Consider the following 229,756-nt stretch of genomic DNA (forward strand, 5'->3'; position numbering starts at 1 on the left):
TTGCCGTCGTTGGCGGTGACGGTGACGTTGACATCGGAGGCCTGGCCATCGAGCGTGATGACGTGGGTGTTGGTCAGCACGTACCCGTCCGAGGACAGGACGATACCGGAGCCGGTGCCGCCCTCGTTCGACGAGCTGACCGAGATGGTCACGACGCTCGGGGTCGCTTTGGCGGCCGCCGCGGTGATCGTCGTGGCGTTGTTCGTGTCGTTCACCGTGATGTTCTGCGGGCCGGACACCGTCTTGATGGTGGCGTTGTTCGAGGTCGCCGCGTACAGGCCGATGCCGGCGCCCGCGCCGGCGACACCCCCGATCAGCGCTCCGATGGCGAGCGTCGCGATGATGAAGCCGGTGCTGCCGCGCTTGCTCTCGGGCTTCGGAGCCGTGTGCGCTCCGGGGACGCCGGACGCGGCGGCGTAGCCGTGCTGGTGGCTGTGCGGGGCTTGCGCGTACGGCTGCGCTGGCTGCCCGAAAGCGCCATTGCCGTAGTCGGTCTGGGGGGAGGCCGGCTGCTGCGCTGTTCGCTGCGCGGCGGGCTGCTGTCCGGGGACCTGCTGCGCGGTCGGCTGCGGAGCCGCAGCCGGGTCCGTGGCAGGGGTCTGCTGGGCCTCCGGGGCAGTCCAGCCCGCGGTGGGCGCGGTCGGCTGGGCCGGAGCCTCCTCCGCTGCCGGGGTGGTCGCCGTCCGCGCAACCGTTTCGGCTGCTGGTACCGGTGTCGCGACCGCTGGCGTCGCTGCGGGGCTGTGAGCGCCCGTTTCCACGACCGCCTCGGCGTCGGCGTCGTGCTGTCCCTTCGCGGGCTCCGGAGTGATCGGGGTGTCGGTCATGGTGAGCTGCTCCTTCCAAGCAAGGACAGCTTGGAATGTGAACCTGGGTGTTCTATTTGCGAGTCCTGTGGGCGACCTTCCGCCTCTCGATGACTCTCCATAACGTCTTGAACGAATCCGGTGCGAACGGTCCCTGTTATGCGCTCGACTGCGTGCGAGAGAGGCGAGCCGGCCACAGGTGGAGGAGTGCGGCCGACGCTCGTCGCGTGCGCGGACGGGCGCGGTCACTCTCGGGCAGGGCGGCTCGGATGTCGCTCCAGACTCGGCGGCGGTTCGAGGGCGGGCGCTTTCTTGCGGGACGGCACGGCCGCGCGCAGCACCCGGCCGGCGCGCAGAACGCTGCCACCGGCCGCCGCTCCCAGGCGGCGGACCGCTCCCGGCGCATCGCCGGGCGACAGCGCCGCCGGGATCTGCGCCGGAGGAGGACCGAAGGCCAGCCGGGAGTTCGTCACGACACGGCGGCCGAGGATGTGGTTGCCGGTCCCGCCGATCACCGCACCGATCCCGAACGGAATGGCCCGCCCCACGAGAGACGCTCCGCCGCGGAGGGCGAACTGCCGGATGAAAGCGCTGCGCAGCCGATCCACCAGGGGGCCGACGACCATCTGCGGCAGGGTCGAGGTCACGAGCTCTCCCCAGTATGCGCTGCGTGCCATTGCCTCTCCTGTCAGCTGACCGCCGAACTGCCGCACGAGGTCGGAACCCTCGCGCCCGAGCATCATCGTCAGCACGAGGGCCCGCGCCCGGGATGGATCGTCGACTGCGATGCCGTGCAGCTCGCTCAGCGACTGGGCGTAGAGGGCGGTCGACTCGAGGAAGCCCGCGGTCTCGAGCCCCGAGAGCGCCAGCGTGACACCTGTGCCGATCGCCGGGATGACGGCGGTCGCTCCGACAGCCGCTCCGCTGGATGTGACGGCGGCCAGGTAGCGCCGTTCCAGCATCCTGGCCAGCTCCACGGCTGTGGCGTCCGGGTGCCGTCGGCGCAGCGCTCGCAGATGGGCAACGACCGCAGGGCGCTGGATGGCGAGGAACCGGTCGAGCGTTGTGTCGAGCGCGTGCGGAGTGTCGCCCCCGCGAGGCGGTCCGCCTGTGACCGAGACGAGGGGCTGCTGCGTGCGGGCCATCTCCCGAGTGTATGCTCGCCGCGCGCTCCGCCGAACCCCGAGCCGAGCGTCGGGCCCGCCGCGCTCCTTCGCAGAGGCGGGCCCTCCTCGCTCGATCGTGCTCAGAAACTGATCTGCCAGAGGTACTCGCGGCCGTCCGGGGGAAACCAGCGCACGACGAGGACGGTGTCCCGCTCGGGATGACCGCCGCTGACGCTCGCCCGGACGGCCTCGCCCGGCCGGATGGAGGTGGGGGCGCTGACCCGCAGAGAAGCGCTGCCCGCGATGCTGACGGTCACACCGCGCAGCTCCTCGCGGTTTGTGTTGACGATCCGGTAGTGCGGTGCGCCGCTCCGGTCGACGGACCAGGGCACGCGGTACGCGATCGTGCGTGGCCGAGGCGGTGGAAGAGGGTCCCGAAGATTCCGAAGGTGTCTCATACCGAGCAAACTAAGAGATGGTTTCAGTAGTCGTTTTTGGTGAGTTTGCGGGCGCTGGTGATCGCGATTGCTAGAGCGACGAGCGCCGTGATCGTTGAGGCGGTGCGGTCGTAGCGAGTGGCGAGTTTCCGGAAGGCGAGGATCCAGGCCATGGTGCGTTCGACTACCCAACAGTGTTTACCCAGTCACTGTTTGGAGTCGACTCCGATTCGTGCGATGCGTGCCTTGATCCCACGACAACGCAGGTAACAGCGGACGCGGCGGTTGTCGTAAGCCTTATCGGCGTGGAAGATAACCGGGCGGCGTCTGGGCCGACCGCGGCCGACGCCCTTGATCGCGGTGATGTTGTCTAACACAGGTTCCACGAGCATGGAGTCGTGTCGGTTGGCGCCGGAGATCTCCACATGCAGCGGGAGTCCGTTGCGGTCGGTCAGGACATGGTACTTGGTGCCCCGTTTCCCACGATCCGTGGGGTTAGGTCCAGTGAGATCGCCCCCCCTTTTCGCCCGGACACTTACGGAGTCCAGGCAGGTTCTTGACCAGTCGATCATGCCAGCCTGGCCGAGTTCGTCGAGCATGATCTTCCGCAGTGCATCCCACGCGCCCGCTTCGGACCATTCACGCAGACGCCGCCAACAAGTGACCCCGGACCCATACCCCAACTCGGGCGGGAGCTTCTCCACGGGATCCCCGTCAGCAGCACGAACACGATCCCAGCGAACACCTTCCGGTCAGGAACCCGAGGCTGCCCAGCCCGCCCATTGACCACAGGCGGCCGAGGCGGAATCAACGGCTCCAGCCGCTCCCACAACATATCCGTAATGAACCGATCCTCAGCAAGCGTCGACACTCGACCAGCATCCCCGCTAACCAGCCACAACAACCACCGCCACGCCGACTACTGAAACCACCTCTAAGAGACCCCTCCGACACCCCCGCCCCGTTTTCGGGCATATAAGCCCGAGCTGTGGACAACTCGCCGGATTTCTTTTCTGTGGAGGACTTTCCCTGCTGCCGGAAAAACTCTTTGATCAGGGATTCTCTAGACTTCGTAGTCCCGGTTGTAGAGCTCCAGGACCTCGTCGATCGGTCCGTCCAGGATCAGCTTTCCTTTGTCCAGATACAGGCCGCGTGTGCAGAAGCGCCGCAGGTCCTTCTCATTGTGCGAGACGAAGAACAGGGTCCGTCCGCCGGCGAGGAGCTCTTCGATCCGGCGGTAGCACTTCTCCCGGAAGCCGCGGTCGCCGACGGCCAGCACCTCGTCCACGAGCAAGACCGGCTCCTCGAGCTGCGAGATGACCGAGAACGCGATGCGCACTTTCATCCCGCTCGACAGGTGTTTGTAAGGCGTGTCGACGAAGTCGCCGATCTCGGCGAAGCCGATGATCTCATCGAAGCGCGCGTCGATCTCGCCGCGCGACATTCCGTGCAGGCCCGCGGTCAGGTAGACGTTGTCGCGCACGGTGAGGTCGTCGACGAACCCGCCGGTGATCTCGATCAGCGGGGCGACCCCCTCGCCGACGGTCACCCGCCCTTCGTCGGGGAGCAGGACGCCCGCCACGAGCTTCAGGAGCGTCGACTTTCCCTGGCCGTTGCGGCCGACCACGCCGATCGACTCGCCGGCCTCGACCCGGAAGCCGACGCCGCGCAGCGCCCAGAAGTCGTCCGGCCGCACACGGCGCTGGTGGGAGCCGAACAAGTCCTTGAACGACCGGCGTCCACCGCGGTTGCGGCGGAATCGGACCCCGAGCCCGGTGACGTCGATGACGCTGTCCATCAGATCTCCTTCAGCACATCGCGCTCGTAGCGTTTGAACACCAGCCAGCCCACGATGAGGAACACCACCGACATCCCGGCGCTCATGCTCACCAGATACCAATCCAGCTCGCCGGCGAAGAAGGCGGCCCGGTAGAGACTGAAGATGCCGGTGAGAGGGTTGAACCCCGACCAGAAGTGCAGTGAGAACACGGTGTCGCTCCCTGCGCCCGGATGCTCGGCGAGGTACGAGGCACACTTCTTGGCGGCTATGCCGATTCCGCATCCGCCCGGCAGATCGCGCGCGCTGTAGATGATCGGCGACGCATAGAAGAGGAACCGCAGCCCGAGCTTCACGACGCGCTCCAGATCGCGGAAGAGCACCACCAGCGGGGCGACCAGCAGCCCGACGCCGACGGTGAGCACCGCCTGGATGACGACGGCGAGCGGAAAAAGCAGGGCGTCGATGTTCACTCTCGCGCCCGTCGCGATCGCGAAGACCCCGAGCACCGGGAGGGAGAGCAGGAACTCGATCCCTTTGGAAGCGACGATCCGGTTGACCCAGATCGTTCGCGGGATCATCGTCGAGCGGATGAGCTTGGCTTCGCGCAGAAAGGCCCGTGTGCTGTCGGAGACGGCCCCGTTGAACCACATCCACGGAAGCAGCGCAGCCAGCAGGAAGACGATGTACGGGTCCTCGCCCACGCCGCGATGGAAGATCACCGTGAAGACGAACCAATAGATCGCGCTCATCACGAGCGGGTCCAGGATGGACCACACATAGCCGAGCGCGCTGGTGGAGTAGCGGACTCTCAGATCGCGCTTGGTCAGCAGCCACAGCGAGTGCCGATACCGCGTGAAGCGGGAACGCTGCGCGGGGCGCATGTCAGCGGTTGTCCTGGTCACGGGAACCCATCGTCTTGATCGAGGCCGTGCGCGAGATCACACGGCGCTTCGACTATACGAAAAGATTCGCGCGCTCCAAGTCCTCCTGGAAGTCGACCTCGACCGCGTACAGGTCGGAGATGTCCACCGGTTCGACCAGCAGGCGGTCCTGCTCGATGGACAGCTCGATGCCACGCTCGAAGTAGTCCTGGTCTCCGACGCGCTGCAACTGGCGCAGCAGGCCGGCCTTGTCCTTGGCGGAGATGTAGTTGATGCCGACAGCCTCGCCGAGGCCGCCCTTGACGGTCTTGGACAGCTCGTGGATGTAGCCCTCCGGGCCGGTGGTGTATTTGACCTCCTCGTCGGCGACCGACGAGGTGTTGACGGTGACGAAGGTCTGGTCGCGGTTCACCATCGCGGCGCCGCGGACGAGCACGGCCGGGTCGAAGACGACGTCGCCGTTCATCCACAGCACGCCGCCGGGGCCGGACGCCTGGAGAGCGCGCATGAGGCTCTTGGAGGTATTCGTCTGGTCGTACTGCTCGTTGTAGACGAATCCGGCGTCCGGGAACGCCTCGATGATGTGCTCGAGCTTGTAGCCGACGACGATCGTGACCGTGACATCCCTGCCGAAAGCCGCGTGGATATTGTCGAACTGCTGCTGCATGATCGTGCGGCCGTCGCTCAGCTCGGTCAACGGCTTCGGAAGGCTCCGGCCGAGGCGGCTGCCCATACCGGCCGCGAGGATCACTACCTGGGTCGTCACAATCATCTCCTTGAATCCGCGCGACGAACCGGCGCGGCCGGTGGCCGGCACACCTGTTCCTCCGGGAGTTCACCCGGGGCTCGGGCGCTGTGCGCATGTCGACAATGCCGTTATGTAGAGTACCGGCGGCCCTCAAGCGGTGGCAGAGATCACGGCAGGTCGTTGTGGGGTCGTTATGTTCCTCACAGGATTTTCCTAGGCAGGTATTCGCGTTTCACGGCTGCGCGAGAGGACACGCACCGTGTGCTGAGTTGGTACGGTTGCGAGGTGAGTTTCGAGCGCGCGAACGACACGAGGGGGGAGCGCATGGCCGAGGTCAGGACCGAACAGCCCACGGCCGAGCCGCTGGATGCGAAGTCTGCCGGTACGAGCGCCGGTCATGCGTCGCAGAAGAGGACTCCCTCCAAGACGGCGTCTGCCGTCGCCGGGTCGAGCGCCCGGGCGTCGGCCTCGCGGAAGCGGAGCGCTCCGGCGAACTCGGCCGCGCCCCGCACCACATCGAAGACCGATGCCGCTCCCGCGGCACCGGAACCGCTCCCGACCGTGCTCACCCTCGACGGGCTCCGGAAACGCTACGGTTCGACTGTCGCCGTGGACGATGTCAGCCTGGAAGTGCGCGAGGGCTCCTTCTTCGGCATTGTCGGACCCAACGGCGCGGGCAAGACGACGACGCTCTCCATGATCACCGGTCTGCTCCGTCCCGATGCCGGGAGCGTGGTGGTACACGGAGTGGATGTCTGGGCCGAGCAGGTGCGCGCCAAACACGTCATCGGCGTCCTGCCCGACAAGCTCCGGCTCTTCGACCGGCTGACGGGTGCCCAGTTCCTGCACTACGCGGGCACCCTGCGCGGGCTGAACGCGAAGACCGTCCGCTCCCGCAGCGCCGACCTCGCCGCCGCTTTCGGCATCGAGGACGCCCTCGGCCGCCTTGTGGCCGACTACTCCGCCGGTATGATGAAGAAGATCGCCCTGGCGGCCTCGATGATCCACTCACCGAGACTGCTCGTCCTGGACGAGCCGTTCGAGTCCGTCGACCCGGTCTCGGCCGCGAACGTCATCGACATTCTGCAGCGCTACACGGCCGCGGGCGGCGCGGTGGTGCTCTCCAGCCACGGGATGGATATGATCCAGCGCGTCTGCGACAGCGTCGCGATCATCGTGGGCGGACGGGTGCTCGCCGCGGGCACGATCGACCAGGTGCGCGGGGAGCGGACGCTCGAAGAGCGTTTCGTGGAACTCGCGGGCGGGCGCAAGGCGGCGGAGGGCATGGAGTGGTTGCACAGTTTCTCCGACTGAAGCTCGCCCTGATGGGGAACGCCTTCCGGCGCAGCCCCTGGCAGGTGTTCGGCCTCGTCCTCGGCCTTCTGTACGGTCTCGTCTTCGCGTTCGCCGTCGTGGCGGCTCTGGTCGGCGCCCGGGCGCTGCCGGACGCGGCCGGTGTCCACAGCCTCCTCGTCGTCGCCGGGTCGATCCTCGTGCTCGGGTTCGTGCTCCTGCCCCTGTTTTTCGGTGTGGACGACACTCTCGTTCCGCAGAAGTTCGCTCTGTTCGGCCTCCCGGGACGGACGGTGGCTCTCGGTCTGCTGCTCTCCGGGCTCATCGGTGTGCCGGGGCTCGTGCTCATCGCGTGCGGGTTCGCGACCGTCGTGACCTGGTCGCGGGAGGCCGGTTCGACGATCCTCGCGCTGGCGTGCGCCGCAGTCATGGTGCTGACGTGCGTGCTGGCGTCCCGCGTCGCCGCAGCGGTGGCGGCAGTGTTCCCGTCCGCCGTCCGCCCGCGCGCGGCGAAGAGGGCGATCGGGACGCTGCTGCTCGTTCTGCTCCCGCCTGCCGCCCTACTGCTGGCCGTCGCCGGGGGGCGCGGCGCCCTCGGCGCTGTGAACGTCCTCAGCGGCTGGTTGCGGTGGACGCCGCTGGGCGCGGTGTGGAGCGCTCCCGGTTCAGCGGCCTCCGGCGACACCGGCGCCGCGCTGTTCCAACTGCTCATCGCGCTCGCGACGCTGGCCGCGCTCTGGTTCGGCTGGCTGGCGCTCGTGGGCCATGCGCTGACCGCGCCGGCGCGGCAGCCGGAGGCGCGCGACGAAGGGGGTCTCGGCTGGTTCGCGCGCGTCCCCGGCGGTCCCACCGCTGCCATCGCGGCCCGCTCGATGACCTACTGGGGCCGGGATGCGCGCTATTGGGTCGCCCTGCTCGTCGTCCCCGTTTTCCCTGTGATCGCCGTCGTCGCTCTCCTCCTCGCTGGTCTGCCGCCGCACTACGTCTCGCTCGTGCCGCTGCCGCTGCTCTGTCTGTTCCTCGGCTGGAGCGTCCACAACGATGTCGCTTTCGACGGCACGGCGGTCTGGCTGCACATCGTCTCCGGCGCCCGGGGCTTTGCCGACCGGCTCGGCCGGATGCTCCCCGTGGCCGCCGTCGGCATCCCGGTCGTCGCCGTCGGCTCCCTCATCACCGCTGCCGCGTACGGAGACGAGGCTATCCTCCCCGCCGTCGCGGCGCTGAGCGGCGCCCTCCTCAGTGTCGGGCTGGGCCTCTCGAGCGTCACGTCGGTGCTGTTCCCTTACCCGGCCACCCGGCCGGGAGACAGCGCGTTCACGCAGCCGCAGTACTCCGGTGCGTCGGCCGCGCTCATCCAAGCGCTCAGCCTGTGCGCGGTGCTCGTGCTCTCCTCGCCGGTGCTCCTGTTCCTGGTGCTCGGCATCCGCGTCGGCCCGTTCTGGTTCGGGGTCGCGCCGGTGGCGGCCGCGCTCATCGGCTTCGTGACTCTGTTCGGCGGCGTGTGGCTGGGCGGGCGCGCGTTCGACCGGCGTGGCCCGGAGCTCATGGCGTTCGCTCAGCGCAGCGACTGAGCCTGCTCGCGACCGGCCTACACTAGGGGGATGAACCACGCCAGCATCTCCGAACCCGGCGGCATGCCCTCCGGCGGTGGCGCCACGACCCTTGATCGCGAGCGCGAGGAACTCGCCCAGAACGTCGAGCCCGGCGACCATGAGCGCTTCTCGCACTACGTGAAGAAGGAGCAGATCCTCGAGTCCGCGATCACCGGGAAGCCGGTCAAAGCGCTGTGCGGCAAGATGTGGACACCGGGTCGGGACCCAGAGAAGTTCCCGGTCTGCCCGGCCTGCAAGGAGATCTACGAGAAGCTGCGAGACGAGTGACGGGCCCTCACTCGAAGACGGTCGGCAGCACCGGGTCGCCACGGCTCATCCGGAACGCCTGATCCGGCAGTTCCCGCATCGCCATCGCCCGGTGCTCCCGGGCGCGGCGCACGCCCTCCGCGCCCAGATGCTCGGGATGGACCTCCCCGTTCGTGACGAGCGGCACCAGCAGAGCCCGTCCGCTTTCGTCCGGGACCTCGCCTTCCTTCACGAGGTGGATCGCCTCGGCGAGGGCCCGGCCTGACGCGTCCACCCGCCGCACCGGGTGCTTCCGCCCGCCGACGCTCGCCTTGCCGTCCGACTTCTTGGCCACCGGGGTCCACTCGCCGTCGCCGTCCTGGCTGCGGTGGGCGACGAGCTTGTAGACCATCCCGGACGCGGGGGAGCCGGAGCCGGTGACGACCGAGGTCCCGACACCGTACGAGTCGACCGGGGAGGCCGAGAGCGCCGCGATCGTGAACTCGTCGAGGTCGTTGGTGACCGTGATGCGTGTGCTCGTCGCGCCGAGCGAGTCCAGCTGTTCCCGCACCCGGCGGACGAGGGTCGGCAGGTCGCCCGAGTCGAGCCGCACAGCCCCGAGCCGGGTGCCCGCGACGCGCACGGCCGTCTCGATGGCCCGCTCGACGTCGAAGGTGTCGACCAGCAGCGTCGTCCCGGAGCCGAGCGCGGCGACCTGGGCGCGGAAAGCGTCCTCTTCGCTGTCGTGCAGGAGTGTGAAGGCGTGCGCGGCCGTCCCCATCGTCGGCACGCCCCACGATCGGCCGGCCTCCAGGTTCGAGGTCGCTCCGAAACCGGCGATGTAGGCGGCCCGGGCGGCGGCGACGGCGTTGCACTCGCCGGTGCGCCGCGATCCCATCTCGGCGATCGGGCGGCCGCCGGCCGCCGTGACCATGCGAGAGGCCGCGGAAGCCACGGCCGAGTCGTAGTTGACGATGCTGAGGATCAGCGTCTCGAGGATGACCCCTTCGGCGAACGGCGCCTCCACGATCAGGAACGGCGACCCGGGGAAGAACACCTCGCCCTCGCGGTATCCGCGGATCGTGCCAGAGAAGCGGTACCCGGCGAGCCAGTCGAGCGTCTCCGGGCGCACAATCGCGTTCTCGCGCAGATAGTCGAGGTCCTCGTCGTGGAAGCGGAACTCCCGCAGCAGCCCGAGGAGGCGTCCCGTCCCGGCGAGGATGCCGTAGCGCCGTCCCGGCGGCAGGCGCCGTGTGAACGCCTCGAAGACGCACTCGCGGTCGTGGGTACACGCCAGCAGCGCGGCATCCACCATGGTGAGTTCGTAGCGGTCGGTCAGGAGCGCGGAGGACTCGGTCACTGCTCAACCCTAGCGGCGGGTAGGCTGGGTTGCTGTGACGGATGCGCCGATTGGGATCTTCGACTCGGGTGTCGGCGGCCTGACCGTCGCCCGGGCGATCCGCGACCAGCTGCCGAACGAGTCGATCCTCTATGTGGGAGACACCGCTCACTCGCCCTATGGGCCCAAGCCGATCGCCGATGTGCGCCGCTATTCGCTCGAGGTGCTCGACCTTCTCGTCGAGCAGGGCGTCAAGCTGCTCGTCATCGCCTGCAACACCGCCTCCTCCGCCGTGTTGAGGGACGCGCGCGAGCGCTACGCGGTCCCGGTGGTGGAGGTCATCCAGCCGGCCGTGCGGCGCGCTGTGGCCGCGACCCGCACCGGGCGCGTCGGGGTGATCGGGACCGTGGGAACCATCGCCTCCCGTGCCTACGAGGACGCCTTCGCCGCCGCGCCCGAGCTGCGTCTCTTCTCGCGGGCGTGCCCGCGGTTCGTGGAGTTCGTGGAGACCGGCGTCACGAGCGGCGACGAGGTCCTGCGCGTCACCGCCGAGTACCTTCAGCCGCTCCGGGACGCCGATGTGGACACCCTCGTCCTCGGCTGCACCCACTATCCGTTCCTCGAAGGCGCCATCTCCTATGTCATGGGGGAGGGCGTCTCGCTCGTCTCCAGCGACATCGAGACCGCGAAGGATGTGTACCGCATCCTCGTCAGCCGGGGGCTCGAGCGTCACGAGTCCGCGCCGCCCACGGTCCGCTATGAGGCGACCGGCCTCGATGCCGACCACTTCCTGCGCCTCGCTCACCGTTTCATCGGCCCGGAGGTCTCCCGGGTCGATCTGGTGCAGACGGGCGTGATCGACCTGCCGCTCTGAGCGCGCCTCCGCGCCTCCCGCCCACACCCAAGGAGAGTCACCGTGACCGACACCACCCGCGCTGACGGGCGCACCGCCGACCAGCTGCGACCGGTCACCATCGAGCGCGCCTGGAACCGGCAGGCGGAGGGCTCCGCCCTCGTCTCCTTTGGCGGCACGCGCGTGCTGTGTACGGCCTCGTTCACCAACGGCGTCCCGCGCTGGATGTCGGGCAAAGGCCGCGGGTGGGTCACCGCCGAATACGCCATGCTCCCGCGCTCGACCAACGACCGCATGGATCGTGAGTCGGTCAAGGGCCGCATCGGCGGGCGCACGCACGAGATCAGCCGGCTGATCGGCCGCAGCCTCCGCGCGGTGGTGGACATGAAGGCGCTCGGCGAGAACACGATCGTGCTCGACTGCGATGTCCTCCAGGCCGACGGCGGCACGCGCACCGCCGCGATCACCGGCGCTTATGTCGCGCTCGCCGACGCGCTCGCGTGGGGCCGCGAGCACCGTTTCATCGGGCAGAAGGCCGTCCCTCTAATCGACTCGGTCTCGGCGGTCTCCGTCGGAATCGTCGAAGGCTCCCCGATGCTCGACCTCGCCTACACCGAGGATGTCCGCGCCGAGACCGACATGAATGTCGTCGTCACCGGCCGTGGCCTGTTCGTGGAGGTGCAGGGCACCGCCGAGGGCGCGCCGTTCGACCGCAGCGAGCTGAACGGCCTGCTCGATCTGGCGCTCGCCGGCACGACGGAGCTGGCCGCTGTCCAGTCGGCCGCCCTCGCCGCCCCGGCGCCGGGGCGCGAGGGCTGATGGTCCGCGTCGTCCTCGCCACCCACAACCGGAACAAGGCGCTCGAGTTCCAGCAGATTCTGGGGGATGCCGTCCCCGGCCTCGAGATCGTCGGCTACGACGGTCCTGAGCCCGTCGAGGACGGCGTCACCTTTGAGCAGAACGCGCTCATCAAGGCGTGCGCCGCCGCCGAGCGCACCGGGATGATCGCGCTCGCCGACGATTCCGGCATCTGCGTCGATGCGATGGGCGGCGCTCCGGGCATCTTCTCCGCGCGCTGGGCGGGGCGGCACGGCGACGCACAGGCCAATCTGCGGCTCCTCCTCGATCAGCTCGCCGATCTGCCGGACTCCTCCCGTGCCGCGCACTTCACCGCCACACTCGCACTGGTCACGCCGGAGGGCGGGACGACCGTCGTGGAGGGTGTCTGGCCCGGTCGCATCGCCCGCGAGGCCCGCGGCGGCCACGGTCACGGCTACGACCCGATCTTCCTCCCCGACGGCCACACCGTGACCGCGGCGGAGCTGGGGCCGGAGGCGAAGAACGCGCAGAGCCATCGGGCCCGCGCGTTCGCGGCGATCGTGCCGGCGCTGCGCGCGCTGAGCCGGCCAGGGAACTGACCGTTCAGACGTCCAGCGTCGGCTGTGTGGGCGCCGCCTTTTCGGCCTGTGCCTCCTCGGCCAGACGCTTCTTCTTGGCTTTGCGCATCGTCTGGATGTAGTGGAAGAGCGTGGGGATGAGTGTGATGACGACCGCGCCGATCAGGATGACGTCGATGTACTCCGAGACGAACCTGGCGACGGGCGGGATGTATCCGATGAGGTAGCCGAACAGTGTGAGGCCCGCGCCCCAGATCAGCGCGCCGATCGCGTTGTAGAGCGAGTACTTCTTGTAGCTCATGTGGCCGACGCCCGCGGCGACCGGCGCGAAGGTGCGCACGATCGGGACGAACCGGGCGACGATGATCGCCAGGGCGCCGAAGCGGTCGAAGAAGCGGTTCGTGCGGCGCACGTTCTCCATGCTGAACAGGCCGCTCTCCTTGCGCTCGAACACGCGCGGTCCAGCCTTGTGGCCGATCAGATAGCCGACCTCGCCGCCGAGGAAGGCGGCCATGGCGATGAAGAGGCAGACCCACCAGATATCGATGTCGAAGACCCGGGAGCTGTTGGTGAGCAGCCCCGAGATCACCAGCAGCGTATCGCCCGGGAGCAGGAAGCCGACCAGGAGCCCGGTCTCGGCGAACACGATCCCGCAGACGACCAGGAGGGCCCACGGCCCCGCGGCGGAGATGATCGTCTCGGGGTTGAGCCAGGGGATGAGGCCAGCGTGATGGATCAAAGCTCTCCAGGGTGGGATTCGGGTGGCTGTGCCCGAGTTTAGTCGGCCGAAGCTGCGCGAAGCGTGCGAATGCTTCCCCGTGGGGAAAGATCGTCCTCTGGTCTGACGGCGGCCGGCCGGGAGCGCGGGAGGCCGGGAGTGCGGGAGAAGGGACTCGAACCCTCACGCCGAAGCACAGGAACCTAAATCCTGCGTGTCTGCCAGTTTCACCACTCCCGCGGCGCGCGCTGGGCGCGGCTACGACACTAGTGCATCCACCCGCGGGGCCGCCCGGGTCCGGGTTCGCCACCGGGTTTCGGTCCCCGGGTAGGCTGTGTACGCCATGATTGAACTCGACCTCACCGTGCAGATCGCCGAGCTGCGCTCCACCCTCGCCGACATCACCGCCGTCGTGGACATCGACAAGCTCCGCGCTGCCATCGCCGACCTCAGCGAGCGGGCGGGGGCGCCGGACCTCTGGGACGACACCGCGAACGCGCAGAAGGTCACCAGCGCGCTCAGCCATCGCCAGTCGGAGCTCGCCCGCATCACCGCGATCCAGCAGCGTCTCGACGACCTGGAGGTGCTCGTCGAGCTCGCCAACGAGGGCGACGATGAGGAATCCGCCGCTGAGGCCCGCGCCGAACTCGAAGCCTTGCAGAAGGCGCTCGGCGATCTCGAAGTGCAGACGCTGCTGAGCGGCGAATACGACGAGCGCGCTGCCATCGTCACCATCCGCTCCGGCGCCGGAGGGGACGACGCCACCGATTTCGCCGAGATGCTGCTGCGGATGTACCTGCGCTGGGCCGAGCAGCACAAGTACCCGGTCACGGTCATGGACACGTCCTATGCCGAGGGCGCGGGCATCAAGTCCGCGACCTTCGAGGTCGATGTGCCCTACGCTTTCGGCACCCTCTCGGTCGAGGCGGGCACCCATCGCCTGGCTCGCATCAGCCCGTTCGGATCGGCCGACAAACGTCAGACGTCCTTCGCGGCGGTCGAGGTCATCCCGCTGATGGAAGAGGCCAATCAGGTGGACGTCCCCGAGGGCGACATCCGTGTGGATGTCTTCCGCTCCTCCGGTCCCGGCGGTCAATCGGTCAACACGACCGATTCGGCTGTGCGCCTCACCCACCTCCCGACCGGCATCGTAGTGTCGATGCAGAACGAGAAGTCGCAGATCCAGAACCGGGCCGCGGCGATGCGCGTGCTCCAGACCCGTCTGCTCCTGCTCCAGAAGGAGGAGGAGGCGGCCAAGAAGAAGGAGCTCGCCGGGAACATCACCGCGAGCTGGGGCGACCAGATGCGCTCCTACTTCCTCTACGGTCAACAGCTGGTCAAGGATCTCCGCACCGGGTATGAGTCGGGCAACCCGGCGACCGTTTTCGATGGTGACCTCGACGGCTTCATCGCCGCGGGCATCCGCTGGCGCGCGGGGAGCAAAGCGGAGACTCAGGGGTAGCGACGCTGGCGCGCAGCGCACTGTCAGGCTTCCGGTCTGCGGGCATGTCGCACTGTCGGATTCGGCGCTGGATGTCTACTCTCTAAAGGTCATGATCCGCTTCGAACACGTATCCAAGCAGTATCCGGGAACCTCGCGCCCGGCGCTGGGCGGCATCACCCTTGAGGTGCTGCGCGGCGATTTCGTCTTCCTCGTCGGAGCGTCCGGGTCGGGCAAGTCGAGCTGCCTCCGCCTCATCCTCAAAGAGGAGCGTCCCACGAAAGGCCGCATTCATGTGCTGGGGCAGGACCTCGGGGCGATCTCCTCGCGTAAGGTGCCGTACTTCCGCCGCAACATCGGTGTGGTCTTCCAGGACTTCCGGCTGCTGCCGAACAAGACGGTCTTCCAGAACGTCGCTTTCACTCTCCAGGTGATCGGCAAATCCCGGGGCTTCATCCAGGAGGCGGTGCCCGATGTGCTCACGATGGTGGGTCTCGAGGGCAAGGCCCAGCGTCTGCCGCACGAGCTCTCCGGCGGCGAGCAGCAACGCGTGGCGATCGCGCGGGCCGTTGTCAACAAACCGCAGATCCTCCTCGCGGACGAGCCGACCGGGAATCTCGATCCGGCGACCAGCGCCGGGATCATGGCCGTTCTCGAACGCATCAACGCCGGCGGGACGACCGTGCTGATGGCCACCCACGAGGCCGCCATCGTCGACCAGATGAAGCGGCGTGTGATCGAGCTCGTCGGCGGTCAGATCGTCCGCGACGAGCGTCACGGCGGCTACGGTGTGACCGCGAGCATTCCGCTGCCCCGGATGGACGAGGCCCCCGGACGGCACGCGGTCCAGCGGGATGCCCCGGTGACGGCTGCGGCCCCCTCCCCGTCCCCGTCGATGACACGGCCGCACACCCCACTGTCGAACCCGCAGGCGCCGGTCACCGTTTCGCAGACCGGACCTCAGCCGGCGGCGCCGCTCGCCGCGCCACGGTCTGCTGCCGGGGAACGTCAGCCGGCTCCGGCCCCGTTCGCGACGGTTCCGGCGCCCGCAGCGGCCGAAGACCTGCCCGAGCACCTCAATTTCACCGCCAACCTCGATCTCCGGGGTCTGCGCGAGGACCCGGACGGTGACAGCGCGCAGAAGGTGGGACCCACGAAATGAGATTCGGGCTCATCTGGTCCGAGGTCGGCAACGGCCTCCGGCGGAACCTCTCCATGGTGTTCTCCGTCATCCTGGTCACCTTCATCTCGCTGACTTTCGTCGGCACCGGCGCGCTCCTGCAATTGCAGATCGGCCAGATGAAGACGTACTGGTACGACCGTGCCCAGGTCGCCGTCTACATGTGTACGGGGACGGACAACTGCCAGGGCGGTGCGGCGACAGGCCAGACCATCGCCGCCGTCAAGAAGCAGCTGGAGTCCCCGGAGCTCGCCCCATACATCCAGAAGTTCTACTACCAGGATCAGCGACAGGGCTACGAGCAGTTCAAAGAGCAGTTCAAGGGGAACCAGATCGCCGACTACGTCACGCCGGAGATGATCCCGCAGACGTTCTGGGTGAACCTCAAGAACCCGAACCAATCGGACGTGCTCACCGAGACGCTCTCCGGGGCGGCGGGCGTGCAGAGCGTCGTCGACCAGCGCAGCTACCTCGACCAGATCTTCAATATCCTGGGCGCGGCGAGCACGACAGCGCTGGTGATCGCCGCCCTCATGCTCGTGGCTGCCGTGCTGCTCATCGCGACCACGATCCGGCTGTCCGCGTTCTCGCGGCGGCGGGAGATCGGGATCATGCGGCTTGTCGGCGCGTCGAACCGTTTCATCCAGACACCGTTCATCATCGAGGGCGTCGTGGCGGCGCTCATCGGGGCGCTGCTGGCCGCCGGCGTTCTGGTCCTCATCGTTCAGGTGTTCGTGCGCGGACCGCTGCAGTCCCAGATCCAGTCGATCAACTTCGTTTCGATGGCGCAGGCTTGGCCGGTCGTCCCGCTCATCGTCTTCATCGGGGTGGCGCTGGCCGCCGCGTCCGCGAACTTCGCCATCAAACGCTACCTGCGCGTCTGAGTCTGTTTGCGCGTCTGAGGCGGATAGACTGGTCTGCTGCGCTTGCGCTCTACGCGGGCGCATCCCGCCCTCGAAACGTCAGGAGCAGCCGTGGCCAAGGAACGTGGTCAGAAAGTCGTGGCCACCAATCGCCGGGCGCGTCACGACTACACCATCGAAGACACCTATGAGGCCGGTCTCGTGCTGACCGGAACCGAGGTGAAGTCTCTGCGACTCGGGAGAGCGTCGCTGGTCGACGGCTATGCGTTCGTCGACGGTGGCGAGGCGTGGCTGGACGCGGTCCACATCCCGGAGTACGCCGACGGCACCTGGAACAACCACGCGCCGCGCCGCAAGCGGAAACTGCTCCTCCACAAGGCGCAGATCCTCAAGATCGAGAGCAAGGTGAAGCAGGGCGGCTACACGATCGTCCCGCTCCAGATCTATTTCAACGATGGCCGGGCGAAGGTCGAGATCGGTGTCGCGAAAGGCAAGCGCGAGTACGACAAACGGCAGGCGCTGCGCGAGCGGCAGGACAACAGGGAAGCGCAGCGGGCGATGGTCAGCAGGAAGCACCTGGGGGAGTAGAGCATGAGCACGACGGCGGAGCGCATCCCGGTCAACGGCACTTACAACTTCCGCGACGTGGGCGGCTACCCCGCCGAGGGCGGCGTTGTGCGCAGCGGCAGACTCTTCCGCTCCGATGGGCTCGCCCGCCTCGGCGAGGCGGGTAAGGCGTCGCTGCGCGAACTCGGTGTCCGGGTCGTGATCGACCTGCGCGACGATTTCGAGGTCTCCCTGTTGCCCGACGACCTGGACGGTCTCGATGTCGAGGTGCTCCGCCTTCCAGTGTTCGAGGGCTCGGGTGCGTCGCAGTCGACCATCGGTGCGACGCTGACCGGCCTCTACGAGAAGATCCTGCTGCAGCACGGAGACGTCGTCGCCGCCGCGCTGCGCGATGTCGTCGGCGCCGGCGAGGAGGCCGTCGTCGTCCACTGCACTGCGGGCAAGGACAGGACCGGCATCGTCGTCGCTCTCGCCCTGCTGTCCGTCGGTGTGGACCGCGCGACGGTCGTCGCCGACTACGCACGAACGGAGGCGAACCTCGACGGTCCCTGGCTCCAGGGGATGCTGGCTCTCGCCAGCAGCCACGGCATCGAGGTCACACCCGAATTGCGCGTCATCATGGCCGGGAGCCCGCCGGAGGCTCTCGAGAGCGCGCTCGACCTGATCGAGCAGCGCGACGGCAGTGTCCGCGCCTACCTGCTGCACGCGGGGCTGGACGAGATCGAGCTGGCGGCGTTGCGTTCCGTTCTGGTGGAGCCGGCCTGATTCTCACATCGAAGTCATAACAGGCTTTCAGCCCGGTCGCGGCCGGATGGGATGTCCTTGTGGCCATGGATGACACCCAGCCCACCGCACCGCTCCCCGGACAGCAGTACGCTCCGCCGTCCGAGGGCGCGTTTCCGCCCGGCACTGTCCCACCGAACGCCGCTCCGTCCAGTGCCACCCCCGCGGAGCCCTTCTACAAGCGGCATGGACTCGCTTTCGCGATCTCGACGCTTGTTCTGGGCATCGTGGTGGTTTTCGGGGTGGCCGGAGCCGGGGCGTTCGCCGTCGGCACCATGATCTTCCACAACGCCCGTGCCGTCCACGAGAACGACGGGCGGCTGGCCAGTCCGCATCTGCCCGGACGCAAGGGCGACGGCAACGAAGATCAGGCTCCGTTCGCCGGGGGCGTCGTGTGGGCCACGGTGAGCAGCATCTCCGGCGACACCTGGAAGGTGGAGACGCTCAGCGGGGAGAGCCTGACGGTCATGACCACGTCGTTCACCAAGTACGGCCTCCCGGGAAAGGGCACGGACGCATCCGGCTTCGCGAAGGATGATGAGGTGATCGTCGTGGGCAAGCGCAGCGGTGGAACCGTGACGGCCACGCGTATCATGAAGCTCGACCTCTTTCCCCAGCATCCGCCGGCCACGCTGGGGCCGGTCGCGCCGGGTTGCTGACCCCGCAGTCTTTCCTGCTCCACCGGCAGGCATCGGACAAGCCCGCTCAGCGACGCTGAGAGTCTTCGTCGTCCACCGATTGTTCATAGCAGTGGATCTGGCGGTGTTGTAGAATGAGGTACCCGCCACGACAGTGGCAAGCACCTCGAGAACTCAACAGCGCGACGACGGCCCGGCCTTCTGGCCGAAGCATGGGGATGATCGGTTTCGACATTGTCTGCGTGAGTATGAGAAGCGGGTCGAGGATGCATGGTTATCTCGTTAACGATCCATGCGAAAAAATAAGTGCCAATTCCAAGAGCACTGTCTCGGCCAAGGCCGACTTCGCCCTCGCGGCGTAAGTTCACCTCAGCCATCTGAAGAGACCGTCAGACCGGGAACCGTTCTCTACCCGGAGCCTGGCGTCAGCGAGAGAACTTGCTTCTGCGTTGAGCATCAGGGCGCAGAGGGACTCCAAACTGATACTGGGCCCGTCGGAACAGGTGCCAGCGACATGTTCCGGGGCCGAGAAAGCGACACACTGGCTACGCCCGTAGAAGGCATATGACCACAGCAGTGGACGGGGGTTCGATTCCCCCCATCTCCACCATCGGCCGTCGTCGCGCTGTTGCTCGTGCAAAGGCCGCGCCCGTGGGGGTGGCCTTCCTCTCCGGGTGCGCGCTGTCGAGTCTGCGGTCGATGCGCAGCCGACGATATGCGGGGTGTGGCGTCGCTCTGGTGTGCTGCTCAGGGACGTTGGTTGAGGTGTGACGCGATAGATGGGTGAGGACCTCCCGGTCGAGAGTGGGGCTGTCTAGTTTCCCTGCACTCGATGACTTAGGAGGTCCTCGTGACCCACGCTAATGCTGCTTTGACTCCTCGCGAATGCCTCCGCCTGGCCCGCCAAGTCGTCGACGACGGCTGGTCCGTTGCTGCGGCGGCGACCTACTTCCGAGTGTCCTGACGCACCGCGGACCGATGGGCTCGTCGTTACGTGGAGATGGGCGAGGCGGGAATGCTGGACCGTTCGTCACGGCCGCATCACAGCCCGAACAAGACCCCGCGAAGACTGGTCCGCAAGGTCGTGCATCTGCGGTGGAAGAAGCGGCTGGGACCAGTCGGTATCGGCGCCCAGCTCGGCATGCCCGCCTCGACCGTTCACACGGTCCTCTCCCGGTGCCGGATCAATCGGCCCAGCCACGTCGACGTCCGCACCGGCGAACCCGCCCGCCGCTACGAGCACGAGCATCCCGGATCGATGATCCACGTCGACATCAAGAAACTCGGCAACATCCCCGACGGTGGCGGCTGGCGCTACGTCGGACGTCTCCAGGGAGAGCGGAACAAGGCCATCACCGCGAAGCGGACCGGGAAACACGGGATCACCGGCGACATGATCACCGGCACAGCGTTCGTTCATACCGTCATCGACGATCACTCCCGTGTCGCTTACGCCGAGATCCACGACGACGAAACCGCCGCCACTGCAATCGCTGTTCTGCGTCGAGCGGTCGGCTGGTTCGCCAGCCGTGGCGTCACCGTCGAACAGGTGCTCTCCGACAACGGCTCCGCATACCGCTCATACGCCTGGCGCGACGCTTGCGCCGAGCTCAGCATCCAACCGAAACGCACCCGGCCCTACCATCCGCAGACGAACGGCAAGATCGAACGCTTCCACCGCACCCTCGCCGACGGCTGGGCATACGCCCGGCACTACAACTCCGAATCAGCCCGCCGCAACGCACTCCCGGCCTGGCTGCACTCCTACAATCACCACAGGCCCCACACCGCCATCGGCAGCCAGCCACCCATCAGCAGATTGACCAACGTCCCTGGGCAACACACCTAGGTCTCTGGGGTGGCGCGATGCGCTCCGGCGCACCGAGTTCCTGAGCGCTCCGGCACCGATCGTGTGCGAGATGGTCAGGTTTTACTTCTGTCAGACTGGTCCCATGGTACGGAAGACACGGCTGATCGCGATCATCCTCGCGTGCGTCACCGGTGCTGCGATCGCGGCTCCCTTTCTCGTGTCGTCGCTGGACGGGGCGTACTTTGGCTTCGGCGCTCTGGTCATCTGCTGGTTCTTCGTCGCGCCGGTGAGCCTGCTGGGGACCGTCGTCAGCGCCGCACTGGCGTCGGTCGGCGCGCTCCGGGCGGCAGAGTGCGCCGCGAGGACCAGAGTGGCGATCTTGGCTGGATGGGCTGTCGCCTTCATGACGGTGCTGGTGGGGTTCGCCATGACCGGGGGAGGGCCGTCGCCGCCGATTTGCGCCCTGGCCGTCGCGACAGTGCTCGCTCCTGTCTTCATCGCCATGTGTGCCGTCGGTGTGGCCGGTGCCATGCACCGTGGTCCGGAGGTCTCCGCGAAGACCAGGTCTCGCCGTCTGGTGGTCTCGCTGCTCGGCTCCAGCCTCGCAGGTGCGCTGCTCGTCCTCCTTGGTGTCCAATTCGCGCGTGTGGCGGAGTACAGAGCGGACCTCGACGCGGTGAAGTACTATGGGGTGCCCGAAACGGAACGTGCCCGGGAAGCGAAACAAAACCGCGCTTCCGCGTGTCTGGCTGTTCCCGATGCTTTCGCGGCTCTGGATCGGCTCGACCAGTTGGCTGGAGGAGGGCTCTTCCCCGAGCCGCAGGTTGAGGGGATCGCGAGAGCGACTGCTCAGGGTCGAGCCGCGCTCAGCGGTTTCGATCATACGGACTGCCAGCTGGAAGCCGACCGGTTAAGCGCCGCTCTGGAGAAGCAGGGCATCCCCGCCGCTGAGTTCCACTGGCTCGATCTCCTCAGCGGTGAGCGAGCGTTCCGGGCAGCCGGGTTGGCGGATGATGAGCCCGAGCCGCGGGAGCTCTCGTTCTTCGAGGTCACTTCCGAGAGCGCAGCGACGATGAGGGCTCGTGCCGCCGAGGCTCCGAGCCGTCTGCGCGCCGTGACGGACGACAGCAATGATGCACGTGATCTGTTTTTCTCTGTGTATGACGTTGTCTTCGACGTGCTGGAGGGACCGGGGAAGGACCTGGCAGCGGCCGCACCGGAATCCGCTGAGCAGGTGATCCGGACGTTTTCCGTCGAGGGAACGTTCGCGGCCGAGCGTCTGCGGGAGCTGTCGATCGAGCTTGAGGCATACACGAACTACGCACAGAGCATCGGTGCCTGACGCATCGTGCTCGCGTTCATGCTGCTCTCGCCCGATGACGCTGTCGCAGGCACCTCTGCCGGGCTTCTCCGCCCCTCAGCCCAGCGCCACCCGTCTCACCCCATCCCGTCCAGGGACTACCGTTGAAAGATGATGATGCCTGGAACCGGGAGCGGCGAGGCGGAGACTGCCGCCGACGCACTGACCTTCGCCGATCTCGGTCTGGACCGGGCCGTGCTCGCCGCCCTGAAGGACGTCGGCTACGAGACGCCGTCCGCCATCCAGGCCGCGACGATCCCGCTGCTGCTCGAGGGGAGGGACGTGGTCGGGCTCGCCCAGACCGGGACGGGGAAGACGGCCGCCTTCGCCCTTCCCATTCTGTCCCGTCTCGATCTGTCGCAGAAGAGCCCGCAGGCTCTCGTGCTCGCCCCCACCCGCGAGCTGGCGCTGCAAGTGGCGGAGGCGTTCGAGAGCTATGCGACGCATCTGAAAGGCGTTCATCTGCTGCCGGTGTACGGCGGCCAGGGCTACGGGGTGCAGCTCTCCGCGCTGCGTCGAGGCGTGCATATCGTGGTGGGCACGCCCGGCCGCATCATGGATCACCTCGACAAGGGAACGCTCGACCTCTCCGCGCTCAAGCACCTCGTGCTCGATGAGGCCGACGAGATGCTGAAGATGGGTTTCGCCGAGGATGTGGAGACGATTCTCGCCGACACGCCCGATGACAAGCAGGTCGCGCTCTTCTCCGCGACGATGCCGGCGCAGATCCGCCGCATCTCGAAGAAGTACCTGCACGATCCCGAAGAGGTCACCGTCAAGGCCAGGACGACGACGTCGGCCAACACGACGCAGCGCTATCTCGTCGTTTCGTACTCGCAGAAGGTCGACGCGCTCACTCGCATCCTCGAGGTCGAGAACTTCGAGGGGATGATCGTCTTCGTCCGCACGAAGAACGAGACGGAGACGCTCGCGGAGCGGCTCCGGGCCCGTGGCTACTCGGCGGCGGCGATCAACGGCGACGTCGCACAGGCCCAGCGGGAGCGCACAGTCGACCAGCTGAAATCGGGCAAGCTCGACATTCTGGTCGCCACGGATGTGGCGGCGCGGGGGCTCGATGTCGACCGCATCAGCCATGTCGTCAACTTCGACATCCCCGTCGACACCGAATCGTATGTCCATCGCATCGGCCGGACCGGCCGCGCCGGACGCAGCGGGGCGGCGATCAGCTTCGTCACCCCGCGCGAGCGCCGGCTTCTCACTGCGATCGAGAAGGCCACCCGTCAGCCGCTGACCCCGATGCAGCTCCCGAGCGTCGATGATGTCAACGTCACCCGCCTCGCCCGTTTCGACGACGCGATCACGGTCGCCCTCGCCCAGCAGGACCGCATCTCGCGGTTCCGCGACATCATCGCCCACTACGTATCCCATCACGATGTGCCCGAGGCGGATGTGGCGGCGGCGCTCGCTGTCGTCGCCCATGGGGAGGAGCCGCTGCTGCTCTCCGCCGACGATGCGCTCGCCCAGCGCATCGAGCGGGACGCTCGCGACGACCGGCCCGGTCGTGACGATCGCGGCCGGGGTGAGCGTCCGGTGCGCCGCGACCGCGGTGACAGACCGATGGCGCCCTATCGCATCGAGGTCGGCAAACGGCAGCGGGTGGAACCGCGCCAGATCGTCGGCGCGCTCGCGAACGAGGGCGGCCTGAGCCGCGACGACTTCGGCCACATCCGGATCATGCCCGACTTCTCGATCGTGGAGTTGCCGGCGGATCTCCCCGGGGGCACTCTCGCGCGGCTGACCGGAACGCGCATCAGCGGCAAGCTGATCGAACTGCGGCCGGACCGTGGCGCGGGAGCGCGGCGCAAACTGGACGAACGCGGGGAGCGTCCGCCCCGCAAGCCGCGGCGTCGCTGATCGGCCCGGTTCAGTCCTTCCCGATGGCCTTGGTGACCGGTCACCGGCTGGTTCTCGTCGAAGGCGGTGACGGGGCGGTGGAAGCCGCGGGTGAGCACCACCAGGTAGACGAAGCCGATCGCGGTCCAGACCAGGCCGCCGACGAGCGCGTCCACATGCAGATTCGCCCACAGGATGCCGGTCAGCACCATGCCGAGGCCCGGCAGCGCGATGAAGGTGACGATGTCCTTCGGTGTGCGCCGGCGACCCTTCCGGATCGCGAACCAGGCGATGACCGAGACATTGACGAAAGTGAACGCGATCAGCGCTCCGAAGTTGATGAACGCGGCAATGAGCTTCAGCGTGAAAGCGGCAGCGAGCAGGCTGATGAGGCCGACCAGGACGATGTTGAACGTGGGGGTGCGCGTCTTCGGGTCGATGTGGCCGAAGAGGCGCCGCGGGAGGACGTTGTTGCGCCCCATCACGAGGAGCATGCGGGACACGGAGGCGTGCGAGGCGAGTCCGGAGGCCAGCGTCGCGCAGAAGCCGGCCGCGGTCAGCGCGGCCTGAAGCACAGGGCCGCCGACCTGGAGGCCGATCTGCGGCAGTGTGCTGTCCTCGATCGCCTCGACCGGGAACGCCGATGAGGAAGGGAACCGTAGCTGGGTGAAGTAGGCGGCGATCAGGAAGATCGCTCCGCCGATGAGGACCGTGAACAGGATCGCGCGCGGCATGATCGCCGGCGACGTCGCCTCTTCTGCGTACATGGTCACCGCGTCGAAGCCGATGAAGGAGAAGCACACGATCGTCGCGCCCGTCAGGACAGCGCCCATCGTGACGCTGTCGTGGAAGAACGGGTGCAGAGAGGCGACGGTTCCCGCCGCCTCTCCCCGCGCCAGCTGGGCGATGACGAGAACGACGAACACCGCGATGACGACGATCGAGAACACGAGCAGGAGCATGTTGAGATTCGAGGTGCCACGCATGGTTAAGAAGATGATCGAGGTGACGACGGCGCAGTAGACGACCACCCAGATCCAGCCGGGGACACCGGGGAACAGGGCCTCCAGATAGCTGCGGACGATCAGGCAGTTGACCATCGGCAGGAGCATATAGTCGATGAGCGAGGTCCAGCCGACCATGAAGCCGACGTTCGGGTGGACGGACTCGCGAACATAGGTGTAGGCCGAGCCGGCGCTCGGGATGGCACCGGCCATCTTCCCGTAGCTGACGGCGGTGAACATCATCACGCTCAGGGCGACCAGGTACGCGGACGGAACCACATCGTTCGTCTCCCGCGACACCATGCCGAAGGTGTCGAACACCACGGTTGGAGTCATATAGCCGAGTCCGAGGCCGACGATGGCCCAGAGCCCGAGAGTGCGCTTCAGAGTCCCGCTTCGGGGCGTCGGTGGCGCTGAGGTGCTCGACAATATTCTCCTTCGGGAACGGTTCGGGGCCGCTGGAGGCCCATTATGCCAGGAGGCCGGGCGTCAGCGGTGGTAGGCCAGCGGGGCGGGGACGGCGCCGGTGCGGGCCGGCGATCCGGTCATCCGCGCCATGCCCCCACAGCCTCCAGCAGCTCGGTCTGGCGCTCCTCCGTCGCGAAAGACGCCTCGATGGAGGTGCGGGCGAAGCGTTTCGCCTGGTCGGCCGTGACGCCGAGCGCGTCCCGCACCGCGAGATAGTTGTCACCGATGTAGCCGCCGAAGTACGCGGGATCGTCCGAGTTGACGGTGACGCGCACACCGGCCTCGTCCAGGTGCAGCAGGGGGTGTTCGGCGAGTCCGGCGACGGTGCGCAGCCGCACGTTCGAGAGCGGGCAGACTGTGAGCGGTGTGCCGTCCGCCGCGAGCCGGCGCAGCAACTCCGTGTCCTCCACCGCGCGGATGCCGTGGTCGATCCGCTCGACGCCCAGCAGATCCAGCGCCTGGTGGATGTAGGCGGGCGGGCCTTCCTCGCCCGCGTGCGCGACGGTCCGCAGGCCGGCGTCGCGGGCGCGGGCGAACGCCCCGGCGAACAGTTCCGGCGGGTAGCCGACCTCGGCCGAGTCGAGACCGACGCCGAGCAGCCGCTCCGGGCGAGTCAGCGCGGCGCTGAGTACGGCGTCCGCGGACTCGACCGGCTGGTCGCGCAGGAAGCAGAGGATCAGGCCGCCGGTGATGTCGAGGTCGCGCTCGGCCTCCGCCAGCGCCCCGCCGATGCCGTCCACGACCGCCTCGATCGGGATGCCGCGGGCCGTGTGGGCTTGCGGGTCGAAGAACAGCTCGGCGTGCCGCACGCCCTGGGAGGCTGCCCTGCGCAGGTAGCGGCGGGTCAGCTCGGCGAAGTCGTCCTCGGTGCGCAGCACCTCCATCGTCGCGTAGTAGAGGTCGAGGAAGGACTGCAGATCGCGGAAGTCGTACTGGGCCGCGAGCTCGTCGACGGAACCGTAGGGGAGGGAGACGCCGCTACGGCCGGCGAGCTCGAAGGCCAGCTCCGGTTCGAGGGCGCCCTCGATGTGGAGGTGGAGTTCGGCCTTGGGGAGCGAGAGGAGGGCGGCGTCGGAGGGCGGCGCTGGCTGTGCGGTCATGCTTCCGATCCTCCCACCGGGTGAGGCTTCTCCGTCATCGGGACGACGCGAGCGCTCGCACGGATCGGTAGCGTCGGAGGATGATCGCCCCTGCTCGCCGCCGCGCCGCTCGAAGCCGTGCCGGGCTCCTCGCCGTCGCGGCCGGTCTCGTGCTCCACTTCGCCGCCGACAGCGCGGCGGGCTCGTTCGCTGCCGATGCTCTCTACGCGGTCCTGCTCTTCGCTCTCGTCGCCCTGGTCGTTCCCCGCTGGCCTGCGCTCCGCATCGCCGCTGTGGTTTTCGCCGCCTGCGCGGCGATCGAACTCGCGCAGCTCACCGGTGTCCCCGCCTGGCTCTCGACGGCGATCCCCGGTGCGGCACTCGTCTTCGGCACGACGTTCCAGTTTACTGACCTGATCGCTTACGCTTTCGGTGCGGCGCTCGCCGCAGCGGTGGACGGTGGAATCGGGAAGCGCGCGGCAGGATCTCCCTGAGCTCTGCGGAGGACTTCCACCCCGTCGATCCGCCGCCGCGCCCGCCAGCGGCAACACCGAGTCGATGACGGGTCGCATCGCGTGCGGAGACGAGCCGGGTCAGACGCTCTCGCGCACGGCGGCCGGAGACGTCGCCGCCCTGGCCGGAACGGCGACGAGGTTCATGGTCCGGCCGGGGCCCGATCGGTGCGCCGGCCGAGAACCTCCCGGATCTTCACCTTGTTCGAGTACTCGATCGATCCGTACCGGAAGAGCCGCACCGCGAGACGCATCACGATCGTGGCGAGCACGAACAGCTCGACGATGATGATGATCGCCTGCCAGAGCGGAAGCGAGCCGAAAGCGTTCAGGAGGAGCGCGGTGATCGGCGCTGTGAAGGGGAAGTAGGCGAGGAGCTGCACGATCGGAGACTGCGGCGAGCTGACCGCGAAGCCGAACGCGTACAGCGGGATGACCACGGCGAAGATCATCACGGAGAACACCGGCGCTGTATCCTTCGCGGTCGGCATCACCGCGCCGACGGCCACCAGTGTGCCCGTGAAGAGCGCGAACCCGCCGATCAGGATCAGCGCGCCCACGATCATCTTCTGCGGATCGAAGACGAGGCCGCTCAGGTCGAGATTCGGGATGTTGAGCTGATCGCGGAAGAACATGTACCCCACCAGCATGGGCAGAGCGAACACCGCGATCTGGATGAGGCCGATCGCGAACAGCGAGATCACTTTGCCGATCAGCAGGTTCGTCGGGTTGATCGTCGTGAGGATCATCTCCGTGACGCGGTTCTCCTTCTCCTCCAGAGTGGAGTTCAGCATCTGGTTGCCGAGGAAGACGATCACGATGAAGAACGCCGCGAGGAAGAGGAGGGCGGGCAGAATGGCCTCGAATCCGGGTGCGATCTCGCCGTCCTTGAACGTCGTGGTCGTGGTGCTCACCCCGCCGCGCAGGATGGCGGCGCTTATCGGGTCGGCCAGCCGCTTCTCCACGCTGGCCGACAGGAGCGACTGCGCGACAGCGGCGTACTTGCCGTTCTCCAACAGACCGACATCGGCTCCCCACACCCTGACCGTCTGCGTGGCCGGATCGGCGGGGTAGTCGATGTAGGCCTCGGCGCTTCCCGACTGCGCCTTCTCGACGCCTTCGGCGCTGCTCGGAATCTCCTGGCCGCCGTACTCGCGGGCGAGCGCAGGGTCCACGAGCCCGGAGGCATCGCTGTAGAGGAAGTCGAAGCGGGCGTTCTTCTGCTGGTCCGCGGTGTCCGCGGTCGCGGCGTTGGAGGCGATGACGAGGGCCCCGAGCCCGAACACGAGGATCGGCACGATGAGCGTGACCGCCCAGAACTGGCGTTTGGAGATCGTTCACAGGAACTCGAACGCGATGACGGTGGACAGATTGTGGCGGGCCATGTCAGTTCTCCTCGCGGCTGTCGGCGCCGTAGACCTCGACGAAGATGTCATCGAGCGATTTGCGGGTGGGGGCGAAGCGGGTGACGCGGATTCCCGCGTCCAGCAGTCCGTTCAGGATGCCGGCCGTGTCCGCGTCGTTCGCGACCTCCGGCTCTGCGCGGCCGGCGGTGTCCGTGGCGATCCGGTAGGCGGGGGAGTCCGGCACGGCCCCATCGTGGTCGACGTGGATGATCGTCCCGCCGAACTGCTCCTGCACCTCCTCGACGGTGCCGTACGCCCGTGAGACGCCGTCCTTCAGCAGGATGACGCGGTCGCAGAGCCGTTCCACCTCCTCCATCTGGTGCGTGACCATCATCACCGTGGAGCCGGCGCGCTTCTGGTCGTCGATGATGTCCATGAGCAGGCGGCGGTTCACCGGGTCGAAGCCCTTGGTCGGCTCGTCCAGGATGAGGAGCTCCGGCATGGTTCATGATCGTCACGCCGAGCTGCACCTTCTGCTGCTGGCCGCCGGAGAGCTTGTCGAGCCGGACTTTCTCCTTCTCGCCGATGCCGACGCGCTCCAAGTACTCGCGCGACCAGCGGCGGGCGGACTCCCTGCCGAGTCCCTTGAGCCTGCCGAAGTAGACCATGACGTCGATCACGGACTCCTTCTTGTAGAGGCCGCGTTCTTCGGGGAGGTAGCCCAGCCGCTCGCCCGCCTCGGGGCTGAACGGCTTGCCGTCGATGTGGAGGACGCCCGCGGTCGGCTGGTAGATGCCGAGCAGTGCGCGGATGGTGGTCGTCTTGCCTGAGCCGTTGCTGCCCAGGAAGCCGAAAGTCTCACCGCGGGCAATGTCGAAGGAGAGGTCGCGGATCACCGTCGTGCGGCCGAAGTCCATCCGGAAGCCGGCGATGTGGACGAGGGGGCTGGTGCTGGAGGCGGGGGCGGCTGTACACACTGAACCGAGCCTAGGGGGTGGAGTGGGTTGTGTCAGGCACTCGCGCGCTCTACTGTGTTTAATAGATATTTTGATAAAGGAACTGATTGACTATGAAAGCCGACACGGGTCTGGACGCTCGGCTCGGCCGGGCTTTCCAGGCTCTCGCCGACCCGGTCCGCCGGGCGATGATCGGCCGGCTCAGTCGGGGGCCGGCCACCGTGAACGAACTCGCCGAGCCGTTCGCGATCAGCACGCAAGCGGTCTCCCGTCACATCCAGGTGCTCCACCAGGCCGGACTCGTCACGCGCAGCCGGGAGGCGCAGCGCCGGCCTGTACACCTCGCCCCGGCCGCCCTCGAGGAGCTGACTCGGTGGATCGAGCGCCACCGCCTCATCCACGAGCAGCGTTCCCGTTCGCTCGACACTGTCGCTGGGGCGAAGGGCGGCGGGAGACCGCAGGAGACGCCCGGGAGCGAGTGAGGCTCCGCTACGCCAGGGCCTTGAGCAGGGCTGGGTGCAGCAGTCCGTTGGTGGCCAGCGAAGAGCCGTTCCCCGGGCCCGAGGCGCCCGTCACCGAGGTGAAGGCGCCGCCGGCCTCCTCCACGATCGGGATCAGCGCCGCCAGGTCGTACGTCTTCACGTCGAATTCGGCCACCGCGTCGAGGACGCCCTCGGCGAGCAGCATATAGGACCACATATCGCCGTACGCCCGATCGCGCCAGACCCGGCGGGAGAGGGCGATGAGCTTGTCCAGGTAGCCGGCCCGGTCCCACTGCTGGATGCTCTGGAAGCTCAGCGACGCGTGTTCCAGCTCGGAGACGCCGGAGACCCGCAGACGCCGAGGCTCGGAGCCGTCGGCATTCGCCGTCCACGCGCCCGCACCGGCCGCCGCCCACCAGCGCTTCCCGAGGGCCGGTGAGCTGACGACGCCGACGACCGGCTCGCCGTCGATCGCGAGTGCGATGAGAGTGCCCCACACCGGCACGCCGCGCAGGTAGTTGGATGTCCCGTCGATCGGGTCGATGATCCACTGCCGGGCCGTGTCGCCCGCGCTGCCGAACTCCTCGCCCAGGATGCCATCGCCCGGCCGCTCCGTCGCCAGCGCATCCCGCAGCGCTCGTTCGACCGCGAGATCGGCCTCGGTGACGAAGGTGTGGTCCGGCTTCGTGTCGACGTGCAGGTCGCGCACGCGGTAGTGCCCGGAGGAGAAAGCGTCGGCGGTATCCGCGAGGCGGAGGGCGAGAGCCAGGTCGTCATCGAGGGTCACGCACTGAGCCTAGCGGTGGCGGGCTGAGACACGCCCGGGCGCCGAGTCCCGATTGGCGGACGGCGCTGGGCGGATGCTAATGTGGGACCCCGGTTCTGATCGCTGGATCGAATGCGCCTCTAGCTCAATCGGCAGAGCAATTGACTCTTAATCAATGGGTTCAGGGTTCAAGTCCCTGGGGGCGCACCATGTCGGGTCGTCTACCTCTCCCATGAGGTAGGCGACCGATGTCTTTAACGCGGCAGCGATAGTGGTGAGTTGAGTCGCTGACCAACTGAGATTCCCCCTCAGTCGCTTGCCTAGGTGACTCTGGTTCATGCCAATCGTTTCACCGAGCGCGGTCTGTGTGATCTGGCGATCCCACATCAGCATATGCACACGCCGACCCACCAAAGCATCTACGTCGTGTGTCGGTGGCTGAATTTTCAGTCCTGTAGTGCTCATGTTGTGAGGATACTGACAAATTGGGTAAGAATCAACTTGCGAATTAGTCGGTAGGTGCTTACTCTGGCATCGTATTGCTGGCGGAAAAAGCACTGCAACAACCGCCCCCGGAAAATCCTCATTTCACACGACGTAGCGACCGTCGGGGCGCTCTCGGCGAGAGATGCCGCGTCGGCATCAAGAGGAATACACCTCGGAGCTCCGCGTTGTCTTCTGCGATATCAGAAACAGAACGACAAGGAACGCACAATGGATGGGCTGGACGCGCTTTCGTCCCCCGATCTGGCGGCTCGGTTCCGCCATCGCATCGGCTTTCCCGCCGAACGGGCCTTGTTCGCCGGGGAGACCGGCTCCCGAGTGGATCGGGACGCGCTCGACGCCTTCCTGGTGGCGGCGGGACGGAGCATCCCGTTCGAGAACCTCGCCCTGATGGACGGCGGCGCTGAGAAGATCAACCCCACGACCATCGCCGCGAAGATCCTCGACCGGTGGGAAGGCGGGCTCTGCTACGAGATCAACCCCCTGCTCGCACTCGCGCTGCGCGCCGAGGGGTTCGACGCTCGCGTGATCCGCGCCACGATCGCCGATCCCGACACCGACGACGGCTGGTTCCCTCTGTCTCGGACGCATGTGACGGCGCTGCTCCCCATCGGCGGCGGCCTGTTCCTCGCCGACGCGGGCTTCGGACTCAAGCAACCGCTCGGTCTCGTCCCGTGGGCGACGACGAAGGAGTCCGCACACCGCACGGCCGGTATCGTGCCGTCGCCGGAGTGCAGGGCGCCCAATGGATGCTCCAGTACGACCACGGCGATGGCTGGGCGAACGGGTACGGGTTCTCGGCCGACGACCGGATCGAGGATGCGGCGACGCTGGACGAGATCCGCGATCTCATCGCCCATCGGAGCGAGTCGGTCTTCAACAGGGGACCACTGGTGGCCCTGCCGACCGAACGCGGCAGGCTGGTGCTGAGCGCTTCCGGTCTGACCGAGGTCCGCGACGGCCGGAAGAGCGTCCACCCGCTTGGACCCGACGAGATCGCGACGGTCGCCCGGTTGTTCTTCCGTCCCTTCGGCGTCGCCTGACGGACAGGACATGTCGCCGGCAACATTCGCTGACGCGGTGCTGACGGTGACAAACGGCTTCTGCGGCTCACGCTCCCGCCCGGGATCGACCACGATGCATTGATCACCAGCCTGGCCCGTGGCTACCGGATGCGGAAGACGTTCCATACCAAGCACGCGGAACAGGAGCATGCTCAGCAACGGGCGGCGCAGAAGGCGCAGCATCGTAGCGACCGTTCAAGCATGACACCCACGACTCCGCTCCACGACACCACGGGCCAACGCGCGGCCTCGAGTGGACGCAATCATTGCCAGGGGCACTGACATCTCGTGAATTATCACAAAACGCTAACGCTTATGAAAAATATAGGCAGTGAAGTTCGGAATATCCTATGCTTATGCCAAGCGACGGCCCCTAGATTCAAAGAATTTTGGTGGTGGAATTGACAATGGTGTCATACCGGTGCCACGCGTTCCCGAGTTGCTCAACTATCATGATTGGACGCAAGCATGAAGAAAAAACTCGCACTCTTCGGTGTCGGAATCGTGGGCAGTGGACTGCTCTCGCTGGGAAGCGTGGGCGCTGCTCAAGCAGCAAGCCTGTATGACAACGTCAACTTCAGCGGTTTCATGGAGACAAGAACCTCCGGCAACGTGACCTCGAACTTCAGTGATAGGACTACCTCATTCACGAACTCGGGCTCGGAGAAGTATTGCGAGAACAAAGGTTGTGTGGGGCGGACAGTTACCCTATCCGGCAGCTACAACGATCTCCGCCCAGTAACAACTGGCCTGGGTGCCTTTGAAAACTGGAATGATCGGATTAGTGCGCTTGGCTAACGTGCTTTCAGAGGGGCCCAGATCTCGGCCACAACCGATAACGGTGGTGCGTCGAGCCTGGGTCCCTCTTGCTGTATTTGTGTCGTTGTCCTTGACAGTTGCTGGCTGTTCGAGTGGACTAGGTGTGTTTCTCAGGGACGTTGGTCAATCTGCTGATGGGTGGCTGGCTGCCGATGGCGGTGTGGGGCCTGTGGTGATTGTAGGAGTGCAGCCAGGCCGGGAGTGCGTTGCGGCGGGCTGATTCGGAGTTGTAGTGCCGGGCGTATGCCCAGCCGTCGGCGAGGGTGCGGTGGAAGCGTTCGATCTTGCCGTTCGTCTGCGGATGGTAGGGCCGGGTGCGTTTCGGTTGGATGCTGAGCTCGGCGCAAGCGTCGCGCCAGGCGTATGAGCGGTATGCGGAGCCGTTGTCGGAGAGCACCTGTTCGACGGTGACGCCACGGCTGGCGAACCAGCCGACCGCTCGACGCAGAACAGCGATTGCAGTGGCGGCGGTTTCGTCGTCGTGGATCTCGGCGTAAGCGACACGGGAGTGATCGTCGATGACGGTATGAACGAACGCTGTGCCGGTGATCATGTCGCCGGTGATCCCGTGTTTCCCGGTCCGCTTCGCGGTGATGGCCTTGTTCCGCTCTCCCTGGAGACGTCCGACGTAGCGCCAGCCGCCACCGTCGGGGATGTTGCCGAGTTTCTTGATGTCGACGTGGATCATCGATCCGGGATGCTCGTGCTCGTAGCGGCGGGCGGGTTCGCCGGTGCGGACGTCGACGTGGCTGGGCCGATTGATCCGGCACCGGGAGAGGACCGTGTGAACGGTCGAGGCGGGCATGCCGAGCTGGGCGCCGATACCGACTGGTCCCAGCCGCTTCTTCCACCGCAGATGCACGACCTTGCGGACCAGTCTTCGCGGGGTCTTGTTCGGGCTGTGATGCGGCCGTGACGAACGGTCCAGCATTCCCGCCTCGCCCATCTCCACGTAACGACGAGCCCATCGGTCCGCGGTGCGTCAGGACACTCGGAAGTAGGTCGCCGCCGCAGCAACGGACCAGCCGTCGTCGACGACTTGGCGGGCCAGGCGGAGGCATTCGCGAGGAGTCAAAGCAGCATTAGCGTGGGTCACGAGGACCTCCTAAGTCATCGAGTGCAGGGAAACTAGACAGCCCCACTCTCGACCGGGAGGTCCTCACCCATCTATCGCGTCACACCTCAACCAACGTCCCTGAGCAGCACACCTAGGGCGTGGTTTCCGATGAAATAGCGCAGCACATGGGAACTGTCCGTGAGCTGTCTAAGCCAGGGCATGCCCTCGCCCCGAACGCGGCTACGGCGACAACGAAGAACCCAGATTGGTGGTTCGATGGCTTGCCCACGCCGGTCCGTGATCGTCTCCACCGCCGACTGATTGATGCGGCCCGCGCTGCCGTTCCCAACGTCGAGCAGAAGCGGCGCACGATTATTCTTGCCGGCCCCCCCAGGAGCCGGCAAGAGTACGGTTCTCCGCGACGTTCTCTGGTCACATGGCGATATAGGTATCTCGTCGTCGACGCTGACGAATTCAAGCGCTCGTTGTTGCGAGAAGCCCAGGAAGACGGAAGCTACGAGTCATGGCTGATCCCGGACGTCATTCGCGAGCGTGAGGCGGCGGGGGAGCGGTTCTATCCGTTGGAGATGGCCGCGCTCGTGCATGAGGAATCCTCCTACCTCGCGAAGGCGCTGCGCGAAGACGCGATCGCAGATGGTGACAACATCGTGATAGATACAGTGCTCAGCTCGGTGAGCACTGCCGTTGAGTTGGGCATATACTCTTTATGCCGCCGGCTACGACGTTCGAGTGATCGATGTCGAGGTCCCCTACGAGATCTCCGAACAGCGCATCCGACAGCGATGGGCGCACGCTTACTCGATCGCATTGCAGGGCGGAGACTCCCTTGGTGGCCGATGGGTTCCTAGCGAGTATGCCCGCGAAGTGTTCGACGGTCCTGATGGCCGGTCGAAGTCGGAGGTGGCATCACGCGCGCTTGCTGAACAGTGCCCCGCTGTCAGCCGATACCGAGTTTTCCGCACGACGGAGGCGCACGCGCAGAAGCCGAATGCGAACCACACGGTTGACGTCGACCTGTCCCGCACCTCACCCGGCGGCGTCCTCATGGAAACCACCCTCGCCAAGGCTCAGAAACCCACCCCATCAGCACGCCCGAGGGCAACGGGTCACGGTACTTCAACGAACGGACCAGAACTCTCTATGTGATGGGCGCTTGCCTCGGCGTGAGCCTCAAGCCTTTCCAACGCGCGGCCGGCGTTCAAGCTCGCTCCGCCTCCAGAATTCGAACCTGGACCTAACAGCTCCAAAGGCTGCCGTGCTGCCATTACACTAAGGCGGAATGCGACCGGGCGCTCTACCTAGCTTGGGTCTGCTGCATGGGTAGGTGTCATTTGATCTGGCTTGCCCTGCGGGTGGGCCTGGAAGGATGCCATCGTGCCCAAGCCCTATCCGAAGGAGTTCCGGGATGATGTGGTGCGCGTCGCGGAGAGCCGTGAGCTCGGTGTGACGATCGAGCGGATCGCCGTCGGGGTCCATCCGATGACCCTCACGAAGTGGCTCGCCCGCTCCCGCGCCGAGAAGACCGCCGCCGAGACCGGTGCCCCGTCGCTGGGTGATCGAGACGCCGAGGTCCGCGAGTTGCGTAACCGGAACCGGCTGCTGGAGCAGGAGGTGGAGGTGCTGCGGCGGGCGGCGGCGTATCTGTCGCAAGCGCATCTGCCGGGAAAAAGGCTCTACCCGCTCGTGAAAGAGCTCTCCGGTGACGGGATCCCCGTCATGGTGACGTGCCGGGTCCTCAAGCTCGCCCGCCAGCCCTACTACCGCTGGCTCCGCGATCCCATCACCGAGGCCGAACTGGTCGAGGCGTATCGCACGAACGCCTTGTTCGACGCCCACCGCAACGACCCCGAGTTCGGGCACCGGCTCCTCGCCGACGAGGCTCGCGACGCCGGGGAGGGCATGTCGGATCGAACCGCGTGGAAGATCGCCTCGGAGAACGGCTGGTGGTCGGCATTCGGGAAGCGCAAGGCCCGCGGGAAGGGGAAGAAGCAGGGCCCGCCCGTTCACGACGACCTCGTGCAGCGCGAGTTCACCGCTGACGGGCCGAACAAGGTCTGGCTGACCGACATCACCGAGCACAAGACCGGCGAGGGCAAGCTCTACCTCTGCGCGATCAAGGACGTCTTCTCGAACAAGATCGTCGGCTACTCCATCGACTCGCGGATGAAGTCGAGTCTCGCCGTCCGGGCGTTGAGCAACGCTGTCGCGTTGCGTGGGAACGTCGCCGGTTGCGTGATCCACAGTGATAGAGGCAGTCAGGGCGGTCTCAAGTGGTCGTCGCAGCACCTTGATCGAGAGGTGGAGCGATGGGGTCATCGAACAGGCAGAAGAGTGTGCGGGCGTATCGGGGCCAGATCGCCTCGCCCGGTCGGCCGACGATCGCGTGGCGCGAAGACAGAGTCCGGTTCTGGGTGGCAATCATGACCGGCATCAAGACGGAGGAGGCTTGTGTCGCGGCCCGCGTGTCCGGGCCGGTCGGGTTCCGCTGGTTTCGCCATGCTGGCGGTGTGAACTCTCGACTTCCCGAGTGGGTGTCAGGTCGCTACCTGTCCTTCAGCGAGCGTGAGGACATCGCGATCTGGCACGCCCAGAAGGTCAGCGCCCGCGAGATCGCGCGACGACTGAAGCGCGACCCGTCGACGATCTTGCGAGAACTGCGCCGTGGCGCGTCCACGCGGACCTACGAGCTGGACTACAAGGCCACGACGGCTCAGTGGCATGCGGAGCGACGAGCGCGCCGTCCGAAGGTTGCCAAGCTCGTCACGAACCCGCGACTGCGGGGCTACGTCCAGGCCCGGCTATCGGGCGACGTGGTCGACGCCGACGGCCGCCGGCTTGGCCCAGACGGGCCCGTGTGGAAGGGCCGCAACAAGCCTCATCGAGGCGACCGTCGCTGGGTGCAGGCATGGAGCCCCGAGCAGATCTCGAACCGGCTCAAGGTCGAGTTCCCCGATGATGAGTCCATGCAGATCAGCCACGAGGCGATCTACCAGGCGCTCTATATCGAAGGCCGCGGCGCCCTGAAACGCGAGCTGGTGACCTGCCTGCGCACCGGTCGCGCGTTGCGGGTTCCGCGCGCCCGCAATAGCCAGAAGGCGTGGGGCCATGTCACCAACGAGGTCTTGATCAGCGAGCGTCCGGCGGAGGCCGAGGACCGGGCCGTTCCCGGACATTGGGAGGGCGATCTGATCATCGGCCTGCAGCGCTCAGCGATCGGCACCGTCGTCGATCGCAGCACCCGGTTCACGATGCTGGTCCACCTTCCTCGTGAGGAGGGCTACCAGCATAAGCACTCCACGAAGAACGGTCCCGCGTTGGCCGGCTACGGCGCCATCACGATGAAGAACGCGCTGGCGAACACGATGTCGACCCTCCCGACGCAGCTGGCCCGGTCGCTGACCTGGGATCGCGGGAAGGAACTCTCGGCCCACGTCGCGTTCAAGATCGAGACCGGGATTCCCGTGTTCTTCGCCGACCCGCACGCACCGTGGCAGCGGGGCACAAACGAGAACACCAACGGCCTGCTGCGTCAGTACTTCCCCAAGGGCACCGACCTGACTCGATGGAGCAGCGACGACCTTCAAGCCGTTGCCACCGCCATCAACAATCACCCGCGGAAAGTGCTCGGCTGGAAGACGCCCGCAGAGGCCTTCGCGAGATCAGCCGTCACCGCATGACCGGATCGATGGGCAGAGTCGGCGCCGCGGGTGACAACGCCGCGATGGAGAGCTTCTTCAGCCTGCTGCAGAAGAACGTCCTCAACCGCCGAGCCTGGACCACCCGCGACGAGCGACGGTCTTGGTCATGATGGTCTCGAACTCGATCGGGGTCAATCGGTCGGGGTGGGGCTGGTGTCGGCGTCGGTGTTAGGTCCGCTCGATCCAGGTCACGATCTCGATGCGTAGCCCTCACGGCCTGACTACCCACTGTCACCTATCCGTGCAGCAGACCCCTTAGCGTTGTGGTCACGGGTAGCACCCGGACAGTCGCTCAGATGGAGTCGTCGACCAGCTGCGTCGACCTACTGCCGAGGCTGTTGCAGTCAGGGGAGGCGCCCCTCAGCAGGGGACGCCTCCCCGCCCATGCGGGCGAACCCAGATGACAGTGAGGAGACGGTCATGTCGGCAACGGTTGCAAGGATCACGACGATCAGCGCCCGGTCGGAGACGAGCTTCGAGGACGCCGTGCGTGCCGGCGTGGAGCGGTCTGCGCAGACGCTTCGAAACGTGTCCGGCGCGTGGGTGAAAGAGCACTCCGTGGCGATCGAGGACGGCCGGATCACGTCGTTCCAGGTCGTGCTCGAGGTGTCGTTCGTCCTCGACGACTGACCGGCCACCGTCCCTTGTGGTTGGTGACCGTCAGGCGGGCAGCGGTACCGCCCAGCGAACGCGCGTGCCGCCGTCAGGTCCGTCGCTGAGACTGAATGTGCCGCCGTGCTCAGCGGCACGGTGGGCGAGGTTCGCGGTGCCGCTGGATCGGGTCGCGGTCGGGCTGATCCCGTCGCCGTCGTCGTCGACCGTGATGATCACCTGCTCGGCGGTGACGGTGACGCTGATCTCAGCATGGTCGGCGTTCGCGTGACGGGCCATGTTGGCGAGGGCTTCGCGGACCACGGCGACGACATCGTCGGCGAGCGTGCCGGTCAGGGTCAGGTCGATGGGTCCGCTGAAGGTGATCCTGGGGGCGTGGGACAGTGTCGGGGTGAGTTCGTTGACCACATCGAGCAGACGGTGCCTCGCCAGTTCCCGGGTATCGTTTGGAGGGCGGCTGCGGAGGTTGAAGATCGCGGTGCGGATGTCGGCGATAGCGGCGTCGAGCTCCGTGACATCCACCTCGAGCTCATCGGCGTGCGCGGGTTCCATAGTGGCGAGAGCTTGCAGACGCAGCCCGGTCGCGAACAGGCGTTGGATCACATGATCGTGCAGATCGCGGGCGATCCTGCTGCGGTCTTCGATGACTTCCAGGCGCTGACGGTCGCGGTGGGCCCAGGCCAACGAGATCGCCAGGCCGGCTTGGGTGGCGAACTCGGAGATCGTCGTCAGCTCGCCGGGCGTGAACCCGTCACCGTCCGGGCGGGACACGCACAGGGCGCCGATGGCGTGCCCGGCCGCGACCAGCGGCGCCGCCGCGGTGGAACCTGTCCAACGGTGCCCCGCAGCGGTCGCAGGGTCCTCGTCGAGGAAGGACCCGGCGACGGTCGTTCCGGTGTCGATAGCTTTCGTGGCAAGGACCGCCGCGGCGGGGAGGAGCATTCCTTCCAGGGCGGCGCTGTCGGCGCCGCGGGCGATGTCGATCCGCACGTGCTCGGCGTCGGAGGGCACCACGATGGTCACGAGATCGGCGGGCACCAGGTGCGCGAGCCGTTCCGCGACGACGCCGAGGACGTCTCCCGCGCCGGGAGACAGCAGCGCGGAGCTGATCTCGGACAGGGCGAGGCTGAGCCGCTGCTGACGGCGCGCCTCGTCGTAGAGGCGCGCGTTCTCGATGGCGATGCCGGCGGTCACGGCGAGCGACTCGATGAGGTCCTCGTCGTCGGCGGTGAACGCTCCCGTCCGCTGGTCGGTGACGTACAGGTTCCCATAGACCTCGTTGCGCACCCGGATGGGCACCCCGAGGAACGACGCCATCGGCGGATGATGCTCCGGGAACCCGACCGAGCGGGGGTCGTCGCCCAGCCGGGGCAGGCGAATGGTCTGTGCGGTGTCGATCACCGCGCCCAGCAGCCCGTGCCCTTCAGGCAGGTGCCCGATCGCGGCCGCCGTGTCCTCGTCGATCCCGACGTGGATAAAGCGTTCCAGCATCCCTTCCGCGTCGATGACTCCGAGCGCACCATAGCGGCCGCCGACAAGGGCGACCGCCGCTTGCGCGATCCGTGCCAGCACGCGGTCGAGGTCGAGCTCCTCGGTGATGGCGCGAGAAGCGTCGAGAAGCCCCGGATCCGCGTCTGTACGGTTAGGACCCGATCGGCACGGGCGATGGTTCACCGATTGTCTTCTCGAGCTCCTGGCGAGAGGGTTCGGGGAACCGGGGGGAGTCTTCATCCATCCCTCCACCTTCCGGAGTGTAACCTGAGTGTACAACGCTGCTCCGGTGTGCCGGGACCTGCCTCTCCTGCTTTTCCTGTTTCTCTTGTGTCCTTGCGATCGCAATAATGGGGTGCCGAGCGGAGGATGCAGGTTGAACGGTCGGTATGTCGTCGGGGTCAACGGATCCCGCACCTCTCAGGCAGCAGTCGAATGGGCCCGGACACGGGCCGCGCAGGATGGACGCCCCTGCGTCCCGATGCACGTGCAGGAGGATCTGGCAGAGGTCCCTCGCCTCGAGATGGATGCGTGGGCGGGTGAGTCGCTGGTTGTGCTGTACGGCCCGGTCGCGGCGTCGCTGGCCGGGTACGCGCGCACCGGTGACGTGCTGGTGGTCGGAACCGACAAGTCGGGGTTCATCCACGGTCGGGTGCTCGGATCTCTGCCGGTGCAGGTCGCCGCGTTGGCGGTGTGCATGGTCGCCGTCATTCCTGCGGTGGATCTCCGTTTCCGGGCAGGGGTGGTCGCCGGGATCGACCGGCACGATTCCGCTGGTGGCGGTCGCTCAGATCGCGGCAGCGGAGGCGATGCGTGGCGAGCGACCGTTGCAGCTGGTGCAGGCGCGCCCGGACGGGCTCGGTGAGGAAGGCTTCGATCCTGCTGTCGCTGCTGCGGAGACGACGGTGCGGGACGGCTGGCCCACGGTGACGCTTCGCACCCGGGTGGTGGCACGTCCCGCGGCGCCAGCGTTGCTGGACGCGGCCCGTAACGCTGAACTGCTGGTCCTTGGCCCCGGACGTCCCCCGCACCGAATGCCGCGCGGGTCGCGCTGGGCCGGATGCAGCATGACGTGCTCGTCAACGCGAACGCTCCCGTGCTGATCGTCCGCCCTGCCGCCTAAACGGTGATCACCAACGATCCCGATGCCCGTCCGGCCCGCAGATCGGCGATCGGGGCCCCGGTGTCGGCGAACACGTACCGAGTGACGGCGGGCTTCACATGGAGGTTGCGGGCGAGGCGGAGGAAAGCGGCGCCGTCGGCGCGGGTGTTCGCGGTGACGGTGCGCAGGTCCCGTTCCTGGAACAGATTGCGGGTGTAGTCCATCGCGGGGATGTCGGTCATATGGATGCCCGCCAGCACGACCGTGCCGCCCGGACGGGTGGCCTGCAGGGCGGCCGGCACGAGTTCGCCGGCGGGCGCGAACACGATCGCCGCATCGACCGGGGCAGGCGGGGCGGTGGTCGCGTCGCCGACGAACACCGCCCCGAGCCTGCGCGCGAGCTCCCGGTTCCTCTCACCACGGGTCATCGCAAGGATCTGCATCCCCTGCGTGGAAGCCAACTGTGCGGTCAGGTGCGCGCTGGACCCGAACCCGTAGATCCCCAGTCGTCCGCCCGGCGGAATGTTGGCGCGGACGAGGGCCCGGTACCCGATGATTCCCGCGCACAGCAGCGGGGCCACCTCGACCGGGTCGGACTCACGGGGAAGGGGATACACGAACGCCTCGGGCGCCGTCACGTATTCCGCGAACCCGCCGTCGGCGTCCCAGCCAGTGTACTGCGACGCGGGGCACAGGTTCTCCTTTCCCTCCCGGCACCATGTACAGGTGCCGCAGGTGCGCCGCAGCCATGCCACCCCGACCCGGTCCCCGCGATGCAGTCTGCGCACGCCGCGCCCGGCATCGGTTACGATTCCCACCACCTGGTGCCCCGGGGTCACTCCCGCACGATGGACGGGGATCTCCTGGTCGATGACGTGCAGGTCGGTGCGGCACACCCCGCACGCCTCGACTTTGACGAGGACCTCGTCCGGGCCTGGCACTGGCACTGGCCGGGTCGTCAAGGTCAGATCACCGGCGGTGTCCCCGGTGACCCAGGCGCGCATCGTGGCGGGACGGATGGAGCTGTTCATTCGTGATCGGAGAACGGGGGAAAGTGCGGGATCGGCAGCGGCTTGTCGAGGGAACCGTCGTGCATGATGGTGGGATGCGCGATGACGGGCGGGCGGTGCGCGGCGGAGTGCCCGGCGGGCATCTTCGGGAACCGGCGGCCGGTGACGGTGCGGGGGGTGAGCTGGATGAAGTTCTGCTTGGGGGTGGGGCTCCATGACTGGAGTCGCAGGACCCCGGCGGCCTCGATCTCATCGTCAGAGTCCAGCCGGCGCGCCGTGACCCGGATGACCACGCTCCACCGATGCCCGAGATCTTCCCCGTCGATCTCGAACGCGACCGAAGCATGGTCGAGGATGCTGCGCAGTTTGCTGCCTGGCCCGGATCGGACGTACACGCTCCCCTCGTGGACGAGGTAGTTCATCGGGAACACGTCCGGGGCCCCATCGGCGCCGTCGACCGCGAACCGCCCCAGGGACCCGTGCTGGACCAGCTCCCAGCAGGAGGCCGTGTCCAAGTCCACGACCCCGAACGAGGCCGCCGATCGCGGTGGCGGCCCCGGGGCTTTCTGATACGGGTTGGGGAGGTCCTCGGGCATGTCAGATCGCCGTCCAGCCGCCGTCGACGGGAAGGATCGCGCCGGACACGTCGGAGGCGTCGTCGCTGAGCAGCCAGGTGATCGCGGCGGCCAGCGCTGCCGGTTGCGCGACGGCGGGAATGGTGGCTTGCATGATGGGGCCGAGTCGTTCCTGTGCGAGGGGTGAACGGAAGGGTGCTTCGATGTTCGTCGCGACCGGTCCGGGGGCGACGGCGTTGCAGCGGATTCCCTTCGGGGTGTAGAAGAATGCGGTGCTGATCGTGAACCCGTTCACCGCGTGCTTGGACACCGTGTATGTGGTTCCGGCGGCGGAGCCGCGCTGTCCGGCTTCGGAGCTGACGTTGACGATCGAGCCCGCACCGGCCTCGATCATCGCCGGCAGCACGGCACGGGTCAGTCGCATCATCGCGGTGACATTGACGGCGAGGACGCGGTCCCAGGTCTGGTCGTTGATCTCGGCGGAGGGCTCGAAGCCGTCCATGATCCCGGCGATGTTCGCGAGCCCGGCGATCCGGGGGCCTGCGGCGGCGAGCACGCGGTCCACGGTGAGTTGCTCGGCGAGATCCCCGTCGACGGTGGCGACCCTGGTGCCCAGCTCGCCCTCGAGGGCGCGGAGCCGCTGACGGGAGATGTCCACCCCGATTACGCGTGCGCCTTCCTCCGCCAGACGCACCGCGGTCGCATGGCCGATCCCGGACCCGGCCCCGGTGACCACGATCGTGCGGTCGGTGAAGCGGTTCTCGGTCATCGTCGCTGCCCCTTTCGTTTCGCGCGTGACCCGCGACAGGTCCAGCGAACCCGCGGGGGACGCGCCTGGTCGGGCCGAAAGTCCCATGCACGGTGCCTGCGTTGTGGGTACAGTGCTGGGCAGGTCCCCGCCGCGCCCCCGACGCGGGGCGATGGGTGGTGAGTGATGACCGGGATCTTCCTCGTCGACGACCACGAGGTGGTCCGTCACGGCATCTCAGACGTGCTGGATGCGCAACCAGGGCTAGAGGTGGTCGGCGAGGCGTCGACCTGCGGGGAGGCGAAGGGCCGGATCGCGGCGACCCTGCCGGATGTGGCCGTGCTGGATATGCACCTGCCCGACGGCAGCGGCATCGACTTGTGCCGGCACATCCGGCAGGAGCATCCGAGCGTGCGATGCCTGATCCTGACCGCGTTCGACGATGACGACGCCGTGCTCGCCGCGGCGATGGCGGATGCGTCCGGATACCTGTTGAAGACGCTGCGGATCATGGACCTCGCCGCTGCGGTCCGCGCCGTCGCCGACGGCCGCACCCTGCTGGACCCCTCCATGGCGAAACGTGCCACTCAGCAGATGCGGACCGTGCAGGACGAGGATCCCCGGTTCGGGTCGCTGAGCCTTCGGGAAAGACAGATCCTCGCGTTGATCGCCGACGCACTCACGAACCGTCAGATCGGGGACCGGCTCGGCCTCGCAGAGAAGACGGTCAAGAACTACGTGTCGACGATGCTGTCTAAGCTCGGATTCGAACACCGAACCCAGGCCGCGGTCTTCGAACTCGAACGAACTGGCACGGCACGGTGAACCCGGACCCTTGCTGGGCCGGCGTGACGCCCGGTCAGCGCCACTGCCACCACGGCATCATCGGTCCGAGCTGCTCAGGCACGTAGGCGAAGAATCGGGAGATCGCCGCGGTGAGGAGCCAGAGCCCGAATCCTGCGGCGGTGATGATCCAGGCGATCATCTTGTGCTGCTCGTAGTCAGGCAGCAGCCGCCCTTCCTTGTCGCGCTGCACACCGGCAAGGGTGAGGATGAGGTCGATGAGCCACCAGATCCCGAATCCTCCGATGGTGAGGAGCTTCGGGATCCCGGTGCCGATCTTCCCGAGGTAGAACCGGTCCACACCGAGGAACCCCAGCAGCCACGCAAACATCCAGGTGGCGATGAACGACCGATCCGACACGTCGTTGTGCGGGATCCCGGCGCCTCGGCGCGGCGGTGGACGGGGTGTTCGCGGCCATCTTCGCCTCCTTCGGCGTCCATACTGCCCGCCCGCGGCTGCGACTGGCGGGCCGAAGGTCCCGGGTCTTCGAGGCGCATCCCGGTGGCGGGCGCGACGTGCGCGTCCGATCGACGATGTCCGGTGGGATCGCCGGATCGAGACGGTCAGACCCCGAGCGTTTCGAGCACGTGGTAGACGAGGTAGACCGGCCACACGATCGCCTGCGGCAAGCCGAGTACGACGGACCAGAAGCGTCCGTCGGAGTGCGAGATGAAGTAGATCGCCGCACCGATGTAGGCGAGCAGGAAGAAGAATCCCCACACGCCGTTCCTCTCCACCACCCGACCGCTACGCCCGTTCTCCATCATTCCTGCTCCCTCCCGCTCGTCCCTGCAAACGCGTACCGTGTCATCGCCTCATCGGGCCGGGTTTCCCATCGGCGCACCGTCCGGTTGTCCCGCCGGATTGACGCGGGTGCCGAGGACGCCGGCGACGACGTCTTCGGCATGCTCGAGCGGGCCGATCACGGCGGGCCGCCCGGTGACGGTGACGAAGTCGCAGGCCGCTTCCACTTTGGGGCGCATCGATCCGGCGGGCAGGTCCAGTGCCCGTGCGAGCGGTGGGGTGGTGTCGGTGAGGACAGTCGCGTCGGGGGTGCGGTATCCGATGATCACCCCGGGCACGTCGGTGAGGATGACGAGCTTGTCCGCGTGCAGCAGGCGTCCGAGGAGCGCCGCGGTGTGGTCCTTGTCGATCACGGCGTCGACGAGCTGGTCGCTGTCGTCGGCGTGCGTGAGGGGGATGCCTCCGCCGCCGCCCATGATCACAGTCGTTCCGGCGTTGAGGAGTGTGCGGCATGTGTCGATCTCGAGAATCTGCCGGGGCCGGGGGGACGAGACGACTCGGCGCCATCCGTCCCCGTCGGGTGCGATGCTCCAACCGTGTTTGCGAGCGAGGGCGCGGGCGTGGTGTTCGTCGTAGACGTTCCCGATGAACTTCTCCGGCGTGAGCAGTGCGGGGTCGTCGCTGTCGATGCTCACGTGGGTCACGACGGTGGCGGTCGCCACGTCCGGGTCGGCGCCGTGGAGCGCCTGCTGCAGCAGGGATCCGATGAGGCCCTGGGTGGCGGCGGAGAGCAGCCCCAGCGGGTAGGGTGCGGCGAGGGATGGGTCTGCGGCGGATTCTCGGGCGAGCAGCCCGATCTGGGGGCCGTTGCCGTGCACGAACACGACTTGGTGGGTGGCGGCCAGCCGAGCGAGTGCGGGGGCGGCGACGGCGAGCCGGGCCGCCTGGGTGGCTGCCTCCGGGGGTTCCCCGCGGTGCAGGAGCGCGTTGCCGCCTAGCGCGATCACGAGACGCACGGCGACTCACCCGGTCTCGGTGAGGCTGTGCAGCAGGACGGCCTTGATGGTGTGCAGCCGGTTCTCGGCCTGATCGAACACGACCGAACGGGCAGAGCGGAACACGTCGTCGCTGATCTCCGCACCGTCCAGCCCGTACCGGGTGAACATCTCCTCCCCGAGGGTCGTGTGCCGGTCGTGCAGCGCGGGCAGGCAGTGCAGGATCTTCACGTCCGGGTTGCCGGTGCGGTCGACGAGGGCCCGGTCGATCCGGTAGGGGTGCAGCAGCGGGACGCGCTCGGCCCACCGCTCGGGCGGCTCGCCCATGCTGACCCACACGTCCGCGTACAGGAAGTCGGCGTCCCGGACGGCTTCGTCGATGTCGTCGGTGACGAGGATCTTCCCACCGGTGCGCGTGGCCCGCTCGTGCGCCTCCTGGACGATGCCCGGGTCGGGGCGCAGCGCCGCGGGGCAGGCGACCCGCACGTCCAGGCCGCGCAGGGCGCCGCTGACCAGGAGGCTATGCACCACGTTGTCGTTGCCGTCGCCGACGAAGCACACCTTCGCGGGTGTGGCGGCGTGGTGGTGTTCGTGGATGGTGAGCAGGTCGGCGAGGGCCTGGGTGGGGTGCCAGGTGTCGGTGAGCGCGTTCCAGACCGGCACGCCGGCGTGGACGGCGAGGGTGTCGACGGATGCCTGCGCGAAGCCGCGGAATGCGATTCCATCGTAGTAGCGGCCGAGCACCCGGGCGGTGTCCTCGACCGACTCGGTCGCGCCCAGATGGCTGTTGGCCGGATCGATATAGGTGCAGTGAGCGCCTTCGTCGTAGGCGGCCACCTCGAACGCGCTGCGGGTACGGGTGGAGGGCTTCTCGAACAGCACCGCGATGGTCCGACCCGCCAGCCGCGGTGGTGTCGCCGCGTGTCTGGTGGCTTTCAGCTGGCCGGCGAGCTCAAGCAGGGTGGTGAGCTCGTCGAAAGTGAGGTCGGTGTCTTTCCGCAGATGCCGGAGCCCGGCCGTCGTCGCGGTGCTCATGACCGCGGGGCGGGGTCGCGTTGGATGGGGCAGGACATGCACCGAGACCCGCCTCGGCCGCGTCCCAGTTCGCTGCCGCTGATGGTGATGACCTCGATGCCCTGCTTGCGGAGCATCGTGTTGGTGGCGACGTTGCGGTCGTAGCCGATCACGACACCGGGGGCGATGGTGAGGAAGTTGTTCGCGTCGTCCCACTGCTCCCGCGCCGCGGCCCACGGGTCTTCGGTGGTGGTCAGCATCCGGATCCCATCGGTGTCCAGTGTCTCTTCCAGCAGCGGCACCAGGTCGCGGGGCTCGCTGATGGTGAGACCGTCGGGGTCGTCGTTGGGGACGATCAGGTGGGCGCGCAGCGCGGTGTGCCGCAGGGAGGGGGAGAGGACGAAGTTGTGCGGGTCGAGCATCGTCATGAGGGTGTCCAGGTGCATCATCGCGTGCGAGCGGGGAAGCCCGATCGCGATGACCTTCTCGGCCTCTCTGGTGCGGAACAGTGCCTGCGCGAGGGCCTCGACGGCCATCGGGGTGGTGCGCTCGCCCATTCCGATGAGCACCGCGCCGCGGCCGAGGATGTGGATGTCGCCGCCCTCGATCGCGGAGACCGACCGGTGCTCGTCGGGGTTGTACCGTTCGATCCCGGCGGAGGCGAAGAGGGGGTGGTGGTCGTAGATGGCGCGGACGGTCGTCGTCTCCCGCACACGGGCGGGTTTGGCCATCACGTTGACGTTGACGCCGCCGTAGATCCAGGCGGAGCTGTCTCGGGGGAACAGGGTGTTCGGCAGCGGCGGGAGCACGAACCCGAGCGGGTCGGTGGTGTGCCAGAGCAGGCTGTCGGTGGCGGGTGTGCCCAGTTCCGCCGCGGTGATCCCCCCGATCAGGAGCTCGGTGAGGTCTTCGGGGGTCTTGTCATCGAGGATGCTGCGCAGCAGCGGGGCGAACACGGGACCGTACTGGTCGGGGGTGCAGAGCCGGTCGAGGATGAAGGCGCGGGCCGCGGGGAGGGTGAGAGTCTCGGTGAGCAGGTCGGTGAAGGCATGCACGACGATATCGTGGGAGCGCAGCACCTCGACGAACGCGTCGTGCTCGCCGCGGGCCTTCGCGCCCCAGAGGACGTCGTCGAACAGCAGCTGCTCGCAGTTGTCGGGGGTGAGTCGGTCCAGTTCGCGGCCGGGTCGATGCACGATCACCTGCCGCAGCGTGCCGACCTCGGAGTGCATGCCGAGCGGTGCCGCCCCCGCCGCGGCTTCCGCGGGGGCAGCTGCGGTCTGGGCTGGGGTCGTCATGACCGGGCCCCCTTGCCCGCGGGAGTCGGCTCGCCGACCGGTTCGGAGGCGGTGATCAGCGCTGCCGGGGTGTCGGGGACGGTGCTCGCATCCCAGGGCGTGGGGCTGGGGATGCCGCGGCGCCGGTTGGAGGCCTTCATCCAGACGTACAGGGGCACGCCGAGCAGGAACGCGATCGCGCCGTAGAAGGTGGCCTCGGCGCCGGTTCCGATCAGCGCCCAGAACGAGAACACGAGCGCGAGTACTCCGACGGTGACATCCCGGGCCAGGTGCGACCAGGAGACGGCGCGGGTGCGGGTGACGACCCAGTAGATCTGGGATGCCGCGGAGAACAGGTACGGGATGACGGCGGTGAACACGGTCAGCAGCACCACCATGGTGAACACCTGCTCGAAGCTGGTGTACGCGAGGATCGTCAGCAGGGTCGCCAGCACGGTGGATGCGATGATGCCCACGAGCGGCATGCCGCGGTGCTCTTTCGCGAACACGCGGGGGAACATGCCGTCCTGGGCGGCGGCGTGCGGCATCTCGCCGACGATGAACGTCCACCCGACCAGGCAGCCCAGCCCGGAGATCACCGCGACCACGGCGATGGTCTGCCCGGCCCAGGCGCCGGAGAAGATCGCGTTCGCAGCGTCGCTGAACGGGGCGGTTGACGTGCGCAGATCGGCGTTGCTCACGGTGCCGAACAGGGCAACGGTGCCCAGGATATAGACGAGGCCGCAGGCGAGGGTGCCGTAGATGGTGGCGCGGGGGACGTTCTTCTCGGGGTCGCGGACCCGGCCCGCGGCGACGGACGCGGTCTCGATGCCGAGGTAGGCGAACAGGGCCACGGCTCCCGCGCCGGCGAGCGCGGTCCATGCGTCGGTGCCGGAGGAGTTGAACGGGCCGAAGTTGGCGGGGTTGAGGAAGAAAAGCCCGAGGATGGCGATTAGGGCGAGCGGCACGATCTTCAGGACCGTGAACACGACCTGCGCGCCGCCCATGCTGCGTAGTCCGAGCACGTTGATGAGGACGGGGATCCACAGGCAGACCACGGCGATGACGATCGACCAGACCACGTTGTGGTCGGTGTTGATGAACACCTCGACGTAGCCGGTGAGGGCGACCACGATGGCGGCGTTGCCGGCCCACGCGGTCAGCCAGTACGACCACGCGTTGAGGAATCCGGCGAACTCGCCGAACGCGTCCCGCGCGTACAGGTAGGGGCCGCCGGAGCCGGGGACGCGTTTGGTGAGCTGTCCGAACACGACAGCCAGGGCCAGGGCGCCGATGGTGGCCAGGATGAAGGCGATGATGCTGATCGGCCCGAACGCGGCCAGCGCGGACGGCAGCCCGAACACGCCGGTGCCGATCACCGACCCGACGACGAGGGCGGACGCGGCGGGCAGTCCGAGCTTCTTGCCCCGCAGGGCCGGTGTTGTACTCATACCGGCATCGTGGCGGGCGCCCGCGGCCCAGTCCGGGCCGAAAGTCCCACCGCCATGCCGCCGTGTTGGCGCGGGGGATGGCGATCGGTCTTGCGGCCCCCACGGGGAGCTGTGCATCGCATAGGGCCACGAGTCAGGGCGGATTCTAGTGGTCGTTGCAACACGACGATTAGCTGGTAGGTAGTTTAGCGAGGCGCTGGGCTGGGGTTTCCCAGCCGAGCGTTTTGCGTGGGCGGGTGTTGAGTTCGTGTGCGACTCGGGCAAGGTCCGCGGGCGAGTGCTGTGAGAGGTCGGTGCCCTTCGGGAAGTACTGCCTCAGCAACCCGTTCGTGTTCTCGTTAGAACCGCGCTGCCAGGGCGAGGCTGGGTCGCAGAAGTAGACGTCCATGTCGGTGGCGATCGTGAACGTCTTGTGGGCGGCCATCTCCGCACCCTGGTCCCAGGTCAGCGACTTCTTCAGTTCGGCCGGCAGGCCGCTCATCGTCCGAATGAGGCCATCGCGGACGGTCTCGGCAGCGTGGTCGGTCGGGAGGTGGACGAGCATCACGAACCTGGTGGTTCGCTCGACGAGGGTGCCGATCGCGCTGGCGTGGTCAGCGCCGATGATGAGATCGCCTTCCCAATGCCCTGGAACAGCACGATCAGCGACCTCAGCGGGGCGCTCGGAGATCATGAGCATCGGGTCGACGAACCGCGAACGACGTGCGTTGGTTCCCCGGTTCGGTCGGCGACGTGCGCGCCCGGTACGCAGCGCTGTCGCGAGATCACGGCGCAGCTGGCCGCGTCCTTGGAGATAGAGCGTCTGGTAGATCGTCTCGGTCGCCACTCGCATCCCAACGTCGTCCGGGAACTGACGGATCAGGGCTCGAGTGATCTGCTCGGGAGACCACCGCAACGCCAGCTTCGACTCAACGAAAGCACGCAACCGCAGCTCTGTCACCAGTCTTCGCGGCTTTGGCCGTGGGCGACGCTTCGCCGAGTAGCGATGTGCTGCGAAGGGGTGATAGATCCCGGTCGAGGACCGGTTCCGGGAGATTTCCCGACTGATCGTGGATGGCGACCGCCGCAGCTGGGCGGCGATGCTCCGCAGTGACAACCCATCGCGGAGGAGATCCCGGATCTGCTCACGTTCCTCCAGCGAAAGGAACCGCGGATCGAGCTTCCTCTCCAGCTGAAAGATCGCCGCCGGCGAGATTGTCTCGGTGCCGTCAAGAAACGTCGTCATACCTGTTTTGTAATCGACGACCCGACCATCTGGGTAATAGCGGCGATGAGCGGTCTTCCGGACACCGTTATCCCAATCCCGTGCCGTGCGGATGTTCACCCCGACGGCAGCCGCTGCTTCGCGACGCGAGATGCCATCGCGTCGCAACTGGAAGTAGCGTTCCTTTCCTGGATGCGGACCAGTCCCGGTTTTCCCCTGGCTGCGCAGGCCGGCCTTCCATACCCACGTCCCGCAGGTCGCCGGGTTGAACCCCAACTCACGCGCCGCGATCGTGATGCTCCCACACGCCTCGAACAACGCGAAGAACGCGTCCTTATCAGCCTGCGTGAAACAGCGTCGATCCCTCGAATAGCTCCTTAAACGGGCCACGGTCGTTACAACTCCCAGAAAGTCCAGGTGTTGCAACGACCGTTAGAACCCAAGCAGTCTCGGGGCCCTATGGTCCGGTCGTGGTAGCGCAGCCGTGATGCGCGGCGGCGGGTGTCAGGCGAAGAAGCCGAGCGGTTTCGGGTCGTGGTTGTCGAGGACGTTCTTGACTTCTTGGTAGTTGTGCAGGGTCTGCTGGTCGGTCTCTCGGCCGTACCCGGATTGCTTGTATCCTCCGAACCCTGCGCCGGCGGGGTACTGGTGGTAGGTGTTGACCCAGACGCGTCCGGCTTTGATGTCCTGGCTGGCCGCGAAGGTGGTGTCGCCGTCTCGGCTCCACACGGCGGAGCCGAGCCCGTAGATGGTGTCGTTGGCGATCCGGATCGCGTCGGCGTAGTCGGTGAAGGTGGCGACGGTGACCACGGGCCCGAAGATCTCCTCCTGGAACACCCGCATGTCGTTTCGTCCTTTGAAGACGGTGGGCTGGATGTAGTACCCGCCGGACAGGTCGCCAGGCAGTTCGAGCGGGGCGCCGCCGGCGAGGACTTCGCACCCCTCGCGCGGTCCCAGGTCGAGGTAGGCGGAGATCTTGTCGAGCTGGTCTCTGCTGTTCTGGGGTCCCATCTCGGTGCGGGTGTCGAGCGGGTCACCGACGGTGATCCGGTTGACGCGTGCGATCGCGTCGTCGAGGAACCCGGCCGCCGCGAGTCCGTCCTGGATGAGTGCGCGGGACGGGCAGGAGCAGATCTCTCCCTTGTTGAGGGCGAACAGGGTGAACCCTTCGATCGCTTTGCGGTAGAAGTCGTCCTTCTGGTCGGCGACGTCGTCGAAGAACAGATTCGGGGACTTCCCGCCGAGTTCCATGGTGGAGGGGATGATGTTCTTGATCGCGTACTGCATAATCTGCCGCCCGGTGGCGGTGGATCCGGTGAAGGCGACCTTGCCGATCCCGTCATGTTCGACGAGGGGCTGTCCGAGCGCGGATCCGCTCCCGTTGATGACGTTGACCGTTCCGGCCGGGAGTATGTCTTGGATGAGTTCCATGACCCGGATGATGGAGATCGGGGTGGCGCTGGCGGGCTTGAGGACGACGGTGTTGCCGGCGGCGAGGGCGGGGGCGAGCTTCCACGCGGCCATCAGGATGGGGAAGTTCCAGGGGATGATCTGCGCCACCACGCCGATCGGCTCGTAGTAGTGGTACGAGACGAGGTCTTTCGAGATGGCGCTGATGCTGCCTTCTTGGGCGCGGATCGCGGCGGCGAAGTAGCGGAAGTGGTCGATCGCCAAGGGGATGTCGGCGGCGAGGGTCTCCCGAACCGGTTTGCCGTTCTCCCACGACTCCAGCACCGCGAGCGCCTCGAGGTGTTCCTGGAGCCGGTCGGCGACGCGGATCAGTACAGCGGCGCGGCCGCTCATCGGCGTGGCGGCCCACGCGGGGAAGGCGAGCTGGGCGGCGGCGACGGCGAGGTCGATGTCTTCGACGGTCGAGGAGGGGTACTCGGCGAACGGGTCTGCGGTGGCGGGGGCGATGTCGTGCCCGTAGCCGCCTTTGACGGGGGCGACCCAGTCGCCGCCGATGAAGTTCTCGTACCGGGTCTTCACCGGCACCAGGCTCCCTGTGACGCCGGGGCGGGTGTAGATGGTGCCGCCGGGGACGAGGGTGCGGGTGCGGTCGATCGCGGTCAGTTGTCCAGTGCTGGTGTCAGCGGCGATGGTCATAAGGGTGTCCTTCCTTTGGTGTCGCTGCTGTTCAGGCGGCGACGTATTGTTTGACGGCGGCGGTGATGTCGGCGAGTGCCTGTTTCGCGTCGGCGAACAGCATCCCAGTCTTGGGGTCGGTGAACAGGTCGTTGGGGATACCGGCGTAGCCGGGGCTCATAGAGCGTTTGATCACGACGACGGCTTTGGCGTGGTCGACGTCGAGGATCGGCATCCCGGAGACGGGGTTGCCGGGGCGGCGGGGTTGGTGACGTCGTTCGCGCCGACGACGAGGGCGACATCGCAGGTGGGGAACGCGGTGTTGGCCTGCTCGAGCTGCAACAGCTGGTCGTAGGGCACGTTCGCTTCGGCGAGCAGCACGTTCATATGCTCGGGCATGCGTCCCGCGACGGGGTGGATGGCGTACTTCACGTCGATGCCGTGTCCGGTAAGGAGGGTGGCGCGAGGTCGGCGAGCTCGCGCTGGGCGTGGGCGGCGGCGAGCCCGTAGCCGGGGACGATCATGACGTGCTGCGCGTAGGCGAGCTGGATGGCGACGTCGTCCGCGTCGACGGTGCGCACGTTCGCCGCCGCCGCTCCGGGTGCCCCTGGGGCGGCGGTGTATCCGGTGCCGAACCCGCCGGCGAGGATGCTGAGCACGGAACGGTTCATCGCCTTCGCCATCTGCAGGGTCAGGATGGTGCCGGCAGCCCCCACGAGGCCTCCGGCGATGATCATGGCCTGGTTGCCGATCACGAACCCGGCCATCGCCACCGCGAGGCCGGTGAACGCGTTGAGCAGCGACACACCACCGGGGCGTCGGCGCCGCCGATGGGCAGCACCATCAGCACCCCGAACGCGAGCGCGGCGACCAGCAGCGCCAGCAGCAGCCACGGGTTTCGGGGCAGGACGACCGTCAGCACGCCGGCGGCGAGTGCGACGATCACGACGAGGGCGCTGACAGCTCTTGCGCCGGGGAACTGGACGGGTCGTCCGGGGATGATGCCCTGCAGCTTCCCCGCGGCGATCAGCGACCCGGAGAGGGTGACCGCGCCGATCAGCACGTCCAGCACGATCGGGATCGACGCGACCAACGGGACGACGGCGCCGGAGGTGCGGTGCAGGAAGTCGGCGAACGCGACCGCGGCGGCCGCGCCGCCGACGGCGTTGAACACGCTGATCAGCTGCGGGATGTCGGTCATCTTCACGGTGCGGGCGCGGACGGCCCCGAACACTCCGCCGGCGGCCAGGCCGATCCCGAGCGCGATCCAGCCGATCCCGTCCGCGCTGCCCTCGATGAGCACGGCGATGAGGGTGACGGCGACCGCTGCGGCCATGCCGCAGGCGGAGATCAGGTTCCCGCGGCGGGCTGTCGCCGGGGTGCGCATCAGATGCAGCCTGATCACGAAGCAGGTGGCCGCGGCGAGATAGACGAGACCCGTGACCCAGGCCAGGACGGTCATGGCGACGCCGTCCCTGCAGGCAGGGTGGTGCGGTCAGGTGGCTGGTGGAACATCCGCAGCATCCGGTCGGTGACCACGTATCCGCCGACGACGTTCGCGGCGGCCAGGGCCGCGGCGATCCCCGTGAGCAGGTACCCGGCCGGGCTGTCGGCGAACGCGGTGATCACGATCGCACCGGCCACGACCACCCCGTGGATCGCGTTCGCCCCGGACATCATCGGGGTGTGCAGGGTGGAGGGGATCTTGCCGATCACCTCGTACCCGACCAGCAGGGCGAGCACGAAGATCGCCAGATCCGTGAACAGCGTCTCGGTCACGCCACACCTGCCTTCTTGGATGCATCGATTGGGATTGCGGGAGGAAGCCCCTGGGCTGCGCGCACCGCTGCGCTGGTGAGCTCACCGCCCCGGCACACCACGACCGCGGCGTGTACCTCGTCGGCGGGGTCGATGCGGATCGTGTCGTCGATGATGAGCGTGCCCAGCAGGGCCAGGACGTTGCGTGCATACATCTGCGACGCGGAGGTCGGCAGGTCGGCGGCGAGGTCGCCGCCGATGATCGTCACCCCGCCGGGCGTGATGATGCGTTTCCCGTCGAGGGCGCCGGCGACGTTGCCCCCGTGGTCGCCGGCGGCCAGGTCCACACACACCGACCCGGGCGTGAGCCGGGAGAGCGTGTCGACCGACACGAGCTCCGGTGGGGTGCGGCCGGGAACCTTCGCGGTGGTGATGATCACGTCGAACCGGGTCAGATGCCCGGCGAGCTCGGCCTGCTGCTGCCGGAGTTCGTCGGCTGTCATCACCCGCGCATACCCGCCCTCCCCGGCGCCCTGCGCGACTGTGGAGGTGAGGAACGTGGCTCCGACCGACTCGACCTCGCCGCGGGAGGCGGGGCGGACGTCATACCCGGTGACGACGGCGCCGAGCCGACGGGCGGTGCTCAGCGCCTCGAGCCCGGCGACGCCGGCGCCGATGACGATCACGCTGGCGGGGCGGGCGGTGCCGGCGGCGGTGATCATCATCGGGAAGAACCGGCCGGATGCCTCCGCGGCGACGACCGCGGCCCCGTATCCGGCGGCGGTGGACTGCGAGGTCAGCGCGTCCATGGACTGGGCGCGGCTGAGAGTGCGCGGCAGCAGGTCGAACGCGACCGCGACGACACCTTTCGTGGCGAGCGCGGCCATCCGCTGGGGATGATCCAGCGGGCCGAGCAACCCCAGCAGCAGCTGCCCGCCTCGCATCGCGCCGATCGTCGCGTCATCGGGGCACCTGACCACCGCGAGCACGCCGGATCGGGCGATGACATCCGCACGGGAGATCACCGTGGCTCCCGCCGCAGAGTATCCCGTGTCGGGGAACCCTGCTCTAGGTGTGCTGCTCAGGGACGTTGGTTGAGGTGTGACGCGATAGATGGGTGAGGACCTCCCGGTCGAGAGTGGGGCTGTCTAGTTTCCCTGCACTCGATGACTTAGGAGGTCCTCGTGACCCACGCTAATGCTGCTTTGACTCCTCGCGAATGCCTCCGCCTGGCCCGCCAAGTCGTCGACGACGGCTGGTCCGTTGCTGCGGCGGCGACCTACTTCCGAGTGTCCTGACGCACCGCGGACCGATGGGCTCGTCGTTACGTGGAGATGGGCGAGGCGGGAATGCTGGACCGTTCGTCACGGCCGCATCACAGCCCGAACAAGACCCCGCGAAGACTGGTCCGCAAGGTCGTGCATCTGCGGTGGAAGAAGCGGCTGGGACCAGTCGGTATCGGCGCCCAGCTCGGCATGCCCGCCTCGACCGTTCACACGGTCCTCTCCCGGTGCCGGATCAATCGGCCCAGCCACGTCGACGTCCGCACCGGCGAACCCGCCCGCCGCTACGAGCACGAGCATCCCGGATCGATGATCCACGTCGACATCAAGAAACTCGGCAACATCCCCGACGGTGGCGGCTGGCGCTACGTCGGACGTCTCCAGGGAGAGCGGAACAAGGCCATCACCGCGAAGCGGACCGGGAAACACGGGATCACCGGCGACATGATCACCGGCACAGCGTTCGTTCATACCGTCATCGACGATCACTCCCGTGTCGCTTACGCCGAGATCCACGACGACGAAACCGCCGCCACTGCAATCGCTGTTCTGCGTCGAGCGGTCGGCTGGTTCGCCAGCCGTGGCGTCACCGTCGAACAGGTGCTCTCCGACAACGGCTCCGCATACCGCTCATACGCCTGGCGCGACGCTTGCGCCGAGCTCAGCATCCAACCGAAACGCACCCGGCCCTACCATCCGCAGACGAACGGCAAGATCGAACGCTTCCACCGCACCCTCGCCGACGGCTGGGCATACGCCCGGCACTACAACTCCGAATCAGCCCGCCGCAACGCACTCCCGGCCTGGCTGCACTCCTACAATCACCACAGGCCCCACACCGCCATCGGCAGCCAGCCACCCATCAGCAGATTGACCAACGTCCCTGGGCAACACACCTAACCCCCGCGCCGGCCTCCACGAGCACCGGGCGGGCCCGGGTCAGACGGGCCACCGCGTCCGGATCCAAGGACACCCGCCGTTCTTCAGGCCCGGTCTCTGCGAGCACGCCCACCGTCACGGTCATCCGCTGGCTCCGGGATGACGACTGGGAGCAGTCGTTGCAGGTTCGGCATGCGCTCAGTGTTCGCTGCCGGGACCGGGCTCGTAGGGTCTTAGGTCACACCAGCCCGGTGGGACCTAAGACCCTGACCTGCCCACGGCGACGGGTGAGAGTCGGATCGTGATGGGTGGTCCGCGTGCCCCATCCCTGCCGTTCTCACGCGGCTGTCGAAGGAGTCACCATGAAGGCCGCTGTCGTCACCTCGTTCACCGCCCCACTGGAGATCCAGCAACGAGACATCCCGGAACCGGGGACAGGGGAGGTCCTGATCCGGTTGGAGACATGTGGACTGTGCCACACCGACATCCATGCTGCCCGCGGGGACTGGCCGGTCAAGCCGCTCCCGCCGTTCGTGCCCGGCCATGAGGGCGTGGGGGTCATCGAGAAGATCGGTGAGGGCGTCACGGATCGCACTGTCGGGGAGCGGGTCGCGATCCCATGGCTGGGATATGCGTGCGGAGAATGCCGCTACTGCATCGACGGGCGTGAGACGCTGTGCGAGAAGCAGCAGAACAGCGGATACTCCGTCGATGGCGCGTTCGCCGAGTACGCCACAGCATCCGCCCGGTTCGTGGTCCCCGTCCCGGACGGGATCTCCTCTGTGGACGCCGCTCCGCTGACCTGCGCCGGGGTGACCACCTACAAGGCGTTGAAGGTTGCTCGCATCGTTCCCACCGAACGGGTGGCGGTATTCGGCATCGGAGGCCTCGGGCATCTCGCTGTCCAGTACGGAAGGATCATGGGTGGCTCGGTGATCGCCATCGACGTCGAGGACGCGAAACTCGATCTGGCCCGTGAATTGGGTGCCGAGTACGGCGTGAACGCGGCGAAGGGCGACCTGGTCGCCGCGATCCGGGACCTCGGGGGTGCCGACATCGCTGTCGTGCTCGCGGCATCCCGGCGCGTGTTCGAGCAAGCGTTCTCATCGCTCAGTCGCGGCGGCCGGCTGATCTGCGTGGCCCTGCCCGCCGACGAGCAGATGTGTGTGTCCATCTTCGACACCGTCCTCAAGGGCATCTCGATCATCGGCTCGATCGTGGGCACCCGCCAGGACCTCGCCGAAGTGTTCGCGCTGCACGCCGCGGGGCGCACGAGGATCATTGCGGAGCCCCGCCAGCTCGAACAGGTCAACGACGCCATCACCGAGGTCCTCTCCGGCAAGGTCCTCGCCCGCCTCGTCTTCGAGTACTGAGATCGTCTCCGGCCGGTCGCCGGATGCGGCCCGCAGGGGACGTGGGAGGCGCTGTGACCCGGGACAGACCAGCTGCCAGCGCAGGGGCACCGTCTACGCAGCGTGGAGAACTGCTGTGGATCCTCGTGCTGGTCCTCACCTGCGCGTTCCAGTTCTTCCGGGGCGCGCCGTTCGACGGCCGCGCTGCTCCTGCTGGCCCTGCTGCCGGCCGTCGACGTCGACACACCGGTGACTCTTTCTCGCCGTGGCATCATCGCGGCGATCGCTGCGGCCGCTGCTGCCGTGCTGATCATGCTGCCCAGCCACACCCCGGAGATGGCCACCGCGATCGCTGCGGTCGGTGTCGTGGTGCTCCCTGCGGCGTGGGGTGCGCGCCGCAACCGGCGACCGGAGGAGCCCGGACACGTACTGCACCGCACGGGGTGGGTGTGGGCGGTGCTGGCGGTGCTCGCATGTGTGTGGGAGTTGACCTCGTACATGCTCGGTCAGTGGACGGCTGCGGGTGAGGCGGGCCACCCCACGATCTCCGCTCTGGTCGAACCGTTGCTGTCCACCGAGCCGTCGCGGGTCCTGCTTGTGACCGGGTGGGTCGCTGCCGGGGCGATGCTCGTCGCCCATGGCGGGAGCCGGTGATGATCCGTACCGTGACGATCAGTGTCTACATTCTCCTGCTGGGCGCCGCGGTGCTGCTCACGATCGTCCCGCACCGCCGCCCCGAGTCCTTCTCCCCGGTGGGCTCGCTGCTGGGCGAGGTGCTGTCCGACCGGTTCGCGCGGGTCACGCTGATGGTGTTCTGGTGGTGGCTGGGGTGGCATTTCCTGGTCGCCTGATCTCCACCGCCCCGGGGGCTCGGGACGCAGGATGTCCGATCAGACGGTTAGGCTACGTGGATGATGGGGCGTCGTGGGGGGATCGGTTCGGCTTGCCGGAGCACCTCGCGGGTGACGGTGGCGACTTCGCCGGAGCCGAACAGGAGGTATTTGAGCATGTTGGAGACCGGGCCGCCCTCTGTCCATTCGAAGTAGGCGTTCGGCACCACGCCGGTCAGGTCGCTGATCTGCAGCAGCACCGCCGCGAGGGTGTTGGGCACGTTCGCACTGGTGACGGTCAGCACCCGGTATCCGTGTGTGTGTGTGTGGGTCCCGTGCATGAGCAGTTCCTCTTCGAACTCGGACGAGTCGGTGCCGCGCACTTCCAGGAACAGGATCCTCGACGAGCGGGGGGATGTGGCTATCGCGGCGTTCCGCGGTGCTCTTGGCACGATACTCCTCCTTCCCGCCGGCGCCGGGTTCGTGGGCGATGATCAGGATCTGTCCGCGGCCGGCGTCGTCGCGTAGGAATCCTTCTGCAGTGTCGTCGAAGGTGATCCTCGTCGCGCGGATCTGGAAGGACCGGGAGACGAAGGAGATGACCAGGATGCCGAGGATGAACAGCCCGGCGATGCGGATGCCGTCGGGTCGTTCGATCACGTTCAGCACCGTGGTGTACACGAACACGATGGTGATTACGGCGAATCCGACTGTTGCTGCCCGGTGACGGTGCCGGGCCGCGGAGATCGTCACGGCCACCGCGGCGGAGGTGATGAGCACGAGCACCCCGGTCGCATACGCGCCGCCCTGCGCGTCCACGTCCGCGTCGAACACGATCGTGATGAGGAACGCGATGGCGGTGAACACGAGCACGAGCGGGCGGACCGCGCGCGCCCACTGCGGGGCCATGCCGTAGCGGGGCAGGTAGCGTGGCACCAGGTTCAGCAGCCCGGCCATCGCGGAGGCTCCGGCGAACCAGAGGATGAGGATCGTGCTGATGTCATACACGGTCCCGAACCCGTTACCGAGGTACGCGTGCGCGAGGTATGCCAGTGCGCGCCCGTTTGCGTGCCCGCCGGGCTGGAACTCTTCCTGGGGGATCAGCAGGGTGGTGACCAGGCTGGAGGTGAGCAGGAAACCGCTCATGACCACCGCGGTCACCGTCAGCAGCCGGGTGGTCCCGCGGATTCGCCCGGCGGGGTGCTCGGGAGTGCCCGTGGGGTCGCCGGAGATCTGTGGCATCACGGCGACTCCGGTCTCGAACCCGGACAGCCCGAGCGCGAGCTTGGGGAACACGGTCAGCGCGATCCCGACCATCACCAGCGGGCTGCTGTGCTGGGCGGTTAGCGCACCCCACCAGTCGGTGACCACCACGGGCTGCTTGCGATGTGCGCGAGGGAGACGACGATGACGACCAGGTTCAGGGTGAGGTAGACCCCGACGAGGACGACGGCGATGCCGATCGCTTCCCGGAACCCTTTGAGGAACACCCCGGCGAGCAACGCGATCAGCAGCAGAGTGAGCGGCACCTGGCTGCCTTCGAGCCAGTCGGGAGTGAACGGGTTCTTGATGGCGTGCGCGGCTGCGTCGGCGGCGGACAGCGTGATGGTGAACATGAAGTCGGTGGCCGCGAACCCCAGCAGCATCAGCACGAAGATCTTCCCCGCCCACCACGGCAGCAGGTGCTCGAGCATCGCGATCGACCCCCACCCGGTGAAGCTCTCCCGCGCGACCCGCCGGTACACGGGGAGCGCGCCGGCGAGGGTGAGCAGCACCAGCACGACGGTCGCCAGCGGAGACAGCAACCGTGCCGCGAGGGCCGCGATCGCCGGCTGATAGCCGAGGGTGGAGAAGTAGTCCACCCCGCTGAGGCACATCACCCGCCACCACGGGTGCGTCCGGGGCGGGACCACGACATGCGGGCCCGGATGGGTTCCCCTGCCGTCGACGAGCCCGTCCAGCAGCCAGCGGCGCAGCCCGTTCACACGCGCCCCCGCGACTGGCGGCAGCACTTTCCCCGTGATGTCGGTGCTCGTCACGTGATCCCTGTTCGTCATTCCGCTCCTGGCGTTGGTGTCCACGGAACCGTACGGTGGGCATCGCGCAACAACGAGGCCCAAGGTCCCTGGACATCGCGGCCCCTGGACGGTTCATCGATGGGTGCGACCGATACCCGTCTCGGGCGGCCGCTCCGGGGTGGGCATGCACGGTCCAGGACTTTGTGCCCTATATGCCGCAGCCGACGTGGACGAATCTGTGGTCATGGCCGCCATCCGCATCGCCGTCCGCGCCGAGCGACAGACAATGCCGAGTGAGTTTTCACCCTGTTTTTGCTGTTTGAATCTTGACCCCTCTGGGTGACTATGTCAAGGCTGGCGGGGACCGGGTTGTCGAAGTTAGTTGGCCCCAGCGAGTGCGGTGTTGCGGGTGTGTTGGAGGCGGTAGGAGGTGGTGCCGGTCTCGATGATGGCAGCGCAGAGCCTGGGGTCGGTGAAGGTGTCCGTCCATCCCGAGAATGACTGGTTGGATGCGATCGCGACGGAGTTCTTCTCTTCGCGTTCGGTGAGGACTTGGAAGAGGAGCTCGGCGCCGCGTCGGTCGAGTTCCATGTAGCCGAGCTCGTCGATGCAGAGCAGATCGACGCGGCCGTAGCGAGCGATCGTGCGGGCCAACTGCTTCTCATCTGCTGCTTCGACGAGTTCGTTCACGAGCTTGGTCGCGAGGGTGTATTTGACTCGGTAGCCCTTCTCGGCTGCGGCGGTGCCGAGGCCGATGAGGAGGTGGCTCTTGCCGGTGCCGGAGTCCCCGATGAGGCAGAGCGGGTCGCCGCGTCTGACCCAGTCGCCGGTGGCGAGCGTGTGGATGGTCGCCGCGTTGATGTTCGGGTTGGTGTCGAAGTCGAAGTCGCCGAGCCATTTCTGACGTGGGAAGCCGGCGGAGGCGACGCGGCGGACGGTGGAGCGGCGGTCGCGGTCGTCGCACTCGGCCAACAGCACTTCGGCGAGGAAGCCTTGGTAGGACAGCTGCTCGTGCTCGGCGACCCGGATCGCTTCGTCCATCACGGCGCGAATGGTCGGTAGTCGCAGGCGTCTGCAGGCTTGGTCGACGGCGGCCGCGGCGGCTTCCTGGGTCATCCCGCGTTGCCGGCGGAGGGTGGTGGTGATGTTCGTGGTGGTTGGGCTCATGTGTCGGTGGTTCCTTCTCTCTCATCGGTGGTGGGGTCGGTGAAGACGGGGCGGCGCTGGAGGAGTTCGTCGTATTGGGTGACGGTCGGGAGCGGGCGTTTGTCCTGTGGCAGGCCGGCGATGACAGCCTGCGGATCCCGGAGCCGGCGCTGGGTGAGACTGACAACTCGTCGCTCGCGATCGGGGCGTTGTTCAACGGGCTGTCGGTGTTGGATGGCCCCACCTGCGTACAGTCGTGCTTCAACCGCGACGACGTCAGCGGAGATGGCCCCGACCGAGAGTGCCGCGCGGATCCCGGCGATCACGTCGGCTGCGCGCATGCTGCGATGGAGCAGGAGCACGTCGACGAGCTCTCTGGTGCCGGCCGTGTCGCCATTGACTTTCCTTGCCTCCTGCCAGAACGCTTCATGGGCGGCGGTGAAGGTTCCCGCCTCCCGGGCGCGTGCAAGTGCTGTCGAGCCGGGGAACGCGCCGGGCTTGTGCCGGAGGACCTCGAGGTAGTGATCCAGCTGGATCGACTCGCCTCCGCGGGCGACCACGCGTTCGTGCCGGGCGACTTCAACGCGCCCGTCGAAGACGACGACCTCGGAAGCGCGGAGAGACGCGGACTTCACGGCCGATGAGCCGGGCAGGGACAGAGTATTTCGCCATCCGGACCGTGATCAGCCCGGACCGGTCGACCCGAGGATGCAGCACCAGTCCCGGATCAAATCGCTCCGCCGGCAGCGGCCGAAGGAGCGGGCGTTCTGTAGCGAAGTCGTCCTCGACCTTGGTTCGGCGCTGCGCGATCCGGCGCTGCTCGTCACGGGCATCCCAGCGGCGGATCATCGCGTTCAGTTGCGCGAGGGAGTCGACTTCGGGCATGGGTGAGAGCCACGTGCGGCGGAACCGGCCGACCTCGCCCTCAACGCCGCCCTTCTCGTGCGCACCGTCAATGCCGGGCTGGCAGTAGAACGCGTCGAATCCGTAGTGGGAACGGAACAGGACCCAACGGTCATTCTCGACCCGTTTGCGGTCCTTGCCGTTGACCACGGACTTCACCGCGGCGGCCAAGTTGTCGTATTTGATGTGAAGGGTCGGCATCCCGCCAATCTCCTCGAACGCGTCGATGTGGCCTTCCAGGAACGCCTCTTGCGACTGCGTCGAGTAGACCCGGTGAATCGCCTTCCCCGAGTACGAGAGCCGAAAAGTGAACATGTGGCACTTGGTCTTCACCCCGGCCAGGATCACCCAGACCTCACCGAAATCGTCCCGGGTGCTGGCCACGCCCCTCGCGGTCGCGGCAGCGCGCGCCAAGCGCGTCTCCGGCGTCGAGGTCTGGCATCTGGTGAACCACTCCGCACTGCGGCCCGGCCGCGGGCAGGGACGAGTGTTCCGGATGGCTCTCTGGCCGGACCTCGCCCGCGCGGTCACCGCCGGCGTCGACGTCCGCCTGCGGGCGTCGCACTGGCGTGTCCACGGGCTCTACCTGCGTGAACTCCACGAGCTGGGCCTCACGTTGCAGCGCGCCGGCGCCGCCGAGGACCGCGGCGGCGAGCACGTGCTCGCCGTCTGGATCAGGCAGGCCGAAGCTGCCCTCCAGCGCCTCGAACCCCATCACGATCGCATCGGGAAACCCCCGCACCATCTCTGACCGCAGAAACGCGGCACGGGATGCGGCATCACCCGTGTCGAACACCGACAGGACCGGGCCGGGTGTCCCAGAAACATGCCCGTTCGTTTGATGAACGCGAGAGCGGTCGTGGGCGGCGGGAACTTGCTCACTTCATGGTCGGTCATCGCCCGCTCCCCTGGGCGGCGGGCTCGCGTCCTGCGTCCGCGGGTTGGGCGAGGGCACGGCGGACGGAGGCCGAGCTGACCTGCAACTTCTTAGCGATCGTGTCCCACGTCGCGGGCGGGGTCTGGGCGCGCATCTGACGTGCGACCTCGACTCGCTCGGCGGTCATGACCGTGGGTCGGCCGCCGATGCGGCCCTGGCTGCGCGCGTACTCCAGACCGAGCCGTGTGTTCTCCCGGATCGTGTCTACGCGCAGCTGCGCGAACACCGCGACGATCCCGTACAGCGCGCGCCCCATCGGGCTCGTGGTGTCGATCGTGGGCTCCGTCAGGCTCTTGATATCGACGCTCTTGGCCTCCAGCTCGCGCAGCGTCTCGATGAGCACGCTCTCGCTGCCGGCGAGCCTGTCGAGGCGGTGAACGAGAAGCACGTCACCGGGGCGCATGTAGTCCATGCAGGCAAGCCACTGGGGACGGTTCTTGATCCGGCTCGATTCGCCGTGGTCGACGAACACACGCTCGGCGCCGGCCGCGCGCAACTCCGCCTCTTGCGCCTCAGGGTTCTGCTCCCGCTTGGACACTCGCGCGTACCCGACAACGGTCATGACAGGCCCCTCCTCTGCTCCGTGCTGCGCCCCTCTGGCGGCCGCGGTCGCGATGCAGCGGCATCGCCCGTGGGCGGGCGCATGATGCCCTCCGGGTCCTGCCCGAAGGCGCGGCGCTGCATCTCGATGAACGAACGCATCTGTTGTCCTCGCGGGCTCTGCTCGAACGTCAGCCCCGTCATCGTCTCTCGGTGCTCCGAGCGGTCCTGCGCGGCGTAGCTCTGCACGCGATCGCGCAGGTAGTCGACCAGGGGCCGCTCCGAGCTGGCGACCGCCTGCAGTCGGACGGTGCGCAGCTCGTCGACGTCGACGCGCTCCCAGTCGATGCGGTAGCCGGCGGCGGCCGCGAGCTGGGTGATGAAAGCGCTCTGGCTTCGGGTGTTGCCGTCTCTCATCGGGTGCAGCGCCGTCAGCTCGCCCCAGTGGTACGCGAGCCGGTCGACGAACTGGTCATGCGGCATCCCGCGCAGGTAGTTGTCCCGTCGTAGCGCGTCGTCGATCGCGCGTGCCTGGGCGGGGATGAACTCGGGCCGGCTGTACGGGATGCCGGTCCCCATCGCCTGCGCGTCGACGTCGCGCAGTTGGCCGGCGAAGGGGTAAATCTCGTCGAACAGGCGACGGTGGATCGCCTGGAGCTGCGCGACGTCGAAACGTGTCGGCAGCGGCTCGCGGGACATGGCCGCCCACCGTACGGATGCGACGGCGTTGAGGGCCTGATCGAGCTTGGCCGCGTCGCGGATGTTGTAGTGGTTGACCAGCACTCCCCCGGAGCCGGGGTAGGTGTACTTGTCGTCGACGCTCACGCCTCGCGGAATGCCTCACGGATCTCGCGCATGGCGACCTCTTCGGAGATCTCGCCGGTGAGGACGCGGCGAGCTCGCTCGAGCGCAGCGACGTCCGGGAAGTGGCCGGCGAGCTGGTGGCTCTTCTCGATTTCGGCCATGACGTTCTCCACGTCGATCGGCCGATCGAGGCCTGGCACTATGACCGTCTGACGCTCGGTGCGCGAAATGCTCATTGGGGCCTCCCTCATCGACTCCCATTCTACCGCGTTTGCTCAAAAACCTCCATCGTGGGTTTTGAGCAAAACAGTGTTTCGGCAGGGATTTTGAGCATCATCGCAGCCGCAGGATTCCGCGGCTCTCCACGGTCGGTCGTGCGCTGTTCAGAAACGACCGTTTTCGGCAACCGATGGGGCGCCGCAAAGTAACTGCGCGACACGCCGAGCATCAATCCGCCGAAACCCCCTGCCGAAACCAGATCGCGCCGAAAGGGCGGCGGTAGCGTTTTTGGCATGGCACACGAAGTCGGATACGCGCGAGTCTCCAAGCGCGAACAGAACCCAGAGGCGCAAGAAGCCGAGTTGCGCGCCGCGGGATGCGAGCGCGTGTTTGTCGATCGCGGAGAGTCCAGCAGGATCATGGACAGGCCACAGTGGCTTGCCTGTCTCGACTACCTTCGGCCGGGAGACACCCTCAAGGTTCGCCGCCTCGACAGGCTCGCAGGAAGTGAACGCATCCTGATCGACACGCTCCAGGATCTCGACGCGCGGCAGGTGAACATTGTCAGCCTTACCGAGCCGATGATCGACACAACTACCCCGATGGGCCGTGCCCTTTTCGGCATCGTTGCCGTCTTCGCCCAGTTGCGCGTCGACACCATCCGCGAGAACACTCAACGCGGTCTCGACTATGCCCGCAGCCAGGGCCGCGTCGGCGGCCGCCCGAGCGTGATGACGCCCGAAAGGATAGCGACCGCCGAACGCATGCGAGCCGAACAGCACAGCTGGGAGAGCATCGGACGCATACTCGGCGTCGGAGCCTCCAGCGTTCGTCGAGCGTTGGCTAGCTGTGTTTCTCAGGGACGTTGGTCAATCTGCTGATGGGTGGCTGGCTGCCGATGGCGGTGTGGGGCCTGTGGTGATTGTAGGAGTGCAGCCAGGCCGGGAGTGCGTTGCGGCGGGCTGATTCGGAGTTGTAGTGCCGGGCGTATGCCCAGCCGTCGGCGAGGGTGCGGTGGAAGCGTTCGATCTTGCCGTTCGTCTGCGGATGGTAGGGCCGGGTGCGTTTCGGTTGGATGCTGAGCTCGGCGCAAGCGTCGCGCCAGGCGTATGAGCGGTATGCGGAGCCGTTGTCGGAGAGCACCTGTTCGACGGTGACGCCACGGCTGGCGAACCAGCCGACCGCTCGACGCAGAACAGCGATTGCAGTGGCGGCGGTTTCGTCGTCGTGGATCTCGGCGTAAGCGACACGGGAGTGATCGTCGATGACGGTATGAACGAACGCTGTGCCGGTGATCATGTCGCCGGTGATCCCGTGTTTCCCGGTCCGCTTCGCGGTGATGGCCTTGTTCCGCTCTCCCTGGAGACGTCCGACGTAGCGCCAGCCGCCACCGTCGGGGATGTTGCCGAGTTTCTTGATGTCGACGTGGATCATCGATCCGGGATGCTCGTGCTCGTAGCGGCGGGCGGGTTCGCCGGTGCGGACGTCGACGTGGCTGGGCCGATTGATCCGGCACCGGGAGAGGACCGTGTGAACGGTCGAGGCGGGCATGCCGAGCTGGGCGCCGATACCGACTGGTCCCAGCCGCTTCTTCCACCGCAGATGCACGACCTTGCGGACCAGTCTTCGCGGGGTCTTGTTCGGGCTGTGATGCGGCCGTGACGAACGGTCCAGCATTCCCGCCTCGCCCATCTCCACGTAACGACGAGCCCATCGGTCCGCGGTGCGTCAGGACACTCGGAAGTAGGTCGCCGCCGCAGCAACGGACCAGCCGTCGTCGACGACTTGGCGGGCCAGGCGGAGGCATTCGCGAGGAGTCAAAGCAGCATTAGCGTGGGTCACGAGGACCTCCTAAGTCATCGAGTGCAGGGAAACTAGACAGCCCCACTCTCGACCGGGAGGTCCTCACCCATCTATCGCGTCACACCTCAACCAACGTCCCTGAGCAGCACACCTAGGGCCGCTCCGCCGTGCCCCGTGCCGCCTTCACCGTCTCCCACGCCGCCAGCGCCGCGCGCCGGGTCTCTGCGAGGTCGACCAGCGGCTCCGGATAGTCCGTCGTGTCCCACTCCGGCGCCCAGCGTCGCACGTAGTCGCCGTGCGGGTCGAACTTCTCTCGCTGTAGCTCGGGGTTGAACACTCGGAAGTAGGGCGCCGCGTCCGCACCCGACCCGGCCACCCACTGCCAGTTGAACGGATTGCTCGCGGGGTCGGCGTCGACCAGGGTGTCCCAGAACCACTGTTCGCCCAGCCGCCAGTCGATCAGCAGGTTCTTCGTCAGAAAGGACGCTGTGACCATGCGCACGCGGTTGTGCATGACGCCGGTTCTCCACAGTTCGCGCATCCCGGCGTCCACGAGCGGGACGCCGGTGCGACCCTGTTGCCAGGCCCTCAGCGCGCTCGGGTGGAGCCGGGGCCACGGAAAGGAATCGTATTCACGGTGGATGTTGACTGTCGTCAGCGCCGGGTGCTCGAAATACGTGTGATATGCGAACTCGCGCCAGCCGAGCTCGCTCAGGAAGGTCTCCGCCCCCTCCGCCGTCGACCGGTCGCGCGCCGCCGCCGTCGCGTGCCAGATCTGGAAGGGGCTGAGCTCGCCCCAGCGCAGGCGCGGCGAGAGCCGCGAGGTGGCCGCGATGCCGGGCACGTCGCGTTCGGCCCGGTAGCGGGCAAGACCCTCGCCGAGGAAGGCCGACAGTTCGCGGTGCGCCGCGCGCTCGCCCGGCTCCCATGTCTCGCGCAGACCGTCCGCCCAGTCCGGGTGCGTCGGCAGCAGTCCGAGCTCGTTCGGCTTCAGCGACGGCAGGCGCGGGCCGGGCCGGAGCGTCCGCAGCGCCGGCAGCGGCCTCCGCGGCTCCGGTGTCGCCAGGCAAGCCCGCCAGAACGGCGTGTAGACGGAGAACGCCTTCCCCGATCCGGTCCGCACCGTCCAGGGCTCGAAGAGCAGATTCGCGCCGAAGCTGTTCGCCACGAGCCCGGCGTCCCGCGCGGCGGACTTCACACGCTCGTCCACCCGTCGCTCGCCCTCGCCATAGCGCCGGTTCCAGAAGACAGCCCCGGCATCCACCTCGGCCAGCACCCCGGCCAGCACCCCTTCGGCCGGTCCGCTTCGGATCGTCAGGGCGGAGCCGGCGCGGCCGATGGACTCCCCGAGCGAGGTCAGCGAGTGGTGCAGCCACCACCGTGCTGCTCCGCCGGGGGAACGAAGGCCGGGAGAGTCCTTGTCCCAGACGTACAGGCAGACCACCGGCCGCCCCGACTCCCCCGCGGCGCACAGGGCCGGGTTGTCTGCCAGGCGCAGATCGTCGCGGAACCAGACGACGGCGGGACGGTCGTCGGCCCGCTCGGCGGCAGGGGTGGCGTTCCTCCCCTCCGCGTCTTTTCCGGCGCTCATGATCCGGCTCCGTGCTCGACCCCGGCGCTCTGCGCTGCTCCGGTGCCGTCCGCGGTGCTGCTGGCCAGGCTGGAGCTGCCTCCGAGCGCGACGTTAGCCGTGCTCACAGTGTTGGTCTTCCCCACGTCGTTCGTCCTGTTCACAGGTCGAGGGTGTCGCCGGGCTCGAGCGGGAAGAACTCGCCGCCGTTCTGCTTCGTCGCCCAGCCGATCCGCGCGTTCGCAAGGTCTTTGCCTGTTTGGGAGAGCACCATCTCGTGAGTCGGGAAGCTCCGTCTGGGTTTCACCGCGAGCACGTAGTCCATCGTCTCGGCCAGCTTCAGCCAGGGCGCGCCCGCGGGGGCCGCCAGCACATCCACCTCGACTCCCTCTGGGACGGCGAAGGAGTCGCCGCCATAGTACAACTCGTCGTTGACGAGCACACCGAGATTGTCGACCACCGGGATGCTCTCGTGGATGACCGCGTGCTTTCCGCCGAAGAACCGCAGCGTGAACGGGCCCGCGGTCACGGTGTCGCCTGCATGCGCCACCGTGACCGCGAAGTCCGTCGCCGCTGTGGCGACCCCCTCCGGCGCGAAGATCGGCGCCTCCGGATTGAGGTCGAGGATGCGGCGCAGCTGCTCGGGGGTCCAATGGTCGGCGTGCTCGTGAGTGATGACCACGGCGGCCGTGTTCGCCGTGTCGGTGAGCGGTGAGGTGAAGGAGCCCGGGTCCAGGAAGAGCTTCTTCCCCGACTCTTCGAGGAGCAGTGCGGCGTGTTCGAACTTCGTGAGTCTCATCTCTGTATCTTCCCCCTCGCCACGGTCCGGCTCTTCATCGAATCGGGGAAGACGGGTGCGGAATATACCCCTAGGGGGTATTGTTTGAAGGGATATGGACGAGACGCACACTCACGCTGCGAACGCGCACAGCGTTCAGGGCCACGCTGCTCAGGGTCGCCCTGCTCGGGGTCAGGACGCTCACACTCACGCCGCCCACGGCCACGCCGGCCACGACCCCGGCCTCTTCCGCCGTCGGTTCTGGCTCGCTCTCGTCCTCACGGTCCCGGTCCTGGTCTTCTCGCCCGGGCTGCAGGAGATCCTCGGCCTCGCCGTTCCGCGATTCCCGGGCAGCCGGTCCATCCCGGCCGTTTTCGGGGTCGCCGTCTTCCTCGTCGGCGGTCTCGTGTTCCTGCGCGGCGCGGCCGATGAGCTCCGTGCGCGGCAGCCCGGGATGATGACGCTCATCTCGCTCGCGATCGTCGTCGCACTCGGGTACAGTCTGGCGGTCACGTTCGGCCTCCCCGGGATGGACTTCTGGTGGGAGCTGGCGACGCTCATCCTGGTCATGCTGCTCGGGCACTGGATCGAGATGGCGGCGGTCAGCGGGGCGCAGGATGCGCTGGGGCGCCTGGCGACGCTGCTGCCGGACACGGCCGAGCGCCTCGCCGGTCCGCAGGGCGAACCCGTCGCCGTGCCCGTGGCGCAGTTGCGCGTCGGCGACCTTGTGCGGGCGCGAGCGTGCCGGCGGACGGGGAGATCGTGGAGGGGCGGAGCGCCCTGGACGAGTCGCTGCTGACCGGGGAGTCGAGGCCGGGGGCCGGGGGAGCAGGTGGTCGCGGGGTCGATCTCGGGCAGCGGGTCGCTCGTCGTGCGGGTCGGTAGGACCGGCGACGACACGGCCCTCGCCGGCATCATGCGGCTCGTCGCGGACGCGCAGGCGAGCAAATCGGGCACGCAGGCGCTGGCGGACCGGGCAGCTGCCTGGCTGTTCCTCCTCGCGCTCGCGGTCGCGGCTCTCACGCTGGTGGTCTGGGCGCTCCTCCGGCCGGGCGATCCGGGGTTCGTCCTGGAGCGGGTGGTGACGGTGCTCGTGATCGCGTGCCCGCACGCCCTCGGTCTCGCGATCCCGCTCGTCGCTCAGATCTCCACCGCTCTCGGCGCGCGGAGCGGGCTGCTCGTCCGCGACCGGCGCGCCCTGGAGGATGCGCGTCGCATCGATGTTGTTCTGTTCGACAAGACGGGAACGCTCACGGAGGGGCGGCTGGGGGTCGCCGCCATCGTGGCGGCGGACGGAGAGTGAGGACGCGCTGCTCGCCCTCGCGGCATCCGTCGAGGGCTCGGCCGAGCATCCCCTCGCCCGGGCGATTGTGGCCGAGGCGCGCGAGCGCGGCCTGCCGTCGACTCCGGCGACGGACTTCGAGGCCCTCGGTGGCCGCGGTGCGATCGCGACGGTCGGTGGAGCGCGGGTGGCCGTCGGCGCGCCACGCTTGCTCGCCGAGCGCGGGTGGACGGCGCCCCGGGCGGTCGAGGAGGCCGCGCGGCGGGCCGCCGCCGGCGGGCAGACGGTCGTCTATGTCCTCGGCGGCGATGGGATGCCAGGGACCGGCGGGGTTCTCGGGATGATCGCGCTCGCGGACGTCGTCCGTCCGGAGTCCGCCGAGGCTGTCCGGCTGCTGCAGGACGGCGGTGTCCGCGTCGCCATGCTCACCGGCGACGCGCGGGCCGTGGCCGAGGCCGTCGCGGCGCGGCTGGGCATCGACGAGATCTACGCGGAAGTGCTGCCGGGCGATAAGGCCGGTGCGGTCGCCCGGCTCCAGCAGCGCGGCGACCGGGTAGCGATGGTCGGCGACGGCGTGAACGATGCGCCTGCGCTCGCACAGGCGGACATCGGCATCGCGATCGGCGCCGGGACGGATGTCGCGATCGAGTCCGCCGGGATCGTCCTGGCCTCCAGCGATCCGCGCGGTGTCGCCAAGGCGATCGCGCTCTCCCGCGCGACGTACCGCAAGATGCTGCAGAACCTCGCCTGGGCGACCGGCTACAACATCCTCGCGCTGCCGCTCGCGGCCGGGGTCGCGATCGGCGCCAGCGTCGTGGTCTCCCCGGCGTTCGGCGCGGTGCTCATGTCGGTCTCCACGGTGGTGGTGGCGCTCAACGCCCAGCTGCTGCGCCGTACCCGGCTCTGAGCCCGGCCGTGTGCCATCGTCGGCGGTCGAGACGACCGTGGGGCCGGGCGCGTTGCGCGTCCTCGCCTGAGCGGGAATCGCGACGTTGCGGCGGCACTCGCGCGACACACCCGGGCGGGACGTCCCGTTTTGGCGCGGAGGAGTCCCCTGTGGCATGATTGACGAGTTGCCAATCCGGCCCCATCGTCTAGCGGCCTAGGACGTCGCCCTCTCACGGCGGTAACGCGGGTTCGAATCCCGCTGGGGTCACAACATCGGAAAAACCTCCCAGACACGCGTCCCGGGAGCTTTTTCTGTAAGCGTTGGAGAGGGAACGGTGGGCCTCCGTCTGGCCTGTCGAACCGCCGCCTCGGTCTCACCGGATCCCCTCCGCCCGGGCACGCATCCCCGATCCTCTCGCCGACGTGGCGCCCGACCGACGCGATCGCCGCGCTCTCGAAAGCGTTCGTGGCACAGAGGCGTACGATACGCCGGCGTTCCATGAGGAGATGTCCAGGAACGTCCGCCTACAGTGGCAGCATATCTGAGATTTGATATTTCAAGTCGCTGACCCTCCTTCTGACATCCAGCGTCCTGCTGGCGGGCTGCGCAAGCGCAGCTCTGACGGCGGCGCCGACGACCCCGGTCCGCCGCGACTCCGACAGTCACTCCCGTCGCTCCGCCGACCGTGGACCCGGCCGCGCCCGCGAGCCTGCACGCCGCTGCCCGGTCGGGGGACGCGGAGGCTGTCCGGGCTGCTCTCGCTGCGGGCGCGGCCATCGAGGACCGGGGCGAGGGCGGCAGAACGCCGCTGGTGGAAGCGACCAAAGGCAACCATGTCGAGGCTGCCCGGGCGCTGATCGAGGCAGGCGCCGATGTGAATGCGAAGGACGATATCCAGGACTCCGCCTACCTGTACGCCGGGGCGGAGGGCTACCTGGACATCCTGCGGATGACTCTCGCCAACGGCGCGGACGTGAACGCGAAGAACCGGTTCAACGGCACGGAGCTCATCCCGGCGTCCGAGCACGCGCACACCGAAGCGGTGCGGATGTGCTCATCGCCGCGGGCGTCGACCTCGACCACGTGAACACCCCCGGCTGGACGGCGATGCAAGAGTCGATCGTGCTGGGCAACGGCGGCGCGGGGGCGCAGGATGTCGTCCGCCAGCTGCTCGCTGCCGGCGCGAATCCCGACATCCGCGACTCCCGCGGACGCACCCCGCTCTGCAACGCCACCCGCTTGGGCTTCGGCGCCATCGCGTCCCAGCTGCGAGCCGCCGGCGCGACCGGCTACTGACCTCAGAGCCGGCAGTGCCGGCGTGTGCGGACTCGATCCCTCGTGTCTGCCGCAGGTCTGAGGCCGGTCCATGGGGCGGGCTCGGTCGTCCTTGACCTTCACAAGCCGTTGAGGCGCTCACAGGTCGGTGGGTCTGCCCCGAGTCTTGTTGACAGTCGGGGTTTGGGGTGATGAGGCCGCTTCTGTGTCCTCATAGATCATCTCAAACTCGATGGGGGTGAGTTTGCCGAGGCCGTGTTGCTGGCGTCGGTGGTTGTGGTTCGTTTCGATCCGGGTGACGATCGTGAGGCGGAGATTGGTGCGACTGTCCCCGCGCCTGGTGTTCGGGACGTTCTTCTGGAGGAGGCTGAAGAAGCTCTATGCTCGTGTTGTCGCCTGCCTCGTAGGAGCGGCCCATCGATCCGATCAGGCCGTTGTTGGTGAGCAGGTTCTGGGTGCGTTTCGCGTGGAATTGACCAGATTCAATCGATCGTCGCACCACCGGCTGTTTCGAGTAACCGTAGCTGCTTTTCGAAGGCCTCTGCGGGCGTCTTCCAGCCGAGCACTTTCCGCGGGTGATTGTTGATGGCGGTGGCAACGGCTTGAAGGTCGTCGCTGCTCCATCGAGTCAGGTCGGTGCCCTTGGGGAAGTACTGACGCAGCAGGCCGTTGGTGTTCTCGTTTGTGCCCCGCTGCCACGGTGCGTGCGGGTCGGCGAAGAACACGGGAATCCCGGTCTCGATCTTGAACGCGACGTGGGCCGAGAGTTCCTTCCCGCGATCCCAGGTCAGCGACCGGGCCAGCTGCGTCGGGAGGGTCGACATCGTGTTCGCCAGCGCGTTCTTCATCGTGATGGCGCCGTAGCCGGCCAACGCGGGACCGTTCTTCGTGGAGTGCTTATGCTGGTAGCCCTCCTCACGAGGAAGGTGGACCAGCATCGTGAACCGGGTGCTGCGATCGACGACGGTGCCGATCGCTGAGCGCTGCAGGCCGATGATCAGATCGCCCTCCCAATGTCCGGGAACGGCCCGGTCCTCGGCCTCCGCCGGACGCTCGCTGATCAAGACCTCGTTGGTGACATGGCCCCACGCCTTCTGGCTATTGCGGGCGCGCGGAACCCGCAACGCGCGACCGGTGCGCAGGCAGGTCACCAGCTCGCGTTTCAGGGCGCCGCGGCCTTCGATATAGAGCGCCTGGTAGATCGCCTCGTGGCTGATCTGCATGGACTCATCATCGGGGAACTCGACCTTGAGCCGGTTCGAGATCTGCTCGGGGCTCCATGCCTGCACCCAGCGACGGTCGCCTCGATGAGGCTTGTTGCGGCCCTTCCACACGGGCCCGTCTGGGCCAAGCCGGCGGCCGTCGGCGTCGACCACGTCGCCCGATAGCCGGGCCTGGACGTAGCCCCGCAGTCGCGGGTTCGTGACGAGCTTGGCAACCTTCGGACGGCGCGCTCGTCGCTCCGCATGCCACTGAGCCGTCGTGGCCTTGTAGTCCAGCTCGTAGGTCCGCGTGGACGCGCCACGGCGCAGTTCTCGCAAGATCGTCGACGGGTCGCGCTTCAGTCGTCGCGCGATCTCGCGGGCGCTGACCTTCTGGGCGTGCCAGATCGCGATGTCCTCACGCTCGCTGAAGGACAGGTAGCGACCTGACACCCACTCGGGAAGTCGAGAGTTCACACCGCCAGCATGGCGAAACCAGCGGAACCCGACCGGCCCGGACACGCGGGCCGCGACACAAGCCTCCTCCGTCTTGATGCCGGTCATGATTGCCACCCAGAACCGGACTCTGTCTTCGCGCCACGCGATCGTCGGCCGACCGGGCGAGGCGATCTGGCCCCGATACGCCCGCACACTCTTCTGCCTGTTCGATGACCCCATCGCTCCACCTCTCGATCAAGGTGCTGCGACGACCACTTGAGACCGCCCTGACTGCCTCTATCACTGTGGATCACGCAACCGGCGACGTTCCCACGCAACGCGACAGCGTTGCTCAACGCCCGGACGGCGAGACTCGACTTCATCCGCGAGTCGATGGAGTAGCCGACGATCTTGTTCGAGAAGACGTCCTTGATCGCGCAGAGGTAGAGCTTGCCCTCGCCGGTCTTGTGCTCGGTGATGTCGGTCAGCCAGACCTTGTTCGGCCCGTCAGCGGTGAACTCGCGCCGGACCACACGATGCTCATCGACCACCGCGAGGAGGTCCTCGTGCGGCGCCAGGGCGGTGCTGCCGGGCTTGCTGCGCTTCTTGTGGTGCGAGGCATGAATGCCGGCGATCCGGCACAACACAACCGATGCACCGGTCGCGGCCATCTCATGGACGAGCGGGAAGACTATTTCCTGGCAGGTTCGCCTGCGACAGATACGCCGCGGCCCCCCGCAGCACCTCGTTCTCCTGCTCCAACACTCGGATCCGCTTGTTCGCCTCACGCAGCTGCCTGCGCTCGTCATCGGTCAACCCGGACCGCTTGCCGTCCTCGACGTCGGCCTGCTTCATCCAGTTGGTCAGCGAGCCTTCGGAGATACCGAAAGTTCTTCGCGATCTGAGCCAACGGCGCCTGACCCTTGCGGGCCACGGCCACGACGTCATCGCGGAACTCTCGGGGATAGGGCTTTGCCACAAGCACATCCTTCCAGCGAGGACCAATCCTCACAGATCCGACGTCAACCAAACTCGGGGCAGACCCGCTTCTTTACGGCAGGCGCGTCTGCCCGGTACTCAATCGCCCCTCGCCGCACGGAGATGCGCGATGGTGTGCCTCAGAATTCCTTTCGGGCTTTCAGTTTTATGTACTCTTTATCCTGAATTTATATTTCATAAAGAATGAAATCAATTTTTCGATCCGTAAGGGCGTCGTCCATGAGCGAAGAAGTTGTCGACAGAATCTCATCCGTAACTGTGCGGCGTCGTGGAATCGTGAAGGCCGCAGCCTGGGCGACTCCCGCCATCATCGTTTCCACGGCTGTGCCCGCTGTCGCTTCGTCCACACGGGCAGCACTCGCGTTCGGCGACTCTGCCTACATTGTGTCCGCCTGCGGACGGCTCCAGAATGTGACCGTCCACGTCACCACAGATGGCGCGGCGCGGTCGGGCGTGAGCGTCACTGTCACCCTGCCGAGCGGATTCACCTTCTCCGGGGGAGCCACGAGCTTCACCGCCGGCACGAACGCTGCCGGAGTGATCGTCGTTCCCGAGATCGCGGTCCCCGCGACTCCGGGCGAGGTGACGATTCAGGCGGCCGCCACAGCGCTCGGCCTCATGGCGAGCGTGAAGCTCACCGTCCAGCCCGGAGGCGGGAACGCTTACGTTGCTGTGCGCGACGGCTCATCGTCCATCGCTTCCGTCGTGGGGGTGCCCGCTGGGTCGACTCCGGTCTGGGGCCGGTGGTTCCTGACTCCGGACGCTCACGTCGTCGACGGGCTCAGCGGCACCGTCGTGCTCTCGGATGTCGCGGCGGTGAGCAGCGGCTTCCTCTAGGGCACGAATGAACTGCGGATGGGCTTCACGCGCAAGGACGGATCGTCCGGCTATGCCTTCCTCCTGGGGGCGGATCGGACGATCGTTCCCACCTCCGGCGTTCCGAACGGCTCACATCCGCTCTGGGGCTCGTGGTTCCTGACCGACGACGGTCGGATCCTCGAAGGGAGCGGTGGGGGAGTGTGGGCCACCGACGTGGCGGAGACCGGGCGCGGTCACAGTGCTGCCGATGCGTCGGAGATGATCTTCCCGCTCCGTCACGCCGATGGCAGCTGCGAGTATATCGTGATCCGGCCGGGCCTGCTCGTCGAGGCGGTGCGCGCGGCCGTCTCCGGCGACCAGCTCATCAGCCCCTCCGTCACTGTGCGCCTCTTGCGGCACCTCAGCCCACGTCCGGACGCAGCGGCCGGGGAGGCCCCGCAGCTGACGCCCCGCGAGCGGGAGACGGCGGCTCTGGTCGGACGCGGGCTGACCAACGCCGAGATCTGTGCGGAGCTCGTCATCTCGCTGGGGACGGTGAAATCGCACCTGTCTTCCCTGCAGAGCAAGCTTGGCGTGCGCAATCGGGTGGAGATCGCCGCGTGGGCCTGGCGCAACGGGCTGCTGAACCGCTGAAACGCGATGAACCGCTGAGCCTGCCGAAGACCGGCCATTCGGCTGATGCGACGCTCTGGCGGTTCGAAGACGCTGGTTCTACGGCCCTCGCCGGCCGTCCCGAAAGGAACAGCATCTGTGTCTCAGCACTCCGCACCGACCCCGCCAGCCGCGATCGGAACGGCCGCGTCGCGCCGCCTTCCCGTTCTCGATGTCATCTGGGGCTTCTCCCTCTGCGGCATCACCCTCGTCAACATCGGACCACTCACCCGCTTCGGCGAGTTCGCCGAACGGAGTCCCGCCAGCCTGAACGACGCCTCCGGCTGGCTGGAGCTGTTCGTCCATCAACGGTTCTTCGTGCTCTTCTCGCTCCTGTTCGGCATCGGCTTCGCGCTGTTCTTCTCGTCGGCGCAGCGTCGGACGGAACGGCCCCGGCTCGCTTTGCTGCGCAGGCTGCTCCTGCTGCTGGCGATCGGCAGCCCCTTCGAGATCCTCATGCCCGGCTCGGCCTTGCTTCCCTATGCGATCGTCGGCCTGGTCGTGCTGCTGCCGTGTACCTGGCTTCCGCGCTGGCTGGTTGCGCTGGCCGGGGTCGCTCTCGTGGCCGGCGCCCTGGCGCTCGACGGTGGATTGCTCCTCATCCCCGGTCTGTTCCTGATGGGGGCGGCCCTCACCCGTTACGGCGTCGTCTCGCGGCTCGGCGTGTCCCGCACGGGTTCCGCCCTTGCCTTCCTGGCCTTCGCGTTCGCCTCCATCCCGGCGCTGCTGTGGCAGCTGAGCGACGGTGTCGAGGCGTCTGGGTTCACGATGTCCTCCGCCGTTGCGGGGTTCACCCTGGCCGGTGCGTACCTGTCGCTGCTTTCGCTCCTAATGACGGCCCGGGCCGCTGCGGCGCTGGAGGCGGTCTTCGTCCCGTTCGGCAGGATGGCCCTGACGAACTATGTCACCTCGGCTCCGCTCATGCTTCTGGCCGGCGTTCTGTTCGACCTGCGGCGCTCCGACTCCTGGACGCTGCTGCTGAGCATCGCTGTGGCGATCCTGCTGCTGCAATGGGTCTGGTCGGCGCTCTGGCTGCGCGCGTTCAGCCAGGGTCCGCTGGAGTGGCTCTGGCGCTGGGGCACCTGGTGCCAGCGCCCGCCGCTCCGGCGCGGGCGTGAGCGCCACCGCGCCGAAGCGGGAGGCAGCGCGACCGACGAGAGAGTGGGACGCGTGGCCGACGGTCTGCTGCGCTGATCGGCGGGGCCGGCGAGCGGGTTCGTCCGCGCTCGCCGGCCCGTGCCTGCCAGCCTGTGCTCGGTGGGCCGCACTTGCCGCTGACCGGCCGTGTCGGGTCGGTCCGTGCTCGGCGCATGATCGCGTCGTCGTCGACCAGCACGCCAGACCGGCCGCTCCGGTAGGATGGAGGCTCGCGAAGGGGAGTATCCCGAAGGGCCGCCGAGCCGGGCCGCCCGCGCTGTGTACGTCATCACGGTCCGCTCCGGACCCGGGCACAGCGGCACCGTGAGGGTGCGGGAGAGACTCTCGGGTCCCTCGCCCATACCCCTCGAAAGGTTTTCGCTCCATGGAACTGGCCCTCCCGCTCTGGTTCGAGATCGGCAGCTTCGTCGTCCTGCTGGCGATCCTGGCGTTCGACCTGCTGATCGTCTTCAAACGGCCCCACATCCCGAGCCCCAGGGAGTCGGCGCTGTGGGTGTCGTTCTATGTGGCGCTGGCGCTGGTCTTCGCGCTGCTCATGCTGCTGATCGGGGACGCCGAGCACGCCGGGCAGTTCCTTGCGGGCTGGCTCACGGAGTACAGCCTGAGCATCGACAACCTGTTCGTGTTCGTGATCATCATGAGCCGGTTCGCCGTGCCCAGGAGATACCAGCAGGAGGTGCTCATGGTGGGCATCATTCTGGCGCTGATCTTCCGTGGCGTGTTCATCGTGCTCGGCGCCAGCCTCATCGCGAGCTTCTCGTGGATCTTCTACATCTTCGGCGCGTTCCTGCTCTGGACGGCGATCAGCCAGGCGTTCGGGGACCACGACGACGAGGGGCAGAAAGACAGCTGGTTCATCCGGTTCGCCCGTCGGCGCTTGCAGGTCTCCGACCAGTACGAGGGCAACAGGCTGCGCACCACCGTCGGCGTGCGCCGGATGTTCACCCCGCTCATCATCGTCTTCCTGGCGCTCGGGACCACCGACCTGCTGTTCGCACTCGACTCCATCCCGGCGATCTTCGGCATCACGCAGAGCCCGTTCATCGTGTTCACGGCGAACGTCTTCGCGCTGATGGGCCTCCGCCAGCTGTACTTCCTGCTCGGGCACCTGCTCGACAAGCTCGTCTACCTCAAATACGGCATCGCGTTCATCCTCGCGTTCATTGGCGTGAAGCTCGTCTTCCACGCGATGCACGAGAACGAACTGCCGTTCGTCAACGGCGGCCAGTACATCGAATGGGCGCCCGACATCAGCACCTGGACCTCGCTCGCTGTGATCGTCGGTGCGATGGCGGTCGCGACGGTCGCTAGTCTGGTGAAGCTGCGCATGAGCGGCGAAACCGTCGCCCACGCCATCCACGGCGATGACGAGGGCGACGAGGAGCAGACCATCGAGGCCGCCCCGGCCCCCCATTCCCCGGAGGAACCCCGCACATGATCCCTCTCGTCGGCGTGAGCGCCCGCAGCGACACCGGTGCGGTCCGGCACGTCAACGAGGACAGCCTGCTCGCGCAGGACCCCGTTTTCGTGGTGGCGGACGGAATGGGCGGCCACGCCCGCGGCGACCTGGCCAGCCGGACCGCGGTCGAGAGCCTCGCCCGCGCGCTCCCGGCGGGCAGCGCGCCGACGGCGGATGACGTGGTCGCCGCGATCGACGAGGCCAATGCCGCCGTCCGCGCTCTCTCCAGCGCGGACGAGTCGGGCGCGGCGGTGGCGGGCACGACGCTCGCCGGCGTCGTCCGCGTGCGTGCTCCGGAGCGTTCCGGGGAGCGGTGGATGATCGTCAATGTCGGCGATTCCCGGGTGTATTCCTGGGATGGGCGCGACCTCCGCCAGCTGACGGTCGACCACTCGGCTGTCCAAGAGCTGATGGACGCCGGGCTGATCACCGCCGAGCAGGCCGCCGTGCATCCCGAGCGCAACGTCATCACGCGCGCGCTCGGCGCGGAGGACGTCGTTGCCCCCGATGTCGAGGTGCTGTCCGAGGAGGAGGGGAGCCAGGACTTCCTGATCTGCTCCGACGGTCTGACCCGCGAGCTCTCCGACGCGCGCATCGCCGACATCCTCGCGCAGGGCCACCCCGATCCGGCCGCCGTTCTGGTGACAGCGGCCGTCGAAGCGGGCGGCCACGACAACATCACGGCGATCGTTCTCGAATCGGCGGTGGCGCGCTCCTGAACGGGGCATCCGCCTGCCCGTTCGATGCCCACCCGGGTGATACCCTGACAAACGTGTTCGCGGGTCCGAATCTCCTCAGCCGCCGCGGCGAGTTCTCACCCCAGCCCACCCTCGCCGCGGAGTCCGTCGACGGCTGATCCGTGAACGAAGCTCAAGGAGAACGAAGCAATGACCACCGAAGCCCCCTCGCTGACACTGGCCGAGAAGGTGTGGCAGGACCATCTGGTCGTCAGGGGCGAGGACGGTTCTCCCGACCTCATCTACATCGACCTGCACCTCGTCCACGAGGTGACCAGTCCGCAGGCGTTCGACGGCCTCCGGGTGGCGGGCCGCCCGGTCCGCAGGCCGGACCTCACCATCGCCACGGAAGACCACAACACCCCGACCATCGGCATCGACAAGCCGATCGCCGACCTCACGAGCCGCACCCAGATCGAGACGCTGCGCTGCAACGCCGAGGAGTTCGGCGTCCGCCTGCACTCGCTGGGGGACATCGAGCAGGGCATCGTCCATGTCGTCGGCCCCCAGCTGGGCCTCACGATGCCGGGCATCACCGTCGTGTGCGGCGACTCGCACACCTCCACCCACGGCGCGTTCGGCGCGATGGCGTTCGGCATCGGCACCTCCGAGGTCGAGCATGTGCTCGCCACGCAGACCCTGCCGCTGAAGCCGTTCAAGACGATGGCGATCACCGTGGAGGGCGAGCTGCGCCCCGGTGTGACGGCGAAAGACATCATTCTGGCCGTCATCGCTAAGATCGGAACCGGCGGCGGGCAGGGGTATGTGCTGGAGTACCGCGGCAGCGCCATCCGCGCCCTCTCGATGGAGGGTCGCATGACCGTCTGCAATATGTCGATCGAGGCCGGCGCGCGCGCCGGGATGGTCGCGCCCGATGAGACCACGTTCGCCTACCTGAAGGGCCGCCCCCACGCGCCGGAGGGTGAGGACTGGGACGAGGCTGTCGCCTACTGGACCACGCTCCAGACGGACGACGTTGCCGTCTTCGACGCCGAAGTCTTCCTCGACGCCGGCGAGATCGAGCCGTTCGTCACCTGGGGCACCAACCCTGGCCAGGGCGTCTCGCTCAGCCAGGACGTCCCTGACCCCGCCGCGATCGAGGAGCCGAACGCCCGCGCGTCCGCCGAGCGCGCGCTGGGGTACATGGACCTGAAACCGGGAACGCCGATGAAGAGCATCCCGGTGGACGCCGTCTTCATGGGCTCCTGCACCAACAGCCGCATCGAGGACCTGCGCGCCTTCGCCTCCGTGATCAAGGGCAGGAAGAAGGCCGAAGGCGTGCGCGTCATGGTGGTGCCCGGCAGCGCCCGTGTGCGCCTCGAGGCCGAGGCCGAGGGCATCGACAAGATCGTCGAGGAGTTCGGGGCGGAGTGGCGGTTCGCCGGCTGCTCCATGTGCCTGGGCATGAACCCCGATCAGCTCGCGCCGGGGGAGCGCTGCGCCTCCACCTCCAACCGCAACTTCGAGGGTCGGCAGGGCAAGGGCGTCCGTACGCACCTGGTCTCGCCGCTCGTCGCGGCGGCGACGGCCATCCGCGGCACACTGTCGAGCCCTTGGGACCTCGAACACGAGGGCGCCGATGCCCGGACCGGGGAGAAGGTGGGCATCTGATGGAGAAGTTCGAGACCCTCACGGGTGTCGCGATGCCGTTGCGCCGTTCCAACGTCGACACCGACCAGATCATCCCGGCAGTGTTCCTCAAGCGGGTCACCAAGACCGGCTTCGACGACGCGCTGTTCCACGCGTGGCGTCAGGACCCCGGCTTCATCCTCAACCAGGAGGCGTACCGGGGCGCGGCCGTGCTGGTGGCCGGCCCCGACTTCGGGACCGGCTCCTCGCGCGAGCACGCGGTGTGGGCGCTGCGGGACTACGGCTTCCGGGTCGTGCTGAGCCCCCGCTTCGCCGACATCTTCCGGGGAAACGCCGGCAAGCAGGGCCTGCTGACCGGCGTCATCGCCGAGGAGGACGCGGAGCGGCTCTGGGCGGCCATCGAAGCGCGACCGGGGACGTCCGCGACGGTGGATCTGGTCGCCAAGACGGCGACCGTCGGTGAGGTTCAGGTGTCTTTCGACATCGACGACTACACTCGCTGGCGTTTGCTCGAAGGGTTGGACGACATCGCCCTGACCCTGCGCGACGAGGCGCGAATCTCCGAATACGAGGCCGCCCGCGCCCGCTGGCGACCCAAGACCCTCCCGGTGAAACTGTGAACTCACTCCTTCAGGACGCCGCTGCGTCCGGCGCCCACGTCGGTCTCAAAGGCGACCGCATCACCATCAACGGCGGCATCCCGCTCCGGGGCCGCATCGAGGTGCGGGGCGCGAAGAACTTCGTCACGAAGGCCATGGTCGCCGCCCTCCTGGGCGAGGGCCCGAGCGTGCTGCGGAACGTCCCGGACATCAGCGATGTCCGCGTCGTCCGCGGACTCCTCGAAGTCCACGGCGTCAAAGTGACCGATGGCACTGAGGAGGGGGAGCTGCTGCTCGACCCGAGCGCGGTCGAATCGGCGCACATGGCCGACATCGACGCGCACGCCGGCTCCAGCCGCATCCCGATCCTATTCTGCGGACCGCTGCTGCACCGCCTGGGCGAGGCGTTCATCCCCGACCTCGGCGGCTGCCGTATCGGCGACCGTCCGATCGACTACCACCTCGAGGTGCTGCGCCAGTTCGGCGCCGTCGTCGACAAGCTGCCCAGCGGCATCCGGATGAGCGCCCCGAACGGCCTGCACGGCGCGAAGCTCGAACTGCCGTACCCGAGCGTCGGTGCGACCGAGCAGGTGCTGCTCACCGCCGTCCGCGCCGAGGGCATCACCGAGCTCAAAGGCGCGGCGATCGAGCCGGAGATCATGGATCTCATCAACGTCCTGCAGAAGATGGGGGCGATCATCTCAGTCGACACCGACCGGGTGATCCGCATCGAGGGGGTCGACAAGCTCGTCGGCTACAGCCACACCGCGCTGTTCGACCGCAACGAGGCCGCCTCCTGGGCAGCCGCCGCGCTCGCCACCGGCGGCGACATCTACGTGGGTGGCGCGCGTCAGCCCGAGATGCTGACGTTCCTCAACGTCTTTCGCAAGGTCGGCGGTGCGTTCGAGATCCAGGATGACGGCATCCGCTTCTTCCACCCGGGCGGCGACCTCAAGCCGGTGGTCATCGAGACCGATGTCCACCCCGGCTTCATGACCGACTGGCAGCAGCCGCTCGTCGTGGCGCTCACCAAGGCCAACGGCGTCTCCATCGTCCACGAGACCGTGTACGAGCAGCGTTTCGGTTTCGTGGACGCCCTCATGGACATGGGCGCGAAGATCCAGGTCCACAAGGAGTGTCTCGGCGGCCACGCCTGCCGCTTCGGTCAGCGCAACTTCAAGCACTCGGCGGTCATCATGGGCCCGGTCGATCTGAAGGGCGCCGATGTGGAGATCCCGGATCTGCGCGGGGGCTTCAGCCACCTCATCGCCGCCCTGACCGCCGAGGGCCGCTCGACCGTGAGCAACGTCGGCATCATCAGCCGCGGGTATGAGGATTTCATCGCCAAACTGCAGTTGCTCGGAGCCGATTTCGTCCTCGAGGGCTGAGGTCCGGGATAATGGGACGGTGCCTCAGCCCGACGAAGCCATGACCCCCGCCCGCCCGCGCTCCGAGAAGAGCCGTCCGTCGGTTTTCTGGGTGCTCGCACTCATCGTGGTTCCGCTGGGCGGTTTGCTGGCGCGGTTCCGGATCGTGGACGGGCACAAGCTGCCGCGGCACGGCGCGTTCATCGTCTCGCCGAACCACTACAGCGAGATCGACCCGGTGGTGGTGGGTCTGGCCCTCTGGAAGCTGGGGCGGCTGCCCCGGTTCCTGGCGAAGGAGAGTCTGTTCAGGGTGCCCGTGCTGGGCTGGTTCCTGCGGAAGTCCGGTCAGGTTCCGGTCGCGCGCGGCGGTTCGGGCCGTGGGTCCGCGCCGCTCGACGCGGCGCAGAGGATCGTGGAGGATGGCCGTGTGGTCGTCATCTACCCGGAGGGCTCGCTCACGCGCGATCCGGAGATGTGGCCGATGCGCGGCAAGACCGGGGCAGCCCGGATGGCGTTGGAGCACGGTATCCCGGTCGTCCCGATCGCCCACTGGGGCGCCCAGCAGGTGATGGCGCGCTACGCGAACAGGATCAGCGTCTTCCCACGGAAGACGATCGCGGTGAAGGTGGGTGACCCGGTCGACCTGTCCGCGTTCACGGGGCGTAGTCTGGATGCCGCGACGCTGAACGAGGCCACCGATGTGATCATGGCTGCGATCACCGCCCTGCTCGCGGACCTCCGCGGCGAGAAGGCGCCCGAGACCCGGTGGGACCCGTCCCAGCACAACCAGAAAGAGACCGGCCGCTTCGATGGCTAACGCACGAGCCCGATCGACCACACCGCCGCGTCGGATCGCCGTGATCGGCGCCGGAAGCTGGGGGACCACGTTCGCGAAGATCCTCGCTGACGGGGGCAACGACGTCGTCGTCTGGGCGCGCCGGCCCGAGCTGGCGCGCGAGATCGACGAGGGGAAGCGCAACAGCGACTACTTGCAGGGCATCAACCTCCCGCGCAGCCTGCGCGCGACCTCGCACCTCGGTGAGGCGATGCGCGGTGCGGAGCAGGTCTTCGTCTCTCTGCCGAGCCAGACGCTGCGCTCGAATCTCGAAGCGATGATCCCGTACCTCGGCCCGGCGACAGTCGTCACCAGCCTGATGAAGGGTGTGGAGAAGGGCACGGGCTTGCGCATGAGCGAGGTCATCGCCCAGGGCCTGCCGATCGAGCCGGAGCGGATCGCTGTGGTGTCAGGGCCGAACCTGGCCCTCGAGATCGCTCGTGAGCAGCCCACGGCCGCCGTCGTCTCCTCGCTGAGCCCGGTGACGGCGGTGGCGGTGGCGACCTCCGCCACCAACCGGTACTTCCGCAGCTTCGTGAACACCGATGTCATCGGCACCGAGTTCGGCGGCGTGCTCAAGAACCTCATCGCGGTCGCGATCGGCATCGTGGACGGCGTCGGCTACGGCGAGAACACGAAAGCGTCGATCATCACGCGCGGCCTGGTCGAGATGACTGATTTCGCGGTCGCCTACGGAGCGGAGCCCCAGACGCTCTCCGGGCTCGCCGGCCTCGGCGATCTGATCGCGACCTGCGAGTCGCCGCTCAGCCGCAACAACACGGCAGGACGGCTGCTCGGCCAGGGCTACAGCTTCACCGACGTAGTGAAGCAGATGAATCAGACGGCGGAGGGGCTGGCCTCGGTGGCACCCATCCTGAGCCTCGCGGAGGCCCGCGGTGTCGAGATGCCGATCGTGCGTCAGGTGAGCCAGGTGCTCGCGGGCACGCTCGCTCCGAAGGACATCGCGCCGCACCTCACCACCGATGACGAGCCGCAGGGCGAAAGAACGCGGGGCGAAAGGACTACGGATGACGGACAGGGTCAGGGTCGCACTTCTGTTTGGGGGTCGCTCAAGCGAGCATTCGATCAGCTGCGCGACGGCGGCGGGAGTTCTCGCCGCGATCGACCGTGACGCCTACGAGGTCCTCCCCATCGGCATCACGCACGATGGCGCCTTCACGCTTCAGCCGGACGACGCGGCGGCGTTCGAGCTGAACCCGGAGCGGATGCCGGAGGTCGAGGACAACGGCAGCCGCGTTCTGTGGCCGGAGTCCGCCGCGACCCGGGAACTCACGCTTGTGGCCGCCGACGGCAGGCGCTCCTCGCTGGGGGATCTCGATCTGGTGTTCCCCATCCTGCACGGCCCCTGGGGCGAGGACGGGACGCTTCAGGGGATGCTGGAACTCGTCGGTCTGCCCTACGTCGGCAGCGGGGTGCTCGCGAGCGCGCTCGGGATGGACAAGCATTTCACCAAGACGGTCCTCCAGCAGGCCGGCATCCCCGTCGCCCCGTGGACGACCGTGACCGCTTACGAGTGGCGCACCGGCGCGGACGCCGTTCGCGCCGCCGCGCGCGAACTCGGCCTTCCCGCTTTCGTGAAGCCTGCCCGCGCCGGTTCGAGCGTGGGCGTCGGCAAAGTGAAGGAGTGGTCCGAGCTGGGCCCGGCGATGGACGCCGCGTTCGCTGAGGACGACCGCGTCCTGATCGAGTCGGGCGTCGTCGGCCGCGAGGTCGAGATCGCGGTGCTCGGCGGCCGCCCGGGGGAGTCCGCGCGTGCGTCGGTGGCGGGTGAGATCGTCGTCTCCGGCCGCGATTTCTACGATTTCGCGGCGAAGTACCTGGACGCGCCCGGCATCGACCTGGTGTGCCCGGCGGAGCTCACGGACGTGGAGCTGGGGCAGATGCGCGCACTCGGCGTGCGCGCGTTCGACGCGATCGGCGGCGAGGGTCTCGCGCGCGTGGACTTCTTTCTCACGTCGGAGGGTTTTGTGGTCAACGAGATCAACACGATGCCCGGTTTCACCCCGATCTCGATGTTCCCGCGCTGCTGGCAGGAGACCGGGCTGAGCTATCCGGAGCTGATCGACGAACTGATTCAGGTGGCGCTGGCGCGGGCCTGAGCCCGCACCTACTTCGTCGGTTCCGGCGCGGGCGTCGGCCTAACGTCCGTGTCCAGTGTCGACAGGCACTTCGCTGTCTGCTCGACGCTCGCGATCGCGGAGGCGAACTCCGGCAGCACCGACGAATCCGATGCGCCCGAGACATGGTCGATGATCACCTCGGTCGCCGGCTTCCGGCCGAACGTCTGGTAGACGACCGTCTTGGCGGCCGGTTCCGACATGAGCACCCAGTCGATGCCGTTCACGCTGACGCACGGTCTCGTGGTCGGCCCGATCGGCGGGACCCCGCAGCGCAGCAGGACGGCGGCGGGGTCGCCCCACGCTCCGGTCGCCTGTGCGTCCGTCTGGCGTCGCGCCTTGCCGGCGACCGCGTCCGGCAGCCGGACGCTGATCTCCGCGCAGCCGGGATCGTTCGCATCGGCGGCGGGATCGAGGGAGACCGCGGTCGCGCAGCCGGTGAGGGCGAGCACGGCCGCGGTCAGGAGGGTGGCGAGGACCGCGCTGAGGGCGGTGCGTCGAGCGGACATCGGTTTCAGGCTACCGTTTTGACTCATGGGAATCTCTGGGAGCACCGGCCCGGCCATCGGCGAGGCGTCCGAACGGGAGGCGCTGCGGCGCATCATCCCGCGGCTGCCCCGGTCCGCGGCTGCGCTGGTCGGCCCGGGCGACGACGCCGCCGTGCTCGCTGCGCCCGACGGCCGCTACGTCGTGACCACCGATCTGATGGTCCACGGGCCGGATTTCCGGCTCGCCTGGTCGAGTCCCGCGGATCTCGGCTGGAAGGCCGCCGCGACGAATCTCTCCGATGTCGCGGCGATGGGCGCGGCGCCGACGGCGCTCGTGGTCGCGATCGCCGCGCCGCCGGCCCTGCCCGTCGCCGCCCTCGAAGAGATCGCCGACGGGCTCCGCGCCGCGTGCGAGGCGCTCGCGCCGGGCTGCGGGGTCGTCGGCGGCGACCTCTCTGCCTCCGAGACGCTCACGCTCGCCGTCACCGCGTTCGGCGACCTCCGGGGCCGGCCTCCGGTTCTCCGCAGCGGCGCCTGGCCCGGCGACATCCTCGCGGTCTCCGGCCGGCTCGGCGCGGCGGCCGCGGGACTCCGTCTGCTTTTCCGGCACGCGGTGGATGCCGCGGGCGCGCCCGACCGTGCCGCCTTCGACCGTGTCGCGGCCGATCATCCCGACCTCGTCGCCGCCCAGCTGCGTCCGACGCCTCCGATCGCGGACGGCCCTCTCGCGGCCGAGGCCGGGGCCACCGCCATGCTCGACCTCAGCGACGGTCTGGCGCTCGAAGCGCGCCGCGTCGGGGAGGCGAGCGGGGTGGCGATCGACCTCGATCCGGACGCGCTCGGTCCCGACCTGCGCCTGGCGCTCACCGGGGGAGAAGACCACAGTCTGCTCGCCTCCTTTCCTCCGGACGCCCCTCTGCCCGGCGGCTTCCGCCGCATCGGAGCGGTGCGCGAAGGCGAGGGGCTCTTCGTCGGCGGGCGGCCGTTCGGCGAGCGCGGGGGCTGGGACCCGTACCTCGAGTGGGACGGCTCCGCCGGCTAACTGTTGTCGTGTCCGGGGACGTTGTTGGATTCCGTTTCCGTCGCTCGTCGAAAACGGACGAGAGTGTGGTCGGTGGTGGGGGTCAGACAGGAAACGAAGGAGAAAACGCGGGTAAGGGGGCCGATTCTCCTCCGGTTGTGACGGGACGGACCCGGTGCGTACAGGGACGGGACGCGAGGGTGTGGAGAGAGCGGACGTGGATGTCAGGCTGCTCACAGCCGCACAAGGCACGACAGCTAACCGGCCGATGGCTCGAGGTAGTGCAGCGCTGTCTCGCCGTAGGTTCGCGAGTACACCCTCTCCAGACCGTCGGGGAGGCTCGGCTCTCCCGCGCGCGCGCTCCGCTCGACGCAGACCAGGGCGTCCGGCGCGAGCAGGGGGACGAGCGCTGTGAGCACCGCCAGCAGCTCCGCGTCCGGCACATCGTAGGGTGGGTCGAGGAAAACCAGCTCGAAGTGGCCTGTCGCGGTCGTGAGGTAGGTCAGGGCAGAGGTCGCTCGCACCTCCACGCTCGGCCGCTCCCCGGGGCTCGCCGCCTGCGCGACGGCCGCGGCGTTCCGCTTGCACGCACTCGCCGCCGCCGCGCTCTTCTCGACCAGCACGACGGCCACCGATCCGCGGCTGGCCGCCTCCAGCCCGAGGGCGCCCGAACCCGCGTACAGGTCGAGCACGCGCGCGCCACGCACGGCATTCCGCGACTCCAACGCGGAGAACACGGCCTCGCGCACCCGGTCGCTGGTCGGACGGGTGCCGCTCTTCGGCACCTGGATGGCGAGCGAGCCGGCGAAACCGGAGACGATGCGAGTCATAACCCTCGAAAGCCTAGCCGTGCCGCCCTCCCGCCCGGCAAGACGGCGGGGAGGGGCGAACGCCTACGATCGAACCATGACCTCCGTCCCCGCTCCGGCCGCCGGGGCCGTCTCCCTCGACGCGAAGCTCACGGGCGTGCTCGGCGGACGCACCGCCGCCGCGTTCGAGAAGGCGTTCGGGACGCGCACCGTCGCCGATCTCCTCAGCCACTACCCGCGCCGCTACGCGCGCCGCGGTGAGCTGACCGCGCTGGCGAACCTGCCGCTGGACGAGAACGTGACGATCATCGCCGAAGTGCTGCGCGTGCAGGAGCGGTCGATGCGGGCGCGGCGCGGCAGCATCCTGGAAGTCAAGATCTCCGACGGCGAGGGCATCCTGACCCTCACCTTCTTCAACCAGTCCTGGCGGGCGAAGGAGCTGACGCCCGGTGCGCGTGGCATCTTCGCGGGCAAGGTCTCGGCCTACCGCGGCGCTCTGCAGCTGGCGCATCCCGACTACGAGCTGTTCGAGCCGGATGCCGGAAACACTGTGGACCCGGGCAGCGCAGCGGCGAAGGAGTGGGCGCAGACCCCGATCCCGATCTACCCGGCCACCGGGGCCGTCGCCAGCTGGCAGGTGCAGAAGGCGGTCGGTCTGGCGCTGGATGCGCTCGGCCGGGTCGAGGACCCGGTGCCCGCGGGCATCGTCGCCGAGCGCAGGCTCGTCTCATTCCGGGACGCCCTGGAGGGCGTCCACCGGCCGCAGAAGGACTCCCAGTGGCAGCGTGCTCGCGACGCTCTGCGCTTCCAGGAGGCGTTCGTGCTGCAAGCGGCTCTGCTCCAGCAGCGGGCCGCCGCGCGCGCTGTCGCCGCCACCCCGCGCCGGGCCGTCCCCGGCGGCCTGCTGGAGCGTTTCGACGCCGAGCTGCCGTTCGCCCTGACCGACGATCAGGCCCTGGTCGGTGGCGAGATCGCCCGGGATCTGGATGCGGACGCCGCGATGCACCGGCTGGTGCAGGGCGAGGTCGGTTCCGGCAAGACCCTCGTGGCGCTCCGCGCGATGCTCGCTGTCGCGGACTCGGGCGGGCAGTCCGCTCTGCTCGCGCCCACGGAGGTGCTCGCCGCCCAGCACCTCCGCTCGATCGCCGCCATGCTCGGCCCCGGCCTCTCCGCCGAACTGATGCCGACGCTCTTGACCGGTCAGCTCTCCGCCGCGGAACGCAAGCGCGCTCTGCTGCGCACAGTCTCGGGCCAGTCGCGCATCGTCGTCGGCACCCACGCTCTGCTCGGCGACGCCGTGACGTTCTACGATCTCGGGCTCGTCGTGGTCGACGAGCAGCACCGGTTCGGGGTCGAGCAGCGGGAGGCGCTGCGGGCCAAGGGCGGGACGCCGCCGCATGTGCTCGTGCTCACGGCGACGCCCATCCCGCGCACGGTCGCTATGACCGTCTTCGGCGACCTGGATGTCTCGACCATCGCGCAGCTGCCCGCCGGACGGCAGGGGATCGAGAGTTTCGTCGTCCCGCTCGCAGACCGGCCCGGCTGGGAGCGCCGCATCTGGGAGCGCGCCTCGGAGGAGATCGCGAAAGGCCGTCAAGTGTTCGTGGTCTGCCCGGCTATCGCCGGGAAGGAGACCGAGGAGGGCGCGGACCCGCCGGAACAGGAGACGGGGGCGGCGCGCTCGCCCGACGCCCCCGCCCGCCCGATCGCGAACGTCGAGTCCGTCGCCGCGCAGGTGCGCGCAGACCCCCTCTTGGCCTCCGCCCGCATCGGCATTCTGCACGGCAGGCTGCCCTCTGAGGCCAAGGACGAGGCCATGCGCTCGTTCGCCGCCGGCGATATCGACCTGCTGATCGCCACGACCGTCATCGAGGTCGGCGTCAACGTCCCGAACGCGTCCGTCATGGTCGTCCTCGACGCCGACAGGTTCGGCGTCTCGCAGCTGCACCAGCTGCGCGGCCGGGTGGGCCGGGGCGGCGTCCCCGGCCTCTGCCTGCTGGTCACGGCGGCCGGGCAGGACACACTGGCGCGCGAGCGGGTAGAGGCCGTCGCGGCCACTCTGGACGGTTTCGAGCTCGCGAACATCGATCTCGAACTGCGGCGCGAGGGCGATGTGCTCGGCAGCCGCCAGTCGGGCGGACGGTCCTCGCTCCGGCTGCTGCGCGTCGCCAGCGACGGCGAGCTGATCGCCGAGGCGCGGGTCGCGGCCGAGGAGACGCTCTCCGCTCCGGATGGGCTGGCCGCGCAGCCCGCGCTCGTCGCCGCCCTCGCTCGCCGGCTGGACGAGACCGAGCGGGCCTTCCTCGGAAAGTCGTGATCCCACCGCCGCGAGCATGACGGATTGACAACGAAATCCTGGGACCCCGGGAGAGCAGGGGGTTCCGGGATAGTGTGAGGTCCTATGCACAGGATCGCCGTAGTCCCTGGATCGTTCGACCCGGTCACTCTCGGGCACCTCGACGTGATCGAGCGTGCCGCGGGGATGTGGGACGAGGTCCACGTCTTGGTGGTCCACAACCCGGACAAGAGCGCGCTGCTGCCCATCGCGCAGCGGGTGGCGCTGCTGGAGCGGTCGATCGAGGAGGCCGGCATCGCCGGGAGCATCGTCGTCGCGTCCTGGTCGGTCGGTCTGCTGGTCGACTACTGCACGGATATCGGCGCGCACGTTCTCGTGAAGGGCATCCGTTCGCAGGTGGATGTCGCCTACGAGACGCCGATGGCCATCGTCAACCGCCACCTCGCTGAAGTGGAGACAGTGTTCCTGCTGCCGAACCCGGCCAATGCGCACGTCTCCAGCTCGCTCGTGCGCCAGGTCGCGTCCCTGGGTGGCGACGTCAGCCCGTACGTCCCCGCTGCCGTCTCCGAGCTGCTGTCCTCGTCGTGATCGCGCTGGGCCGTCCGTCGGCGCGCAGCGCGATCGCGGGCCTCGAGCGACGTCCGGAGCGAGGCCGCACTGCTCCCTGTGTCTCTCCTGCCAGACGGCTGGCCCTCGCCCGCGAGCGCGGGGCGGACAGCGTAAAATAGCAGACCGTGACCAGGAGAAGAACGACCCCGTACACGGTCACTGTGTACGAACTGCTGCGTCGTCCAGGCGAGATGCGCGAGCAGCGGCTGAGCGTCCCGGTGGCCGAGCGACTGGGCGAGGGACTGCTCTCGGTGCCCGAGGGCGGCACCGTGGAGCTGGACCTCCGGCTGGAGTCCATGCACGAGGGGATCCTCGTCTCCGGCGAGGTGGAAGCCACGGCGACCGGCGTCTGCGGACGCTGCCTCAAAGACATCGAGCAGCCGGTCGGAGTCGATTTCCAGGAGCTTTTCGCGTATCCTTCTGACGAAGCTTTCGATTATGAGGTTCACGACGACCACGTGGATCTTGAACCTCTGATCAGGGATGCGGTGGTGCTGTCACTGCCGTTCCAGCCGGTGTGCCGGCCGGATTGCCCCGGTCTCGATCCCGAGACCGGCGAGCGACTGGCGGATGCACCGGATCGGGAACCCGGGCAGGCCATCGATCCGCGATGGTCCGCGCTCGCCGGTTTCCAGGCTTCCGACACCACTGTCACATCGACAGAGCCCACGAGTAACGCCCCGGCCGCCGGGGCCGGAGAAGAGAGATAGTCATGGCCGTTCCGAAGCGGAAGCAGTCTCGCGCCAACACCCACGCCCGTCGTTCGCAGTGGAAGGCCGAGGTCCCCACGCTCGTCAAGACCGTCGAGAACGGCAAGGTCACCTACAGCCTGCCGCACCGCGCCAAGGTCGTCGAGGACTCCGCGGGCACCGCTTTGTTCCTCGAGTACAAGGGCCGCAAGGTCGCCGACGTCTGATCGGCGCGGCATGGTCGGCGAGAACACTGACCGCAGCGCACTGCTTGAGAAGCTCGGGGTCGACATCGACCCCGAGCTTCTCAAGCATGCGCTGACGCACCGGTCCTATGCATACGAGAACGGCGGCATCCCGAATAACGAGCGTCTGGAGTTCCTCGGAGACTCGATCCTCGGGCAGGCCGTCACGGTCAAGCTCTTCCGGGAGAACCCCGGCCTCGATGAGGGAGAGCTCGCCAAACGTCGGGCCAGCCTCGTCTCTTCCGTCGCGCTGGCGGAGGTCGCCCGCGGTATCGGGCTGGGGGAGTATCTGCGGCTCGGCCGCGGCGAGAACCAGAGTGGCGGGCGCGAGAAGGCGTCCATCCTGGCCGACACCGTCGAGGCGGTCATCGGCGCTGTGTATCTGGATGCCGGCGGCGATGAGGCGACCGCCCTCGTGCTCCGCCTGATCGGTCCGCTCATGGCCGACCCCGCGCGTTTCGGGGCCGCGATGGACCCCAAGACCAGTCTGCAGGAGGCCGCCGCCCACCACGGCGTAGGCCAGCCCGTCTACACCGTCACCAACACCGGTCCGGACCACTCGAAGACTTTCCACGCCACCGTGGATGTCGGCGGTCTGATCACCGCGAGCGGCGAGGGGACCAGCAAGAAGCAAGCCGAGATGGCCGCTGCCCTCAGCGCTTGGACCGCGCTCACGAACCACCGTGCCCGAGCTCCCCGAGGTTGAGGTCGTCCGCGCGGGCCTCGCTCCCGCGGTCACCGGCGCGACCATCCTCGGCGTGGAGGTGTTCGAGCCGCGCTCCTTGAAACGTCACGACCCGCTGACCGGCTCGTTCGAGTCGCTCCTCACCGGCCGCAGCATGCGGACACCGGCCCGTCGTGGGAAATTCCTCTGGATTCCCCTCGACAGCTCACCGAGGAGCGCGATCGTGGCCCACCTCGGGATGAGCGGCCAGATTCTGCTCCGAGACCCCGGCACTGTCGAGAACGGTTTGCTGCGCATCCGGCTGCACATCGAAACCCCACCGTCGGACGCCGGGCCGCCGCGCGAATTCTGGGTACACTTCGTCGACCAGCGCATCTTCGGCTCGATGGCCGTCGACGCTCTCGTCCCGACGGCGGACGGCGCTCCCGCCGGACTCGGGTCGGACGAAGCGCTCCTCCCGGCACAGGTCAGCCATATCGCCCGCGACCCGCTCGACCCCGCCTTCGACGACGCTGCGTTCGCCGCCGCCCTCGCGCGCCGCAGCAGCGGCATCAAACGCGTCCTCCTCGACCAGAAGCTCATCAGCGGCATCGGCAATATCTACGCCGACGAAGCGCTCTGGGCGGCGCGCATCCACTACGACCACCCGGCGACGGCCCTCAGCCGTCCGCGGGTGTACACGCTGCTCGCCGAGGTGCGCCGCGTGCTCGAGAGGGCTCTCGCGGAGGGCGGCACGAGCTTCGACGCCCAGTACGTCAACGTGAACGGCGCCTCCGGCTACTTCTCCCACAGCCTCAACGTCTACGGTCAGCAGGGAAAGCCCTGTCCCCGCTGCGGCGCCCCCCTCGTCCGCGAACAGTTCATGAACCGCGGCTCCCACCTCTGCCCCCGCTGCCAGCGCCCCCGCTGACCCACCCCTCCCTCGCCCTGGCCCGCCAACCTCCGGCCGTCGGAAAGGTCTGCGTCGCCGAGGCGGTCGAAAACGCTTGTATCGCCTGTAGTCTCAGCGCACATAATTCGTGGTGCGACGGAGCAATCATGCCCCGTTCGACGCGAGATCACGTTGAGAGGCAAGAGATGCTACTGAAGAAAGTCACCATCGGTGCGGCTGTCGCAGCGTCAGCCGCACTGTTGCTCGCCGGATGCGCCAACCAGCCAACGGGGGGCCAGCGGAAGCAGCAGAGTCGATATTCCGGTCATCACCTCCGTGGATGTCCCCAAAGACGCGGTCCTCCCTGCGGGCGATGGCAAGGCCACCTGTCCGGCCGGTCTGACCATCGGCTATGTCGGCACCGAGACCGGCCCGAACGCGCAACTCGGAATCAACGTCTACAAAGGCGTGCAACTCGCCATCGACCAGCACAATCAGGCGAACCCGGGATGCCAGGTCGGCTTCAAGAAGTTCGACACCGAGGGCGACTCGAACAAGGCGACCGGTCCGGTCACTCAGGCTGTGAACGAGCCGGACATCATCGGCGTCGTCGGCCTGCCGTTCTCGGGCGAGTCCAAGGCGACGGGCAATATCTTCGAGCAGCAGGGGCTGGCGCACATCACCCCGTCTGCGACCAACCCGGGCCTGACGAAAAACGGCTGGAAGACTTTCTTCCGCGGCCTCGGCAACGATGCCGTGCAGGGTCCTGCCGCCGCCCAGTTCCTCACGGGCAAGCTAAAGGCCAAGAAGGTCTATCTGGTCCAGGACGACTCCGACTACGGTATCGGACTCGCCGCACAGACCCCCAATGCGCTCGGCAGCGCCCTCGTCGGCACCGACAAGGTGACCACCGGCCAGAAGGACTTCTCGGCCGTGAGCTCCAAGATCCTCAACGCCAAGCCGGACGCGGTCTACTACGCCGGCTACTACGCTGAGGGCGCCCCGTTCGATCAGCAGTTGGTCACCAAGGGGTTCACCGGCACGTTCGTCGGACCGGACGGGATGAAGGACGACCAGTTCATCAAACTGGCCGGGGACGCATCCTCCAATGTGTATTTCACCTGCCCTTGCATCCCGGGTGAGCTCATCCCGACCTTCGAGTCCGCGTACAAGAAGCTCGCGAGCGTCGAGCCGGGCACCTACTCGATCGAGGGGTATGACGCCGCCACCGTCCTGCTGAGCGGGATCGACAAGGGCAAGACGACCCGTGCCGATCTGCTGGCGTTCCTCAAGGACTACGACGCGGATGGTCTGAGCAAGCACTACAAGTGGGACCCCACCGGCGAACTCCAAGTGCCGACCGTCTACGGCTACAAGGTCGCCCGCGGGAAGATCGTCCCGATCGGAACCATCGGGTAGCCCGGAACGCGAAGGTGCTGCGGGTCGCCGTGGTCCGCAGCCCTTTTGTTCGGCCTTCGCCCGCTCGCCCGCCGGACCACTGACGTTCCGGCGCTGAACCTTGGACACCCGAATGCACGAGACCTTCCTCTTTCCTCCCGCCCTCGGCACTTCCTGGATCGCCTTCGACGTCGGCGCTCTGATCCAGAACTTCTGGAGTGCCACCTTCGACGGCCTCACCTTCGGCGCCATCTACGGCCTGATCGCCGTCGGCTACACGCTCGTGTACGGCGTGCTGAACCTGATCAACTTCGCCCACTCCGAAGTCTTCATCGTCGGGGCGTACGGCGTCGTCATCACGCTCACCTCGCTCGGCTTCGGCCCCAGCGCACCCACCCTCGGTCCCGTCGCCATCGTCGGCGATCTGCTGCTGGCGCTCCTGGTCGGCATGGTCGCGTCGGCGCTCACGGCGTTCGTCCTCGAACGTGTGGCCTACCGGCCACTGCGGCGACGCAATGCGCCCCGTCTGGTGTTCCTCATCACCGCGATCGGCGCTTCGTTCACGATCCAATACCTGATCTTCCTGATCCGGGGGGCGAACGCGGAGCCGGCGGTCGCCATGTTCGTCCCGACGCCGATCTTCGAGGTGTCCGGCACGATCGTGAACAGCCAGCAGATCGTCATCGTGGCCGCCTCCGCGATCCTGATGGCCGGAACCGATCTGTTCATCCGCCGCACCCGCATCGGCCGCGGTATCCATGCTGTGGCCCAGGACCCGGACACGGCGACCCTGATGGGCGTCAACAAAGAGAGGATCATCGTCATCACCTTCGTCACCGGCGGCATCCTCGCCGGCGCCGCCGCACTGTTCTTCGTGATGCTGGTCCCGTCTGGCGTGATCTACAACGGCGGGTTCGTCCTCGGCGTCAAGGCGTTCGCCGCCGCTGTCCTCGGCGGCATCGGCAACGTCCGCGGCGCCCTCCTGGGCGGTCTGCTGCTCGGTGTGATCGGCAATTACGGCCAGATCCTCCTCGGCGACTCGCAGTGGATCGATGTCGTCGCGTTCGTCGTCCTCGTCTTGGTGCTCCTGGTGAAGCCCACGGGCATCCTGGGCACCTCGCTCGGAAGGAGCCGCGCATGAGCCTGACCGAAAGCCTCGGAGTTCTGCCCGATGGCCGGCCGGACCGGGCGGGCGACGCCCCGAAACCGCGCCGCGCCGGGAGGAGGACGGGTCTGCTGCAACCGCTGCGCGACAGGTGGAACAGCCTGCCGCGCGCCGCGCAGTGGGCCTGGCTGCTCGTTGTGGTGGCGCTGGCGTATGCGCTGCCGTATCTGAATGTCTTCCCGCTCACGACCGAACCCGGCAACGATTGGCCGCTCGCGTGCTTCGCGATGGCGACCTACGCGCTCATCGCGGTCGGCCTGACCGTGGTGGTCGGCTACGCCGGTCTCCTCGACCTCGACTATGTCGCGTTCTTCGCGGTCGGATCGTACACCGCGGCGATGCTGACCAGCCCGGACTCGCCGTTCCTCAAGATCCCGTACCTGTGGACGATTCCGGTCGCGATGGCTGTCGCGATGATCTTCGGCGTGATCCTCGGTGTGCTGACGCTGCGGCTGCGCGGCGATTATCTGGCGATCGTCACGCTCGGCTTCGGTGAGATCGTGCGCATCCTCGCCACCATCATCCCGGCGATGAAGGGGCAGGTCGGCTTCCAGAACGTCGGGCATCCGCCGGGGGAGACGGCGGGCGGCGTGCCGATCTTCTCCGACTCGAACGGCGTGCCCTGGTACTGGCTGACGGTGACGGCTCTCATCGTCGTGCTGCTGCTCGTCGGTAACCTGGAGCGCAGCCGTGTCGGCCGCGCCTGGATCGCCATCCGCGAGGACGAGGACGCCGCCGAGATCATGGGTGTGCCGACCTTCGCGTACAAGGTGTGGGCGTTCGCGATCGGCGCGGGCGTCGGCGGTGTCTCCGGAGCGCTGTTCGCGGGCCAGGTCGGCTTCGTGAACAACCAGAAGTTCGACGTGCAGACCTCCATCCTGTTCCTTGCCGCCGTCGTGCTCGGCGGTGCGGGCAACAAGATGGGGGCGATGATCGGCGGCGCGATCGTGGCGTACATCCCTCTGCGGTTCACCGCCATCGCCGACTACACATACCTGATCTTCGGCATCGGGCTCGTGCTGATCATGATCTTCCGCTCGCAGGGTCTGTTCCCGGCGCGTCAGAAGCTCCTGGCGTACGGGCGGCACGCGTACCGAAGGCTGTCCGGCAGAGAGAGGGGAGCGACGCGATGACCCGTGAGCGCGCACTCGTGCCCGACGACGCGGCCTTCGGTGCGAACCAGGAGGACCTGAAGGCCGCCGGCGTCGACCTCGCGGTCGCCGAAGCGGCCGCTCCCGACCGCGAGATCGCGGTCGAGGTCGGCGAGAGCATTGTGGAGGTCCGGGGCCTCACGGTGAAGTTCGGCGGCCTGCTCGCTCTCGACGATGTGTTGTTCGACATCCGCCGCGGTGAGATCCTCGGTCTGATCGGCCCCAACGGCGCGGGCAAGACGACCTGCTTCAACGCCATGACCGGCGTATACAAACCAACCCGCGGCGATGTGCGGCTGGAAAGCCGGTCGATCAAGGGGCAGAAGCAGCACCGGATCACCCGCATGGGACTTGCCCGGACATTCCAGAACATCCGCCTCTTCGGCGGGATGACTGCGCTGGAGAACGTGATCGTCGGGCTGGACGCCCGGCATCGCACCTCCGTTCCCAGCGCTCTGCTGCGCCTCCCGCGGCACACGCGCGAGGAGAAGTCCTCGATCGAACGCGGGATGGCGTTGCTCGAGTTCGTCGGCATCGCCGACCAGGCGGCGGCGCTCTCCCGGGCGCTCGCCACCGATCCGAAGGTGCTCTGCCTGGACGAGCCGGCCGCCGGCTTCAACCCGGCCGAGAAGCAGGACCTCATGGACCTCATCCGGACCATCCGGACCATCCGGGCCGACGGCTACACCGTGCTGCTGATCGAACACGATGTGAAGCTGGTCATGGGAGTGACCGACCGGATTGTCGTGCTGGAGTTCGGGCGCAAGCTCGCGGACGACATCCCGGAGGCCATCCGGAACGACCCGCGTGTGATCGCCGCCTACCCCGGGGAGCCCGAAGATGCCACTGCTTGAACTGAAGGACCTCCGCGTGTCCTACGGCCGCATCGAGGCCATCCACGGCATGTCCTTCTCCGTGGAGGAGGGCGAGATCGTGAGCCTCATCGGGGCCAACGGCGCCGGCAAGTCGACCACGATGAAGACGATCTCCGGCCTGCTGAACCCGACGGCCGGCTCGATCGCCTTCGACGGCCGCGACATCAGCAGGACGAGGGCTCACCTCCGCGTCGTCCAGGGCATCTCCCAGGCTCCGGAGGGCCGCGGGATCTTCCCGGGCATGACGGTCATGGAGAACCTGGACATGGGCGCGTTCGGCCGCAGGGACCGCTCGACGATGGGTGAGGACTTCGACCGGGTGTTCGGCCTGTTTCCGCGTCTCGCCGAGCGCAAGACCCAGCTCGGCGGCACAATGTCCGGCGGCGAACAGCAGATGCTCGCCATAGGCCGGGCGCTCATGTCGAATCCCCGCCTGTTGCTCCTGGACGAGCCGTCGATGGGGCTGGCTCCGCAGTTCATCCGCCAGATCTTCGCGATCATCTCGGAGATCAACAAACAGGGGACCACCATCCTGTTGGTGGAGCAGAACGCGAACCAGGCCCTCGCCCGAGCGGACCGTGCGTTCGTGCTGGAGGCCGGGTGCATCACACGCGCGGGAGACGGCCGCGAGCTTCTGGCGGACCCGGCGATCAAGGAGGCGTATCTGGGCGTGGGGTAGCGCCCTTCCGTCCGGCGTCGGCTCAGCGCAAAGCGAGCTCCGCGATAAGCGCCCGCAGCCGTCCCTCGTCGTCGGGGAGGGCGGTCACCCGTTGCGTTGCGTTCAGCAGGGCGCGCGTCGCGGCGTCCGGGGCCGGCGCCACACCCAGCGCCTCCGCGATCGTCTCTGGGAACTTCTGCGGTTTCGCCGTCTCGAGGACCAGCATCGAGACCCCCGGCTCCACCAGCGGCCGGGCGACCTTGACACCGTCGGCCGTGTGCGGGTCGATGGTGACTCCGGAGCTCTCGGCGACCGCTCGGATGGTCGCCAGGCGGTCGGCGTGGGTGCTCGTCCCGCTGACGATCCCGAACTCGGGGAGGAAACGGTTCTGCTCGGCGGAGAGGTCGATCTCGCCCGTGACCTCCAGTTCGCGCCAGGCGGCCGCCGTCCGCTCGGCCGAGCGGCCGAGCAGGTCGAAGACGAAGCGTTCGAGGTTGGAAGCGCGCGAGACATCCATCGACGGGCTGGAGGTCGGCAGCGTGTCGGCGGCGCTGCGCGGCCGGTAGCGGCCCGTGCGGAAGAAATCGTCCAGCACATTGTTCTCGTTGGTGGCCAGCGCCAGCCTGCGCACAGGCAGTCCCATCCGGCGGGCGTAGTGCCCGGATAGGATGTTGCCGAAGTTCCCGGACGGGACGGCGAAGGAGACCTCCGCCGGGCCCCGGGCGTCGGTCGCCCGCAGCCACGCCCAGACGTAGTAGGCGATCTGCGCCGAGATCCGCCCGAAGTTGATCGAGTTGACCGCGCCGAGGCTGTGTTCCCGCTTGAAATCCAGATCTTCCGCTATCCGCTTCACCAGGTTCTGGCAGTCGTCGAAGACGCCGTCGACCACCACATTGTGGACGTTGTCATCGAGCAGCGAGTACATCTGCGCCCGCTGGAACGCGCTCATCCGTCCGAGTGGCGAGAGCATGAACACGGCCAGGCGCTCCCGCCCGCGCAGTGCGTGCTCCGCGGCCGAGCCGGTGTCGCCGGAAGTGGCGCCGAGCACGTTGAGGACGCGGTCCGACTCGCGGAGCACGACGTCCAGCGTCTCGCCGAGGAACCGTATCGCCATGTCCTTGAACGCGAGGGTCGGCCCCTCGGACAGGCCGACCAGCGTCATCCCGCCGTCGATCTGGCGCAGCGGCACGATCTCCGGCGACGCGAACGCCTCCGGACGGTAGGCCGCCCGGCAGATGCGGGACAGCTTCTCGCGGGGGATGTCCGTGGCGAACAGTCCGATGACCTCTGTCGCGAGCCCCGCATAGTCCAGGGGCCGCCATCGTTCCAATTGCTCGGCGTCGAGCCGGGGCAGCTCCTCGGGGACGGCCAGGCCGCCGTCCGGCGCCAGCCCTTCGATCAGGGTGTCGGAATACGGCCCGAGCAGGCCGCCGCGTGTGGAGATGTAACGCAAGTCTCTCGTTTCCTCAGCTGTCGGGAGTTGATGCCGGCCGCCCCCAGCCTAGGCGATGCCGTCTCCTGCGGCGCGCGGGCGGCGGGCGGACCGCATCCTCCGGTAGATTCTCTGTGTGTATTTGAAGAGTCTCACGCTGAAGGGGTTCAAGTCGTTCGCGCAGCCGACGACGTTCGCCTTCGAGCCCGGCGTCACCTGCGTGGTCGGGCCGAACGGCTCGGGCAAGTCGAACGTCGTCGACGCCCTCGCGTGGGTGATGGGCGAGCAGGGCGCCAAAACGCTCCGCGGCGGGAAGATGGAGGATGTCATCTTCGCCGGCACCGCCACCCGCGGCCCGCTCGGCCGCGCGGAGGTGCAGCTCACGATCGACAACAGCGACGGCGCTCTCCCGATCGAGTACACCGAAGTGACCATCTCGCGCACGCTGTTCCGCAATGGCGGCAGCGAGTACGCGATCAACGGCCAGTCCTGCCGACTTCTGGATGTGCAGGAGCTGCTGAGCGACTCCGGTCTCGGCCGCGAGATGCACGTCATCGTCGGCCAAGGCCAGCTGGACGCCGTGCTGCGCGCGACGCCCGAGGAGCGCCGTGGCCTCATCGAAGAGGCCGCCGGCATCCTGAAGCATCGCCGGCGCAAGGAGAAGACGCTCCGCAAACTCGACGCGATGCAGACCAATCTGACTCGGCTGAGCGATCTGGCGGGGGAGGTGCGCCGGCAGCTGAAACCGCTCGGGCACCAGGCGGAGATCGCCCGCGAGGCCCAGTCCATCGCTTCGATCGTCCGGGACGCCCGGGCGCGTCTGCTCGCCGACGACGTGGTCGGTCTGCGCCGCACGCTCGACGGCCACGTCCGCACCGAGACTGAGCGCCACACCGAGCAGATCGTCCTCCAGGAGCAGCTCGAACAGAAGCAGCTGCGCCGCACGCGGCTCGAACATGCCCAGGCGGGCGACAGGGTGGACGCCGCCCGCGCCACCGCTTTCGTGCTCGAACAGGCCCAAGACCGGCTCCGCAGCCTCTACACGCTCGCCACCCAGCGGCTCGCCCTGCTCGGCAGCCAGGCGGAGGCCGCCGACGACGGTCCGCGCGTGAGCCCGCAGATGGTCCAGGACGCCGCCGACGAAGCCGAGCGCCTCCACGCTCTCGTCGCCGAGGCCGAGGCTGCTTGGCAGACCGCCCAGGAGGCGACCCGCCAGGCGCGTTCCCGTCTCGATTCCGTGGACGAGGAGATCGCCGCGCAGAGCGCCCTGGTCTCCAAATACGACCTCGAGATCAGCACACTGAACGGTCAGGCCGAGGCCGCCGCTCAGCGCCTCGCCGCGGTCCGCGGCGAAGTGCTCCGTCAGCAGAACGCCCTCGACGCCGCCACCGAACGCCGGGAGAAGGCGCGCGCCGAGTTCGCCGCCCGCGAGGCCGACGCCGCGACCGCCGACGCGGGCGAGGGCGCTCTCGACGAGGTCTACGAACTCGCCCAGGCCGATGTGTTCGAGGCCGAGGGCGAGATCGAACGTCTCCGCGAGGAGCTGCACACGCTGGAGCGCGAACGCGACGCCCTCGCCGCCCGCACTTCCGCCCTCTCGCTCGCTCTCGACCAGAAGGACGGCTCCGCCGCTCTCGTCTCCGCCCGGCCCGCCGGTGTCCGCGGCCTCGCCGCCGAGCATATCCGCGTCCACCCCGGCTACGAGGCGGCCGTCGCCGCCGCGCTCGGGACGCTCGCCGACGCCGTCCTCGCCGACACCCGCGATGCCGCGTTCGCGGCGGTTGCGCTCGCCGCCGCCGACGACTTCGGCCGGGTGGAGGTCATCGTCGCCGACGCTCCCGCCGCCATCGTCGACCTCTCCGGGGTCGAGGGCGTCCGGCCGGCGCGAGAGGTGGTGGACGCGCCCTCCGGCGTCCTCGGCATCCTGGCGTTCACTGCGATCGCCGATGACCTCGACTCCGCCCGGGCCGCTTCCGACGCCTACCGCGAGCGGAAGCTCGCCGGCCCCGTCACCCTCATCACACGCGGCGGCGAGGTGCTCACCGAGCACCTCCTCCGCGGCGGCTCCGGCGCCAAGCAGAGCCGTATCGAGCTGCTGGCCGATCGGGACGCCGCCGACGAGCGTCTGGGCGAGGTCGCCTCTCTCAGCGATCGCGCCCGGTTCGCGCTCGCTGAGCAGCGCGGCGTGCTTCAGGTCGCCAAGGAACAGTCGCAGAACGCTCTCGCCGCCCTCCGCGAGTCCGATGCGAAGCTCGCCGCCCGGACCGAGCAGCTGAACCGTGTGAAAGTGCAGCTGGAGGCCGCGCAGGCCGAGTTCGACCGGCTCAGCCGCGCGCTGGAGCAGGCCGCGGAGCGCGTCGCGGAAGCCGAGTCCGCCGCGGAGAGGGCGGCATTCGAGCTGGCGGCCGCCCGCTCGCGGCCCCGCCCCATCCTCGACGTCAGCGCCCGCGACACCCTCTCGTCGGAGCTGGAGGCGGCGCGAGAGACCGAAGTCGAGTCCCGTCTCGCCGTCGAGACCGCCAAGGAGCGCGTCCGCGCCGAGCAGGCCCGTGGCGAGGCGCTCGCCCGCCAGCTGGACGCCGAGCGTGCCGCAGCGGACGAGGCCGCCCGCCGCGCCGTCATCCGTCGCCGTCAGCTGGATGCCGCGCAGTCCGTCGTGGACGCGCTCCCCGCCGTCCTCGCTTCCGCCGATCGCTCCGTCTCACAGGCCCGCGTCGAGCTGGCGTCCGCCGAGGCCGAGCGCGCCAGTCAGAACGAGGAGCTCCAGACGGTCCGCCGCGAGGAAGGTCTTCTTCGGGAGCGCCTGCACGCGATCACCGAGAGCGTACACGGCCTGGAACTGCAGATCTACGAGAAGAAGCTGCATCTGTCGAGTCTGCTGGAGCGCGCTGGCAGCGAGCTCGGCCTGGTCGAGGAGGTCCTGGTGGCCGAGTACGGCCCCGAGGTTCCCGTCCCCGTCGACCGCGGCCGCGACGACGAGCCGCTCGCCGCGGGGGAGGAGCCGCCGGCGGTCCCGTTCGCCCGCGAGCAGCAGCAGAAGCGCCTGGCCGCCGCCGAGCGCAAGCTCGGCCAGCTCGGCCGCGTCAACCCGCTCGCCCTGGAGGAGTTCGCCGCGCTGGAACAGCGCCACAAGTTCCTCTCCGAGCAGCTCGCCGACCTCACCGGCACCCGCAAGGACCTCCTCACGATCATCGAGGAGATCGACGAGAAGATGCAGACGATCTTCGAGTCCGCGTTCGCGGACACGGAGGAAGCGTTCCGGCGGGTCTTCCCCGTCCTGTTCCCGGGCGGAACGGGCAGCATCGTCCTCACCGCCCCCGACGACCTGCTCACCACGGGCATCGAGGTCTCGGTGAAGCCGGCGGGCAAGAAGGTCGAGCGGCTCTCGCTCCTCTCCGGCGGGGAGCGCTCGCTCGCCGCCGTCGCCCTGCTGGTCGCGATCTTCAAAGCGCGGCCCAGCCCGTTCTACATCATGGACGAAGTGGAGGCGGCGCTCGACGACGCCAATCTCGGCCGTCTACTGACGATCTTCGAGGACCTGCGCGAGAACAGCCAGCTCATTGTGATCACGCACCAGAAGCGCACGATGGAGGTCGCCGACGCGCTCTACGGCGTCTCCATGCGCCAGGACGGTGTCTCGGCGGTCGTCGGCCAGCGGGTCGCTCAGGAGCGGGCATCGTAGCGGACGCGGACGCGACGAGCGCCACGGGAGCAACTAGTCTGAGGTCATGGCAGACTGCACCCCCTGGTCCTTGTCGGGCGCCCTCCGCGGGATGTTCGCCAAGAAGACCATCGACGAGACCACCTGGGACGACCTGGAGACGGCGCTCATCACCGCCGACTTCGGTCCCGCTGTCACCGAAGCGGTCATCGACGATCTGCGCGCCAAGGTCGACCGCTACCGCACCACCGACCCCGCCGATCTCCAGCGCATGCTGCGCGAGACGATGGAGGAGCGGCTCTCCCGGCTGGACACCACTCTCAAGCTGAGCGACCGCCCGGCGGTCGTGCTCGTCGTGGGCGTCAACGGCGTCGGCAAGACCACCACTATCGGCAAGTTCGCGAAGTTCCTGCGCACCTACGACCGCTCGGTCGTCGTCGGCGCGGCCGACACCTTCCGCGCCGCGGCGGTCGAGCAGCTCGCGACCTGGGCCGAGCGCTCTGGCGCCGGCATCGTCCGGCCTCAGCAGCAGGGGCAGGACCCTGCCTCCGTCGCCTTCCAGACCGTCGAGAAGGCGAAGAGCGACGGCACCGAGATCGTCCTCATCGACACCGCGGGCCGTTTGCAGACCAAGGGCGGTCTGATGGATGAGCTGTCCAAGATCAAACGCGTGGTCGAGAAGCAGGCGCCGATCGCCGAGGTGCTGCTGGTGCTCGACGCGACCACCGGGCAGAACGGTCTCGCGCAGGCCGAGGCGTTCCTCGAGCACGCCGGGGTCACCGGGCTCGTGCTCACGAAGCTCGACGGCTCGGCGAAGGGCGGCTTCGTGCTCGCCGTGCAGGAGCGCACCGGCATCCCGATCAAGCTGGTGGGCCAGGGCGAGGGCATCGACGACCTCACCGGTTTCACACCGCACGTCTTCGCGCAGCAGCTGGTCGGCTGATGGCCATCGAGCACGACTTCTTCGGGCTCATCGACGAGACCGCCTCTGGCGGACTCGTCTGGGAGGACACCGTCGAGCTGGCCGACCAGGCAGTCGGGCTGGAGCTCCGGGTCGAGAGGGAGTCCACCGTGACCGAGGACGCCTTGGACGCGGCGGCCGCGCTCATCCAGCGTCTCGACGGCTTCGACGCCCGGGCCAGGGACGCTCTGATCGCCGAGCTGAGCTCGCGACAGTCGGCGACGACGAGCTATATCGACGAGCATGTCGACCGGATGGGGGAGACCCTGCTCGACCTGCTCGTCCACAACTCGGGCGACATCGCCGTCGACGTGCTGCGCTCGTTGCAACTGCTGCGCGTCGTCGTTCAGCCCGGCGCCGCTGGCGAGGAGGAGGTCTTCGCGACCTTCGACTACGCCATCGATGCTGAGGAGACGGACACCGTTCTCACTGTCTCCTTCGACGTCCGCGGAGACGTCGTCGCGGTGGAGACGCAGAGCTGAGGCTCGGGCCAGGCCCCATCGGCGCCCGGTAGACTTGTCCGATCATGGCTACTTTCGGCTCGTTGTCCGACCGTCTCGCGGACACTTTCAAGAACCTGCGCACCAAAGGCAAGCTGTCGCCGTCGGATGTCGACGGCACTGTGCGCGAGATCCGCCGCGCCCTGCTCGACGCCGACGTCGCCCTCGACGTGGTCAAGGAGTTCACCGGCAAGGTGCGCGAGCGGGCGCTGAGCGACGATGTCAACAAGGCGCTCAACCCGGCCCAGCAGGTCGTGCAGATCGTCAACGAGGAGCTCATCGGCATCCTGGGCGGTGAGCAGCGCCGCCTTCAGTTCGCCAAGAAGCCGCCGACGGTCATCATGCTCGCCGGCCTCCAGGGCGCCGGAAAGACGACCCTCGCCGGCAAGCTGGGCAAGTGGCTCGTCAAGCACGGCCACACGCCGCTCCTCGTCGCCGCCGACCTCCAGCGCCCCAACGCGGTCAATCAGCTCCAGATCGTCGGCGAGCAGGCCGGCGTGCCGGTCTACGCCCCGGAGCCCGGCAACGGCGTCGGCAACCCGGTGAAGGTCGCGAAGGACGCCCTGAAGTTCGCCGAGACCAAGCAGTACGACACGGTCGTCATCGACACCGCGGGCCGCCTCGGTGTGGATGCCGAGCTGATGAAGCAGGCCGCCGACATCCGCGCGGCGACGAACCCGGACGAGGTGCTCTTCGTCATCGACGCGATGATCGGCCAGGACGCCGTGGCGACCGCCAAAGCGTTCCAGGACGGTGTGGATTTCACCGGTGTCGTGCTCTCCAAGCTCGACGGCGACGCCCGCGGCGGCGCGGCGCTCTCCGTCGCCTCGATCACCGGCCGCCCGATCATCTTCGCCTCCACCGGCGAGGGTCTGGACCACTTCGAGCCGTTCCATCCCGACCGCATGGCGTCCCGCATCCTCGACCTCGGCGACATCCTCACCCTCATCGAACAGGCGCAGGAGGCCTTCGACGAGGAGGAGGCGCGCAAGGTCGCCGAGAAGTTCGCGACCGACACTTTCACGCTCGACGACTTCCTGGGGCAGATGCAGCAGCTGCGCAACATGGGCTCGATCAAGAAGATGATCGGGATGCTGCCCGGCGCCGGCCAGATGAAGCAGCAGCTCGACCAGTTCGACGAGAGCGAGATCGTCCGCACCGAGGCCATCATCCAGTCGATGACCAAGGCCGAGCGCACCACCCCTAAACTCTTGAACGGCTCCCGTCGCCTGCGCATCGCCAGGGGCTCGGGCACGACGGTCACCGAGGTCAACGCCCTCGTGAACCGTTTCGAGCAGGCCGCCAAGATGATGAAGACCGTTGCGAAGGGCGGCGTCCCGAACGTCCCCGGCATGGGGCCGATCCCCGGCGCGGGCTACGCGGGCCGCGGCAAGCAGCAGGCCAAGAAGAAGAGCGGCTCCCGGTCCGGCAACCCCGCTAAGCGCGCCGCCGAGAACGCGGCGCTCGCCTCCGGCGCGAAGCCGGCGGCCGCTTCCCTCCCGACCGGCAGCGGCTTCGGCCTCGGCGGCGGTGCCGCCGCGCCGAAGGGAGGCCCTTCCGAGGAGGAGCTGGCTGCGCTGCAGAAGTTCCTCGGTCGTTGAGTGGGCGTTAGGTCCGGCAAAGGCCCGGCCAGTGCCGACGCACCTTGGGTTCTAACGGTCGTTGCAACACCTGGACTTTCTGGGAGTTGTAACGACCGTGGCCCGTTTAAGGAGCTATTCGAGGGATCGACGCTGTTTCACGCAGGCTGATAAGGACGCGTTCTTCGCGTTGTTCGAGGCGTGTGGGAGCATCACGATCGCGGCGCGTGAGTTGGGGTTCAACCCGGCGACCTGCGGGACGTGGGTATGGAAGGCCGGCCTGCGCAGCCAGGGGAAAACCGGGACTGGTCCGCATCCAGGAAAGGAACGCTACTTCCAGTTGCGACGCGATGGCATCTCGCGTCGCGAAGCAGCGGCTGCCGTCGGGGTGAACATCCGCACGGCACGGGATTGGGATAACGGTGTCCGGAAGACCGCTCATCGCCGCTATTACCCAGATGGTCGGGTCGTCGATTACAAAACAGGTATGACGACGTTTCTTGACGGCACCGAGACAATCTCGCCGGCGGCGATCTTTCAGCTGGAGAGGAAGCTCGATCCGCGGTTCCTTTCGCTGGAGGAACGTGAGCAGATCCGGGATCTCCTCCGCGATGGGTTGTCACTGCGGAGCATCGCCGCCCAGCTGCGGCGGTCGCCATCCACGATCAGTCGGGAAATCTCCCGGAACCGGTCCTCGACCGGGATCTATCACCCCTTCGCAGCACATCGCTACTCGGCGAAGCGTCGCCCACGGCCAAAGCCGCGAAGACTGGTGACAGAGCTGCGGTTGCGTGCTTTCGTTGAGTCGAAGCTGGCGTTGCGGTGGTCTCCCGAGCAGATCACTCGAGCCCTGATCCGTCAGTTCCCGGACGACGTTGGGATGCGAGTGGCGACCGAGACGATCTACCAGACGCTCTATCTCCAAGGACGCGGCCAGCTGCGCCGTGATCTCGCGACAGCGCTGCGTACCGGGCGCGCACGTCGCCGACCGAACCGGGGAACCAACGCACGTCGTTCGCGGTTCGTCGACCCGATGCTCATGATCTCCGAGCGCCCCGCTGAGGTCGCTGATCGTGCTGTTCCAGGGCATTGGGAAGGCGATCTCATCATCGGCGCTGACCACGCCAGCGCGATCGGCACCCTCGTCGAGCGAACCACCAGGTTCGTGATGCTCGTCCACCTCCCGACCGACCACGCTGCCGAGACCGTCCGCGATGGCCTCATTCGGACGATGAGCGGCCTGCCGGCCGAACTGAAGAAGTCGCTGACCTGGGACCAGGGTGCGGAGATGGCCGCCCACAAGACGTTCACGATCGCCACCGACATGGACGTCTACTTCTGCGACCCAGCCTCGCCCTGGCAGCGCGGTTCTAACGAGAACACGAACGGGTTGCTGAGGCAGTACTTCCCGAAGGGCACCGACCTCTCACAGCACTCGCCCGCGGACCTTGCCCGAGTCGCACACGAACTCAACACCCGCCCACGCAAAACGCTCGGCTGGGAAACCCCAGCCCAGCGCCTCGCTAAACTACCTACCAGCTAATCGTCGTGTTGCAACGACCACTAGAATCCGCCCACCGGCCGGGCCTTTGCCGTGCGCTCAGGGAATCCTGATGGTGCGGCAGCCGAGGGTGGTTTTGCTGGTGAGTTGGGGGTAGTCGGGGGTTGTTATGCAGGCGGTGTGGGTGCCGGGGGTTGTGGGTGCGGTGAGGGTGAAGCCGCGGGTGCCGGTGGTGGTGTATTTGGTGTTGATGTCGGTGCGGAGTTGGTTGGTGGTTGTCGTGGTTACGGGGGTGCCGTCGATGGTGAGGGTGACGGCGGAGTTGGTGGGGTTGTCGCGGTCGAGGGCCCAGCCGGTGACGGTGATGGAGTGTCCGGGGGTTTGGGCGATGGTGTCGTAGGAGCCCTCGGGGGCCGCGCTTGAGACGACGACAGTGCGGCAGCCGAGGGACTGCTGGTTCCCGACCGGATAGTTCGTCGCCGTGACGCAGACCTGCCTGAGACCACCGGGCGCCGTGACCGTCACATCGAATCCGCGGCTACCGGTTACGCCTTAGCGCGCGTTCACGTCGGTGCGAGCCAGCGACGTCGTCCCACCGCCGGCGCGAGCGCCGTCCACGGTGACGGCGAACGTGGCGGCCGCGGACTGATCGGGATCGAACGACCATCCCGTCACTCGCACCTTGTCGGTTCCGGGGGATGCCGCTGTGTCGAGCGCGCCCATCGGATTCTCCCCGCGGAGATAGCTCAATCCGTTCCGGTCACCGGCCTGGTAGCTGGCGGTCGGAGCGGCCGATGGGTACATCACCTGGCGGGCTCCGCCGTAGGTTCCCGAGTAGTAGGCGAGCCCGAGAGTGTGGCCTATCTCGTGCGCGACGATCTCCCTTTTGACGGCAGCGGTCTGGACCGCTGTCGGGGGAAGTATCCAGACCCGTCCTGCCAGCACGATCGCGCCATTGCCCGTGACGGCTCGGCTCTTGCCGAGGTAGGGGCCTCCGCAGCCAGCGATGCCGCCACCGCTGCCACAGGGGGAGGAGGTGAAAGCCCCGATGTAGATGGTGTTGGCGGGCACGACGCCCCCGGGGTCGCTGAACTGGCCGGGAGCCACGCTGATGTTGGCGAGTCCGGCCGCAGTGAGTTCGGACGCCGCCGCCTGGGCGAAGCCTCGGTATGCCTCGACCCCGGGGGTCGAGATGAGCCGGATCTCGTAGCGGAACGCGTTGGAGCGCACACCTGAGAGCAGCGCGTAGCCGGAGTCGGCGAAGGGTTTGACGACCGGAGCGTCGGGAAGCTCTCCACCGGTCTTGAAATCGAACCGCGGTGAGTCGTGGTCGACGGATGCGGGGGTGTCGCCGCTGCCCTGCTGGGGGAGAGTCGTGGGAGCCGGAGCGGAGAGGTTCGTTGAGGGGGCTGTCGGCGCTGAGGCCAGCGTGGGGGTGCCGGCCGCCGGTGAAACCGGAGAATCAGTGCGGCGGCGCTCAACGTGAGTGCGGCAACGGCGGCGAGCGTGGCGGATATGCGGTGTCGGTGCATGAATTCGTTCTCCTTCGTACTCGCACGGTCCAGCGAATGTGAAAAGTGTAACCACAACCGCACATGCACGTAATGCTTGTGTTAGATGTCACGCAAAGCTAGAGTAACCGCCCTGCCAAAAGCCAGAAAATGGCGGAATATTGCCGTAAACGCTCTGATGTGCAAGCAATAAAACACGGCATGCAGTGAGCGACGATGCTGAGCAAGAGTGATGCTCCGAGTGGCGTGAAACGGTCGCGCTGAGCGTCAGCGCGCTGAGCGTCAGCCTTCGGATGTGTACGCAGCCACGACGGGCCGTCGAGACGGGGGACGCTGTGAGCCCGGATCCAGGGGTGCCCCCGTCGCGAGCGGACCTCAGTCGTCGAGTCGCTCGAGCACGACTGAGGCGATCGCCTGCTGGCCGGCGACAGTGGGGTACTCGCCGTCCTCCTGCACCCGCCCGTCCACTCCCCGGTAGGGCTGGCCGAGGCTGAGCCATTCGCCCCCGGCTTCGGTCACGACCGACTCGAGCGCGGAGTCCAGCGGTGCGAGCTGGTCGTCCCCGGCGGCGCCGCTGAGCGCGCTTAAGCCGACGAGCTGCACGCCCGGGAGCGCCGTCTTCAGGCGTCCGACCGCTGCGGTCATCGCGGCCGAGACCTCGGCGATGTCCTGCCCGAGGTCGTTGTCGGAAGCGCCGATCAGCACGATCTGCGCCTTCGCGGCGATCGCCCTCTCGATCTGTGTCGTGTAGTCCTCGTACCTGTCTCCGCGCGTCACGAATCCTGACCCGGCGACGCTGAGGTTGTCGAGCTCCCAGCGGAGATCGACGGCCACCAGCGCCGGCCAGGCTTCGGACGGCTCCACTCCGAGCCCGGACTCGATCGAGTCGCCGATCACGGCGATGTGCGGATGGTCTGCGGTGGGGGTGGGGTCTCCGGCCGCTGCGACCTCCGGCATCACCGAGCAGCCGCACAGCGCGAGCGTCGCGGCGAGCGCCGCGGCGCCGGCCAAGACAAGCGATCGGTGGCGAAGCATGCCTTCAGGGTAAGGGCTGGACTCTATGGGCGCAGTGCGTCTTTTCCGGCCCAGGCGGGTCGGCCCAGCCCGCTCCTCAGCTCGTGCGTGAGCGAGCTCATGACCGCCTGCAGGCTGCCGCCGTTCGCTCTAGCGACGGCCAGCTGCCGCTGGTAGCTCGCCCCGGACCTCAGGATGGTGTGTACCTGCGCGAGTTCCTCTGTGCAGCCGAGCCGCTCGGCGATCGGTGCGAGGGTCTCGGTCAGCTCGGCCAGTTCGTCGCGCACGAGCCGTTCGGCGCCGTCCGGTGCGACGATCACCTCCGCGTCCAGCCCGTACCGCGCGGCCCGCCACTTGTTCTCGCGCACGAACCAGGGCTGCAGCGCGACCGGTTTGACGCCGTCGTCCAGCTCGCCCGACATCCGGTCGGCGAGGCAGTGGATGAGCGCGGCCACCGCGCCGACCTCGTCCGCCGTCGAGAGCCCGTCACAGGCTCGCATCTCCACCGTGCCCCACTTCGGCGACGGGCGGATGTCCCAGCGCACCTCGCTGTGGTCGGTGACGACACCGGTGGCGACCAGGTCTTGCACGTACTCTTCGTAGTTCGCCCACGCGCCGAACTGCCACGGCAGCCCCGCGGTCGGCAGCTGCTGGAACATCAGCGCGCGGTTCGAGGCGTATCCGGTGTTCGCCCCGGCCCAGAACGGACTCGACGCGCTGAGCGCCTGCAAGTGCGGGTAGTAGGTGAGCAGCCCGTTCACGATCGGGAGCGCTTTGTCGCGCTCGTCGATTCCGACATGGACATGGACGCCCCAGATCATCATCTGCCGCCCCCACCACTGTGTGCGGTCGAGCAGGCGGTCGTAGCGTGCGTTCGGCGTGATCCTCTGGTCGTACCACTGGGCGAAGGGGTGCGTGCCGGCGCACATCAGCTCCACGCCCCGGGGGTCGGTGACCGCGCGCACCATTCCGATCAGCTCCTGCAGATCGGCGATCGCCGCCGGGACTGTCCGGTGAACCCGGCTGACCAACTCGACGGTGTTCATCAGTAGTTCGTGCGTGATCTGGGGATGCTCGTGGCCGTCGGGCGTCCCGAGCTCGCCCAGCACCTCCTCCGCAATCGGGACGAGGTCGCCGGTCGCGCCGTCCACGAGCGCGAGCTCCCACTCGATCCCGACGGTGGAGCGCTCAGACTCCGAGAATTCGATCTGCATTGCCGGAATCCCCATTCGTTCGAGTACACACAGCGCCGATTGTTCATCGGGGGCGCTTTTCTGCCAGAATAGCTAGTTGAGTTCCGCAGCGCCCGACCCTCTATCCGGCGCGGCGGACGACACGAAGACCTCCTGCCGAGTGTGCCCCCACGCCCACGGCAGTCAGTTCGACATAACTCATCATTCGACACAGGAGAATTGTGGCTGTCAAAATCCGACTGAAGCGCCTCGGCAAGATTCGTGCTCCGCACTACCGCATCGTCGTCGCCGACTCGCGCACCAAGCGTGACGGGTGCGTCATCGAGGAGATCGGTCTGTACCACCCCACCGAGGAGCCCTCGCGCATCGAGGTCGACTCGGACCGCGCCCAGTACTGGCTCAGCGTCGGCGCCCAGCCGACCGAGCAGGTGCTGGTGCTGCTCAAGCTTACCGGCGATTGGGGCGCCTTCAAGGGCGACAAGAACGCTGTCTCGACCGTCAAGGTGGCCGGGGCCAAGGAGGCGTTCGTCGCCGACGAGAAGAAGAAGCCGGTGCTGAAGCCCAAGGCGGCGAAGCCGGCCGAGGCTGTCGCCGAGGCGGAGGCCGTCATCGAAGCCGAGGTCGAGGCCGAGGAGGCCGCTGAGGCCGAGGTCGTCGCCGAGGCGGAGGACATCGCCGACGAGGCTGCCGACGGCGAGAAGGCGTAACGTCTTGCTCGCTCCCGCTCTCACGCATGTGGTCAAGGGCATCGTCGACCATCCGGACGACGTGCGCGTGGTGGCCAAATCATCCCCGCGTGGCGAGGTCCTCGAGGTTCGTGTGAACCCCGAGGACCTCGGGCGGGTCATCGGCCGCTCCGGCCGGACAGCGAAGGCGCTCCGCACGCTCGTGACCGCCCTGGCCGACGGTCGGCGCGTCCGCGTCGACGTCGTCGACGACTGAGGTGGCGGACCACAAGCTGCCGCGCAAGGAGGTCGCGCCGCGGCCGGATCAGACCGAGCTCCGCGTCGGACGGCTGACCAAAGCCCACGGCCTCAAGGGCGCGATCAAACTCGAACTCTTCACCGACGAGCCCGGCAAACGGTTCGTCCCAGGAGCGGTCTTCACCCTGCAGGTGCCCACGGCGTCCAAATGGCACGGCAAGACCTTGACGCTCCGTGAGCTCCGCTGGTACAACGGCCACCCGGTCGGTTTCTTCGACGGAGTGGACGACCGCACTGAAGCTGAGACTCTTGTGAAGGCGATCCTCTGGGTGAACCAGGACGTCCGCGAGCTTCCCGACGAAGAGGACGCCTGGTACGACCACCAGCTCGTCGGCCTCTCCGCCCACCGCGACGGGGTCGTCGTCGGCGCCATCGCGCGCGTCGACCACCTGCCCGGGCAGGATCTGCTGGCGATCAAGACTCCCGGCGGCGAAGTCCTCGTCCCGTTCGTCACAGCGATCGTCCCCGATGTCGATCTCGTGGCCGGAACGGTGACGCTCACCCCGCCGCGAGGCCTGTTCGAGGACCTTCCGGATGACGCGCCGGCCGCAGACGAGTCCGCGCCCGTGCCGGCAGAGGAGACCCCCGGCGCCGAGTGACCGCGGATCCGCTCGCGCCTCGCCGTGTCCACTGCGATCCGCCCAGCCGGTCGTCGGCGGTGGCCTGCTCGAGTATGAGGCTCATTCGGTACACCGATACGGTGTACCGAATGAGAAGCAGCAGCACCACCACAGCGAGCCGGCGCACACCACGGCCGTGGCTGATGCTCGCGCTCGGCGTGCTCGGGCAGGCCAGTTCGACCGTGTTCGTCTCGACCCCGGCCTTCCTCATCCCGCTGCTCCATTCGGAGCGCGGACTCAGCCTTGCGCAGGCGGGGCTCCTCGCCTCGACGCCGACGGTCGGCCTCGTGCTGGCGCTCATCGCCTGGGGCGCGCTCAGCGACCGGATCGGCGAGCGCTGGGTGATCGCCGCCGGTCTCGCGCTCACGGCGCTCGCTGCGCTCGGTGCGATGTCCGTCTCCTCGTACATCACCCTGGGCGCCCTGTTCCTGGTGGGCGGCATAGCCGCGGCGAGCCCCAACGCCGCCAGCGGCCGCGTCGTGATCGGCTGGTTCCCGAAGGGGCGCCGAGGGCTCGTGATGGGCATTCGGCAGATGTGCCAGCCGCTCGGCGTGGCGGTCGCGGCGATCGGCGTCCCTTCTCGCTGGCCGCCGTAGGCGGGATCGCGCTCGCGCTGGTCCTTCCCGCCGCGCTCTGCGGCATCTCAGCAGCGCTCTGCGCGCTCGCGCTCGTCGATCCGCCGCGAGCGGGACGGGGCGGTGGGGATGACAAGGAAGCCCATTCCCCGGCCCGCCGGCGGCCGTACCGCGAGACCTCGCTGCTGTGGCGCATCCACGGTGTGTCGATGTTGCTCGTCGTGCCGCAGTTCACCGTCTCGACCTTCGGACTGGTCTGGCTGGTGGCCGAGCTGGGACTCTCCTCTCTCGCCGCTGGGATGGTCATCGCTGTGAGCCAGTTCGTCGGCGCGATCGGCCGCATCGGTGTCGGCGCCCTGAGCGACCGCGTCGGCAGCCATCTGCGTCCGCTCCGCTGGGTGTCTGTCGCGGCGGTCGCCGCGATGCTGCTGATGGCGGTCGCCTCCGCCCTCGGTTCCGTTGCTGCGGCGGTCATCCTGATCGTCGCCGCCGTCGTCACTGTCGCCGACAACGGGCTGGCCTACACCTCGGCCGCCGAGATCGCGGGGCCGTTCTGGTCCGGCCGTATACTCGGCGCTCAGAACACCGGGCAGTTCGCCGCCGCCTCGCTCGTCGGTCCGGTCGTCGGCGCGCTCATCGGCGGGCCGGGGTACCCACTGACGTTTGCCATCGTCGCGCTCTGCCCCGCCGTGGCGGCGCCGCTCGTGCCGCGCGACCGCGAGCTGATGGCCGTTCCGGAGTGACCGCCCCGAATAGACTGGCCGCCATGCGCATCGACATCGTCACGATCTTCCCCACATTCTTCGATGTGCTCGACATCTCCCTGCTCGGCAAGGCCCGCCAGTCCGGACGGATCGCGCTCGGCGTCCACGACCTGCGCGACCACACGCACGACCGGCACCGCACCGTGGACGACACCCCGTACGGCGGCGGCGCCGGGATGGTCATGAAACCCGAGCCGTGGGGCGAAGCGCTCGACAGCGTGCTGGATGACGCGGAGGACCCCCTGGTGATCTTCCCCTCGCCCGCGGGCGAGCTGTTCACGCAGACGATGGCCCGCGCGCTCGCGGGGGAACAGCACCTCGTCTTCGGCTGCGGCCGCTACGAGGGCATCGACCAGCGCGTGTTCGACGACGCGGCATCCCACGCCCGCGTCCGCCTCGTCAGCCTCGGCGACTACGTGCTCAACGGGGGAGAGGTCGCGGCGATGGCGATGATCGAGGCCGTCGGGCGGCTCATCCCCGGGGTGGTCGGCAACCCGGAGAGCCTCGTGCAGGAATCGCACGAAGACGGCCTGCTGGAACACCCGTCGTATACGAAACCGGTCCAGTGGCGCGGCCGCGCTGTGCCGCCGGTGCTTCTCTCGGGCAACCACGGGGCCATCGCCGCCTGGCGGCGCGAGCAATCGGTGGCGCGGACGGAGCGGGTGCGGCCCGACCTGCTGCCGTAGGACCGCCGCCGGCGACCGCGGGGTCAGGCGGCGGTGAGGACGAGCGGGCCGGACTCGGTGATCGCGATCGTGTGCTCCGAGTGCGCGCCACGCGAACCATCCGCCGAGCGGAGCGTCCAGCCGTCCGGGTCCGTGACGATCTGGTCGGTGGTCTCCAGGAACCACGGTTCGATCGCGATCACGAGCCCCGGGCGCAGCGGGAAGCCACGGCCCGGCGGCCCATCGTTCGGGATGTGCGGATCGCCGTGCATCGTCCGGCCGACGCCGTGGCCGCCGAACCGGGTGTTGATCGGGTAGCCCTCTGCCACGGCCGCAATCGCCGCCGAGATGTCGCCGGTGTGCCCTCCCGGCTGTGTTGCCGCGATGCCCGCCGCGAGAGCGCGGCGGGTCGTGTCGATGAGCCGCAGATCCTCGTCCCTCGCCTTCCCGACGACGACGCTGACCGCTGCGTCGGCCACCTAGCCATCGACGCTCGCCGCGAAGTCGAGGCTCAACAGGTCGCCATCGCGCAGCCGGTAGTCGTGCGGGAGGCCGTGCAGCACAGCGTCGTTCACCGAGGTGCAGATCGCCTTCCCAAACGGGCTCGCCCCGAACGACGGGTGGTAGTCGATGTAGCAGGATGTCGCGCCGCGTCGGCGGATGGCCGCGTGCGCGATCCGGTCCAGCTCCAGCAGATTCGTGCCGACCGTCGCCGCAGCGGCCGTCTCGGCCAGCACCTCGGCGGCGAAACGGCCGGCGGGCCGCATCTGCTCGATCTCGGCGGGCGTCCTCAGCTCGATCACGCGGGTCCTTACTCTCGGCGTAGAGGGGAGGCGCCCAGTCTGGCATGCGCGCCTCCCATCGTGCCCTCGGCGAACCCGCAGCCCTCGCACAGCCGCGTGCGGCTACGCTGACACCGTGTTCATCCGGAAGGCGTTCTACTGGTGGCTGTTCCCCTCCGCCGTGGTCCTCCCCGCCTGGCTGCTCGTCGGCTGGGCCGCGTTCCACACCGGAAGCGGCTGGTCGTTCCTGGGACTGCTGCTGTGTCCGCTGCTGTTCCTCGCGCTGCTCGCGATCGGGGGCGTCCTCGTGGCCCGGAAGAGCGTGCGGGACGTCCAGGCCGTCTCGTGGTACGACGTCGGGCTGCTCGCGCCGTGGAACGCCGCGATCGTCGCCTTCGGCTTCTTCCCGGGCGCGGCGGCCGGCTGGCTCGCCGTCGCCGGGGTGATCCTCTTCCTCGGGCTGTTCTGGCTGGGGTTGTGGGAGCTGATAGCCGAACTGCGCGGCCGCGTGAGGGAGACCTACGCTGCCTATGAGCGGGCCGCGCAGTCGCAGCAGGTGCGGCGCGACCCGAGGATGTCCGCCGGAGACGCCGAGGTGATCGTCATCGAAGAACGGCGCGAGGAGTAGCTCTGTCGGAGGTTCGGGCTTCCGCTTTGGCAAACCCGCTCCCGGCATGGCACAATTAATCCTTGTGCCGCCGCCCGGCTCTGCCACAGGGGAGCCAGCATCTCGCGCGGACACACCCATCGAATCCCGGCCTCCAGCAGCGAAGGCCCCGAATCCGTCCCCGACCTGTCGGCGGGCACAGAGAGCGAAAAGCAATGCATATCCTCGACCAGGTGGACGCCGCTTCCCTCAAGCAGGACATCCCGGCCTTCCGCGCCGGTGACACCGTCAAGGTTCACGTCAACATCATCGAGGGCAGCCGCTCTCGTGTCCAGGTTTTCCAGGGCGTCGTGATCGCCCGCTCCGGCGAAGGCGTCCGCGAGACCTTCACGGTCCGTAAGATCAGCTTCCAGGTCGGCGTCGAGCGCATGTTCCCGGTCCATTCGCCGGTCATCGACAAGATCGAGGTCGTCACCCGTGGTGACGTCCGCCGTGCGAAGCTCTACTATCTCCGCGAACTCCGCGGCAAGAAGGCGAAGATCAAAGAGAAGCGCGACAACTGAGCGTTTCCCGCCCCTCCGTCTGAGCTCCCGGTCCTCCGCAGACCGGGAGCTCAGCGGTTTTGAGGGCGGGTTGAGACACCGCCCGGACGCCCGTGGAGGCCGGGCGCGCAGCGCTCTGCTGTTGAGCGGCCGTGCGTTCCCGATCGCCGCGCCCCGTGCAGCGAGGGACGTGGCTGGACGGCTATTCTGAAGTCTCCCGTGGACCGGAGGAGGACGAGCGAGGATGACCCCGGTTACCCCGTCGCTGCGATTCGAGAAGGCGCTGTACCGCGAGGGTGTCACCTCGATCGTCGCCGTGGACGAGGTCGGCCGCGGCGCGCTCGCCGGCCCGGTCGCGGTCGGCATGGTCGTCATCGACACCGCAGTGAAGCGCATCCCGCCCGGGCTCCGCGACTCCAAACTTCTTCCCGAGCCCGTCCGGGAGGCCCTGGAACCGGCTTGCCGCCGCTGGTCGCTCTTCCACGCCGTCGGCCTGGCCTCCGCGTCCGAGGTCGACAGGCACGGCATCATGCGCTGCCTCGGCCTCGCGGGGGCGCGCGCCTTCGCCGTGCTGGAGGAGCAGGAAGCGCCCGTCCACGACAGCGCACTCATCCTGGACGGCAACTACGACTACCTCACCCCCGCCTTGGCGCGCCCGGCCCGTGTGGTCACCCGGATCAAGGCCGATCGCGACTGCGCGTCCGTCGCCGCCGCGTCCGTCATCGCCAAAGTGCATCGAGACCGCTTGATGATCGGGCACGATGCCGACTATCCCGGCTACGGCTGGGCGAGCAACAAGGGCTACTCGACACCGGGGCACTTCGCCGCCATCGCCGAACTCGGACCCAGCGCCATCCACCGTCTCACCTGGCTCAGAGAGACGACCCGGCTCGACGTTCCGCTCTGACGCCCGGACCGGCTTAGACTTGACGGACGATGGATGAGGACGAGTTCGACGACTACGACCGCGAGGTCGAGCTGGCTTTGTATCGCGAATACCGGGACGTCGTCTCGCAATTCAAGTACGTGATCGAGACCGAGCGCCGTTTCTACCTCGCGAACGAGGTCGAGTTCGCGCGCCGTGACACGGAGCACGATTTCTACTTCGAGCTGACCATGAACGATGTGTGGGTGTGGGATGTGTACCGCGCCGACCGGTTCGTGAAGTCGGTGCGCGTGCTGACCTTCAAGGATGTGAACATCGAGGAACTGTCCAGCAAGGAGTTCGAGTTGCCGAAGGAGCTGGCGCTGGACGAGTGACGGGTTCTCTGCCGTTCCCTGGTCGTTCCTGATGCCCTCCGGCGGCGGGTTGTCCACACGCTGCGGTCATCCCTGACTTCTCCACAGATTCCTGGCGCGCGCCCCTTGCGCTGTGACTTCCCACGAAGCTGGCTGTGGGAGGAATCATGGCAAAGAAAGACGAACTCGGCCGCCGTGGCGAAAGCGTCGCGGCTCACTGGCTCGAAGCGCACGGCTACGTCCTGATCGACCGCAACTGGCGCATCCAGTCGGGCGAGATCGATATCATCGCGCGCACGGGGGACATCACGGTCTTCGTGGAGGTGAAGACGCGCGCCACGACGCACTACGGTCATCCCCTCGAAGCGATCACCCCGGAGAAGGCTGTGCGCTTGCGCCGGCTCACCGCCGAGTGGTGCCGCACGTACGGGCCGCTGCCGGGAGCGCTCCGGGTCGACGCGATCGGCGTCCTGAACGTCTGGAGCGCGAACCCGCAGATCCACCATCTGCCCGGGATTCTCTGATGGCGCTCGGCCGGACCTTCGCCGTCGCTCTCACGGGGGTGCGCGGCGACATCGTGGAAGTGGAGGCAGACATCTCCGCGGGTCTGCCCGCTTTCGTTCTGATCGGTCTCCCCGACACCGCCCTCGGCGAATCGCGCAAACGAGTCACCTCCGCGGCCGTCAATGCCGGTGTTACGCTCGCGCAGCGCAAGCTTACCGTCAACCTGTCGCCGGCCGCCCTGCGCAAACAGGGATCGGCGTTCGACCTGGCCATCGCGATCGCGGCGCTGACCGCCTCCGGTGTCGTCCCGGCGGAGTCCGCTGCGCGGTCGGTGCATCTCGGCGAGCTAGGCCTCGACGGCCGTCTCCGGCCGGTCCCCGGGGTGCTGCCCTCCGTCCTCGCGGCTCGCGCCGCCGGTTTCCGCCGCGTGCTGGTTCCTACGGCGAACGCCGAAGAAGCGGCCCTCGTCGATGGCGTCGAGGTCGTCGCGGTGCCGGGGCTCCGGGCAGCGGCCATCGCTCACGTCTCAGAGCTCGACCCGATCGAGGTCGATCCCGTCCCCGCGGCGGCGGTGGGGACGGCCCTTCCCGCCGAGCCAGACATGTCCGACATCGCGGGCAACGAGGAAGCGGTCGAAGCTCTCGTCGTCGCGGCGGCCGGCGGGCACAACGTCACCATGATCGGCCCGCCTGGAGCCGGCAAGACGATGCTCGCCCGCCGGCTGCCGTCGCTCCTGCCCGACCTCACCCCGGATCAGGCGCTGGAGACCACGTCCATCCGCTCTCTCGCCGGCGTCGGGACCGTCGGCGGCCTCATCCACCGACCCCCCTTCGAATCCCCGCACCACACTGCCTCGGCCGCGGCGCTCGTGGGCGGGGGCAGTGGGAGATCACGCCGGGAGCCGTGGTCCGGGCCACGAACGGCGTGTTGTTCGTGGATGAGGCGGCCGAGTTCCCGGCAGCCGTTCTCGATGTGCTCCGGCAGCCGCTGGAGAGCGGAACCATCACTATCCATCGAGCGAGCGGAGCCGCGACCTACCCGGCCCGGTTCCAACTCGTCCTCGCCGCGAATCCCTGCCCCTGCGGTCAGTATGGATCGGCCGAGGAGGAATGCGCCTGTCCTCCGGCCGCCCGGCGACGCTATCTGGCCCGCCTCTCCGGTCCGCTCCTCGACCGTGTCGATCTCCGTCTCACCGTCTGCCGTCTGGGCTTGGGTGCGCTCCGGCTCGGGAGTGACGGCGCACCGCCCGGTCCGTCGAGCGCCGCCCTCCGTGTTCGCGTGGAGGCGGCCCGTGCTGCGGCAGCGTCCCGGCTGAGCGGGACCGCCTGGTCACGCAACGCCGACGTCGAAGGCTTCTTGGCTCCGCTCCGGTCCGTTCCGCGTACACGGAGGCGCCCTCTCCCCACTCGACCGCGCCCTCGAACGCGGAACCATCACCATGCGCGGTTACGACCGGACCCTTCGCGTCGCCTGGACCCTTGCCGATCTCGACCAGTCTCCGACGCCCACCCCCGACCACATCGGCCGGGCACGCTACCTCCGGAGAGGAGCCACCCCATGACCGAGAGCTTCTGTGCGATCCCTGCCGCATCCGAGCGATGCCGGGGTGTGTTCGACGGTCAGGGCTGTGCTCCGCTTGTGGGCCCGGACTGCCGGTGCGGTGCGGCCGGCGGCGGGGAGAACCCGCCCGTCCGCCCGGTCTCTCGCCGGGCGAGAGACGTTCCGGGCGTGAGCGCTTCCGTCCGCGAAGACCGCCGCTCTCTCCGTCGCCCGGAGGCGACGGCCTCCCCGTCGTCGCGATCCGGCAGGGGGCGGACGGAGGGGAGCACAGCGGAAAAGGGGAGGTCGGCCGGAGATCGCCTCGGAGATCGCGTCGCTGAGCGCCCGCACCCCGGTGCCGTCGTCCACGCGAGCGCGAGCCGGTCGCTGGTCTGTGCGCGCTGCCCGATCCTTGCGACGGTGTCGGTCCTCGCAGCCGCATCGGGCCAGCGATCCACCCTGCGGACGCGGGTCAGGGGCCGCGACGATGGCCGATAGCGACACTGTTCTTGGGACCTCGGTGCGAGAGATGCTCGCGCTGCTGCGACCGGTCATCGCCGACGGTGCGGATCTCGATGGAGCGCAGGCGATCGCTGCTGTGTTCGCCGAGGCGGCGTTCTCGACGCTCGTCGAACCGGGGGACACCGATGCGGTCGCCCTGCTGACCGCTCTCGGCGCCCGGCGAACGCTGCGTGCTGTAGCGCTGGCCGAATCGGGGGAGTGCGTCCACGAACGGATTCTGAGGTCCGAAGCCCATGATCCCGCGCTGAGCGCCGAACGCGTCGACCGCGCTCTCCAGCGCTGGCGGACTCGGCTCGGCCAGGACTCGCCCGCGCGGGCTCTTCACCGAGCCCACTTGCTCAGAGCGACACTCGTCCTCCCCGGTTCGCCGTTCTGGCCGTCCGGACTGGACAGCCTCGAACACGGCCGCCCGCTCGCGCTGTGGGTCCGTGGAGATCCCTCTTTGCTGAGCGGGCTGCACCGGTCCGTCTCGTTCGTTGGGTCGAGGACTGCCACGGGCTACGGCACGCACGTCGCGCTGGAGAGCTCCGCCGGTCTCAGCGATCGAGGTTTCGCCATCGTGTACGGCGGCGCCCTTGGAATCGACGCCGCTGCCCACCGCGCGGCGATCGCGAGCCACCGGCTGACGGTGTGTTTCCTCGCCGGGGGAGCGGACCGCCTCTACCCGGCGGCGAACACCGAACTCCTGAGCCGCATCCTGGCCTCTGGTCTGATCCTCGCCGAACTCCCACCGGGCTCGGCTCCAACCCGGTGGCGGTTCCTGATGCGAAACCGTCTGATCGCCGCCGTCAGCCAGGCGACCGTCGTCATCGAGGCCGGGCGCCGGTCCGGTTCGCTGAACACCGCCGGCCACGCTGCTCAGCTCGGCCGTCCTCTCGGGGCTGTGCCCGGGCCCGTGACCTCACCGGAATCTGCGGGGTGCCATCGTCTGATCCGCGAATACGCTGCCACCTGCGTCACCTCTGCGGAGGAGATGGCCGAATTGGCGGACCCCTTCACCGTCGCCGGGTCAGACCCGGTGACGGAACCCGACGATACCCGCATTCTTCGCGAGCTCTCCCGGACGGCCCCGCGCTCACGCATCGACGTGGCCGCACGGACAGGAATCGAACCCGCCGAACTCTCCGCCGCGCTCGGCAGGATGTCCGCGCTGGGCCTTGTGATCGAGAGTGCCGGTGGTTGGAGGGCGGTCCAGAGGTGAAGGAGCCGATTCGTCCTCTTGCGCTGTCGGTCCGGAGCTTTGCGCTGCCGGGTCCGGAAACCGCGCTGGCGCTGGGGCGACCCCCACGGGCGATGCTGCTCGCCCGCGGAGGGTCGCACGGCGGGCGGGCCTCCGCTGGGAGAAGCTGAGGGGGTGGACTTCCCGCACGCGATCGACGGGTACGCGCGTCATCTCACGGCCGAACGCGGCTACTCGCCGCAGACGGTCCGCGCGTACCGATCCGACCTGGCGAGTCTCATCGACTTCGCCGGCCGGCGAGGAGCGCGCGACACGGGCGATCTCACCCTCGACCTCTACCGGGACTGGTTGTGGGACGCTGCCCAGCGCGGCCTCGCCAAAGCGACCCTCGCCCGACGATCCGCCTCCGCTCGCGGATTCAGCGCCTGGCTCGCCCGTCGTGGAGCCTCCGGTGGCGGACGCCCTGTCCCCACCGCGGGAGACTCCATCGCTGACGGTGCCGCAGCGGGCGCCGCTTCGCTCGCGGGTGCCGCTCCGCTCGCCGGCTCCGCCGCACTCGCCGCTTCTGACCCGCTCGCCGGCTCTGTTTCGACGCCCGCTGGGACCGATTCGATCTCCGGCAGTCCCATCCCGGCCGTCGCCGGTTCTGACGCGATTCCTGCCGTCTCCGCTTCCGCTGCTCCCGCAGACAACGTCCCGATCGTTCCCCTCTCGCCCGTCTCGGCTCCCGATGCCGCGGCACGATTGCGGTCGCCCAAAGCGGACAAGACGCTCCCTCGGGTGCTCACCCGTGCACACATGGACGGCATCCTCGTCGCACTCGCCGCCAGCGCGGCCGGGGGAGCGGCGACCGCGGTGCGGGATGTCGCCGTGGTCGAAATGCTTTACGCGGCGGGTGTCCGGGTGAGCGAGCTCACCGGACTCGATGTGGACGATGTCGACTTCGAGCGATTGACGGTTCGCGTGCTCGGGAAAGGGAGAAAGGAGCGCGTCGTGCCGTTCGGGGTTCCGGCCCGGGACGCGCTCCGTGGCTATCTGCGGGCGGCGCGGCCGCAGTTGGCGACCCCCAGGTCGGGGCCGGCGCTCTTCCTGGGCTCTCGGGGCGGGAGGCTCGGGACCCGCGCGGTCTACCGGGTTGTGGCCCGGCTGCTGGCCGATGTACACGGTGGCGGTCCGGCCGGCCCGCACACGCTCCGGCACACGGCAGCCACGCACCTGCTGGACGGGGGCGCCGACCTGCGCGCGGTGCAGGAGATTCTGGGGCACGCCAGCCTAGGGACCACGCAGATCTACACCCATGTCTCGGCGGAGCGCTTGAAGGAGACGTACCGGATCGCTCACCCGCGGGCTTGACGCCCGAACGGGACCCAGCGGAAGCAGGATGGACGGCGGCAGTGTCGCGAAGAAGAGCAGCGGTGAGACATACTCGCCGTTGATGCGCACGCCGACATGGAGGCAGGCGCTGCCGCAGTGACCGCCCGTTGCGATGGCGGCGAGCGGATCTCCCGGAGACACGGACTCGCCGACGGTGAGCGGCGTCGTCACCGGCTCGTAACTCGAGAGGACGCCGCTCGCGTGTTCGACGGTGAGCACGGGCCGATCGACCACCGTCCCGGCGAAGCGGACGACACCGGATGCCGGGGCTGTGACGGGAGCGCCAGGCGCTGCGGCGAGGTCGATGCCGCGATGTCCGGCGGCGTACGGGGTGGGCGGCGCGGCGAAGCTTTTCAGCAGGTGAACGGGGGAGACCGGCCAGGACCAGCGTCCGGACCGGGAAACGCGGTCGCCGAGGGCGCGCGTGGGCCTGCTCATCGCTGCGGCCGGATGCGCCGAGGCCGGAACGGCTGTCTGCGCTGGCCGGGACCGGGCGGCGGCGGATGCTGTCTCGGATGCCGATGCTGTCTCGGGTGCGGTCGTCTCGTCGCTCGCGCTCCGCCCCTCGCGGACGGGGAGCGTCCCCGCCAGCATCCCGAGCATCGCTCCGACTGCCACCAGCCGCCACCGGTGTGCCGCCCGGTGCGGTGACCTGTGCCCGCCTCTCTGAACCGCTGGCGATGACGTTGCCCGCATGCGCGCCCCTTTTCTTCTGGCTCCCCACTCTTCCGGCGTCGGGAGGCGCTCGCCGCACGCCGTTCGGCATCTGTGTAGAACGTGGCTCCGCCGCAGCCCTGTGGACGACCCGCCGAGCGCTAGCTCCCGCAACCGTGCGCCCCAGCGTACCGTGTCTCACGCCCACCCTGGGACGGGTGGGCGTACAACCGAAGAAGGATGAAATGTCTGAGCAACACAGCGAACCAGCAGAGACGAGCGAGGAGAGCTCACCACAGCCCACGGCCGCGATGCGGCGGAAAGTCACCGGTCTGGCGCTTGCGGCAGCGGTCGGGGGCTTCCTGTTCGGGTTCGACTCGTCCGTCATCAACGGGGCCGTCGACTCGATTCAGAAGAACTTCGCGCTGAACGCCTTCGTCACAGGGTTCATCGTCGCTATCGCCCTCCTCGGGTGCGCCGTCGGCGCGTTCGTCGCGGGGCGGCTCGCCGACCGATGGGGCCGGCTGCGGGTCATGCTGCTGGGAGCCGTTCTCTTCCTCATCAGCTCGGTCGGGGCCGGGCTCGCCTTCTCCGTATGGGATCTGGGCCTGTGGCGCATCGTCGGCGGTCTCGGAATCGGAATCGCCTCCGTCGTGGCTCCGGCGTACATCGCCGAGATCTCCCCGCGGCAGTCGCGGGGACGGCTCGCGTCCCTGCAGCAGCTCGCGATCACCCTCGGTATCTTCGTGGCGCTGCTGTCCGACGCCTTGCTCGCGGGGATCGCGGGGTCGGCGTCCAGCCAGCTCTGGCTCGGGCTGGAAGCGTGGCGCTGGATGTTCCTCGTCGGCGTCATCCCGTCGGTGGTCTACGGTGTCCTGGCGCTGACGCTGCCGGAGTCGCCGCGCTACCTGCTGACGACCGGCCGGCACGAAGAGGCACGGGCCATTTTCACGACGATGGTGCCAGAAGGCGATGTCGACCGGCAGCTCCGCGACATCGACCGCGCGATCGAGGAAGACAAAGAGGGCAGGAAGGGGACCCTAGCCGGAAACCGCTTCGGCCTCAAACCGATCGTGTGGATCGGAATCATCCTGTCGGTGTTCCAGCAGTTCGTCGGCATCAACGTGATCTTCTACTACTCGACGACGCTCTGGCGTGCGGTCGGCTTCACGGAGAGCAACTCCCTCCTGATCACGGTGATCACCTCGGTGACCAACGTCGTCGTGACGATCGTGGCGATCCTCCTGGTCGACCGGGTCGGGCGCCGGCCGATCCTGCTCACGGGATCGGTCGGGATGGCGCTGGCGCTGGGCGTCATGGCTCTCTCGTTCGCCTTCGCGGTCAAGCAGGACGGGGTCGTCCCCCTCCCGAATCCGTGGGGTCCGGTCGCGTTGGTGGCCGCCAACGTGTTCGTCGTCTGCTTCGGTGCGTCGTGGGGGCCGCTGGTGTGGGTTCTGCTGGGCGAGATCTTCCCCTCCCGCATCCGCGGCAAGGCGCTCGGAGTCGCCGCAGCGGCCCAGTGGATCGCGAACTTCCTGGTCACCATCTCCTTCCCGCCGATGTCGGACTTCTCGCTGCCGTTCACCTACGGGATGTACGCGGTGTTCGCCGCCCTGTCGTGGTTCTTTGTGTTCTTCACGATCCCGGAGACGAACGGCATGGCGTTGGAGCATGCGGAGACGCTCTTCCAGGAGGCAGGCGGCCGCCGGCGCGGCATCCAGGTGCGTTCCAGCGGTGACTCGGCCTAACCGCGGTTCCTGCTAGACTCCCAGACGCACTCCGCTCGTCGGAGTGACTACGCGTGCCCGCAACCCTCTCGTGAGGGCGGGCGCTCCACCGCCGGTCTCCTCTCAGCCCGCACGGTCTCCGTGCGGGATTCGGGGGAGCGGGGGAGCGCGGGGCACCAGGAGCGGACGGCCGAGGGCCGTCCCGATCAACCGCAAACAGAAGGAGAACGGCAAATGGCCGTCGTCACCATGCGCCAGCTGCTCGACAGCGGCGTCCACTTCGGACACCAGACCCGTCGCTGGAACCCGAAGATGAAGCGCTTCATCCTCACCGAGCGCTCGGGCAGCTACATCATCGACCTCCAGCAGTCGCTGACCTACATCGACAAGACCTACGACTTCGTGCGCGAGACCGTCGCTCACGGCGGCACGATCCTCTTCGTCGGCACCAAGAAGCAAGCGCAGCAGTCGATCGCCGAGCAGGCGACCCGCGTCGGTCAGCCCTACGTCAACCAGCGCTGGCTGGGCGGTCTGCTGACCAACTTCCAGACCGTCTCCAAACGTCTCGCCCGCATGAAAGAGCTCGAGGAGCTCGACTTCGAGGGCACCACCAGCGGCTTCACCAAGAAGGAGCTGCTGATCAAGAAGCGCGAGCTGGACAAGCTGCACAAGTCGCTGGGCGGCATCCGCAACCTCTCGAAGACCCCGAGCGCGCTCTGGGTGGTCGACACCAAGAAGGAGCACCTGGCGATCGACGAGGCGAAGAAGCTGGGCATCCCGGTCATCGCCATCCTCGACACGAACTGCGACCCGGACGAGGTGCAGTACCCGATCCCGGGCAATGACGACGCGATCCGCTCCGTCTCGCTGCTGACCCGCATCGTCGCCGACGCGGCGGCCGAGGGCCTCATCCAGCGTCACCAGAAGCCGGAAGAGGGCGCGGAGGCGGCCGAGCCGCTCGCCGAGTGGGAGCAGGAGCTGCTCGCGCAGCCGACCGAGGTCCAGGCCAGCGCCGAGACCCAGAAGGCAGCGGACGCCGACCTCGCCGAGGCCAAGGCGGACTCTGCCGAGGTCGTCGCCGAGGGTGAGGCGGACGCCGAGTCCACCCCCGACACCGACGGCGCTGCCGCCGAGTAGTCCCACCTTTCATCGTCGAGTCAGAAGGTTCCAGTTACGAACATGGCAAACATCAGCATCGCTGACATCAAGGCCCTGCGCGAGCAGCTCGGCACGGGCATGGTCGACACCAAGAAGGCGCTCGAGGAGGCCGGTGGCGACATCGAGAAGGCCACCGAGATCCTGCGCCTGAAGGGCGCGAAGGGCAATGCGAAGCGGGCAGACCGCTCCACCAGCGAGGGCCTTGTCGCCGCCAAGGAGAGCGGCAACGGCACCGCCACGATGATCGAGCTCGCCTGCGAGACCGATTTCGTCGCGAAGGGCGAGAAGTTCATCGCCCTCGCCGACAAGGTGCTCGACGCGGCCGCTGCGGCCGGGTCCACCACCATCGAGGAGGCGCTCGCCGCCCCCGCCGGTGCGCAGACGGTCGCCGAGCTCATCGGCGACGAGGCGGCGATTCTGGGCGAGAAGGTCGAGCTGCGTCGCGTCGCCGTCGTGAGCGGCAAGCACTCCGCGATCTATCTGCACAAGACCTCCAAGGATCTGCCCCCGCAAGTGGGTGTCGTGGTCGGCTACGCCGGCGACGACGCGGAGACTGCCCGTTCGATCGCTCAGCACATCTCGTTCGCGAACCCGACGTACCTCACGCGTGAGGACGTCCCCGCGGAAGAGGTCGAGAACGAGCGTCGCATCGTCGAGGAGATCTCGCGCAACGAGGGCAAGCCGGAGGCCGCGCTTCCGAAGATCATCGAGGGCCGTCTCGGCGCCTACTTCAAGCAGGTGTCCCTGCTCGAGCAGGAGTACGCCCGTGACAACAAGCTCACGATCAGCCAGGTGCTGAAGGACGCGGGCCTCACCGTTTCCGGCTTCGCCCGGTTCAAGGTCGGCGCGTAAACATGCTGCGAAGGAGTCCGGATCGTCTCGTACGATCCGGACTCCTTTTCTGCGCGCGCACGCGACACGCGCATTAGGTTGATGGAACACACGGAAGGACTTCGAGACAGCTATGACGACGGCAGACAAGAGGCGAAGGGTCCTTCTCAAACTTTCGGGCGAGGCGTTCGGTGGCGGCCAGCTCGGGGTCAACCCCGACATCGTCAGCGGCATCGCGCGTGAGATCGCCCAGGCGGCCACGGATGTCGAGATCGCGATCGTCGTCGGCGGCGGCAATTTCTTTCGCGGCGCCGAACTGTCGCAGCGCGGAATGGACCGCGGGCGTGCCGACTACATGGGGATGCTGGGCACCGTCATGAACTCTCTCGCCCTCCAGGATTTCCTCGAGCAGGCCGGCGCGGAGACGCGCGTCCAATCGGCCATCGAGATGATGCAGGTCGCCGAGCCCTACATCCCCCTCCGTGCCGAGCGGCACCTGGAGAAGGGCCGTATCGTGATCTTCGGCGCCGGCGCCGGACTGCCCTATTTCTCCACGGACACCGTCGCCGCCCAGCGTGCCCTGGAGATCACGGCCGATGTGGTTCTCGTCGCCAAGAACGGCGTCGACGGGATGTACGACGACGACCCCCGCACGAACCCGGATGCCCGCAAGATCGACCAGATCAGCCACCAGGAGGCGCTGAAGCAGAACCTCAAGGCTGTCGACTCCACGGCGCTCAGCCTGTGCATGGACAATGGCATGCCGATGCGCATCTTCGGCATGGAGCCCGCCGGCAACGTCACCGCGGCTCTGCTCGGCGCCGAGATCGGCACGCTCCTCGGCTGAACAGGCGGGCCCTAGACTAGACAACGATTCACCGATCTGAAGGAGTGACCGTGATCGCGGATGTGATTTCCGACGCCAGCCAGCGCATGAGCAAGACCCTCGAGGCGGCGAAGGAGGATTTCGGCACCGTGAGCGCTGGCCGCGCGAACCCTGCTCTCTTCCAGAAGGTGCTCGTCGACTACTACGGCTCGCCGACGCCGCTCGCGCAGCTGGCGGGGCTCCAGAACCCCGAGGCCCGCGTTCTGATCGTCACCCCGTATGACAAGGGCGCGCTCAAGGAGATCGAGAGGGCGATCGTCACCATGCCGAGCATGTCGGCCAATGTCGGCAACGACGGCGAAATCGTGCGCGTCACCCTTCCGGAGCTCACCGAGGACCGCCGCAAGGAGTTCGTGAAGATCGTTCGCGGCAAGGGGGAGGACGCCAAAGTCGCGATCCGCAACATCCGCCGGAGGGCGAAGGACGAACTGGACGCGCTGAAGGGCGAGGTCGGGGACGACGAGGTCGCCCGGGGGGAGAAGGAGCTGGAGGCCCTCACCCGGACGAACGTCGACCTCGTCGACGAAGCCCTCAAGCGCAAGGAAGCCGAACTCCTCGAGGTCTGAATGAGCGAGGGGAGCGGCACCGGCACGCCGGCAAAGGGCAGACGAGGGAAAGCGCTCTCGCGCGAGGAGATCCGCGCCCAGGTGCAGGCGACCCGCGCCGATTTCGAGCGGCAGGTGCAGGCTCGCAAGGCGCAACTGGACGCTACCAGCGAGAAGATCGAGCAGCGCGCCGGCCGCAATCTCATCCTCGCGATCCTGATCGGCCTGGCGGTCGGCGGGCTCGTCGTGGTGAGCCTGATCTTCATCAAGGAGCTCTTCCTCGTCTTCGGTGTGGCGATGGCGGGTTTTGCCGCTTTCGAGCTGACACAGGCGCTCCGGAGCGCGGGCCGGCGGGTGGCGCGCATCCCGACGGTGATCGGCGCCGTCGCGATCCTCCCGGCGTCGTTCCTCCTGCACGCGGGCGGGCAACTGGTCTCCCTCGCCGCGGGCGTGGCCCTGGTCATCGTCTGCCGGCTCGTCGAGGAGGCTTTCGCCGGCGCGGCGCGGCGCGGCGGCGGTGAACTCGTCCGGGATCTGACCTGGAGCGTCTTCGTGCAGATGTACGTGTCGCTGCTGGCCAGTTACTCCATTCTGCTGCTCGCGCAGGAGCACGGCGAGTGGTGGGTGCTCGGGTTCGTCATCGTCGTCGTGGCGGTGGACACCGGAGCCTACGTGAGCGGTCTGAGCTGGGGCCGGCATCCGATGGCGCCGACGATCAGCCCGAAGAAGACCTGGGAGGGGTTCGCCGGCGCGGGCGTCACCGCGGTGGCCGCGGGCATCCTGGTGTCGGTCTTCATGCTCGGGCAGACCTGGTGGTTCGGGATCGTCTTCGGTCTCGCGATGCTCCTCACCGCGACCGCCGGAGACCTCGCAGAGTCCCTCGTCAAGCGGGATCTCGGGATCAAGGACATGAGTTCGTGGCTGCCGGGCCACGGGGGGTTCCTGGACCGTCTGGACAGCATCCTGCCCTCGGCAGCGGCGGCTTACGGTCTCTTCCTCATCTTCTCCTGACACAATGGACCGGTGAGCACCTTTCCCCGGAGCCCCAAGAAGCAGCTCGGATACGACATCGACGAGGTTGACGACTTCCTCGCATCGGCCCGGAACGCCTACGACGGCGCCGCCGGACTGACCGCAGAGGAGATCCGCCGCACAGCGTTCCCCATGAAGAAGGGCGGCTATTCCACCTCGCACGTCGATGCGGCGCTGGAACGCCTGGAGGACGCGTTCGCGGCCCGTGAGCGCGAGAATGCGCGCGCTGCGAAGGGCGATGCGGCCTGGTTCGAGGAGGCGCGCGCCACCGCGCAGGTCATCATCGACCGGCTCGAGCGGCCGCTGGGCCGCCGTTTCCAGCGGATGAGCTTTCTCGCTCTCGGATACAACCGGCAGGATGTGGACCGCTTCTCTGCGCGCCTGGTGAAGTACTTCCAGGAAGGGCGTCCGATGAGCATCGAAGAAGTGAGGACGGTAACTTTCCGCGAGCAGCGCGGCGGCTACCGCGAAGCCCAGGTCGACCTCCTGCTGGACAGCGTCACCGACGTGATGCTGGCTGTCCGCTGAGTCTGGTCGTTCCCTGAGGATGGGCATGGGTTCTTGGAAAGTCAGGATTTCTTGGTTATGGTGGTGTGATCGTGGGTAGACCAGAGACAACCGAGATCATTCCGCTGAACCCGGCCAATCCGGTCGGAGTCGCTTTCAAGCGTTCTCATCGTCCACACATCCGCTCGCGCACGGCGATCTGGAGTTTTGCCTTCACCACAGCAGTCGGTTTCGCCCTCGTCAATGTCGTTGACCCGTACTCGGGCGCGGCGGCCTCGCCCGCGTACGCCGGCACACTCCAGGCGATCGGCCAGACGTCGCGCTACGGCGATGCCCCCGTGCAGAGCCTGACAGCTCCGGACGCGCAGGGTCTGACCGTCACGCGGGACGCGGTCGGGGTCAAATCGCAACCGAAGCCGACCCCCACTCCCGTTCCCACCGCCGCGCAGAAGCCGTCATCCGCCGGGTCGAGCGGCGCACCCGCCGTCGGCGCCCCGGACCCGGGCTCCGCCCAGGCCATCGCGTATCAGATGCTCCAGGCGCGGGGGATGGGCGACGACCAGTATGCCTGCCTCGTCTCCCTGTGGAACAAGGAATCCCACTGGAACGTGTCCGCCCACAACAAGGGAAGCGGTGCGTATGGCATCCCGCAGGCCCTCCCCGGCAGCAAGATGGCCTCGGCCGGCCCCGACTGGCAGACGAACGCTGCCACGCAGATCACCTGGGGGCTCGGCTACATCTCCGGCCGCTACGGAAGCCCGTGCGGCGCGTGGAGCCACTCCCAGTCCAGCGGCTGGTACTGAGCGTCCTAGACTGGGGGGATGCCCCGCAGTAACCGTCCTCGTCGTCGTTCCGGCGGCGGTCATGAAGACGAGGAGAGCGGTCTGGACCGATTGCTCGCCGGCTGGCGGCGCATCGAGACACGGCGCGGCGCGGAGTGGAATGTGCAGCCGGTGTCGGTCACCCAGGCGCAGAAGACCTACAGCTGCCCCGGATGCGGTCGCGGGATCGTGCCCGGTGTGGCGCACATCGTGGCGTGGCGCGCGGACGGTGTGCTGGGAGACGCGGCCGACCTGGCCGCCCGCCGGCACTGGCATATCTCGTGCTGGCGAGCCGTGTGACGCAGAGGAGAGCGAGTGAGAACGGCCCCCACCGAGATCCGCGGCGGCGTCGAGCTGCCGGCACGGCGCGAGGACATCGAACTGCGCACCCGCGATGGACTGACGCTCCTGGGCGAGCTGGCGAGCCCGTTGGAACGCGACCCGCTCGCGACTCTCGTCACCCTGCACCCGCTGCCCACCGCGGGCGGGTTCATGGACTCGCACATCCTGCGCAAGGCGGCTGGGCGCTTGCCTGCGCTCGCGGACATCGCCGTGCTGCGGTTCAACACGCGGGGGACCTCGTCGCCGCGAGGGCGCAGCCAGGGTGAGTTCGGGGACGGGATCCAGGAGCGGTACGACGTGGAGGCGGCGATGGCGTTCGTGGCCGAGCGCGGGCTTCCGCATCCGTGGTTGCTCGGCTGGTCGTTCGGGACGGAGCTCGCTCTCCTGTACGGCCGGGACTGTCCGGTGGAGGGTGTCATCCTGCTCTCGCCACCGCTGCACCGTGCCAAACCGGAGCACCTGGCGGCCTGGGCGGGGGACCAGCGGCCGATCGTGGCGCTCATCCCGGAGCACGACGACTATCTGCGACCCGCCGAGGCGGCGGAGCGGTTCCGTCCGCTGCCGCAGATCGAGTTGGTGACGGTCGCAGGCGGCAAACACCTCTGGGTGGGGGAGAACCAGACCCGGCGTGTGCTCGATGAGGTGGTGGCACGCCTGAACCCGGCTGCGGCTCCGCTGCCGACGCACTGGTCGCCGGCTCCGTAGCCTTCCGCCGTCAGGCCCAGCCTTCCGCGGTCAGAGCTCGTTCTGGCGCGGGACCACGACCTGCTTGATGATCAGCAGGATGGCGGCTGCGAACGGGATGGCGACGAGCGCGCCGAGGATGCCGAGCAGGGTGCCGCCGGCGAGAGCGGCCACGACGACGACCGCGCCCGGGACCGCGACAGCCCGGTTCATGATGCGCGGGCTGAGGACGTAGGCCTCGACCTGCATATAGACGATGTAGTAGACAGCGGCGGCGATCGCGGTGGGCGGTCCGGAGAAGAGGCAGACGAACACGATGATGACCGAGCCGGTGATCGTTCCGACCAGCGGGATCAGCGAGAAGAAGAAAGCGATCGACGCGAGCAGGATCGGGAACTTGGCGCCGATGACGCTCAGGAAGATCGCGGAGAGCACGCCGTTGACGAGCGCGAGCGCGACCTGACCCATCACGTACTTGCCGACGGAATCGGTGATCTGGTCGCCGATTTCCGCGAAGCGGGAGCGGCGGGAGGCCGGCACCAGCTGGTAGCCCGCGCGCTTGATCGACGGCAGGGATGCGGTGAAGTAGATCGTCAGGATGATGACGATGATCACGCCGAAGGCGCCCTGGACGATCCCGATGCCGGTCTGCAGGACTTTGGAGGTGATGTCGGGGAGGTTCTGCTGCAGCCACTTGGTCACAGCGTCGATGTTCTGCTGGTTGACGATTGTCGGGAACTGGTGTTGCAGCGTGAGGAACCACTTCTCGGCGTCGCCGTTGCTCACCCAGGAGACGGTGTTCTGAACGAGCTGAGAGGCCTGGCCGACGGCGACCGGGACGATCGCCCAGATCAGGGCGACGAAAGCTCCGATCACGATCACCAGGGTGGTGATCAGCGCGAGCCAGCGCGGAACCCTGTGGCGCTCGAGGAGGGCGATGAGCGGCTCGATGCCGAGCGCGAGGAAGAGTGCGGCGCCGATATAGGTGATGATCGTCGCGAGGCTGACGATGGAGGTCAGGATGAGGATCCCGAGCCCTACCCCGAGTGCCCCGATGAGACCAACGCGGAATGGGTTCTGGATCTTCACTGATTCGTCCCTATCTGGTTCGCTAGTCGTGCCGGGCTGCGCTGACGTGCTCCGCCTGCTGCAGCATGCCGCGCAGGTTCTCGAAGTAGCCTGCGACGGCTTCGCGCTCGATCCTAATCTGCGACAGGCGCTCTTCCGCGTCAGCGACCAGGCGTTGCGTCCGTTCTTCGGCATCTCCGATCAGGGAGGCGGCGCGCTCTTCGGCGTCGTGGACGATGTCAGCGGCGGTCTCCTCGGCCTCCTTTCGGGCCGATTTGATCGTCTCGCGAGCCTCCGACTCGTGGGCTTCGGCCTGGGCGCGGGCCTGCGCGGTGCGCTTGACCGCCTCCGCGAGCTGGACATTCGCCTCATCCAGGTACTTCTGCGTCTGGGCGACGGCCTCCTGGTGGCGGCTGAGGTGCTCCTTCTCGGCTTCGTCGCGGCGGGCGCGCAGTTCGACCTCCAGGTCGATCCGGGCCTGCTCGACCTCCCTCGTGTGCCGGTCGACCTCTTCGAGCGTTGTGGTGCGCAGGGTCACCAGTTCGGCATTCAGCTCGGCGCGTGCGGTCGCGGCCTCTTGGTCGAAAGCGGCCTGGCGCTCGGCGAGCTGGGCCTCGAGCGCGGTGGTGCCCGCGGCGATCTCGCGGGCGAGCTCGGCCCGGGCCTGCGCGCTGTCGCGTTCGAGGGCGACTCGGGCCCGCTCGGTCTCGTCGGCGAGCGAGATGCGGGTCTGCTCGGCCTCGCGGGCCAGCTCGAGGCGCTGCTGCTCGACGTCGTCCGCCAGCTGGTTCATGGTGGTCGCGCGCTGGTGCTCCAGCTCCACGGCGGTGCGGCGGATGTCCTCTGCGAGGGTGGATCGAGTGCGCTCTGTCTCCTCCGCGAGCGCTGAGCGGGTCTCCTCCCGATCGGCGGCCAGTTTGGCGGCGGTCTGCTCGATGTCGGCGGCGAGTCGCGACTTGGTCCCGCTGAGCTCGGCCTCCAGCGCCGATCTGGCCTGCTCAACCTCGGCCTTCAGCCGGGACTTGGTCTGCTCGACTTCGGCGGCGAGAGCCGACCGGGTGGTGCTCACCTCGGCGTTCAGGGCGGAGCGGGTCTCATCGACCTCGGCCGCGAGACGCGCCTGTGCGGTGGTCACCTCCGCGGCGAGGGTGCTGCGCTCGCGGGACAGCTCTTCGGCGAGGGCGGACTTGGTGCTGGTGACTTCGTGGTCGAGCGCGGACTTTGTGCTGGTGACCTCCTCCGCCAGTTCGACCCGGGTGCTCTCCAGCTCTTCGGCCAGCTCTGCGCGCGCTGTGACCACCTCCTCGGCGAGGCGGGCGCGGGTCTGCTCGACCTCGGCGGCCAGCGCGCCTCTCGTCTGCTCGACCTCGGCGGCCAGCGCCTTCCGGGTCTGCTCCACCTCCGTGGCGAGAGCCTGGCGGGTGGTGGCGTCCTCGTTGGCGAGATCGGCTCGGGTCTGCGCCGCTTTCGCGGCGAGGTCGGCGCGCTGCGTCTCCACCTCGGCGGCCAGATCGGCACGGGCCTGGGCGGCATCGGCGGCGAGTCTGTCGCGGACCCGGGTCTGCTCGGCGGCGAGGGAGTCGTTCGTCTCGGCGACGTGACGCTCGAGCTCCAGAAGCGTTTGAGCGGCCTCGCGCTCGAAGTCGGGGCGGTCGTCGGCGAGGGCCTTCTCCAGCTCGCCGCGCCGGGAGGCGATGGTCCGCTCGAGGTCCGCCGCCTCGGCGCGCGCGGCGGCCGCCTCGCGGGAGGCGACCGCCTTCAGCTCGGCCGCCTCGCGGTCGGCTTCGGCGCGGACGGCCGCGGCCTCACGTTTGCTGGTCGCACGCAGCTCCGCGGCCTCCGTCGCCACAGCGCCGCGGATCGCGGCCGCCTCGCGCATGGCATCGGTGAGCAGCGTCTCTTTGCTGGTGCGGGTCTTGGCGAGCAGCTCGCTGGACTCGATCTGGGCGTCCTCGAGCAGCGTCGTCGCTCGCGCCTGAGCGTCGGCCAGCACACGCTCGGCCTGCTGGGCCGCCGACCGCTTGACCTTCTCGACCTCGGCGGCGACGCCGGCGCGCAGCTTCTCGGCGTCGATGTCGGCTTGCGCGATGAGGCGGGTGGACTGCTCCTCGGCGACGCGGAGCATGTTCTCCAGCTTGGTGCCGAGTCCAGAGTAGGTGGGACTGCCGACCTCTTCGATCTCGGCGTTCAACTCCTCGACGCGCAGCTGGAGACGTTTGATCTCCTTGGCCTGATCGGCGCTCTTGGTGTTCGACTTGATGAGTTCGCCGCGCAGGTCCTGGACGGTCTTGTCGACTTCGTCCTTGTCGTAACCGCGGAAGACCTGCGTGAAGTCCGATTCGTCGGTGGCCACTGTTGTTACTCCTGAAGGGTCTCTGGGGTGCCGGCAGAGCGCACCGGAGACATCATACCGTCGGTAGGATACGCGCACAGGACTTGCGGTAGCGTGCAAGGGGACGGTTTAGACGCCTTTCAGGGTGCTCCAGTATCGTTCTGTGACTGTGTCCTTTCCCGCCCGGGCACACGAGGAGTTCTGTTTGCGTTTCGTATTCGCCATCGTCGCGTTCGTGATCGCGGCCGTCATGATCGTCGCCGGCATCGCCCAGCGCACGCTCTTCGTGCCGCCTTCGCAGGTCACGGCGACAGCAACGGTCTCGGGCGACGCCCGCTACATCGTGCTCAACAGCGCGGTGCTGAACGCGCACCCCGGGCAGCAGACGCTCTCCGTCTCTGGCGCGAAGGACCCTGCCTCCCAGGTCGTCGCCTACGGGCGCACACCCGATGTGGAGGCCTGGCTCGGCGACCAGACGTACGTCGCCATCGGATACGACACGGCCACGGGCCGGTTGACGACGAAGACGGTCACGGCCGCGGGCGCGGAGCGCTCGACGCCCGCTCCGACCCCGACGGGCGCCGCGTCCGGTTCCGCCGCGTCCGCGACGCCCGGCCCGAACCCGGCCGGCTCCGATCTGTGGCTGGAGGAGTCTGACGGACCGAACGCCCAGACCACGCGGATGAACCTGCCCCCCGGTGTGAGCGTCATCGTCGCGGCGGACGGCACCAAGCCGGCGCCCAACACGATCCTCGTGACCTGGCCGGTCGACACCAGCACGCCGTGGGCGTTCCCGCTCATCATCGGTGGTCTCGTGCTGCTGGTGATCGGGATCGCGCTCTACCTGTGGGCTCTCTACACGCACCGGAAGTCGCGCGGCCCGCGCCGGAAGAGCGGACCCAAGATGCCCAAACTGCCGAAGACCCCGAAGTACAAGCCGACTTCGTCGGCGGCCTCCTTCGAGAGTTCCCGCGGCCGCCGCTCGAACCGCCGTTCGCGGGTGGTCCTCCCGGCTGCGCTGGCGGGGGCGCTCGCTCTCGGCGCGATCGGCGGCGGGGGCGCTTTCGCGGACACGACCGACATTCCGACACCGAGCGCGACCCGGACGGCCAAGCCGGTCGATCAGCTGCCTCCGGCGGTCACGGAGCCGCAGCTGAAGCGCATCCTCAGCCGCATCTCCGCGGTCGCGGCCAAAGCCGACTCCACGGTGGACCTGCCGCTGGCCAAGACCCGTTTCGCCGGGCCGGCACTGCAACTGCGCGAGGCGAACTATACGATCCGGGTGAAGAAAGCGGATGAGCCGGCGCCATCCGCCATTCCGGACGGCCCGATCGAGCTGGCCCTGCCGCAGGCGACCGACACCTGGCCCCGGACGGTCAACGCCGTCGTGAGGATGCCGGCGGCCGCCGACGGGAAGGCGCAGGCTCCCATCGCCCTCGCCCTGGTGCAGGAGACGCCCCGCGACAACTACCTGGTCCAGTACGCGATCACACTCGAGCCGAACGTGAAAGTGCCGAACCTCGCCCCGGCGAGCATCGGCGCGGCGGTCGTCCCACCGGACTCGAAGCTGCTGAAGGTGCGCCCGGACCAGGTGGGCGCGGCGTACGGCGACATCCTCCTGAACGGCGCCTCGAGCAAATGGGCGGAGAGCTTCGACCTGGCGGACGACAAACTCCTCCCCCAGGTCGGCCAGGCCTGGAAGCAGCAGGAGACGGCCAAACTCCACCAGGAGGCCGGCAACACCTCCTCGCTGGCGTGGACGAGCCAGCAGGGCAAAGGCCCGGTCATCTCGATGGCCACCAACGACTCCGGCGCGATCGTGTGGGTCGATCCCGAAGAGGTCCAGCTGCACCGGGTGCTCGAGGCCGGGGCGCAGGTCATCGCCGGTCCGACCGTTGCCGCGCTCTCGGGCGTCGCCACCTCGAACACCGCCATCCAGTCCACCTACGGCTACCAGCTGGCGTTCTCCGTGCCGGCGGCCGGGTCGAACGAGAAGATCCGCCTGCTCGGATTCGCTCAGGGCCTCATCTCCGCCGCGCAAGTGCCGTAGCGCCCAGCGTATTGTTTTAACCCATGAACCAGATCCCGCCCACTCCGACGAATCTCCGCGGCGCCGTCGACCTCAGCGCGCTCGTGAACCGGCCGGCGCCGGGTGAGGCCGGCCCCACAGCGATCGGTGAGGAGATCGCCCTGCCGAGCCTGTTCTTCGAGGGCACCGATGCGAACATCGATGACTTCCTTCAGCTGTCGGCGCGCATCCCGGTCGTCGTGGAACTCGTCGCGGAGTGGAGCGAACCGGCCAACGAGCTCGTGCCGGTCCTCGACCGGGTGATCGCAGAGCTCGGCGGGCGGCTCGTGCTCGTCAAGGTCGATGTCGACGCGAACCCGCAGCTCGCCCAGGCTTTCCAGGCGCAATCCGTGCCGACTGTCGCAGCGATCGTCGCGGGACGCCCGGTGCAGCTGTTCGCCGGGGCGCTCCCGGAGGAGCAGGTCAAGGATGTGTTCGGGCAGCTCCTGGCGCTCGCCGCGCAGAACGGCGTGACCGGCGCAGCGGCCGTCGAGACCGGTGCGGCCCCGTCCGACGCGCCGGACACAGAGCCGGAGCCCGAGCCGCTGCCCCCGCACCACGCGGCGGCCTACGAGGCGATCGATCGCGGGGATTACGAGACGGCCATCGCCGAGTACAAGACGGCGATCGCGCAGGACCCGCGGGACGCGATGGCGGTGGCCGGGCTCGCCCAGGTCAGCCTGCTCTCTCGCCTCGCCGGCAAGACGATGGAGGATATTCGCACGGCCGGGGCGAACGAGCCGTCCAGCCCGGACGCGCAACTCGCGGTGGCCGACCTGGACCTCTCCGGCGGTCACATCGAGGACGCCTTCGACCGGCTGCTCTCCCTGTTCCCGACGCTGGACGCGGCGGGCAAGGAAGCGGTGCGAACCCGCATCCTGGACTACTTCGAGATCGTCGGCGTGGAGGACCCGCGCGTCGGGAAGGCCCGGGGGCGGCTGGCATCGTTGCTGTACTGACGTCCGCTCCCGGGGGCGAGCAGCGATCGTCGCCTTCTCGCCCCGGAACGGTTGTCGGGCCTGACTCAGCGCCGGGGCTTGAGGAAGAGCGCTCCGAGCGGTGGCAGTGTCAGCACCGCCGAGGCCGGACGTCCCATCCACGGCTCGTCCTCTGCGCTCACCCCGCCGAAATTGCCGACTCCGGAGCCGCCGAACACGTCCGCGTCCGTGTTGAGCGCCTCCTCCCAGTCGCCAGCGAAGGGCAGTCCCACCCGGTACTCCGGGTGCGGGGCGCCCGAGAAGTTCAGGATGACCGCGATGGGCTCCCCGCGCCCATCCTTGCGCAGGAAAGCCAGGACGTTGCCGGCCGCGTCCGATCCGTCCAGCCATTCGAAACCGGAGGGGTCGTTGTCGTGTGCCCAGAGCGCGGGGGTGCCGCGGTAGACGGCGTTCAGCTCGCAGACGAGGTTCCACAGGCCACGGTGGGTGGGCTGATCGAGTATCCACCAGTCGAGGCCGCGCTCCTCGCTCCACTCGGAGGGCTGGCCGAACTCCTGGCCCATGAAGAGCAGCTGCTTGCCCGGGTGCGCCCACATGAACGCGAGGTAGGCGCGCATGTTCGCGAGCTGCTGCCAGTGGTCGCCCGGCATCTTGCCGAGGAGTGACCCCTTCCCGTGAACGACTTCGTCGTGGCTGATCGGCAGGAGGAAACTCTCGCTCCACGCGTACACGAACGAGAATGTGATCCTGCTGTGGTGCCAGCGGCGATACAGGGGGTCCTCGCGGATGTACTCCAGCGAGTCGTGCATCCACCCCATGTTCCACTTGAGGCCGAAGCCCAGGCCGCCGGAGGAGGTGGGAGCTGTGACGCCGGGGTAGCTCGTGGACTCCTCTGCGATCACGATCGTCCCGGGGTTCCGCTTGTAGGCGGTCGCGGTGACCTCCTGCAGGAAGGCGATCGCCTCGAGATTCTCCCGCCCGCCGTGGATATTGGGCTCCCATTCGCCATCGTCCCGCGAGTAGTCGAGGTAGAGCATCGACGCGACGGCATCCACCCGCAGACCGTCGATGTGGAACTCCTCGAGCCAGTAGAGCGCGTTGGCCACGAGGAAGTTCCGCACCTGCGAGTTGCCGTAGTCGAAGATGTAGGTGCCCCAGTCGGCGTGCTCGCCGCGGCGCGGGTCGGCGTGCTCGTAGAGCGGCTGGCCGTCGAAGCGGGCGAGCGCCCAGTCGTCTTTGGGGAAGTGGCCGGGGACCCAGTCGAGCAGCACCCCGATTCCCGCGCGGTGCAGGCGGTCGATGAGGTATTTGAGATCGTCGGGGCTCCCGAAGCGGCTCGTCGGCGCGTAGTATCCGGTGACCTGGTATCCCCAGGAGCCGCCGAAGGGATGCTCGGCGAGCGGCAGGAACTCGACATGCGTGTAGCCGAGGGCGCCGAGGTAGTCGATGAGCTGGTCGGCCGCCTCGCGGTAGCCGAGGCCCGGACGCCAGCTGCCGAAGTGGAGCTCGTAGATCGACATCGGACCGGCGTGCGGGTCGCTGGCCGCGCGGCGGCGCATCCACTCGCCGTCCTGCCACTCGTGCCGGCTGACGGTGATGCGGGAGGCCGTGTCCGGCGGGGTCTCGGCCAGCCGCGCCATCGGGTCGATCTTGCGCATCCACTCGCCGGACTGCGCGAGCAGGTCGAACTTGTAGATCGCGCCTTCGCCGAGCCCGGGGACGAACAGCTCCCACACTCCGGAGGAGCCCATGTTGCGCAGGGCGTGCAGCGTTCCGTCCCAGCCGTTGAAGTCTCCGACGACACGGACGGCCCGAGCGTGCGGCGCCCACACGGTGAAAGCCGTGCCCGTGACGCCGCCGAGGTCGCGCACCCGGGCCCCGAGCGCCGTCCAGAGCTGCTCGTGGCGGCCCTCGCGGATGAGGTGGAGGTCGATCTCGCCGATGGTCGGCAGGAAGCGGTAGGGGTCGTCGGCGGACCAGACAGTGCCGTCGGCGTAGCGGGCCTCGATCTCGTACGAACCCGGGCCGACGATGCTCACACCCTGCCAGATCCCGTGTGCGAGGTGCGCCAGCTCGAGGTGCGCCCCGGTCGGCAGCACGGCGAACACGGCTTCGGCCAGTGGGCGCAGGGCGCGGATGACCGTGACCGTCTCGGCGCTCCCGGCCGCGGTCACCGGGTGCTGGCCGAGCACGGAGTGTGCATCGTGATAGCTGCCGGTGGCGACGGCGTGCAGCACGGCGTCGTCGAGCCCGGGCAGGGCGGCGGCTCCCTCGGGGAGGCGGGTCATCGGGCAGGCTCCGTCGTCCGGGCGTCCAGCGGCTTGGCGACGAGGATGTGGACGGGCTCGGCGAAAGCGTCGAGGCGGACATAGTTGTCGGCGCCCCAGGTCCAGCGCTGGCCCGTCACGATGTCTTTGACCTCGAACGACGAGCCGGCGGGGAAGCCGAGGGCTTCGACATCCAGGTGGACCATCGTCTCCCGCACCGAGTGCGGATCGACATTGGCGACCACGATCACGGTGTCGGGCCGGTTGCTGCGGGTGAACGCGCCCGGCAGGTGCTTGGAGTAGACGAGCACCGCGTCGTCGTCGCTCCAATGCACCCGCAGGTTCCGCAGCTGGCGGAGGGCGGGGTGCTCGCTGCGCGCCCGGTTGAGCATGGTCAGATAGGGCGCTAGCGAGCGGCCGAGCGCTTGCGCCCGGGTGTAGTCGCGCGGCCGGAACTCGTACTTCTCGTTGTCGATGTACTCTTCGGCGCCGGGCCGGGCGACGTTCTCGAACAGTTCGAAGCCGGAGTAGACCCCCCAGGTGGGCGCGGCGGTGGCGGCGAGGGCGGCGCGGATCTTGAACGCCGCGGGACCGCCGAACTGCAGGTACTCGGTCAGGATGTCCGGTGTGTTCACGAAGAGGTTCGGCCGCAGGAACTCGGCCGTCTCGGTGGCGAGCCCGGTGAAGAACTCTTCCAGTTCCGCCTTGGTGTTTCGCCAGGTGAAGTAGGTGTACGACTGCTGGAAGCCCGCCTTCGCGAGGGTCTGCAGCAGCGCAGGGCGGGTGAACGCCTCCGCCAGGAAGACGACATCCGGGTCGGTGGCATTGACGGTGTGGATTAGCCACTCCCAGAAGCGCAGCGGCTTAGTGTGCGGGTTGTCGACGCGGAAGATGCGGACGCCGAGCGACATCCAGTGACGGACGATGCGCAGGACCTCGGCGCGGAGCCCCTCGTCGTCGTTGTCGAAGTTGAGGGGATAGATGTCCTGGTACTTCTTCGGCGGGTTCTCAGCGTAGGCGATGGTGCCGTCCGGGAGCGTCGTGAACCACTCCGGGTGCTCCGTCACCCACGGGTGGTCGGGGGAGGCCTGCAGCGCTAGGTCCAGTGCCACCTCGAGTCCCGCCTGCTTGGCCTTGCCGAGGAACTGGAGGAAGTCCTTCTCCGTGCCGAGCTCGGGATGGATGGCGTCGTGGCCGCCGTCGGCGGAGCCGATGGCCCAGGGGGAGCCGGGGCCCGCCGCTCCGGCGTCGAGCGTGTTGTTGGGGCCTTTGCGGAACGTGCGGCCGATCGGGTGGATGGGCGGCAGATAGACGACATCGAAGCCCATCGCGGCGATCTCGGGCAGCCGTTTGGCCGCGGTCCGGAACGTGCCGGAGCGCCAGGAGCCGTCGGACAGCTTCTTGGCGCCCTCGGAGCGGGGGAAGAACTCGTACCAGCTTCCGACGCCGGCCCGGGCGCGTTCGACCAGGATCGTGCGGGTGGCCGAGAGCGAAGGGAGCGCGACGAGCGGGCGCTCGGCCAGGATGCGGCCGATCCGGTCGTCCACGGTCGCGGCGAAACGCTCATCCACCGGCTTCGCCGCCTCCGCCACCGCTGTGGCGGCCTCCGAGAGGCGCCGGCGCTCGGCGGCGCTGCGGTTTCTGTCGGCCGCGGCGCGGACGAGCAGATCGTGACCGGTGCGCAGCATGAGCTCGACGTCGACGCCGGCGGGTATCTTCACCTCCGCATTGTGCCGCCAGGTCGCGTATTCGTCGGCGTAGGCCTGCACGCAGTAGTGCCAGAGACCCTCCTGCCGCAAGGGGACTTCGGCCTCCCAGCGATCGGTGCCGGGCGCGACGGCGTGCATGCGGTGCTCTGTCTGCTCGCCGCCGGGGTCGAGGAGCAGCAGGTCGACGCCGATGCGGTCCTGGCCCTCGCGGAAAGCCGTGGCGCTGAACGGGACGACCTCGCCGCTGAAGGCCGTGGCGGCCCAATGGCCCTCGTCGACCTGGGGCCGTAGGCCCAGGATCGGGATGCGAGGAAGGAGGGGCTCGTAGTCGGGAGCCGCGGGGCCCTCCGGTCTGGTCGCTGCGCTCTGTGCCACACCCCGACCGTACACTCATTAGCTTCTCCACCAGGCGACTCCCCTATGCTCGTCCGAGTGAAGGCCATCCGTAGAATCACCGTCCGCGCTGTCCTCCCCGACGCCCTCTCCGCGCTCGAGGAGATCGCCGGCAACCTGCGCTGGTCCTGGCACGAGCCCACCAGGGAGCTGTTCGCCCGGATCGCGCCGGAGCTCTGGCAGGAGGTGGGGCACGATCCGATCGCTCTGCTCGCTTCGGTCGACCCGGCGAGACTGGCGGAGCTGGGGGAGGACCCGGGCTATGTCGACAGGGCGGAGCGCATCCGCGACGATCTGCGTGCCTACCTCCGCGACCCGCGCTGGTATCACTCGCTGGGGGAGTCGGCGCCGAAGACGATCGCCTATTTCTCGCCCGAGTTCGGCATCGCCGCTGCGCTGCCGCAGTACTCGGGCGGCCTCGGCATCCTCGCCGGAGACCACCTCAAGGCGGCCAGCGATCTCGGCGTGCCGCTTGTCGGCGGCGGGCTGTTCTATCGGTCGGGCTACTTCTCGCAGGCGATCACCGCGGACGGTTGGCAGCTGGAGCGCTATCCCGTGCTCGACCCCGATGGGCTGCCCCTGAGCGTGCTGCGGAACCCGGACGGCACGCCGGTGCAGATCACGCTGGCTCTTCCGGAGGGCGAGCTGCACGCCTGCGTGTGGCAGGCCGCGGTCGGGCGCGTGCGGCTGCTGCTCGACACCGACATCCCGGAGAACGTGGAGAATCTGCGTTCGGTCACCGACCGGCTCTACGGCGGCAGCGGCGAGCACCGGCTGTTACAGGAGCTGCTGCTCGGGATCGGCGGGGTGCGCGCAGTGAAAGCGTGGACGGAGCTGACCGGGGCGGCGGAGGCGGATGTGTTCCACACGAACGAGGGACACGCCGGCTTCCTCGGTCTCGAACGCATCTCGGACCTCGTCGGCGAGGGGTTGGGCTTCGAGGAGGCCCTGCAGGTCGTTCGCGCGGGGACCGTGTTCACCACGCACACGCCCGTTCCGGCGGGCATCGACCGGTTCGACCGGACGCTGGTGCAGCGCTTCTTCTCCGCCCCCCTCCTGCCCGGGCTCGACGCCCAGCGGATTCTCGCCCTCGGCGCCGAGGATTATCCGGGAGGCTCGCCCGATGTGTTCAACATGGCGGTGATGGGTCTGCGCCTCGGCCAGCACGCGAACGGGGTGTCGCGATTGCACGGCCAGGTCAGCCGCAAGATGTTCGCCGGCCTCTACCCGGGCTTCGACAGCCAGGAGGTTCCGATCGACTCGGTCACCAACGGCGTCCATGCCCCCACCTGGACGGACCCGATGCTCCGCGCGCTCGCCGTGGAGAAGCTCGGCACCGACGACACCACGCACGCCGACTGGGCGAATGCGGGCGCGTTGAGCGACGCCGACCTCTGGGGTGTCCGCGGCCGGATGCGCGGTCAGCTCGTGCAGGACGCCCGGCGCCGCCTGGCCGCCGCCTGGGAGGAGCAGAACCCGGGCGGCGCCGCACCGGCGTGGATGGCCTGCCTGCTCGACCCGGACGTCCTCACGATCGGCTTCGCCCGCCGCGTCCCGACCTACAAGCGCTTGACGCTCATGCTGCACGACCCCGAGCGGCTGAAGGGCATCCTGCTCCACGCCGAGCGGCCGGTGCAGTTCGTGATCGCCGGCAAGTCGCATCCCGCCGACGACGAAGGCAAGCGTCTCATCCAGAAGCTCGTGCAGTTCGCCTCCGAGCCCGAGATCCGCGCCCGCATGGTGTTCCTTCCGGACTACGACATCGGCATGGCGCAGCTGCTCTACCCCGGCACCGATGTGTGGCTGAACAATCCGTTGCGGCCGCTGGAGGCGTGCGGCACCTCGGGTATGAAAGCGGCCCTCAACGGCGCTCTCAACCTGTCCATCTGGACGGCTGGTGGAACGAGTTCTTCGACGGCGAGAACGGCTGGGCGATCCCGTCCGCGGACGCGGCCGGCGACGGCGCCGAGCGCGATGCGCTCGAGGCCGAGGCTCTGTACGACCTCATCGAGCACCAGATCGCACCGCGGTTCTACGATCGCGGCGCCGACGGAGTGCCGACTCGCTGGGTCGCGCAGATTCGTCACACTCTCGCCACGCTCTCGTCACCGCTGAGCGCGGAGCGCATGGTTTGAGAGTATGTCGAGCGGCTGTACATCCCGGCCGCGGCGAACGAGAAGCGTTTGAGCGAGGACGGCTTCCGGGATGCGCGGCTGCTCGCCGGGTGGAAGCAGCGGGTGCGCGCGGCCTGGCCGGGGGTGGATGTCGTCCACGTCGACGCCAGTGGACTGGACGCCGTGCCCCAGGTCGGGGACGAGCTTCACCTCCGCGCCCTCGTCTGCCTGGGCGGGCTCGCCCCGGACGATGTCGAGGTGCAGCTCGTCTCGGGTCGCAGCCACGACGGCGATGAGCTGACCGACGTCCGCTACCAGCGGCTGGAGCTCGACGACAGCATTCCCGGCGCCGATCCCTCGGCCGCCCGCGAGTTCGCGGGCACCGCCACGCTCACCTGGGCGGGATCGTTCGGCTACACCGTGCGGGTGGTGCCGGTGAACGGCCTGCTGCTGTCCCCGGCGGAGCTGGGACTGGTCGCGCTCGCGGAGTAGGGCGAGCGCTCGCGTCCCACTTCGGGAACAGCTCGTGCCCTCCGGGCGGGAAGGCGGTCGGGGGGCTCTTCCGCCGGCGCGCGCGGACCGCGTTCCACAGGCCGTGGACATCGCCCCAGAAGAGCGGGCTCATGACCGCGATGCGGAATGCGGAGCCGCTGGCCCAGAACTCGACGCGATACGCATCCTCCGTGACCGCCCAGAGCGAGAATCCGCCGTGCAGCATCCGGAGCTCGCTCGTCCAGGCATGGGCTTCGGCGACCGCTCGGGCCCGGTGGAGCGCGGCGGCCGAGGACGAGGCCGCAGCGAACTCCCGGCTGTCGGTGAGATAGTAGCTGTTCTCGACGTTCCCGCCCGGGAGAGCGCTGTGGGCGCCTCCCGCATAGTTGCTGATCGGGAACGGGGCGTCGCGGCCCCCCGCCCACACTCCGCTGGTGAAGGTCTGCTGGGCATCGCGGAGGAGCTGCTGGAGCCGCCCATAGCGGTCGGCGCACAGCGCGTACTGGACAGCGAGACCCCATCGGCGGACATCCGCGAGGGTGAGCCCTCCCGCGTCCGCGGCCTCGGACTGAGCCGTCATCCTGTCACTCCCCCAGAGCGCCGCCCCCGCGACGCGCGCAGAATATCGGTGCAAACATATCACGCTGGCGACCGGCGACGGCCGGATCGGGAGATCAGCGCTGTCTGACGGCGCCGGTTCTGCGTTCGGCGGCGGCGGTGCGTCCGCCTCTCAGGCCAGCGTCTCCACGCGCGGGCCGTTCGCGCGGTACAATTGCATCGAGGCGCCCTCGACGAGACGTTTCGCGCCCAGGGCGAACTCGGTCCCGTCCTCCTCGACGGGGACGTCTGTCGCGCTGTCCCAGAGCAGCCGGTACGAGGTCACACCCGGTACGACGGGAAGCGACACCTCCACCTCGTCCTCGACGCCGTGGACGACCAGGAGGATGCGGTTGAACTCCTCTGTGTCCGGGGTGGAGGCGGCGAGGTATTGCAGGGTGCGGTTCTCGGGCGAGTTCCAGTCGGAGTCGTCCATGAGGGCGCCGCCGGCGTCGTACCAGTCCATGTGGCTGGAGTTTGGCGTGGTCTCGCCGGACACCGCGAAGCGGCCGGGGCGCAGCGCCGGATTGGTGCGGCGGAGCTCGAGCAGACGCTTGGTGGCGCTGTGCATCTCGCGCTGTTCGCGGGTGCGCAGCCAGCTCAGCCAGGTGAGCCCGCTGTCGTGACAATAGGCGTTGTTGTTGCCGCGCTGGCTGCGTCCGAACTCGTCCCCGGCGGTGATCATCGGGACCCCGGCCGAGAGCAGCAGCGTTCCCATGAGGTTGCGGGCGGCCTTGCGCCGGTCCCGGAGGATGCGCTCGTCCGCCGTCGGACCCTCGACGCCGTGGTTGAATGAGCGGTTGCTGTCGGAGCCGTCCCGGTTGTCTTCCCCATTGCCGAGATTGTGCTTGACGTCGTAGGCGGTCAGATCGGCCATCGTGAAGCCGTCGTGCGCGGTCACGAAGTTGACCGAGGCGAGCGGCCCGCGTTCGGGCGAGAAGGTGTTGGAGGAGCCGGCCAGACGGGTCGCGAAACCGCCGATTCCGATCGGAGCCTGGCCGTTGCGACGGGCCTCGGCGATGTCGGCGAGCCAGAAACTGCGAACCCGGTCGCGATAGCGGTCGTTCCACTCCGACCAGCCGGCCCTCCCGGACGAAGCACCGGGAAAGTTGCCCGTCTGCCAGCCGCCCAGGCCGACATCCCACGGCTCGGCGATCAGTTTCGCATCCTGGAGGAGCGGATCGTCCAGGATCGCGCGCAGGAGCGGATGCTCGCGGTCGAACGCGCCATCGGGTCCGCGTCCGAGCGTCGTGGCGAGGTCGAAGCGGAAGCCGTCGATCTGCACCATGCCCGCCCGGTAGCGCAGCGAGTCCAGGATGAGCCGTTGCGGAGCTTTGCGGCCGAAGTCGACAGTGTTGCCGCATCCTGTGACGTCGATGTACGTGCCGCCGCCGTCCTGACGGTAGTAAGTCGCGTTGTCGATGCCGCGGAAGGAGGTGCGCGGCCCGCCCAGACCCTCCTCGGCGGTGTGGTTGTACACGACATCGAGAATGACCTCGATGCCCGCCTGGTGCAGCAGCTTCACCATTCCCTTGAACTCGGCGAGTACCGCGTCTGGACCTGCCGCCTGCGCCGGCCGGGAGGCGTAAGGAGCGTGCGGACTGAAGAAGTTCAGGGTGTTGTAGCCCCAGTAGTTCGTCAGGCCCTGCCGGAGGAGCCGCTGCTCGGAGACGAACGCCTGCACCGGCAGCAGTTCGACCGCGGTGATGCCGAGATCCTTCAGATAGCCGATGGTCGATTCGTGAGCCAGCCTGCATAGGTGCCGCGCAGCTCCTCCGGGACCTCCGGGTTCAGCCGGCTGAGGCCGCGCACATGCGCTTCGTAGACGACGGTGCGGTCCAGCGGCACGCCCGGTTTGCCGACCCCGCCCCAGTCGAAGCCGTCGTCGACCACGCTCGAGCGCCATTCGTCCGCACCCACCCGCACCAGACCGCGCGCGTAGGGGTCCAGCAGCAGCGTCTCCGGGTTGAAGACGTTCTGCGGCGAGGCGGGACCGGACACCCGGATGGCGTAGCGGCTGCCCGCCTGCAACGACCGGGAGCGCCCGGCCCAGACGTCGCCCGCCTCCTTCGTCATCGTCACGGTCTTGACAGCCAGTTCGGGTCCTTGGCGTCGAAGAGGCAGAGTTCCATCGCGTCGGCGTGCTCGGAGTAGACCCTCAGCTCGCCGCCCTGCGGTCCGATGCGGACGCCCAGCTCGCGGAGAGGATCGGCGGAGGTCATGCGTCCTACAGTAGTGAACAGCAGTCGGTTAGCTGAGTGACAGGAGGAATCGCGGTGCCGGTCTACCTCGATCACGCGGCCACCACGCCGCTGCGCCCCGAGGCCGCGGAGGCTCTGGTCGCGGCGCTCGGCGTCGTCGGGAACCCCGCCAGCATCCACAGCCAGGGCCAGCAGGCGCGCCGGATGCTGGAGGAGGCGCGCGAGACGGTCGCGGTGACGCTCGGCTGCGACCCGGTTGAGGTCATCTTCACCTCCGGCGGCACCGAAGCGATCAACCTCGCGGTCAAAGGGATGTACTGGTCGCGGAACACGGGCCGCAAACGACCGCGCATCCTCGTCCCGGGCGGCGAGCACCACGCGACCACGGACACGGTCGAGTGGCTGGAGCGGGCGGAGGGCGCGCGGCCCGAGTGGCTTCCGCTCGACGCGGCGGGCCGCATCCTTCCGCCGGAGCTCGAAGGCGGCGAGGACATCGCACTCCTCACTTTCCTCGCCGTCAACAACGAGGTCGGCACCGTGCAGCCCACCGCCGAACTCGTGGCGCGTGTCTGCGCGGCGGGGGTCCCGGCGCATGTTGACGCGGTCTCCGCCTACGGTCACCTTCCGATCGACTTCGCCGCGCTCGGCGCCGACGCCCTGAGCGTCTCCGCCCACAAGATCGGCGGGCCGGTGGGCATCGGCGCGCTCGTGCTCGCCAGGACAGCCGCGGTCGTGCCGCTCCTGCACGGTGGTGGACAGCAGCGCCAGGTGCGCAGCGGCACACAGGACGTAGCGGCTGCGGTCGCCTTCGCGGCGGCCGCACGGGCGGCCGAGGCCGAGCGGGAGGCGGAGTCGGCGCGGCTGACGGCTCTGACGGCTCGGCTCGTCGCGGGCGTGCGGGCGGCGGTCCCGTCGGCGCGGCTGAGCGGTCCGGAGCCCGTGTCGGGGGAGCGGGTCGCCGGGAACGCGCACTTCGTGTTCCCGGGCGCGCAGGGCGACTCCCTGCTGTTCCTCCTCGACCGGGCCGGGGTGTCGGTGTCGACGGGCTCCGCCTGCACAGCCGGCGTCCCGGAGCCCTCGCCCGTTCTGCTCGCGATGGGCCGGAGCGAGACCGACGCCCGGAGCGCCCTGCGGTTCACCCTCGGGCGAACCTCGACCGCCGAGGATGTGGACGCCCTGCTCGCGGTCCTCCCGGATGTCTGCGCCCGGGCCACCCGCACGGGCCTCGCCGAGCGGGCGACCCGGCTCGTCTGATACAAAGGCAGGATGAAACGGGATCTCATCACGGTTGATGTCAAAACAAACAGCTTGCGCGACGCTGAGACGGCCCTGCGGCACGCTCTCGGCGCCTACAAGAATCCGAGAGTGGTCGCCCTGACCGCGGTCGGGCCGAACTGGTGGCAGTGGTCCTCGCGCATGCAGCTTCTCGCCGCGATCGAGTTCGACGACTGATCGAGTTCGACGACTGATCGCGTGCGGCGCTCGCCCAGCGGCGGCGGCGTAGGATTCTTCGGGTGAGGGTTCTGGCAGCGATGAGCGGCGGCGTCGACTCGGCCGTGGCTGCGGCGCGCGCGGTCGAAGCGGGGCACGAGGTGGTCGGGGTGCATCTGGCGCTGAGTCGGCTTCCCGGAACCCTGCGCACAGGCAGCCGCGGTTGCTGCACGATCGAGGACTCTATGGACGCGCAGCGCGCGGCGAACGTCATCGGCATCCCTTACTATGTCTGGGATTTCTCCGAGCGCTTCGCACTCGATGTCGTGGACGACTTCATCGCCGAGTACTCCGCGGGCCGCACCCCCAACCCGTGCATGCGCTGCAATGAGAAAATCAAGTTCGCCGCGCTGCTCGAGAAGGCGCTCGACCTCGGTTTCGACGCCGTGTGTACGGGACACTACGCCAGCATCGTGACGGACGCCGACGGCAATCGCGAACTGCACCGGGCGAGCGCGTGGGCGAAGGATCAGTCGTATGTCCTCGGTGTGCTGACCGCTGACCAGCTCGCACACGCGATGTTCCCGCTCGGTGCCACCGCCTCCAAGGCGGAGGTTCGGGCCGAGGCCGCCGCGCGGGGGCTGACGGTGGCGGCGAAACCGGACTCGCACGACATCTGCTTCATCCCGGACGGAGACACCCGCGGCTGGCTGGCCGAACGGGTGGGCGCCGAGACCGGAGACATCCTGGACCGCAGCGGGGCCCGGCTCGGAACGCACGAGGGCGCGCACGCGTACACCATCGGCCAGCGCAAGGGCCTGAACATCGGCTTCCCCTCGCCGGACGGTCGGCCGCGCTTCGTGCTCGAAGTGCGCCCGAAGGACAACACCGTCGTCGTCGGCCCGAAAGAGGCGCTGGACATCGCGGAGATCGCCGGCGCGCGGTACACCTGGGCGGGGACGCCGCCCGCGTCCCCGGACACGCCGTTCGCGTGCGAGGTGCAGATCAGGGCGCACGCCGACCCGGTGCCCGCGGTGGCCCGGGTGGCTGGTGGTGAGCTCGTGATCCGTCCGGACGTCCCCCTCAACGGCGTCGCACCCGGGCAGACCGCCGTGGTGTACGTGGGGACCCGCGTCCTCGGCCAGACCACCATCGACCGCACCGTCTCCGCCGTGCCGGCCTGACGCTGTCCTCTCTTGACGCTGTTCTGTCCTGACCCCGTGCCGGCTTGACGCTGTTTTGTCCTGACGCTGTTCTGTTCTGACCCCGTTCTGTCGGCTCTGCCCGTCGACTCTGGGCCCTCTGCCCTGGCTGGCTCTGCTCCGACCCCTGTCTGTTTCCTCGCCCACTTCCCCGCAGCGAAGGGAGGAGAATCTCAGCCTTCTACCTCCAGGCTCCTCCCTTTCCTGCGACTCGCCGCGACCTGTGCTCGTCTCTTCTCCGTTTCCTGCGACTCCCCTGAGCTGTTCCCGTGCTTCTGCCGTCCCTGCCTCGGGGCGGAAATGGAGGACTTCTCGGCCGGAGCACCGGCGAGTCGCAGGAAACGGAGGAATCTCTGTGCGGGAGGCGTGGATTCTCCTCCCTTCGCTGCGGGGAGGTGGAGCGTGGGCGGGCAGCCCGGCCGGTGGGGCGGGCATCGGGGTCGGGGGTCGTTTATATGCTTGCTGAGTGGCGGAGACGACGGAAGACCAGGTGACGGCGGATGCTTGGGCGGAGGCTCAGGGGCTGACGACGCGGATACTGGAACTGCGGGACGCTTACTATGAGCGGGACACAGTGCTCGTCAGCGACGAGGAGTACGACCGGATGCTGCGGCGGCTCGAAGAGCTGGAGCGCCTGCATCCCGAACTGCAGAGCCACGACAGCCCGACGCAGACGGTCGGCGGGCGGGCGCAGACCACGCTGTTCGCACCGGTGGAGCACGCCGAGCGGATGCTGAGCCTCGACAACGTGTTCTCGTTCGAGGAGTTCGAGGCGTGGGCGGCGAAGATCGAGCGGGATGCCGGGCGGCGGGTGGACTATCTCTGCGAGCTCAAGATCGACGGTCTGGCGATCAATCTGCGCTACGAGAACGGCGTGCTCGTGACGGCTGCGACCCGCGGCGACGGCGTGGTCGGCGAGGATGTCACCGAGAACATCCGCCACATCCCGGCCATCCCGCAGCGGCTCTCCGGGGCGGGCCCGTTCCCGCCGGTCGTGGAGGTTCGCGGCGAAGTCTTCTTCCCGGTCGCGAAATTCGACGAACTGAACGCCAATCAGCAGGCGGCGGGCGAGCGGGTGTTCGCGAACGCTCGCAACGCGGCCAGCGGCTCGCTGCGGCAGAAGGCCGAGGGCAAGAACCCCGCGCAGCGGGCGCTCATGCGCGATCGGCTGGGCCGGCTGCACATGCTGGTACACGGTATCGGCGCGTGGCCGAACCCGCCGGCAGCCACTCAATCCGGGGTGTACGAGCTGCTGCGCTCCTGGGGCCTGCCCACCTCGACGCAGTACCGCGTGCTCGGGACGGTGCAGGAGGTCGACGACTTCATCGGGCGCTCCGGCGAGCGCCGGGACACCGTCGAGCACGAGATCGACGGCGTCGTCGTCAAGGTCGACGAACTCGCGCTCCACGACGAGCTGGGAGCGACGTCGCGGGCCCCGCGCTGGGCCATCGCGTACAAGTATCCGCCCGAGCAGGTCAACACCAAGCTCCTCGACATCGTCGTCAGCGTCGGCCGCACCGGGAGGGCGACGCCGTTCGCGATCATGGAGAAGGTCAAGGTCGCGGGTTCCGAGGTGCGCCAGGCGACCCTGCACAACCAGGATGTCGTGAAGGCCAAGGGAGTGCTGATCGGCGACACGGTGGTGCTGCGGAAGGCGGGCGATGTCATCCCCGAGGTGCTCGGCCCGGTGGTCGAGCTGCGTGACGGCACCGAGCGCGAGTTCGCGATGCCGCAGAGCTGTCCGGAGTGCGGCACGGAGCTGGCGCCGGCGAAGGAAGGCGACATCGACCTCCGCTGTCCGAACGCCCAGTTCTGCCCGGCGCAGGTCCGCGGGCGGGTGGAGCACATCGGTTCGCGCGGCGGGCTCGACATCGAGGCGCTGGGGGAGGTCGCGGCGGCCGCCCTGACCCAGCCGCGCTTCCCCGAGAGAGCGCCGCTGCCGACCGAGGCGGGACTGTTCGGGCTCCGATTGGAGGACCTGTTCCCGATCGAAGTCGTGGTGCGGGATTCGGAGACCGGGCTGCCGAAACTGACCGAGACGGGCGCCGAAAAGGTAGACACCCCGTTCCGCCGCCGGCGGCAGAAGAAGGACGGAGCGTTCGACCCCGAGGCGGAGGCGTTCGACGGCGACGAGACCTCGGTCCCGTCCAAGAACGCGATCGAGCTGCTGGCCAACCTGCGGATGGCGCGCACCAAGCCGCTGTGGCGCATCCTGGTTTCCCTCAACATCCGTCACGTCGGCCCGGTCGCGGCTCGCGCTCTGGCGGACCATTTCGGATCGCTCGACGCGATCCGTGCCGCATCGCGCGACGACCTGGCGGCGGTGGACGGTGTCGGCGGCATCATCGCGGACGCTGTGCTGGCCTGGTTCGAGATCGCCTGGCACCGCGAGATCGTCGAGAACTGGGCTCGCGACGGTGTGCAGTTCGCGACACCGGACCACCCCGGCCCCGGGCGGGCGGACACGGCGGGCGGAGTGCTCTCCGGTCTCACGGTCGTGGCGACGGGATCGCTGGAGGGGTACACGCGCGAGGCCGCGCAGGAGGCGATCGTCGCGGCCGGGGGGAAAGCCGCATCCAGCGTGTCGAAGAAGACCGATTTCGTCGCGGCGGGTCCCGGGGCGGGCTCCAAACTCGCCAAGGCGGAAGAACTGGGGGTGCGCGTTCTGGACGCCGCGCAGTTCGCGATTCTGGTGGAACAGGGCCCGAGCGCTCTCCCGGAGGTCGCAGGCTAGCCCCTTGTTTTGTGGATAGGAAGCGATTTCTCCCCGAGAAAAGGGGGTAGAACTTCCAGCCGGTCCTCAGCGGCTCCCTGGTAGAATCGAGGTGCGCGCTCGCCATTGCGCGTCTATGGGCTTGGCTCGCTCGTGGAGGGGGATTCGGAAAGAATGCTGGTCGGCTTCGCAGCGTTCTCCTTCGTCGCCTCGGTTGTCTCAGGACCCACCGGGGCCGTCGGCGTTGCCTCAGGACTCCCGGCCCAGCTCACCGCAGGCCCGAGCGCCAGCCTCGTCGCGTCCGGCCTGTCGCCGGTCGGCGACCCCGCGAACTCGGGTTCCGTCCCCGGGGTGGTCCCAGCCGCCGTTCGCCCGTCGCTGCTGTCGAGCATCCAGACCGTCGATCCCGCGGCGCTTCCCGGCTTCCTGAGCGCTCACGCGGTGGAGGTCGACCAGATTCTCGCCCGTCCACCGGCCGCCGCCGATGTCGCCCAGCTCTGGAGGTTCCTCGACCCGGCCCGGCAATCGGCGCTGCTCCAGAGCGGTCCGCACCTGGTCGGCAATCTGGAGGGCATCCCCTACTCCGTCCGCGGGAAGGCGAACACGCTGGACCTGGGCCGCACGATCGCCTCGGCCGAGCGGCGGTTGCGCACCGAGCGAGGCAAATCCGAACGGATCGTCCTCCAACGCCGGCTGGACACGCTGGGCAATGTGAAAGCTGCGCTCGTCAGGAAAGACGGTGTCAAGCGCACCCTCGTCGCCCTGGACCCTGCCGGGGACGCCCGGGCGGTGATCGTGGTCGGCGATCTCAGCACGGCGTCGTATGTCAGCGTCCTCGTGCCGGGCATGTACATGTCGGTCGGCGAGCAGATCGGGTCGTGGACGACGGTCGCGCAGGAACTCCACGACCGTCAGAGCGCGTACCTGAAGAGTCTTTCCGGCGGCCACGGCGCTCCGGGCGTCGCGGTCGTCGCCTGGATCGGCTACCAGACCCCGGTCCTGATGAACATCGGCAGCCTGAAGCTCGCAGAACAGGGCGCGGACAGCCTGGGGCGGACGCTCGAGGGCATCCGCAGCCTCCGCGCGGGCGATCAGCCCTACCTCTGCGTGTTCGCGCACTCGTACGGCTCGACGGCCGCGCTGCTCGCTCTCGAGCGCCACACGGTGACGGTGGATGCGCTCGCCCTGATGGGTTCGCCGGGTTCCGACGCGCAGTCGGTCGAGGACCTCTCCGTCGCGAACGGCAACGTCTACGTCGGCGAGGCGCCGATGGACCCGATCGTGGACAGCGCGTTCTTCGGTTCCGACCCGGGATCGCCCTTCTACGGCGCGCAGTCGATGGGGGTGGAGGGGGCGCTCGACCCGATCACGCACGAGACGCTCGCCGGCTCGAGCGGACACAACGAGTACTTCATGCCCGGCACGGAGTCCATGCGCAACCTGGCGATGATCGGGATCGACAAGGGCGGGCTGGTCATCCCGGCGAGCGGCTCCCTCTCCTCGACGCAAGCCGTCCGGAACCGCTGAACCGGTTTGGGGCGCGGACCCGCTCGCGCTCGGCGCCGTCGCCTCATCGCCCGCGACCGGGCCGCGCCGGTGTCAGAGGGCGTGCCACGCGGTCAGCCGGCGGGGGACGCGGCTTGTCCGGGTGACCTTAGAATTGACGGTGTCCACCCAGAGAAGCTCACGGAGACGCATGTCTGAAATCAGCGCAGAACAGGTCGCGCACTTGGCGAACCTGGCCCGGATCGACCTCAGCCCGGAAGAGATCGCCTCGCTCACCAGCGAACTCGGTCAGATCGTCGAGGCGGTCGCCAAGGTGCAGGAGGTCGCCGGCCCCGAGGTCCCGGCCACTAGCCACCCGCTGCCGCTCGCCAATGTGTTCCGTGCCGACGAGGTGCGTCCGTCGCTGAGCGTCGACCAAGCGCTGTCCGGCGCCCCCGCGCGTGAGGGCGACCGTTTCAAGGTCGCCAGCATTCTGGACGAAGACCGAGACGGGGAGACACGACCATGACGGATCTGACCCGGCTCTCTGCCGCCGCCCTCGCCGATCTACTCGCCGAGGGCGAGGTCTCCTCGGTGGAGGCCACCCGTGCCCACCTGGACCGCATCGAGGCGGTGGACGCGGATGTCCATGCGTTCCTCCACGTCGCCGGTGAGAAGGCGCTCCGCACCGCCGCCGAGATCGACGGCCGCCGTGCCTCCGGCGACGCGCTCGGCCCGCTCGCCGGCGTTCCGGTCGCGATCAAGGATGTGCTCGCGACGAACGATATGCCCTCCACCTCCGGGTCGAGGATTCTCCAGGGCTGGCTGCCGCCCTACGATGCGACCGTGGTGCGGAAGCTGCGCGAGGCCGGCCTGGTGCCGCTCGGCAAGACCAACATGGACGAGTTCGCGATGGGCTTCTCCACCGAGCACTCCGCGTACGGCCCCACCCGCAACCCGTGGGATCTGGAGCGCATTCCCGGCGGGTCCGGCGGTGGCTCGGCCGCGGCCGTCTCGGCGTTCGAGGCTCCGCTCGCGCTCGGGTCCGACACGGGCGGCTCCATCCGTCAGCCCGCGGCGGTGACCGGCTCGGTCGGCGTGAAGCCGACCTATGGCGGGGTGAGCCGTTACGGCGCGATCGCGCTGGCGAGCTCGCTCGACCAGGTGGGCCCGGTCTCCCGCACGGTGTTCGACGCCGGCCTGCTGCACGACGTCATCGCCGGGCACGACCCGCTCGATGCCACCTCGCTCACCGAGGTGTGGCCCTCAATGGCCGACGCCGCGCGCGCGGGCCAGCGCGAGGGCGCGCTGCGCGGTGCGCGCGTCGGCGTCGTCCGCGAGCTGAACGGCGAGGGCTTCCAGCCCGGCGTCAAGCAGCGTTTCGAGGAGGCCCTGGCGCTTCTGGAGGGCGCGGGCGCCGAGATCGTGGAGGTCTCCGCACCGAGCTTCGAGTACGCTGTCGCCGCCTACTACCTGATCCTGCCCGCCGAGGCCTCCAGCAACCTGGCCCGCTTCGACTCGGTGCGGTTCGGCCTGCGGATCGACCCGGCTGACGGTCCGGTCACGGTGGAGCGCGTGATGGCAGCCACCCGCGACGCGGGCTTCGGCCCCGAGGTCAAGCGCCGCATCATCCTGGGAACCTACGCCCTCAGCGCCGGGTACTACGACGCGTACTACGGCAGCGCTCAGAAGGTGCGCACGCTCATCCAGCGCGATTTCTCCGCCGCGTTCGAGCGGGTGGATGTGCTGGTCAGCCCGAGCGCGCCGACCACCGCCTTCCGGTTCGGCGAGAAGCTGCACGACCCGATGGCGATGTACCTCAACGACATCACCACCATCCCGGCCAACCTCGCCGGAGTCCCCGGCATGGGCTTGCCGATCGGCCTGGCCTCGGAGGACGGCCTGCCCGTCGGCCTGCAAGTGATGGCCCCGGCCCGCGCCGATGCCCGCCTCTATACGATCGGCGCCGCTCTGGAGCGGCTGCTGGAGGAGAAGTGGGGCGGCCCGCTGCTGGCCCAGGCGCCGGACCTGAGCGCCACCGAGATGTTCGCGAGCGAAGAGGGAGCCGTCTGATGGCGAAGGTCGAGCTGATGGAGTACGAGCGGGCGCTGGAGCTGTTCGAGCCGGTCCTCGGCTTCGAGGTGCATGTCGAGCTGAACACCAACACCAAGATGTTCTGCGGCTGTGCGAACGAGTTCGGCTCCGGTGCCAACACCAACACCTGCCCCACCTGCCTCGGGCTGCCGGGCGGGCTCCCGCAGGTGAACGAGAAAGCCATCGAGTCGAGCATCCGCCTCGGTCTCGCGCTCGGCTGCGAGATCGCGGAGTCGAGCCGGTTCGCCCGCAAGAACTATTTCTACCCGGACCTGGCGAAGAACTTCCAGACCTCGCAGTACGACGAGCCGATCGCGCACGACGGCCGGGTGACCATCGAGCTGGAGAACGGCCGCGGGCTGACGATCGAGATCGAGCGGGCGCACATGGAGGAGGATGCGGGCAAGCTCACCCACATCGGCGGCTCGACCGGCCGCATCCAGGGCGCCGACCACTCCCTGGTGGACTTCAACCGCGGCGGTGTTCCGCTGGTCGAGATCGTCACCACGATGATCGAGGGCGCGGAGGCCGACGCTCCGGAGGTGGGCCGCACCTACGTGCGTGCCATCCGGGACATCGTGAAGGGGCTCGGCGTCTCGAACGCTCGCATGGAAGAGGGCAACGTGCGCTGCGACGCGAACGTCTCCCTCCGCCGTCGCGGCTCGTCCGAGCTGGGCACGCGCACCGAGATCAAGAACGTCAACTCGCTGCGCTCCATCGAGCGGGCGGTCCGCTACGAGATCCAGCGTCAGGCCGCCATCCTGGAGGCCGGAGGCACGATCGTGCAGGAGACGCGGCACTGGCACGAGGACACCGGCAGCACCTCCGCCGGCCGTCCGAAGTCCGACGCCGACGACTACCGGTACTTCCCGGAGCCCGATCTCGTGCCGGTCGCACCGAGCCGCGAGTGGGTCGAGGAACTGCGTGGAACGCTCCCTGAGCAGCCGGCGACCCGGCGCAAGCGGCTCACCGCTGAGTGGGGCTTCACCGCGCTGGAGTTCCAGGATGTGGCCAACGCCGATCTGCTCGACGAGGTGGAGGCGACCGTCGCCGCCGGCGCCCAGCCGGCCGCCGCGCGCAAGTGGTGGACTGGTGAGATCGCCCGTGTCGCGAACGCGGAGGGCGTCCCCGCTGCCACGCTGGTGCAGCCCGCGCACGTCGCCGAGCTCGCCGCGCTGGTCGAGGAAGGCGCTCTGACCGATCGGCTCGCCCGTCAGGTGCTCGAGGGCGTCATCGCGGGCGAGGGCCGTCCGCAGGAGGTCGTGGAGGCTCGCGGTCTCGCGGTCGTCTCCGACGACGGCGCGCTCATCGCCGCGATCGACGAGGCCCTCGCCGCCCAGCCCGATGTGCTCGAGAGGATCCGCGACGGCAGGGTGCAGGCCGCCGGCGCCGTCATCGGCGCGGTCATGAAGGCGATGAGAGGGAAGGCCGATGCGGCCCGCGTGCGCGAGCTGGTGCTGGAACGGGCCTCGCAGTAGCGGAGCGGGGCGCTCCGACGGTCTCTCCGTCGGAATGCAGAGCGCGAGAGCGCATCAGCGCTCGTTCTGTCGGTTCAGCAGTTCCTCGCGCACTTTGCGCCGGATCACCTTCCCGACTATGCTGCGCGGCAGCTCGTCCACCGCGACGATGCGGCGGGGAACCTTGTAGGGTGTCAGGCTGTCGCGGGCGAAAGCCCGGATCGCCTCTTCGTCGAAGGATGCGCCCGCTTCCATGACGACGACGGCCACGACATCCTCGCCCCTGTGGCGATGCGGGAGGCCGACAACAGCCACATCCGCGATGCCCTCGAAGCCGTGGAGGGAGTCTTCGACCTCGGTGGGGGCAATGTTGAAGCCACTGGAGATGATGAGTTCCCTGATCCGGTCCACGATGCTCACGAAGCCGTCCTCGTCCATGGTGACGAGGTCACCGGTGCGGAACCAGCCGCCTTCGGCGAAGACGGCGGCGGTCTCCTCGGGCTGACGCCAGTAGCCCGAGAACACCTGCGGACCACGGGCGAGGAGTTCGCCCTCCTCCCCGAACGGCCGGTCGGCGGAGAGATCGTCGGGGTCGGCCACACGGAGCTCCGTGCCGGGAAGGGCGAGACCGACGGCGCCCGCTTTGCGCGTCGCTCCGACGGGATTAGCCAGGAGGACGGGGGAGCACTCGGAGAGGCCGTATCCCTCCACCAGATAGCCGCCGGTCTTCGACTCCCACAGCTCCACGATGGTCTGCGGGAGGCTCATAGCGCCGGAGATGGCGATGCGGATTCCGGAGAGTGAGGCTTTGCGTTTCTCGGCGGCCTGCACGAGGCGCTCGTAGATGGGCGGGACGGCCGGGAGAAAGGTGGCGGGATGCTTCTTCACGACATCCAGCACCAGCTCCGGATCGAACGCCGGGAAGAGCACCAGGCGCGAACCCATGCTCATCGCGAAGGTCAGGCACAGGGTGAGCCCGTAGGCGTGGAACAACGGCAGCACGGCGAACACGACAGACGTGCCGCGCTCGATGGCCGGCACCCAGGCGCGCGCCTGCGCCGCGTTCGCACCGAGGTTCAGATGGGTCAGCATGGCGCCCTTCGGCCGCCCCGTCGTGCCGCTCGTGTACTGGATGAGCGCCAGGTCGTCGCGCTCCGGCCGGGGATACGTCGCTTTCAGGCGGCGCGAGGAGGTCAGCGTCTCCCAGAGGACCGTCCCGCTCGTCTTCCCTGTCAGCCGGGCGCGCGCCTTCCGTGCCGCCGGCAGCGGGAGCCGCAGCGCGAAACGCTTGGACGCGGGCATGGCGCGGGTCATGTCGACGGAGACGATGGTGTCGACATGGAGGTCCGCCGGGAACTCCTGAACCGTCTTGGCGACTTTGTCCCAGACGATGGCGACGTTCGCCCCGTGATCCTCGAATTGATGGCGCAGCTCGCGCGCCGTGTACAGCGGGTTGTGCTCGACCACCACCGCTCCGAGCCGCAGGACCGCGTAGAAGGCGACGACGTGCTGCGGACAGTTCGGCAGCACCAGCGCCACCCGGTCGCCCTTGCGCACGCCCCGCGCGCGCAACCCCTCCGCGGCGCGGGCGATCTGGCCGCCGAGCTCCGCGTAGGTGGTCGTCGCGCCGAAGAACTCGAGTGCGACATGTTTGCCGTATCTCGCCACCGACTCGTCGATCAGGTGGGAGAGGGAGCCGGTGGGCAGTTCGATGTCGGCGGGCACATCCGGCGCGTAGCCGGCGATCCACGGGCGATCGCTGTAGATAGTCACAGTCGACAGCCTAATGAAGGACGCCCTGGCGGCCCGTTCAGCTCCGGTGCGCCGACGGTGGGATGCTTGAGTGATGTGGAAGCGTAAGCCCGGCCGGCCTCGCGACGAGGCACGCACCGATCCCCGTTCCTCCCTGCCCGGTCTCGGCGTCGGCGTTCAGGTGTACGTGCGCGAGCAGGCGCCGCCCGCGGCCGCCGACTGGGTGGGCGAGCCGACCGGTGTGATCGTCGCTCCCGGCGATCGCAGCGTGCGGAACGTTTACGGACCGGTCGACGGGCTGACGACCTGGCTGGTCGCGTTCAGCGAGCCGCAGTGGCGTCGCGACGGACGCGGCCCGTACGAGAACGCGATCATTCCCTCCGGGCTGCTCGTGCCCGCTGAGCCGGCGGAGTAGGCATGCTCGGCGTCGGTCTGGTCCGCGGCATCAATGTCGGCGGCTCCGCCCGGGTGTCCAAAGCGGATCTCGCCGCTGCGTTCGAGGCGGCTGGTTTCGCGGAGGTGGTGGCGTTCCTCCAGAGCGGCAATGCCGTGTTCGCGGCCCCCGTGCCGCCGACGGCCCGCCAAGCCGCGGCGGTCACCGCGGCCCTGCGTGCGAGCGCCGGAGTGGAGGCCGGGGTCGTGCTTCTCACCGAGAAGCGGTTCCGGTCTTTCGCGGCCGGCAATCCGCTGCTCCCGCTCGGATACGACGAATCGAAGCTCATGGTGACCTTCCTCGACCACGACCTCCCGGCCGGTCTGGAGCTTCCGGCCGACGACGAGATCGCGCCCGAGGCGGTGCGGCTCGGCGATCGGACCGTCTACCAGTGGTGTCCGCTCGGGGTGTCAAAGTCGTTCCTCCCGGCGGCGTTCTGGCGTGCGGTCGGTCCGGTCGCCACCGCGCGCAATCAGCGGACGGTGGGCCGCATCCTGAACGAACTCGATCGCCGCGGCTGAAGGTTCCCCGGCCACTTTCTCCGGACGTCGGCGCAAACATAACAATTCTGGCATGGTCGTCGAGGGCACTCTTCGATGGCAGGTCACGGAGGACTGTCCTCCCGATCTGCTGATCGCTCTCGCCCTCCGCGACCTGATCGGCCTCGGAGGAGGGGGCGGTTCTGCGCTGCCGAGGGTCTCCCCAGCGGTTGTCCCGGTGCTGCCAGGCCGCCTTCGCGCGAGCGCGCTGACGACCCGGCCGCTGCTCGAACAGCAGTGGCTCGCCCTCTTCGAGGCGGCTGCCGACCGCCAGCGGCATCCGCCGGCTTCCCTCTTCCAGCCGCCACACTTCAGTGCGCTCGATCGTGCGATCGAGCTCCAGGATCTGGTGATCGCGCACTATGGCGAAGCTGTGCGCTGGGCGGCCGAGCGCCGCACGGAGTACGCCAGCACTTGCCTCGAATGCCCCGCCCGGCGGTCGGCGGACATCGTGGAGGTCGTGCATGGACGCGAGCACGATCTCCGTCGCCAGGCCGGTTCCTTCCGCCTGGATCTCGCTGTGCTGCCGCTCGCCGAGAAGGGCGCGTGGATCGTCGGACCGAACGCCGTGGTCGTCAGCGCGTCCCTGCGCGACGACTCGACGGCGTTCCGCGACTGGTTTCGTACCCTTGTCGCGGCTCTCGTTTAGACGATTCGGGTCGGTGGCGAGACTGTCTTCGCCGGGTCGGTCTCCGCGACATCCCCCACTGCCTCGTCGATCCGCGCCAGCACCTCCTCCGGCAACCGCACCCCTGCTGCTGCCGCGTTCGAGGCCACCTGATCGGGGCGGGACGCTCCGACGATGGCACCGGCCACGTTCGGGTTCCGCAAGACCCAGGCGACGGCGAGCTGCGCCATCGTGATGCCCAGCTCGTCCGCGATCGGGCGCAGACGCTGCACACTCGTGAGCACATCGTCTCTCAAGAAACTCTTGATCGCGCTGGCGCCCCCTTTCTCGTCGGAGGCGCGGCTGCCGGCGGGGGGCTGCTCGCCGGGCAGGTACTTGCCGGTGAGCACGCCCTGCGCCACCGGCGACCAGACGATCTGCGAGATGCCGAGCTCGACCGAGGCGGGGACGACCTCTTTCTCGATGACCCGCCACAGCATCGAGTACTGCGGCTGGTTCGAGATGAGCGGGAAGCCGAGCTCCTTCGCGAGCGCGTGACCGGCGCGGAGCTGGCTCGCACTCCACTCGCTGACGCCGATGTAGAGCGCCTTTCCGGCGCGGACGATGTCGGCGAACGCCTGCATCGTCTCCTCGAGCGGGGTCTCGTTGTCATAGCGGTGGGCCTGGTACAGATCGACGTAGTCGGTGCCGAGGCGGTCGAGGGAGCCGTCGATGGACTCGAGGATGTGCTTGCGGGAGAGGCCGGTGTCGTTCGGCCCCTTGGGACCGGTCGGCCAGTAGACCTTGGTGAAGATCTCCAGGGAGGCGCGGCGCTGACCGGCCAGCGCGTCCCCGAGCACCCGTTCCGCCGCGGTGTTGGCGTAGGCGTCGGCGGTGTCGAAGGTCGTGATGCCCGCGTCGAGGGCCGCATGGACGCACTGCGTCGCGGTGTCGTTCTCCACCTGGGAGCCGTGGGTGAGCCAGTTGCCGTAGATGATCTCCGAGATCTTGAGGCCGCTGTTGCCGAGGTATCTGAATTCCATGAGGATCATGCTACCCGCACAGAGCCGTTGTCGGCCCCTGGTGGCATCCTGGTGGAGTGGGACGAGCGAATGGCAGCGACCGGCGGGTGACGACCGCCGAGATCGACGACCACGACGCGACCATCCTGCACGTCGACATGGATGCGTTCTTCGCCGCGGTCGAGCTGCTCGATCGGCCGGACGCGCGCGGGAAGCCCGCGATCGTCGGCCACGCGGGCGGGCGCGGCGTCGTCACGAGCGCGACGTACGAAGCGCGGAAGTTCGGCGTCCGCAGCGCCATGCCGGTCTCCCAGGCGCTTCGGCTGTGCCCGACGGCGATCGTCCTGCCGCCTCACTACGACAAGTACACGGAGTATTCGCGCAGACTGATGGACATTTTCCACGGGATCACGCCGCTGGTGGAGCCGCTCAGCATCGACGAGGCGTTTCTGGACATCGCCGGTGCCCGCCGTCTGCTCGGCCCTCCTCGGCGCATCGCCGAGCTCATCCGCTCGCGGGTGCGGGAGGAGACCGGGCTCACCTGCTCAGTCGGCGTCGCGGGGACGAAATTCCTGGCCAAGCTCGCTTCCGGCCGCGCCAAACCCGATGGCCTCCTCGTGATCCCGCCGGCTGACGCCATCGCCTACCTGCGGCCGCTCCCGGTCGGCGCACTGTGGGGCGTCGGCGCGAGCACACAGGCGTCGCTGGAGCGGATGGGGATGCGGACGGTCGCCGATCTCGCCGACACGCCGCTGCCGGTGCTTGAGCGTGCGGTGGGCAAGGCCTCCGCGCACCGTTTGCACGAACTCGCGAACGGTCACGACGCGCGGACGATCGTCACAGAGTCGCGCGAGAAGAGCATCGGCCACGAGAACACGTTCTCGGTGGATGTGGACGACCCCGGCGAGCTCCGCCGGGAGCTGCTGCGGCTCTCCGGCCGTGTGGGGGAGCGGTTGCGGAAGCACGGGACGGTCGGACGCACTGTGGCGATCAAGGTTCGCTTCTCCGACTTCCGCACCATCTCGCGCTCCCGCACGCTTAAAGAGCCGACCAATGTCGGGCGGCGGCTGTTCGAGGAGGCGTGGGATGTTTTCGAGGCGATCGGCATCGACCTCGGCGAGACGCCGATCCGGTTGATCGGGGTGCGGGCCGAGCAGCTGGCGGACGCCGGGGGAGACGCGCTTGCGCTCTGGGACCCGGACGAGGAATGGCGCCAGACCGAGCGCGCCCTCGACGCTGTGAGCGCGCGTTTCGGACACGGAGCGATCGGACCGGCGTCGCTCGTGCGGCGGGGGCAGGAGGCCGAGCGGGAGGGGCGGAATCCACGGTGGCTGAGCGACTGAGCTCGCGCCGGGCGCCCGGGCCGGGCCGGGTCGGCGGCGATCGTTTTCTGCAATTCGGCCAGCATCCGGTCACGCTGCTGGTATTCGCCGGGACGCACCGATGCGAGGTGGACGGCATAGACCCGGGTCGTGGCGCCCGGAGTGGCGACATCGACGCGGAGGGCGCGGCTCCAGCCGAGGCCGAGGCTCAGCGGCTCTTCGCCGGTCAGTTCGTACCTGCTCCAGAGACCGACGGTGCCCACGACGATGTGGTGGAGGTAGCGGCCGTCGAGTGCGGATTCGACGGCCGGGCGCGTCGTCGCGTCGAGCTCCTGCAGGGCGATGAGATCGGGAGAGCGGGAAGCGAGGCCGTCCGCGATCACGGATGCGTGCGGGTTCTGCGCCTGGACGTTCTCACTCACGACCGTGAACCGGGGTGCGCCGCCACTCATCGCCGGCAGTGCGGCGACGCCGAACGTCGACCACCAGACGGCCATCGCCGCCGCCACTGCCAGCCCGGCGACGAGCGAGAGCCGCAGCAGCGCGACCGCCCCGAGCACGATGAGGAGCGCGCCTCCCCAGGGCAGGAAGGTCTCGACGAGGGAGGCCGATCCGGCGATGTCGGGCAGCGCCCCGTGCCACAGCAGCAGAGCGCCGACCCCGAGTGCGGCGATCCCCGTCAGCAGACCGCGCGGGCGGAGGCGGGGAGGTCGGAGGGACACGGAGACGATTATCCCTAGCCGTCCTGTGGAGAATCCGGTGCGAAGGCTGGGTGCGCCGTGGGAACCAGCCTGGCCGTTCGGAGAACCAGCGGGGTACGGTGAGGATATGAACATCTCACTCAAGCTCGCGGAGACGATGAGCTCCTCCGGTGTCAAATCTGTCTACGGCGAGCCGGTCGTGGTGGACGGCACGACGATCGTCCCGGTCGCGGCGGTGAAGTTCGGCTTCGGCGGCTCTGCGGGCGACGACGAGGACGGCCCCGGTCGCTCCGGCGGTGGTGGTGGCGGCGTGGCCGTTCCTTTCGGCGCGTACGTGAGCGATGAGGCCGGAGTGCGGTTCCGGCCGAACCTGATCACTCTGCTGGCGGTCGGCATCCCGTTCGTGTGGGTGGCCGGACACGCGTGGTCGCGGGTCATCCGCGCGCTCAAGAAGTAGGGACTCCTCTTTCCGAATCCGACTACACTGGCTCCTGAACACGGGAGTCCGGTGAGCCGGGCTGAGAGGAAGCTTCTCCAAGCTTCGACCGTCGAACCTGATCTGGGTCATGCCAGCGCAGGGAGACTTCTCACGGTCCCGTGCTCTCATTTCTGAAGAGAAGGGGCACGAAAGTGCATGCAACCGTTCCAGCCCTCGTGGCGCGCCCGATGCGCGTCTTCCGCTGGCGGGTCGTCGACATCGTCGTCGCCAGTGTGGTTGCCGTCGCATCCGGTGTCGTCTTCTGGGCCTGGGGCCAGGCCTGGAACCCGCTCTCGGGCCCGGTCACGGCTCTCCTGCCCGGCTTTCAGGGCATCCTGAACGGCCCCTGGCTGTTCGCCGGGGTGCTTGTCGCCCTCATCGTGCGGAAGCCGGGGGCTGCGCTCTACGGCGAGGTGGTCGCCGCCGTCGTCTCCATGCTCGTCGGGACGCAGTGGGGTTTCGCGACCCTGTTCTCCGGCGTCGTCCAAGGACTCGGCGCCGAGATCGTCTTCGCGCTGTTCCTCTACGCCAAGTGGACGCTGCCGCCGGCTCTCCTCGCGGGCGCGGGCGCGGGACTCGCCGAGTCGGTGCTCGACCTGTTCTATTCGTATCCCGGGGTGGCGCCGGGCTTCGCCATCGTCTACACGGTCACGACCACGATCTCCGGCGTCGTCGTGGCCGGTCTCGGGTCGTGGGCGCTCGTCCGGGCGCTGGCGAAGACGGGAGCGCTCGACCGTTTCGCGTCCGGGCGCGAGCGCCGGGTCTGAGCGCGGTGTCTGAGCAGCGCTCGGTGAGGCCGCCGGCGGTCGCCGTTCGGGCCGACGACTGGGGCTGGCGCTACGCCGGGCGGCGCGGCTGGGCGGTGCGCGGTCTGACGCTGAGCGTCGAGCCGGGCGAGCGGGTCCTGCTCCTCGGCGCGTCCGGCGCGGGGAAGTCGACGGTGCTCGGGGGGCTCGCCGGCGTGCTGGGTGGGGACGACGACGGCGAGGCGGAGGGCGATCTCCGGCTGGACGGGCGGCTGCCCGCGGCTGCGCGCGGACGCGCCGGACTGCTGCTGCAGGACCCGGATGCGCAGGTCATCCTCGCCCGGGTCGGCGACGATGTCGCGTTCGCGTGCGAGAACCTGGGTGTGCCCCCGGCGGACATCTGGCCGCGTGTGAAGCGGGCGCTCGGCGAGGTCGGCCTCGATGTGCCGCTGAGCCATCCCACGGCGAAGCTCTCCGGCGGGCAGAAGCAGCGGCTGGCGCTCGCGGGGCTGCTCGCCATGCGGCCGGGGCTGCTGCTGCTCGACGAGCCGACGGCGAATCTCGATCCCGAAGGGGCCCGGGGGGTCCGGGAGGCCGTCGGCTCGGCCGTCGCTGCGAGCGGGGCGACCCTGATCGTCGTGGAGCACCGGGTGGACATCTGGCGGGACCTCGTGGACCGCGTCGTCGTGCTCGCCGCCGACGGCGGGACGCTGGCCGACGGCTTTCCGGACGAGGTGCTGGCGGACACCGCGGGGGAGCTCCGGCGTGCGGGAGTCTGGCTTCCGGGTCAACCGCTCCCCACGGCGCCTGTCGTGGCCGAAGGGGCAGGCCTCCTCACCGCCCGCGACCTCCGGGTCGGACGGTGGCGGAGGGCGACGCGCGGAAAACGCCGAACGCGGATGCCCGCCCCAGTGCCCCTGCTGCCGCTGCGCGCCTCCCTCGACATCGCAGAAGGATCGGCGCTCGCGCTCACCGGGCGCAATGGCGCGGGCAAGTCCACCCTCGCGCTCGCGCTCGCCGGTCTGGTGCCGCCGCTCGGCGGAACGCTCACCGCCGAGCCCGCCCTCGCGGACGGCGCCGGACCCGATCCGGCATCCTGGCGCTCGGGCCAGCTGCTCACCCGCATCGGCAGTGTCTTCCAGAACCCGGAGCACCAGTTCCTCGCGGCGACGGTCCGTGACGAACTCGCCGCCGGCCCGCGCGCCCTGCGACTCCCGGATACGGAGGTCGCCGCCCGCGTTGAGGGCCTGCTGGACCGCCTGGGCCTCGCCTCCCTCGCGGACGCCAACCCGTTCACTCTCTCCGGCGGGCAGAAACGGCGGCTGTCGGTGGCGACCGCGCTGGCGACACGGCCCCGCATTCTGATGCTGGACGAACCGACCTTCGGACAGGACGCGAACAACTGGCGTGGGCTGGTCGCCACTATCGCCGGGCTGCGCGCGGAGGGGCACGCGGTGGTCGCCGCGACGCACGACCTCGACTTCGCGGCGGCGATCGGTGCGGGGGAGCTCCGCGTGGATGCGGCGGCCGGGGCGATCGCATGAGCATCGCGGAGCCGGTGCGGCAGGGACCGCTCGCCACTCTGAACCCGGTGTCGAAGCTCGGCGCCGCGCTGATCGTGACGACCGTGCTGCTGCTGTCGATCGACCCGGTCTCCGCCGCGGTCGCGCTCGGACTGGAGCTGGCGCTGCTGTGCTTCGCGCGCATCCCGGGCCGCGTACTGCTGCCGCGGCTGGCTCCGCTGCTCATCGCAGCGCCGCTCGCCGGGCTCACGACCGCGCTCTACGGGCGGACCAGCGGGACGGTCCACCTGCACTGGTGGGCGGTGGAGGTGAGCAACGGGTCGCTCACGCTGGGCATCTCGACGGTGCTGCGCATCCTGGCGATCGGACTGCCCGCGGTGCTCCTGTTCGTCACCATCGATCCGACCGACCTCGCGGACGGGCTCGCTCAGGTGCTCAGACTGCCGGCGCGCTTCGTGCTCGGGGCGCTCGCCGGGCTCCGGCTGGTCGGGCTGTTCGCGGACGACTGGCGCGCGCTGACCCTCGCGCGGCGGGCGCGCGGAGTGGCCGAATCGGGTGCGGTGCGGCGCTTCCTCGGGCAGACCTTCGCCCTGTTCGTGCTGTCGATCCGGCGCGGCGCGAAGCTTGCGACAGCGATGGAGGCGCGCGGCTTCGGCGCCCCCGGAGCGCGCACCTGGGCGCGACCGTCCATGTTCCGCGCGCGGGACGCGGCGGCACTGGCGATCGCAGCGCTCGTCGCGGGCGCGGCGGCCTCGGCGGCGATCGCGGTGGGGAGCTGGAATGTCCTGGGGGGCTGAGCACGCGGCGGCCCGGGACACGCTGCTCGCCCGCGTCGCGGCAGCGGCGGATGACGTCCGCATCCCGGTCGTGCTCATCGACGGCCCGAGCGGTGCGGGGAAGAGCACGCTCGCCGATCTGCTCGTCGCGTGCTGGCCGGGCGGCGAAACCGTGCGCCTCATCCGCATGGACGACCTCTACCCGGGCTGGGGCGGCCTCGACGCCGCGAGCGCCGACCTCTCCGAGACGCTCCTCGGGCCGCTCGCGCGCACCGGCCGGGGTCGCTGGCGGCGCTGGGACTGGGCCGCAGGCGAGCCCGGCGAGTGGCAGAGCGTCGAGGGGCCGGGGCCGGTCGTGGTGGAGGGGTGCGGCACGCTCGCGCGGCGCAGCGTCCCGTGGGCACACGTCCGGCTCTGGCTGGACGCGGACGACGCGCTGCGGAAGGAGCGCGCGCTCGACCGCGACGGCGAGACATTCGCGACGCACTGGGATGGCTGGCAGAGAGACTTCGAGCGCTACCTCGCCCGCGAGGGCCCCCGCGCCGCCGCCGACCTGCGCCTCGACGTGACCGACTGGCCGCTGTCTTTCTCCTGCCGCCCGCCCGCGGGGACTACGGTGGTGCCATGAGCGAGACGCACCCCGACCCGGAGTACATCGTCGAGTACGCGGACGGCCCGCTGGCCGGCACCGCCGAGCGCCGCTATCTGGTGGGCGGGAAGGCCGACGAGCGCCTCAGCGCCGTCGCCGCGGTCGAGGGGCTCGAGTCCCTGTTCTGGTACGTCGCTGGTGAGGAGCGCACGGTGAACGGCGAGCGCCATGTGACGTACCGTTTCGACGCGGTGGACAGCGACCCGGTGGAGGCGGATCGCGACGACCGGAATCCGGTCTTCTAGGCCCAGCCGAGCTCGTGCAGGCGATCGTCGTCGATTCCGTAGTAGTGCGCGATTTCGTGTACGAGTGTGATGTGGATCTCCTCGCGCAGCTCCTGCTCGTCGGCGCAGATCGCGAGCAGTGACTCCCGGTAGAGGATGATGCGGTCCGGCATCTCGCCGAATCCGTAGCGGTCGCGCTCGGTCAGGGCGACGCCATCGTACAGGCCGAGGAGGTCGAGCGTCCCGTCCTCCGGGCGGTCATCGACGACGAACACCACATTGTCGAGCCCGTCGACCATCTCGTCCGGCAGCCGATCCAGCTCATCGGTGACGAGCGCCTCGAAGGCGTCCTCGTCGAGGTCGAGCGGCATCACCGGACTCCGGCGACCGCGGTTCGCGCGATGCGCTGCTCCGCCGGGCGGGCGACGCTGCCCACGAGACGCGTGTCGTGGATGATGGGGCCGGTGCTCACCCGCGTGAGTCTACCGGCCCCGTGTCAGCGCTTTGTTCGGCCGGTCAGCGCCAGCGCTCAATACCAGCCGACCGACTGCGAGTGACCCCATGCCGAGCACGGCGTGCCGTAGCTCCGTTTGATGTAGTGCAGACCCCACTCGATCTGAGTGGTGGCGTTGTCGGCCCAGTCGGAGCCGAAGGCCGCCATCTTGCTGCCCGGGAGGGCCTGCGGGATGCCGGTGGCACCGCTCGATCCGTTGGCCGCTCTGTAGTTCCAGCCGGACTCCTTCTGCCACAGATCGCTGAGACACTGGAACTGGACATCGCCCCAGCCGTAGGCGCTGGCGGCGAGACGGCGGGCCGTGGTCTTCGCACCCTCCGGTGTGTTCGCGGCGGCTGCGGCTGCCGCGGCGGCCGCAGCCGCGAGCCGGTCGGTCTCTGCGCCCGCGGCGGCGAGTGCGGCGCTGGCTGCGTTGGTCCTGTCGATGCTGACGCGCAGCTGGGAGTCGTCCAGCTTCGTGTAGCCGCTGAGGCTGGCGATCGTCATCTTCGCCGCGCTCGCATCCGCCTTCGCGGCGTTCGCCCGCACAGTCTGCTCGGCGTCCGTGAGGGCATTCTTGGCTTCGGTTTCGAGCCGGTCGCGCCAGATGTCCTTGTACACCGAGAGCTGCTCGTGGTGCAGCCCGGTCGAGTCGGAGAGTTCGCGCGGGTGGCTCGTTCGCTCGCCTGCCGCTGTGCGATCGCCAGGGCGATCAGACTCGTGGAGAGGAGGACAGCCACGGTTCCGGAGACGACTGTGGCGAGAGGGGTGTTGGTTTTGCGGAGGGTGGAACGGAGACTGCTGAGCATAGGCTTCCTGGGTCGGGCTTCCCCGCCCGCCGGTACACGCCCGTTCGGGGCGCGGCACGGCGATGAGCGCTCCCGCGGGAGCGCTCGCTGACGGGCTGGCACCGCACCGGCACGCGCGGAAGCCCCGGCTGACGGGGTCCGTCCGAGGCGCGGCATGCGGCGCGGGTGTGCTGCACCGAGGGTTCCGGGCGTCGCTCTCCCGGGGTGGTTGGGGTGGGGAGAGGCGGCGTGGCGCAGCACGGACGGCGATCTCTGCCGTCGGCTGACGACCTTAGGCGCTCACTCTGGACAGAACAGGCACGAACGCGGAGAAGGCCGTGTGCGCATCGGCGAATCCACCGGCCCGCGCACTCCGTTTCAGCGATCGCTCAGGCCGTCGTGGCGAACGGGGCCACGGTGCCGGAGAAGCCCTAAGCGAAGTGAGAGAACGCTCAGGAGCCCTGCTCGGAACGGGTGAGGAATCCGCTTCGGTCCGGAGGCGGAGGGGATCGGATCTCAGGCTGGCGTGGTCCGCGGTCCTGTCAGCGCAGATGCCGGCCTCTTCGAAAGACAGCGGCGAAACGCCGAGAGGGCTCTGTTTTTCTCGCGCGAACGGCGGAGGAACCTCGCCGGGCGCGCCTCAGACCGCCCTCGCCGCCGCCGCCAGCACCTGCTGCAGCGTCGGGACGCCCTCGGCGCGGAACACTTCCGTGCCATCGGCCGCGCTCACGATCACGGTCGGCGTCGAGCGGATGCCGTCAGCCTCGGCGAGCTCCATCGAGCGAGCGACATCCCGCTCTGTCACCGACAGCCGCGGGGCGATGCGTGCGGCCTCCGCGAGGACAGCGCGCGTCTGCGTGCAGGGCTGGCAGAACGCCGAGGTGTACAGAATGAGAGCCACACCCGCGGTGACGGGAGGGCCAACGGCCGGTGTCGCATCCACACGGTCCAGTGTACGTCCGGCGAATTTCCGGCGACCGGTGGGGGAAGCGCCCCCGCACGCCGCCCGATCGGCACCCGGGCGACCGACAATCGTCTTGTGAGCCGAACCGCTTTCACCCGGTATGTTGCCCGGGGACTCGATCACCGAGGGGCTGTGCGACGCGGCGCCAGGCCGGACGGGGACCTGGCTGGGCTGGGCGGATCGCCTGGCCGGCATCCTCGACGGCGATGCGCGCCTCTCCGGCGGCACGGTCGAGTTCGCCAACCTCGCGGTGCGTGGCCGGCGCATCGGAGACGTGGTCGACGAACAGATCCCCGAGGCCGTGCGGCTGTGTCCCGACCTCGTCTCCGTGCTGATCGGGGGCAACGACCTGATGAGCCCGGCCGCCGACCCCGACGCCCTGGCCGCGAGACTCTCCGACGGGGTGGGCCGGCTTCGTGCGACCGGGGCGACGGTGCTGCTGGCGAACCTCTTCGACCCGCAGTTCGCCTTCTTCTTCAAGCCGTTCCGCGGTCGGGCCGCGGTGTTCAGCGCAAACATCTGGAGCATCGCGCGCGACCACCGCGCGCAGGTGCTCGACATCTGGGGTGTGCGCGAGTTCCGGGACCCCGGGATGTGGGCCGCCGACCGCATGCACTTGAGCGCCCGCGGGCACCGGCTCCTCGCGAGCCGGGCGGCGCAGACGCTGGGGATACCCGCGGCGGAGAGCGCGGCCACCGACGGGGCCGGGTCGTTCGAGCCCGAGCCCGCCGCTGTGCCGTTCCGCATCTGGCTGCGCGTCTACGCGCTCCCGTGGGCGGTCCGGCGAGTGCGCCGTGTCTCGCTGGGCGACGGGATGGGGCCCAAATGGCCGGAACCGCTGCCGGCGGGCGCCCTCCTGCCGCGGAGCCCGCGGCCTCGGATCGCCGCCACGGGCCGTCGGGGGCCCGCACTAGACTTGCCTGTATGGCAACCTCCTCGGATCGACTCGTCTGGATCGACTGCGAGATGACCGGTCTCGACCCGGCGGTCGACGAACTGGTCGAGATCGCAGTGGTCATCACCGATTTCGACTTGAACGTCCTCGACCCGGGGCTGAGTATCGTCATCAAGCCGGATGCCTCCGCACTGGCCACTATGAACGACTTCGTCCGCGAGATGCACACCGCGTCGGGTCTCATGGAGGAGATCCCTGGCGGTGTCAGTCTCGCGGAAGCGGAGTACGAGGTGCTCGAGTACGTCCTGAGGTTCGCACCGGCTGCCCGCACGGCCCCGCTCGCCGGGAACACCATCGGCACCGACCGGATGTTCCTCGCCAAGCACATGCCGCGCCTGGACACGCATCTCCACTACCGCAACGTCGATGTCTCCTCGATCAAGGAGCTGGCTCGCCGCTGGTTCCCCCGTGTCTACTTCAACGCACCCGAGAAGAACGGCGGCCACCGCGCCCTCGCCGATATCCTCGAGTCGGTCCGCGAGCTCGACTACTACCGCAGAGCGGCCTTCGTCGCGGAGCCCGGGCCAACGACGGAGGAGACACAGACGGCCTCCGCGACCATCGTGGAAAAATGGACCGCCCGAATGGGCTAGACTCGTTGGGTTGCTCCGAACGGAACGGAAGAACCGTTCGAGAGACATGGTGGGTATAGCTCAGCTGGTAGAGCGCCTGGTTGTGGTCCAGGAGGTCGCGGGTTCAAGCCCCGTTACTCACCCCATGTGGTGGTCGTCGTCTGAACTGACGTCAGAACGAGCCGCGAACGGCTGGTCGGCCATCACTGTGCGTGATGGCCGACCAGCCGTTTTGCGTATATATAGTGACGCACTCCGATTCACAGCTCGCGTGTTTGAACGGGACGCCAAGAAGTCGATTAGCGGCAAAAGCTCGCGCTCGATTGGGGCGCGGACGGAGACCCGTGCGTCGAGCGATCCGAAAAGTATCTTTCATCGCCGCATGTGCGTCGGTGCCATCCGCCCCTGATGACTCGGAGACGTTTGGCGCGATTGCTTCCCGGGGCGTCGGATCGGGAGAGCGTGACGCTTGCCGGAAGCGATCGGTCCTTTTCTCGGCCGACATCGGTGCCCTCGGCCTTCTCGACCGCTGTGCGTACACATATCGGGCGAGTGCGACACAGCCTTTTTCTCGATCGCAGATCGTGAAGCAGTGACGGATTCAACCGCTCCACAGGAATTGTCGGAAGAAATCGATCGCCGGCTTGAGCCAGAGTCCTCTCAAGCGTGAGCGGCCTCGTAGGCTGACAGAATGGCAACCGGAATCCGGCCACGATCCGGCATCTGGGTGCCTTGCTCACGTGCCCATGCTCGAATCGCCGCCAGATCGCGACGCGAGGGCTTTGCGCTGGCTGTCGACGAGGCGCCCCGCCGTGTACGAGGCTGGGGACGAGCGGCCGCGACATAGGCGGCCAGCGCCTCGCGCAGCGCCGACGCGTTCGCCGCCGACAGGTCGATTTCGTAGCTCACATCGTCCAGCCCAAACGTCACCGTCTCGCCGCCGCTGTCGCCAAGTTCGGTGCCGTCCAGATCGTCGACAAGCTGATAAATGACTTTCTGAGCCATAGGGATTCCTCGTTTCGATTGTCAGTTACGTTTCATAGTGTAGCGAAAAAGGAACGCTGTGCAATCTGCTTTCGTTCGTGATTGTCGCGCATTTCACGGCGGTGACGGTGGACGAAGCGAATCGGGGCTAATGTCGTCAAGGCCAAGCTCGGCTGCTCCTCTCGGGTGGAAAACCATGATTCATGGAGACGATGAATCTCTGCGATGCGGTCGTCGTCACATGTATGCCGTCGAACCGCGACGTTGTCCTTTCGAGAACACGATGAATCATGTTTCTGCTGATTTCTCGTTCATCGGAGCGGACGGAGCGCAGCGTTCTGCCTGCTCTTATGCGGGGCATTGTGGCCCGCGATTCGGTGTTCACGCACTCTGGCTTCTCGGCTGGGGCGGAGGGCGCCGGAACACCCGGGTCCCCGCGTCCCACAGCCGGGGGTCGAGACTGGCAGCGTGGGCGCCGGGCACGGCGGCTCCATCGCGACGCGGGCCTGAAGGATCAACAGAGCGATCTCCGCTGTGCTGCCTCTTCGGGCACACGATGCTGAGGGAAGTCCCCTGCACGGTGGGAACCGGTGGAGCGTTCCGCTCCTCCTGTCGGGGTCCAGGTTCGGCTCTGTTCCCCTCGAACATCCACCGGCTGGTTCCCGACGATGCCAGGTTCGGGTTCGGCCAGACCGGATATTCCAGGGGGATACCGAACCGGTCGGCCGCGTTCCCGAGCACTCCAAAACCCTGAGCGTCGACAAGAGCCGGGGCGGACGCCCATGAGTTCAGAGCTTTATAGTATGTTAAACTTCAATAGAAAACTTCGCCACGTGGGAAGCGAGACACCCGCGACGCGGCGATTTCAGACATGAAACGTGAAACCCACCCGAGAAGAGACACCGTCTTTGCATACGTCACCATCTAAGCCCGCCGAAAGCAACTCGAAGACCCTCGCTTCCACGAGCGTCTCCACGATCCGCCGGCGAACGGTTGTCGCCGGCGCCTCGTGGAGCGTTCCCGTGATCGCGCTGTCGGTCGCTACCCCCGCCATGGCGGCGTCACTGGGTCAACTGACTCTCACTTTCGGGCAGTCGACCTACCGGGGCGTCGGCGGCAACGAATTCACCGATATCACGGTGCTGGCGACCCGAGGGGGCGCAACCGCGGCCGCTGGGCTCTCTTTGACCGTCACCTTGACCGGCGGGTACACGTTCGATGGTGCTGCCACGACCCATTTCGGCAGCACGGGCGACTCGGGAACGCTCAGCGTCCCCCGGGTGAACATCCCCCTCGGGGGCGGCACCAGTGCTATCACCGTGACTGATGGCACCGCCACCGCCACCCTGACGGCGGTCGCCAGTTCGATCGCGAAGGCCCGCTGGAACGACGATGCCATCGCGAGCTTCCCCGCTGTGTCCGCGGGCTCACAGGCTGTTGGCGCCAACTTCTTCCTCGACCCGAACAACAACCTGTCCCTCAGCGACGGCAGGAACATCGACAACAATGTCGAGAAAGCGGTGGGCGCTTTCCTCTCCAGCGGACACCTCGTGACTTACACGACGAACGGAGTGGCGAGGAACTGCTGGGTCGACTCGTCCGGAAACGCCAGCTGGGGAACATGGTCGGATGTTCCCCTGAACTCCGAACCCATCGAGGGCAACTACTTCCTCGCCCCGAACGGCGACCTCTACCGCGAGAATTCTTTGGTCTCCAGCCGGGTGACCTCGGCTGCCGGCACGTTCAATGGCCAGGTCGGCAACCTTGTCACCTACGTGCATGACAACAAGAGCTGGACCTACTGGCCAGGCAACGGGAACTGGGTAACCTACGCAGCGGTGCCCGAGGGGACCAGCGCGGTCGCCGGGGGCTTCTTCTTGACGCCCTCCGGTGAGCTCTACTACCAGGCGACCAAGATCGCCGACGGGGTCACCGCGGCGGACGGGACGATGATCTACGACTGGACCAGCGACGGCGGCGGCCGACCGGTCACCTACGTCGATGCCACCGGCGGCCACCAATACTGGACCGGGCCCCGTGGCGGCTACGCGAGCTATCCCGACGTCCCTGCCGGCTCCACCCCCCCCCGCGAGGGATCCGTCTTCCTCACCCCGGACCGCAGACTCTTCCACGACAACAGCACGATCGCGACCAACGTCCTGACAGCCGCCGCTTCCTACGGGGAAACGGCGGGAATCCTCATCAACTGGACCGAAGCACAGTGAGTTAAGTGAGTTAAGGGACCCGCGGTGTTGGGGTCAGGCTTGGATAGGTCTGTCCGATGAACGGTGTTTCTGGGTCGGTGGTCATTACTTGATGCAGCCTTCGAAGGTGATCGCGAACGCGTTCAGTGCCGGTTTTCACTTGGTCGCTCAGCCTGTCCTGCCCCGGTCGGTCGGGTCAAGCGAGCGGCTCACGAGGTAGAGACACTTGAGCGCGGTGGTGTCATTAGGGAAATGTCCGCGGGCCCGAACCGCCCGCTGGTAGCGGGCGTTGAGCGACTCGATCGCGTTCGTCGAGCAGATGATCCGGCGGATCTCGATGTCCCCGTCCAGGAATGGCGCGAACTCGGACCAGGCGCTGCGCCAGAGCTTGCTGATCGCCGGATATTGCCCACCCCACTTCGCGTCGGACTCCTCGAACCGCTCGGTGTCGGCTGCCTCAGCCGGTGCGGTATAGACCGGGCGCAGATCCTTCCCCATCTCTTCCCAGTAGTGCGCGGAACGCGAACTGGAACGTGCCCCGGATCAGGTGAATGATGCATGTCTGCACCGTCGCGAGCGGCCAGACCGTATTGATCGTTTCCGGCAACCCCTTCAACCCGTCGCAAACGACGATGCAGACATCCTCGGCACCACGGTTCTTGTTCTCCGTCAAGACACCGAGCCAGAACTTCGCGCCCTCACCGCCGCCGGCCCAAATCCCGAGGATGTCCTGTTCCCCGTTCACCGTCACGCCGACGGCGATATAGAACGGCTTGTTCCGCACCTGCCCGTCACGCTACCTTCACCACGAGAGCGTCGATGAACACGACGGGATAGACCCGATCCAAGGGCCGATTCTGTCACTCGGTCATCTCCTCGATGACCTTGTCGGTGATCCGGCTGATCGTGTCCTTGCTCACGGACACGCCATAGACATCATCGAAGTGCGCCGCGACCTATGGATTTGCGGACACCGCGCACCTCGGCGAGCCGCATGAGGCGTTCGGTATGGTCGCGGCCGATGTCCCAGCCTTGCCGACGCATCAGAGCATGCATCTTCCGGCGCCCGTAGACACCGTAGTTCTCCGCGTGCAGCCTCACGACCTCCGGCATCAGCAGCTCATCCTTCAGCTGCCGAGCTGACTGCGCACGACCGGCCGCGGCGCGATAGCCGCGGCCGGTGAGGAAGCCCTGCACTGCTGGTCTAAGGACACCGCAGATGAGCTCGACCCCAAAATGATCCCGGTACTCGTCGATGAACCGGATCATCTCGGTCAGGAACGGCCTGGCTCCTTCGCGAAAACACGCTCGCAGCCATGAGGATCTCGTTCGCCTTCCGCAACTCGGCGTTCTCCGTGTCCAACTCCTTGATCCGCGTGGCCGCATCGGTCGTGACGCCGGGCTTGGCACCGGCGTCGACCTCGTAACGGCGCTGCCAGAGTCGTAGCGTCTCCGGACTCATACCGAGCAGACCGGCCACGTGCCGGATCGCGGCCATCATCGTCGGGTGCTCCAGCCGCGTCTCCGCGAGCATCCGCAACGCCCGCTTAGGCATCTCCGGCGAATACTTCCTGTTCATCGAGTTCCATCTTTGCTTGAAGAACGGAACGAAACTCAGGCCGATTCAAACCGACATGGACGAGGACTACATCAGCATTCAGAACGGCGATCGCTTCACTGTCGAGAAGGACGTCGACGGTTACTCAGCGATCAAGATTCAGAACACGGTCTGGGTCGTGGCGGCGATCGACGAGCTGATCCATGCACTCATAGAGCTGCGTGACGCGAAGCAATGACAGAGCACGCCCCACGGCCGCCGATCCTCGACGGTGTTCCCGAACCCCGGCTCCGTGACGCGTTCCGCATCGTGTGGTAGTCGCAACGCGGCTACCGCCACGGCTCACGGCACGGCCGAGGGGCTGGCCGGTAGCGCTGCGTGCTGCGGCCCTTGCCGATAACGCCGGAAAAAGCATGAAAAATGTTAATGCATATGTTATTTTCAATCCCGTTTGTCATCATGAGAGGTTTGTAATGCGCGCTAAGTCGACGAGGACAGGTCGGGAAAAGTGGATGAAGCTGGCTTCTGCGGCGGTCATCGCAGGCGGTGTTCTGCTTGGCTCGGGTGTGATCGCTGCCCCTGCACACGCTGCCTCACCAGCGTTCCGCATCTACTACAGTCCGAACTGCTCTGGATCTTCACGATGGTACGGCGGTTACAGCGCCGGTGAGGCGTGGGAGAGGGATACCTTCACCTACGCGGGGGCGGGGCAGGGGTGGACCATCAGGAAGAACGCAGCATCGGTTTCCGTCTCCGACGCGGTGGCGTTGATCTCAGCCGATGGCGGCTACTCGTGGGCACGGTATGGCGGGCGAAAGGGTCCGACGTGCTACAACCTCGGAACTCAGCGCAACCGCAACACGAATTGGATTGTTCGGGCTGCATAGCTTGACTCGCGGCGGAGCAATCCGAGTGCCAGCCCCTAAGTGCTACAATGTAGAACATGTACATGGTGGGGATCCGAGAGTTGAAACAGAACCCTTCAGCTGTTGTCGCGGACGCGGCGGCTGGTGAAACGGTCATTATCTCGGATCGAGGTCGGCCCGTTGCGCGTTTGACTCCTTTGCCTCAGTCGTCGTGGGCTGGGTTAGTGGAATCCGGGCTCGCCCACGATCCGGTCTTGCCGATCGCCTCGATCACTTACCCGACCTCGGAGCCGAGTGTGTCGAAAGCTCTGGAAGAGGACCGCGACGATGAGCGTTACTAAGCCCATCCACTATTTCGACACGTCTGCGTTGGCGAAACTCGTTGTGGAAAAAGGTGAGTCGCCGGCACTGTTCGAGTGGCTACACGCGGAGCCCCGGAGGATCGTCACATCCGATCTGTCCCGTACCGAACTGCTCCGAGCGGTTCGTCGGGTCTCAGCGTATCATGCCGCCACAGCACGCACATTGCTGCGTGCGTGCGGAACGGTGTCGGTATCGACCGATATCTGCGACCGGGCCGCTCTTCTCGACCCGGAGAGCGTTCGCAGCCTGGACGCCATCCATCTTGCAACCGCTCTGTCCCTTGGCGACGACCTCGACTCATTCGTCTGCTATGACAATCGGCTCACCGAGGCCGCGAACCTGAACGGACTCACGACCGTCGCACCCGAATAGGGCGCCATGATCGCTGTGTTTCTCAGGGACGTTGGTCAATCTGCTGATGGGTGGCTGGCTGCCGATGGCGGTGTGGGGCCTGTGGTGATTGTAGGAGTGCAGCCAGGCCGGGAGTGCGTTGCGGCGGGCTGATTCGGAGTTGTAGTGCCGGGCGTATGCCCAGCCGTCGGCGAGGGTGCGGTGGAAGCGTTCGATCTTGCCGTTCGTCTGCGGATGGTAGGGCCGGGTGCGTTTCGGTTGGATGCTGAGCTCGGCGCAAGCGTCGCGCCAGGCGTATGAGCGGTATGCGGAGCCGTTGTCGGAGAGCACCTGTTCGACGGTGACGCCACGGCTGGCGAACCAGCCGACCGCTCGACGCAGAACAGCGATTGCAGTGGCGGCGGTTTCGTCGTCGTGGATCTCGGCGTAAGCGACACGGGAGTGATCGTCGATGACGGTATGAACGAACGCTGTGCCGGTGATCATGTCGCCGGTGATCCCGTGTTTCCCGGTCCGCTTCGCGGTGATGGCCTTGTTCCGCTCTCCCTGGAGACGTCCGACGTAGCGCCAGCCGCCACCGTCGGGGATGTTGCCGAGTTTCTTGATGTCGACGTGGATCATCGATCCGGGATGCTCGTGCTCGTAGCGGCGGGCGGGTTCGCCGGTGCGGACGTCGACGTGGCTGGGCCGATTGATCCGGCACCGGGAGAGGACCGTGTGAACGGTCGAGGCGGGCATGCCGAGCTGGGCGCCGATACCGACTGGTCCCAGCCGCTTCTTCCACCGCAGATGCACGACCTTGCGGACCAGTCTTCGCGGGGTCTTGTTCGGGCTGTGATGCGGCCGTGACGAACGGTCCAGCATTCCCGCCTCGCCCATCTCCACGTAACGACGAGCCCATCGGTCCGCGGTGCGTCAGGACACTCGGAAGTAGGTCGCCGCCGCAGCAACGGACCAGCCGTCGTCGACGACTTGGCGGGCCAGGCGGAGGCATTCGCGAGGAGTCAAAGCAGCATTAGCGTGGGTCACGAGGACCTCCTAAGTCATCGAGTGCAGGGAAACTAGACAGCCCCACTCTCGACCGGGAGGTCCTCACCCATCTATCGCGTCACACCTCAACCAACGTCCCTGAGCAGCACAACCTAGCGACGACCGCTACCCGTCCTCATCCAGCTGTTCAAGCACGGCCAGCGGCGTCGGTTTGACCGGGAACTGTGCGGCGAAGCGGCCGGACTCCTGGACCGGCTGACCGCGCTCGGCGGCCACGATCGCCGCGACCGCGAACGCGACCTCGCAGTAGCGGCTCAAGTGCGCGCGATTCGGCCGAACCACGCAAGGAGCCGACACCGTGACTAGCGCTGTGACCGATCTCGCCGCCCTCCACCCTGCTTGGGCCGAGCGCTTCAACGCCGGCGATCTGGACGGGATGCTGCGACTCTACGAGCATGGCGCGGTGTTCCTCCCCGAGCCGGGCCGCCCCGTCGCGGGCAGCGGCCTGCGCGGTGCGTTGCAGGAGTTCATCGACCTTGGCGTTCCCGTCCGAGTGACGGTCCGGCACACGGCGCGCGTCGGAGAGATCGGCCTCATCGTCGCCGATTGGCGGCTCGACGGCACGCGCGCGGACGGGGAGAGCGTGAGCATGGCGGGAAGCGCCTCCGATGTGGCGAGACTCCACCCCGGACACGGCTGGCGATTCGTCATCGACAACGCCTTCGGCACCGCGTGAGAGCAGGGGGCGGCCTGTTCAGCCGTGTGAGGGGAGGCGGCCCCACTCGGCGTCGCCGTCCACGTAGACCCGCGGGACGCGCGCCGCGACGCCGGTGACCATCTCGTCGGCGATCGTCCCGGCCCACTCTGCGTATTCCTCCGCGGTGGCCTCGCCACTCTCGCCCGGGCCGAACAGGATGGCGGTGTCGCCCGGTTCGACGCGCTGGTCTCCGGCATCCACCAGCATCGAGTCCGCTTCGACGGCGATCACGGGGCAGCGGCGCCCGCCCAGCTGGACCGAGGTCCGGGCGAGGCCGAGCGTGGGGACGCCGTCGCCGAAGCCGATGCCGACGCGGACGTGTGCGTTGCCGCCGAGGTGTGCGGCGGTGACCGGGGCCTCGAGGCGCATGACCGGCTTCAGGCCGAGCTCCGCGCCGGTCGTGTCGTCGAACGGGGAGAAGCCGTAGGCGGCGATGCCGAAGCGCACCAGGGCGAAGCGGGCCTCCGGCATGCGGATTCCGGCCGAGCTCGCGGCCAGGTGCAGGATCTCGAATCGCGCGCCCCGGGCTTCGGCCTCGGCGACTGCGTCCAGGAACTCCGCGAGCGCCGCCTCGTCGTCGGCGATCGACGTGTCGGCCAGGTGGGACCAGGCGGCGCGGACGCGGACGACACCGGCCCCTTGCAGAGCCAGCGCGGCATCGACCAGCGCCGGCCACTCCTCGCGGGTCGCGCCGTTGCGGCTGAGCCCGGTGTCCACTTTCAGGTGGACGATCGCGGGCCGGTCCGCGGCGGCGGCCGCGATGGCGTCCAGCTGCCAGAGGCTCGAGATGCCGAGGTCGATGTCGTTCTCGATGCCCGCGCGCCAGTCGGTCCCGGCGCCGTGCAGCCAGGCGAGCAGGGGAACGGTCACCCCCGCCCGGCGCAGCACCAGCCCGGCGGGGATCTCGAGGACGGCGAGCGAGGTGGCGCCCGCCTCCACGCCGGCTTCCGCGATCGGCAGCAGGCCGTGCCCGTAAGCGTCGGCCTTGACCGCCAGCATGGTCTCGGCGGGCGCGATCAGCCGGGTGAGCTGCGCCACATTGCGGCGGAGGGCGGCCAGGTCGATGACGGCGCGGGGGAGCGGTTCGGCCATGGCGTCCACGATGGTCATGCGTAACGCCTCTCGATGCGCCGGCCGAGCCGGCTGGTGATCACGGGGGCGGCGACGCCCAGGGCGTCCGCCCAGTCGAGGACGGTGGGCTCGCCGCGGCCCGGGTCGCCGAAGACCACGACCGGGTCGCCGGGGAGCGCGTCGGCGTCCCCGATGTCGACCACGAACTGATCCATCGCGATGCGTCCGCTCACGCGCCCCCGGACGGTTCCGACCTGAACGGGACCCCTGTTCGAGGCGACGCGCAGGAGGCCGTCCGCGTACCCGAGCGCCACCAGGACCAGGGTGCTCGGGCGCTCGGTGCGGTAGGTGTAGCCGTAGGACACCCCGCGGCGCGCGCCGACCCGCTTGACGGCGACGATCTCCCCGACCAGGCGCAGCGCGGGGCGGGAGGCCTGCTGCGGATCGAGACCGAACAGCTCCGGTCCGAGCAGCGCGCCGGCGTCGCCCGCGGGGGAATCGACCAGGACGCGTCCCGACACACCGTCGTCGGCCAGCGTCGCAGCGTCCTCGATGCGGGAAACCAGAAAACCGCCGGTGCCGGCCGACGACAGTACACGCGCCACGGGAATGAGCCCGTGGCCGTACGCGTCGACTCTGAGGTCGGCGGTGGAATTGGCGAGCGGTCGCCCGCTGGAGATCGCGTTGGCGACGATGGCGTCGAGATCGATGTGCGCGTGCCGGCGCACGCCGGGGGCCGGTGTCATCGTCGCAAGGAACGGTGCGGGTCCCGCAGGCCGTGTCAGGCGCGCTGCTCTTCGAAGAGCCGCGCCGTCTCGTCGTGCCAGCTGTGCGCGATCTGGGACAGCTTCTCCTGGTGCTTCTTGCCGTGGTGGGCGCAGAAGAGGAGCTCGCCGTTCTTGACCTCGACACGGATGTACGCCTGCGCTCCGCAGCTGTCGCAGCGGTCGGCGGCCGTGATCTGTGGCCCCGGTGCGATCTCGTCAACCGCACCATTCTCCGAGGTGATCGTCGACATGAGATGCTCCTTTCGTCGGGGCCGGTGTGACTCGGTATCTCTATAGAACCATGGGAATCCGCCAGACAGGCTCGATTCGCTCCTAGTTTCGCTCAACGCGAAGCGCGGCGGGCCTCGGGTGTCGTCGCCCCGGCAGCCCCTGCGGCGCTTACGCTGGGGGATGCACGGCGTCCGCGTTCCCGCGGGGCGCGTCGGAACTACAAGGAGCGCTCGTGGCGAGCTCGGACTATTCGGCCAGGCATCTCTCGGTCCTGGAGGGACTGGAAGCAGTACGCAAGCGCCCCGGCATGTACATCGGCTCGACCGATTCGCGCGGCCTCATGCACTGCCTCTGGGAGATCATCGACAACTCGGTCGATGAGGCGCTGGCCGGGCACGGCTCGTCGATCGACGTCGTGCTGCATCCCGACAGCAGCGTCGAAGTGCGCGACAGGGCCCGCGGCATCCCGGTGGATGTGGAGCCCAAGACGGGTCTCACCGGCGTCGAAGTCGTCTTCACGAAACTGCACGCGGGAGGCAAGTTCGGCACCGGCTCCTATGCGGCTTCTGGCGGTCTGCACGGCGTCGGCGCTTCGGTCGTGAACGCGCTGTCGGAACGGCTGGACGTCGAGGTCGACCGCGACGGAAAGACCTGGGCGATGTCGTTCCACCGCGGCGAACCGGGCGTCTTCGAGGATGGTGCGGCGGCTCCCGGGCCGGATGCGCCCTTCACGCCGTTCGTCTCGGGAAGCGAGCTGCGGGTCGTGGGTAGGGTCGCGAAAGGTGCGACCGGGACGCGCATCCGCTATTGGGCCGACCGGCAGATCTTCACGAAGGGCGCCGAGTTCTCGGTGGACGATCTGATCGGCCGCGCACGGCAGACTGCGTTCCTGGTCCCCGGGCTCGCGATCGCGATCGACGACAAGCGCAGTGCCGAGGGCGGCAGCACGACCTTCAAGTACGACGGCGGCCTCTCCGAGTTCGCGGACTTCCTCGCGCCGGACAGCCCGATCACCGAGACCTGGCGGCTCACCGGCGAGGGCGCTTTCACCGAGACCGTTCCGGTCCTCTCCGACAGCGGCGCGATGGTCCCGACCGAGCTGAAGCGGGAGTGTCACGTCGACATCGCCCTGCGCTGGGGCACCGGCTACGACACGGTGATGCGCTCGTTCGTGAACATCATCGCCACGCCCAAAGGCGGCAGCCACCAGGCCGGCTTCGACCAGGGGCTGCTCAAGTTCCTCCGTCAGCAGGTGGAGCTGAACGCCCGGCGGCTCAAGGCGGGCACCGACAAACTCGAGAAGGACGATGTGATGGCCGGTCTCACCGCCGTTCTGACCGTCCGCCTGCCCGAGCCGCAGTTCGAGGGGCAGACCAAGGAGGTGCTCGGGACGCCGGCTGTCCGCGCGATCGTCGCGGGCGTCGTCCAGAAGTCTCTTTCCGAGCGGTTCGGCTCCTCCAAACGGGACGACAAGACGCAGTCGGCGCTCGTGCTGGACAAGGTGGTGGCGGAGATGAAGTCGCGCATCTCGGCGCGCGCCCACAAGGAGACGCAACGCCGCAAGAACGCGCTGGAGACCTCGTCGCTGCCGGCGAAGCTCGTGGACTGCCGTTCGAGCGATGTGGCGAACAGCGAGTTGTTCATCGTCGAGGGCGACTCGGCGCTCGGCACCGCCCGGCGGGCGCGCGACAGCGAATACCAGGCCCTGCTGCCGATCCGCGGCAAGATCCTCAACGTGCAGAAAGCGTCCGTCTCGGACATGCTCTCGAACGCCGAGTGCGCCGCCATCATCCAGGTCATCGGCGCCGGTTCCGGCCGGACCTTCGACATCGCTTCCGCACGGTACGGCAAGGTCATCATCATGTCGGACGCGGATGTGGACGGCGCCCACATCCGAACTTTGCTGCTGACGCTGTTCTTCCGTTACATGCGGCCCATGATCGAGGAGGGCCGCGTGTTCGCCGCGGTTCCCCCGCTGCACCGGGTGGTCGTCGTGAACCCCGGTTCGAAGCCGAACGAGACGGTCTACACGTACTCAGAGGCGGAGTTGCAGGCTGTGCTGGGCGACCTGAAGAAGCGCGGCAGGAAGTACCAGGAACCTATTCAGCGCTACAAGGGACTCGGCGAGATGGATGCGGACCAGCTGGCCACCACCACGATGGATCGCGGGCACCGCACACTCCGCCGGGTGCGGGTCCCCGACGCCGAGGGGGCGAACCGCGTGTTCGAGCTCCTCATGGGCAACGATGTCGCCCCGCGCAAAGAGTTCATCATCGCCGGAGCCGACGATCTGAGCCGCGCCCGCATCGACGCGTAACCGCCCCGTCCCCGCCCACTTTCCCACCCCACCCAGCTCCGAGAGAACCCCGCCTCTCCCGGTAAGCCCACCCTTCCCGGTAAGGAGAGGAGAGCTCTGCCCGCCTGGCCAAGATCTCCTCCCTTTTCGGCCAGATGCTGCCCCCGCCGACGGATCTCCTCCCTTTTCGTCATCGGCCGCTGAGTCGCCTGGTGGTGGGTTTCGGCCTTGGTGCATGGCGAGGTCACGTGTTGGAAAGGGAGGGGATTCGGTGCGTGAGAGGGGGAAACGCAGGGAAGGGAGGAGATCTGGGCCGGATGTGGGTGGAATGTCCTCCGTTTCGGCTGGGTGGGGGCATGTTCGGCTGGGTGGGGGTGTGCCGGGGACGGGGGAAAAGAAGAGGCTGGGGCTCAGGAGATCTGGCGGCCGAGGGAGCCGACGACCGTGTCGAGGGGGGCGCCCGAGCCATCGCGGCGTGCGCCGCTCTCGGGGAGGGCTCGGACGGCTCCGTCGGAGGCGACCGCGAGGGCGGGGGCGGGGCCGGTCCAGGCGAGCGCGAGCTCGGTCTCGCCCTTGAGGAAGCGCTGCGAGCGGACGCCTCCGGTGGCGCGGCCCTTGGCCGGGAACTCGGCGAAGTCGCTGACCTTGCCGCTGCCGGGGTCGGAGCCGGGGAGGGTCTGGTCGCTGACGGCGACGGTGACGACGACGGCTGTGTCTTTCTCCGTCGCGCTGATTGCGCCGAAGAAGATGACGCGGGCGCCGGGCGCGAGAGCGATACCGGCCATGCCGCCGGCGGCGCGGCCCTGTGGCCGGACCGAGGCCGCCGGGAAGCGGAGGAGCTGGCTGTCGCTCGCGACGAAGACGAGCTCGTCGGTGTCCTCGGTGTGTACGGCGCCGACGACTTCGTCGCCAGCCTTCAGGCCGATGATCTCGAATTCGGGTTTGCTGGCCCAGTCGCCCGGCGCGACGCGCTTCACGACGCCTTGACGGGTGCCGAGCGCGATCGGGTTTGGGGAGTCGAGGGAGACGAGGGCGAGAACGCGTTCCTTTTTGTCCGCGAGCGCCAGGTAGTCGTCCACTCTCACCCCGGCGCCGAGCTGAATGGAGTTCGGCGGGGCGGCCGGCAGGTCGACGGGGGAGAAGCGCAGGAGCCGTCCCCGGTTCGTGACCGCTCCGATCTCGCTGCGGTTGGTGGTGTCCAGGCGGGAGAGGACGGCGTCGTGCTTGCTGCGGCGCACCGGAGGCTGGATGCGGTCGAGTCCGGCGTCTTGCTCCGCTCCGGCGTCCACCCGCAGGATGCGCCCGGTGGTCGAGAGGAACACCCGGCAGGGCACGTCCGCGACCTCCAGCTGTGCCGTCGCCGCTTTGCCGCGCGACGCGCTCGCGATCGACGGCTTCGCCTCGGTGAGCAGTGTGCGGCGCGGTGTCCCGAACGTCGCGGCGACCTGCTCCAGCTCGTCCGAGACGAGCGCGTTGATGAGGGTGCGGCTGGCGAGCAGGGCTTCCAGCTCCGCGATCTCGGCCCGGAGCTGGTCGCGTTCGGCTTCCAGCTCGATGCGGGAGAACCGGGTGAGGCGGCGCAGGCGCAGTTCGAGGATGTAGTCGGCCTGCAGTGTGCTGAGGTCGAAAACCTGCATGAGGCGGCTGCGGGCCTGATCGGTGTCGTCCGAGGTGCGGATCACCTGGATGACCTCGTCGATGTCCAGGATGGCGACGAGGAGGCCTTCGACCAGGTGCAGGCGCTCTTTCCGCCGGGCGAGGCGGAACTCCGAACGGCGGGTGACCACGCGGATGCGGTGGCCGAGATACACGCTGAGGAGCTCCCGCAGGCCGAGCGTCTGCGGCCCGCCCTCGACGAGGGCGACACTGTTGATCGAGAAGCCCTCCTCCAGCGGGGTGTGCCGGTAGAGCTGTTCCAGCACCGCTTCCGGGCTGAAGCCGGTCTTGACGCCAATGATGAGGCGCAGTCCGTGTTTGCGGTCGGAGAGGTCGGTGACGTCCGAGATGCCGTTCAGCTTCTTGGCATTGACGCCGTCTTTGATCTTCTCGATCACGCGCTCCGGGCCGACCCCATAGGGCAGCTCGGTCACGACGAGGCCGTTCTTGCGGGCGGTGATCGGCTCGACGCCGACTTTGGCCCGCATCCGGAAGCTGCCCCGTCCCGTCGCGTAGGCGTCGCGGACGCCGGAGAGGCCGGCGATGGTGCCGCCGCTCGGGAGGTCGGGGCCGGGGATGTAGGCCATCAGGTCGTCCAGCGTCGCGTCCGGGTTGTTGAGCAGGTGCCGGGCGGCTCCAACGACTTCCACGAGGTTGTGCGGTGCCATGTTGGTGGCCATTCCGACCGCGATCCCGCTGGCGCCGTTGACGAGGAGGTTCGGGAAGGCCGCGGGCAGCACATCCGGCTGCATGAGTTGGTTGTCGTAGTTGGGGACGAAATCGACCACGTCTTCGTCCAGGTCCCCGGTCAGCGCGAGGGCGGCGGCGGCGAGGCGGGCTTCGGTGTAGCGCGCGGCGGCGGGACCGTCGTCCAGCGAGCCGAAGTTGCCGTGGCCGTCGACCAGGGGGACGCGGAGGGTGAAGTCCTGCGCCATCCTCACCAGCGCGTCGTAGATCGCGCTGTCGCCGTGCGGGTGCAGTTTGCCCATGACCTCGCCGGTGACACGCGCCGACTTCACATGACCGCGGTCGGGCCGCAGACCCATCTCGGTCATCATGTACAGGATGCGGCGCTGCACGGGCTTCAGCCCGTCGCGGGCGTCCGGGAGCGCCCGCGAGTAGATCACCGAGTACGCGTACTCGAGGAACGAGCCCTGCATCTCGGTCGTGACATCGACGTCTTCGATGCGCTCGGCGGCGGGGGCCTGGTCGTCTGATGGTGTCATGCGTCGTTTCTCGCGGAGGGCGGGACCGGCCCCGTGGCGCTATGCCAGACTGGGCCGGATGCCCCCCATGCTACCGGCCGCGTTCACCACGACCGCGAGCCTCGCCACTGTTCTGCCGAGTTCCCTCGCGGCCCTGCGCGGCGAGCGGAACGCCCTCGGCCTTCCGCGGCTGGAGCATATCGTGGTGGTCCTGGTGGACGGGCTCGGCGCCGCGGCGCTCCGGGCCCGGTCCGGCCACGCCCGCACCCTCGCCGCCGGTCTCGGCAAGGCGACCACCATCGACTCCGGTTTCCCGACGACGACGGCGGCCGCGCTCACGACGCTGACGACGGGGACGACGCCGGGGGAGCACGGGATGGTCGGCTACCGCGTCCGCGACGGCGCGGGCCGGCTGACCAACCAGCTGCACGGCTGGGACGACCGGATGGACCCGGCGGTCTGGCAGCGTTCGCGCACGGTCTTCGAGCGTGCGGCCGGCGAGGGGATCGGCGGATGGGCGATCGGGCTCCCCGGCTACGCCGCGTCGGGTTTCACCGCGGCCGTCCTGCGCGGCGCCGCGTTCGTCGGCGGCCGGACGATGGCCGACCGGTTCGAGGCGGCCTCCGCCATCCTGGACCGCCCGGGGCCGGGCCTGACCTATCTCTATGTCGCCGAACTCGATCAGGTCGCGCACGCGCGCGGCTGGGAGTCACCGGAGTGGACAGCGCAGCTGGAGACGCTGGACTCGCTCGTGAGCGCCTTCGCGCGGCGGCTCGGGCCGGGACAGGGGATGCTGCTGACGGCCGATCATGGCATCGTCGACGTCCCCGTGAGCGGGCATGTGCTCTACGACACCGCGCCCGAGCTGCTCGCGGGTGTCGCCCAGGTGGCGGGGGAGCCGCGGATGCTGCACCTTTACCTCGCGCCCGGCGCCGACCCTGCCGCCGTCGCCGCGCGCTGGCGCGAGGCCGAAGCCGGCCGCTCGTGGGTCGCCACGCGCGCCGAGGCGATCGAGGCCGGCTGGTTCGGACCGGTCGTGCATCCCGAGGTGGAGCTGCGGATCGGGGAGGTTCTGGTCGCCGCCCGCAAAAGGATCGCGTATTACGACTCCCGCGACTCCGCGAGGACGGGCCGCAGCATGATCGGCCAGCACGGCTCGCTCACCGCTGAGGAGACCCGGGTGCCGCTGCTGCGCTTCGGAGCGGCGGGGTAGGAGTCCGGCGCGGCTCAGGCCAGGTCGTCGTCTGTCCGCGCGCCGAAGACGATCTCGTCCCAGCTCGGCATCGCGGCGCGCCCCTTCTTCCGTCCGACCGGCCCGGTCTGCGACTCGGGCGTCTCCGCGGTCTCGGCTGACGGACGATCCCCTGTGCCGTCCGTCAGCGCGACGGTCTCCTCCGCGATGCGGAGCGGGGCCGGGCCGAGGATCGGATCGTCCAGGAGCGATGGCTGCGGCTCGGGCGGGTCGTCGTAGCTGGCTCCCTCGCGCTCGCCGCGGCGACGGCGGAGGGCTTCCAGGAGGTCCGCCGTCTGGTGGAGGTCGCGCGGAGCCTCGTCGGCGCGTTTGATGGCCGAGACGGCGATCGCGTTGCTGGCGCGCCCGGTGTGCGGGGCGTCGAGCGCCTCGGTGGGCGTGACGACCTCCGGGCTCAGGGGGTCGACGCCGGACGCGGGGAACGCGAAGGCCCCGCTGTCGAAGCGGGAGGTGTCCGGTTCGCCCTCGTCCGGGAGCACGGCGCGCAGACGGGGGATGAGCGCCCCGGTGCGCAGCTCGCCGGCCTGGGACAGCGTGGTCGCCTCGGAGTTCAGCGGAGCGAGAGAGTGCTTCCGGGCGTCGTAGGTCCAGCGGGCGTCGTGGTCGATCTGGTCCGCGGTGAACTCGAGCTTCACGATCCAGCCCGTCTCGGAGTCCTTCCAGCCTGCCCAGCGTTCGCCCACGACCCCGAGGGCGGCCAGGCGCTCGCGGATGACGGAGCCGAAGGTGTCCTGGTCGCCGAGCGGGTCCACCTCCGCCGAGGTGCGGACGGGGACGCTGAGGGCGTTCGCCACGATGTGCTCGCGCTCGGCGACGATGGGCCCCTCGAAGCGCTGCACGTAGTCGAGCGGCGCACCGGTGACGGCGGCGACCTCCTCCGCGGACAGTCCCGCGCGGATGTGCGCCTGCACTTCGCGGGGGGAGAGTTTCGGCGATTCCGCAGACGTCCGCTGGCGCACCTGGCGGATCTTGGATTGCAGGGTGTCGTCGACGGTGATGCGGAACCGCTCACCGTCGTCGCCGACGGCGACGATCGCACCGTTCTCGACCCCGATGACCTTCAAATCCTGCATGTGGATGCCTTCCGAGCTCGCATTCTTACCCGGCCAGAATGCCACGAGAACGGGGGCTACCGGGGGAATACCCCGGGCGTGCCGGAAGTTGTCCACCGAGCAATCGCTGACAGCTTCCTGGGTGGTTTTGCTATTCCTTGCTGATTGATGCAAACTATCGCCGCCGATTGCGAGAATCGGCCGTTACAGACGAGAAGTGGATGGGCATGGCAACGGATTACGACGCACCGCGGAAGACCGAGGACGACTCTGAGTCGATCGAGGCTCTCAAGGAGCGAGTTCCGGACAAGATGTCCGGAGTCGTCGACGTCGAGGACGCGGACAACCCGGGCGGATACGAACTCCCCGGTGCGGACCTGTCGGATCTCGACCTGGACGTCGTAGTTCTGCCTCCTCAGGCCGACGAGTTCACCTGCGTGAGCTGCTTCCTGGTGAAACACCGTTCGCAGATCGATCACGAAACCAAGCTCGGGCCGATGTGCGTGGAGTGCGCCGCCTGAGCGGCCGCACGACTAGGGCTCCTGGCGGGCCTCTTCGAGAACCTGGACCAGCCGGTCCGGGTTTCTTGTCGAGAGGAGCCAGTAGGGCGTCGGGTCGTCCGCGTCCAGCAGCGGCACCTTCACGACCGGCTTGATCCACCCGCGGATGAGCAGCCAGGCTCGCGCGTCGAGCCGCCGCCCGCGCTCCAGCGTCGCCTGCTCGCCGGCGAACGCTTCGGGGGCGCCGGCGAATTCCAGTGGAAGGCGGGCGCGCCCAGCGACCAGCTCGGTCTCCGTGACCCGGATAGTCGGGGCGGAAAGCAGCAGCGCGGCGACGATGGCCGCGTAGAAGGCGAGGGCGAGCACGACGCCGATGGTGAGGTCGATCGGGGCGAAGACGAGCATCACCGCGGGGACGACCAGCAGGGTGGAGACGAAGAGCCAGGGGGTCGCCCAGAGCCGTTCTCGATACAGGTCCATAACGTCTATTCGATCAGACTTCTGCACTACCCTCGACACCGTGACCGATACCGTCGACATTCCGATCATCGCGGAGCGCCTCCCCGTCTACGCCCACCCCGGCGACGCCGGCGCCGACCTGTGCGCCGCGGAGGCGGTCACGCTGGAGCCCGGCGAACGGCACACCGTGGCGACAGGGGTCGCGATCGCCCTGCCGGAAGGCTACGCCGCGTTCGTCGTCCCGCGAAGCGGGCTGGCCATGCGGCACGGCCTCACGATCGTCAACGCGCCGGGAACGGTGGACGCGGGATACCGCGGCGAGATCAGGGTGACCGTTCTGAACACCGACAGGTCGATGCCGTACGATATCGCCGTCGGAGACCGGATCGCCCAGCTGATCGTCATGCCGGTCACCCGAGCCGTCTTCGTCCCCGTCGACACTCTGCCGGACAGCCATCGCGGCACAGCCGGCTTCGGCTCGTCCGGCTACACCGTGACCCAGGCAGGAGAACACGCTTGACCGACAGCAGCGACACCCCCGGCGAGCCGGCGACGCCCGACGAAGCGGAGAAGTCCGCCCCCGCGGACCGCGCGACCGAGGGGCCGCTCGATGAGAGCGAAGCCAATCCGGTCCGCCCCTATGTCGACCTGGGCGGGGTGAAGATCCTGCCGCGGGAGGGTTTGCACCTCCGGTTGGAGGTCGAAGAGGAATCGCAGCGCGTCGTCGCGGTCGGCCTCGACTACGCGAACTCGACGTTGCAAGTGCAGCCGTTCGCGGCACCCCGTTCGACCGGTCTGTGGCATGAGATCCGGGAGCAGATCACCGATCAGGTGCAGCGCCAGGGCGGTCGCGTGAGCGAGCGTCAGGGCGTGTTCGGGCCGGAGATCGTCGCGGAGATCCCCGTCGCCGCCCCGCAGGGCGCCCGGGGAGAGACCCGGGTCGCGCGCTTCGTCGGCGTGGACGGGCCCCGCTGGTTCCTCCGCGGCGTGATCGCGGGCGACGCGGCCGTGAAACCGGAGGCGGCCGCGCTCGTCGAAGACCTCTTCCGCAGTATCGTCGTCGTCCGCGGCGCGACGCCGATGCCTCCCCGCGATCTGATCCCGCTGCGCATGCCGGCGGCGCCCACCGGCCCCGCGGACAACGGCTACACCACCCTCTGAAGGCCGCCATGACCGAGCATCAGGACGCCCAGCCGGAGAAGGACGCCGACACGCCTGAGGCCGCCGACCCGGCCGTCGTGAGCCTCGGCGAGTCCCTCGCGCGCGCCGCCCGGAAGTCGGGGCTCGGCGAGCTGGCGGACGCCCAGACGCCGACCGGGACCGCGCTGCTGGCCGCGCTGGGCGGGGTGCGCGGACTGCTCGAGACGGTCCTGCCGGGGCTGGTGTTCCTCGTCCTGTTCACCTTCACCGCCAGCGTCCCGCTCTCGATCGGCTTCTCGGTCGCCGTCGCGGTGGCGTTCACGATCGTCCGGATCGCCGGCAAGACGCCGGTGACACAGGCGATGGCCGGGTTGATCGGCGTCGGGGTGTCCGCCGTCCTGGCGCTCATCACCGGTCGCGGCGAGGACAACTTCATCCTCGGGATCTGGACGAACGCGGCGTACGCCGCCGCTCTGCTGATCTCCATCGTCGTGCGCTGGCCGCTGATCGGGCTCGCCGCGGGCTACCTGATGGGCGACGGGCTCGCCTGGCGGTCGGTCAAGAGCAGATTCCGGGTGATGCAGGCGCTCACGTTCCTCTGGTTCCTGCTGTTCGCGGCGCGGCTGCTCGTGCAGGTGCCCCTGTACCTGGCGCACACGGACGCGGCGACGAGCGCTCTGGGGCTCGCGAAGCTGCTGATGGGAGTCCCGCTCTACGCGCCTTTGCTGCTCGTGACCTGGTTCGTGGTGAAGGGGCAATTCCCGCGCGAAGCGGCCCGTCCGGCGTAACGGCCGCCGCAGGGCGTCGAAGAGAGAAGAAAAGGGCGTCGAAGAGAGAAGAAAGAGGAGGCCGCGAGGGATGCTCGACGCACGGATCAGGGACGGACTGACGGCCGCTCAGGCCGCCGAGCGGCACGCGGACGGCCGGGCCAACTCCCAGCACCAGCCGACCTCGCGTTCGCTCGCCGACATCCTGGGCGAGAACGTCTTCACGCTCTTCAACGGCATCCTGACCGTCTGCTTCGTCGCGGTGGTGCTGCTCGGCGACCTCCGCGACGGCTTCTTCTACGGCGTCGTGGTCGTGAACGCGCTCATCGGCATCGTGCAGGAGGTACGGGCGAAGGTCGTCCTCGACCGGGCGGCGCTGCTCGCCGCTCCCCTGAGCCGGGTGCGCCGCGACGGCGATGTGAGGTCTGTCCCGCTGGAGGAGGTCGTGCTGGACGATCTGCTCGTGCTGCGGCCCGGCGACCAGGTCCCGGCCGACGCGGTGGTCGCCGAGAGCACCGGGCTCTCGCTGGACGAGTCGATGCTCACCGGTGAGTCCGACCCTGTCTTCAAGGACGCCGGCGCCCAGCTGCTGTCGGGCTCGCATGTGACGACCGGCACCGGCTACGCGATCGTCACGGCGGTCGGCGCCGACTCGTACGCGAGCCGGCTGACCAGCCAGATCCGGCGACACTCGCTCGTCCACTCCGAGCTCCGGCACGCGACCAATCGCATCCTGGTCGCCCTCTCCTGGATACTCGGCCCGGTCATCCTGATCACACTCGTCGGGCGGGTGCTCGCGTACGGCGGCTGGTTACGGCTGTTCCTGGACGAGCGCTGGCGGCGGGCGCTGCTGGACGCGGTGGCCGCGGTCGTCGGAATGATCCCGGAGGGGCTCGTGCTGCTCACGAGCCTGGCTTTCGGGGTCGCGGCGATCCAGCTCGCGGCGAGCAAGGTCCTGGTCCAGGAGCTCGCCACCGTGGAGGTGCTGGCGCGCGTCGACGTGTTGTGCCTGGACAAGACCGGGACACTGACGAGCGGCGAGCTGGTGCTGGAAGGCACCGAGCCGCTGGAGGGGAGCGTGCCCGGAGAGCTGGCGGAGGTGGCGCTCGCCGCCTTCGGCGCGGACGACACCGGGAACGCGACCTCCGGCATCCTGGCCACGCGCTTCGTCAGCGACCGCTTCCGGGTGGAGCGCCGCATCCCGTTCAGTTCCGCGACCAGGTACTCCGGGCTCCAGATGCGCGTCGGCGACGATCACAGCTCGTGGGTGCTCGGAGCGCCCGAGTGCGTGCTGGCCGCTCACGAGGCCGAGCTGGCGCGCGCGACCGCGATCGCGGCGACCGGACGGCGCACCCTCGCTCTCGCGCGGGTCGCCGTCGAACTGCCGCACGGAGCACACCCTGCGCTGACAGGCGTCCCCGTCGAACCGGCGCTGCTGGTCGTCCTCGGCGAGACGCTCCGGCCGGAGGTGGCGGAGACGCTCGGCTACTTCGGCAAACAGGATGTCCGGGTCGTCGTCCTCTCCGGTGACAACCCTGTGACCGTCGCCGCCATCGCGGGGGCGCTCGGCCTCGAGGGCGAGGCGGTGGATGCCACGACGCTGACCGACGACGCCGCGCTCGCCGAGGCGCTCGGCCGCGCCGACATCTTCGGGCGGGTGAGCCCCGAGCAGAAGCGAACGGCCGTCGGCATCTTGAAGGAGCAGGGCCGCACGGTCGCGATGACCGGCGACGGCGTCAACGACGCGATGGCGATCAAGGACGCGAGCCTCGGGATCGCGATGGGCACAGCGACCGCAGCGACCAAGGCGGTCTCCCGCCTGGTCCTGCTCGACAACCGGTTCGACCGGCTGCCGAGCGTGCTCGCCTCCGGGCGGCGGGTGATCGCCAATGTGGAGCGGGTGTCCAACATCTTCCTGGCCAAGACCGTGTACGGCATCCTCCTGGCGCTCGTCAGCGCGGCGGTGCTGTGGCCGTTCCCCTTCCTCCCGCGGCAGCTGACGCTGGTGTCCTCGCTCGCCATCGGCATCCCCTCGTTCTTCCTCGCGCTGGCGCCGAACAAGCGGATCTACACGCCCGGCGTGCTGCCGCGCATCGTGAAGTACTCGATCCCGACCGGGCTGATCGCCGGGCTGACCGCCGTGGTCGCGTACGCGCCGCTCTACCGGACGCTGCCGCTGTCGGAGGCGCGGAGCGTCGCGACGGTGGCGCTGTTCTGCGTCTCGCTGTGGATACTGTGCGTCTTGACGCGCCCGCTCTCCGCCTGGCGCTGGGGGCTGCTCGGGGGTGTGGCCGGGGCTTTCGTCCTGGTGTGCGTCCTCCCGTTCGCCTCGGCGTTCTTCGAGATGCACCTGGCCTGGGATGTCCCGCTCGCCTGGGGGATCGCGGTCGGGGCCGTCGGGGCGGCCGGCATCGAGCTGTTCTACCGGTTCGCTCGGTGGCGCGGGCTCGTCTTCGATCGTCTCTGAACATGGTAGATTTATCTTGACATCAAGATATTTTCGTCGCTGAGGACTTAGGCTTGCCTTGTTGGAACAGCCTCCGACGGACGACCAAGATGGACGAGGCGTGCGACGTTTTCGCCTGCCGAAGAAGGAGAGGGCAACGTGTCAGCTGTCAATAGCTTTGGTGCCAAGAGCACCCTGAGCGTCGGCGACAAGGACTATACGATCTTCGCGATCGATACTGTCGACGGCTACAAGAGACTCCCGTTCAGCCTCAAGGTGCTGCTGGAGAACCTCCTCCGCACCGAGGACGGCGCGAACATCACCGCGGACCACATCCGCGCGCTGGGCTCGTGGGACCCGGGCGCCGAGCCGGACACCGAGATCCAGTTCACGCCCGCCCGCGTCATCATGCAGGACTTCACCGGCGTGCCCTGCATCGTCGACCTTGCCACGATGCGCGAGGCCGTCTCCGCCCTCGGCGGCGACCCGCAGAGGATCAACCCGCTGGCACCGGCCGAGATGGTCATCGACCACTCCGTCATCGCCGATCTGTTCGGCCAGCCGGATGCGCTCGAGCGCAACACCGACATCGAGTACGAGCGCAACGGCGAGCGCTACCAGTTCCTCCGCTGGGGGCAGACCGCGTTCGACGACTTCAAGGTCGTCCCACCGGGAACCGGCATCGTCCACCAGGTCAACATCGAGTATCTGGCGCGCGTCACGATGACGCGCGAGGTGGGGGGCGAGCTGCTCGCCTACCCGGACACCTGCGTCGGCACCGACTCGCACACGACGATGGTCAACGGCCTCGGTGTGCTCGGCTGGGGGGTCGGCGGCATCGAGGCCGAGGCAGCCATGCTGGGCCAGCCGGTCTCCATGCTCATTCCGAAGGTCGTCGGCTTCAAGCTGACCGGCGCCATCCCGACCGGTGTGACGGCGACGGACGTCGTGCTCACCATCACGCAGATGCTGCGGAAGCACGGCGTGGTGGGCAAATTCGTGGAGTTCTACGGGGCGGGCGTCGCGCAGGTGCCGCTCGCGAACCGGGCCACGATCGGCAACATGAGCCCCGAGTTCGGCTCCACCGCCGCGATGTTCCCGATCGACGAGGTGACCCTCGACTACCTGCGCCTCACCGGCCGCAGCGAGGAGCAGGTGGCACTGGTCGAGGAGTACTCGAAGGCGCAGAGCCTCTGGCACGACCCGGCCAGCGAGCCGGTCTTCTCCGAATACCTGGAGCTCGACCTCGCCACGGTGGTGCCCTCGATCGCCGGCCCGAAACGCCCGCAGGACCGCATCGAGCTGAGCGCGGCAAAGAGCCAGTTCGAGAAGGACCTCACCAACTACGCGGACATCTCGCACGACCTGGTCGATCTGACCATCTCGGAGTCCTTCCCGGCCTCCGACCCGGGCGAGCTTCAGCCAGAGGACGCCCGCAGCGTCCACCAGCACTCGCACCACAGCCACGCGCCCCAGGCGGCGTCGAACCCCACACCGGTGACGCTGGAGAACGGCACGGACTTCGTGCTCGACCACGGCGCGGTCGCGATCGCGGCGATCACCTCCTGCACCAACACCTCGAACCCGTCGGTCATGCTGGCCGCGGGCCTGCTCGCCCGCAACGCGGCGAAGAAGGGCCTCAAGGCCAAGCCGTGGGTCAAGACCACACTGGCCCCCGGGTCCAAGGTCGTCACCGACTATTACGAGAAGGCGGGCCTCACCGCGGACCTGGAAACCCTCGGCTTCTACACGGTCGGCTACGGCTGCACCACCTGCATCGGCAACTCTGGCCCGCTGCTCGACGAGATCTCGCAGGCGGTCAACGACAGCGACCTCGCCGTCACGGCCGTGCTCTCGGGCAACCGCAACTTCGAGGGCCGCATCAACCCGGACGTGAAGATGAACTACCTGGCGAGCCCGCCGCTGGTCATCGCCTACGCGCTCGCCGGGTCGATGAACTTCGACTTCGAGGTCGACCCGCTGGGAACCGACCAGGACGGCAACGAGGTGTTCCTGGGGGACATCTGGCCGGACGCCGCCGAAGTGCAGCAGACGATCGACTCCTCGATCAACGAGGGGATGTTCGTCCACCAGTACGCCTCGGTGTTCGAGGGCGACGAGCGCTGGAAGTCGCTCGCGACCCCGACCGGCTCGGTGTTCGAGTGGGACGAGAAGTCCACCTACGTGCGCAAGCCCCCGTACTTCGAGGGCATGACTCTGGAGACGACTCCCGTCACCGACATCACCGGAGCCCGCGTGCTCGCCCGCCTCGGCGACTCGGTGACGACCGACCACATCTCGCCCGCGGGGTCCATCAAGGCGGACAGCCCGGCCGGTCAGTACCTGACCGAGCACGGCATCGACCGCAAGGACTTCAACTCCTACGGCTCGCGTCGCGGCAACCACGAGGTGATGATCCGCGGCACATTCGCGAACATCCGCCTGAAGAACCAGCTTCTGGACGGGGTGGAGGGCGGCTACACCCGCGACTTCACGCAGGCGGGGGCGCCGCAGGCGTTCATCTACGATGCGTCGCAGAACTACCAGGCGGCCGGGACCCCGCTCGTCGTCCTGGGCGGCAAGGAGTACGGCTCCGGCTCCTCGCGTGACTGGGCGGCTAAGGGCACCAGCCTCCTCGGCGTCCGCGCGGTCATCACCGAGAGCTTCGAGCGCATCCACCGCTCGAACCTGATCGGCATGGGCGTCGTCCCGCTGCAGTTCCCGGCCGGCGAGAACGCCGACTCGCTGGGGCTCGACGGCACCGAGTCGTTCGCGATCACCGGGCTGACCGAGCTCAACGAGGGCCGCACGCCGAAGACTGTGCGTGTCGTCGCCGAGCCCACCGTGTACTCGCCCGCGGGCAAGCAGCCGGTCGCCTTCGACGCGGTGGTGCGGATCGACACCCCGGGTGAGGCGGACTACTACCGCAACGGCGGTATCCTGCAGTACGTGCTGCGGAGCCTCGTGTAGCCGAAGAATCGTCACGGGAGGCACGGAATCGACCGGTTCCGTGCCTCCTTACGATTCTTGCCGTCCTACACTCATTTCATGAGCATCCTCGAATCCGTCCACGGGCCGCGCGACCTCGACCGGCTCACGGAGCGGGAGCTCGATCAGCTCGCCGCGGAGGTGCGGGCGTTCCTCGTCTCCAATGTCGCGAAGACCGGTGGGCACCTGGGGCCGAACCTCGGCGTCGTGGAGGCGACCATCGCCATCCACCGCGTCTTCGACTCCCCGCGGGACGCGATCGTGTTCGACACCGGGCACCAGTCCTATGTCCACAAGCTGCTCACCGGGCGGCAGGACTTCTCGCGGCTGCGCCAGAAGGGCGGCCTCGCCGGCTACCCGCAGCGCTCGGAGTCCGAGCATGACATCGTGGAGAGCTCGCACGCCTCGTCGTCGCTCAGCTGGGCGGACGGCATCTCGCGCGCTTTCGAGATGACCGGGCAGGACGACCGGCACGTCGTCGCGGTCGTCGGCGACGGCGCGCTGACCGGCGGGATGACGTGGGAGGCGCTCAACAACATCTCCGACGACAACAACCGCCGCCTCATCATCGTCGTCAACGACAATGGGCGCTCGTACGCGCCCACGATCGGCGGGATGGCGCGCTTCCTCAATACGGTTCGCACGCGCCGCAGCTACCGCAGCCTCTATCTCACGAGCCGGAAGGCGTTCGAGAAGCTGGGCCGACCCGGGCAGTCCTTCTACCGCGGCATCCGCGGCGGCCTGCACGGCTTCCTCAGCCGCTTCTCCGACAACGAGGCGCTCTACTCGAACCTCGACATCAAGTACATCGGCCCGGTCCACGGGCACGACATCGGGGCGATGGAGGAGGCGCTGCGCCAGGCGAAGAACTACGGCGCTCCGGTCATCGTCCACGCGATCACGCAGAAGGGCCGCGGCTACGAGCCTGCGCTCCGGGACATCGCCGACCAGTTCCACGCTGTCGGCCAGATCGACCCCGAGACCGGCGACCCGATCGGCAGCCCGTCCAAGCCGAGCTGGACGGGTGTGTTCGCCGAGGAGATCGTCGCGCTCGCGGAGAAGAACCCGAAGCTCGTGGGGATCACCGCCGCGATGCTCCGGCCGACCGGTCTGCACCGGTTCGCCGAGCGCTTCCCGGACCGTGTGTACGATGTGGGAATCGCCGAGCAGCACGCGGTCACCAGCGCGGCGGGCCTCGCTTTCGGCGGGCTGCATCCTGTCGTGGCGATCTACGCCACCTTCATGAACCGGGCGTTCGACCAGGTGCTGATGGATGTCGCCCTGCACAAGGCGGGCGTCACGTTCGTGCTCGACCGTGCGGGCGTCACCGGACCGGACGGCCCGAGCCATCACGGCATCTGGGACCTCGCCATCTTGCAGGTCGTCCCGGGCATCCGGCTGGCGGCCCCGCGCGATGCCAGCCGTTTCCGCGAGGACCTCGCCGAAGCGGTGGCGGTGGACGACGCGCCGACCGTTCTCCGCTTCCCGAAGGGGAGCGTCCCCGCCGACATCGCGGCTGTCCGCCGATTGGACGATGGTGTCGATGTGCTGCACGAGAGCGACCAGAAGGATGTGCTGCTCGTGACGGTCGGCCCGATGGCCGGCCTCGGCCTCAGAGTGGCCGAAGCGCTCGCGGCGCAGGGGATCGGCACGACCGTCGTGGACCCGCGCTGGGTGGTCCCGGTGCCCCGGAGCATCCTCGACCTGGCGGCCGGGCACCGCATCGTGGTGACGATGGAGGACGGCATCCGGGTGGGCGGCGTCGGCACCCGCGTGCGCCAGGATCTGCGCGAGGCGGGCATCGACACCGCCGTGGACGAGCTGGGCCTGCCGGACGAGTTCATCGACCACGCGACGCGCGACGAGATCCTCGACGAGGCCGGGCTCACCCCGCAGAAGATCGCGCGCGACCTGGTGGCGCAGGTGCTCGGCAGCCGGGTTCCGATCGCGAGGCCGCTGCCGGTGGAGGAACTCACTGAGCCGAGCGCCGAGCGCAAGAAGCGGCGCGCCTAGCCTCATTGACCGAGACCGGGAAAGAGCGCCTCGCACTCAGAGCGCGCCCCGGACGCGGAAGCCGACCAGGCGCTCCGGCTTCGCGCCGATCTGCTCCACCGTCAGCGAGGAGGCGTTGATTGCCACAACGGCCTCGTCGGACACTTACTGTTCGACCTCCGCGAAGACGCTCTGCTTGACCGCCAGCTCCTCGAACACAGCCTCGATCACCCAGTCGCAGTCGGCGAAGTCGGACTTCTCCGTCGTGCCGATGACCAGGGTGCGCAGACGGTTGGCCTCATCGGGGGAGATAGTGATCCAGTTCCGGGATGCGGGAACTACGTAACAGAGAGAAGGGAACCACCTCAGTCTGGGTACTTTAAATACTAAACGCACTCATAATCTAATGAAAGATTTCAGAGCGCATACTGTGGTACGCGAGCTTATGTTATTTTCATTTGAGTTGAGCTCAGTTTCATCTTGGCCATAACAAAGTTGTGTTGGTGGTCTCAGGTTGATCAAAGAGTTAGGAATACGAATGTCAAAGAAGACATTGGGAATCTCAGTGGTGATCGCTACCGCGACTTTGCTTTCGCCTCTTGTGGTTGCGACTTCCGCTGAAGCGGCCGAAAAGTCGTTGGGCAACATTAACGTGCGCCGGCCAAATCGGACAGTTCCCAGAGATTCATACACTGTCTACGTCCAAAGGTGACACTGTGCATTCGATCTATGGTGCGTGGCAGCGCGTCCAGGCGTGGCCGGTCACCAGCACCATTACTGCTGGCTACTCAAGCTCGTACTCGTCCTGGGACGTCCATCACTGGCTGTACTACAAGAACGGATCCGGCGGTCGTGTCACGGGTTCCTTGGGAGTCTCCTCGGCTGGCATGCAGTGCCGGTAACGCTCTCTTAACTGCGGCGGCCCGCTTTTATCATGCTGGCTGCCGCAGCAGCAGCGATACTGTTTACCGGTTGCGCGGAGGAGTCACGCACTTCCAGCATGACTAGCGAAGTTCGGAAGAAGTATCCGACGCCCCTGGACCTCGCGAAAGCTCGCGCGGACTGTCTCAATGACAAAGGGTGGAACGTGACTGTCGATGACGATGCACAGATCCACGCATCGTACCCTTCAGCGAAGGATGCCGGGTACCAGAAGGATAGCCATGCCTGCTTGCTCAAACTGGGGATTGACCCGGACGCGCCTACGCCAGACTCTGTCGTCTCGGCCATGTATCCCTTGTACGAGAAGGGGGCTGCGTGTCTGATCGCTCACGGTTGGCCGATTTCTGAGGCACCATCGCTTCAAGTTTTCAAGGACACCTACGAGACAAACCCTTGGTTCCCGTGGGGCGAGGTCCCCACTGGGTCCTTGGCGGACGCGCTGAAGCTCTGCCCACAACCTAAGCCGACATATTAGCGTCATCATGAAAGAGAGACAGGCAGGCATCTTTGCCTGGCGGCTGGTGCTTGTATACGTCCTTTGCGGTACCGTCGTAGGGGCGGGAACGTTTTGGGCCTGTGCCGAACTTTTCGGTCCCGGTAAGATCGATCCGGTTGTCCCGCAGTATCTATACGCGCGAGCCATCCAGTCGTTCGTTGAAGATCAGGTTCCAGTGAACGTGTCAGCCTCCTGGGCCGTGAGCGCACAGGCACCCAATCAGGCGAAGGGTATTGTAACCGGGATACTCCCCGGAGCTGCTGGACGTGTCGAGGTGGGTGCCATCCTCTACACGGTCAACCTTCGTCCGGTAGTTGCTGCTGTAGAGGAGGTTCCATCCTTTCGTTCGCTGTCTGAGGGTATAAAAGGCCCGGACGTTCGCCAGCTTCAAAGTATGCTTGCAACACTTGACTTCTTCGATGGGAAATCTGATGGAAACTTCGGCCCCCAGACGACAGCAGCGGTGAAGAAGTGGCAGGCATTCCAGGGTGTCGATATGGACGGTGTCGTCGCGGTGGGCGACATCGTGTACTTCCAGACCCTTCCCGTCGGCGTCGAACTAGACCCGGAACAGATCCAGGTCGGGCGAGCGCTTGCCGGCGGTGAACCAGGCATCAAAGTGACAGTTTCACCACCCACGTTTGTGATCAGCCTAACCGCCGACCAAGCCAAAGAGATCGACGTGGGCACCCCCGTTTCTGTGCCCCAGAGTACCGCGACGTGGCAAGGGACCGTCTCCCAGCTAGTAGTTCAATCAGATCAGAGTGTCAACGCGGTACTCGAAGGCGTCGGGGGTGAGCCGTTCTGCGGGCAGGAATGCGACACGGTCCCCGCCGCCGGACAGCCTTCTCTGCCGGGAATCGCGACACTCACGCCAAGAACAGCAGGGATCGTTGTTCCAACCGCTGCCGTACAGACCCGCAGCAACGGCTTGACCGTCGTTGTCGACCGGCAGGGCACTAAGCGGGCGGTCACCGTTGCGGTGTCTGCTGGCGGAAAATCCGTCATCCGTGGAGTCCCAGAAGGCACCGAAGTTCGCGTAGGGGGGCCGGTGATTAGCGTGCATGATCTGAGCTATGCGTATAAGCGCGCTGGAACACCAATAATCGAGAACCTGACCGTCGATTTCCCGCGAGGAACGATCACCGCCTTGACCGGCCCGTCCGGCAAAGGCAAGTCCACGCTCCTTTACATCCTTGGTCTGATGCTCGTTCCTAACGCGGGGGATGTCGTTGTCAACGGCACACACACGCGGCGACTCGATGACAACAGCCGCTCCAAGCTTCGGGCAGAGTATTTCGGGTTCGTGTTTCAGGACGCGGTACTCGACCCAATACGAACTGTAGCCGACAACATCCTGGAGCCCACTCTGTACAACGGCCGCTCGCGTGCTTCCATGGCGGACCGCAACGCTAATGGACCAGTTCGGGGTGGCGTTGCGTAGCCGCGCAAAACCTTCGCAGGTGTCGGGAGGCCAGGCGCAGCAGTATCGCACTGTGCCGGGCGCTCTTGTCCGAACCATCCGTGATTCTGGCAGACGAACCGACAGGAAACCTCGACGACGCCTCCGCACAACTCGTCATCGGTGAAATGAACAGACAAGCCCGCAGCGACCGTGTCGTCATCATCGCCACCCACGACCCCCGCGTCATCGAACGCTGCGACCGAACCGTCGAACTGTAGGCGCTCATGCGTTTAGGTCTGTTGCATGAAGCCATTGAGGAGTTCCCTCGCGCGCTGGGTACCATCCTTCCTGGCAACAGTCCTGGTCGCTGTCGCCGTATCGATCGTCATTGCTACGGCAGGGAGCGCAGCAGGCTTCAGCGAAAGAGTACTTGCAAGCTTGGACAGCGCAGGGACCAGGGCCGTCGTCCTCACCGCTCCTCCGTCCGCGAAGCTCAACTCCAACATCATAGACCAACTCGCTGCGATGGATGGGGTCAGCTGGGTTGGTGGGTTCGGGCCCGCCAAAGATGTGCAAGAGCGTAGCTTTGCTGGAGGCAAGCGAGTGGCGATGCGTGATCTCTGGTCATTTGACCAGAGATCCCTCGGAGTTGATGATGCTCACCAGTTAGCAGCCGCCCGTGCGTCTAACGCAGCTGCCCGAAGTCTCGGTCTGATAGACGGGGTCGGCGTTGTCGTAGACAAGGACGGGGTACCGACGACGATCGGTGGGACGGTCAGACTTCCCACATTTCTCAGCGAGCTGGAACCGGTTGTGCTCGTGCCAAGCGAGTCGTCGTCGGGCACAGTTACACTTATCGTCGCTATCGCCTCGCGCCCATCACAGGTCCAAGCGCTCACCCACCTGGTCGTTAGCCTTGTACCTGCCGGGGCATTTGATCGAGTGCAAGTGAAAACGTCGACCGAGCTTGCTAATCTGCGCGCCGTAGTTCAGACTCGCCTGGGAAGCTCAGGAAGGGAAATCGTCGCGATCAGCCTCATACTCTCAGGTGCCCTTGTGACCGCGGTTCTTACAGGGTTGGTGTTCATGCGCCGCAGAGACTTCGGACGTCGGCGCGCACTGGGTGCCAGTCGACGATGGATCATCCATTTGGTGGTCTGCCAAACGCTACTGCAAACCGTTCTTGGGGTCTTCGTCGGGACCGTGGTCGCCACAGCGGGACTCGGGATGACGGGCTCCCCCACACCACCGCTCTCTTTCCTGCTCGCAAATGCATTGCTGTTCGTTATAGGTGCAGGCCTGGGCTCACTGTTCCCGGCCCTGTACGCGGCGACCCGTGACCCGGCGAAAGAACTGCGAGTCCCCTGACGAACGGACTTCACGATCTGCGGCTCGAACGAGCCATCCCAGACCCAGGTCAACTCTCTGTTCCCTCGCTTGCTTCAGTAACTGCTCTGCAAGCTTGCTGCTCATCAATGAACTCTCCCGTCACAGGATCGATCATCGCGGTCGTGTCCATCACAGCCTTTTCCTTTCGGTCAGACCAACCCAGAAACACCGAAAAACAAACAGTACCCGTACGGGGACCTCGTCATTGAGCGGTCGTCTCCGTCGCGGACGGCAGGCGCATCGGGGCGGGAGGTTCGGGACAGCCCGGCGGCGAGCTCTCCCTGTGCTCTCTGCTGTGCTCCCGGTCTTCCGTGCGCTGAGGTCAGACGACGCCCGCAATGGGCGGGTGGTGGAAGGTGTCGCCGAAGACGCGCTCCGACGCGCCCGCCCGGTCCAGGTAGGGCGTGATGCCGCCCATCTGGAACGGGAAGCCGGCGCCCAGGATCATGCAGAGGTCGATGTCCTCCGGCTCCTCGACCACATGTTCGAGGAGCATCCGGCGGATCTCGTCGGCGAGCCCATCCTCGAGGCGGCGCAGGATGTCCGCTTCGCTCCACGGGCTCTTGCCGCCCGCGAGGACCTTGGCCGCACCCTTGTCGAGCCCCTTCGCCGCGCCCTTGGCGTCTTTGTCGAGGAGGACGCCGTGTTCGGCCAGGCGGTGCAGGTTCTCGCTCCGGTAGAACCGGTCGGGGAAGGCGGCGTGGTGGGTGTCGAGGACGTGCGCGCCGACTTTCAGCCCGACGAGGTCGAGCAGGGCCGAGGGCGTCATCGGCAGGCCGAGCGGTGCGAAGGCCCGGTCGACGGTCTCGAACGGCGTGCCGTCGTCCACCGCGTGCATCGCCTCGCCCAGCACCTTCGCCAGTACGCGATTGACCACGAAGCCGGGGGTGTCGGCCGTGATGACCGCGTTCTTCTTCAGCGCCGCGGCCGCGGCCATCGCGGTCGAGAGCGTCGCGTCGTCGGTGCGGGGCGTCTTCACCACCTCGATGAGCGGCATGACCGCGACCGGGGTGAAGAAGTGGAAGCCGACCAGGCGCTCGGGGCGCTTCAGCTTCGCGCCGATCTGCTCGACCGAGAGCGAGGAGGTGTTGGTCGCGAGCACAGCCTCGTCGGAGAGATACTGCTCGACCTCCGCGAAGACCTGCTGCTTGACGCCCAGCTCCTCGAACACGGCTTCGATGACCCAGTCGCAGTCCGCGAAATCGGCTTTGTCCGTCGTGCCGGTGACGAGCGCGCGCAGGCGGTTGGCCTCGTCGGGGGAGATGCGGCCCTTCTCCCGCAGTTTGCCGATCTCGTCGTGGATGGACGCCACGCCCTTGTCGACGTGTGCCTGGTCGAGGTCGGTGATCACGACCGGCACCCCCAGCCGCCGCACGAACAGCAGCGCGAACTGGCTGGCCATGTAGCCCGCCCCGATGACGCCGACCTTCGTGACCTTCTTCGCGAGCTTCCTGTCCGGCGCGCCGGCGGGGCGCTTCGCCCGCTTCTGCACCAGGGTGAACGCGTAGATGCTCGCCTGGAACTGGTCGCCCGAGATGAGCTCGGCGAGAGCGTCGTCCTCCCGCTCGAAGCCCGCCGCGCGGTCGTTCGATTTGGCGGCCTTCAGCAGGTCGAGCGCCTTGTACGGCGACGTCGGGACGGTGCCGATGCGGCTCTCCAGCATCCTGCGGGCGATGCCGATGGCGGCATCCCACTTGACCATCCGCTCGAGCTTGCCGGGGACGTTGGGCCGCTTGACCTCGATCTCGCCGGTCAGGACCTTGTCGGCCCACACCAGCGAGTCCTCCAGGAAGGTGGCCGAGCCGAAGATCGCGTCGGCGATGCCGAGGTCGAAGACCTCCTGGGGCTTCAGCATCCGGTTCTGCTTGAGCGGGTTCTCGACGATCACCTTGAGGGCGTTCTCGATGCCGATCAGGTTCGGCAGGATGGTCGCGCCGCCCCAGCCGGGGATGAGCCCGAGGAACACCTCGGGCAGTGCGAACGCCGCCGCATTGCGGTCGATGGTGCGGTAGTCGGCGTTCAGGCCGATCTCCACGCCGCCGCCGAGCGCGAGGCCGTTCGTGAACACGAACGACGGGACGCCGAAGCTCGCCTGCTTGCCGAGCACGTAGTGGCCCAGCTGGGGGAGCAACTTCGCGACCTCGGCGCTCGGGATGTCGCCGACCCGGCTGAGGTCGGCGCCCGCGGCGAGGATGAACGGCTTGCCGGTGACGGCGACAGCGTCGATCTCGCCGCGGCCGGCGCGCGCGGTCAGCGCGTCGAAGGTGTCGCCCAGCTCGAGCAGAGTGGCCGGGCCCATCGTGTTCGGGCGGGTGTGGTCCCGGCCGTTGTCGAGGGTCACCAGCGCCAGGTTCTTGCCGCTCGGCAGGCGCACATCTTTCACGAAGGAGCGGGTCACGACCTCGTCGTCCGCGAGGCCGGCGAGAGGGGAGAAGTCGATCTTGCTGTAGTCGGTCACGTCGCCCTCAGCCCTTCCGCGCCGCGCGCTTGTCGTAGTTCGGGTTCTCCCAGATGACCGTGCCGCCCTGGCCGAGGCCGACACACAGGGCGGTCAGTCCGTAGCGCACCTCCGGGTGCTCCTGGAACTGCCGGGCCAGCTGGATCATGAGACGGACGCCGCTGGCGGCCAGCGGGTGGCCGATGGCGATCGCCCCGCCCCACTCGTTGACGCGCGGGTCGTCGTCCACGATCCCGAAGTGGTCGAGGAAGGAGAGCACCTGGATGGCGAAGGCTTCGTTCAGCTCGAACAGGCCGATGTCCGAGATCGTCAGGCCGGCCTTCCGCAGCGCCTTCTCCGTGGAGGGGACCGGGCCGATGCCCATGACCTCCGGCTCGACGCCGGCGAACGCGAAGCTGACCAGGCGCATCTTCGCAGTGAGGCCGAGCTCTCTCACCGCGTCCGAGCTGGCCAGAAGGCTCGCGGTCGCACCGTCGGTGAGCGGCGAGGCGTTGCCCGCGGTCACCCGGCCGTGCGGACGGAACGGGGTCTTCAGGGTGGCGAGGCCCTCGAGCGTGGTCTCGGGGCGCATCCCCTCGTCCTGCGTGGCGAGGCCCCAGCCGGACTCCGAGCGGATGGCGACCGGGATGAGATCGGCCTGGAGTTTGCCGGCGGCGTACGCCGCGGCGGTCTTCTGCTGGCTCGCCAGCGCGTACCGGTCGGAGCGCTCCTTCGTGAGCGCGGGGAAGCGATTGTGGAGGCGCTCGGCGGTCATGCCCATGTTGAGCGCGTCCTCGGCGACCATCCGCTCGGAGAGGAAGCGCGGGTTCGGATCGGCCCCGAAGCCCATAGGGTGCCGGCCCATGTGCTCCACGCCGCCCGCGATCACGAGGTCGTAGGCGCCGAAGGCGATCCCGGAGCCGAGCGCGGTCACGCTCGTCATCGCCCCCGCGCACATCCGGTCGATCGCGAAGCCCGGGACGGACGCGGGCAGACCGGCCAGCAGCGCCGCCGTGCGGCCGAGCGTGAGGCCCTGGTCGCCCTGCTGGGTGGTCGCGGCGATGGCGACCTCGTCGATCCGGTCTTTGGGCACCTTCGGATTCCGCGCGAGCAGCCCGATCATCGCCTTCACGACGAGATCGTCGGCGCGGGTGTTCCAGTACTGCCCTTTTTCGCCTGCCCGCCCGAACGGAGTCCGGACTCCGTCGACGAACACGACATCGCTTCTCTCGGCCACAGTGCCTCCCCAATCAGGTCGCCCTCGATCCTAGACAGTGCCGCGGAACCGGAAGAATCGTTTGACCCTTCTCTACGAAAGGGTCTCCGGGCCCTCGCGCTCGTGTTGGGCGGATTCCACAAACGTGCGTGCGATCATCGGCGAGGTCGCCGCGATCTGCCAGGGACGGGCGCCGTGGGAGGCGAGGGCGGCGGCGATCGACTCGGACGTCACCGGCACGGGCGGCGCCCAGGCGACGCGCCGTAGCGTGTCCGGCGTCAGCAGGTTCTCGAGCGGGAGGGAGCGCTCCTCGGCGAGCGTGGCGAGTTCGGCCCGTGCGCCCTTCAGGCGGGCGTCGGCCTCCGGGTTCCGGTCGGCCCAGGCGCGCGGCGGCGGCAGGCTGTCGCCCCCGGTGCGGAGCGTGGGCAGATCGTCGGTCGCGCGCCCGGCCTCCACCGCGGCCCACCAGCGGTCCAGCTCCGTGCGGCTGGCGCGGCCGGTGAACTCGCGGAGGGCCGCGAGCGCCCGCTTGTTTTCGGGCAGCGCCTTCGCCACAGCGGTGAGCGACGCGTCCGGCACCAGACGTCCGGGCGCGATGTCCAGCTGGCGGGCCAGAGCGTCCCGGCTCAGCCAGAGCTCGCGGGCGGCGGCGAGGTTGCGGAGGCCGCGGATCGAGTGGATGCCGGAGAGCCGCCGCCACGGTTCGCTGCGCACCGTCGTCAGCTCGCGGGTCAGCTCGTCCGCGAACTCCTGCCGGGCGATCTCGGTCTTGTCTGCCGCGTCCAGAAGAACGGCCACCGCGTCGCGGAGGTCGGGCAGCAGCTCGACGTCGAGGGCCGCGTATTCGAGCCACGGTCCGGGCAGCGGGCGGGTGGACCAGTCGGCCGCGCTGTGCTCCTTGGTGAGGTGGATGCCGAGCAGCTCTTCGACGACGGTCCCGAGCCCGACCCGCGGCATCCCGAGCAGGCGCGCGGCCAGCTCGGTGTCGAAGATCGTGACCGGGTCGAGTCCGACCTCCCGCAGGCAGGTCAGGTCTTGTGTGGCGGCGTGCAGCACCCATTCGTCTCCGGCGATGGCCGCGTTCAGCTCGTCGAACCGGCCGATGGCCGGGGGATCGAACAGGAAGGTGCCCGACCCGCGGCGGAAGACCTGGATGAGGTAGGCGCGCTGGGAGTAACGGAAGCCGCTGGCGCGTTCCGCGTCCACGGCGACCGGCCCGTCCCCGGCGGCGATGGCCTCGACCGTGGACAGGTAGCCGGCACGGGTGTCGATGACGGAGTGCTCAGCCACGCGGGGTCCTCCGGGTGCTCAGCAGGCTGACGCCCTCTCCGGTCGGCGGGAGCCCGGCGAGCATGCAGAGCAGCTCCCCCCAGCCCTCGACGTGCGCGGCGACGCCGGTCTCCTGCGGGCTCCACGACGCGCGGAGCTCGATCTGCGCGCCGTCGCCCTGTTTCGCGAGCTCTCCGAAGCCGGTCGAGATGATCTTGGTCGCGGTTCCGCTCGCCGCGGTGTAGCGGGCGTGCCGGGCGTCCAGTGCGTCCACCAGCCACGACCAGGCGACATCGGCGAGGAAGGGGTCCAGACCGATGTCTGTCTCCAGCGGCGCTTGCGCGAAGCAGACGACGCGGAAGGGCCCGCCCCAGGCTTCGGGCTCGTCCGGGTCGTAGAGGAGGATGAACCGCCCGGTGCCGAGATCCGAGTCGTCGCCGTGCCGTGCCGGTCGCACGTCCGCGGCCAGCGCGACCGCGAACGGGGCCAGCTGCGCCGGCGCCGGGATCTCGCCGATCGCGAGCTCTGCGCGGACCTCGGCGGCGCGGACCGAGTCCAGCGCGGCAGCGAACGCCGCGGGCATTCGCGGGGCAGAGGGTGGAGTCGACACGCTACGAACACTAGAAGCCTTTGCCGGCGCGGAGGCGTAAGGCACGCCGCCTGGGGATGTCCTGAGGGCGCGGCCTGAAACGCGCGGCTACGCTTGCCGCATGAGCAGCGAGCGTCGCGGGGGAGTCGGACGGGCGATCGGTTGGACGGCCGCGGCGGCGAGCGGACTCGCTCTCCTCACGGCGGCGGGGGCAGCGCTCCTGGTGGCGCGCGTCGCGCTCACCGTGATCACGCCGGTGCGGCGGCGCCCGCAGCGCGAGACCGTCCGCGCCGTGGACGAGCCCGCCGGCACACTGACCCTGAGCGCGACGCCGGACGGGTCGATGCCGGGACGGTTCGGCCTGTGGTTCGGGGACGGGTCCGGCTACGCCAAGGTGGGCGGTATCCTGGTCGCGGAGGAGGGCCGTGTCGTCCGGGAGATCGAGCGCGTCGAGTTCGGCGAGCTGAAGCCGGGCCGCGCCCGGATTAGCGGCTACTACTATCTTGAGCCGGAGGAGCTGGGGCTGCCCGTCGCGAGCGTCGCCATCGAGACGGAGCTCGGCGAAGCGCCCGCCTGGCTTTTCCCCGCCCCGGGGAGCGACGGCGACGCACACGGCGATGGACGCTGGGTCATCCAGGTTCACGGCTGGGGCGCCAGCCGCCAGGAGGGTCTACGCGCCGTCCCGGTCTTCCACGCCGCCGGCTACACGAGCCTGCTGGCCTCTTACCGCAACGACGGCGACGCTCCCGAGAGCGCCGACCGCCGCTACGGGCTGGGCGGGACCGAGTGGCGGGACATCGAGGCCGCGATCCGGTACGCGGCGGACCACGGGGCACGCTCCATCGTTCTGATGGGCTGGTCGATGGGCGGCGCGGTCGTGCTGCAGACGGCCACCCGCTCCGCTGAGCTCGGTCTCGTCAGCGGGCTCATCCTGGAGTCGCCCGTGGTCGACTGGGTCGACACGCTGGAGTTCCAGGCCGCCCTGCTCCGCCTGCCGGACGCGATCACGCAGGGAGCCCTCCGCCTCATCGAGTCCGCCTGGGCCGGGCCGGTCACCGGGCTCGGCGCCCCGATCGACCTGAAAAGCATGGATTTCGTGGCCCGTGCGGCGGACCTGACCCTGCCCACCCTCATCCTGCACAGCAGCGACGACGGATTCGTGCCGGCCACGGCCTCCCGCGCCCTCGCCCGCGGCGACATCGTGACCTTCGTGCCGTTCCACACGGCGCTCCACACCAAACTGTGGAACTACGACGAAGAGAAGTGGACCGGCGCGATCCGGGTGTGGCTGGCGGAGCGCTGAGCCCGGCCGCCGTCAGGCCCGCGCCGCGAGCTTCTCCCTCACCTGCCGCTTCGCGCGGCTGAGCAGGGCCGACATCCCGCGGATGCGCAGCGGCGACACCGCCTGTGTGAGCCCGAGCGTGCCCGGGAAGTCATCCGGCACCGCGAGCGCCTCGGCCGCGGTCAGACCCGCGAGACCCTGGACGAGGATGGAGGCGAACCCCCGCGTCGTCGGCGCCTCCGGCGGCGCGGCGGCGTGGAGCTGAACGATGCCGTCCGCGTCCACCTCGACGAAGATGAAGACCGGCGACTGACACTCCTCCACCCGCTCCAGTAGATCGGGATGGTCCCGATAGCGCTCCGGCAGCTCGGGCAGCCCGTCGGAGAACTCCAGCAGCAGCTGCAGGCGCTCGTTCTGCTCCAGCGCCCGAAAGTCGTCGCGGATGCCCGCCAGCGTCCCGGTCAGCTCGGTCATTGCACGCCGCCCGGCTCGGTGCCGGTCACGATCGGCACCCGCACCGCCGAACCCCATTCCGTCCACGAACCGTCGTAGTTGCGGACGTCTTCGAACCCGAGCAGGTGCGTCAGGACGAACCAGGTGTGGCTGGAACGCTCGCCGATGCGGCAGTACACGATCACCTCATCGCCCGGCGTCAGGCCGGCCTCGCCGAGGTAGAGGGCCTCCAGCTCGGGACGTCGCTTGAAGGTGGCGTCCGGTGCGGCGGCGCGCCCCCACGGCACGGAGGCGGCGGACGGGATGTGACCGGCACGGAGCGCTCCCTCGGTCGGATAGCCGGGGATCTCGGTGCGCTCGCCGCTGTACTCCTCGGGCGAGCGGACGTCGATCAGCGGTTTGCCCCGGTGGGCGAGCACGTCGTCCTTGAAGGCGCGGACACGGGTGTCGTCCCGTTCCACCACCGGGTAGACGGCCGGTCGCGCCGCCGGGGCCTCACGGGTGAGCTCCCGGCCTTCGGCGATCCATTTGTCGCGGCCGCCGTCGAGGAGGCGCACGTCCTCGTGGCCGAAGAGCGTGAACACCCACAGGGCGTAGGCGGCCCACCAGTTGCTCTTGTCGCCGTAGACGACGACCGTTGTGTCGCGGGCGATCCCCTTGGAACCGAGCAGCTCCGCGAAGCGCTCCGGGGAGACGTAGTCCCGGATGACCGGGTCGTTGAGGTCCGTGTGCCAATCGATCTTCACCGCGCCCGGGATGTGGCCGGTCTCATAGAGGAGCACATCCTCGTCCGACTCCACCACGACGAGGCCCGGCGCGCCGAGCTGCGCGGCCAGCCACTCCGTGGAGACCAGGCGCTCGGGGTGGGCGTAGCCGGCGAACGCGGGCGACGGGTCGGCGGCGATGGACATGATGGTTCCTCCTCCGGGATAAGCTGAGACCTTGCGACTGAAGGGATGCCCTCCAAGGCTACGCGGCCGTGGAGGGCTGCAGGACGATCCCTCTCCAACTTCGACACAAAAGGTGCGCATCCCCCATGACGCTCGAGACGACCGGTTCGCTGCCGCGCCTCGCGGACCGTTCACCGCAGATCACCGGCGCCGAGATCGTGGCCAGCCTGGTCCCGCCGTCCCAGTTCGAGCGCGCGAGCTTCGCGTCGTACCGTCCCGACCGCAGCTACCCGTCGCAGTCCGAGGCCGTGGCGGCCCTCAAACTGTTCGCCACATCGTGGGAGCCGCAGCGCCCGGCCGGCCTCTTCAGCCGAAACCGCAAGAAGATCGCCCCGACGCAACCCGGCGTCTACCTCGACGGCGGTTTCGGCGTCGGCAAGACCCACCTCCTCGCGGCGCTCTGGCATGAGGCCCCCGGCCCCAAGTACTTCGGCACCTTCATCGAGTACACCGCCCTGGTCGGCGCCCTGGGCTACGCCGGCGCCGTCCGGCTGCTGCGCGGCTCGGCCCTCCTCTGCATCGACGAGTTCGAGCTCGACGACCCGGGCGACACCATGATGATGACCCGGATGCTCGGCGAGCTCGTCGCCTCCGGTACCCGCATCGCCACCACCTCCAACACTCCGCCCAACGCCCTCGGCGAGGGGCGGTTCGCCGCCAGTGATTTCCTGCGCGAGATCCAGTCGCTGTCCGCCCATTTCCAGACCCTCCGCATCGACGGCCTCGACTACCGCCGCCGGGACACAGCCGGCTCCTCCGTGACTGTCTCCGCCGACGAGTACGGCCGCGCGCTGGGAGCGCTCGCCGCCCGCGGCGAGACCGCGACGAGCGACTCGTTCGACGGCCTCATCGCCCACCTGGCGACCGTCCACCCCTCCCGCTACATCAAGATGCTGGAGGGCGTGGACGTCATCGGCCTCTCCGATGTGACCGTGCTGCACGACCAGATGGCTGCCCTGCGTCTCGTGGCGTTCATCGACCGGGTCTACGACGCGCAGATCCCCCTCATCCAGACCGGTGTCCCGCTCAGCGAGGCCTTCGACGACGAGATGCTCGGCGGGGGATACCGGAAGAAGTACCTGCGCTCGGCCTCCCGGATGATCGCGCTGACGGCAGGGGAGCTGCCGCCCGCGGCGTAGAGCGGATCGCCGGGCGTCTCCCGCCCGATCGGGAGTGTGCTCCCGTCTCCCCGAAACACACTGTTTACACTCATCGGCAGCTCGTAACAGACCCGAAACACGCAGATGCGACCCCCGAAACGCGACGCGGTGAAACTGGCGACAACCCGAAGCGCCCTCGATACGGGAACTCCTCCCGCCGGGCTTTGCACAGAGAGGTTGGGATACGCATGGTGTTTCACACAGCAGTGGACTACGCAGCGGCAGGGACCGTCAACTCCCTGTGGCTGCTCGTGGCCGCAGCCCTCGTCCTGCTGATGACGCCGGGCGTCGCCTTCTTCTACGGCGGCATGGTGCGGGCGAAGAGCGTCGTGTCGATGATGATGATGAGCGTCGGAGCGATGGCGATCGTGGGCGTGCTCTGGGTCGTCTACGGGTACGGGCTCGCCTTCGGCACGCCGCTCATCCCGCACGTCCTCGGCGCACCGGACTGGTTCCTCGGCAGCCTGATGGGCAAGGACGGGATGACCCCCGATCTCTCCGGGCTCGCCTTCGCCGGGTTCCAGGCCACGTTCGCGATCATCACCGTCGCCCTGATCTCCGGCGCGATCGCCGACCGGGCGAAGTTCGGCGCGTGGATGGTGTTCGCCGCGATCTGGGTGACGGTCGTTTACTTCCCGGTCGCGTTCTGGGTGTTCAACCTCTCCCAGGGCTGGATCGCGAGTGTTCTGCACGTCAACGACTTCGCCGGCGGCACGGCTGTCCACATCAACGCCGGCGCGGCCGGGCTGGCGCTTGCGCTGGTGCTCGGCAAACGCGTCGGGTTCCAGAAAGGTATGAGCAAACCGCACAATGTGCCGCTCACCCTCCTCGGGGCCGCGCTCCTGTGGTTCGGCTGGTTCGGCTTCAACGCCGGGTCGGAGGCCGCGGTGGACGGTGTGGCCGCCCTCGCCTGGATCAACACGCTGGCCGCTCCGGCCGCCGCGACGATCGGGTGGCTCGTGGTCGAGAAGGTCAAGGACGGCAAGCCCACCTCGATCGGTGCGGCATCGGGTGCCGTCGCCGGTCTGGTCGCGATCACTCCGGCGTGCAACATCCTGACGCCGTTCTGGGCCATCCTGCTCGGTCTCGTCGCCGGTGCGGTGTGCGCGATCGCGGTGGACCTGAAGTTCAAACTCGGTTTCGACGACTCGCTCGACGTGGTCGGCATCCACCTCATCGGCGGTCTGATCGGAACGCTGTGGATCGGCTTCTTCGGCTTCACCCACGTCGACGGTGACGCCTCCAAGCCGTTCTCCAGCCTGCTCTACGCCGGCAGCTTCGCGCAGCTGGGCGCGCAGGCGATCGGCGCGTTCGCGGTGCTGATCTACTCCTTCGTCCTGGCCTTCGCGATCGGCGCTGTCATTCAGCGGACGATGGGCTTCCGGATCAAGAACGAGGACGAACTCGCCGGTGTCGACACGGTCGTCCACGGTGAGGAGGGGTACTCGCTCGAGACCGTCTGAGACGGAGCGCGCAGAATGGCGCGGACGCGTCCGTCGCCGAGCACATCCGATGCGGTGAGGGAGAGATCTCCCTCACCGCATCGGCGCGGGCGGGCGGCCCCCAGCCCGGGCACGACCGCGGGCCTCAGACTGCTTCGCTCATTCGCATCGACGGACTTGCCCTTTCGTGCGCCCGCGCCCGCTAAGGTTGGGTGCTTGCACAGAGCGGGCGGCTAAGGAGCGGGATGGCGGCGACCAGTCAGCAGGTGGACGCGCTCCTTCTGGTCGTCTTCGGGACTCTGACGCTGCTGGCCGTCCCCGGTCTCGGCTTCCTCAGCGGAGGTCTCGGCGGTCGCCAGGGCGTCGCACGCGCCGTTCTGTTCGCTCTCGCCGGGACCGCGGTCGTCGTTCTCCTCGGCGTCGCGGGCGGTTCTGGGACGCTGACCGGCCAGGCCCTCGTGCCGCACCTGCTCGGCCATCCCGACCCGTGGCTCGCCACCGCCTCGAAGCAGGGCGTCTACGGTCTCGCGCGGGCCGGGTCGGCTCTCGCGCTCTGCGCGGTCGCGATCTCCGTGCTGGGAGTGGCGGTGGCCTCCCGGATCACCCTGCGCGCATGGCTGCTGTTCGCGGTGCTGTGGTCGGCGCTCGTCCTCGGTCCGGTCGGCTACGGGGTGATGGCGCTGAGCGACGGCTGGGCGGTCGCGGGTCTGGGAGCGATCGACTTCGGCGGCGCGCTGCTGGTGCTCGCGGCGGGCGCTTCCGCCTCAGGGGTCCTCCTGGCATGCGGCCGGGGCGAGCATCTCGCACCCGGAGCGCGTAACCTCCGGCTTGTCGCGATCGGCGGCGCTCTCCTCCTCGCCGGCTGGCTCGGACTCACCGCCGCTTCGGAGGGCGCGGTCGACTCCTACACCGCGCTCATCGTCGTCAACTCGTTCCTCGCGTCGGCGGGAGGCTGCCTCATGTGGCTGCTGGTCGACCGGGTCTTCCTGCGCCGCCCGACGATCGCCAGCGCGTTCTGCGGCGCCTTCTCCGGTCTGGCGGCCATCACCGCGGGCTCGGGCGTCCTCACCCTCGGCTGGTCGTTGCTGCTCGGCGCGCTCTCGGCTCTCGCCTGCGCCACGATGGTCGATGTGGCCGCGCGCGCCCGGTTCGGGGCGGCCATGACGGTCATTGTCATCGCGACGGTCGCCAGTCTGGTCGGCCTGCTCTTCCCCGGGCTCTTCGCCAGCGGCGGAGGGATGGTGGACAGCGGCAACTTCGACCTGTTCGTGGCCCAGGCGGTCGCCGGCCTCTCGGTGCTCATCGGCGCGTTCCTCGTCTCGGCCGCACTCGCGCTGGCGCTGCGGTTCACGATCGGGCTCACCCGGGTCCGCTCCGCCGCCGACCGCCCGGAGCGCGATCGCGAGCCTCCGGCCCAGCACAGCGACGGCTGAGCCCGATCACGCATGACGAACCGTTAACGCGCGCCGCGCGCCGCGCCTCCTTTCTCACTACAGTTGCCGCATGCCTGAGGACTGTCCGCTCGACTTCGAGACCCGCCAGATCCATGCCGGAGCCGTCGTCGACGCCGAGATGAACGCGCGTGTCACCCCGATCTACCAGACCGCCGGCTATGTCTTCGACGACTTCGCCGACGGTCAGGACCGCTTCGCGGGCCGGGGCGGACGGGCCTACTCGCGCAACGAGAACCCAACCAATGCGGTCGCCGGCCGCCGCCTGGCCGATCTGGAGGGCGGTGTCGACGGGATCGTCGTCGCCAGCGGGCAGGCCGCCATCGCCGCCGCGATCTCTCGGCGCTCGCGGAGGCCGGCGATCACATCCTGGTGACCCGTTCGCTCTACGAGGGGACGCGGGAGATGTTCCGCGGGGTCCTCAAACGGCAGGGCATCGCCGTCGAGTACGTCGCCGACGATGCCGGAGATGAGGAGTGGCTGGCACGGTTCCGGCCGCAGACCAAGGCCGTCTACACCGAGACGCTCCCGAACCCGCTGAACCAGGTGACCGACATCGCGCGCCTCGCGCGGCTCGCGCACACCGCTGGGGTGCCATTGATCGTGGACACAACACCGTCCCGACCCCCTATCTGTGGCGTCCGATCGAGGACGGCGCGGACATCGTCATCCACTCGACCTCCAAATGGCTCGCCGGGCACGGTTCGGTCATCGGGGGAGCGGTGGTGGACGCCGGCCGCTTCGACTGGGCGCTACACGCCGACCGGTTCCCCCAGCTCGCGGAGCCGCCGCATCCGGGCGCGGGCTCTTTCGTGGAGCGCTTCGGTCCCGGAGCCTATCTCGCCTACCTCCGCAGCGTGATCGTGCTCGAGTACGGTCCGACCGTGCCGCCGACGAGCACGTTCCTCCTGCTGCACGGCATCGAGACCCTCTCCGTGCGCATGGACCGGCATGTGGCGAACGCGCAGGTCGTCGCGGAGTGGCTGCACACGCGGCCCGAGGTCGCGCGTGTCCACTATCCGGGCCTCGCGGGTGACCCCTTCCACGAGGCGGCTGCGCGCTCCCTCCCGAAGGGCGCTGGTTCGATCGTGTCGATCGACCTCTCCGGCGGCCGGGCAGCCGCAGCGCGCTTCATCGACGCCCTCCGGCTGATCACGCCGATGACGCACATCGGAGATGTCCGCACGCTCGCCATCCATCTCGCGAGCACCATCCACGCGAAGCTCAGCGAGGAGGAGCGGCGGGAGGCCGGGATCGGCCCCGGGCTCGTGCGCCTGTCGATCGGCCTCGAGTCGCTCCGGGACCTGCTGGCCGACCTCGAACGCGGCCTGGCGGTGGCGGGGGTCTGAGGAAGACGGCGGTCGTCAGCCCGCCGCGGACGGCAGCCCCGTCCGGGCGTCTGGCTCGGCTCGGGCTCCGGACTGCGCCCGGGCCCCCGGCTGCGCTCGCGCTGCCGACGCGACGGTGGCCGCGATCCTCCGCACGGCCTCCACAACGGTCGTGGGGTCGCACGCGAGGTTGATCCGCGCGAAGCCGCGCCCTTGTTCGCCGAAGGCGATCCCGGAGTTGAGCGCGACCCGTCCTTCCTCGACCAGCACCCTGGCCGGGTCGTCCCCGAGCCCGGTCGAGCGGAAGTCGAGCCACACTAGATAGCCGGCATCGGGCCGCAATGCGCGGACCGATGGTGCGTGCTCGGCCAGCTCGGACTCCAGCAGCCCCACGTTCGCGACCACCCGTTCGAGCAGCGCATCGCGCCAGCCCAGACACGAGAGCGCGGCGACATTGGCGTGCAGGCCCAGGATGCTGGTGCGCGCCGCGAGCTCCTCCGGCAGCTGCGTCAGCAATGCGGCGCTGGCCGTCTCTGCGGCGACGACGACCGCGCATTTGAGCCCGGCCAGGTTCCACGCCTTGCTCGCGGAGGTCACGGTGACCGCTCGGGCGCCTGCGGCGCGGGCGACGGGCGCGAACGGGGTGAAGCGGGCGCTGGGGTGGGCGAGCGGCGCGTGTATCTCGTCGCTCACCACCAGGACGCCGTAGCGGGCGGCGAGGCGGGCGACCGTCTCCAGCGCCGCCCGGCTGTGGCATCGGCCGGTCGGGTTGTTCGGGTTGCAGAGGAGGAATGCATCCACCCCGGCCGCGAACGCCGCCTCGATCGCGGCGAGGTCCAGGGTCCAGCCGGCATCCTCGCGCAGCGGGACCGTGACCGCGGTCGCGTTCGCCTCCTCGATCATCTCGAAGAACGGCGGGTACACCGGGGGCGTGATGAGGACCCGGCCGCCGGTCTCCGGCAGCGCGAGCCGCAGCGTCTCGACGACGCCGACCGTCACATCCGTGGCGAGATGCACCCACTCCGGATTGACTTCCCAGCCCCACGAATTCCATGCGAAGTCAGCGAACGCCGGCGCGAGCGGCCCGGCCGAATCGAGGTAGCCCGTGTCCGAGTTGCGCAGCGTCTCCGCCACCCGGTCCAGGACGGCCTGCTCGACATCGAAGTCCATCTCCGCCACGAACATCGGCAGGACGTCCGTGGGGTAGCGGCGCCACTTGATGCTCGATCGCGTCGCGAAAAGCTGCTCCAGCGGGCGGGCGGGACGGAAGGCCATGGTCATAGGCTGCCGCAGCGGCCGCCGAAGCGCGAGTGTCCGCGTCACGGAGCGTAAGGATCGCCCAAAATGAAGAAGCCCCGAGACTGCTTGGGTTCTAACGGTCGTTGCAACACCTGGACTTTCTGGGAGTTGTAACGACCGTGGCCCGTTTAAGGAGCTATTCGAGGGATCGACGCTGTTTCACGCAGGCTGATAAGGACGCGTTCTTCGCGTTGTTCGAGGCGTGTGGGAGCATCACGATCGCGGCGCGTGAGTTGGGGTTCAACCCGGCGACCTGCGGGACGTGGGTATGGAAGGCCGGCCTGCGCAGCCAGGGGAAAACCGGGACTGGTCCGCATCCAGGAAAGGAACGCTACTTCCAGTTGCGACGCGATGGCATCTCGCGTCGCGAAGCAGCGGCTGCCGTCGGGGTGAACATCCGCACGGCACGGGATTGGGATAACGGTGTCCGGAAGACCGCTCATCGCCGCTATTACCCAGATGGTCGGGTCGTCGATTACAAAACAGGTATGACGACGTTTCTTGACGGCACCGAGACAATCTCGCCGGCGGCGATCTTTCAGCTGGAGAGGAAGCTCGATCCGCGGTTCCTTTCGCTGGAGGAACGTGAGCAGATCCGGGATCTCCTCCGCGATGGGTTGTCACTGCGGAGCATCGCCGCCCAGCTGCGGCGGTCGCCATCCACGATCAGTCGGGAAATCTCCCGGAACCGGTCCTCGACCGGGATCTATCACCCCTTCGCAGCACATCGCTACTCGGCGAAGCGTCGCCCACGGCCAAAGCCGCGAAGACTGGTGACAGAGCTGCGGTTGCGTGCTTTCGTTGAGTCGAAGCTGGCGTTGCGGTGGTCTCCCGAGCAGATCACTCGAGCCCTGATCCGTCAGTTCCCGGACGACGTTGGGATGCGAGTGGCGACCGAGACGATCTACCAGACGCTCTATCTCCAAGGACGCGGCCAGCTGCGCCGTGATCTCGCGACAGCGCTGCGTACCGGGCGCGCACGTCGCCGACCGAACCGGGGAACCAACGCACGTCGTTCGCGGTTCGTCGACCCGATGCTCATGATCTCCGAGCGCCCCGCTGAGGTCGCTGATCGTGCTGTTCCAGGGCATTGGGAAGGCGATCTCATCATCGGCGCTGACCACGCCAGCGCGATCGGCACCCTCGTCGAGCGAACCACCAGGTTCGTGATGCTCGTCCACCTCCCGACCGACCACGCTGCCGAGACCGTCCGCGATGGCCTCATTCGGACGATGAGCGGCCTGCCGGCCGAACTGAAGAAGTCGCTGACCTGGGACCAGGGTGCGGAGATGGCCGCCCACAAGACGTTCACGATCGCCACCGACATGGACGTCTACTTCTGCGACCCAGCCTCGCCCTGGCAGCGCGGTTCTAACGAGAACACGAACGGGTTGCTGAGGCAGTACTTCCCGAAGGGCACCGACCTCTCACAGCACTCGCCCGCGGACCTTGCCCGAGTCGCACACGAACTCAACACCCGCCCACGCAAAACGCTCGGCTGGGAAACCCCAGCCCAGCGCCTCGCTAAACTACCTACCAGCTAATCGTCGTGTTGCAACGACCACTAGAATCCGCCCTGCCGGCGGGCGAGGCGGGGGTCTGCGGTGGGCGATACCGGACTCGAACCGATGACCTCTTCCGTGTGAAGGAAGCGCGCTACCAACTGCGCCAATCGCCCGCTTGTTCGCACCCGGAAGACCGGTTGCTAGATTCGATCCTAGCCGACCGCGCGGCCCGAATGCACATCGGGCGCGGTCGTCCGGACATGCCGGGCGCGACACACCCGGACGCCGCAGCTGGTTTTGTCATCGGGCTGAGGATCGGCTAAAGTCGTTCAAGTGCCGCAGGAGACTGTGGAACGCAATGCGGATGTAGCGCAGTTGGTAGCGCATCACCTTGCCAAGGTGAGGGTCGCGAGTTCGAGTCTCGTCATCCGCTCGAGTCAGTCTAGTATCTTCGTATCCTGGGCTTCTCATATACGGTACGGTTTACCCGTGTTGTGGCGTTCGGTGGATTGGCCGAGAGGCGAGGCAGCGGCCTGCAAAGCCGTATACACGGGTTCGAATCCCGTATCCACCTCGACCCTGTGCGAACAGGTTCTGGGCGATTGGCGCAGCGGTAGCGCGCTTCCCTGACACGGAAGAGGTCACTGGTTCGATCCCAGTATCGCCCACCAAAGAAACCCCTGATAAATCAGGGGTTTTCTTTCGTTTTCGGGTCCAGAAAGCAGCGCCCGCGGGACATATGCGGGACATGTTCTACCGCGGACGAAATGGCACCAATGAGTGCGTTTTCGGCTGGTATGCGAGCGAGGCGCATTGCTGGGATGTGGGCGCGAGGAGTGGACCGATGAATTTGGTTGTGGGCGACGGGTCTGGCTCACGGAGCGAACGGCTCACCGGGCCGATGGCTGGCCGCGTGCCGGTTCCTGCTGAGAGAAATACCCTTGAGTCCCTGCAAGAGAAGGATGTCCGTGCCACTGAGGAAAAAGGCCCAGCCCACCACGAAGTCTCTTGAGGCCACCCTGTGGGATGCGGCTGACGAGTTGCGCGGCAAGATGGACTCGGCTCAGTACAAACATGTCGTGCTCGGGCTGATCTTTCTTAAGTATGTTTCGGACACCTTCACGGTTCGTCATGACGAGTTGGCTCGGCTGGTCGATGACCCAGACTCGGATTACTTCATGCCGACGTCACAGGCAAAGCCTTCGGTGCTGGTTGATCGGTACGAGTACACCGCCGAGGGCGTCTTCTGGATTCCTGAGTGCCATCGCTGGGAAGACCTGCGTGCTGCCGGACAGCAGGCTGATATCGGCTCCCGGGTGGACAAAGCGATGGAGGCTATCGAACGGGAGAACCCGAGCCTGCGCGGGGTGCTGCCGAAGAACTACACCCAGCGAGAGGTTAGCGCCGAGTCCATCGGCGGGCTCATCAACACCTTCTCCCGGCACGACCTGGCCGCGGCCGAGTACAAGGACCTTGACGTGCTGGGCCGGGTGTATGAGTACTTCCTGGGAAAGTTCGTCTCGAACGAGGGCAAGAAGGCCGGGGAGTTCTACACGCCACGCTCCGTGGTGAGCCTGCTCGTCGAGATGCTGCAACCCTTCCACGGGCGGGTGCTTGACCCGGCGTGTGGCTCGGGCGGCATGTTCGTTCAGGCGGAGAAGTTCGTCACTGCGCACGGTGGCTCCCGCAACGACATCTCCGTGTTTGGGCAGGAGTCGAACCCGACGACGTGGCGGCTGGCGAAGATGAACCTCGCAGTGCGCGGCATCGAGGGCAATCTCGGCCGGGAGTGGGCCGACTCGTTTCACGCGGATGCGCACCCGGACCTGCGCGCGGATTTCGTGATTGCGAACCCGCCGTTCAACGACTCCAAGTGGGGCGGGGAGCGGCTGCGTACCGACCCGCGCTGGGTGTACGGCGCACCGCCTGCGCAGAACGCGAACTACGCCTGGTTGCAGAACCTCCTGTGGCACTGCGCACCGACCGGGACCGTGGGGACGGTGCTCGCGAATGGGTCGTTGTCCTCCCAACAGAATGGCGAGGGCGCGATTCGGCAAGCGATGGTCGACGGCGATGTGGTGGAATGCATCGTCGCGCTGCCGCCGCAGTTGTTCTACGGTACGCAGATTCCGGTGTGCCTGTGGTACCTCACAAAGAACAAGGACGGCTCGGGGCTGGTGGGTAAGACGCCGCGTATCCGCCTGCGGGAGACGCTGTTCATCGACGCCCGCTCGGTCGGATTCATGGAGACCCGGACGGTGCGGGCGTTCTCCAATGAGGATGTCGACCGGATCGCCGACACCTACCACGCCTGGCGCGGCACACCCACCTCTGCCGGGCAGACCTACGAGGATGTGCCCGGATTCTGTCGGTCGGTCAAGACATCTGAGATCGCTGAGCACGGGTATGTACTGACGCCAGGCCGTTATGTCGGTGCCGAGGCCGTTGAAGACGACGGCGAACCGCTCGACGAGAAGATTTCCCGACTAACAATGGAAATCCGCGAAGGCTTCACCCGCCGCGCCGAAGTGCAGGCTGCCGTCCTCGCCGCCCTCGACTCCCTGGAGGCGGGCGATGGGTGAGGAAACTACGAATGGCGGAGTTCTCGCTCGGGGGATCGCTGGTGTGCTGCTCAGGGACGTTGGTTGAGGTGTGACGCGATAGATGGGTGAGGACCTCCCGGTCGAGAGTGGGGCTGTCTAGTTTCCCTGCACTCGATGACTTAGGAGGTCCTCGTGACCCACGCTAATGCTGCTTTGACTCCTCGCGAATGCCTCCGCCTGGCCCGCCAAGTCGTCGACGACGGCTGGTCCGTTGCTGCGGCGGCGACCTACTTCCGAGTGTCCTGACGCACCGCGGACCGATGGGCTCGTCGTTACGTGGAGATGGGCGAGGCGGGAATGCTGGACCGTTCGTCACGGCCGCATCACAGCCCGAACAAGACCCCGCGAAGACTGGTCCGCAAGGTCGTGCATCTGCGGTGGAAGAAGCGGCTGGGACCAGTCGGTATCGGCGCCCAGCTCGGCATGCCCGCCTCGACCGTTCACACGGTCCTCTCCCGGTGCCGGATCAATCGGCCCAGCCACGTCGACGTCCGCACCGGCGAACCCGCCCGCCGCTACGAGCACGAGCATCCCGGATCGATGATCCACGTCGACATCAAGAAACTCGGCAACATCCCCGACGGTGGCGGCTGGCGCTACGTCGGACGTCTCCAGGGAGAGCGGAACAAGGCCATCACCGCGAAGCGGACCGGGAAACACGGGATCACCGGCGACATGATCACCGGCACAGCGTTCGTTCATACCGTCATCGACGATCACTCCCGTGTCGCTTACGCCGAGATCCACGACGACGAAACCGCCGCCACTGCAATCGCTGTTCTGCGTCGAGCGGTCGGCTGGTTCGCCAGCCGTGGCGTCACCGTCGAACAGGTGCTCTCCGACAACGGCTCCGCATACCGCTCATACGCCTGGCGCGACGCTTGCGCCGAGCTCAGCATCCAACCGAAACGCACCCGGCCCTACCATCCGCAGACGAACGGCAAGATCGAACGCTTCCACCGCACCCTCGCCGACGGCTGGGCATACGCCCGGCACTACAACTCCGAATCAGCCCGCCGCAACGCACTCCCGGCCTGGCTGCACTCCTACAATCACCACAGGCCCCACACCGCCATCGGCAGCCAGCCACCCATCAGCAGATTGACCAACGTCCCTGAGAAACACAGGCTGTTCCCGTTCCGATGATGGCACCGTCGTCGCCGTGTACCCGGATGGTCGATCCCGGTTCCGCCGTTCCGGTGATCGTGGAGCCGTTCGAGGGGTCGACGACCGGCGCGATCGGCGCAGTGGCATCGCTGAAGACGACCTGGGCGGTCGCCTCGGCGCGGCGGCCGTCGAGAGTGAAGGAGAGCGTCGCCGTCCCCTCCGCCGCTCCGGTGAGCGTCGCGGTGTAGGTGCCGTCGCCCCTGGCCTTCGTCGCACCAATCGAACCCGCGTCGGTGGCGATCACGACGGTTCCGCCGTTGCCTTGCAACGGGTTGCCGTCCGCGTCGAGCAGCCGGACGACGATGGTGGACTCGGCGGTGCCGTTCGCGGGGATCTCGGCCGGGCTCGCCTCGATCGTCGACGTCGCGGTCGAGGCGGGCCCCGCTTCGAACACGAGGGTTTGGCTCACGCCGATCCGCGTTCCGCCGATGAACGCTCCCGCGGCATAGCTGCCCGCTGTCGCCGAGGTGAAGGTGACCTCGCAGCTTCCGGTGTCGTCCGTCTGGCAGGTCGGAGAGGAGACGCTCACCGGCTCGTCGGACGTGAAGCTGATCGGGGTGTTCGCGACCGGGTTGCCGACGCTGTCCCGGGCGACGACTTTGGCCGTGTACGCGTCGGAGCGGTCGGCGGTCACCGGCCCGGACGGGGTGACGGTCCAGTAGGAGTTGTCGGCGTCCACGGCTTCCGCACTGAACTGTACCTGGCGGGGCGAGCCGCTGAGCTCCGTGCCGTCGATGCTCGCACGAACGCCGAACATGGCGGCGTTGGTCGAGGTGATCGTGATCTCGGCGATGCCGGTGGCCGAGGTGACGGCCGACCCGGCGGAGGCGGTCGCTCCGGGGTCCACGATGAAGTCGACCGAGACGCCGGAGACCGGGTTGCCGGTGGCGTCTTTGACCGTCGCGGTCGCGATGTGCTGGGCGACGCCGTCGGCGAGCACCGCGCCCGTGGTGGTGGTGAGGGTGGAATCGGACGGATTCGTCGCGCCGGCGACGAAGGCGACGGAGGACGGCGAGTCTCCGATCTCCGATCCGTCGACGGTCGCCGAGACGGGGTAGACCCCGGCTGTCCGCGTGGTGACCGTCGTCGTCGCCTCGCCCTGCGCCGAGGTGACGACCTCCTGCCCAGAGCTGGTGAGTCCGTCGGCGAGACCGAATCGCACGGTCGCGCCTTCGACCGTATGGCCGTCCGCGTCCCTGATCCGGGCCGTCAGCGTGTGGGTCTCAACGCCGTCCGCGATCCGGTCTCCGACGGTCACACTCAGCGTGGAGAGGGTCGGGTCCGGGTCGCCGCCGACGAACACCGCCGGCGCCGGGCTTCCGCCGATGTCGACGCCGTCGATGCGGGCGTGGACGGCGAAGCTGCCGGGGGTGGTCGAGGACACCCGGACGCTTCCGGTTCCGTCCGCGTCCGTGACGATGGTCTGCGCACTGAGCGCGGCGCCGGCCTCGACGCTCAGCTCGACCACGGCTCCGGCGATCGGATTCCCCTGGCCGTCGGCGGCGGCGGCGGTCTGCGCGTCGCTGCCGTTGGCGAGCCGGTCACCGTAAGGGTGGATTTCGCGGTGTCGGGCGCTCCGACGGTGAACCCGACATTCTGGGGGCTGGACCCGAGGTCCGTTCCACCGATCGACGCCGTGACCCGCTTGCTGCCGGGGGCGGTGGCGGTGATGCTCACCGAGGCCTTCCCGTCCGCGCCGGTCACGGCGGAGCCGGAGCCGGTGGCTCCTGCGACGACGAAGTCCACGGTGACGCCATCCACGGGGTTGCCCTGTGAGTCCCTGGCGGTCACGGTGGCGGTGTGAGCGTCGACACCGTCGGCGGTCCGCAGCCCCGGGCTCACGCTCAGGGCAGAGTTGGCGGGATCGACCGGTCCGGCGACGAAGGTGAGGCTCTGCTCGGCGCCCACCGGGCTCGAGCCGAGTTCCGCACGGATGGCGTAGGTCCCGGCCGTGGTCGCAGTGAAGCCGATGGTGCAGGTGCCGCTCGCTCCGGTCGTGCAGCCGGAGGCGGTGGCCTTCAGTCCGGCTGGAGCCTCCACCGCGAACACCGCATCCTGCACCGGGTTGTCGTTCGCGTCGCGCGCTGAAGGTGCCGGTG

Annotated in this window: 202 protein-coding genes, 9 tRNA genes, 1 other RNA gene, 27 pseudogenes and 1 riboswitch (1 of these 240 only partly in view); of the genes and pseudogenes, 148 read left to right on the plus strand and 91 right to left on the minus strand. The window is 68.3% G+C overall.

Annotated features, from left to right (window positions below):
- The 7 genes and pseudogenes from O159_RS04020 to O159_RS04050 all read right to left on the minus strand — a co-directional run.
- A protein-coding gene (locus O159_RS04020; RefSeq protein WP_021754479.1) for a S1C family serine protease crosses the window boundary here: on the minus strand, nt 1-827 show its 5' portion. The gene continues 850 nt to the left of window position 1, outside the view; 827 of the gene's 1,677 nt are visible here — the first part of the coding sequence; its start codon is at nt 825-827; the stop codon falls past the left edge of the window.
- A 224-nt stretch (nt 828-1,051) separates the two neighbouring features.
- Nucleotides 1,052-1,951, minus strand: coding sequence for a hypothetical protein (locus tag O159_RS04025; protein WP_021754481.1), 900 nt, complete (start codon nt 1,949-1,951; stop codon nt 1,052-1,054).
- A gap of 101 nt (nt 1,952-2,052) precedes the next feature.
- Nucleotides 2,053-2,304 (minus strand): hypothetical protein, encoded by a 252-nt coding sequence (locus O159_RS04030; RefSeq protein WP_021754483.1) that lies wholly within the window; start codon nt 2,302-2,304, stop codon nt 2,053-2,055.
- 89 nt (nt 2,305-2,393) lie between these two features.
- Nucleotides 2,394-3,253 (minus strand): annotated as a pseudogene (locus O159_RS13805) (IS5 family transposase).
- 159 nt (nt 3,254-3,412) lie between these two features.
- A complete protein-coding gene (locus O159_RS04040; RefSeq protein ID WP_021754484.1) occupies nt 3,413-4,147 on the minus strand; it encodes an ABC transporter ATP-binding protein in 735 nt (244 codons plus the stop codon).
- Nucleotides 4,147-5,010, minus strand: a complete 864-nt coding sequence (locus O159_RS04045) for an ABC transporter permease (protein WP_021754485.1) — start codon at nt 5,008-5,010, stop codon at nt 4,147-4,149. The genes O159_RS04040 and O159_RS04045 overlap by 1 nt, the downstream gene beginning before the upstream one ends.
- 73 nt (nt 5,011-5,083) lie before the next feature.
- Nucleotides 5,084-5,776 carry a phosphocholine cytidylyltransferase family protein gene (locus O159_RS04050; protein ID WP_043993992.1) on the minus strand — a complete coding sequence of 231 codons (693 nt, stop codon included), beginning with the start codon at nt 5,774-5,776 and terminating at the stop codon, nt 5,084-5,086.
- 306 nt (nt 5,777-6,082) lie between these two features.
- Here O159_RS04050 and O159_RS04055 point away from each other — a divergent pair, with 306 nt between their 5' ends.
- Genes O159_RS04055 through O159_RS04065 form a run of 3 tightly spaced genes read left to right on the plus strand, consistent with a single transcriptional unit; the run spans nt 6,083 to nt 8,931 of the window.
- Nucleotides 6,083-7,072: an ABC transporter ATP-binding protein gene (locus O159_RS04055; protein ID WP_407929762.1), complete on the plus strand. Its 990-nt coding sequence runs from the start codon at nt 6,083-6,085 to the stop codon at nt 7,070-7,072.
- Nucleotides 7,048-8,622, plus strand: coding sequence for a hypothetical protein (locus tag O159_RS04060; RefSeq protein WP_236609537.1), 1,575 nt, complete (start codon nt 7,048-7,050; stop codon nt 8,620-8,622). The genes O159_RS04055 and O159_RS04060 overlap by 25 nt, the downstream gene beginning before the upstream one ends.
- Before the next feature lie 30 nt (nt 8,623-8,652).
- A complete protein-coding gene (locus O159_RS04065; RefSeq protein WP_021754489.1) occupies nt 8,653-8,931 on the plus strand; it encodes a DUF3039 domain-containing protein in 279 nt (92 codons plus the stop codon).
- A gap of 7 nt (nt 8,932-8,938) precedes the next feature.
- Here O159_RS04065 and O159_RS04070 read toward each other — a convergent pair whose 3' ends face one another.
- Nucleotides 8,939-10,249, minus strand: a complete 1,311-nt coding sequence (locus O159_RS04070; protein WP_021754490.1) for a nicotinate phosphoribosyltransferase — start codon at nt 10,247-10,249, stop codon at nt 8,939-8,941.
- 34 nt (nt 10,250-10,283) lie between these two features.
- Here O159_RS04070 and murI point away from each other — a divergent pair, with 34 nt between their 5' ends.
- From murI to rdgB, 3 genes are read left to right on the plus strand one after another with little or no spacing between them, the layout of a single operon-like run.
- The gene (gene murI / locus O159_RS04075) at nt 10,284-11,102 is read left to right on the plus strand and encodes a glutamate racemase (RefSeq protein WP_021754491.1); all 819 of its coding nucleotides are present in this window, start codon (nt 10,284-10,286) and stop codon (nt 11,100-11,102) included.
- A gap of 42 nt (nt 11,103-11,144) precedes the next feature.
- Entirely contained in the window at nt 11,145-11,900 is a 756-nt protein-coding gene (gene rph / locus O159_RS04080) for a ribonuclease PH (RefSeq protein ID WP_021754492.1), read from the plus strand.
- Entirely contained in the window at nt 11,900-12,499 is a 600-nt protein-coding gene (gene rdgB / locus O159_RS04085) for an RdgB/HAM1 family non-canonical purine NTP pyrophosphatase (RefSeq protein WP_021754493.1), read from the plus strand. The genes rph and rdgB overlap by 1 nt, the downstream gene beginning before the upstream one ends.
- 4 nt (nt 12,500-12,503) lie before the next feature.
- Here the strand turns inward: rdgB and O159_RS04090 are convergent, their stop codons facing one another.
- Both O159_RS04090 and O159_RS04095 read right to left on the minus strand, forming a co-directional pair.
- Complete coding sequence (locus O159_RS04090) at nt 12,504-13,214, minus strand: DedA family protein (RefSeq protein ID WP_407929763.1); 711 nt, start codon at nt 13,212-13,214, stop codon at nt 12,504-12,506.
- 142 nt (nt 13,215-13,356) lie between these two features.
- Nucleotides 13,357-13,436, minus strand: a tRNA-Leu gene (locus tag O159_RS04095).
- Between the two features lie 103 nt (nt 13,437-13,539).
- Between O159_RS04095 and prfB the strand changes: the two genes are divergently transcribed.
- The 10 genes and pseudogenes from prfB to O159_RS04140 all read left to right on the plus strand — a co-directional run bounded on the left by prfB (nt 13,540) and on the right by O159_RS04140 (nt 23,713).
- Complete coding sequence (gene prfB / locus O159_RS04100) at nt 13,540-14,658, plus strand: peptide chain release factor 2 (protein ID WP_043993496.1); 1,119 nt, start codon at nt 13,540-13,542, stop codon at nt 14,656-14,658.
- A gap of 91 nt (nt 14,659-14,749) precedes the next feature.
- A complete protein-coding gene (gene ftsE, locus O159_RS04105; RefSeq protein ID WP_021754496.1) occupies nt 14,750-15,799 on the plus strand; it encodes a cell division ATP-binding protein FtsE in 1,050 nt (349 codons plus the stop codon).
- Nucleotides 15,796-16,701 carry a permease-like cell division protein FtsX gene (gene ftsX, locus O159_RS04110; RefSeq protein ID WP_021754497.1) on the plus strand — a complete coding sequence of 302 codons (906 nt, stop codon included), beginning with the start codon at nt 15,796-15,798 and terminating at the stop codon, nt 16,699-16,701. The genes ftsE and ftsX overlap by 4 nt, the downstream gene beginning before the upstream one ends.
- Before the next feature lie 90 nt (nt 16,702-16,791).
- Nucleotides 16,792-17,268 (plus strand): SsrA-binding protein SmpB, encoded by a 477-nt coding sequence (gene smpB, locus O159_RS04115; RefSeq protein WP_021754498.1) that lies wholly within the window; start codon nt 16,792-16,794, stop codon nt 17,266-17,268.
- Between the two features lie 3 nt (nt 17,269-17,271).
- A complete protein-coding gene (locus O159_RS04120; RefSeq protein ID WP_021754499.1) occupies nt 17,272-18,012 on the plus strand; it encodes a tyrosine-protein phosphatase in 741 nt (246 codons plus the stop codon).
- A 65-nt stretch (nt 18,013-18,077) separates the two neighbouring features.
- Nucleotides 18,078-18,689: a DUF5666 domain-containing protein gene (locus tag O159_RS04125; RefSeq protein ID WP_021754500.1), complete on the plus strand. Its 612-nt coding sequence runs from the start codon at nt 18,078-18,080 to the stop codon at nt 18,687-18,689.
- Nucleotides 18,690-18,882: 193 nt separating this feature from the next.
- Nucleotides 18,883-19,278, plus strand: a transfer-messenger RNA (tmRNA) gene (gene ssrA, locus O159_RS13810).
- 240 nt (nt 19,279-19,518) lie between these two features.
- Nucleotides 19,519-20,517: pseudogene (locus tag O159_RS04130) on the plus strand (IS481 family transposase).
- A gap of 103 nt (nt 20,518-20,620) precedes the next feature.
- Nucleotides 20,621-21,820 (plus strand): G protein-coupled receptor family protein, encoded by a 1,200-nt coding sequence (locus O159_RS04135; RefSeq protein WP_021754501.1) that lies wholly within the window; start codon nt 20,621-20,623, stop codon nt 21,818-21,820.
- A gap of 132 nt (nt 21,821-21,952) precedes the next feature.
- The gene (locus O159_RS04140) at nt 21,953-23,713 is read left to right on the plus strand and encodes a DEAD/DEAH box helicase (protein ID WP_043993998.1); all 1,761 of its coding nucleotides are present in this window, start codon (nt 21,953-21,955) and stop codon (nt 23,711-23,713) included.
- A 35-nt stretch (nt 23,714-23,748) separates the two neighbouring features.
- Here O159_RS04140 and O159_RS13815 read toward each other — a convergent pair.
- Nucleotides 23,749-25,032: pseudogene (locus O159_RS13815) on the minus strand (APC family permease); the annotation flags it as partial.
- 209 nt (nt 25,033-25,241) lie between these two features.
- On the minus strand, nt 25,242-26,264 hold the full coding sequence (locus O159_RS04155; RefSeq protein ID WP_021754504.1) for an adenosine deaminase: 1,023 nt from the start codon (nt 26,262-26,264) through the stop codon (nt 25,242-25,244).
- An 80-nt stretch (nt 26,265-26,344) separates the two neighbouring features.
- Between O159_RS04155 and O159_RS04160 the strand changes: the two genes are divergently transcribed.
- Entirely contained in the window at nt 26,345-26,737 is a 393-nt protein-coding gene (locus tag O159_RS04160; protein WP_021754505.1) for a DUF2809 domain-containing protein, read from the plus strand.
- Nucleotides 26,738-26,898: 161 nt separating this feature from the next.
- On the opposite strand, the gene O159_RS04165 is transcribed toward O159_RS04160, so the two are convergent.
- Nucleotides 26,899-28,089, minus strand: coding sequence for an ABC transporter permease (locus tag O159_RS04165; protein WP_269078386.1), 1,191 nt, complete (start codon nt 28,087-28,089; stop codon nt 26,899-26,901).
- A gap of 52 nt (nt 28,090-28,141) precedes the next feature.
- Nucleotides 28,142-29,018, minus strand: a pseudogene (locus O159_RS04170) (ABC transporter ATP-binding protein).
- A 152-nt stretch (nt 29,019-29,170) separates the two neighbouring features.
- Between O159_RS04170 and O159_RS04175 the strand changes: the two are divergent.
- Nucleotides 29,171-29,539, plus strand: a complete 369-nt coding sequence (locus O159_RS04175; RefSeq protein WP_021754508.1) for an ArsR/SmtB family transcription factor — start codon at nt 29,171-29,173, stop codon at nt 29,537-29,539.
- A 7-nt stretch (nt 29,540-29,546) separates the two neighbouring features.
- Here the strand turns inward: O159_RS04175 and O159_RS04180 are convergent, their stop codons facing one another.
- Nucleotides 29,547-30,326 carry an inositol monophosphatase family protein gene (locus tag O159_RS04180; protein WP_021754509.1) on the minus strand — a complete coding sequence of 260 codons (780 nt, stop codon included), beginning with the start codon at nt 30,324-30,326 and terminating at the stop codon, nt 29,547-29,549.
- 113 nt (nt 30,327-30,439) lie between these two features.
- Here O159_RS04180 and O159_RS04185 point away from each other — a divergent pair.
- From O159_RS04185 to O159_RS14410, 4 genes and pseudogenes are all read left to right on the plus strand, one after another.
- Nucleotides 30,440-30,515, plus strand: a tRNA-Lys gene (locus O159_RS04185).
- Between the two features lie 504 nt (nt 30,516-31,019).
- Nucleotides 31,020-31,424, plus strand: a pseudogene (locus O159_RS16735) (arylamine N-acetyltransferase); the annotation flags it as partial.
- Nucleotides 31,425-31,483: 59 nt separating this feature from the next.
- Nucleotides 31,484-31,852, plus strand: coding sequence for an arylamine N-acetyltransferase (locus O159_RS16215; RefSeq protein ID WP_021754512.1), 369 nt, complete (start codon nt 31,484-31,486; stop codon nt 31,850-31,852).
- Nucleotides 31,853-32,341: 489 nt separating this feature from the next.
- Entirely contained in the window at nt 32,342-32,671 is a 330-nt protein-coding gene (locus tag O159_RS14410; RefSeq protein ID WP_144267550.1) for a hypothetical protein, read from the plus strand.
- Between the two features lie 118 nt (nt 32,672-32,789).
- Here the strand turns inward: O159_RS14410 and O159_RS04195 are convergent.
- Nucleotides 32,790-33,788, minus strand: a pseudogene (locus tag O159_RS04195) (IS481 family transposase).
- A gap of 1,189 nt (nt 33,789-34,977) precedes the next feature.
- A tRNA-Gln gene (locus tag O159_RS04200) sits at nt 34,978-35,049 on the minus strand.
- Between the two features lie 95 nt (nt 35,050-35,144).
- Here O159_RS04200 and O159_RS04205 point away from each other — a divergent pair.
- The 4 genes and pseudogenes from O159_RS04205 to O159_RS04215 all read left to right on the plus strand — a co-directional run bounded on the left by O159_RS04205 (nt 35,145) and on the right by O159_RS04215 (nt 38,098).
- Nucleotides 35,145-36,194 (plus strand): IS3 family transposase, encoded by a 1,050-nt coding sequence (locus O159_RS04205; protein WP_021754515.1) that lies wholly within the window; start codon nt 35,145-35,147, stop codon nt 36,192-36,194.
- Nucleotides 36,077-37,447 carry an IS30 family transposase gene (locus O159_RS04210; RefSeq protein WP_043993500.1) on the plus strand — a complete coding sequence of 457 codons (1,371 nt, stop codon included), beginning with the start codon at nt 36,077-36,079 and terminating at the stop codon, nt 37,445-37,447. The genes O159_RS04205 and O159_RS04210 overlap by 118 nt, the downstream gene beginning before the upstream one ends.
- A pseudogene (locus tag O159_RS14415) lies at nt 37,435-37,566 on the plus strand (IS3-like element ISAar45 family transposase); the annotation flags it as partial. The gene O159_RS04210 and the pseudogene O159_RS14415, both read left to right, overlap by 13 nt.
- A gap of 322 nt (nt 37,567-37,888) precedes the next feature.
- A complete protein-coding gene (locus O159_RS04215; RefSeq protein ID WP_021754518.1) occupies nt 37,889-38,098 on the plus strand; it encodes a dodecin family protein in 210 nt (69 codons plus the stop codon).
- Between the two features lie 30 nt (nt 38,099-38,128).
- Here O159_RS04215 and O159_RS04220 read toward each other — a convergent pair whose 3' ends face one another.
- Nucleotides 38,129-39,811 (minus strand): sensor histidine kinase, encoded by a 1,683-nt coding sequence (locus tag O159_RS04220; protein WP_081689808.1) that lies wholly within the window; start codon nt 39,809-39,811, stop codon nt 38,129-38,131.
- A 241-nt stretch (nt 39,812-40,052) separates the two neighbouring features.
- Between O159_RS04220 and O159_RS04225 the strand changes: the two genes are divergently transcribed.
- On the plus strand, nt 40,053-40,436 hold the full coding sequence (locus O159_RS04225) for a hypothetical protein (protein WP_021754522.1): 384 nt from the start codon (nt 40,053-40,055) through the stop codon (nt 40,434-40,436).
- A 254-nt stretch (nt 40,437-40,690) separates the two neighbouring features.
- Here O159_RS04225 and O159_RS04230 read toward each other — a convergent pair whose 3' ends face one another.
- From O159_RS04230 to O159_RS04240, 3 genes are read right to left on the minus strand one after another with little or no spacing between them, the layout of a single operon-like run.
- Complete coding sequence (locus tag O159_RS04230; protein WP_021754524.1) at nt 40,691-41,704, minus strand: zinc-dependent alcohol dehydrogenase family protein; 1,014 nt, start codon at nt 41,702-41,704, stop codon at nt 40,691-40,693.
- Nucleotides 41,701-42,279, minus strand: coding sequence for a pyridoxamine 5'-phosphate oxidase family protein (locus O159_RS13155; protein ID WP_021754525.1), 579 nt, complete (start codon nt 42,277-42,279; stop codon nt 41,701-41,703). Before O159_RS13155 ends, O159_RS04230 begins: the two co-directional genes overlap by 4 nt.
- 1 nt (nt 42,280) lies before the next feature.
- Entirely contained in the window at nt 42,281-43,027 is a 747-nt protein-coding gene (locus tag O159_RS04240) for an SDR family NAD(P)-dependent oxidoreductase (protein ID WP_021754526.1), read from the minus strand.
- A 165-nt stretch (nt 43,028-43,192) separates the two neighbouring features.
- Between O159_RS04240 and O159_RS04245 the strand changes: the two genes are divergently transcribed.
- A complete protein-coding gene (locus tag O159_RS04245) occupies nt 43,193-43,831 on the plus strand; it encodes a response regulator (protein ID WP_021754527.1) in 639 nt (212 codons plus the stop codon).
- 34 nt (nt 43,832-43,865) lie between these two features.
- Here O159_RS04245 and O159_RS13825 read toward each other — a convergent pair whose 3' ends face one another.
- The 12 genes and pseudogenes from O159_RS13825 to O159_RS04310 all read right to left on the minus strand — a co-directional run bounded on the left by O159_RS13825 (nt 43,866) and on the right by O159_RS04310 (nt 55,493).
- Nucleotides 43,866-44,210: a TM2 domain-containing protein gene (locus tag O159_RS13825; protein WP_021754528.1), complete on the minus strand. Its 345-nt coding sequence runs from the start codon at nt 44,208-44,210 to the stop codon at nt 43,866-43,868.
- Nucleotides 44,211-44,413: 203 nt separating this feature from the next.
- Nucleotides 44,414-44,617 (minus strand): hypothetical protein, encoded by a 204-nt coding sequence (locus O159_RS04255; RefSeq protein WP_236609539.1) that lies wholly within the window; start codon nt 44,615-44,617, stop codon nt 44,414-44,416.
- 48 nt (nt 44,618-44,665) lie between these two features.
- On the minus strand, nt 44,666-45,610 hold the full coding sequence (locus O159_RS04260; protein ID WP_021754529.1) for a carbamate kinase: 945 nt from the start codon (nt 45,608-45,610) through the stop codon (nt 44,666-44,668).
- 6 nt (nt 45,611-45,616) lie between these two features.
- On the minus strand, nt 45,617-46,624 hold the full coding sequence (gene argF, locus O159_RS04265; RefSeq protein ID WP_021754530.1) for an ornithine carbamoyltransferase: 1,008 nt from the start codon (nt 46,622-46,624) through the stop codon (nt 45,617-45,619).
- Nucleotides 46,621-47,901 (minus strand): arginine deiminase, encoded by a 1,281-nt coding sequence (locus tag O159_RS04270; protein ID WP_021754531.1) that lies wholly within the window; start codon nt 47,899-47,901, stop codon nt 46,621-46,623. Before O159_RS04270 ends, argF begins: the two co-directional genes overlap by 4 nt.
- Nucleotides 47,898-49,331, minus strand: a complete 1,434-nt coding sequence (locus O159_RS04275; RefSeq protein WP_021754532.1) for an amino acid permease — start codon at nt 49,329-49,331, stop codon at nt 47,898-47,900. Before O159_RS04275 ends, O159_RS04270 begins: the two co-directional genes overlap by 4 nt.
- Nucleotides 49,332-49,500: 169 nt before the next feature.
- Nucleotides 49,501-50,688: an IS30-like element ISLxc3 family transposase gene (locus O159_RS04280; protein ID WP_456237220.1), complete on the minus strand. Its 1,188-nt coding sequence runs from the start codon at nt 50,686-50,688 to the stop codon at nt 49,501-49,503.
- A gap of 351 nt (nt 50,689-51,039) precedes the next feature.
- Complete coding sequence (locus O159_RS04285; protein WP_021754533.1) at nt 51,040-52,641, minus strand: aldehyde dehydrogenase family protein; 1,602 nt, start codon at nt 52,639-52,641, stop codon at nt 51,040-51,042.
- 31 nt (nt 52,642-52,672) lie between these two features.
- Nucleotides 52,673-53,019: pseudogene (locus O159_RS16740) on the minus strand (NAD(P)(+) transhydrogenase (Re/Si-specific) subunit beta).
- A 29-nt stretch (nt 53,020-53,048) separates the two neighbouring features.
- Nucleotides 53,049-54,082, minus strand: a pseudogene (locus O159_RS16485) (NAD(P)(+) transhydrogenase (Re/Si-specific) subunit beta).
- Nucleotides 54,079-54,399 (minus strand): NAD(P) transhydrogenase subunit alpha, encoded by a 321-nt coding sequence (locus O159_RS04305; RefSeq protein ID WP_021754534.1) that lies wholly within the window; start codon nt 54,397-54,399, stop codon nt 54,079-54,081. Before O159_RS04305 ends, O159_RS16485 begins: the two are co-directional and overlap by 4 nt.
- Nucleotides 54,396-55,493, minus strand: a complete 1,098-nt coding sequence (locus O159_RS04310; protein ID WP_330216842.1) for a Rossmann-fold NAD(P)-binding domain-containing protein — start codon at nt 55,491-55,493, stop codon at nt 54,396-54,398. The genes O159_RS04305 and O159_RS04310 overlap by 4 nt, the downstream gene beginning before the upstream one ends.
- Nucleotides 55,494-55,562: 69 nt before the next feature.
- Between O159_RS04310 and O159_RS04315 the strand changes: the two are divergent.
- From O159_RS04315 to O159_RS04330, 4 genes and pseudogenes are all read left to right on the plus strand, one after another.
- Nucleotides 55,563-56,561 (plus strand): annotated as a pseudogene (locus O159_RS04315) (IS481 family transposase).
- Nucleotides 56,562-56,902: 341 nt separating this feature from the next.
- Complete coding sequence (gene adhP, locus O159_RS04320; RefSeq protein WP_021754536.1) at nt 56,903-57,913, plus strand: alcohol dehydrogenase AdhP; 1,011 nt, start codon at nt 56,903-56,905, stop codon at nt 57,911-57,913.
- Nucleotides 57,914-58,141: 228 nt separating this feature from the next.
- Nucleotides 58,142-58,546, plus strand: coding sequence for a hypothetical protein (locus O159_RS13165; protein WP_144267554.1), 405 nt, complete (start codon nt 58,142-58,144; stop codon nt 58,544-58,546).
- Nucleotides 58,547-58,557: 11 nt separating this feature from the next.
- Nucleotides 58,558-58,743, plus strand: a complete 186-nt coding sequence (locus O159_RS04330; protein ID WP_236609540.1) for a DUF6186 family protein — start codon at nt 58,558-58,560, stop codon at nt 58,741-58,743.
- A gap of 47 nt (nt 58,744-58,790) precedes the next feature.
- On the opposite strand, the pseudogene O159_RS04335 reads toward O159_RS04330, so the two are convergent.
- The 3 genes and pseudogenes from O159_RS04335 to O159_RS14420 form a co-directional block, all read right to left on the minus strand.
- Nucleotides 58,791-60,599: pseudogene (locus O159_RS04335) on the minus strand (amino acid transporter).
- A 519-nt stretch (nt 60,600-61,118) separates the two neighbouring features.
- Nucleotides 61,119-61,907 carry an IS21-like element ISLxc1 family helper ATPase IstB gene (gene istB, locus O159_RS04340; RefSeq protein ID WP_021753875.1) on the minus strand — a complete coding sequence of 263 codons (789 nt, stop codon included), beginning with the start codon at nt 61,905-61,907 and terminating at the stop codon, nt 61,119-61,121.
- Nucleotides 61,904-63,170: pseudogene (locus O159_RS14420) on the minus strand (IS21/IS408/IS1162 family transposase); the annotation flags it as partial. The pseudogene O159_RS14420 and the gene istB, both read right to left, overlap by 4 nt.
- Here O159_RS14420 and O159_RS14930 point away from each other — a divergent pair.
- Entirely contained in the window at nt 63,163-63,540 is a 378-nt protein-coding gene (locus tag O159_RS14930; protein ID WP_021754539.1) for a hypothetical protein, read from the plus strand. The pseudogene O159_RS14420 and the gene O159_RS14930 sit on opposite strands and share 8 nt — an antisense overlap.
- Before the next feature lie 142 nt (nt 63,541-63,682).
- Here O159_RS14930 and O159_RS04355 read toward each other — a convergent pair whose 3' ends face one another.
- From O159_RS04355 to O159_RS04365, 3 genes are read right to left on the minus strand one after another with little or no spacing between them, the layout of a single operon-like run.
- Nucleotides 63,683-64,288 (minus strand): recombinase family protein, encoded by a 606-nt coding sequence (locus O159_RS04355; RefSeq protein ID WP_021754540.1) that lies wholly within the window; start codon nt 64,286-64,288, stop codon nt 63,683-63,685.
- Nucleotides 64,285-65,091, minus strand: a complete 807-nt coding sequence (locus tag O159_RS13180) for a Fic/DOC family protein (RefSeq protein ID WP_021754541.1) — start codon at nt 65,089-65,091, stop codon at nt 64,285-64,287. Before O159_RS13180 ends, O159_RS04355 begins: the two co-directional genes overlap by 4 nt.
- The gene (locus O159_RS04365) at nt 65,088-65,231 is read right to left on the minus strand and encodes a hypothetical protein (RefSeq protein ID WP_236609541.1); all 144 of its coding nucleotides are present in this window, start codon (nt 65,229-65,231) and stop codon (nt 65,088-65,090) included. Before O159_RS04365 ends, O159_RS13180 begins: the two co-directional genes overlap by 4 nt.
- A gap of 351 nt (nt 65,232-65,582) precedes the next feature.
- On the opposite strand from O159_RS04365, the gene O159_RS04370 reads away from it, so the two are divergent.
- Nucleotides 65,583-66,170, plus strand: a complete 588-nt coding sequence (locus O159_RS04370) for a recombinase family protein (protein WP_021754543.1) — start codon at nt 65,583-65,585, stop codon at nt 66,168-66,170.
- Here the strand turns inward: O159_RS04370 and O159_RS04375 are convergent.
- The 4 genes and pseudogenes from O159_RS04375 to O159_RS04385 all read right to left on the minus strand — a co-directional run bounded on the left by O159_RS04375 (nt 66,133) and on the right by O159_RS04385 (nt 69,461).
- Nucleotides 66,133-67,131, minus strand: a pseudogene (locus tag O159_RS04375) (IS481 family transposase). The gene O159_RS04370 and the pseudogene O159_RS04375 overlap by 38 nt on opposite strands.
- Before the next feature lie 112 nt (nt 67,132-67,243).
- Nucleotides 67,244-68,683 (minus strand): cryptochrome/photolyase family protein, encoded by a 1,440-nt coding sequence (locus O159_RS04380; RefSeq protein WP_021754544.1) that lies wholly within the window; start codon nt 68,681-68,683, stop codon nt 67,244-67,246.
- The gene (locus tag O159_RS15610; RefSeq protein ID WP_236609542.1) at nt 68,680-68,826 is read right to left on the minus strand and encodes a hypothetical protein; all 147 of its coding nucleotides are present in this window, start codon (nt 68,824-68,826) and stop codon (nt 68,680-68,682) included. Before O159_RS15610 ends, O159_RS04380 begins: the two co-directional genes overlap by 4 nt.
- A complete protein-coding gene (locus O159_RS04385) occupies nt 68,823-69,461 on the minus strand; it encodes an MBL fold metallo-hydrolase (protein ID WP_021754545.1) in 639 nt (212 codons plus the stop codon). The genes O159_RS15610 and O159_RS04385 overlap by 4 nt, the downstream gene beginning before the upstream one ends.
- Before the next feature lie 94 nt (nt 69,462-69,555).
- On the opposite strand from O159_RS04385, the gene O159_RS15615 reads away from it, so the two are divergent.
- The 7 genes from O159_RS15615 (at nt 69,556) to O159_RS15620 (ending at nt 72,907) form a co-directional block, all read left to right on the plus strand.
- Nucleotides 69,556-70,239, plus strand: coding sequence for an HAD family hydrolase (locus O159_RS15615; RefSeq protein ID WP_021754546.1), 684 nt, complete (start codon nt 69,556-69,558; stop codon nt 70,237-70,239).
- A complete protein-coding gene (locus O159_RS16220; RefSeq protein ID WP_269078372.1) occupies nt 70,203-70,325 on the plus strand; it encodes a hypothetical protein in 123 nt (40 codons plus the stop codon). The genes O159_RS15615 and O159_RS16220 overlap by 37 nt, the downstream gene beginning before the upstream one ends.
- Nucleotides 70,273-70,743 (plus strand): HAD-IC family P-type ATPase, encoded by a 471-nt coding sequence (locus tag O159_RS16225; RefSeq protein ID WP_269078373.1) that lies wholly within the window; start codon nt 70,273-70,275, stop codon nt 70,741-70,743. The genes O159_RS16220 and O159_RS16225 overlap by 53 nt, the downstream gene beginning before the upstream one ends.
- Before the next feature lie 67 nt (nt 70,744-70,810).
- Nucleotides 70,811-71,629: an HAD-IC family P-type ATPase gene (locus tag O159_RS16230; RefSeq protein WP_269078374.1), complete on the plus strand. Its 819-nt coding sequence runs from the start codon at nt 70,811-70,813 to the stop codon at nt 71,627-71,629.
- 176 nt (nt 71,630-71,805) lie between these two features.
- Nucleotides 71,806-71,878: transfer RNA gene (locus O159_RS04395), tRNA-Glu, on the plus strand.
- A 418-nt stretch (nt 71,879-72,296) separates the two neighbouring features.
- Nucleotides 72,297-72,698 (plus strand): ankyrin repeat domain-containing protein, encoded by a 402-nt coding sequence (locus O159_RS04400; RefSeq protein ID WP_236609543.1) that lies wholly within the window; start codon nt 72,297-72,299, stop codon nt 72,696-72,698.
- Entirely contained in the window at nt 72,662-72,907 is a 246-nt protein-coding gene (locus tag O159_RS15620; RefSeq protein WP_236609544.1) for an ankyrin repeat domain-containing protein, read from the plus strand. Before O159_RS04400 ends, O159_RS15620 begins: the two co-directional genes overlap by 37 nt.
- Nucleotides 72,908-73,368: 461 nt before the next feature.
- Here O159_RS15620 and O159_RS04405 read toward each other — a convergent pair whose 3' ends face one another.
- From O159_RS04405 to O159_RS14935, 3 genes and pseudogenes are all read right to left on the minus strand, one after another.
- Nucleotides 73,369-74,766, minus strand: a complete 1,398-nt coding sequence (locus O159_RS04405) for an IS30 family transposase (RefSeq protein ID WP_043993507.1) — start codon at nt 74,764-74,766, stop codon at nt 73,369-73,371.
- A gap of 47 nt (nt 74,767-74,813) precedes the next feature.
- Nucleotides 74,814-75,134 (minus strand): annotated as a pseudogene (locus O159_RS16745) (DDE-type integrase/transposase/recombinase); the annotation flags it as partial.
- A 64-nt stretch (nt 75,135-75,198) separates the two neighbouring features.
- Nucleotides 75,199-75,381, minus strand: coding sequence for a hypothetical protein (locus O159_RS14935; RefSeq protein ID WP_021754549.1), 183 nt, complete (start codon nt 75,379-75,381; stop codon nt 75,199-75,201).
- A 402-nt stretch (nt 75,382-75,783) separates the two neighbouring features.
- On the opposite strand from O159_RS14935, the gene O159_RS04420 reads away from it, so the two are divergent.
- From O159_RS04420 to O159_RS04470, 11 genes are all read left to right on the plus strand, one after another.
- Entirely contained in the window at nt 75,784-76,362 is a 579-nt protein-coding gene (locus tag O159_RS04420) for a hypothetical protein (protein ID WP_169725659.1), read from the plus strand.
- A gap of 18 nt (nt 76,363-76,380) precedes the next feature.
- Entirely contained in the window at nt 76,381-76,977 is a 597-nt protein-coding gene (locus O159_RS15625) for a response regulator transcription factor (RefSeq protein WP_021754551.1), read from the plus strand.
- Nucleotides 76,978-77,094: 117 nt separating this feature from the next.
- Nucleotides 77,095-78,189 (plus strand): DUF418 domain-containing protein, encoded by a 1,095-nt coding sequence (locus O159_RS04430; RefSeq protein ID WP_021754553.1) that lies wholly within the window; start codon nt 77,095-77,097, stop codon nt 78,187-78,189.
- A gap of 328 nt (nt 78,190-78,517) precedes the next feature.
- Complete coding sequence (locus tag O159_RS04435; RefSeq protein ID WP_021754555.1) at nt 78,518-79,591, plus strand: TerC family protein; 1,074 nt, start codon at nt 78,518-78,520, stop codon at nt 79,589-79,591.
- A complete protein-coding gene (locus O159_RS04440) occupies nt 79,588-80,331 on the plus strand; it encodes a PP2C family protein-serine/threonine phosphatase (RefSeq protein WP_021754556.1) in 744 nt (247 codons plus the stop codon). Before O159_RS04435 ends, O159_RS04440 begins: the two co-directional genes overlap by 4 nt.
- A 168-nt stretch (nt 80,332-80,499) precedes the next feature.
- The gene (leuC, locus tag O159_RS04445; RefSeq protein WP_021754557.1) at nt 80,500-81,960 is read left to right on the plus strand and encodes a 3-isopropylmalate dehydratase large subunit; all 1,461 of its coding nucleotides are present in this window, start codon (nt 80,500-80,502) and stop codon (nt 81,958-81,960) included.
- The gene (gene leuD, locus O159_RS04450; protein ID WP_021754558.1) at nt 81,960-82,559 is read left to right on the plus strand and encodes a 3-isopropylmalate dehydratase small subunit; all 600 of its coding nucleotides are present in this window, start codon (nt 81,960-81,962) and stop codon (nt 82,557-82,559) included. Before leuC ends, leuD begins: the two co-directional genes overlap by 1 nt.
- Nucleotides 82,556-83,926, plus strand: a complete 1,371-nt coding sequence (gene murA / locus O159_RS04455) for a UDP-N-acetylglucosamine 1-carboxyvinyltransferase (protein WP_021754559.1) — start codon at nt 82,556-82,558, stop codon at nt 83,924-83,926. Before leuD ends, murA begins: the two co-directional genes overlap by 4 nt.
- 40 nt (nt 83,927-83,966) lie before the next feature.
- Complete coding sequence (locus O159_RS04460) at nt 83,967-84,722, plus strand: lysophospholipid acyltransferase family protein (protein ID WP_021754560.1); 756 nt, start codon at nt 83,967-83,969, stop codon at nt 84,720-84,722.
- Complete coding sequence (locus O159_RS04465; protein ID WP_043993508.1) at nt 84,715-85,872, plus strand: NAD(P)H-dependent glycerol-3-phosphate dehydrogenase; 1,158 nt, start codon at nt 84,715-84,717, stop codon at nt 85,870-85,872. The genes O159_RS04460 and O159_RS04465 overlap by 8 nt, the downstream gene beginning before the upstream one ends.
- On the plus strand, nt 85,769-86,860 hold the full coding sequence (locus O159_RS04470; protein WP_021754562.1) for a D-alanine--D-alanine ligase family protein: 1,092 nt from the start codon (nt 85,769-85,771) through the stop codon (nt 86,858-86,860). The genes O159_RS04465 and O159_RS04470 overlap by 104 nt, the downstream gene beginning before the upstream one ends.
- 8 nt (nt 86,861-86,868) lie before the next feature.
- On the opposite strand, the gene O159_RS04475 is transcribed toward O159_RS04470, so the two are convergent.
- Nucleotides 86,869-87,387 (minus strand): DUF3515 family protein, encoded by a 519-nt coding sequence (locus O159_RS04475; RefSeq protein ID WP_021754563.1) that lies wholly within the window; start codon nt 87,385-87,387, stop codon nt 86,869-86,871.
- A gap of 25 nt (nt 87,388-87,412) precedes the next feature.
- Here O159_RS04475 and thiL point away from each other — a divergent pair, with 25 nt between their 5' ends.
- Nucleotides 87,413-88,408 carry a thiamine-phosphate kinase gene (thiL, locus tag O159_RS04480; RefSeq protein WP_021754564.1) on the plus strand — a complete coding sequence of 332 codons (996 nt, stop codon included), beginning with the start codon at nt 87,413-87,415 and terminating at the stop codon, nt 88,406-88,408.
- A 236-nt stretch (nt 88,409-88,644) separates the two neighbouring features.
- Here the strand turns inward: thiL and rsmD are convergent, their stop codons facing one another.
- A complete protein-coding gene (gene rsmD, locus O159_RS04485; protein WP_021754565.1) occupies nt 88,645-89,217 on the minus strand; it encodes a 16S rRNA (guanine(966)-N(2))-methyltransferase RsmD in 573 nt (190 codons plus the stop codon).
- Between the two features lie 76 nt (nt 89,218-89,293).
- Here rsmD and O159_RS04490 point away from each other — a divergent pair, with 76 nt between their 5' ends.
- From O159_RS04490 to O159_RS04540, 11 genes are all read left to right on the plus strand, one after another.
- Nucleotides 89,294-91,513, plus strand: coding sequence for an ATP-dependent DNA helicase RecG (locus O159_RS04490; protein WP_021754566.1), 2,220 nt, complete (start codon nt 89,294-89,296; stop codon nt 91,511-91,513).
- An 84-nt stretch (nt 91,514-91,597) separates the two neighbouring features.
- Nucleotides 91,598-92,080 (plus strand): pantetheine-phosphate adenylyltransferase, encoded by a 483-nt coding sequence (coaD, locus tag O159_RS04495; protein WP_021754567.1) that lies wholly within the window; start codon nt 91,598-91,600, stop codon nt 92,078-92,080.
- Nucleotides 92,081-92,292: 212 nt separating this feature from the next.
- Nucleotides 92,293-92,811, plus strand: a complete 519-nt coding sequence (locus tag O159_RS04500) for a YceD family protein (protein ID WP_236609562.1) — start codon at nt 92,293-92,295, stop codon at nt 92,809-92,811.
- Between the two features lie 2 nt (nt 92,812-92,813).
- A complete protein-coding gene (rpmF, locus tag O159_RS04505) occupies nt 92,814-93,017 on the plus strand; it encodes a 50S ribosomal protein L32 (protein ID WP_011185847.1) in 204 nt (67 codons plus the stop codon).
- A 10-nt stretch (nt 93,018-93,027) separates the two neighbouring features.
- Complete coding sequence (rnc, locus tag O159_RS04510) at nt 93,028-93,741, plus strand: ribonuclease III (protein WP_021754569.1); 714 nt, start codon at nt 93,028-93,030, stop codon at nt 93,739-93,741.
- Nucleotides 93,719-94,630 carry a bifunctional DNA-formamidopyrimidine glycosylase/DNA-(apurinic or apyrimidinic site) lyase gene (mutM, locus tag O159_RS04515; protein ID WP_021754570.1) on the plus strand — a complete coding sequence of 304 codons (912 nt, stop codon included), beginning with the start codon at nt 93,719-93,721 and terminating at the stop codon, nt 94,628-94,630. Before rnc ends, mutM begins: the two co-directional genes overlap by 23 nt.
- Nucleotides 94,631-94,927: 297 nt before the next feature.
- Nucleotides 94,928-96,010, plus strand: coding sequence for a branched-chain amino acid ABC transporter substrate-binding protein (locus tag O159_RS04520; RefSeq protein WP_021754571.1), 1,083 nt, complete (start codon nt 94,928-94,930; stop codon nt 96,008-96,010).
- A 112-nt stretch (nt 96,011-96,122) separates the two neighbouring features.
- The gene (locus tag O159_RS04525; protein ID WP_021754572.1) at nt 96,123-97,130 is read left to right on the plus strand and encodes a branched-chain amino acid ABC transporter permease; all 1,008 of its coding nucleotides are present in this window, start codon (nt 96,123-96,125) and stop codon (nt 97,128-97,130) included.
- Nucleotides 97,127-98,287, plus strand: coding sequence for a branched-chain amino acid ABC transporter permease (locus tag O159_RS04530; RefSeq protein WP_043993511.1), 1,161 nt, complete (start codon nt 97,127-97,129; stop codon nt 98,285-98,287). Before O159_RS04525 ends, O159_RS04530 begins: the two co-directional genes overlap by 4 nt.
- Entirely contained in the window at nt 98,284-99,159 is an 876-nt protein-coding gene (locus tag O159_RS04535) for an ABC transporter ATP-binding protein (protein ID WP_043993513.1), read from the plus strand. The genes O159_RS04530 and O159_RS04535 overlap by 4 nt, the downstream gene beginning before the upstream one ends.
- A complete protein-coding gene (locus O159_RS04540) occupies nt 99,146-99,859 on the plus strand; it encodes an ABC transporter ATP-binding protein (RefSeq protein ID WP_043993514.1) in 714 nt (237 codons plus the stop codon). Before O159_RS04535 ends, O159_RS04540 begins: the two co-directional genes overlap by 14 nt.
- Nucleotides 99,860-99,881: 22 nt before the next feature.
- Here O159_RS04540 and thrC read toward each other — a convergent pair whose 3' ends face one another.
- Nucleotides 99,882-101,291: a threonine synthase gene (gene thrC, locus O159_RS04545; protein WP_021754574.1), complete on the minus strand. Its 1,410-nt coding sequence runs from the start codon at nt 101,289-101,291 to the stop codon at nt 99,882-99,884.
- Between the two features lie 115 nt (nt 101,292-101,406).
- On the opposite strand from thrC, the gene smc reads away from it, so the two are divergent.
- The 6 genes and pseudogenes from smc to O159_RS14440 form a co-directional block, all read left to right on the plus strand.
- Nucleotides 101,407-104,952 (plus strand): chromosome segregation protein SMC, encoded by a 3,546-nt coding sequence (gene smc, locus O159_RS04550; RefSeq protein WP_043993516.1) that lies wholly within the window; start codon nt 101,407-101,409, stop codon nt 104,950-104,952.
- A 46-nt stretch (nt 104,953-104,998) separates the two neighbouring features.
- Nucleotides 104,999-105,874 carry a signal recognition particle-docking protein FtsY gene (gene ftsY, locus O159_RS04555; protein WP_021754576.1) on the plus strand — a complete coding sequence of 292 codons (876 nt, stop codon included), beginning with the start codon at nt 104,999-105,001 and terminating at the stop codon, nt 105,872-105,874.
- A complete protein-coding gene (locus tag O159_RS04560; RefSeq protein WP_021754577.1) occupies nt 105,874-106,374 on the plus strand; it encodes a DUF2004 domain-containing protein in 501 nt (166 codons plus the stop codon). Before ftsY ends, O159_RS04560 begins: the two co-directional genes overlap by 1 nt.
- Nucleotides 106,375-106,418: 44 nt before the next feature.
- Nucleotides 106,419-107,993 carry a signal recognition particle protein gene (gene ffh, locus O159_RS04565; RefSeq protein WP_021754578.1) on the plus strand — a complete coding sequence of 525 codons (1,575 nt, stop codon included), beginning with the start codon at nt 106,419-106,421 and terminating at the stop codon, nt 107,991-107,993.
- A gap of 334 nt (nt 107,994-108,327) precedes the next feature.
- Nucleotides 108,328-109,515 carry an IS30-like element ISLxc3 family transposase gene (locus O159_RS04570; protein ID WP_456237220.1) on the plus strand — a complete coding sequence of 396 codons (1,188 nt, stop codon included), beginning with the start codon at nt 108,328-108,330 and terminating at the stop codon, nt 109,513-109,515.
- A pseudogene (locus O159_RS14440) lies at nt 109,454-109,585 on the plus strand (IS5/IS1182 family transposase); the annotation flags it as partial. The gene O159_RS04570 and the pseudogene O159_RS14440, both read left to right, overlap by 62 nt.
- Here O159_RS14440 and O159_RS04575 read toward each other — a convergent pair.
- The 4 genes from O159_RS04575 to O159_RS04590 form a co-directional block, all read right to left on the minus strand.
- Nucleotides 109,573-109,998: a hypothetical protein gene (locus tag O159_RS04575; RefSeq protein WP_043993518.1), complete on the minus strand. Its 426-nt coding sequence runs from the start codon at nt 109,996-109,998 to the stop codon at nt 109,573-109,575. The pseudogene O159_RS14440 and the gene O159_RS04575 sit on opposite strands and share 13 nt — an antisense overlap.
- A gap of 27 nt (nt 109,999-110,025) precedes the next feature.
- On the minus strand, nt 110,026-110,703 hold the full coding sequence (locus tag O159_RS04580; protein WP_043993519.1) for a hypothetical protein: 678 nt from the start codon (nt 110,701-110,703) through the stop codon (nt 110,026-110,028).
- A gap of 656 nt (nt 110,704-111,359) precedes the next feature.
- Complete coding sequence (locus O159_RS04585; protein ID WP_043993520.1) at nt 111,360-112,019, minus strand: SGNH/GDSL hydrolase family protein; 660 nt, start codon at nt 112,017-112,019, stop codon at nt 111,360-111,362.
- 23 nt (nt 112,020-112,042) lie between these two features.
- Nucleotides 112,043-113,212 (minus strand): glutamate--cysteine ligase, encoded by a 1,170-nt coding sequence (locus tag O159_RS04590; RefSeq protein ID WP_021754580.1) that lies wholly within the window; start codon nt 113,210-113,212, stop codon nt 112,043-112,045.
- A 200-nt stretch (nt 113,213-113,412) separates the two neighbouring features.
- Between O159_RS04590 and rpsP the strand changes: the two genes are divergently transcribed.
- From rpsP to trmD, 6 genes are all read left to right on the plus strand, one after another.
- Nucleotides 113,413-113,898, plus strand: a complete 486-nt coding sequence (gene rpsP / locus O159_RS04595) for a 30S ribosomal protein S16 (protein ID WP_021754581.1) — start codon at nt 113,413-113,415, stop codon at nt 113,896-113,898.
- 4 nt (nt 113,899-113,902) lie between these two features.
- Nucleotides 113,903-114,133, plus strand: a complete 231-nt coding sequence (locus O159_RS04600; RefSeq protein ID WP_011186288.1) for an RNA-binding protein — start codon at nt 113,903-113,905, stop codon at nt 114,131-114,133.
- Between the two features lies 1 nt (nt 114,134).
- A complete protein-coding gene (gene rimM, locus O159_RS04605) occupies nt 114,135-114,773 on the plus strand; it encodes a ribosome maturation factor RimM (RefSeq protein ID WP_021754582.1) in 639 nt (212 codons plus the stop codon).
- Nucleotides 114,774-114,883: 110 nt separating this feature from the next.
- On the plus strand, nt 114,884-115,390 hold the full coding sequence (locus O159_RS16240) for an MFS transporter (RefSeq protein ID WP_269078376.1): 507 nt from the start codon (nt 114,884-114,886) through the stop codon (nt 115,388-115,390).
- Complete coding sequence (locus O159_RS04610; RefSeq protein WP_269078377.1) at nt 115,330-116,112, plus strand: MFS transporter; 783 nt, start codon at nt 115,330-115,332, stop codon at nt 116,110-116,112. The genes O159_RS16240 and O159_RS04610 overlap by 61 nt, the downstream gene beginning before the upstream one ends.
- A gap of 23 nt (nt 116,113-116,135) precedes the next feature.
- Nucleotides 116,136-116,819 carry a tRNA (guanosine(37)-N1)-methyltransferase TrmD gene (gene trmD, locus O159_RS04615; RefSeq protein ID WP_021754584.1) on the plus strand — a complete coding sequence of 228 codons (684 nt, stop codon included), beginning with the start codon at nt 116,136-116,138 and terminating at the stop codon, nt 116,817-116,819.
- Between the two features lie 23 nt (nt 116,820-116,842).
- On the opposite strand, the pseudogene map reads toward trmD, so the two are convergent.
- A pseudogene (gene map / locus O159_RS04620) lies at nt 116,843-117,601 on the minus strand (type I methionyl aminopeptidase).
- 115 nt (nt 117,602-117,716) lie between these two features.
- Here map and O159_RS04625 point away from each other — a divergent pair.
- The 9 genes and pseudogenes from O159_RS04625 to O159_RS04660 all read left to right on the plus strand — a co-directional run bounded on the left by O159_RS04625 (nt 117,717) and on the right by O159_RS04660 (nt 125,066).
- Nucleotides 117,717-118,208: a hypothetical protein gene (locus tag O159_RS04625; RefSeq protein WP_021754586.1), complete on the plus strand. Its 492-nt coding sequence runs from the start codon at nt 117,717-117,719 to the stop codon at nt 118,206-118,208.
- Between the two features lie 194 nt (nt 118,209-118,402).
- Nucleotides 118,403-118,750, plus strand: coding sequence for a 50S ribosomal protein L19 (rplS, locus tag O159_RS04630; RefSeq protein WP_011186282.1), 348 nt, complete (start codon nt 118,403-118,405; stop codon nt 118,748-118,750).
- Nucleotides 118,751-118,973: 223 nt separating this feature from the next.
- Complete coding sequence (locus O159_RS04635; RefSeq protein WP_021754588.1) at nt 118,974-119,636, plus strand: ribonuclease HII; 663 nt, start codon at nt 118,974-118,976, stop codon at nt 119,634-119,636.
- 29 nt (nt 119,637-119,665) lie between these two features.
- Entirely contained in the window at nt 119,666-119,989 is a 324-nt protein-coding gene (locus O159_RS04640) for a DUF2469 domain-containing protein (protein WP_021754589.1), read from the plus strand.
- A 146-nt stretch (nt 119,990-120,135) separates the two neighbouring features.
- Complete coding sequence (locus tag O159_RS04645) at nt 120,136-120,492, plus strand: YraN family protein (protein ID WP_021754590.1); 357 nt, start codon at nt 120,136-120,138, stop codon at nt 120,490-120,492.
- A pseudogene (locus tag O159_RS04650) lies at nt 120,492-121,618 on the plus strand (YifB family Mg chelatase-like AAA ATPase); the annotation flags it as partial. The gene O159_RS04645 and the pseudogene O159_RS04650, both read left to right, overlap by 1 nt.
- Nucleotides 121,619-121,862: 244 nt before the next feature.
- A pseudogene (locus tag O159_RS16750) lies at nt 121,863-122,033 on the plus strand (magnesium chelatase subunit ChlI family protein); the annotation flags it as partial.
- A gap of 465 nt (nt 122,034-122,498) precedes the next feature.
- Complete coding sequence (gene dprA, locus O159_RS04655) at nt 122,499-123,734, plus strand: DNA-processing protein DprA (RefSeq protein WP_043993521.1); 1,236 nt, start codon at nt 122,499-122,501, stop codon at nt 123,732-123,734.
- A 153-nt stretch (nt 123,735-123,887) separates the two neighbouring features.
- Nucleotides 123,888-125,066: a tyrosine recombinase XerC gene (locus O159_RS04660; RefSeq protein ID WP_021754593.1), complete on the plus strand. Its 1,179-nt coding sequence runs from the start codon at nt 123,888-123,890 to the stop codon at nt 125,064-125,066.
- Here the strand turns inward: O159_RS04660 and O159_RS13835 are convergent.
- Nucleotides 124,986-125,705, minus strand: a complete 720-nt coding sequence (locus O159_RS13835) for a murein hydrolase activator EnvC family protein (RefSeq protein ID WP_236609545.1) — start codon at nt 125,703-125,705, stop codon at nt 124,986-124,988. The genes O159_RS04660 and O159_RS13835 overlap by 81 nt on opposite strands.
- Before the next feature lie 281 nt (nt 125,706-125,986).
- Between O159_RS13835 and O159_RS04670 the strand changes: the two genes are divergently transcribed.
- The 10 genes from O159_RS04670 to O159_RS04715 all read left to right on the plus strand — a co-directional run bounded on the left by O159_RS04670 (nt 125,987) and on the right by O159_RS04715 (nt 134,295).
- Entirely contained in the window at nt 125,987-127,489 is a 1,503-nt protein-coding gene (locus O159_RS04670; protein ID WP_081689810.1) for a sugar porter family MFS transporter, read from the plus strand.
- Between the two features lie 213 nt (nt 127,490-127,702).
- Nucleotides 127,703-128,605, plus strand: a complete 903-nt coding sequence (rpsB, locus tag O159_RS04675; protein ID WP_021754596.1) for a 30S ribosomal protein S2 — start codon at nt 127,703-127,705, stop codon at nt 128,603-128,605.
- Between the two features lie 42 nt (nt 128,606-128,647).
- Complete coding sequence (tsf, locus tag O159_RS04680) at nt 128,648-129,478, plus strand: translation elongation factor Ts (protein WP_021754597.1); 831 nt, start codon at nt 128,648-128,650, stop codon at nt 129,476-129,478.
- A 112-nt stretch (nt 129,479-129,590) separates the two neighbouring features.
- A complete protein-coding gene (gene pyrH, locus O159_RS04685) occupies nt 129,591-130,304 on the plus strand; it encodes a UMP kinase (RefSeq protein WP_021754598.1) in 714 nt (237 codons plus the stop codon).
- A 50-nt stretch (nt 130,305-130,354) separates the two neighbouring features.
- Nucleotides 130,355-130,909 carry a ribosome recycling factor gene (gene frr / locus O159_RS04690; protein WP_041768277.1) on the plus strand — a complete coding sequence of 185 codons (555 nt, stop codon included), beginning with the start codon at nt 130,355-130,357 and terminating at the stop codon, nt 130,907-130,909.
- Nucleotides 130,910-131,899 (plus strand): phosphatidate cytidylyltransferase, encoded by a 990-nt coding sequence (locus O159_RS04695; protein WP_021754599.1) that lies wholly within the window; start codon nt 130,910-130,912, stop codon nt 131,897-131,899. It abuts the gene before it with no gap.
- A 12-nt stretch (nt 131,900-131,911) separates the two neighbouring features.
- Nucleotides 131,912-132,448, plus strand: a complete 537-nt coding sequence (locus O159_RS04700) for a DivIVA domain-containing protein (RefSeq protein ID WP_021754600.1) — start codon at nt 131,912-131,914, stop codon at nt 132,446-132,448.
- 71 nt (nt 132,449-132,519) lie between these two features.
- Entirely contained in the window at nt 132,520-133,230 is a 711-nt protein-coding gene (locus tag O159_RS04705) for an aggregation-promoting factor C-terminal-like domain-containing protein (RefSeq protein WP_081689931.1), read from the plus strand.
- 18 nt (nt 133,231-133,248) lie between these two features.
- Entirely contained in the window at nt 133,249-133,548 is a 300-nt protein-coding gene (locus tag O159_RS04710; protein ID WP_043993522.1) for a hypothetical protein, read from the plus strand.
- A gap of 15 nt (nt 133,549-133,563) precedes the next feature.
- Entirely contained in the window at nt 133,564-134,295 is a 732-nt protein-coding gene (locus O159_RS04715) for an alpha/beta hydrolase (protein WP_021754603.1), read from the plus strand.
- A gap of 30 nt (nt 134,296-134,325) precedes the next feature.
- Here the strand turns inward: O159_RS04715 and O159_RS04720 are convergent, their stop codons facing one another.
- Both O159_RS04720 and O159_RS04725 read right to left on the minus strand, forming a co-directional pair.
- Nucleotides 134,326-135,363, minus strand: coding sequence for an AI-2E family transporter (locus O159_RS04720; RefSeq protein ID WP_021754604.1), 1,038 nt, complete (start codon nt 135,361-135,363; stop codon nt 134,326-134,328).
- Nucleotides 135,364-135,385: 22 nt separating this feature from the next.
- The gene (locus O159_RS04725; RefSeq protein WP_021754605.1) at nt 135,386-137,695 is read right to left on the minus strand and encodes a large Ala/Glu-rich protein; all 2,310 of its coding nucleotides are present in this window, start codon (nt 137,693-137,695) and stop codon (nt 135,386-135,388) included.
- A 184-nt stretch (nt 137,696-137,879) separates the two neighbouring features.
- Between O159_RS04725 and O159_RS04730 the strand changes: the two genes are divergently transcribed.
- Entirely contained in the window at nt 137,880-139,724 is a 1,845-nt protein-coding gene (locus tag O159_RS04730; protein WP_021754606.1) for a hypothetical protein, read from the plus strand.
- A 23-nt stretch (nt 139,725-139,747) separates the two neighbouring features.
- Nucleotides 139,748-140,701 carry a tetratricopeptide repeat protein gene (locus O159_RS04735; RefSeq protein WP_021754607.1) on the plus strand — a complete coding sequence of 318 codons (954 nt, stop codon included), beginning with the start codon at nt 139,748-139,750 and terminating at the stop codon, nt 140,699-140,701.
- A 65-nt stretch (nt 140,702-140,766) separates the two neighbouring features.
- Here O159_RS04735 and glgB read toward each other — a convergent pair whose 3' ends face one another.
- Nucleotides 140,767-142,968, minus strand: coding sequence for a 1,4-alpha-glucan branching protein GlgB (gene glgB / locus O159_RS04740; RefSeq protein WP_021754608.1), 2,202 nt, complete (start codon nt 142,966-142,968; stop codon nt 140,767-140,769).
- Nucleotides 142,965-145,031 (minus strand): alpha-1,4-glucan--maltose-1-phosphate maltosyltransferase, encoded by a 2,067-nt coding sequence (locus O159_RS04745; protein WP_407929754.1) that lies wholly within the window; start codon nt 145,029-145,031, stop codon nt 142,965-142,967. The genes glgB and O159_RS04745 overlap by 4 nt, the downstream gene beginning before the upstream one ends.
- Before the next feature lie 57 nt (nt 145,032-145,088).
- Here O159_RS04745 and glgP point away from each other — a divergent pair.
- A pseudogene (glgP, locus tag O159_RS04750) lies at nt 145,089-147,655 on the plus strand (alpha-glucan family phosphorylase).
- Here the strand turns inward: glgP and O159_RS14445 are convergent.
- The gene (locus O159_RS14445) at nt 147,555-148,235 is read right to left on the minus strand and encodes a hypothetical protein (protein WP_144267562.1); all 681 of its coding nucleotides are present in this window, start codon (nt 148,233-148,235) and stop codon (nt 147,555-147,557) included. The pseudogene glgP and the gene O159_RS14445 overlap by 101 nt on opposite strands.
- A gap of 150 nt (nt 148,236-148,385) precedes the next feature.
- Nucleotides 148,386-150,474 (minus strand): annotated as a pseudogene (gene glgX / locus O159_RS04760) (glycogen debranching protein GlgX).
- A gap of 54 nt (nt 150,475-150,528) precedes the next feature.
- Here glgX and O159_RS04765 point away from each other — a divergent pair.
- The 8 genes from O159_RS04765 (at nt 150,529) to gatB (ending at nt 160,856) form a co-directional block, all read left to right on the plus strand.
- Nucleotides 150,529-151,707 (plus strand): cysteine desulfurase family protein, encoded by a 1,179-nt coding sequence (locus tag O159_RS04765; protein WP_021754613.1) that lies wholly within the window; start codon nt 150,529-150,531, stop codon nt 151,705-151,707.
- Nucleotides 151,708-151,719: 12 nt separating this feature from the next.
- The gene (locus O159_RS04770; protein WP_021754614.1) at nt 151,720-151,905 is read left to right on the plus strand and encodes a hypothetical protein; all 186 of its coding nucleotides are present in this window, start codon (nt 151,720-151,722) and stop codon (nt 151,903-151,905) included.
- A 62-nt stretch (nt 151,906-151,967) separates the two neighbouring features.
- On the plus strand, nt 151,968-153,068 hold the full coding sequence (gene mnmA, locus O159_RS04775) for a tRNA 2-thiouridine(34) synthase MnmA (RefSeq protein ID WP_201766234.1): 1,101 nt from the start codon (nt 151,968-151,970) through the stop codon (nt 153,066-153,068).
- A 484-nt stretch (nt 153,069-153,552) separates the two neighbouring features.
- Nucleotides 153,553-155,820 (plus strand): NAD-dependent DNA ligase LigA, encoded by a 2,268-nt coding sequence (gene ligA / locus O159_RS04780; RefSeq protein WP_021754616.1) that lies wholly within the window; start codon nt 153,553-153,555, stop codon nt 155,818-155,820.
- Between the two features lie 153 nt (nt 155,821-155,973).
- Nucleotides 155,974-157,326 (plus strand): alpha/beta hydrolase, encoded by a 1,353-nt coding sequence (locus O159_RS04785; protein ID WP_021754617.1) that lies wholly within the window; start codon nt 155,974-155,976, stop codon nt 157,324-157,326.
- A gap of 169 nt (nt 157,327-157,495) precedes the next feature.
- On the plus strand, nt 157,496-157,813 hold the full coding sequence (gatC, locus tag O159_RS04790) for an Asp-tRNA(Asn)/Glu-tRNA(Gln) amidotransferase subunit GatC (RefSeq protein WP_021754618.1): 318 nt from the start codon (nt 157,496-157,498) through the stop codon (nt 157,811-157,813).
- Nucleotides 157,810-159,357, plus strand: a complete 1,548-nt coding sequence (gene gatA / locus O159_RS04795; RefSeq protein ID WP_021754619.1) for an Asp-tRNA(Asn)/Glu-tRNA(Gln) amidotransferase subunit GatA — start codon at nt 157,810-157,812, stop codon at nt 159,355-159,357. The genes gatC and gatA overlap by 4 nt, the downstream gene beginning before the upstream one ends.
- Nucleotides 159,357-160,856: an Asp-tRNA(Asn)/Glu-tRNA(Gln) amidotransferase subunit GatB gene (gatB, locus tag O159_RS04800; RefSeq protein WP_021754620.1), complete on the plus strand. Its 1,500-nt coding sequence runs from the start codon at nt 159,357-159,359 to the stop codon at nt 160,854-160,856. Before gatA ends, gatB begins: the two co-directional genes overlap by 1 nt.
- Before the next feature lie 54 nt (nt 160,857-160,910).
- Here gatB and O159_RS04805 read toward each other — a convergent pair whose 3' ends face one another.
- Nucleotides 160,911-162,608, minus strand: coding sequence for a long-chain-fatty-acid--CoA ligase (locus O159_RS04805; protein WP_021754621.1), 1,698 nt, complete (start codon nt 162,606-162,608; stop codon nt 160,911-160,913).
- Nucleotides 162,609-162,681: 73 nt separating this feature from the next.
- On the opposite strand from O159_RS04805, the gene O159_RS04810 reads away from it, so the two are divergent.
- The 3 genes from O159_RS04810 to O159_RS04820 are packed head-to-tail and all read left to right on the plus strand — an operon-like array spanning nt 162,682 to nt 164,208.
- Nucleotides 162,682-163,002 carry a hypothetical protein gene (locus O159_RS04810; RefSeq protein WP_021754622.1) on the plus strand — a complete coding sequence of 107 codons (321 nt, stop codon included), beginning with the start codon at nt 162,682-162,684 and terminating at the stop codon, nt 163,000-163,002.
- Nucleotides 163,003-163,004: 2 nt separating this feature from the next.
- The gene (locus O159_RS04815; protein ID WP_021754623.1) at nt 163,005-163,541 is read left to right on the plus strand and encodes a DUF1697 domain-containing protein; all 537 of its coding nucleotides are present in this window, start codon (nt 163,005-163,007) and stop codon (nt 163,539-163,541) included.
- Between the two features lie 52 nt (nt 163,542-163,593).
- A complete protein-coding gene (locus O159_RS04820) occupies nt 163,594-164,208 on the plus strand; it encodes a hypothetical protein (RefSeq protein ID WP_021754624.1) in 615 nt (204 codons plus the stop codon).
- On the opposite strand, the gene O159_RS04825 is transcribed toward O159_RS04820, so the two are convergent.
- Complete coding sequence (locus tag O159_RS04825; RefSeq protein ID WP_043994029.1) at nt 164,205-165,209, minus strand: aldo/keto reductase family protein; 1,005 nt, start codon at nt 165,207-165,209, stop codon at nt 164,205-164,207. The genes O159_RS04820 and O159_RS04825 overlap by 4 nt on opposite strands.
- A gap of 56 nt (nt 165,210-165,265) precedes the next feature.
- On the opposite strand from O159_RS04825, the gene dinB reads away from it, so the two are divergent.
- A complete protein-coding gene (gene dinB, locus O159_RS04830) occupies nt 165,266-166,531 on the plus strand; it encodes a DNA polymerase IV (protein WP_236609546.1) in 1,266 nt (421 codons plus the stop codon).
- Nucleotides 166,532-166,599: 68 nt separating this feature from the next.
- Here dinB and O159_RS16755 read toward each other — a convergent pair.
- Nucleotides 166,600-167,346 (minus strand): annotated as a pseudogene (locus O159_RS16755) (endonuclease/exonuclease/phosphatase family protein); the annotation flags it as partial.
- Here O159_RS16755 and O159_RS04840 point away from each other — a divergent pair.
- The 6 genes from O159_RS04840 to O159_RS04865 all read left to right on the plus strand — a co-directional run bounded on the left by O159_RS04840 (nt 167,339) and on the right by O159_RS04865 (nt 171,628).
- Nucleotides 167,339-167,668 carry a spore germination protein GerW family protein gene (locus O159_RS04840; RefSeq protein WP_021754628.1) on the plus strand — a complete coding sequence of 110 codons (330 nt, stop codon included), beginning with the start codon at nt 167,339-167,341 and terminating at the stop codon, nt 167,666-167,668. The pseudogene O159_RS16755 and the gene O159_RS04840 overlap by 8 nt on opposite strands.
- Before the next feature lie 39 nt (nt 167,669-167,707).
- Nucleotides 167,708-167,809, plus strand: a riboswitch (TPP riboswitch).
- Between the two features lie 32 nt (nt 167,810-167,841).
- Entirely contained in the window at nt 167,842-168,456 is a 615-nt protein-coding gene (locus O159_RS04845) for an ECF transporter S component (protein WP_081689811.1), read from the plus strand.
- A 5-nt stretch (nt 168,457-168,461) separates the two neighbouring features.
- A complete protein-coding gene (locus O159_RS04850) occupies nt 168,462-169,979 on the plus strand; it encodes an ABC transporter ATP-binding protein (RefSeq protein WP_081689812.1) in 1,518 nt (505 codons plus the stop codon).
- Nucleotides 169,976-170,755 (plus strand): energy-coupling factor transporter transmembrane component T family protein, encoded by a 780-nt coding sequence (locus tag O159_RS04855; RefSeq protein ID WP_021754631.1) that lies wholly within the window; start codon nt 169,976-169,978, stop codon nt 170,753-170,755. The genes O159_RS04850 and O159_RS04855 overlap by 4 nt, the downstream gene beginning before the upstream one ends.
- Nucleotides 170,739-171,362: a nucleoside/nucleotide kinase family protein gene (locus O159_RS04860; RefSeq protein ID WP_021754632.1), complete on the plus strand. Its 624-nt coding sequence runs from the start codon at nt 170,739-170,741 to the stop codon at nt 171,360-171,362. The genes O159_RS04855 and O159_RS04860 overlap by 17 nt, the downstream gene beginning before the upstream one ends.
- Nucleotides 171,359-171,628 (plus strand): hypothetical protein, encoded by a 270-nt coding sequence (locus O159_RS04865; RefSeq protein WP_021754633.1) that lies wholly within the window; start codon nt 171,359-171,361, stop codon nt 171,626-171,628. Before O159_RS04860 ends, O159_RS04865 begins: the two co-directional genes overlap by 4 nt.
- On the opposite strand, the gene O159_RS04870 is transcribed toward O159_RS04865, so the two are convergent.
- From O159_RS04870 to O159_RS04880, 3 genes are all read right to left on the minus strand, one after another.
- Complete coding sequence (locus tag O159_RS04870; RefSeq protein WP_043993524.1) at nt 171,625-171,978, minus strand: metallopeptidase family protein; 354 nt, start codon at nt 171,976-171,978, stop codon at nt 171,625-171,627. The two genes, O159_RS04865 and O159_RS04870, sit on opposite strands and share 4 nt — an antisense overlap.
- Nucleotides 171,979-172,136: 158 nt before the next feature.
- Nucleotides 172,137-172,721: an aggregation-promoting factor C-terminal-like domain-containing protein gene (locus tag O159_RS16495; RefSeq protein ID WP_021754635.1), complete on the minus strand. Its 585-nt coding sequence runs from the start codon at nt 172,719-172,721 to the stop codon at nt 172,137-172,139.
- Between the two features lie 807 nt (nt 172,722-173,528).
- Nucleotides 173,529-173,831, minus strand: a complete 303-nt coding sequence (locus O159_RS04880) for a thioredoxin family protein (protein WP_021754636.1) — start codon at nt 173,829-173,831, stop codon at nt 173,529-173,531.
- A gap of 121 nt (nt 173,832-173,952) precedes the next feature.
- Between O159_RS04880 and O159_RS04885 the strand changes: the two genes are divergently transcribed.
- The 3 genes from O159_RS04885 to O159_RS04895 all read left to right on the plus strand — a co-directional run bounded on the left by O159_RS04885 (nt 173,953) and on the right by O159_RS04895 (nt 175,525).
- Entirely contained in the window at nt 173,953-174,822 is an 870-nt protein-coding gene (locus O159_RS04885) for an SGNH/GDSL hydrolase family protein (protein WP_021754637.1), read from the plus strand.
- Complete coding sequence (gene orn, locus O159_RS04890) at nt 174,777-175,400, plus strand: oligoribonuclease (protein ID WP_043993526.1); 624 nt, start codon at nt 174,777-174,779, stop codon at nt 175,398-175,400. The genes O159_RS04885 and orn overlap by 46 nt, the downstream gene beginning before the upstream one ends.
- 49 nt (nt 175,401-175,449) lie before the next feature.
- Nucleotides 175,450-175,525: transfer RNA gene (locus O159_RS04895), tRNA-His, on the plus strand.
- A 514-nt stretch (nt 175,526-176,039) separates the two neighbouring features.
- Here O159_RS04895 and O159_RS04900 read toward each other — a convergent pair.
- The gene (locus tag O159_RS04900) at nt 176,040-176,384 is read right to left on the minus strand and encodes a histone-like nucleoid-structuring protein Lsr2 (RefSeq protein WP_021754639.1); all 345 of its coding nucleotides are present in this window, start codon (nt 176,382-176,384) and stop codon (nt 176,040-176,042) included.
- 1,001 nt (nt 176,385-177,385) lie between these two features.
- Here O159_RS04900 and O159_RS04905 point away from each other — a divergent pair.
- Entirely contained in the window at nt 177,386-178,588 is a 1,203-nt protein-coding gene (locus O159_RS04905; protein ID WP_021754640.1) for a hypothetical protein, read from the plus strand.
- 150 nt (nt 178,589-178,738) lie between these two features.
- Here the strand turns inward: O159_RS04905 and O159_RS15635 are convergent.
- From O159_RS15635 to O159_RS16760, 3 genes and pseudogenes are all read right to left on the minus strand, one after another.
- Nucleotides 178,739-179,523, minus strand: a pseudogene (locus tag O159_RS15635) (IS256 family transposase); the annotation flags it as partial.
- Nucleotides 179,504-179,836 (minus strand): IS3 family transposase, encoded by a 333-nt coding sequence (locus O159_RS16500; protein ID WP_407929755.1) that lies wholly within the window; start codon nt 179,834-179,836, stop codon nt 179,504-179,506. The pseudogene O159_RS15635 and the gene O159_RS16500, both read right to left, overlap by 20 nt.
- Nucleotides 179,772-180,146, minus strand: a complete 375-nt coding sequence (locus O159_RS16760; RefSeq protein ID WP_021754643.1) for a transposase — start codon at nt 180,144-180,146, stop codon at nt 179,772-179,774. Before O159_RS16760 ends, O159_RS16500 begins: the two co-directional genes overlap by 65 nt.
- A 55-nt stretch (nt 180,147-180,201) precedes the next feature.
- On the opposite strand from O159_RS16760, the gene O159_RS14945 reads away from it, so the two are divergent.
- From O159_RS14945 to O159_RS13845, 3 genes are all read left to right on the plus strand, one after another.
- On the plus strand, nt 180,202-180,363 hold the full coding sequence (locus tag O159_RS14945; RefSeq protein WP_169725661.1) for a hypothetical protein: 162 nt from the start codon (nt 180,202-180,204) through the stop codon (nt 180,361-180,363).
- A 711-nt stretch (nt 180,364-181,074) separates the two neighbouring features.
- Entirely contained in the window at nt 181,075-181,332 is a 258-nt protein-coding gene (locus O159_RS13840; RefSeq protein WP_236609565.1) for a type II toxin-antitoxin system Phd/YefM family antitoxin, read from the plus strand.
- A complete protein-coding gene (locus O159_RS13845; RefSeq protein WP_081689814.1) occupies nt 181,319-181,726 on the plus strand; it encodes a type II toxin-antitoxin system VapC family toxin in 408 nt (135 codons plus the stop codon). Before O159_RS13840 ends, O159_RS13845 begins: the two co-directional genes overlap by 14 nt.
- On the opposite strand, the pseudogene O159_RS04925 reads toward O159_RS13845, so the two are convergent.
- Both O159_RS04925 and O159_RS14950 read right to left on the minus strand, forming a co-directional pair.
- Nucleotides 181,652-182,734 (minus strand): annotated as a pseudogene (locus tag O159_RS04925) (IS481 family transposase). The gene O159_RS13845 and the pseudogene O159_RS04925 overlap by 75 nt on opposite strands.
- A gap of 126 nt (nt 182,735-182,860) precedes the next feature.
- Nucleotides 182,861-183,013 (minus strand): hypothetical protein, encoded by a 153-nt coding sequence (locus O159_RS14950; protein WP_236609547.1) that lies wholly within the window; start codon nt 183,011-183,013, stop codon nt 182,861-182,863.
- Between the two features lie 40 nt (nt 183,014-183,053).
- Between O159_RS14950 and O159_RS04930 the strand changes: the two genes are divergently transcribed.
- Nucleotides 183,054-183,431 (plus strand): YybH family protein, encoded by a 378-nt coding sequence (locus O159_RS04930; protein WP_043993528.1) that lies wholly within the window; start codon nt 183,054-183,056, stop codon nt 183,429-183,431.
- 18 nt (nt 183,432-183,449) lie between these two features.
- On the opposite strand, the gene O159_RS04935 is transcribed toward O159_RS04930, so the two are convergent.
- From O159_RS04935 to O159_RS04945, 3 genes are read right to left on the minus strand one after another with little or no spacing between them, the layout of a single operon-like run.
- Nucleotides 183,450-184,562, minus strand: coding sequence for an alanine racemase (locus tag O159_RS04935; protein ID WP_021754646.1), 1,113 nt, complete (start codon nt 184,560-184,562; stop codon nt 183,450-183,452).
- A complete protein-coding gene (locus O159_RS04940) occupies nt 184,559-185,269 on the minus strand; it encodes an alanine racemase (RefSeq protein ID WP_043993529.1) in 711 nt (236 codons plus the stop codon). Before O159_RS04940 ends, O159_RS04935 begins: the two co-directional genes overlap by 4 nt.
- A gap of 35 nt (nt 185,270-185,304) precedes the next feature.
- The gene (locus O159_RS04945) at nt 185,305-185,541 is read right to left on the minus strand and encodes a DUF7455 domain-containing protein (RefSeq protein ID WP_021754648.1); all 237 of its coding nucleotides are present in this window, start codon (nt 185,539-185,541) and stop codon (nt 185,305-185,307) included.
- 212 nt (nt 185,542-185,753) lie between these two features.
- Here O159_RS04945 and O159_RS04950 point away from each other — a divergent pair, with 212 nt between their 5' ends.
- Nucleotides 185,754-187,838: a DNA gyrase/topoisomerase IV subunit B gene (locus O159_RS04950; protein WP_021754649.1), complete on the plus strand. Its 2,085-nt coding sequence runs from the start codon at nt 185,754-185,756 to the stop codon at nt 187,836-187,838.
- Nucleotides 187,839-188,227: 389 nt separating this feature from the next.
- On the opposite strand, the gene O159_RS04955 is transcribed toward O159_RS04950, so the two are convergent.
- The gene (locus tag O159_RS04955) at nt 188,228-190,699 is read right to left on the minus strand and encodes a DNA gyrase/topoisomerase IV subunit A (RefSeq protein ID WP_021754650.1); all 2,472 of its coding nucleotides are present in this window, start codon (nt 190,697-190,699) and stop codon (nt 188,228-188,230) included.
- A gap of 58 nt (nt 190,700-190,757) precedes the next feature.
- Between O159_RS04955 and O159_RS04960 the strand changes: the two genes are divergently transcribed.
- Complete coding sequence (locus tag O159_RS04960) at nt 190,758-191,891, plus strand: alkaline phosphatase family protein (RefSeq protein ID WP_407929756.1); 1,134 nt, start codon at nt 190,758-190,760, stop codon at nt 191,889-191,891.
- Nucleotides 191,892-191,905: 14 nt separating this feature from the next.
- Here O159_RS04960 and sepH read toward each other — a convergent pair whose 3' ends face one another.
- The gene (gene sepH, locus O159_RS04965; RefSeq protein WP_021754652.1) at nt 191,906-193,003 is read right to left on the minus strand and encodes a septation protein SepH; all 1,098 of its coding nucleotides are present in this window, start codon (nt 193,001-193,003) and stop codon (nt 191,906-191,908) included.
- A gap of 206 nt (nt 193,004-193,209) precedes the next feature.
- Here sepH and O159_RS04970 point away from each other — a divergent pair, with 206 nt between their 5' ends.
- Nucleotides 193,210-193,503 carry a DUF4193 domain-containing protein gene (locus O159_RS04970; RefSeq protein WP_043994038.1) on the plus strand — a complete coding sequence of 98 codons (294 nt, stop codon included), beginning with the start codon at nt 193,210-193,212 and terminating at the stop codon, nt 193,501-193,503.
- Nucleotides 193,504-193,515: 12 nt separating this feature from the next.
- On the opposite strand, the gene O159_RS04975 is transcribed toward O159_RS04970, so the two are convergent.
- A complete protein-coding gene (locus tag O159_RS04975) occupies nt 193,516-193,962 on the minus strand; it encodes a DUF3093 domain-containing protein (RefSeq protein ID WP_021754654.1) in 447 nt (148 codons plus the stop codon).
- Between the two features lie 40 nt (nt 193,963-194,002).
- Between O159_RS04975 and dut the strand changes: the two genes are divergently transcribed.
- From dut to dxs, 6 genes are all read left to right on the plus strand, one after another.
- Nucleotides 194,003-194,461 (plus strand): dUTP diphosphatase, encoded by a 459-nt coding sequence (gene dut / locus O159_RS04980; RefSeq protein ID WP_021754655.1) that lies wholly within the window; start codon nt 194,003-194,005, stop codon nt 194,459-194,461.
- Complete coding sequence (locus O159_RS04985; protein ID WP_021754656.1) at nt 194,458-195,102, plus strand: DUF3710 domain-containing protein; 645 nt, start codon at nt 194,458-194,460, stop codon at nt 195,100-195,102. The genes dut and O159_RS04985 overlap by 4 nt, the downstream gene beginning before the upstream one ends.
- An 8-nt stretch (nt 195,103-195,110) precedes the next feature.
- Nucleotides 195,111-195,869, plus strand: a complete 759-nt coding sequence (locus O159_RS04990) for a DUF3159 domain-containing protein (protein WP_021754657.1) — start codon at nt 195,111-195,113, stop codon at nt 195,867-195,869.
- 70 nt (nt 195,870-195,939) lie between these two features.
- Nucleotides 195,940-198,315, plus strand: coding sequence for a cation-translocating P-type ATPase (locus tag O159_RS04995; RefSeq protein WP_021754658.1), 2,376 nt, complete (start codon nt 195,940-195,942; stop codon nt 198,313-198,315).
- A 138-nt stretch (nt 198,316-198,453) separates the two neighbouring features.
- Nucleotides 198,454-201,264 carry an aconitate hydratase AcnA gene (acnA, locus tag O159_RS05000; protein ID WP_021754659.1) on the plus strand — a complete coding sequence of 937 codons (2,811 nt, stop codon included), beginning with the start codon at nt 198,454-198,456 and terminating at the stop codon, nt 201,262-201,264.
- Nucleotides 201,265-201,342: 78 nt separating this feature from the next.
- Entirely contained in the window at nt 201,343-203,295 is a 1,953-nt protein-coding gene (dxs, locus tag O159_RS05005) for a 1-deoxy-D-xylulose-5-phosphate synthase (RefSeq protein ID WP_021754660.1), read from the plus strand.
- Nucleotides 203,296-203,352: 57 nt separating this feature from the next.
- Here dxs and O159_RS05010 read toward each other — a convergent pair.
- Nucleotides 203,353-203,586 (minus strand): annotated as a pseudogene (locus O159_RS05010) (3-hydroxyacyl-CoA dehydrogenase NAD-binding domain-containing protein); the annotation flags it as partial.
- Nucleotides 203,587-204,698: 1,112 nt separating this feature from the next.
- Here O159_RS05010 and O159_RS15640 point away from each other — a divergent pair.
- Together O159_RS15640 and O159_RS14450 are read left to right on the plus strand one after the other, a co-directional pair.
- A complete protein-coding gene (locus tag O159_RS15640) occupies nt 204,699-206,156 on the plus strand; it encodes a peptidoglycan-binding protein (protein WP_236609548.1) in 1,458 nt (485 codons plus the stop codon).
- 264 nt (nt 206,157-206,420) lie between these two features.
- Nucleotides 206,421-207,485, plus strand: coding sequence for an FtsX-like permease family protein (locus O159_RS14450; RefSeq protein ID WP_144267566.1), 1,065 nt, complete (start codon nt 206,421-206,423; stop codon nt 207,483-207,485).
- Nucleotides 207,486-207,828: 343 nt separating this feature from the next.
- Here O159_RS14450 and O159_RS05030 read toward each other — a convergent pair whose 3' ends face one another.
- From O159_RS05030 to O159_RS05045, 4 genes are all read right to left on the minus strand, one after another.
- A complete protein-coding gene (locus O159_RS05030; protein ID WP_021754664.1) occupies nt 207,829-209,964 on the minus strand; it encodes a 3-hydroxyacyl-CoA dehydrogenase NAD-binding domain-containing protein in 2,136 nt (711 codons plus the stop codon).
- Nucleotides 209,965-209,971: 7 nt separating this feature from the next.
- On the minus strand, nt 209,972-211,180 hold the full coding sequence (locus tag O159_RS05035) for a thiolase family protein (protein WP_021754665.1): 1,209 nt from the start codon (nt 211,178-211,180) through the stop codon (nt 209,972-209,974).
- A 72-nt stretch (nt 211,181-211,252) separates the two neighbouring features.
- Nucleotides 211,253-212,449: an HRDC domain-containing protein gene (locus tag O159_RS05040; protein ID WP_021754666.1), complete on the minus strand. Its 1,197-nt coding sequence runs from the start codon at nt 212,447-212,449 to the stop codon at nt 211,253-211,255.
- Nucleotides 212,442-213,011, minus strand: coding sequence for a DUF3000 domain-containing protein (locus O159_RS05045; protein ID WP_021754667.1), 570 nt, complete (start codon nt 213,009-213,011; stop codon nt 212,442-212,444). Before O159_RS05045 ends, O159_RS05040 begins: the two co-directional genes overlap by 8 nt.
- A 127-nt stretch (nt 213,012-213,138) precedes the next feature.
- On the opposite strand from O159_RS05045, the gene O159_RS05050 reads away from it, so the two are divergent.
- A complete protein-coding gene (locus tag O159_RS05050) occupies nt 213,139-214,320 on the plus strand; it encodes an alpha/beta hydrolase family protein (RefSeq protein ID WP_021754668.1) in 1,182 nt (393 codons plus the stop codon).
- A 12-nt stretch (nt 214,321-214,332) separates the two neighbouring features.
- Here O159_RS05050 and O159_RS05055 read toward each other — a convergent pair whose 3' ends face one another.
- Nucleotides 214,333-214,773: a SufE family protein gene (locus O159_RS05055; RefSeq protein WP_021754670.1), complete on the minus strand. Its 441-nt coding sequence runs from the start codon at nt 214,771-214,773 to the stop codon at nt 214,333-214,335.
- A complete protein-coding gene (locus O159_RS05060) occupies nt 214,770-215,663 on the minus strand; it encodes a sulfurtransferase (RefSeq protein WP_021754672.1) in 894 nt (297 codons plus the stop codon). Before O159_RS05060 ends, O159_RS05055 begins: the two co-directional genes overlap by 4 nt.
- A 125-nt stretch (nt 215,664-215,788) precedes the next feature.
- Between O159_RS05060 and zapE the strand changes: the two genes are divergently transcribed.
- The 6 genes and pseudogenes from zapE to O159_RS05080 all read left to right on the plus strand — a co-directional run bounded on the left by zapE (nt 215,789) and on the right by O159_RS05080 (nt 221,104).
- Complete coding sequence (gene zapE / locus O159_RS05065) at nt 215,789-216,841, plus strand: cell division protein ZapE (protein WP_021754673.1); 1,053 nt, start codon at nt 215,789-215,791, stop codon at nt 216,839-216,841.
- Nucleotides 216,842-217,050: 209 nt separating this feature from the next.
- A complete protein-coding gene (locus tag O159_RS05070) occupies nt 217,051-218,325 on the plus strand; it encodes an ammonium transporter (protein WP_043993533.1) in 1,275 nt (424 codons plus the stop codon).
- Between the two features lie 224 nt (nt 218,326-218,549).
- Entirely contained in the window at nt 218,550-219,737 is a 1,188-nt protein-coding gene (locus tag O159_RS05075; protein WP_021754675.1) for an ammonium transporter, read from the plus strand.
- Between the two features lie 70 nt (nt 219,738-219,807).
- Nucleotides 219,808-220,131, plus strand: a complete 324-nt coding sequence (locus tag O159_RS16245) for a PLP-dependent transferase (RefSeq protein ID WP_269078378.1) — start codon at nt 219,808-219,810, stop codon at nt 220,129-220,131.
- Nucleotides 220,128-220,301: pseudogene (locus tag O159_RS16250) on the plus strand (PLP-dependent transferase); the annotation flags it as partial. The gene O159_RS16245 and the pseudogene O159_RS16250, both read left to right, overlap by 4 nt.
- Entirely contained in the window at nt 220,232-221,104 is an 873-nt protein-coding gene (locus O159_RS05080) for a PLP-dependent transferase (protein ID WP_269078379.1), read from the plus strand. The pseudogene O159_RS16250 and the gene O159_RS05080, both read left to right, overlap by 70 nt.
- 15 nt (nt 221,105-221,119) lie before the next feature.
- Here the strand turns inward: O159_RS05080 and O159_RS05085 are convergent, their stop codons facing one another.
- A complete protein-coding gene (locus tag O159_RS05085) occupies nt 221,120-222,358 on the minus strand; it encodes a MalY/PatB family protein (protein WP_043994040.1) in 1,239 nt (412 codons plus the stop codon).
- Between the two features lie 380 nt (nt 222,359-222,738).
- On the opposite strand from O159_RS05085, the gene O159_RS05090 reads away from it, so the two are divergent.
- Nucleotides 222,739-223,926 carry an IS30-like element ISLxc3 family transposase gene (locus tag O159_RS05090; protein WP_456237220.1) on the plus strand — a complete coding sequence of 396 codons (1,188 nt, stop codon included), beginning with the start codon at nt 222,739-222,741 and terminating at the stop codon, nt 223,924-223,926.
- A 61-nt stretch (nt 223,927-223,987) separates the two neighbouring features.
- Here the strand turns inward: O159_RS05090 and O159_RS05095 are convergent.
- Nucleotides 223,988-224,060: transfer RNA gene (locus tag O159_RS05095), tRNA-Val, on the minus strand.
- A gap of 187 nt (nt 224,061-224,247) precedes the next feature.
- Between O159_RS05095 and O159_RS05100 the strand changes: the two genes are divergently transcribed.
- From O159_RS05100 to O159_RS05120, 5 genes and pseudogenes are all read left to right on the plus strand, one after another.
- Nucleotides 224,248-224,320 (plus strand) — tRNA-Gly (locus O159_RS05100).
- Nucleotides 224,321-224,390: 70 nt separating this feature from the next.
- Nucleotides 224,391-224,461, plus strand: a tRNA-Cys gene (locus tag O159_RS05105).
- 22 nt (nt 224,462-224,483) lie between these two features.
- A tRNA-Val gene (locus O159_RS05110) sits at nt 224,484-224,558 on the plus strand.
- A 297-nt stretch (nt 224,559-224,855) separates the two neighbouring features.
- Entirely contained in the window at nt 224,856-226,469 is a 1,614-nt protein-coding gene (locus tag O159_RS05115) for a class I SAM-dependent DNA methyltransferase (RefSeq protein WP_021754677.1), read from the plus strand.
- Between the two features lie 153 nt (nt 226,470-226,622).
- Nucleotides 226,623-227,636, plus strand: a pseudogene (locus tag O159_RS05120) (IS481 family transposase).
- Here the strand turns inward: O159_RS05120 and O159_RS15645 are convergent.
- The 3 genes and pseudogenes from O159_RS15645 to O159_RS16765 form a co-directional block, all read right to left on the minus strand.
- Nucleotides 227,584-229,215 (minus strand): Ig-like domain-containing protein, encoded by a 1,632-nt coding sequence (locus O159_RS15645; protein WP_236609566.1) that lies wholly within the window; start codon nt 229,213-229,215, stop codon nt 227,584-227,586. The pseudogene O159_RS05120 and the gene O159_RS15645 sit on opposite strands and share 53 nt — an antisense overlap.
- Nucleotides 229,113-229,565, minus strand: a complete 453-nt coding sequence (locus tag O159_RS05130) for an Ig-like domain-containing protein (RefSeq protein ID WP_407929764.1) — start codon at nt 229,563-229,565, stop codon at nt 229,113-229,115. Before O159_RS05130 ends, O159_RS15645 begins: the two co-directional genes overlap by 103 nt.
- Nucleotides 229,548-229,730: pseudogene (locus O159_RS16765) on the minus strand (hypothetical protein); the annotation flags it as partial. The gene O159_RS05130 and the pseudogene O159_RS16765, both read right to left, overlap by 18 nt.
- Nucleotides 229,731-229,756: the final 26 nt, after the last annotated feature.

Origin of the sequence: Leifsonia xyli subsp. cynodontis DSM 46306, from assembly GCF_000470775.1 — a bacterium.
GTDB lineage: Bacteria > Actinomycetota > Actinomycetes > Actinomycetales > Microbacteriaceae > Leifsonia > Leifsonia cynodontis.

Coding starts and splice junctions, on each gene's coding strand:
- O159_RS04355 (WP_021754540.1), bottom strand. CDS start 64,288: ATGACCGTTGTCGGGTACGCGCGAGTGTCCAAGCGGGAGCAGAACCCT.
- O159_RS04275 (WP_021754532.1), bottom strand. CDS start 49,331: ATGAGTACAACACCGGCCCTGCGGGGCAAGAAGCTCGGACTGCCCGCC.
- O159_RS04405 (WP_043993507.1), bottom strand. CDS start 74,766: ATGGGGTCATCGAACAGGCAGAAGAGTGTGCGGGCGTATCGGGGCCAG.
- O159_RS04140 (WP_043993998.1), top strand. CDS start 21,953: ATGATGCCTGGAACCGGGAGCGGCGAGGCGGAGACTGCCGCCGACGCA.
- O159_RS05045 (WP_021754667.1), bottom strand. CDS start 213,011: ATGCCCGCGGCGTTCGCTGCCGCGCTGGACTCGGTCCGCGCCGCCGAG.
- O159_RS13845 (WP_081689814.1), top strand. CDS start 181,319: ATGAGCGTTACTAAGCCCATCCACTATTTCGACACGTCTGCGTTGGCG.
- O159_RS04225 (WP_021754522.1), top strand. CDS start 40,053: ATGCACGTGCAGGAGGATCTGGCAGAGGTCCCTCGCCTCGAGATGGAT.
- O159_RS04995 (WP_021754658.1), top strand. CDS start 195,940: ATGCTCGACGCACGGATCAGGGACGGACTGACGGCCGCTCAGGCCGCC.
- O159_RS04230 (WP_021754524.1), bottom strand. CDS start 41,704: ATGAACAGCTCCATCCGTCCCGCCACGATGCGCGCCTGGGTCACCGGG.
- O159_RS04155 (WP_021754504.1), bottom strand. CDS start 26,264: ATGACCGCACAGCCAGCGCCGCCCTCCGACGCCGCCCTCCTCTCGCTC.
- O159_RS04535 (WP_043993513.1), top strand. CDS start 98,284: ATGACCCGTGAGCGCGCACTCGTGCCCGACGACGCGGCCTTCGGTGCG.
- O159_RS04590 (WP_021754580.1), bottom strand. CDS start 113,212: ATGCAGATCGAATTCTCGGAGTCTGAGCGCTCCACCGTCGGGATCGAG.
- O159_RS04735 (WP_021754607.1), top strand. CDS start 139,748: ATGAACCAGATCCCGCCCACTCCGACGAATCTCCGCGGCGCCGTCGAC.
- O159_RS15625 (WP_021754551.1), top strand. CDS start 76,381: ATGGGCTTCACGCGCAAGGACGGATCGTCCGGCTATGCCTTCCTCCTG.
- O159_RS15615 (WP_021754546.1), top strand. CDS start 69,556: ATGGACGAGACGCACACTCACGCTGCGAACGCGCACAGCGTTCAGGGC.
- O159_RS04475 (WP_021754563.1), bottom strand. CDS start 87,387: ATGTCCGCTCGACGCACCGCCCTCAGCGCGGTCCTCGCCACCCTCCTG.
- rnc (WP_021754569.1), top strand. CDS start 93,028: ATGGTCGGCGAGAACACTGACCGCAGCGCACTGCTTGAGAAGCTCGGG.
- O159_RS05060 (WP_021754672.1), bottom strand. CDS start 215,663: ATGTCCATCGCCGCCGACCCGTCGCCCGCGTTCGCCGGCTACGCCCAC.
- dprA (WP_043993521.1), top strand. CDS start 122,499: ATGGCCGATAGCGACACTGTTCTTGGGACCTCGGTGCGAGAGATGCTC.
- O159_RS04370 (WP_021754543.1), top strand. CDS start 65,583: ATGGCACACGAAGTCGGATACGCGCGAGTCTCCAAGCGCGAACAGAAC.
- sepH (WP_021754652.1), bottom strand. CDS start 193,003: ATGCAGGATTTGAAGGTCATCGGGGTCGAGAACGGTGCGATCGTCGCC.
- ftsY (WP_021754576.1), top strand. CDS start 104,999: ATGGCAGACTGCACCCCCTGGTCCTTGTCGGGCGCCCTCCGCGGGATG.
- O159_RS04870 (WP_043993524.1), bottom strand. CDS start 171,978: ATGCCGCTCGACCTCGACGAGGACGCCTTCGAGGCGCTCGTCACCGAT.
- O159_RS16760 (WP_021754643.1), bottom strand. CDS start 180,146: ATGAACAGGAAGTATTCGCCGGAGATGCCTAAGCGGGCGTTGCGGATG.
- O159_RS14410 (WP_144267550.1), top strand. CDS start 32,342: ATGAAGAAAAAACTCGCACTCTTCGGTGTCGGAATCGTGGGCAGTGGA.
- O159_RS16245 (WP_269078378.1), top strand. CDS start 219,808: ATGCCTGAGGACTGTCCGCTCGACTTCGAGACCCGCCAGATCCATGCC.
- O159_RS14445 (WP_144267562.1), bottom strand. CDS start 148,235: ATGACGGCTCAGTCCGAGGCCGCGGACGCGGGAGGGCTCACCCTCGCG.
- O159_RS04885 (WP_021754637.1), top strand. CDS start 173,953: ATGTTGCCCGGGGACTCGATCACCGAGGGGCTGTGCGACGCGGCGCCA.
- O159_RS04955 (WP_021754650.1), bottom strand. CDS start 190,699: ATGACACCATCAGACGACCAGGCCCCCGCCGCCGAGCGCATCGAAGAC.
- O159_RS05075 (WP_021754675.1), top strand. CDS start 218,550: ATGGCGGCGACCAGTCAGCAGGTGGACGCGCTCCTTCTGGTCGTCTTC.
- O159_RS04215 (WP_021754518.1), top strand. CDS start 37,889: ATGTCGGCAACGGTTGCAAGGATCACGACGATCAGCGCCCGGTCGGAG.
- O159_RS04530 (WP_043993511.1), top strand. CDS start 97,127: ATGAGCCTGACCGAAAGCCTCGGAGTTCTGCCCGATGGCCGGCCGGAC.
- O159_RS04365 (WP_236609541.1), bottom strand. CDS start 65,231: ATGGCCGAAATCGAGAAGAGCCACCAGCTCGCCGGCCACTTCCCGGAC.
- O159_RS04435 (WP_021754555.1), top strand. CDS start 78,518: ATGGAACTGGCCCTCCCGCTCTGGTTCGAGATCGGCAGCTTCGTCGTC.
- prfB (WP_043993496.1), top strand. CDS start 13,540: ATGATTGAACTCGACCTCACCGTGCAGATCGCCGAGCTGCGCTCCACC.
- O159_RS04560 (WP_021754577.1), top strand. CDS start 105,874: ATGGCCATCGAGCACGACTTCTTCGGGCTCATCGACGAGACCGCCTCT.
- gatA (WP_021754619.1), top strand. CDS start 157,810: ATGACGGATCTGACCCGGCTCTCTGCCGCCGCCCTCGCCGATCTACTC.
- O159_RS04975 (WP_021754654.1), bottom strand. CDS start 193,962: ATGGACCTGTATCGAGAACGGCTCTGGGCGACCCCCTGGCTCTTCGTC.
- O159_RS13155 (WP_021754525.1), bottom strand. CDS start 42,279: ATGCCCGAGGACCTCCCCAACCCGTATCAGAAAGCCCCGGGGCCGCCA.
- O159_RS04255 (WP_236609539.1), bottom strand. CDS start 44,617: ATGATGGAGAACGGGCGTAGCGGTCGGGTGGTGGAGAGGAACGGCGTG.
- O159_RS04840 (WP_021754628.1), top strand. CDS start 167,339: ATGAACATCTCACTCAAGCTCGCGGAGACGATGAGCTCCTCCGGTGTC.
- O159_RS04970 (WP_043994038.1), top strand. CDS start 193,210: ATGGCAACGGATTACGACGCACCGCGGAAGACCGAGGACGACTCTGAG.
- ftsX (WP_021754497.1), top strand. CDS start 15,796: ATGAGATTCGGGCTCATCTGGTCCGAGGTCGGCAACGGCCTCCGGCGG.
- O159_RS04825 (WP_043994029.1), bottom strand. CDS start 165,209: ATGGAATTCAGATACCTCGGCAACAGCGGCCTCAAGATCTCGGAGATC.
- glgB (WP_021754608.1), bottom strand. CDS start 142,968: ATGACCCGCCTCCCCGAGGGAGCCGCCGCCCTGCCCGGGCTCGACGAC.
- O159_RS04865 (WP_021754633.1), top strand. CDS start 171,359: ATGAGCGAGACGCACCCCGACCCGGAGTACATCGTCGAGTACGCGGAC.
- O159_RS04045 (WP_021754485.1), bottom strand. CDS start 5,010: ATGCGCCCCGCGCAGCGTTCCCGCTTCACGCGGTATCGGCACTCGCTG.
- O159_RS04210 (WP_043993500.1), top strand. CDS start 36,077: ATGGGGTCATCGAACAGGCAGAAGAGTGTGCGGGCGTATCGGGGCCAG.
- O159_RS04815 (WP_021754623.1), top strand. CDS start 163,005: ATGCTCGGCGTCGGTCTGGTCCGCGGCATCAATGTCGGCGGCTCCGCC.
- O159_RS04490 (WP_021754566.1), top strand. CDS start 89,294: ATGACCTCCGTCCCCGCTCCGGCCGCCGGGGCCGTCTCCCTCGACGCG.
- O159_RS04670 (WP_081689810.1), top strand. CDS start 125,987: ATGTCTGAGCAACACAGCGAACCAGCAGAGACGAGCGAGGAGAGCTCA.
- O159_RS04460 (WP_021754560.1), top strand. CDS start 83,967: ATGACCCCCGCCCGCCCGCGCTCCGAGAAGAGCCGTCCGTCGGTTTTC.
- O159_RS16500 (WP_407929755.1), bottom strand. CDS start 179,836: ATGATCCGGTTCATCGACGAGTACCGGGATCATTTTGGGGTCGAGCTC.
- O159_RS04055 (WP_407929762.1), top strand. CDS start 6,083: ATGGCCGAGGTCAGGACCGAACAGCCCACGGCCGAGCCGCTGGATGCG.
- O159_RS04935 (WP_021754646.1), bottom strand. CDS start 184,562: ATGACCATCGTGGACGCCATGGCCGAACCGCTCCCCCGCGCCGTCATC.
- O159_RS04945 (WP_021754648.1), bottom strand. CDS start 185,541: ATGTCGACGATCACCTCGGAGAATGGTGCGGTTGACGAGATCGCACCG.
- istB (WP_021753875.1), bottom strand. CDS start 61,907: ATGAGCCCAACCACCACGAACATCACCACCACCCTCCGCCGGCAACGC.
- O159_RS04175 (WP_021754508.1), top strand. CDS start 29,171: ATGAAAGCCGACACGGGTCTGGACGCTCGGCTCGGCCGGGCTTTCCAG.
- O159_RS04065 (WP_021754489.1), top strand. CDS start 8,653: ATGAACCACGCCAGCATCTCCGAACCCGGCGGCATGCCCTCCGGCGGT.
- leuD (WP_021754558.1), top strand. CDS start 81,960: ATGGAGAAGTTCGAGACCCTCACGGGTGTCGCGATGCCGTTGCGCCGT.
- O159_RS05055 (WP_021754670.1), bottom strand. CDS start 214,773: ATGACCGAGCTGACCGGGACGCTGGCGGGCATCCGCGACGACTTTCGG.
- O159_RS04860 (WP_021754632.1), top strand. CDS start 170,739: ATGTCCTGGGGGGCTGAGCACGCGGCGGCCCGGGACACGCTGCTCGCC.
- O159_RS04770 (WP_021754614.1), top strand. CDS start 151,720: ATGAAACGGGATCTCATCACGGTTGATGTCAAAACAAACAGCTTGCGC.
- O159_RS04245 (WP_021754527.1), top strand. CDS start 43,193: ATGACCGGGATCTTCCTCGTCGACGACCACGAGGTGGTCCGTCACGGC.
- O159_RS04285 (WP_021754533.1), bottom strand. CDS start 52,641: ATGACCATCGCCGCTGACACCAGCACTGGACAACTGACCGCGATCGAC.
- ffh (WP_021754578.1), top strand. CDS start 106,419: ATGGCTACTTTCGGCTCGTTGTCCGACCGTCTCGCGGACACTTTCAAG.
- O159_RS04900 (WP_021754639.1), bottom strand. CDS start 176,384: ATGGCTCAGAAAGTCATTTATCAGCTTGTCGACGATCTGGACGGCACC.
- rplS (WP_011186282.1), top strand. CDS start 118,403: ATGCATATCCTCGACCAGGTGGACGCCGCTTCCCTCAAGCAGGACATC.
- O159_RS04785 (WP_021754617.1), top strand. CDS start 155,974: ATGCTGGTCGGCTTCGCAGCGTTCTCCTTCGTCGCCTCGGTTGTCTCA.
- O159_RS04645 (WP_021754590.1), top strand. CDS start 120,136: ATGGCAAAGAAAGACGAACTCGGCCGCCGTGGCGAAAGCGTCGCGGCT.
- O159_RS04695 (WP_021754599.1), top strand. CDS start 130,910: ATGAGCGAGGGGAGCGGCACCGGCACGCCGGCAAAGGGCAGACGAGGG.
- tsf (WP_021754597.1), top strand. CDS start 128,648: ATGGCAAACATCAGCATCGCTGACATCAAGGCCCTGCGCGAGCAGCTC.
- O159_RS04500 (WP_236609562.1), top strand. CDS start 92,293: ATGCGCGAGCAGCGGCTGAGCGTCCCGGTGGCCGAGCGACTGGGCGAG.
- O159_RS14935 (WP_021754549.1), bottom strand. CDS start 75,381: ATGAAGCAGGCCGACGTCGAGGACGGCAAGCGGTCCGGGTTGACCGAT.
- O159_RS04940 (WP_043993529.1), bottom strand. CDS start 185,269: ATGACACCGGCCCCCGGCGTGCGCCGGCACGCGCACATCGATCTCGAC.
- O159_RS04160 (WP_021754505.1), top strand. CDS start 26,345: ATGATCGCCCCTGCTCGCCGCCGCGCCGCTCGAAGCCGTGCCGGGCTC.
- O159_RS13840 (WP_236609565.1), top strand. CDS start 181,075: ATGGTGGGGATCCGAGAGTTGAAACAGAACCCTTCAGCTGTTGTCGCG.
- O159_RS15640 (WP_236609548.1), top strand. CDS start 204,699: ATGAAAGAGAGACAGGCAGGCATCTTTGCCTGGCGGCTGGTGCTTGTA.
- O159_RS04025 (WP_021754481.1), bottom strand. CDS start 1,951: ATGGCCCGCACGCAGCAGCCCCTCGTCTCGGTCACAGGCGGACCGCCT.
- O159_RS05070 (WP_043993533.1), top strand. CDS start 217,051: ATGGTGTTTCACACAGCAGTGGACTACGCAGCGGCAGGGACCGTCAAC.
- leuC (WP_021754557.1), top strand. CDS start 80,500: ATGACCACCGAAGCCCCCTCGCTGACACTGGCCGAGAAGGTGTGGCAG.
- orn (WP_043993526.1), top strand. CDS start 174,777: ATGGCAACCTCCTCGGATCGACTCGTCTGGATCGACTGCGAGATGACC.
- O159_RS04240 (WP_021754526.1), bottom strand. CDS start 43,027: ATGACCGAGAACCGCTTCACCGACCGCACGATCGTGGTCACCGGGGCC.
- O159_RS04710 (WP_043993522.1), top strand. CDS start 133,249: ATGCCCCGCAGTAACCGTCCTCGTCGTCGTTCCGGCGGCGGTCATGAA.
- O159_RS04270 (WP_021754531.1), bottom strand. CDS start 47,901: ATGACGACCCCAGCCCAGACCGCAGCTGCCCCCGCGGAAGCCGCGGCG.
- O159_RS04635 (WP_021754588.1), top strand. CDS start 118,974: ATGACCCCGGTTACCCCGTCGCTGCGATTCGAGAAGGCGCTGTACCGC.
- gatC (WP_021754618.1), top strand. CDS start 157,496: ATGTCTGAAATCAGCGCAGAACAGGTCGCGCACTTGGCGAACCTGGCC.
- dxs (WP_021754660.1), top strand. CDS start 201,343: ATGAGCATCCTCGAATCCGTCCACGGGCCGCGCGACCTCGACCGGCTC.
- O159_RS04220 (WP_081689808.1), bottom strand. CDS start 39,811: ATGAAGACTCCCCCCGGTTCCCCGAACCCTCTCGCCAGGAGCTCGAGA.
- O159_RS14945 (WP_169725661.1), top strand. CDS start 180,202: ATGGACGAGGACTACATCAGCATTCAGAACGGCGATCGCTTCACTGTC.
- O159_RS04440 (WP_021754556.1), top strand. CDS start 79,588: ATGATCCCTCTCGTCGGCGTGAGCGCCCGCAGCGACACCGGTGCGGTC.
- rdgB (WP_021754493.1), top strand. CDS start 11,900: ATGGTCCGCGTCGTCCTCGCCACCCACAACCGGAACAAGGCGCTCGAG.
- O159_RS04820 (WP_021754624.1), top strand. CDS start 163,594: ATGGTCGTCGAGGGCACTCTTCGATGGCAGGTCACGGAGGACTGTCCT.
- O159_RS04465 (WP_043993508.1), top strand. CDS start 84,715: ATGGCTAACGCACGAGCCCGATCGACCACACCGCCGCGTCGGATCGCC.
- O159_RS04120 (WP_021754499.1), top strand. CDS start 17,272: ATGAGCACGACGGCGGAGCGCATCCCGGTCAACGGCACTTACAACTTC.
- thiL (WP_021754564.1), top strand. CDS start 87,413: ATGGGAATCTCTGGGAGCACCGGCCCGGCCATCGGCGAGGCGTCCGAA.
- O159_RS04960 (WP_407929756.1), top strand. CDS start 190,758: ATGCCCCCCATGCTACCGGCCGCGTTCACCACGACCGCGAGCCTCGCC.
- O159_RS04525 (WP_021754572.1), top strand. CDS start 96,123: ATGCACGAGACCTTCCTCTTTCCTCCCGCCCTCGGCACTTCCTGGATC.
- O159_RS04040 (WP_021754484.1), bottom strand. CDS start 4,147: ATGGACAGCGTCATCGACGTCACCGGGCTCGGGGTCCGATTCCGCCGC.
- trmD (WP_021754584.1), top strand. CDS start 116,136: ATGCGCATCGACATCGTCACGATCTTCCCCACATTCTTCGATGTGCTC.
- zapE (WP_021754673.1), top strand. CDS start 215,789: ATGACGCTCGAGACGACCGGTTCGCTGCCGCGCCTCGCGGACCGTTCA.
- rpmF (WP_011185847.1), top strand. CDS start 92,814: ATGGCCGTTCCGAAGCGGAAGCAGTCTCGCGCCAACACCCACGCCCGT.
- O159_RS04135 (WP_021754501.1), top strand. CDS start 20,621: ATGGTACGGAAGACACGGCTGATCGCGATCATCCTCGCGTGCGTCACC.
- O159_RS16240 (WP_269078376.1), top strand. CDS start 114,884: ATGAGAAGCAGCAGCACCACCACAGCGAGCCGGCGCACACCACGGCCG.
- rsmD (WP_021754565.1), bottom strand. CDS start 89,217: ATGACTCGCATCGTCTCCGGTTTCGCCGGCTCGCTCGCCATCCAGGTG.
- argF (WP_021754530.1), bottom strand. CDS start 46,624: ATGAGCACCGCGACGACGGCCGGGCTCCGGCATCTGCGGAAAGACACC.
- gatB (WP_021754620.1), top strand. CDS start 159,357: ATGGCGAAGGTCGAGCTGATGGAGTACGAGCGGGCGCTGGAGCTGTTC.
- rpsB (WP_021754596.1), top strand. CDS start 127,703: ATGGCCGTCGTCACCATGCGCCAGCTGCTCGACAGCGGCGTCCACTTC.
- O159_RS05085 (WP_043994040.1), bottom strand. CDS start 222,358: ATGGCCTTCCGTCCCGCCCGCCCGCTGGAGCAGCTTTTCGCGACGCGA.
- O159_RS04855 (WP_021754631.1), top strand. CDS start 169,976: ATGAGCATCGCGGAGCCGGTGCGGCAGGGACCGCTCGCCACTCTGAAC.
- O159_RS05050 (WP_021754668.1), top strand. CDS start 213,139: ATGAGCAGCGAGCGTCGCGGGGGAGTCGGACGGGCGATCGGTTGGACG.
- O159_RS04990 (WP_021754657.1), top strand. CDS start 195,111: ATGACCGAGCATCAGGACGCCCAGCCGGAGAAGGACGCCGACACGCCT.
- O159_RS04640 (WP_021754589.1), top strand. CDS start 119,666: ATGGATGAGGACGAGTTCGACGACTACGACCGCGAGGTCGAGCTGGCT.
- ftsE (WP_021754496.1), top strand. CDS start 14,750: ATGATCCGCTTCGAACACGTATCCAAGCAGTATCCGGGAACCTCGCGC.
- O159_RS04125 (WP_021754500.1), top strand. CDS start 18,078: ATGGATGACACCCAGCCCACCGCACCGCTCCCCGGACAGCAGTACGCT.
- O159_RS04380 (WP_021754544.1), bottom strand. CDS start 68,683: ATGAGCGCCGGAAAAGACGCGGAGGGGAGGAACGCCACCCCTGCCGCC.
- O159_RS04385 (WP_021754545.1), bottom strand. CDS start 69,461: ATGAGACTCACGAAGTTCGAACACGCCGCACTGCTCCTCGAAGAGTCG.
- O159_RS04540 (WP_043993514.1), top strand. CDS start 99,146: ATGCCACTGCTTGAACTGAAGGACCTCCGCGTGTCCTACGGCCGCATC.
- pyrH (WP_021754598.1), top strand. CDS start 129,591: ATGACGACGGCAGACAAGAGGCGAAGGGTCCTTCTCAAACTTTCGGGC.
- adhP (WP_021754536.1), top strand. CDS start 56,903: ATGAAGGCCGCTGTCGTCACCTCGTTCACCGCCCCACTGGAGATCCAG.
- O159_RS04470 (WP_021754562.1), top strand. CDS start 85,769: ATGACGGACAGGGTCAGGGTCGCACTTCTGTTTGGGGGTCGCTCAAGC.
- coaD (WP_021754567.1), top strand. CDS start 91,598: ATGCACAGGATCGCCGTAGTCCCTGGATCGTTCGACCCGGTCACTCTC.
- O159_RS14450 (WP_144267566.1), top strand. CDS start 206,421: ATGAAGCCATTGAGGAGTTCCCTCGCGCGCTGGGTACCATCCTTCCTG.
- O159_RS04810 (WP_021754622.1), top strand. CDS start 162,682: ATGTGGAAGCGTAAGCCCGGCCGGCCTCGCGACGAGGCACGCACCGAT.
- O159_RS04585 (WP_043993520.1), bottom strand. CDS start 112,019: ATGCTTCGCCACCGATCGCTTGTCTTGGCCGGCGCCGCGGCGCTCGCC.